The organism is Flagellimonas sp. ABD4_174 (assembly GCF_056160185.1).
In genome coordinates this window covers 2,172,272-2,402,957 of sequence record NZ_JBSWWP010000001.1, presented here as the reverse complement: position 1 = coordinate 2,402,957, position 230,686 = coordinate 2,172,272, and the positions used below count along the sequence as shown (strand labels likewise).

Sequence of the window (230,686 nt, the reverse complement as noted above, 5' to 3'; positions counted from 1 at the left end):
CAATTTTTCTGATTTCGCATTGGAACCCTTTGGTCCCTTGGGAGAAGATATAATTTCCAACATTAGGGGGAAAGTGAGCGGAAATGCAACGATCACGGGCAATGTAAACAACCCTTCTATAAATGGCGTTCTCAGTTTAAACGATGCGGGAATTGGAATCCCATACCTTAATGTGGATTACGATTTTGCGCCCTATTCCCAAGTACGTTTATTTGATCAAACCTTTTATTTTGAAAATGTAGAGCTGTCCGATGTGGAAGAAAAGACCACTGCGACCATGGATGGTACTATAAGTCACACAGGGTTTGATGATTGGTACCTTGGCCTCGACGTGGATACCCAAAACGATCGTTTTATGATCCTAAATACCGAGTATGATGAAGAGTCCCTGTACTATGGTACGGGATTTATAAATGGTACAGGTAGTATTTATGGGCCAACGGACGCCCTTACCATTTCGGTGGATGCAATAACGGCTGCCGGTACCGCTTTAAAAATACCCTTGAGCGATGTAACGAGCGTCGGCGACTATTCCTTTATCAACTTTATAGAAAAAGGAACATCCAACTCTTTTGAAGAAGAACGGGTGCTGGAGGATTACCAAGGGTTGGAAATGGCGTTCGATCTTGCGGTCACACCCGAGGCCGAAGTAGAAATCGTAGTAGACCAGAGTACGGGCAGTTCCTTAAAGGGAACAGGGGAAGGTATTTTGTTGATCGAGATCAATACCAACGGTAAATTTAACATGTACGGGGAGTTTGTGGCCGTAACTGGAGAATACAATTTTAAATACGGTGGCGTTATCGACAAAAAGTTCAAGGTTAGGCCCGGGGGCACCATTCTATGGGAAAGAGACCCATTGGCGGCACAGTTGAACCTGGAAGCCGTTTATTCTCTAAATGCCAACCCGGCCCCTCTTTTGGACAACGCCGGGTACACGGGCAGAATACCCACAGAGGTTGTGGTGCGATTGGATGGAGAACTGGAGAGCCCCAATATTAATTTTGATATTGACTTCCCAGGGACCAATTCCGTGGTGCAATCCGAACTTGAGTATCGATTGCAAGACCCGACCATTAAAGAGCGCAACGCCTTTTTCCTTTTGGCGCAAGGAACATTCGTGAACCCACAATCCGGTGGGATCAATCAACAAGCGGTTACCGGAAACCTGATTCAAACAGCTTCGGGACTGTTCAATCAAATTTTATCCGGCAATAACGACAAACTCAATTTTGGTCTATCCTACGAGCAAGGATATAACGATCCCAACGCCGATATATCCACCGAAGATCGTATCGGGGTTACCGTGACCACGCAGATTTCGGACCGAATATTGGTCAATGGAAGGGTAGGGGTGCCTGTCGGCGGAGTTTCCGAGACTGTAGTTGCGGGAGATGTTGAAGTCCAAATATTGTTGAACGATGAAGGGACCTTGAGCGCCAAAATATTCAATAGGGAAAATCAGATACAACAGTTTTTGGCAGAACGCCAAGGGTATACACAAGGTATTGGTCTGTCCTATCAGGTTGATTTTAATAGCTTTAGAGAACTGATGCGAAAAGTGTTCAACAAAAAAGAAAAAGAGGAAAATATAAAGGAAACACCCTCTCAAAAACAACCCTCTCAGGTTATGGGTAAGGACAGCTTGATCCGCTTTTCACAAAAGCCTGCAAATCGCCCCTAATACCCCAAAAAGAATTTATATTTTTCAAAGTTTTTTGATTAATTTATTACGAAAACGTTTGAGAAATTTGTTTAAATCAAATATATTATCAAGACATTCAAAATTTGAATAAAGTTTCCTAGCTTTGATCTCTTAAAAATTTGAATGGCTTCAAAAATTAAAAAAATAGGAGTACTTACATCAGGTGGAGACTCTCCGGGAATGAATGCCGCGATTCGTTCCGTAGTCCGGACCTGTGCTTATCTAAAAATAGAATGTGTGGGTATCTACAGAGGATACCAGGGGATGATCGAGGGCGACTTTAAGACCTTCGATGCACGTAGTGTAAACAACATTATCAACAAAGGAGGAACAATACTAAAATCTGCCCGTTGCGAAGAGTTTAGGACCAAAGAGGGAAGAAAAAAAGCCCACGACCAATTGGTCAAGGAAGGCATAGATGCCTTTGTGGTCATTGGAGGTAATGGAAGCTTTACCGGCGCCCTTATGTTCAACGACGAATACGGGTTTCCCGTAATGGGAATTCCCGGGACCATAGACAACGATATTTTGGGGTCTTCCTATACGTTAGGTTTCGATACGGCCATAAATACCGTGGTCGATGCTATCGATAAAATTCGGGATACCGCAAGCTCGCACAACCGATTGTTCTTTGTGGAAGTAATGGGTAGGGATGTCGGTCATATTGCACTTAACGCGGGAGTAGGGGCAGGAGCCGAGGAAATTCTGATTCCCGAACAAAATTTGGGATTGGAGCGTTTATTGGAATCCTTAAAACGCAGCAAGGCCTCAGGTAAATCGTCCAGTATTGTAATTGTGGCAGAAGGCGATAAAACCGGTAAAAATGTATTCGAACTAAAAGAATACGTAGAGGAGCATTTGCCCATTTACGATGTTAGGGTGTCCGTTCTCGGACATATGCAACGAGGGGGCAACCCAACTTGTTTTGATCGTGTTCTGGCCAGTAGGATGGGAGTGAAAGCCGTTGAAAGCCTTTTGGAGGGCAAGTCCAATCAAATGGTAGGGATAAGGGATACCAAAATGGTGCTTACGCCCTTGGCGGAAGCCATTAAAGCACATACGGAGATCGACGAGGAACTCATAAGGGTTTCAGATATAATGACAACATAATTTTAATGACAAAAAAAGAAAATATGTCAAATTTGAAAATTGGAATCAACGGATTCGGTAGAATTGGAAGGTTGGTATTTAGAGCAACCGTAAAAAGAGGCGACGTAGATGTAGTTGCAATCAACGATTTGTTGGATGTTGAACACCTTGCGTATTTATTGAAGTATGATTCGGTACATGGCAATTTTGACGGTACCGTGGAAGTTAAGGACGGAAACTTGGTCGTAAACGGTAAAACCATCAGAATAACTGCCGAGCGTGACCCTAAAAACTTAAAATGGGATGCGGTAGGAGCTGAGATAGTTGCGGAGTGTACGGGAATCTTCACTACTTTGGACATGGCACAAAGCCACATCGACGGAGGGGCCAAAAAAGTGGTTATTTCCGCTCCATCCAAAGATGCACCGATGTTTGTAATGGGAGTTAACCATAAAGATGTTAAAGCAACCGATACAATTATTTCCAACGCATCTTGTACCACTAACTGTTTGGCACCAATTGCCAAGGTATTGGACGATAACTTTGGTATTGACGAAGGATTGATGACCACTGTTCACGCTACCACGGCCACTCAATTAACTGTGGACGGTCCTTCCAAAAAGGATTATAGAGGGGGACGAAGTGCTTTATTGAACATTATTCCGGCATCAACAGGGGCTGCCAAAGCAGTGACCAAGGTAATCCCGGCATTGGAAGGGAAACTTACAGGTATGGCCTTTAGAGTGCCTACGGCAGATGTTTCCGTAGTGGATTTGACCGTTCGTTTGGAAAAGGAAACCTCTTACGAAGAAATTAAGAAAGCCATGAAAACTGCATCTGAAGGTGAATTGGCCGGAATTCTTGGTTATACCGAGGAATTGGTGGTATCTCAGGATTTCGTAGGGGATGTTAGGACCTCCATTTTTGATGCAGGCGCTGGAATCGAATTGAATTCCAAGTTCTTCAAAGTGGTTTCTTGGTACGATAACGAAACTGGATACTCCAATAAACTAGTTGATTTGGCATTGCACGCTGCAAGCCTATAATCTTTATCTAAAATAGTACTTGTCCTGAAGAGGGATTTCCCCTCTTCAGGATTTTAATATAAAATATAGACGTATGGTTTTGATAGTGGATAGCGGAGCCACAAAATCGGATTGGATCGCTCTTGACGAAAGTGGTAAACAATTGTTTGTTACCCAAACTTTAGGTTTAAGCCCCGAGGTATTGACTAAAGAAGTGATCGAGGATCGATTGGCCAATAATTTTGAGCTTTCCAAAAACAGACAGGATGTACGTCAGTTGTATTTCTATGGTGCCGGATGCGGTACCGATAGAATGAAGAATTTTTTAAAGTCCATTTTCAAGGACTTCTTTCCCAATGCCAAAGCAGAGGTAAGGGAGGATACCTATGCCGCAATCTATTCCACGACCAAAATTGGAAGACAAGGTATTGTCTGTATTTTGGGCACAGGATCCAATTGCAGTTATTATGATGGTCATCAATTGATCCAAAAGGTAACTTCGTTGGGGTATATCTTAATGGATGATGGAAGTGGAAACTTTTTTGGAAGAAAACTGATAAGGGACTACTATTTTCATAAAATGCCACAGGATCTTGGGATGAAATTCGCCAAGGAATACGACTTGGATGCAGATGTTATTAAAGATCATCTGTACAAACAACCCAACCCTAACACCTATTTGGCCACATTTGCACGTTTTATTATAGAGAACAAAGAGCATCCTTATTGCAAGGGGGTCATAGAAAAGGGATTGCAACAGTTCGTTAACAACTATATTATGCAATACGAACTGGCCACCAAAGTTCCCGTAAGCTTTGTTGGCAGTATTGCCCATTTTTTAAGGGACGAACTAACGGCTTGCCTGGAGCGCAACGATTTAATTCTGGGTGTGATCCGAAGAAGACCCATTGAAGGTCTTGTAGAGTTCCATCGCGAAACTATCTGACCGCAATCATAGAAATTTCCACGTTTACGAACTTGGGAAGATTGGCTACCTCCACAGTTTCTCTTGCAGGAGCTGTATCTGCATTAAAATAAGTGCCGTAAACCTCGTTGATCTGTGCGAATTGGTTCATGTCCTTAATAAAAATCGAGGTCTTGATCACATGCTCAAAACTCATATCGGCCTCTTCCAGAATGGCTTTTAAATTCTCCATGGATTGTTTGGTCTCTTTTTGGATGTCTCCCTCGACCAATTTTCCCGTGGAAGGATCAATGGGAATCTGACCGGAAATATAAAGGGTATCCTTGATCAATACGGCCTGGTTGTATGGACCAATGGGTGCAGGTGCTTTTGGGGTGTTAATTATTTTTTTCATTTGAAAGAAGGTTTTAGTTAGTGAAGATAATTAATATCAACATGATTTATCGTTGACTTCTGTTCTCCCATTTAATGTCGCTCAAAATAGAACTCTTTATACCAATAAAGAAATACCAGCGCTCATATCTACCAAATGGAGTCCAGTCAAAACTTAACCTAAAACTACCAAGGTCTCGTTTAAAGGCAAAACGGGTATCGGTAAAACCTTTGTTCTTTAGATCGTATCCCGAGTTGAAGCCAACCTCCCATTTAGGGGTTAACTGAATGTTTCCGGAGAACATTAGCGAGTGGTTGGTGATTTCACTTTGCCTATTGGAATTGTTATACGATGCAACATAGGTGAATCTGGCGTCCCAAGGGAGTTTATTGTTGTATATGGGCTGTTCTTCGTTTTCTTGTTTGTTCCTATCTTGTGAACTCCCTCTATTGTCAAAACGCGAACCGGCATCTCCCCGGACATCGTCCATGGCAAATGGGTTGTCGCTAAAGCTGGATTGTTTGTCCCTGTCGCTTTTTTCTTTGGCTCCTCCTTTTTGGAACATTTCACTGTTCAAGGAAAAGCTGGTATTCACTCGTGCCGACGTTAAACGGGCAAGTCCGCCACCATTTTTTATGTTTAAGGTATTGATTCTTCGGCCGTTATTGTCTATGGCATACGGATCGAACGTAGCTGCAAAATTTATAGGTACATTTTTTATAATTTCGGTTGCACCGCTCATGCTGATCGGACTCAGTTTTAAAGAATCCGCTTCCAGGTTGTAACTGGCCCCGAAGGTCAAGTTGCTCAATATTTTTACTTTGCGTGGTTCGGTGGCTGTGGAATCCTTGTCCCGCACCTTGGCCTCAAGTGAGTTTTGGAGCGAGAAGTTCAGGGAGCTTCCCTTGGTTAACGACGGTCTACCATAAATGCTCGTTTCAAAAGGGGTGTATTGAACCTCTTCACCATCACCGTCTGTATAGGATTCATAAAACTGCTCAAAAGAGGGGGTATAACTATAACTTACCGAAGGTCGCATTACGTGGCGTAATGCCTGTATTTTTTTGTCCTCACCAAAGTTCCATGTTCCATATACGGTGGTACCGATACTTGTTCCTAAACTGTATCGGTTAAAACGATCAAAGCCATTAATGGTATCGGTCACAACTTGTGCCGCCTCCGAATCATATTGCCTTCTAATGGTTTTAAAAGTCCAGATATCCTCGTAGTTTCCGCTTAAGCTCACACTTAAATATTTGGCCAATTTAAAATTGGTGGCAATGGGTATTCTGTGTCGGGCACCTATGCGAGCCTCATCGAACATACCGCTTTTAAAAAAGTTCTCCTCGTCCGTGGTTATGCTGTTCTGTGCATTGACATCGTACTGAAAATTGATGTTTTCAAAAATGCCTTTTTTGATTTCATCCCGTTTTACAAATGGATAAATACGTTCCATACTGGCCTGGAATGTTGGTAAGGACATATTGATTACCTGTGTTCGCGAGTTCTGGGTGTGGCTCACCGTTAAACTTGTATTCACCGATGGATATTCCGGAAAAGTTTTGGAGTAACTAATTGACGATGCAAAGGTGTTTGTCTGTGTATTGTTTCGGTTTACTTGGTTCAGCGAGTTGGTATAATACTGGCTCGACCCCAGGTTCACCGATGCTGAAAAACGAGAGTTGGGGCTGGCCTTGGTGTCCTGTGAATGGGAAATTCGAATATTGTAATTACTGGTTCTACTATAATCATCGAAGCCTTTTTGACTTGTGATCAAGTTTTCGTAGCTAATGTTTATGTTCCCTTTAAACTTATATCGTTTAGAGTAGATGGACTGTCCCTGTAGGCCATAGCTGCCGTTGGTGTAATAATCCCCGGTAATGCTCAAATCCACATAATCGCTAATAGGAAGGTAGTACCCACCGTTTTGGATAAAATACCCTCTATTGGGGTCGTTACCAAAGGTAGGGAACAATATTCCCGCAACCCTCCCTGTGGTCAATGGAAAGTAAGCAAAGGGTAGGGCAATAGGGGTGGGCACATCTGCAATGTACATATTGCTGTAACCTGCGATAATTTTCTTTTTGGGTACAAATTTGGCTTTTCTTACCCGAATGTAATAGTCGGGATTCACTGTATCGCTAGAGGTGGTTAGCTTGCCTTCGCTCATAAAATAGACCGAATCGTTTTCCTTTTTGGTTTTTTGGGCGTACACCTTCATGGCATCGCTTCCCAATTGCCCCAATCCTGCCTGTTGTTCGGTTCGCGAATTCCAGATCAAAGCCTTTTGGGTGTCAAAATTAAAACGAATGGAATCTGGCCGAACTTCCTGATCACCTTGCTTAAAAAACGGCAGTTGTGAATAATTGCCCAAGGAATCCTTCATTCTGCCCGCGTATACTTCATTTTTAACATAATCCATTACAATTACCCCAGCCTTCAATTCTGTGTCCTGATAGTAGATTTCAGCTTCGTCGTACAAATAGATCTTGTTGTCCTTTTGACTCAATTTAACATAGTCCTTTGCTTTGTACTGGATTTTATCCAACAACAATGGTTGTTTTTTTGGCACGGAATCTGTGCTTGTAGAATCCACCCGAGTAGAATCGTTTAGAATATTTGAAGGCAATAAAGGAGCGGAAATGCTATCCTTGGACACCTTTATGGGCAAAGGCTTAATAAGGTCTTCCTGAGCACTTAAGGTTGCTATGCCACAAAGAAGAACAAATAGGAAAAGTAAAAAATGTTTATTTGGTTGCAACGTGATAAATCCTATTTTTGTGCTAGTCGGCCCAGTTTAGGGGTCAAACTTACATATATTTTTTGTTCTACTAATTGGGGATTACAATATTTTTAACCATTATGGAACGCTTTAATTACTCAGTTCTTATGAATAACAGTCGGTTGACATTTTTATTTTTTCTCCTATTGGTCCTTCCATTGACCTCTTTTAACAAAAATGACACCGAGGTCGAAACCAAGGATAAATTCGTTGTGGTACTGGATGCCGGACATGGCGGGCATGATCCTGGTAACATAGGCAATGGTTATCTGGAAAAGAAAATAGCATTGGCCATAGTGCTCAAAATTGGCGAAGAGTTAAAAAAACATCCGGATATAAAAGTGGTGTACACCCGAGATGACGACACTTTTGTAGATTTGTTCGAAAGAGGCCAGATCGCCAACCAGGCCAATGCCGATCTTTTTGTATCCGTGCATTGTAATGCCCACAACTCGGATGCCTACGGAACGGAAACCTATGTATTGGGACTACATGCCAACCGCCAGAATTTTGAAGTGGCCAAAAAGGAAAACTCGGTTATTTATTTGGAGGACGATTATGAGCAGCGATATGCCGAGTACGATATCAATTCTCCGGAGTCGGTGATCGGCCTTACCATAATGCAAGAAGAGTTTTTGGATCAAAGTATCCTTTTGGGAAAAAAGCTTCAGGATAATTTTACGGTAAAGCTTAAACGCAAGGACAGAAAAGTAAAACAAGCAGGTTTTATTGTCCTGCACCAAACTTTTATGCCAAGCGTGTTGATCGAAGCTGGTTTTTTGACCAATAAAAACGAGGGCAGCTATCTAAACTCGAAAAAAGGACAGAACGAAATGGGCAAGGCAATCGCGGAATCCATATTGGCCTATAAAAAGGATATGGGCTTCAATGCTGCACCGGTTACATCTACCCCAAAAATAGAGGATACAGAGGTGGCCGTAAACATACCGGAGGAGATTAAAAACGAAGAGGAAAAGCCAAAGGAGAACCCAACAAGTACAACATCTGGCACAATACAAGAAACCAAGGTCGATACTGAAAAGAGAGTGGCAACTTCCGGTGTGGAGTTCAAAGTTCAGTTAATGGCCAGCGGAAAAACAATTCCATTGACCCCGGATAATTTTAATGGATTGAACAATCTATCCAAAGAACCGTACAAAAATATGTTCCGATATATGTTTGGAAGTGCCGGTACTTTAGATGAAGCGAAGAAATTAAAACGGGAAGCGGATGCCAAGGGGTATACAACTTCATACATTGTGGCATATAAAAATGGGATACGGGTCACTATAGCCGAAGCTTTAAAGTAGTTGAGCAACAAGGGATCAAGTGTAAAAATTATTCCTAATTTTGTTATAACCATAAACCGAATCTTTTGAAACTATCCAGGGAAGTAAAAACTGGGATTATTGTAGTTGCAGGTATCATAGCCTTTATTTTTGGGCTCAGCTACTTAAAATCCTCTCCGCTTTTTGAAAACAACAAAACTTTTTACGCCGTTTACGATAATGTTGGCGGATTGCAGCCTGGTACCCAGGTCTCCATTAATGGTTACAATGTAGGCAACGTTACCAGCATAAAGTTCAAGGATAGTTCAGGTAAGCTATTGGTCACCATATCCATTAACAATGAGTTCGAGTTCTCCGAAAACAGTGTGGCCGAACTTTTTGATACAGGGATAATTGGAGGTAAAGGGGTTCAGATCGTTCCGGTTTTTGATCAGGCACCCATGGCAAAATCTGGTGATACCTTAAAATCGCAGATAAAACCAGGTTTAACAGAATTGGTCCAGCAGAAGCTAACACCACTCCAAATGAAGGTTGAGGGGGCAGTTTCTCATGCAGACTCTTTGTTGATGAACGTAAACCAAATATTGGATGACCCCACCAAGAATAAATTACAGGAAACCATAGTTTCTCTAAACGAACTGGTACGGGCATTTAAGGGCAGTGCCGATAATTTAAACGTATTGTTGGAGAATAATAAGACACAATTGGACAGCTCGTTAAAAAATGTTAGCAAAATAACCAGCAACTTTTCTCAATTATCCGATTCTTTGGTTAGTGCTGATTTGGGTGGAACCCTATCCGAATTCCAATCCACAGTGATAAAATTGAACGGTATTCTGTCGAAGATAGAAAATGGTGAAGGCTCTTTGGGTAAATTAAGTAAAGATGAAGCCCTTTACGATAATTTGGCTGCGGCATCAAGAGAATTGGATCTGCTTTTACAGGATTTTAGGTTAAATCCGAAGCGATATGTGAACGTTTCCGTTTTTGGCAAAAAGCAAAAGGAGTACACCCTTCCGGAAAACGACCCGGCAGAAGAAAATAACACAACTGAACAAAAAGAGAATCAATAATGGAATATTTGCCCAATATAGCTTTCGCAATAGCCCTAATTGTTGGAATTGGGTTTTTTGTGCGCAACGTTAAAAAATTGTCCAGGAACATTAAGCTCGGAAAAGATGTAGATGTTAGCGACAATAAACCACAACGTTGGAAAAATATGGCAAAAATAGCTTTGGGACAGACCAAAATGGTCGTTCGGCCCATAGCAGGATTACTGCATATTATCGTGTATGTCGGCTTTATCATTATAAATATAGAAGTGTTGGAGATCATTCTCGACGGACTATTGGGCACCCATAGAATTTTTGCACCACTGGGTTCCATTTATAACTTTTTAATTGGGGCCTTCGAAGTATTGGCCCTTATGGTAATCGTAGCAGTGGTCGTTTTCTGGATTAGAAGGAACATAATCAGAATACAGCGATTTATAAAGCCCGAAATGAAAGGTTGGCCCAAAAAGGACGGAAACTTGATTTTGTATATAGAACTCGTTCTGATGGCCTTGTTTCTCACCATGAACGCTGCAGATTTTCAACTACAGCAACTCGGAGCGGAACACTACGCAAAAGCGGGCGCTTTTCCCGTGAGTCAATTTATTGCTCCCTTATTGCAGGGACTTTCGGAGTCGTCTTTGATCATGGTGGAAAGAACCGCTTGGTGGATTCATATATTGGGAATACTGGCCTTTTTAAATTACCTATACTACTCAAAACATTTACATATACTTTTGGCCTTCCCCAATACCTATTACGGAAAAGTAAGGCCACAGGGACAATTCAATAATCTGGCATCCGTCACAAAAGAAGTTAAGTTGATGATGGACCCCAGTGCGGACCCATTTGCCGCACCTGCAGAAGATGATTCGACGGAACCGGAAAAGTTTGGAGCATCCGACGTAACGGATTTGAATTGGGTACAACTGTTAAATGCCTATACCTGCACCGAATGTGGACGTTGTACCTCGGAATGTCCGGCCAATCAAACAGGTAAAAAATTGTCGCCTAGAAAAATTATGATGGATACACGCGACCGTTTGGAAGAAGTGGGTAAAATTATCGATGCGAACAAAGGGGAGTTTGTGCCGGACGGAAAACAATTGCTGGGCGATTACATCAGTCATGAGGAGTTGTGGGCCTGTACAACCTGCAATGCATGTGTGGAAGCTTGCCCAGTAAGCATAGACCCATTGTCCATAATTGTGGAGATGAGACGATATTTGGTAATGGAGCAATCAGCTGCACCGACCGAATTGAACAATATGATGTCCAATATAGAAAATAACGGAGCACCATGGCCTTACAACCAAATGGACCGTTTAAACTGGGTTAACGAATAAATCTAAAACTATGAGCGAACAATTGAAGGTTAAGACCATGCAAGAGTTTATGGCTGAAGGCAAACAGCCCGAAATTTTATTTTGGGTAGGCTCCGCCGGTAGTTACGATGATCGTGCCAAAAAGATTTCCAGGGCCTTTGTAAAGTTATTGAACAAGGCAGAAGTTGATTTCGCTGTATTGGGCACCGAAGAAAGCTCTACAGGAGATGTGGCTAAAAGAGCAGGTAACGAATTTTTGTTTCAAATGCAGGCCATGATGAACATAGAATTGTTGAATGGCTACGAAATAAAGAAGATTGTAACCTGTGACCCGCACTCGTACAATACCATAAAAAATGAATATCCGGGACTTGGCGGTAATTACGATGTGGTCCACCATACCGAATACCTAAAGGAGTTATTGGACAACGGACGTTTACAAATAACCGGTGATGGGTACAAAGGCAAACGGATAACCTTCCACGATCCCTGCTATTTAGGACGGGCAAATTCCGTTTTTGATGCACCACGTGAAGTTCTGGCCAAAACCAATGCCGATTTAGTGGAAATGAAACGCCACAAAAAAACAGCCTTATGTTGCGGGGCAGGTGGGGCACAAATGTTCAAAGAGCCCGAAAAAGGCGATATGGATATTAATGTGATGCGCACACAAGATGCTTTGGAAACCAATCCAAACATAATTGCCACAGGTTGTCCATATTGCAATACCATGATGACGGACGGTATAAAAGCGCACGAAAAGGAAGATAGCGTAACCGTTATGGATGTGGCCGAATTGTTGGCCAAATCCCAAGGATTGTAAAATATTTGGATCAAGATAAGTTCAAGATCAATTTTTAGACAGAGAATAGAATATGCTAGTGGATTTTAATGAATTGCCAGATCATTCAAGAATTTGGATTTATCAGGCAAATAGGAGCTTTACAGAATCAGAGTTGGCCGAATTGGAAAATAGCATGGTGGATTTCCTCAAGGAGTGGACCGCTCATGGAAGTGATCTACATGCCGGTTTTGAGATCAAATACAAAAGATTTTTGATAATTGGGTTAGATCAGACCAATGCCAGCGCCTCAGGTTGCTCCATTGATGCCTCGGTACATTTTATCCAAAGTTTGGAGAAAAAATATAAAGTGGAATTGCTAGATCGGATGAATGTTTCCTTTAAGCAAGGTGAATATATTGCCTACAAACCTTTAAAGGATTTTAAAAAATTGGCCAAAGCTAAATCCGTGTCGGCGAACACCATCGTTTTCAATAATTTAGTTGCCACAAAACAGGAATATATTGAGAATTGGGAAGTCCCCGCAAGCGAAAGTTGGCATTCAAGATTTGTGTAGCCCTCTTAATTTATCTTAATTTTTATACTTTCCTCGATGAAATGCAATATTTTTATCGGTATTTAGTTCGAGTTTCAGACAAGAAATTTATGCGGATAACCCCTTACTTTCCCCTATTCCTATTGATTTGTTTACATGCCCATGGGCAGTATAATCCCCTAGTTGTCAAAGATTCTTTGGCTCAAAAGGCTTGGGTAGAAAACACGTATGCAAATTTATCGTTGGAAGAGCGTATTGGTCAACTGTTTATGGCCAGTGTGGCATCCAATCAAAGTCAAGCTGCCACAGATAGGGTAAAAAACCTTGTGGAGGAGCATGGTATTGGTGGGGTTATTTTTATGGTGGGCGGTCCCGTACAGCAAGCCAAATTGACCAACGATTATCAGGCTGTTTCCAAAGTTCCTTTGCTCATTGGTTCCGATGCGGAATGGGGCATGGCCATGCGTTTGGATTCCACTTATGCGTTTCCGTGGAACATGACATTGGGGGCAATACAAGATAGTAGTATAGTAGAACGTGTAGGTCAACAAATAGGAAAGCATGCAAAGCGTTTAGGGGTGCATATAAATTTTGCGCCCGATCTGGATGTGAACAACAATCCTAAAAACCCTATTATCGGAAATCGATCTTTTGGTGAAGATCCAAGAAATGTAGCGGAAAAAGGTAGGGCGTTTGTTCGGGGAATGGAGTCAATGGGGGTGCTCTCAAGTGGTAAACATTTTCCAGGGCATGGAGATACCGCTACCGATTCCCATAAATCTTTACCTGTGATCATGTCGTCGTTGGAACGTTTGGATTCCATTGAACTATATCCTTTCAAAAATGTGATGAAAAGTGGGCTTTCCTCAACAATGGTGGCCCATTTGAGTGTACCAAGTTTGGAAAACCGGGAAGGGCACCCTTCGTCGCTTTCCAAAAGTATAGTTACCGATGTCTTGCAGCAGCAATTGGGGTTTAATGGTTTGGTACTGACAGATGCCTTGAATATGAAAGCTGTTTCCCAATTTGCCCCCGAAGGTGAAGTTGAACTACAGGCCTTTTTAGCCGGAAATGATATGCTTTTAATGCCTGAAAATGTAGTCAAGGCCAAGGAAAAGATTTTAGAAGCTTATAAAAAAGGGGACTTTTCGGAAGAACGATTGGCCAAATCCGTCAAGAAAATATTAATGGCCAAATACAAGGTGGGCCTCTACAATTACCAGCCTGTAGAAATGGAAAACTTGTACGAAGACCTGAACCATGTGGGGAATGATGTGGTTTATGAAAAAGCCATTGAGGGAGCCATAACGGTCGCTAAAAACAATTTTTCCCTAATGCCCATTAAAAAACTGGACAATAAAAAAATAGCATACATCCATTTTGGGGATGATGATGGTACACCATTTTATACCGCATTGAACCGATTTTATAAAGTTACCCATATCAAGGCCAAGGATATTGCGGAGTACAAAAAGGAATTGGCAAATTTTAATTTGGTGATCGTAGGGTTGCATAAAAGTAATGAGAGCCCGTGGAAGGGATATAAATTCTCTAAAAACGAACTGTTTTGGTTAGCAGAAATTTCCAGATTGCGGACAAGCAATACGATCTTGGCTCTGTTTGCACGACCATACGCGATGTTGGACGTCTTAAATTTCGATAAGGTGGATGGTGTAGTGGTGGGTTATCAGAATAGTAAGATCGCCCAAAAAAAAGTAGCGGAAGTCATTTTTGGAGCCATAGGAGCAACCGGAAAGTTGCCTGTATCCGCACACGATGAGTTTCCGGTGGGCACAGGGATCGATGTAAAACCAATACGGCGGTTGGGGTACAGTATACCTGAACGAGTGGGTATGAGTTCCGAAATGTTGGCAGAAGTGGATACCTTGGTACAGCATGGGTTGGATTCGTTAATGTTCCCCGGGGCTCAAGTACTTGTGGCCCGCAAGGGTAAGGTTATCTACAACAAAAGTTTTGGAAAACCAACATACCGATCGGAAAAGGATATTACGGAAGAGTCCATTTATGATTTGGCATCATTGACCAAAATTCTTTCCACCTTGCCGATGATAATGAAAATGGAAGAGGAGGGGGAAATTGCTTTGAACGACACCTTCAAAGATTTGATTCCGGAATATGAGGATACGGAATTAAAGGATGTTACCGTTCTAAAGGCTCTATCCCACTACGGCAGATTGCCATCCTGGATTGCTTTTTATCTGGATACCTTAAATAAGGACCGTAAACCTTCCAACGAGTTTTACAGGCAAAACCCATCTGAAGCATTTCCGTACAAAGTAGCTGAACACCTGTACCTTACAAGATCATTTAAGGACTCAATTTATAACCGAATTGGAAGACAGAGTTTAAAATCCAATAGGTATAGGTATAGCGATGTAGGGTATTATGTATTTAAAGAATACATCGAAAAAAAACATAATCGACCTATAGATGAATTAGTGGATGAGTTTTTGTACACCCCCATGGGCTTGCAACGAACTACCTTTAATCCAATTAACAAATTTTCCAAGGACGAGATAGTTCCTTCGGAAGAGGACGATTATTTTAGGTACCAAACGGTTCAGGGCTACGTACACGACATGGGTGCGGCCATGCAAGGAGGGGTAGGAGGCCATGCCGGACTCTTTAGTACAGCGAACGAGGTGGCTAAAATAATGCAGATGTATTTACAGGGGGGATATTATGGTGGGGAACGTTTTTTTAATGCCCGTACCGTAAAACGGTTCAATACCTGCTATTTTTGTAATAAGAATGTAAGGCGTGGCGTAGGTTTTGATAAGCCGCAGTTGGAAGAGAAAGGGCCCACTTGCGGTTGTGTTTCCAGAAATAGTTTTGGGCACAGCGGTTTTACCGGGACCTATACTTGGGCCGACCCGGATGAGGAGATCGTATATGTTTTCCTTTCTAATAGAACCTATCCCACAGCGACCAATACATTATTGATAAAATCAGGACTGCGGACCCGAATTCAGCAGGCCATTTATGATTCCATTATCAATTAAGTTTTAAATATATTGACTTAGATTTGTCCTATGAAGATAGCTATTGTGTGTTACCCAACGTTTGGAGGTAGTGGAGTAGTTGCCACAGAGCTGGGTATTGCCCTTGCCGAACGAGGCCACGAGGTGCACTTTATCACCTACCGGCAACCAGTACGTTTGGAACTTTTGGGAAACAATATCCATTTTCATGAGGTGCATGTTCCGGAGTATCCCCTGTTTCATTATCAACCGTATGAGCTGGCATTGTCTAGTAAATTGGTGGACACCATCAAACTCCACGGAATAGAGCTATTGCATGTACATTATGCCATCCCACATGCCTATGCGGGTTATATGGCAAAAAAAATGCTTCAGGAATATGGTATTTTTATACCAATGATAACCACTTTGCACGGAACCGATATAACACTGGTGGGCAAGCATCCATTCTACAAGCCTGCAGTTACTTTTAGTATCAATAAATCCGATGTGGTCACCTCCGTATCCGAGGCCCTCAAAGAAGAAACCTTAAAGCTTTTTGATATCGAAAAGGACATTGAGGTCATCCCGAACTTTATCGAGAGCAAAAAGTACAGTAAGGATTATACCGACTGTCAACGCTCTATGATGGCGAAGGAAGACGAGAGGATCATAACGCATATCAGTAATTTTAGAAAAGTAAAACGGATACCCGACGTAATAAAGGTTTTTCATAAAATCCAAAAAGAGGTTCCCGCCAAATTGATCATGGTGGGTGAGGGTCCGGAAAAGGAAAAGGCAGAAGATCTCTGCGATAAACTAGGAATCAAGGATAAAGTGTTGTTTTTGGGAAACAGTAACGAGATAGATAGGATCCTTTGTTTTTCCGATTTATTTTTGTTGCCCTCGGAAACCGAAAGTTTTGGACTTGCGGCCTTGGAGGCCATGATCAATAAAGTAGCAGTAATCTCCAGCAATACGGGAGGAATTCCAGAAGTGAATATTGATGGCGTTTCCGGATTTTTGGCAGATGTGGGCGATGTGGATACCATGGCGGCCAAGGGGATTCAAATTTTAAAAGACGATGAAACCTTGGAGAAATTCAAGGAAAACGCCTTTAATGTAGCCTCCAAGTTCGATATTGTGCATATCTTGCCCTTGTACGAGGAACTTTATGAAAAAGCCTATAAATCACGTTTTAAGAACACCTTTTGACCATTAAGTATATTTATCTCATAGCAGTGGTTTGTTTGTTCTCCTGTAAAGCACAAAAGGAGGGGCATTCTCCCGTGGGTGAAAGATTAGAGCATATGGAGTTGGTGGATTTTGATAACCATAGTAACATAGAATACTACGAAACCACAATTATTACCGACAATAAATCGTTGCGCAAATATTACTCGCAAATTAACAAGACCCGAAAACCAGGACTTCCATTGCCAATTTTGGATTTTTCCTCGGAAATGGCCATTATTATATGTTTGGGCGAGCAAAATAATGTACGAAAACCTGTTTTGTCCAAGCTAAAAGAATCAGATCAGGCGATTACAATTGCTGTTGAACTGATAGCAGAGGAAAAAGAGGATAATATCGGGAAACAGCCCATTACCTATCCATTTTATCTATACAAAATGCCTTTGGTCGATAAAGCGGTTATTTTTCAAAAGATTGATAATTAGGGTCTTCCAAAACCAATCTACTGCTCATCGAAAATAAGCGCACTTAAAAGTGCAAAATTCGCTTTCTTATCACCTTGAACTAGCTTTGGGGCTGATAACCTCAAATCAATTAAAATGAACATTTCTAAACCTGCAATGATGGTCATTGCCATGAGTTTTTCTGCTTTGACCTTTGCCCAAGACCTTGAATTGACCAAAAGGGACAGCATAGTGCAAAGCTATTGGCTGGTGTCCTTGGGCACCAACATTGTTGATGACTCCGGCGATGAATTTGGTGAACTATTCGATTTAAGTGAAGGTTGGAACATGGTGCCCTATCCATCTCGTGTAAGCGTAGGACGATATTTTAAGAATGGCCTTGGTTTGGAGGCTATTGGGTCGTACAACCGTTACAAAGAAGGCAAAATCGTGGATAATGTTGTAAATCCTGAAGATGTTGACTATTGGGGTTTCGATTTTAGGGTAAGCTACGATTTAAATATGATTTTGGGAGAAACCGGCTTTTTTGATCCCTATATCGGAATTGGCGCGGGGTATACCGATGCCAACAACCAAGGCAGGGGAACATACAACGCGGTTATTGGTTTTAGAACATGGTTTTCCGATCATTGGGGGCTGGATTTCAACTCAACGGGAAAATGGGCCATGGATACCGAAAATGCATCGAACCATATACAACATGCACTCGGTGTAGCTTATAGGTTCGAGGTAGAAAAGGGACTTTCTAGAAAAGGTCAAGAAAAACTGGCTTTATTAGAAGAGCTGGAAAAAGAACAACAACGTGTACAGGATTCTATTGCCGATGCAGAAGAAGCAAGACTATTGGCCGAGCGTTTGCAACGGGAAAAAGAAGCAGCAGAGTTGGCAGCTGCCGAAAAAGCCAAGAAAGAAGCGGAGGAGGCCAGAAGGGCAAAACTTCGCAACAAGATCAACAACTTGGGCAAAGTATACTTTAAACTCAATTCTTCCTACTTGACCTCAAAAGATAAGGAATTACTTGATGAATTGGTGGCCATTATGCAAGATGAGCCTAATTTGGCGATAAAGGTTTCGGCACATACCGATTCCAGAGGTACCAAAAAATATAATCAATGGCTTTCCGAAAGACGTGCCGAACGTACCGTTGAGTATGTGGTTTCCAAGGGTGTGTCCGCCGGTAGAATAAGTCATGGTGCCTTTGGCGAGACCCAGTTAGTGAACGAATGTGAGGATGGTGTACGTTGTTCGGAAGAACAGCATTCCAAGAACAGGAGGTCTGAGTTTGAGATATTAAATTATTAGAATATCAATACTAACCATAAAAAACGCCCGGGAAATTCCCGGGCGTTTTTTTATTTATAAATTAGGAAAGAATCACCACTTCTTAATAGGCATTAATCTGTCATATTTGGAGAACATTAGACCGGCTTTAAAATTATTATATTTATCGATTTCGGTATCCCCTTTTAACCAAGAAATATAAATAGCAGGGGTGTTAATACCAGATTCATGGGAGAAAGGATATCCTCCACCAAATCTTGGGTTCATTTCCAAATAGTATATCTTGTCTCCACTCACAAAAAAGTCACAATCCATATTTCCAATATGCCCTGTTTTATCACCAATTTTTTTTGCGATAGTAGAGAATTCGCTGTTGATTATGGATAAAGCTTTATCGGTTTCGCCCGATCGCATTGCCATTTTCTTTCTTACGAATGATCCATAATAATTTCCTTCAAAATCGTTTAGAATATCTATACCATATTCATCTCCCTTTATTTTTTCTTGGATAATGATACTTTTCTCAAGATCTTCAGAACTAGCATTTTTCAAAATGGATTTTTGGACTTTTATCCGTTGTAGTTGATAAGCCAACTGCAATTCTTCATCATTTTCAACAATATCTATAGCTATTGATGCACTGCCCCACCTTGGTTTGATTATTAAAGGAAACTCAAGTTCATCTTGATTAAGAGCCTCTCTAACACTTTCTAAGGTAAGATATGTTTTAGGGGTTCCTACGCCCAACTCTTTAAAAAATATAAAGGTTTTCCATTTGTCAAATGCGATATCGATTATTTTTGGATTGGAAACAAGGACCTTTGTGCCCAACGATTCTAAAACGTCTTTATGTTCTGCCAATATGGGCAGTTCCAGGTCGTTAAGTGATATTATAGCATCCACTTGGTAGTCATTGACCAATTCTTTTAAGTTTTGGATATATTCATCACTATAAATCGAAGGTACTTGGATGGCTATATCTGCATCAACCATTGCTGGTGCGGATAATTGGTTGTCTGCGGCGATTACCTTTCCATTTCCATTTAAGGCCTCTTTGAAATAATTTATGAGGTAGTTACGACGACCTGCACAAGTGAATAGGATAGTGGTTGGATTCATTGGTTATATGCTATATGATTGTAGATATTTTAATTTGCTTGTTTATTTCGGATTCCATCAAAAGGTTGCGTGTCAATTTCCTTTTTTTAGAGTTCAGCAAAGGTATTTCATTTACATACTCTAAAGTAATTTCCGCGGTATTTCCTAATAGTAACTTAAGTTCTTTTAATAATTGCTCTTCTTTTGTACTGGTGTAATTGGAGTCTACGTTCAACTTGACCGTATACGTTATTTGACCCGTTTGTATATATTGTATCTGGTTTATTTCCGAAAATTTAGGCAAGAACCCCATAAATGCATAGGGACTAATCATTGCTCCAGATGTGTTCTTTAAGATGTCGGTTTTTCTTCCTTCTACGGTTTTCAAAACTGGGAACGGATAATCTGGCACCATCATCATAGCGCCCACATCCCCAGTATCATAACGTATCATGGGCGTTGCGTGGTTATAAAGGTCGGTAACAATAATTCGGCCTAACTCACCACTTTTAACGGATTCATCTTTATTAAAATCGAGAATTTCCACTATGTAGCTTGCCCAATTGACAATAAAGTATTCACTTTTAATATCCTGTTGGGCAATAATTCCATTTTCAAAGTTGGAATAGCGGGAAACCATTGGGGAGTTAAAATAATACCACATTCTACTGCGAACGTGTCTTGGAAGGTTTTCGGACATTCCAATAATTGATTTCACATTGCATTTCAGTGGTCTTGACTCTATTTCATCCAAATAATCGCATATTTTCTCCAAGGCGGACGGATATCCTAGCCAGGCTTTTGGCGATTTATCACTTTGCAGCTTAAGAAGCAAACTATTTATATATTCCGGAGATAGATCTTCTACATCAATTTGTTCAATATTTTGCAGGAAAGAGGATAGTTTCCCTTTTTTCAAAGTTTTGCTCCAAAGTCGGACATAAAGCAATTTATCTCCTAGGGTATAACCTGATTTTTTGGCAAAGAACAGGGTATCGGCAGTATTTCTGTTTCTTTTTCTCTGAGTTTGCCACAAGGTAAATGGAGTCCCGGTGGAGCCACTGGTGAATACCTTGTACAACTTTTCACCAGCGGTATTTTTTATTAAAAGATCGTCCAGGTTGTTTTTTACAATATTTTTGTTCACCACGGGAAATTGATCCAGTGATGAGTATCCTTTTAAACTTTTATAATAATGGGAATTGTTGACTGCCTTGTCCAACAACTTTTTTAAAGGTAAATGGTTTTTTTCTTTCAATGATTCAAAAGAATCCAACGAGAATGAATGTTCAATATCGTATAAGTCCCGTTTAATTTTACTACCTTTTACTACATCTAGCATCCAAAATGCAGCGTATCGCATCTGATTTAGGAAGTTGTTCTTTTCCATGGGTTAAGGTTATTTAAGACAAGGGTGTATATATGAAAGCATTTAGTTTAAGTACCGGACAAGTATACGTACAATATTATGAAACAAAACATGGGTAAATGTCACTTTTAAGCCCAAAAATATAATGTTCCAACGTATTGACAAGACCTTTTTAGGTTAAACATTCTAGTATTATCATCTTTAACCCAAACGTATTCTTGATAAAAAAATTATCATTTTGTCCTAACGTTTGAGCGGGTTATAAATTTTTAAAACCTAGATGAATAAATTGGTAGCTGAGGCTAAGGTTCACTCATAGTCTTTTTTTGCGTTTCATCGATAATTTCCAATAAAAAGATCGTCAAAATATTGATCGATATATTTTTGTTATGTTCCTCCTATTTGACAACCTAAAAACCTCATTTACAATGCCTAAAAAACTACTCTTCTATCTGCTGCTTTTTGGAGCATCAACTGTTTTTGCGCAAAATCTCCATGATGATTCCAATGCAGCCTCTCCTAATAATGAGACCAACTCCACTACCGGCTGGTCCGGTTCGGCGTTGTTGTTTTCTGACAATACTGATGCCCAATCTGGGCTTTTTGCAATAAGGGCTGAATCCAATGGTAATAATGGTATGATGGTTCAATACACATTCGATGCGGTTGTAGGACAAGACTATACAATATCTATTTGGGCTAGGGAAGGTGACCAATCCAATCAGCCAGCCTTTGCCAATTGGGCAGGATTAAGTGGATTTGGTACAACAGCCATTACGGGCAACTCATGGACGGAATACACATTCAATGTAACAGCAACTTCTACCACCCCGACCATTAGGGCTTACACAAGTCCATGGTCAGCGAGAACAGTGGCTGGAAATGCCATTTTAATTGATAATATAACAATATTACCGGTAGGTGGAGATACGGAGTCACCGAGCGCCGTGACGGACGTATCATCCTCTAACACGACATCAACGGGCACGCAACTTGATTGGAGCGCGTCGACGGACAACGTGGGTGTGACCAATTACGAGGTCTTCCAAAATGGGGTGAGCATAGCCAATACGGGCACTGCCACAACCTTTGGTGTAACCGGCCTATCGGCGAGTACGAGCTACGACTTCACGGTATTTGCCGAGGATGCCGCGGGGAACGTATCGGCAGTGGGGAATACTGAGACAGTTGTGACAGGTGACGCTGCGGACACGGAGTCACCGAGCGCCGTGACGGACGTATCGTCCTCCAACACGACATCAACGGGCACGCAACTTGATTGGAGCGCTTCCACGGACAACGTGGGTGTGACCAACTACGAGGTCTTCCAGAATGGGGTGAGCATCGCCAACACGGGCACGGCCACGACCTTTACCGTTACCGGTTTGAGCGCCAGTACGAGTTACGATTTCACGGTATTTGCCGAGGATGCCGCGGGGAACGTATCGGCAGTGGGGAATACTGAGACAGTTGTGACAGGTGACGCTGCGGACACGGAGTCACCGAGCGCAGTGACGGACGTATCGTCCTCCAACACGACATCAACGGGCACGCAACTTGATTGGAGCGCTTCCACGGACAACGTGGGTGTGACCAACTACGAGGTCTTCCAGAATGGGGTGAGCATCGCCAACACGGGCACGGCCACGACCTTTACCGTTACCGGTTTGAGCGCCAGTACGAGTTACGATTTCACGGTATTTGCTGAGGATGCTGCGGGCAATGTATCGGCAATTGGGAATACGGAGACAGTTGTGACAGGTGACGCTGCGGACACGGAGTCACCGAGCGCAGTGACGGACGTATCGTCCTCCAACACGACATCAACGGGCACGCAACTTGATTGGAGCGCGTCGACGGACAATGTGGGGGTGACCAACTACGAGGTGTTCCAAAATGGGGTGAGCATCGCCAACACGGGGACTACAACAAATTTTAATGTTACGGGACTATCTCCAAGTACAATGTACAATTTTATGGTCACTGCAGCCGATGGTGCAGGTAATATTTCAGGGCCAGGAAATACCGTATCGATAACTACAGCGGCGGCAGCTGATACCGAAGCGCCAAGTGCAGTTTCAGATTTAGCCGCGGCTGGTACAACTTCAACGTCGACCACACTCTCGTGGTCTGCTTCTACGGATAATGTAGGAGTTATAAATTATGAAGTGTTCAGGGATGGTACGAGTATCGGAAATACAGGCACCTCTACCACACTGACTGTGAATGGACTTACACCGGATACAAGTTATAACTTTACGGTTTTCGCCGAAGATGCTGCAGGCAATACGTCCAGCAGCAGCAATACAGCAGCAATTGTGACATTGGTAGGAACGGGAATAACCGATTATACTTCTGAAAATGCCAATCTGAATACTGTGGATTGGACTGCAAGGGATTTATTTGTGGACAGGAATATTGGAATTGGAACAACGGATACACAAGGATATAGATTGGCCGTAGCCGGTAATGTAATTGCAGAAGGTGTAAAAGTTGAATTGCAAGGAAATTGGCCCGATTTTGTCTTTGAGAATGGTTACGATTTACCAAATTTGAACGAGGTCAGGGCATTTATTGGCACTTACGGACATTTACCTAATATTCCTAGTGCCCGGGAGGTAAAACAAGAGGGAATTGACCTAGGTGATATGAACGCCAAATTACTACAGAAAATTGAGGAGTTGACCTTGTATATGCTACAACAGCAGGAGCAAATTGAAGCCCTCAAAGTTGAGCTGGAAGGATTAAAGAAGAATTAAGATAATTTGCCCCAAATAAATGATACCAAAACATCAAAGGGAAGGCTTTATAGTATTCCTTAAGGATAAAAGAAAAAAGGCTTATCCAAAAATTATTATGGAATTTTTGACTTTATGGCGTCAAAAAAAGGAATTGCCTTTATACTATTTTAAATATTTGTACAGAAGGGATGTAACCAATATATCAGATTATCTAAGTACCAAAGAGGCTGGCAAAATTCAAAGGAGTCCAAAATTGCATCGGACGGAATATATGGCAATCATGTCAAACAAATTGTTGTTCTCGTTGTTTTGTAAACAAAACGGTATTCCCACACCAGAATTGGTAAGCTACAATTTTGGATTAAATTTTTATTTTGAAAATAAAAGCTATAAGGTTACTAACAATCAGGAATTGGTAAGCTTTTTTGGAAAGGTTTTGGACAGTTCAAAGAAGGATAGATTGTTCCTTAAACCTTTTTCACTTTTCGGTGGTAAAGGTGCTTGTATCATTCGGAAAGGTCATCTGGAGGAAGATATAAACAAAAATGTAGATCTGTTATTGACCAATGATTATATACATGAAGATGTATTGATTCAGCACAAGGAAATTGATAAAATAAATTCAAGTTGTATCAATACACTTCGTATTGAAACTTATATCGATAAAAGTGGCAAAATCAACATCATGAATGTTTTTATGAGATTTGGGGTTGGGGACAATATTGTTGACAATGGCCATTCCGGCGGTATTTATGTTGGGGTCGATAGGACCAATGGTAAATTAAAGGAAGTTGCCATGGAAGAAGCTCATTTTGGGGGTCGTGATTTTTATAGACATCCGAACAGTGATTATCCATTCAAGGATTTTGTTGTTCCCTTTTTTAATGAATGTTGTGAATTGGTGATAAAGGCCACAGAATTCCTACCAGATAGATATATTGGCTGGGACGTGGCAATAACACAAAATGGCCCTGTAATAATTGAGGCAAATGAATTTCCAGACCTTTTCATGAGTGATACTGCCTATGGTGGTTACCTCAAGAATCCATTATTAAAAGAAATATTAGCTGAAGCATCATAAATAAGAGTGAGCTGTAAACATAAGATATCATATGAATTTAAAATCAGGAAATAGAACAAAAGGTTTTGTTATAACGTCTATAACTAAAAGACACCTCTTACTTGCATGTTTTTTGTTTGGCTGTTTTTTTATTGCCAATTCTCAAAGTATTCGAAAAGGGTTTGATGAAATGACCGATTATGAAATTTCTGAGCTTGTCGACGCGTTCTATGAATTAAGAACTGGTCCGGACCTATTTAACGATATTGCAAATTTTCATGGACAGTTTTTTAATTTTGATGGTACTGGTGATCCTACTCGATTAGATCTTCATTTTAATCTACCCAATGAACCTGAACGCGAAATATTTTTAGCATGGCACAGACAAGTGGTTTTTGAAATTGAACAGGCAGTTCAAGACATCAATCCGGAAATAAGTATTGGATATTGGAACTCTTCCATTTATCAATCGCCAACAGATGCTGTGTGGGATGAGGATTTTCTTGGCAGTTTTAATACAAATTGGGCATTGAATAGAAATTTGGGTGGTGACCCCAGATTGCCAACACCAACAGAACTAAGCAGTTTATTGACGGAATCAGATTTTTTTGAATTTTCGAATGTACTAGAAAGACAGAATGTTCACAGAGGTGGACACGTTTGGACCGGTGGAGCAATGCCCACTCCTGTTTCTCCACGAGACCCAATCTTCTTTTTCCATCATAGTTGGGTGGATAAAGTTTGGCATGACTGGGAAGAGATACATCATAATTCATCCTTTATGACAACCTCAATGTTGAGATATGATGGAACCTATGTCTTTGATGGGCAAACCTACCCTTCTGTGGACCCTAACGACATCACCGACTCAAGGGTTTATGGAGTTTTTTATGCGGAAAATGGATTGGCCCAGTTAGATAACTACATTGTTAGTAACACGTATAATCCCGCGGAAGTGTTTTATTATCAATTTAATATTGAAGCAGGGAACAACTTTTTGGTGCCTGCAGGAACAGTCGCTCGATTGGAATCGGTGAACGAAATAAATTTATTGCCTGGATTTGAGGCATCTCCTGGATCATCTTTTGAAGCTAGTATTGATACCCAAAACAATGGAACTGGAAAAATAGCCCCATTGGTTGCCAAAAATAGATCAATAAAGCCTTATCCTTACTCTGAAATGCTAAATGAAGAAATTGTTTGGGAAGAAGGAGGCGATATCTTGGACGACGATACCATAATTTTAACAGCGGCACCCAATCCATTTACCGAGAAAATTACCATTAAGCTCAATAAACGTAAAGATTGTGTTATAGAGGTATTCAATATGATGGGGATGTTGATAAGAGAAGAAGCTTTCCAGAACACCGATACCATGGTCATAAAAAATCTATATGGTCTGGCCAATGGATTCTATGTTATTCGTGTTACCGATGCCAATGGAGAAATTTTGATTGTTAAAAGAATAATTAAGATGTAGAAGGAACAGTTTGTTCATAAAAAAAGGGGCCTTTGCCCCTTTTTTTTATAAGTGGATTACTGATTGTGATTTCCATGATCCATATGGATAGTGGAAGGATCTCGGTACTTACAGCAATCTGGTAGTTTATTGTATACAGAATCCGGTGCAGTAAAACCTTCGGAATCATGTCCTACCTCCGCAATTCTTTTTTGAATATTGGGTATGGTTACTTTTCGTTCATCGATAATGGCCTCAAAGAGCTTGGTTTCGGAGTTCCACGTGGCGAACTTCACACCTTTTAGCTTAACTGCGGCTTTTTCGATTCTAGTTTTGCACATCCCACAATTCCCCTTTACTTCAAAGCTAACGGTCTTGTTTTTGTCCTGCGAATGGCCAATGGCCATAAAGAACAGTGCAATACAGGTGATTAAGGTTGTTTTCATTATGTCAATTTTTGTATTATATCTTATATCTAAATCCTACATAGTACAGACTTTCTAGTACGGGACCATATAAAATAGTACTGTCAAAATAAGTGCCAAATGGGTCGGAACTGGATAGAATTGGGTCGGGTTGTGTAAAATTACCGATATTTTCTCCTCCAACATATACTTCGAACTTATTGGATAGGACACGGGTGATCTGTGCATTGAACAAATTGTAGGACGTGGACCATTCTGCAAGTTGAAATTCCTCGGGATTGGCATTTGTATTGGGCAATCGCTGTCTTCCCAACCAATTGCCGGTAACATCGAACCGCCATTGTTTTTCTGCTATTTTTAGGGTTTCATAGCTCAGGTTTACAAAAAACCTATAATTGGGCTGAAGAGGTTTTTCAAACGTACCGCTTCTATATTCCGTGGCAACATCAAAATATTTATAGGTCGTTCTTAAATGAAGATCTTGCAATATCTCATAATTCAAATCTACTTGTACACTGTTGGAAAAACTTTCTCCTTCAAGATTGTAAAATGCAATTTCTCTGGCATTTTCCCAATCTACCACTACCTGTTCATCAAATTGGGTCCTATAATAATCCATGGAAAACTCCAGGACCCTGTTCCATAAGTAGAGTTTTTGAATAAAGCTTACTCCATAGTTCCAAGCTTTTTCTGGCTGAAGGCCATAATAGTTTCCATTGGTACCGTCAATAACAATTTGTCTGGAAGATGCGAACAATTGCTGGTTCTCTGCGAAAATATTGGCGCCCCGTATGCCACGTCCAAAAGAAGCCCTAAAACTGGCCTTGTCCCAGAGTGAATATCTTAAGTGCAATCTTGGAGTAATAAAAGTGCCCAAGTTGTTATGCCTGTCCGCTCGTAGTCCTGCTACAAAACTTAGACCTTCCAGACTATCGTAGGTATACTCAAAAAAGGCTCCCAATGAGTTGTCGTACCGTGTAAAAGGAGTATTGTTCACGTTCTCCTCGAACCCATCATAAGTTAGGCTCACCCCGGTTTTGAACTTGTGCTGGGTACTGCCGATTATACTATTGAAAATAAGGTTGGAGTAAAAAGAACGATGATTGATGTCGTACTGGTTCAATCCATAAAAAGAGTTTTGATCATGCGCACTGTAGGCCGTTTGGAACCCAAAACTTTGATAGGGTAGATCGGGAAAAACATACCCCGTCTTTGCCGAGATATCCAGCCGCGAAGTTTCGATTTCACTTCCCCAGGCATTTGTGGTCAATTTATCTTCATCTATATTAAAATCTGTTTGCCCCAGCTCTTTGGTGTCCGAGAGGTACTGAATATTGGCATAACTTACCCATCCGCTTTCGGGATCCATAAACTGCCACCGGTTCATAAAATTTATTTGTCGGGCCAATGGAGTGTCGTAGAAAGAATCGTCATTATTATCTATATACCCATTTCTAAGATTTGCATGTATATAAAGCCCGACCCCCAGATCGTCAGTAATATTGTGGTTCAACCGTGTGTTGAATTCGTAACGTTCAAAATTGTTGGCGTAAAAATTAAGGAAGAATCGTTTATCCGTCAATGGTTTTACGAGTTCGCTATTGATATGCCCGGATATACTTTCAAACCCGTTCAGAACGCTTCCCGCGCCTTTGGTGATCTGTATGCTTTCTATCCAGGAACCTGGGATAAAAGAAAGTCCAAATACTTGTGAAGCCCCTCTTATGGATGGCATATTTTCTTGGGTGAACATTAAGTAAGGACTATTTAGCCCTAGCATTTGTATCTGTTTGGCCCCAAGAACAGCATCGGAAACGTTCACGTCTACCGCCGGGTTGGTTTCAAAACTTTCGGAAAGGTTGCAACAAGCTGCCTTTAGCATTTCACGACTATCTACCGATACCACATTTTGAACTTTGAAAAGTGATTTTTGTATTGGTGCGACTTCTTTTTCAACCACTACCTCGTCCAAAACCACATTGGGGTAGAGTACAATGTTACCAAGATTAGGCCGGTTAACAGGAATGGTATCCGAGCGGTAACCCACCGAGCTGACTACCAACTGCCGTATGTTTTTTTGGTATGGCGTGCTAAACTTTCCGTCGAAATCCGTAGTTGTACCAATTGTACTGGATAACCAATATACGTTGGCATTGGCAATGGGTATGGTCTTGCCTTTTTCGTTAAACTCCAAAACCTTGCCTTGTACTTGAAACTGGGAAAAACCGGATTTTAAGGCAAATACAAAAAAAAGAAAAAATAGTTGTCTCATTTGGAGAGGGGCTATCTACATCCCAAATCTACATTATTAGTGGGGCATTTGAATCATTGGCCCCTAATTTTTTAAACTGGATGTAGTTCATAGATTTTTTTGGAAGTTAACAGAATATAGCCACAGTTTGAAATGCGATAAACTACTTTTAAAGTTAGTTTTAAGAAAGTTTTATATCTGGTATGGGTACAATAAAAGCTGCGGTTATATTTTTATGTCTGGTTTTTCTAGGTAGCTCAAAAAAGTGTAAAGCGGTTGAAGGTTTAAGACAGGTAACAACACATATCCGTATTATAAACCATACTCCGTATAAACTTACAGATGTTTCTATATTTTCTATGGGTTTTAAGGATTTAATGCCTAAAGATACTACAGGCTTCAAAGCTCTTAACTTTAATCAACTAGAGGATAATGATATGATCTATTGTGTTTGGGATGGTCGGAGGCTAGGCAGATATGTGCGATTTCCCAATCATAAAGAAAAATTCATAACGTATCATTTGGATAGTATTGATCATGGAATCCTATATGTTAGTTCAGATATGGAAAATAAATAATATATCACTAAAAGCCCCCTTAAAGTTAAATCGATGGATCAATGACAAAAATTTTGGAAAATTTCAGGAATTTAAGCTTCTGGCTTCTAGATGCCTTAAAGGGCGGGCATGTGAGAAAACACTACAAAGAAATACAATGGGTCTTGGAAAATCCACAATCCCAAAAAACCGAACAAATAAAAGTTCAAAACCTACAAAATCTTTTGAGGCATGCAATAAGAACAGTACCATTTTACCATCATATTCCAGAGACCACTTTGGAACTTAAGGGATTTCCAATAATCGATAAACAGACCGTAAGGGAGAATTTTCCAAATTTTAGGAGTAGCCTTCACTTAAAAGGTTATAATCACGAAGTTACCACCAGTGGTTCAACAGGTAAACCTTTTAAAATATTGCACAATAAAAATAAGAGAAATCGTAATACCGCGGACACTTGTTTTTTTGCAAATAGAGCTGGCTTCAAATTAGGTTCCAGACTATATTATTTAAGATTGTGGGACAAACAATACAAAAAGAACCAATTGTTGACCCAAATTCAAAATATAGCGGCTTACTCTGTTGATGATCTAACGGATGAGAATTTACGCAAACTCGTAACTGAATTGGAAAGCGATAAGTCCAACAAAAGTATTTTGGCTTATACTTCTGCTCTCGGTACAGTCTCAAAATATGTAGAGGAAAAGCTTGGAAGACCACTGAACTGTAAATTTGATTCGATTATTTCAATAGCCGAAGCATTGAATCCAGATGTAAAACAAAGAGCTCAGAAGTATTTGGGCGCTGAGGTAATATCGCGATATTCCAACAGTGAAAATGGTATATTGGCGCAGCAGCGAGTGAATAGTGCATCCGACAATTTTGAGATAAATTGGGCCAGCTACCACATTGAGATTTTGGACTTGTACGAGGACAAGCCTGCGGCACCCGGTGAGAGCGGTAGGATAGTAATTACAGACTTCTTCAACTATTCCATGCCTATAATTAGGTATGATACCGGTGATGTTGGTGTAGTGGAGTTTGATGAGGAAAGCCAAGCCATGGTTTTCACTAAAATTGAAGGTCGGAAAATGGATATGTTCACCAATACCAGAGGAGAGCACATATCATCCCATATTATACATCATATTTTACAATTCAATGGAATTGAGCAATTTCAATTTGTTGAAGAAGAAAATGGGGAGTACACTATAAAATTGAAGGTGTCGTCCAAATACGATCGAAACGACGAAGGAAGGATTCGTAACCAATACTTGGAGTATTTTGGAGAGGACGCTATTATACATGTGGAATATGTAGAGGATATACCCCTTTTGCCATCCGGGAAACGAAAACTAGTTGTGAACAAAGCTATTTTGGGAAACGGCAAGGCTAAGGCAAGAGCAAATATTGAAACGAACCGGCTAGAAAAGCAACACGTTGATGCTTAGGTAACGTTTTTACACTCGATTTTTACGAACTTGCTCATGAGCTGTACGTTTTAACCCCAATCCAGCCCATGAAAAAGAGAATCAAAAATTTAGATTCATTAAGAGGGTTTCTGGCAATACTGGTATTGTTGTATCATTTGCCTCTTGTCTCAAGAGCAGTCGGGCTCCCTCATTTTAACGACTTACCTATATTTCATCGTGGTTACCATGCTGTTGCCGTATTTTTTTGTCTTAGTGGCTATTTGATCATAGGCCTTTTATATGATGAGAAGAAAAGGACCGGGGCTATTGATATAAAGAACTTTTATGTAAGAAGGGTATTGAGATTATATCCTGTTTACTATTTGGTCATGCTTTTTGGCTTTTTCTTCTACCACTATTTGCTGCCCACTTTCAATGTGCCATTTCAAATTAATTACGATTTATACCAAGGATTATTGCTTTGTATTGGATTTCTGCCCAATGTTTTTGCAAGTCTTTACGATCCGGGTTCCATACTTTCCATTTTATGGTCCATTGGTATTGAAGAACAATTTTACCTGATCATCGCCCCAGTTTTGTTCACCATACCATTACATAGGTATTCAAAATATTTATTGATTTTTACCCTTGTATATTTTATCGCATTTCACACCGAGACCCTCTCTTTCTTAATGGAATTTGGATTTTTTTACTTTTTTATGTCGATGGGCGGCTTACTGGCTGTTTGGGAGCGAAAAGGGTATTCGATTGCTTTTAAGTCTTTTACGATGCGCATATTGGTTTACTTCATATTTGCCATGCACTTCACCACCGATTTATTTCAATTTGAAAATGTGGTGGTACAAAACGGGTTCGAACTTGTATTGTTTAACCTGCTCATTGTTAATTTAGCAAACGATGATAAGATTACGTTAACATCCAAATTCGCGAATTATCTGGGGAGAATATCGTATGGAATTTATATGTACCACATGATTGTAATCAATTTTGTACTGTTCTTGTTTTTGGAAATCCAAAAGCGAGTGACACTGGATACTTGGACAACAGTATTAATGACCAATGTGATTGCCATACTATTGACCATCTTAATGTCCCATATTTCCTATAAATACTTCGAGCTCTATTTTTTAAAGCTCAAGAAAAGATTCAGAAAGTAGGTGATAAGGAACTCGGTCTAGATTTACCCAAGTGCTTTTTTTCGCTCTTCATCGAAATCGGGTATTCCTGATTCTGCATCTAGGGCCACATCTTTTCTTAAGAGTACTTTTAAGGCGGTCTTGAACAATATTTTCACGTCTAGGACAAAGGAAAGATTATTTACATATTCAACATCTTTTTGAAGTCTAGTGTCCCAATCCAAAAGATTTCGACCGGATATTTGAGCCAATCCCGTTATACCTGGTCTTACTGTATGCCTAAGATTTTCTTCTTTACTGTAGTAGGGCAAGTAACGCACTCTAAGAGGGCGTGGCCCTATTAAGCTCATATCCCCTTTTATAATACTCAATAGTTGTGGAATTTCATCCAAAGAAGATTTCCGTAAAAAAGTCCCAAATTTGGTCACTCGGAGTTCATCGGGTAGAAGCTTACCGTTTTCATCCGTCTTGTCAGTCATCGATTTGAATTTGATGATTGAAAATATTTTTTCGTCTTTTCCGGGTCTTGGTTGTAAAAAGAAAGGTTTACCATTATTTACAAATAATAGGATAACCCAGATTACCAAAAAAATGGGAAACAGCAGAACAAATCCAAAGACCGCCAAAACAAAGTCCAAAACTCTTTTAAAAAATAACTTGTACATAATAATCAGAGGTTTTTGTATTAACGCATTCTTCCTTGAGTGATTGTGTATTCATTGGGCTAAGAATTCCAAAAGGACTTTGAACGATTTTCAATTTCCCTCAAAAGTATTAAAATCAGCTATTTAGGACATGCTTTTCCTTCCAATATCTTAAAGTATGTTAAAAAAAGGTGCTTTTCATCGATAAGTAGGTATCGACGAAATCCAAAGTAATCCAAATTTGCGTACAAAGCGTGTATTTCATCGAATAAATATGTTTTTTGACGATTTAAGTTTTTCGAAATGCTATTTTTAAACCCCATAATCCCAGAGTGAACAAATGAAGCTTTTTTTTAGAACCCCACTTACAATGACATTTTTGGCAGTTATTATACTTTTTTTCAATTCTTGCGCCAAAGATAACGACCTATTTGACGAATATGTTTTAGCCCCGGACGAGGAGGAAGTTGTTGAACCAGATGATTCGTCAGGAGAAGATTCTGATGGAGAGACCAATAATGAAGAAGAGGAAAACCCAGATGATGGAACTGACCCGGACGCTGGATCAGATCCAGATCAAGACAACCCTTTTGACGGTGTTGATTTTGACACTCCCGATAATCCGGAAAATACAAATAGAATTGAAGGTAGTTATACACCTACCTCAATGGCAGATATTACTAATCCGGCCAATGCAAATTTAAAGGCAATCATCTCGGAATCCTTTGAGTGCAATGGGTGTACATTTGCAGCGGAACAGACCATTGAGCCTGCGGGTGGGGTAATATCGGGATCTAACATAGATTTAAATGGTGCTTATATAGTAAATACCTATAAACAAGCATTTGCTCCTTCGGTAACTTTTAATGAAGTGTATACGGCTTCTAGGATTAGTGCGGAGACATTTGGAGCCATTTCAGATGATGGTCAAGATGATACAGCAGCAATAGATGCCATGATCAATAACGTTCAGTTGGCTGTGGGGGCAGAAAATGGATCTTACATTAAAAACAGGCCTACAAACTACAGACGTTCAGGTACTTTGGATTGGAACATGTATGGCTCCGTGATAAAAGTAACCAGTGCTGCCAGTTTTAATACAGGTCAAGTTTCAGTAGATGCAGTTTTTGATATTACCAACTTGTCACCAACCATTTACAATGGTGAATTTGATGGAACCGACACCTATGGTAGGCTTTTTTACCTACATGGTCAAAACCACTTTGTGTTTCATAAATTGTATGTTCATAATTTTTATGCATCCTCTACATATAGGGCTGTGGCCTTTCGTTTTTCCATCAATGCTTCAGCCTCTGGATTTAAGTATGGCGAATTCTCGGACTGTGTAATAGATAGAATTGTGGCACAAGGGGATGGGAACTATAATAATGCCCCTGCAGGTATATCCAAAGCATGGTGGTACTCTGTTTCCGGAATTAATTATGGAGACCCTTTCCAAGTGATACACAAAAACAATGTGGTGACCAATATAATTGGAGATGATGCGGAAGCTTTTTACGCCATTCAAGGTGGAGGTTCTCTTGATCATGATAGCTCTTTTACTTTTGATAATGAGGATTATAGATATTGTACAAGAAGAGCCATTAAAGCTTGTGTGTCTAATGTAGAGATTAAAAACAGTTACTTTGAGGAGATACCGGAATCATTATTTAATTCAGCTCAACAAATGGGTACAATGATTGACTTTTTTAGTACTCAGAGCACCAATCTGATAAAGAATATTAGGGTACACGATAATGTAATCCGTACCGTTCCAGGTAATGATGCCCACTATTATCTACTTTCTTTGACCGAAGTCAACGATGCTATAATTACCAACAACACCTTTACCATGGAGAGAACAGGTAACTACGGTGGAGTTAGGTTAGGGTCCAATACAAGCTCGTACAATGGTGCATTACAGAACATACAGGTTACGAACAATACATTTAACAACTGTTATGTAAATACCATGTACCAATATCGTCCGGTTAACAATCAACCGATCGATGTTGATGGAAACTTGTTCAATTTCACTGCTTCACAGGGTATTGATGTTGGTGCTTTGAGGTTCTCGCAAAATAGCGGAACGCATGGTTACGTTAATTTTACGAACAATTCCATTAATGTGGATATGAGTTCTCCAAACGGGATTAACGGAGTAATCGCGAGTAATGGTGTAAATGTCGTAGGAGTTACCATAGACAATGTTGATGTAGCATATTCCAATGGCTCATCATCTAGACCATTTGGTTACTTAAGAGGAAGTTTTGATAGTTCAAACTCAATAAGGAATAGTAGTTTGGTTGGGGCAAATGGAACCAACTCACTTACGGTATTGGGAGGGTCCCAATCTGTACAAGTGGTGAATAGTACCGATGCCAATGGTAATCCAATTACTGTAGAGTAATAAATATTTGGAAAATAATTTTCAAGGGGGCTATGCAGCCCCCTTTTCATTTTAACGTACTTTTGGTTAAATTCCGTCCCAATAGAACCCCCCATCCATAAAAAAACGCATTTCATATAATATTACTTGCAAACTGTGGTTTAATACACATCTTTGTAATAAAATATGAAAACCGTGGCAAAAAAAGCATTGATTACTGGGGTGACCGGACAGGATGGCGCCTATCTTAGTGAATTTCTTTTAAAAAAAGGATATGAGGTGCATGGGTTAAAAAGACGTTCTTCCCTGTTCAACACTGATCGAATAGATCACTTATATCAAGATCCGCATGTAGAAAACAGGAACTTTATCCTCCATTATGGAGATATGACGGACAGTACCAATCTTATCCGTTTGATACAAGAAATCCAACCCGATGAAATTTATAATCTAGCTGCCATGAGCCACGTTCATGTTAGTTTTGAAACACCTGAATACACAGGGAATGCGGATGGATTGGGTACTTTAAGGATCTTGGATGCGGTACGTTTGTTGGGCCTTGGTGACAAAACAAGGATATATCAGGCATCTACTTCCGAACTTTATGGAAAAGTCCAAGAAGTACCTCAAAGTGAAACAACCCCTTTTTACCCGCGTAGCCCTTATGCAGTAGCAAAAATGTATGCATATTGGATTACGGTGAACTATCGGGAAGCATATAATATGTACGCCTGCAACGGTATCCTTTTTAACCACGAATCTCCGATACGTGGGGAGACTTTCGTAACGCGTAAAATTACCAGAGCCACCGCTCGTATAGCGCTTGGGTTGCAGGATAAGTTCTATCTTGGGAATTTGGATGCACAAAGAGACTGGGGACATGCCAAGGATTATGTTCGAATGATGTGGATGATTTTGCAGGCAGACGAACCTGAAGATTGGGTAATTGCCACAGGAAAAACTACTCCCGTACGTGAATTCGTGCGAATGAGTTTCAATGAGGTGGGTATCGAATTGGAGTTCAAGGGAGAAGGCGTCGATGAAAAAGCATATGTGAAAGCTTGCCATAATCCAGAATATCAAATTGAAATAGGCAAGGAGATATTGGCCGTTGATCCGCAATACTTTAGACCAACAGAGGTGGACCTTTTGATAGGAGACCCTACCAAGGCCAATACAAAGCTGGGATGGAAACCCGAATATGATCTACAGGGCCTAATAAAGGATATGATGCAAAGCGATCTAAAGTTGATGCAAAAGGAACAGTTCCTAAAGGACGGAGGCTATCGCATCCTCAACTATTTCGAATAACATGAAGTTAGACGCAAAAATTTATGTGGCCGGTCATAGGGGATTGGTCGGTAGTGCTCTAGTAAAAAACTTACGGTCAAAAGGATACGGCAATATAATTGTTAGAACACACGCTCAACTGGATTTGACGGATGCTATAGCTGTCGCAAACTTTTTTGAAGAGGAAAAGCCGGAGTATGTGTTCTTGGCCGCGGCCAAGGTTGGTGGTATCGTAGCAAATAATACCTATCGGGCGGAATTTATTTATGATAACTTGATGATCCAGAACAATGTGGTTCACCAAAGTTACCTTCATGGTGTAAAAAAATTGATGTTTCTGGGCAGTACTTGCATCTATCCAAAAAAATGTCCACAGCCCATGAAGGAAGAGTATTTGCTGACCGATGTTTTGGAATATACCAATGAACCATACGCAATAGCTAAAATTGCAGGGATAAAACTTTGCGAAAGCTATAATTTACAGTATGGAACAAATTTCATCTCCGTAATGCCCACAAATCTATATGGTCCCAATGATAATTTTGATCTGGAAAAATCCCATGTGCTACCTGCATTGATCCGTAAAATACATTTGGGCAAAGCTTTGGAGGAGAACAATTGGAAGTTGATAGATGAAGATTTGAACCGATTGCCCATTGAGAACATTTCAGGTTCATCTTCAAAAGAATCCAAGCTGGCCGTCCTAAAAAAATACGGTGTTGATAAAGTAAGTGAAGAAAAGGTAACTGTGGAGATCTGGGGTAGTGGCAGACCACGTAGAGAGTTCCTTTGGTCTGAGGATATGGCAGATGCCTGTGTTTTTTTAATGGAGAACAGGAGTTTTACCGACACCTACCAAAACGATCAACCCGAAATTAGAAACACCCACATCAATATTGGTACGGGATCGGATGTTTCCATTGCCGAGTTGGCAAAATTGATCAAGGAACTTATTGGTTTCAAAGGAGAATTTGTTTTCAATACGGATAAACCGGATGGCACCATGGAAAAGCGGACCGATGTCACTAAACTTAATCAACTGGGCTGGACGCATAAGGTCGAAATTAATAAAGGACTATCCCTTATGTATGAATATTATCTTCAGTAGGGAGTATTATCAAACCTAAATAATTAACCTCATTACATCGACTTGATAGCCAAGCTCAAAAAATTGTTAAGCAAAAACTCGGGATTTGCCAGGTACCTCAAAAACACCTCTTGGTTAATGGGCGAAAAAGTGTTGCGCCTTTTGATAGCACTGAGTGTCGGAGTTTGGGTCACCCGCTATCTTGGACCGGAGCAGTTTGGAATACTGAGCTATGCCCAAAGTTTTGTGGGTATTTTTGCGGCACTTTCCTCTTTGGGACTCAATGATATAATTATAAGGGAACTGGTAAAAAATCAAGATAATAGAAATCTCATCTTAGGTTCATCTTTTGGTTTACAGACCCTAGGTTCTACAATTATCATTTTGATATTGATCATCAGCATTTATTACAATGATAATGAACCCCTGACCAATAAGATCATTATTATTCTGGGACTGCTCACATTCATTAATAGTTTCAATGTCATCGCATCTTATTTTCATAGTCAGGTAAAGAGTAAATTCTATGCCATTGCGGGATTGGTCGGCGTAATTATTTCTGCTTTGCTGAAGGTCTATTTGATTTTGGGCAACTATTCGTTGATCTATTTTGTTTATGTACTTGCTTTCGATGTCATTTTTTTGGTGACTGGGCTGATTTGGTTCTATAAAAAGTCCGGGGAGTCCTTGCTGAAATGGAAATTTTCCTGGAAGATGGCAAAGGAGCTTCTAAAAGATGCTTGGCCTTTAATCTTGAGTGGTATCATTGTTTCCATTTATATGAAGATCGATCAGGTGATGATTCAGGAATATCTGGGGAACAGTGAAGTTGGGCAATATTCGGCAGCGGTTAGGCTTAGTGAAGCATGGTACTTTATCCCAACAATAATTTGTAGTTCACTGTTTCCGGCGATCATTAATGCAAAGTTAAAAGACGATACCCTATACAAAGATCGATTACAACGGTTGTATAATTTAATGGTAGTTCTTGGTGTGGTCATCATATTGCCCGTACTAACATTGAGCGATTGGATGATCAACCTTTTGTATGGCGAGGCTTTTCAATGTTCTGCAGGAGTTTTGAACATACATATTTTAGGCAGTGTGTTTGTTTTTTTGGGTGTGGCCAACCAAAAATGGTTCATTAGTGAAAACTATCAGGCTTACAATATTATTTGTCTAGGTATGGGCATGGTAGCCAATATCGCTTTAAATGTGATAATGATACCCAGAATGGGAATAATGGGAGCAGCATATGCGACTTTAATTTCCCAGTTCGTGGCGTCGGTCTTGGCACCGGTATTTTTTAATAAAACGAGAAATTCCTTCTATATGATGCTCAGGGCATTGTTTTTCGTTCAGGTTTTTAAGGATGGAAAAATTGTCTAAAAGCACATTGGGATAGCATCATAAAGGGCAATTTTTGTCCATAATTTGAGTTTTTTTAATGTCCCCGGGATATAAAATACCCGCAGGAAACAAGATAATGTAGCAACCAATCAACAAAACTAAAATATAATGTGCGGAATATTAGGAACGATACCTACTTCAGATCAGGGTCTATTTAAGCAAGCTCTGGATACGCTAACACATCGTGGTCCGGATAGTTATGGCATCGAGCATATTTCGGAGGATGTCTCTTTAGGGCATAGAAGACTATCTATTTTGGATATTTCTGAAAATGGTAGCCAACCCATGATCCATGAAAGTAAACGGTATGCCATTATTTTTAATGGGGAAATCTACAACTTCCTGGAAATAAAAAAGGAACTGGAGCAGTTGGGGCATACATTCAAGTCTTCTTCGGATACCGAGGTTTTGTTGAAATCATATATTCAGTGGGGAGAAGACTGTGTTTTAAAATTCAATGGCATGTGGGCCTTTGGAATTTGGGACGCGGAAGAAAAGAAGCTCTTTATGTCGCGTGACAGGTATGGCAAGAAACCTTTGTTTTATGCAAACATAAATGGCAAGTTTGTTTTTGCTTCGGAAATGAAGGCCATCTTTCCCTTTATGGACCAATTGGAGGTCTCAGATGACTTTCACTGGATGAAGAAGAACATATTCTTTTACGAGGCTACCGAAAAATGTCTTGTAAAAGGAATCAAGCGTTTTCCAGCAGGTCATAGTGGACATTATGAAAGGGGTGAGTTAAAAATATATCGCTATTGGAACACTTTGGACCATTTGGTCGATGTCCCCAAAACCTATGAGGAGCAAGTGGAGCAATTCAGGGAGCTCTTCATGGATTCCTGTAAACTTCGCATGCGTTCCGATGTAACTATTGGTACAGCGTTGAGTGGTGGCCTGGACAGTAGTGCGACGATTGCTGCAATGGCGAACTTGGCAAAAAACAACAATAGCTACTCGGACGATTGGCAACATGCCTTCGTGGCATCTTTTCCAGGAACTCCCTTGGATGAATCACACTACGCGAAGATGGTTACGGACCATTTGGGAATAGGCGCCACATTCGTGGATATTGATCCTTTAAAACATTGGGGCAAACTTGAACATTACTTCTATTTGTTCGAAGATTTGTATATCACATCCCCATTACCAATGATCATGTTATATGGGGCCGTTAAGGAAAATGGAACTACGGTGACCTTGGATGGCCATGGAGCTGATGAGTTGTTGAGCGGTTATCAACAAGGTACCCTGGAGAGCCTCTGGGATGCAAGGTTCAATGTAAAGAATACAAAAGATATCCTGAATATTTACCAAGGTTCCATAAATGAAGATAAGGTGCAGTATGACAGGGTAGGTAACTGGAAACTGTATCGTGATTATATGATCAGGAAGACAGGGAAAAAGGTTTTGGGCAAAAAAATGCCGTCCGTGGATAATAACCATCCCAATTTTAAAAAACTGGATAACCTGTCCCAGTATCTCTATGCCATGTTCCATGAGAATATTTTGCCCACTTTATTGCGCAATTACGATAGGTATGCCATGATCAATAGTGTGGAAATTCGGATGCCATTTATGGACCATCGAATCGTAAGTTTTGTGAATTCGTTGCCATATTCCAGCAAGATCGGGAATGGATATACCAAAAGGATCGTAAGAGACGCTCTGGATCCATATTTGCCCAAGGAAGTAACGTGGAGAAAATCAAAAATAGGATTTAGCTCCCCAATTGTGGACTGGATGCAGAACGATCTGTCCGAATGGTTTATGGATACCACCAGCTCAAATTCATTTTTACAATCGGACCTGGTATCCAATCCAAGCCAATTAAGAGATAGGATAACATCCATTGTGAATAAGGAAAATCATAATTTTACCGAAGCACAAAAATGTTGGACTGAATTATCTCCTTACATTTGGGGCAATGCCATTTTAAAAAATAAAGCTGTGTCGGTATAGGGATTCCCTGAAATTTCCTAGCTAAAAACTACAAGAGGTATGGTCAATAAGTTAAAAAAATTGGTGCTTTCAAGTTCCCTCTTAACCAAGATGGCCAATTTTTATAGACGTATCCATCTCAAAAGAACAAAAGATATCAGCTATCAAAAAGGAGCCTTTGTTGGCTTCTCGGTAGAGTGTGAAGGTAAAAATGCTTTTGGTAAAAATAGTGCGATTGTCTCTTCAAAAATCGGGTATGGCTCCTATTTGGCTGAAGGAGCTAAATTGGCTAAAACAAGTATAGGAAGATATTGTTCCATTGGCCCCAATGTGAATTGCATCTTTGGCAAACATCCATCCACCACATTTGTTTCGACCCACCCATCTTTTTTTGCGTTAAAGACCCCAGTGGGGTTTACATATGCAGATGAACAACATTTTAAAGAATTCGCCGAACCACATAAAGGAGGCTTCAGTATTACCATAGGCAATGATGTTTGGTTAGGTGCCAATGTGGCATTAATGGATGGTGTAAAAATAGGGGATGGCGCTATAGTTGCTGCCAATGCTTTGGTAACAAAGGATGTAGAGCCTTATTCTATTGTCGGTGGTGTTCCTGCAAAACTGATAAAGAAACGTTTCAATGATAATGAGATAGCATTTTTAGTGGAATTTAAGTGGTGGGAAAAAAGCAGGAAATGGATAGAGGATAACGCTTCGCATTTTAGAAATATAGAAGGTTTTATGGAACATCATAAAAATACTTGAAATGAGAATTCCCATTGTGGTGGTCGCATACAACAGACCAAGGTCACTTTCTAGATTATTAAGATCATTAAAAACGGCAAAATACCCTCATAAGGATATTGATTTGATCATTAGTATTGATAAAGCCAAAAACAACCAGCAGGTTTTGGATTTGGCCAATGATTTTCAATGGGAGTATGGTACTAAAAAGGTTATTTATCAAGAAATAAATCTGGGACTAAGAAAGCACATTTTAAAATGCGGGAATTATAGTTTGGAATACGGAGCGGTAATCGTTCTGGAGGATGACCTTTATGTGTCACCAAATTTTTACCTATTTGCTGAACAGGCACTTACATTCTCTATTAACGAATCAAGCATTGGGGGAGTGTCACTGTACAATCACCAACTTAATGTACATACCCGCCAAAATTTTTCACCACATCAAGATGGTTTTGATAACTGGTATTTTCAATTTGCTTCTTCTTGGGGCCAGGCATGGACAAAAGATCAGTGGACGGGGTTTATGGACTGGTATAAAAATGAACCTGATATTGATAGTAACGAACAGGTACCTAATTATGTGAGGAGTTGGTCCCCTAAATCATGGTTAAAATATAACATTGCTTATTTGGTGGAAAAAGATAGGTACTTCCTGTATCCAAAGATATCCTTGACCACAAATTTTAGCGATGCCGGCACACATGTGGGCAATGATAGTACCATATACCAAGTTCCGCTCGATTTTGGCAAAGAAAGGGAGTATAACTTTTCCACGGTAGAAGACTCAAACGCTGTATACGATGCCTATTATGAGAATAAAAACTTGCCTCAAATACTTGGATTGGAAAATGATGAATTGTGCGTGGATCTATTTGGATACAAACCTTTACATGGTCAAAAGTATTTACTCTCATCCAAAGTATTGGATTTTAAGACAATACGGTATTTCGGTAGATCTTTGAAACCACATGACGACAACATTCTTCAGTCGATAGAGGGGAAGGAGCTTTTTTTATATGATACGACCATAGAAGCGAAAAATCCGAATATATCCGACTTTGAAAGAAAGATTGCCTATAATTATAAGCAAATACCATTCAAATGGACCAGAAAGCTGTTTTTGGTGCAATCCCGCCAAAAGTTTAATAACCTACTAACTAGAATAACCAAAAAGCGATAAAGTGCTCAAAGCGATACGAAAAATAGGAGTGCCTTTTGTGGCATTGTTCTTTATCTACCTTTTAAATCCGTATGGGTTGAATATTTATATTGGATATCTCATTGCAGCTTTGATTTTACTTCAAAAGAGTTTCCTTGTAAAAAATGTGGATACTGGTTTTTGGCTATTATTCGTTTTTTCTGTTATCTATGCGGCCTTTTTTTCTTTCGACCCTAAGGCGGGGAATCAATATATTGTTATTTACGCTATCGTTCCTGGCGCATTTTATCTATTGGGAAAGTTTTTTGCGGAAAAGTTAAGGTCCAATCAGACTAACTTGGTACTTCTACTTTTGATTTCTGCGATAATATTTTCAATCACAGCAGTGTTATCTGTTTTTACCGATATTTTACAGAATGGGTATAATGTAGTAGAAAGGAATCTACCTAATTATTGGACAGGTAATATTGTTCCTGCGACTATTATGGGGTCATATTTTACCTTAATAATGACCTTGCCCGCTTTATTGGTCCCACACATTAAAAAGCTCCCTTTTGTAGCTAGGATATTACTGTTGGTGTATTATGCGATTGCCATGGCCTGTATTCTTAGGATTGGTAGTCGAACCCAGATAAGTATTAGTCTTATTGCATTATTGGTTTCCCTATTATACGTGATGCCAAGACAGTCATTTAGACGGAACCTGTTCATGTTTTTGTTATTTTTCTTGGGCATCTTCTATATAATGAACACCGTAAGTTTTGATTTGGATCAGGACTGGTTATCGGCTTTTGCCAATAGAATGGAAGATAGTCAAGATTTGGCATCGGGCGGTGGACGTACGGATCGTTGGATAAAGTCAATCGAATATTTGTTCACAAAACCGTTGGGATGGAGCGAACATGAATTTGGGCATGCACATAACCTTTGGTTTGATGTACTGCGCATTGGTGGATTTTTGTCTTTCTTTTTTCTACTATTTTTTACTACGAAATCCTATTTAACTGTTTTTAAAGCAATTAAAAAGAAAAAGGAAGCATATGCCTTTAACAATCAAATTATCGTTTTCACCCTTGGTTTTTCATTGGTTTTTATGGTGGAACCCATACTTGAAGGAATGTTTGACTTTTTCGCCCTTTTCTGTTTTTTTATTGGAGCGGTAAAAAAATACAGTGCCGATAATCCAGTAATTGAGTAAGGTTATCCAATAAATCTTTTGCCCGTGATACTTTCGCGTACTTTTATATCGTTTTTAACCTAAATTTAGCAACCTGACCATTACCCCAAAAATGAACAAACTGGCTGTTCTTCTCACATGTTTCAATAGAAAAGATAAAACCATAGCATCCTTAACAGCTTTATACAAAGCGCATGATGAATTCTCGGATGGCTGGGAAATGTCCATTTATCTTACAGATGATGGTTCAACGGATGGAACCTCCGAGGCCGTATCCAAAAGTTTCCCGTATGTAAAAATTTTAAAGGGAGATGGAAACCTGTTTTGGGCAGGGGGCATGCGCAATTCTTGGAGCGAAGCATTACAAGGCGAATACGATGCTTTTCTTTTGTTGAATGACGATACCTATGTCTATCCCCATCTTTTTGATGCCGTACAAAAAACACATAAGTTCAGTAATTCCAATTATGGGATGGGGGGAGTATATGTTGGTTCAACCGTTGATGCTGAAACAAAAAAAATTAGTTACGGAGGTAGTATTTTTAAGAATCGGTTTTTGGCAAAAATGAGACGATTGGAGCCGAAGAACGAACCTGTACCATGTGAGTTGGGAAATGCCAATATTTTATGGGTAAGTAAAAATGTGGTGGACAAAATTGGCATGCTTGCAGACGGTTACGTTCACGGTATGGCAGATTACGATTATACCCTGAGGGCTACAAAAAAGGACCTTCCGGTTCTTATTATGCCCGGGACCGTAGGAGAATGTATCAATGATCATAGCGATCCATATTTGAAATTTATGAAACTATCGCTAAAGGACAGATATAAAATGCTCCATAATCCAATCGGGTTTGATTTTGTTTCTCAGACCCATCACATGAAAAAGCATTTTCCGATAAGGCTGCCAATATTTCTTTTAACGGGATATTTTAAAGTACTTTGTCCAAAATTATATTATCAACTCTTATATAAAAACAGAAAAAACTGATATGCGGAAAAAGAACCTCATTGTTTTTGGAACCAGACCGGAAGCCATTAAAATGGCACCTTTGGTCAAAGCGTTCCAAAATTCAGATGAATTTGAAACCAAGGTATGTGTAACGGCACAACACCGTGAAATGTTGGACCAGGTTTTGAACTTTTTTGAGATAACTCCCGATTTTGACCTTGATTTAATGAAACCGGGACAAAACTTATATGGTTTGACCGCAGCCATAATAACCAATATGCAGTCTGTTTTGGAATCCTATAAACCGGATTTTGTCTATGTACATGGAGATACCACCACCACTATGGGGTCGAGTATCGCAGGTTTTTATTCAGGGGCAAAGGTTTGTCATGTGGAAGCGGGGTTACGAACTTTTAACAAATGGGCACCATTCCCAGAAGAAATCAATAGAAGGGTAACGGGTCATGTGGCCGATTTCCACTTTGCCCCAACGCAGACCTCCAGTCAAAACTTACTGAATGAGGGCGTTGACAAAAAATCAATTACAATTACTGGAAACACGGTCATAGATGCATTGCACGAAAGTGTGGAGCGTGTAAAAACATTGGACACCAAAGAACTCAGCGTGCTTAAGACAAAGGTTTCCGTTGACAAAAAAATCATTTTGGTAACAGGGCATAGGCGAGAAAATCATGGACAAGGGTTTATCAATATTTGCCAGGCTCTCAAAGAAATTGCCGAAAAATTTGATGATGTCGAGATTGTTTACCCGGTTCACCTAAATCCAAAAGTTCAAAAGCCGGTCTACGAATTGTTGGGCGATATGGACAATATAAAATTGATCGACCCCTTGGCCTATCCAGAATTTGTATGGTTAATGGATAAATGTCATATGGTTATTACCGATAGTGGAGGTGTTCAGGAAGAAGCTCCCAGTTTGGGGAAACCAGTTTTGGTCATGAGGGATACCACCGAAAGACCAGAAGCCGTAGAGGCGGGTACGGTTATTTTGGTAGGTACGGACAAGGAGAAAATTGTATCTCATGCTGTAACTTTATTAACGGATGATGATCAATATAAAAAAATGAGCAAGTTGCACAACCCTTATGGTGATGGTAAAGCTTGCGAGCGTATTGTTGAATTTATGAAAAATCAAGAATAGTGTCAGAAAATAAAGTAACCATGATGGGGTTGGGCTATATTGGCCTACCCACCGCAGCTTTGATTGCAGGAAACAAGACCCAAGTTAACGGAGTGGACGTTAACCCAAGGGTGGTCGATACCATTAATAGGGGCGAAGTACATATTGTAGAGCCGGATTTGGACGTAGCCGTTTCAGAAGCTGTATCGGAAGGTTTTCTAAAAGCCAGTCTTGAACCTGAACAAGCGGATACATACCTGATTGTGGTACCTACACCCTTTAAAGAAAAGAACGAACCGGATATTTCTTATGTTGAGGCTGCGACCAAAGCTATATTGCCCCTATTAAAGGAAGGAGATCTTTATATTATTGAATCTACTTCACCAATTGGGACAACTGAGAAAATGCGCGATCTGATTTATGATCAACGTCCAGAACTAACCGATAAGATTCATATGGCTTATTGTCCGGAGCGCGTATTGCCCGGAAATGTAATGTACGAACTGGTACATAATGATCGTGTAATTGGAGGAATAGATGCAGAATCAACTGAAAAGGCCGTTGCATTCTACGCTGCATATGTTAAAGGTGAATTGCACAAGACCAACGCACGTACTGCAGAAATGTGCAAACTGGTTGAAAATTCGTCCCGCGATGTTCAGATCGCTTTCGCGAACGAACTTTCTCTAATTTGTGACAAGGCCGATATCAATGTTTGGGAACTGATAAAATTGGCCAATAAACACCCTAGGGTGAACATACTGCAACCTGGCTGTGGAGTAGGTGGACATTGCATTGCAGTGGACCCCTATTTTATTGTTTCCGATTACCCTATGGAATCCAAAATTATTGGTACCGCAAGGGAAATCAATAATTACAAGTCCTTCTGGTGCGCGGAAAAAGTGCAGAGTGAAAAACTGAAATTTGAACTGGAAAACGGCTATAAACCTAAAGTGGCCCTAATGGGGCTGGCATTTAAGCCAAATATTGATGATTTACGGGAGTCCCCGGCAAAGTATATCGTACAAAAAGTATTGCAAAACGTCAATAACGAAGAATACTTCATTGTGGAACCCAATATAGATTCCCATAACGTTTTTAAGTTAACGGATTACAAAACAGCTTTCGAAGAGGCCGATATTATCGTGTATTTGGTGGCTCATAATGAGTTTAAAGAGCTGCCCAAAAACCCAGAGAAACGTATATTGGATTTTTGCGGGGTTTTAGAAGCGAAATAGACATTATAAACTACAATCATGAACAATGTTTTAATTGTTTTGGCACAGTCACTGGAGCAGCCTAGGATAGTTAAGAGGATCAACCAGAAGGCCAAGGAATATAAAAAAGTTCATGTGTACGGTTTTACCAGAAACGTTCACTCGGTTCAAAATCACAAAATCTTAGAGGAGAATGATAATGTTACGATTACTGTTGTTGGTCAGTTAAAGAACAACCAATATTTTAAAAGAGCTTTCGTTTTTATAAGGCTATTGCAGCTTATTTATGCAAAATTCGGTTTAAGGAAAAAATCGATTTATGTTTTTGGACTGGACCTTAGAGCTTTATGTTTTTTTATAATCAATGCTGATGTGGACTATGAAATCAGTGACATTGTTTGGTTATACGCGGGCAAAGGCAAAAGAAAATTGATGGGTTTTTTGGATAGGTTTCTTGCCGGTAGATCACGAAAGGTCGTATTTACGACAAAGAGTTTCTATGAAGGGTATTACAAGAAAAGCGTTTCAGAGTCCCAAGTGGTGGTTACGGAAAATAAGCTGGAAACTTACAATCGGGTAAATCCAGTTGAAAAGATGCAAACAGACAAGCTGCGTATCGCTTACATTGGGGCTTTTAGGTATGCAGATATAATTAAGGGTTTAACGGAGGTAGTGGCAGCGAATAAAAATATCATTTTGAATTTTTACGGGGCTACCCATGGCGGTACCATTATCCAAGGCATTGAAAAAGCGGTGAACGAAAATTCGAATATTCATTACCACGGGCCTTTTAAAAACCCGGACGATCTTGAAAGGATTTATGGTGAAAATAACTTGAATTTTGTTGTTTACAACAATAACCTGGAAAATGAGAAAGTGGCAATGCCGAACAAATATTATGAATCGGGTTTTTTTAATATCCCCATTGTTTGTGCAAATGGTACCTATGTCGGGGAAAGGGTGTTGAAAAACAAAATGGGATGGACCATAGATACAGATAAAGAATCGATTTCCGATTTTTTGAATACAATAACCATGTCAGAATTAATGGAATGCCATGAAAATATAAAGACATTGGATAAACAATATTTTGTAGCATAGTTAAATAATCAAAAGATGTTCAAAGACAAAACATTAATGATCACAGGGGGAACCGGGTCTTTTGGAAATGCGGTACTAGACCGCTTTTTACAGACAGATATCGGTGAAATACGCATATTCAGTCGCGATGAAAAAAAGCAAGATGACATGCGTAATCGGCTCAAAAACCCAAAAATCAAGTTCTATATTGGTGATGTAAGGGATTTTAACAGTATCAACCATGCCATGAAGGGTGTGGACTATGTGTTCCATGCAGCTGCTTTAAAACAAGTCCCTTCTTGTGAATTCTTTCCCATAGAAGCTGCCAAAACCAACGTTTTTGGTACACAAAATACCATAGATGCCGCCGTTGCTAATGGAGTAGAACGAATTATTTGTTTGAGTACTGACAAGGCCGCATATCCTATAAATGCCATGGGTATTAGTAAAGCATTGATGGAAAAAGTAGCCGTTGCCGCTTCACGTAACATTCCTGGGGATGCCACCAAGGTATGTTTAACACGGTACGGAAATGTTATGGCCTCACGGGGCTCTGTGATTCCATTGTTCGTTAACCAAATTAAGGAGGGTAATCCAATCACGGTAACAGACCCCCATATGACACGTTTTTTGATGTCTTTGGAAGATGCTGTCGATTTGGTTCTTTTTGCATTTGAACATGGGAATCAAGGTGATTTGTTTGTGAACAAGGCACCTGCAAGTACCATAGGTGATTTGGCAGATGCCATAAAAGGGATTTTTAATGCGGACAATGAAGTAAAGGTCATAGGAACCAGGCATGGTGAAAAATTGTACGAAACCCTTTGTACGCGCGAGGAAATGCAGAAAGCTGAGGATATGGGAGAGTTTTACAGGATTCCAGCGGATAACAGGGACTTGAATTATAGCAGGTATTTTTCTGAAGGGGAAAAGGATATCAGCAGCATTGAAGATTATCATTCGCACAATACCAAGCACCTAAACAACGATGAGTTAAAAAGAACATTGCTGAACCTTGATTTTATCAAAGAACAGTTGAATGCGGAATAATCTTGTGATTTCGGGGGAAACCTTTCAAGATGAAAGGGGAGAAATGCGTTTTTTCAACACGCTCAATATGAGTGAAATAGTGCGTTTTTATGAAATTTCCCCAGCAAATCAAGATATAATTAGAGGATGGCAGGGTCATCGGTATGAGAAAAAATGGTTCTATTGCTTATCCGGTGGTTTTGTAATCAATATTATCGAAATCAATGATTTTAACCGTCCATCGGAAGACCTGACTCCAATACGAGTTGAATTGGAATCATCGAATCCCAAAATCCTTGCAGTCCCGGGAGGTTTCGTAACGGCTATTAAGGCAACATCCAATAATGCTCGATTACAGGTGTTTTCGAACGCTGTTCTCAACGAATCAAAAAATGATGATTTCAGGTTCCCATTGGATCAATGGTCGGCCAAATGGTAAATTAATAAGATGGAAAAACATAAAATTGGAATTACAGGTCAAGCGGGGTTTATCGGAAACCATCTATATACCACTTTGTCTTTAAGAGAGGATGTGGAATTGGTCAATTTTGAGCGTTCCTATTTTGAAGATGTGGATAGGTTGTCCAAATTCGTTTCTGAATGTGATAGCATAGTCCATTTAGCAGCCATGAACAGGCACGAAGATCCAAAAGTGATCTACGATACCAATCTTAAATTGGTCGAAGATGTAATCGCAGCTTGCGAAAAATCCAAGGTTACACCACATATTATCTTTTCATCCTCATCACAAGAATTAAAGGATAATCTTTACGGGCAATCCAAAAAGGAGGGCAAAGAAAAGTTTATGGCATGGGCAAAGGAAACAGGAGGGAAGTTCTCTTCATTGACCATTCCAAATGTATTTGGGCCATTCGGGAGACCAAATTATAATTCAGTAGTGGCGACTTTTTGTCATAAGGTAGCAAACAATGAAAAGCCGACTATTCTTAATGATGGTGAAGTTGGACTTATATATATCAATGATCTGGTTCAAATTTTTATTGACACTATTTTTGGCGACCAGCAACCCAAACCCCTGAACGGTAACAGTTTTGAAGTTAAAATTGAGCCCAACCATTACGTTAAGGTCTCTCGGATATTGGAATTGTTGAACGGGTTTAAATCCAATTATATGGAAAAAGGAATTTTTCCAAATTTGGAAGACCATTTCGAAAAGTCGCTGTTCAACACCTTCAGGTGCTATATCCCAGAATCGCATTATCCAGTAAAATATACCAAACATACCGATCCAAGAGGTAGTTTTGTAGAGATTGCCAGAACCCAGACTTCCGGACAGTTTTCTTTTTCCACCACTGTTCCCGGAATAACAAGGGGAAATCATTTTCATACCAGAAAAGCAGAACGTTTTGCGGTGATAAGTGGAAAGGCCCGGATTCAATTGCGTAAAATTGGAACGGATGAAGTCATCAACTATGATTTGGATGGTAAGGAACCTGCATATGTGGATATGCCCATATGGTATACCCACAATATAACCAATATAGGAGATGAAGAATTGATCACATTGTTTTGGATCAATGAACCCTATGATCCAGAGGATGCCGATACCTATTTTGAAAATGTTGAATAACAAACCATAAAACATTTAATTTGAAAAAGCTTAAAGTTTTAACCGTTGTCGGAACAAGGCCAGAGATCATACGCTTGGCATGCGTTTTAAATGCTTTGGATGCCAATGAGGCCATTGAGCATACTTTGGTACATACCGGACAGAACTACGATTACGAGCTCAACGAAATATTCTTTGAGGATTTTGGTATCCGAAAGCCCGATCACTTTTTGGGTGCGGCAGGAAAAAATGCTACCGAAACCGTGGGAAATATTTTAATTAAAATAGATCCGATTCTGGAGAAAATTGCACCAGATGCTTTTCTGGTACTAGGAGATACCAACTCTTGTTTGTGCGCTATACCTGCTAAAAAACGAAAAATCCCGGTTTTCCACATGGAAGCGGGAAATCGTTGTTTTGATCAAAGGGTGCCAGAGGAAACCAATAGAAAAATAGTGGACCATGTAGCCGACATCAATCTTACCTATAGCGATATTGCGAGGGAATATTTGCTGCGTGAGGGACTATCACCGGATAGGGTGATTAAAACTGGTAGCCCAATGTATGAAGTGTTACATCAGTTTAAAGGTAAAATCGAGGCCTCTACTGTTTTAAAAGATCTTGGCCTTGAAAAGGAAAAGTATTTTGTGGTGTCCTCTCACCGGGAAGAAAATATAAGCAATCCAAAAAATTTCGAGGGGTTGATAGAATCTTTGAATCAGATTGCCGAAAAATATAATTATCCGGTAATCGTGTCGACCCATCCAAGGACACGGAATATGCTCGATTCCAAAAATGTAAAGACACACAAGAACATCCAGTTTTTAAAACCTTTGGGCTTTTCAGATTACAACGCACTTCAAATAAACTCCTTTGCCGTGTTGTCCGATAGTGGGACAATCTCGGAGGAGTCTTCCATTTTAAACTTCAGGGCGTTGAATATAAGAGAGGCCCATGAGCGTCCCGAAGCTATGGAGGAGGCATCAGTGATGATGGTTGGACTGAATCCAGAAAGAATTTTACAGGGCTTGACCGCATTGGAAGTACAGGAAAGAAGTCCCAAAAGAAATTTCAGGGAGGTTACCGATTACACTATGCCCAATGTAAGTGAGAAAGTGGTTCGTATTATAATCTCTTATGTGGACTACATCAACCGAGTTGTTTGGTCGAAATAATTTTTTATGAAGAAGAAGAAAGTTCTTTTTTTGGCACTTGGATATCCGAATGTAGCAAGGTCCACCATTCTATATACGGACTTAATGCAGGAGTTTGGTGAGCAGGGCCACGATGTCTTGGTTGTAGCCCCTGCTTACGAAAAAGGTAATTATGGTTGTAGGGTAGAGGGTAAGGTAAAAGTATTGAGGGTAAAAACGCTGCCATTGTTTAAAGTGGGGGCCATTAAAAAAGGTATTGCAAACCTTTTACTGCCCCATCAATATAAGCGAGCCATAAAGAAAAACGGTGATCTGGATTTTGACTTGGTAATTTTACCTACACCACCAATTACCTTACTTTCCGTAGCTTCTTGGTTAAAAGCTAAAACTAAGGCAAAAGCAAAGACCTACCTGATTTTACGGGATATTTTCCCCCAAAATGCCGTGGATTTAAAAATGATGAAGAAGAATGGCGTATTCCACAAGTATTTTAGGAAACAGGAATTGAAATTATATAAGTTGGCCGATTCCATTGGTTGCATGTCCAAAGCGAACGTTGCATATGTTGAAGAACATAACCCTACTCTTGATCGTTCAAAATTACATTTATTGCCAAACTGGGAAAAAATACCAGCTCCCGTTTCTAAAGATGGAATTGAAGAGGTTAGTTCCAAATTGGGTGTTTCCGATAAATTCATGGCCATATTTGGTGGGAACTTAGGTAAACCACAACAGTTGGAGAACATTGTTCAGCTGGCAAAACGCTGTGAAGATATCGAGGATATTTTCTTTTTGATTTTGGGAAGCGGTACGGAGAGTGAGCGTGTACGACAATTGATTTCGAAAAATAATCTTACCAATATTAAGCTAGTGGATCGGGTTCCCAAGAAAGAATATGTGCAGATCTTGGCTGCGGCAGATGTGGGACTCATTTCTTTACATGAAGAATTTACCATACCTAATTACCCATCAAAGGTGCTAACCTATTTTGGTCTTAAAAAACCCGTGTTGGCATCATTGGATTTAAGCACAGATTTTGGACAGATGTTGGAGGATACCAGATCCGGCCTGTGGTCCAAAGCAGGAGATATTGATGCCTTTAAAGAGAATTTGTTGTGGATGTACAGTAACAAAGAGAAAGCCATGGAAATGGGCCAAAACGGATATAATTACATGAAATCCCACTTAACGCCGGAAAAGGCCTATAAGACTATAATGGAAAATATTTGATTGAATCCAAAAACCCATATCAACTAAAATAAAAATGCCCGCTTGCTTGAGCGGGCATTTTTAGTATCGATCTGAGCTTTATAAGGCTATAGTCTCTTACCAATTTGATAATAACTAAAACCTAAATTATCAAGCCTTTCGGCATCAAATTGATTTCTTCCATCAAAAATAACAGGTTCCTTTAATGTGGACTTAATTTCTCCAAAATCAGGGGAACGAAACTCCTTCCACTCAGTGAGCAAAAGTAATGCATCAGCTCCTTTCAGGGCTTCATATTTGGAATCGGCATAGGTTAACCCTTCAACATCTTTTAAATAGAAGGATTTCGCTTCATGTATGGCCTTAGGATCATAAGCCTGTATTTTTGCACCAAGAGCGGTTAATTTTTTAATGATATAAATGGATGGTGCCTCTCTCATATCATCCGTTCCAGGCTTGAATGACAGACCCCATATGGCAAAGGTTTTTCCAGAAAGATCCTCACCAAAATGATTGATCACTTTATCCGCTATAACAAATTTTTGTCTATCATTTACATCTTCTACAGCATTGAGCAACTGAGCTTCATAGCCATTTTGTTCTGCGGTTTTTTTAAGGGCTTTTACATCCTTTGGAAAGCATGATCCGCCATATCCGCTTCCTGGGTAAATAAAGCTGTATCCGATACGGCTATCCGAACCAATCCCTATCCGTACTTTATTAACATCGGCCCCAACTAGTTCACAAATATTGGCCACTTCGTTCATAAAAGATATTTTGGTGGCGAGCATGGCATTTGCGACGTATTTTGTCATTTCAGCAGAACGAACATCCATTACCAACATACGGTCCATGCTACTTCTAAAGAAAGGAGCGTACAATCTGCGCATGGTTTCTGCCGTTTTTTTGTCTTCAGTGCCAACTACAACACGGTCCGGTTTCATAAAGTCACTGATGGCATCCCCTTCTTTAAGGAATTCAGGGTTAGATACAACATGGAATTCAATTTCTTCACCTCTTTTCTCAAGTTCAGTTGCAATTGCAGAATTGACCTTGTCGGCAGTACCAACGGGAACAGTGGATTTGTCCACAACGATCAATGGTGTGGTCATGTATTGACCAATTTCTTTGGCCACTTGCAGGACGTATTGCAAGTCCGCAGACCCATCTTCTCCCATTGGTGTGCCCACCGCTATAAAAACCATGTCACAATCGTGAAGGCATTCCTTTAATTGCGTGTGAAAATGTAGTGTTTTATTGGCAACATTGCGGGAAACCATTGGTTCTAGCCCAGGTTCGTAAATAGGAATAACTCCTTTTTTTAAGTTTTCAATCTTATCGTTGTCTATATCGACACAGGTAACCGTATTTCCCATTTCTGCAAAACAGGTTCCAGTTACAAGGCCAACATATCCTGTGCCTACTATTGTTAGTTTCATGCTTTTTTACATGTTTTTAGTGGGTTACTTACGTCTATGTATGGAAGTACAAATATGCGACAAACCTATAAAAAGGTTTTAGGCTTCTAGATAAACTTTTCATAAAACGGATAAAGTGTAAGTTCCCAAAATAAAATGGTGTGTTTGTCTTTGATATTATCGACCATAATAGTTTTTGTACCATTGGATAAATTTATCCACACCTACCTTTACCGGGGTCGATGGCCTATAATTGTAATCTTTTATCAAACCTGATACATCTGCCCAAGTACGTTTTACATCACCCGCTTGCATGGGCATCATTTCTTTGACTGCTGTTTTGTCAAGTGATTTTTCGATGGTTTCAATAAAATCCATGAGCTTTTCGGATTTGTTATTACCTATATTGTAGAGATGATACGGTTCATCAATGCGGTATGCCTCAGAGTATCTGTCCTCTAAAATGTATATCACACCTTCCACAATATCATCTATATATGTAAAATCTCTTTCTAAATCACCGTTGTTAAATACTTTAATGGGCCGATTATTGATAATTGCGCTGGTAAACAGGAACATGGCCATATCTGGTCTGCCCCATGGACCGTAAACCGTAAAGAAACGTAGTCCCGTTGTTCTTAAGCCATAAAGGTGGCTATAAGTATGAGCCATTAATTCATTGCTCTTTTTGGATGCGGCATATAAGCTCACCGGATGATCTACCGAATCCGAAGTTTCAAACGGAACCTTTTTGTTTAAACCATAAACGCTGGAACTGCTTGCATATACCAAATGCTTTATCTTAAAAATGCGACAGCACTCCAAAATATTAAAAAAACCCACGATATTACTTTCAATATAGGCAGTTGGGTTTTCTAAACTGTAACGAACGCCTGCTTGGGCGGCAAGATGGCATACTACTTCAAAATTTTCTTTTTGGAATAGTTTCAATAGATCTTTTTTATCCTGAACATCGAGATGGATAAAACCAAAGTTATCATATTTATCACTTTGTGATAACTTGTCTAGATTTCCTGCAATATCCGCATGAACCCCCAATTGTTTTAATCGATCAAGTTTTAAGTTGACATCATAATAATCATTTAAATTGTCGAGTCCGAGGACAGTGTGCCCATGTTCCAATAATCTTTTTGAAACATGAAAACCTATGAAGCCGGCAGCACCGGTAACAAGAATTTTCATACGATATAATAAAATTCAAATCTAAAGAATTATTAATTCCCATGCGAAGGATATTTCGCCAAGGATGTTTATGCACGAAGTCACTTGCTTCGAACATAAACAATAAAAAATTTAACAGTTTGATTATTAGTTGCTTAAGGATATTTTTTTAATTTCTGAAAGAGCAACTTCATATTATATATTTCTCGGTTTTCATTGTCCGCTACTTAAAATGCCACATATTTTTATTGTCCTAAATCTGTTTGAAAAATCATCATTAACAAGCACTTAATCGATTATTTTTTGCCTTTGGCGAATAGTAGCCAAAAATAAACCGACAGGCATAATTTTCCACTTACTTTTACTATTGAGAAATAAAGTTCTCATCCTACTTATATCAACCCAAAACCGAAATGAAAACCGCAGTATTGAAGAAAATTTGGTTATCGCCACCTCACATGGGTGGAAATGAGGAAACCTATGTAAAGGAAGCATTTGATACTAACTGGATCGCCCCTTTGGGACCGAATGTCCAGCAATTTGAAAAATCCATAGAGGACTTTGTGAGAAATGATGTTCATGCAGCTTGCCTGAGTTCTGGTACGGGTGCCATACATTTGGGCTTGGAGATTCTCGGAGTTGGTCAAGGGGATGAAGTAATTTGTCAGAGCTTCACTTTTGCGGCATCGGCAAACCCCATTACCTATTTGGGAGCATCGCCCATATTTGTGGATAGTGAACAAGAAACTTGGAACATATCGCCAATTCTTTTGGAAGATGCCATTAAAGATAGAATGGACAAAGGAAAAAAACCAAAAGCCATTGTCGCTGTACATTTATATGGAATGCCCTACAAGGTAGATGAGGTCCATGCCATAGCAAGAAAATATGAAATTCCAGTAATAGAGGATAGTGCAGAGGCTTTAGGTAGTTCTTACAGAGGTTTTAATTGTGGCAGTCTTGGTGAAATTGGTATTTTATCTTTTAATGGAAATAAGATCATTACCACTTCTGGTGGTGGAGCTCTACTTTGTAAAGATTTAAAAATAAAAGAGAAAGCAATTTTTTTGGCGACTCAAGCTAGAGATAATGCACCACATTATCAACATTCACATATTGGATATAATTATAGAATGAGCAACGTCCTGGCCGGCATTGGTCGCGGACAAATGGAAGTTCTTGAAAAAAGAGTAAAGGCAAGACGCCAAAATTTTGAGTTTTACAAGGAAAATTTATCAGGGTTGCCGGAAATTGAATTTGTCAATGAACCAGATGGGTCTTATTCCAACAGATGGTTGTCCTGTATCCTGACCCCTTCTTTTGAAATGAGGGAAAAGATAAGGATTGCACTTGAAAATGAGAACATAGAATCACGACCTTTATGGAAGCCCATGCACCTGCAACCGGTATTTGAAAAATGTATATCGTTTGTAAATGGTGTGAGTGAAGACCTTTTTAACAGGGGTTTGTGTTTGCCAAGTGGGTCAAGCCTGGAAGTTGAAGACATGGAAAGAATTTGTGGAATCATTAAAAACCTGTTCAAATGATAAAAGAATTTTTCTTTAAAACAGGTAAGCGATATGCTTCTAAATGGACAGTACTTTTAATTGACCTTGGTATTGTTTCAGTTTCATTTATATTGGCATACTTTATTCGATTTAACCTGAGTTTTAATTTCGATGTACAACGACTATGGACCCAACTGCCGATCATTGTTTTGTTGTTTTTGGTAGCATTCTTGTTTTCGGGCAGTTATAAAGGTGTTGTAAGGCATACGGGAATCAAGGATGTCTATGCCATTTTTAATGCAGTATGTTTGGCCAGTATTGGAGCAATCGCAGTAGTATTGGTCAATAGATATATGGAGTGGGTAGATGGATTTACGATTCCACTCTCAATAATTATCATTAATAGCTTGTTGACCTTTATTGCACTTTCTGCATCGAGATATGTTTTTAAGATCGCTTTTGAAAGTTTGATGAACAGTGGACAAAACCCGTCCAAGAACATAATAATTTATGGAGCGGGTGAGTCTGGTATAATTACCTACAATACACTGACCAACCACTCAAAAATGGGTGCAAAGGTTATCGGCTTTGTCGATAACAACCTTCAAAAAGTAGGAAAACAAATTAATGGGGTAAAAGTATACGACAAATCTATCCTTACAGAAGAGTTTGTTAAATTCCATAATATTTCCGAGGTAATTTTTTCCATTCAGACCATTAACCCGAAACAATTAAGGACATTGGTCAATGAGATTGTGGACCTACCGGTAAAGGTTAAGATCGTTCCTCCAGTAGAAGATTGGATCAACGGTGAGTTAAAAGTATCCCAGATAAAAAGAGTCCAGATCGAAGATCTCTTGGACAGACCTCCCATCGAAATAAAAAACAGTAAAATCGAGAGGGATTTTGATGATAAGGTAATCATGGTTACCGGTGGAGCAGGATCCATTGGTAGTGAATTGGTCCGTCAGATCTGCAAATACAACTATCGATCATTGATTGTTATTGATCAGGCAGAATCAGCGCTTTACGATTTACAGCAAGAATTGAAACAGGCCGGTTTTTTTAATTTTATCCCTATTGTTAGCGATATCAGGGACAAGAATAAAATGCGAGTATTGTTCGAACAGTACCAACCTAACAGAATATTTCATGCTGCCGCATATAAGCATGTTCCTTTGATGGAGCAGAACCCATATGAAGCCGTTAAGATCAACGTGGCCGGAACCAAGACAATAGTTGATCTTGCAGCCGAATACGAAGTTGAAAAATTTGTCTTCGTCTCTACGGACAAGGCTGTGAACCCTACAAATATTATGGGGGCTACCAAACGAATAGCCGAAATGTACATTAGTTGCAGACAACAAGAGGGTAAGACCAAGTTCATAACAACTCGATTCGGGAATGTACTCGGTTCAAACGGATCGGTAATTCCTTTATTTAGAAAGCAAATCGAAAAAGGCGGACCACTAACGGTAACGCATAAGGACATTACAAGATACTTTATGACCATTCCAGAGGCATCCCAATTGGTTTTGGAAGCAGGTGCCATGGGGAAAGGTGGTGAAATCTTTATTTTTGATATGGGAGAATCGGTTAAGATATTGGACCTGGCCAAAAATATGATCAGACTTTCCGGATTGCATTATCCAGATGATATCGATATCAAAATAACAGGATTAAGACCTGGTGAAAAGTTATACGAGGAACTTTTGGCCAATGGCGAGAACACTTTGCCAACGTATCATGATAAAATAATGATCAGCAAGGTCCGCGAAATTGATTATACCAAAGTTCGTAGTATGATCGATGAACTGTGTATTTCTAATTTGTTCTTTAAAGAGAATGTTGTTCAACTTATGAAGAATATTGTTCCGGAATACATTTCCAACAATTCCGATTTTTGTAAATTGGACAAAAAGAATTCCATTACCGAAATTAAAGAATCTCCAACAATTGAACATCCTCAACTCAACAACTAAAATGTATATTTCCATGCGCCAAAAAATCCAATGGGTATGTTATGTTATAATTACATGCCTAGTATTCTCCTGTACACCAGCCAAAGATGTAGTCTACTTTGAAGATGCCAGCCAATTTGAAACTTTGGTTGATGACAATACATTCACTACAAAATTTAAAGTGGATGATCTGGTAAGTATCAATGTTTCTACATTAGATCCCGAGGCCAGTGCTCCTTTTAACCTTTTTAGGGGAGCAGAAGAGGGGGGGATTCGTCCTGAACAAGTGAACTACTTAGTCGATAAGAACGGTGAGATTGACTTTCCCGTAATTGGAAAAATCAAGATAGAAGGACTATCACCTAGTGAAACAAGGGATCTTTTAAGGGAAAAATTAAAAGATTATTTGAAGGACCCCATTATTAATATTAGAATTAGGAATTTTACGGTAACCGTACTAGGATCGGTAAATAGACCTGGAACTTATCCTATAAATGGCGAGCAAATCACAATAATGGAAGCGTTGGGGTATGCGGGCGACATCAATATAAAAGGTAGAAGGGACAACGTTATGGTAATAAGGGATTTCGATGGTACCAAGGTGTACAACAGAATCAACCTTAATCGAAAAGATGCACTCAAGTCCCCGGTATATTATCTTACACAAAACGATGTGGTATATGTGGAACCCAATAAATCCGGAAAAACTCAATCCAGTTTGGATCAAAGGGCAACCATTGCCATTTCCATAGCCTCCACCTTGATTACCTCCGCCGTTATTTTATTGACAAGGAATTAAGAGCTTGGATATTCACTTTAAATATTATAAACATTTCCCAAAGGCATGAACAACTCTGATCTGGATTTAAAAGGTATAGTACAATCTTATACAAGACACTGGAAATGGTTTGTGATAAGTGTTTTCGTTTCGGTTGCTTTGGCCATCCTTTATTTGCGATATGCCATTCCGGAGTATAGCGCAACAGCTAAAATTCAAATACTGGAAGAATCCAATGGCGGTTCTGAATTAAGTGTCCTGGAAGATTTGAATTTGTTTTCCTCGGGTAAAACCAAAATGGAAGATGAAATCGAATTGATAAATGCTAGGGAAAATTTTATTCGTATCGTAAAAAACCTAGATCTTAATATTCGTTTTTTCTTGCAAGGAAACATAAAAGATGCAGAGCTGTACGAATCAAAATCAAAGCCATTTTCAATAAATTTTTTGGCCAACGATTCCATCATAAGCAATTCCAAGGCGATGTTCTTTGTTAAGGTCTATTCGGACACCTCGTTCGGATTTAGGGAAAAGGAGGATAATCCAGAAAAAAAGGTGGCTTTTGGGGAAAAGGTAAAAACTGAAATCGGTGATATTATAATTACTCCTAATGCCAATCTTGGAAGTTTTAAAAATAGGAATATAAGGGTAACGGTAAGTCCAGTAAATGCAGTTGCCGATTACTATAGGAAAAAGACGAGTGTCCGGGCAAATGACACCAAGTTTTCCAATATCATTAACCTAACGCTCAACGATCCAATTGAGCGCAGGGCGATCGATATTATTAACTCATTGATCAATATAAATAATTCCAATGCGGTACGGGACAAAAAAGAAATTGCCGACAGGACATCCAAATTTATAAATGACCGTATCACCGAAATATATTCCAATCTTTCCAGTGTAGATGAAACTGCGGAAAACTACAAAACCAGTAGAGGTATAGCCGATTTAGGTTCGCAATCCAGTGTAAACTTTGATATGAGCGCCGCAGGGGAGCAAGAATTACAAAACGTCAATATTCAACTGAACATCGCAAGTACCATGAGAGATTTGATCGATGGGCAACAGGGATACGAAATTATTCCGGAAGTAGGCTTGGCAGATCAAAGTATTTCCTCCACGGCGATGCGGTATAACGAGTTGGTAGTGCGCAGGAATAGATTATTGGAAAGTTCCAATGAAAAAAACCCGGTAGTGGTTAAGTTAGATCAACAATTGGAAGCTCTCAAGACCGGAATGAAATCCAGTTTGAACAATGTTACCAACAATCTAAACTTACAGGTAAATAGTTTGAGCAAACAATTATCACAGATAAATTCAAGAATTTATGCAGCACCCGGCAACGAACGTGCTTTAAGGGACATTAGCAGAAAACAACAGACAACAGAGTCCTTATACTTATATCTTTTGCAAAAAAGGGAGGAATCCCAGATAACATTTGCCTCTGCATCACCAAAATCCAAAATTGTGGATTCAGCATACGGTTCCAACCGACCTGTATCGCCAAAGACCAATGCAATCTACCTAGCAGCTTTCATTTTAGGTCTTCTAGTACCATTTTCGATTATTTACGCAAGGGATTTGCTGGACAATAAGATTCATAACAAGGTAGAACTGGAAAAGTTAATATCCAACAAAGTACCTGTATTGGCCGAACTGCCGAAGATTGGCAGAAAGGACAAGAAATTGGTGTCAGGGTTTGATCGATCCGTTCTTGGTGAGTCCTTAAGAATTCTGAGGACCAATTTAGATTATTTGTTGAGACAGAATATAAAATCCAAAAAAGGGAGTGTTACCTTAATAACTTCGAGTGTATCCGGTGAAGGAAAAACTTTTTTATCGTCCAATTTGACGATGGTTCTTGCCAGTACCAAAAAGAATGTGCTCTTGGTCGGAGCCGATATACGTAATCCAAAATTGCACAACTTTTATCTGGACCTTGATGAAAACGGAAATCAAAAAAAGAGAACGGATTTGGTCGGATTGACAGAGTACCTTTATAATGATGACTTAAAAGTAGATGAAGTGATTTCTACCATTCAGGTAGGCGATAACCATATCGACATTGTTTTTTCTGGTAAGATCCCACCAAATCCAGCAGAACTACTTATGAGTAATCGCCTAGGAGAGTTTTTTGAAGAAATCCGCGAGAAATATGATTATGTAATAGTGGATTCTGCACCCATGTTGGCCGTAACGGATACTTTGTTGATAGGGGAATATGCCGATCAAATCTTGTATGTAACAAAATCTGGCGTAACCGAAAGAAAAGTTCTTGAGTATCCAATTAAATTATTGGATGAAGGAAAGGTAAAAAACTTGTCCTTTATAGTCAATGGAGTTAAGGAATCCAATCTTGGTTACGGTGGAAAGTATGGTTACGGCTACGGCAAAACCGTTAAAAAATGGTGGAAATTCTCCTAATCAGTAAAAGGATTGAATTGTATTTTCGATAACGGGCAATACTTTGTTCAACACTTTTTTGGACAGTCGGATTTCTCTGAGAAGATTCAATTGCCTCGCATTATGGACATCGGTTCCCACAAAGTCGATAAGGTCGTCTTTTAACAATTTCTCCGCAATTTTTTGTACATCGGAGCCATAGGAAGCGGCACTTAACGAAAGTAGGTTGAGCTGGAATAGGATCCCATTCGATTTCATGGACGGATATTTGCCATATTTACCATGGTAGTACATATAGCGTTCCGGGTGCGCCAAAATGGGAAAGTACTTGTGCTGGGCAATCTTGTTCACCGCAAGATCAAAATTGAAAGAAGGTTGTAGATAGGACATTTCGATCAACAAATATTCCTTGTTTAAGGGCATTATCTGTTTGTCTTCCAAAATATTCTCAAAATTATCGTCGATCATATGTTCGGCCGCACAGTGCAAAGTAATATCCGATAAGCCGTTTTTCTCCAATCCGGCCAATAGCGCTTTATGGGCATTTTTTATTGTTTCCGGCGTGTTATCGTAATGGTTGTGCATAATATGGGGCGTACACCTAAAATAGGTAACTCCCATATCTGCGAAGCCATTGATCAATGCAATGGATTCATCCACAGTTTTGGCACCATCGTCCAAACCTGGAATTATATGATTGTGAATGTCCACTAGACCGTGTAAATAATCGGCCAAATAAATTTTCTTCTCAAAAAAACTTATCATGCATAAAATTTGGACTGCAAAGATAATGGTTCTGTACCCTCAATCCATAAGACTGTAAGCAATAATAGGGAATCGGTTGGTCCAAAAATAGAAATCCGGCCCATAGGACCGGATGTATAGATTCGCTACATTAAATTTCTAAACTAAACTTAAAGGCTAAGATAAGCAACATCCAAGGGCTTATCGATTAACAAAAGGTCAAAAAGGTTAACGAAAGATTAATCAGGTTAACCAACATGTAAATAGCTCCCGATTTTTTGTTTACTTCGCATTATGCTGACCAAAAGAAACCTTTATCTCCTAATTTTTGTAATTGCCGTTATAGGTCTTTTGGTGGTCCAATACCAGTATTTAAGAGTAGGTTTGGGATTGGCCAAAGCTCAGTTTTCCGATAAAATAGATAAAGCACGGGAGAACATAAATAGTGAATTGTCCACGGTAAATGCACTTACCTATACTTTGGGGAATGCCATACAAAAGGACACCTCCCAAGTACATATAAGTTTGGACAGTCTAGAAAAAGCTTCCCAATACTATCTAAACGATTATATCGCATATCAATTAAAAGTATCGGGCATAGACGCCCCATTTACCTATACCCTTTATTCCAGGGATTCTATCACCTATTTAAGTTCTGCAAGGCCACATCTTTCTAAAAAGGAAAACTTGACGTATCCTATGAAGATCGAAGGCTATTTGCCCAAGCTCTTACAAAAGGAAGTAATCTTGGAAATCGGTTTTGAAGATTTAAACAACTATTTTCTGGGACAGATCAGGGGACTGATCCTGCCAGGACTGTTGTTTTTATTGATGATAATTTTCGTTGTTATTTGGGTGTTGCGGTCGTTTTACTTGCAACGAAGCATTATTACCAACACGAACGATTTTATAAATAACCTGACACACGAGCTCAAAACCCCTGTGTTTTCCATTGGCTTGGCCACAAAAATTTTGAAAGAGGATGTTCCAGATGAGAAAAAAGAGGTTGTGGACCTTATCCGAACAGAATCGGATAGACTTAAAAAACATATCGATAAGGTTTTGGAACTCGCCAGTATGGAATCCGGAAACCCATTGATGCAGTATCAGGAAGTGGATTTTAGGCCCGAATTGGAGCGGATTTGTCAGAGTTTCGCCTTACTTGCCAAGCACGAGGGGATTGATTTTAGCTACACATTGGAAAAGGGATCTTATTTAATAAATGCAGAAAAGTTCCATTTGGAAAATGTAATCGGTAACCTCTTGGAGAATGCACGTAAATACTCCGATCACCCCATTATAAAACTAAACGCATACAAACAAAAGGGGAGATTGCTGATCAATATTTCCGATAACGGAGTTGGAATTTCACAGGAAGACATCAAAAAAATCTTTAGCAAATATTATAGGGTAAAAAACGGTAACGTGCACAAGGTAAAAGGATATGGTCTTGGGTTATATTATGTTCAAAAAATTATAAAAATGCACAGGGGAAAGGTATCCGTACAAAGCGAATTGGGCAAAGGCACCAACTTTACCCTATCCCTTAAATTAATGAACAATGGATAGAATGTACAAACTACTTTTGGTGGAGGACGATAATGCCCTGGGATATTTATTGTCGGAATATTTGGGAATGAAGGGCTTTGCCGTAAGTTGGGCAAAAAATGCAGAAGAAGGAGTTCAAAAAACAAAGACCAACGTTTTTGATCTTGCCATCTTGGACGTTATGTTGCCAGATATGGACGGTTTTGAACTCTCGCAGAAAATAAAGAGCATAAACCCCGAACTTCCGTTTATTTTTTTAACGGCAAAATCGTTAAAAATAGATGTATTAAAAGGATTCTCTCTCGGCGCAGTTGACTATCTTAAAAAACCGATAGACGAAGAGGAATTGGTGGTAAGGATCAATGCACTCCTTGCCCGATTGGTGGCCGATAAAGTGGAAGAACCCCATGTTTCTCAATATATAATCGGGGATTATTTGCTGAACATGGATAATTTTGAACTGAATTATAAAGGGGAATCCATAAAGTTAACGGCCAAAGAGTTTGATCTATTGGCGCTTTTGGCAAAGAACAAGAACCAACTTTGCACCCATAAGGAGATACTCACCACTGTATGGGACAAAAATGATTATTTCAACAAAAAAAGCCTGAACGTCTTCGTTTCGCATTTGCGCAAACATTTGGGTAAAGATCCCAGATTGAGCATCGTAAATGTTAGTCGAAGAGGATTTATGTTGCGCGAATCGGAAGTGTAATCACATATTTTGGCTTAATATTTGAGGCGGCTATTTTAAACTAGAATGCCATTTTGTTGATTGTATGCTGAAGTTTCTAAAAAAACGTGCCCCCAAGCCAACGTTGTCCCAACTTGATAGTTTATATGCGAATACCATTCGTAAATGCCCATTGCAAGAGCAAATATCTTATTGTCAAAGACTTATTGAAAGCTCACAATATCAATTAAGACAATCCTGTCCCAAAGTGGAAACCGATTTCTTCAAGAATCTTATAGAAGCTGCGGATATTGAATTGAAAAAGCTCAAATCTGTTTCGTCTGGTTCATAGCGTAGGTTTGAATGTGTTAGACTTCGTTAAATCTTGCCGTTGTGGGGGATTCGAAATTTAAAATTTTCCGGAACTTTTACAATGCTGAATTACTTTTATAACAGAGGGAATACCTTTTAATTGTAACGATCTTGTAGATCATACGACTGTTATTCCAAATGTTTTCCCATGGGGAAGCACATAAGAATCTCAATTTATATATATGAAAAACATTATTGTAACAATTTTCGGTGTCTTGGCTACAACTACTTATGGACAACAAATCCTTACTCCAAAAAGTAATAACATAGAAAAAAATGCCTTTACAGATGAAGCATACACCTTGAACTGGTATATGGTCCAGGATTCCATAATGCGTGCGTTGGGGAAAGTCGATACCGAAATCATAGTAAAAGATGATGAAGTTAACTTTGTGGTCAATGTGAGAATTCCAAATGCCACGACTCCTTGGGTGGATACCACTATCGTTAAAAAACAGGATTTTGCGCCCATTTATCATTCCTCATACAATCAAAATAGGGATATGGTACTGAAATATGGAAATCAGTTGACAGGTTATTATTTTGATAAGAAGAGTGAGGAAAAAACAATTATCAATGAAAGTTTACCGGCATCAATTTTTGATAGCAGTAGTTACCCACAATTGATTCGATGTCTTCCCTATGAAGATGGTTTTAGCGCTGCAATTTCCATCTTTGATTACAATCCGAAGGCTAAAATCGGGGAATTGTCCGCATCCATCAACCAAGTAACTTCCCATAAAATGAAGTATAAGGGAAGTACCTTGGATGTATGGAAAGTAGATGTGACCGATGATATCAGTGATAACCGAGTCCTGAACACCTATTATATAAGCAAAAGCTCCAGAAAGCTCTTGAAACATATCATCGATATGAATGGTAGGAAAATGATCATGGAAAGAGAAACCCCGTAAATTAAAACCGCTTCCCCATTTAGTAAACACGCTAAAAGCAGTAACTTTAAGGTTGAAAAATAGACTCAATGAAAAATTCAATCCTTCTTCTAGCCCTGTTTTCAATTTGTATTAATGCATTTGCCACGGACACCAAACTTATGGTTAGGGCAAAGGCAAAAGATGCCAAGTTTATTGGTAGTTCCATCGGAGGGGCACATATTATCGTTAGAAACACTTTAAACGGGCATATCTTGGCAGAAGGGGAAACCACCGGTAGCACTGGAAATACAGACCTTATTATGAGAAGTCCCCATGAACGTTACACCCAACTGTCCGATAATGATACAGCTGGTTTTTTAGCGGTTGTGGATATTGATGAACCAACTTTTGTTCAAATAGAAGTAATATCTCCTATTAACAAAAGAAATGCTCAAATACACGCTAGTACTCAAATATGGCTTATACCGGGAAAAGATATTTTGGGCGATGGGATAGTATTGGAAATACCCGGCTTTATAATCGACATATTGGAGCCCAATACACATCAATATATTCCATTGGAAACAGTGATAACATCGGGCATCAATATTAAAGCAAATATTGTGATGATGTGCGGTTGCCCCATTCAAAAAGATGGACTCTGGGACTCCAATCTTATGGAAGTCAGGGCCGTTGTGCAAAAGGATGGCGAAGCATATACCAATGTACTGTTGGACAATCCAGGACAGAATATTTTTGAAGGTAATCTGGCTGTCAAGGAATCCGGCTACTATCAGATCACGGTCTATGCATACAACTCCAAAACGGGGAACACGGGGGTGGATAAAATCAACTACGTGGTCCGAGATTAATTTATGGGCTTACTTGCGTATTTGGATTGATTTGGATGGTGAAAAATAGTACCTTTTACAAATCTATATCAATCCGGCCTTATGAAAAACCATATTATGTTCTCCCTTTTTGCTGCGATATTTGTGATTGCATGCAATCCTAAACCCAGAACCGATTTACTACAAAACGGAATTCCCCTTAAAATGGCGGAATATCGCAAAGAGCAGGTTTCCAACGTAATATATGCGCTTACCTTCGATATTCCCGAAGAGCGGCAAAAACCCATACCTTCCAAAATGAAGCTGGATTTATCCATCCATGATCTTTCACATCCGCTTTACCTGGATTTTAATGCAGATAGTACGTTGCTAAAAAACATAAAGGTGAATGGGCAAAACCAAACCATAAACCATCAAAAGCAGCATATAATCATTTCGGAAAACCTTAAAAAAGGACCAAATACCATAGATATCGAGTTCAATGCCGGTGAAATGTCGCTAAACCGAAATCAAGACTATTTGTACACCCTTTTAGTGCCAGATAGGGCAAGTACATTGTTCCCATGTTTTGATCAACCGAACATCAAGGCACGCTACATGTTGAATGTTGTCGTACCAAAGCAGTGGAGCGTCTTATCCGCTTCTTCATCGAAAGAAAAAAAAGAGGTAGGGGACAAGCACTATCTTTCTTTTGTGGAGAGCGACCCCATGAGTACCTACCTGTTTTCGTTGGTGGCCGGAAAATTTGAATCGGTCACCGAAAATCCAGGAGCGTTCGATATGACCCTGTTGTACCGAGAAACAGATTCCTCCAAAATTGAATTCAGTATACCTCGAATTTTTGATCTACACCAGCGTTCTATAGATTTTCTTAAGGACTATACCCAATACGATTTTCCTTTCCAAAAGTTGGATTTTGCAGCCATACCTGGCTTTCAATATGGAGGTATGGAGCATGTAGGTGCCATACAATACAGGCAATCCGCCATTTTTTTGGATGAAAGCTCCACCGAACGGCGCAGAATGGGAAGTGCCAAATTAATTGCCCACGAGGCATCACATATGTGGTTTGGGGATCTGGTGACCATGGACTGGTTCAACGATGTATGGATGAAAGAGGTCTTCGCCAATTTTATGGCAGATAAGATCATAAATCCAGCCTTTCCAGAAATCAACCATAATTTACAATTTCTAATCTCCCATTACCGAAACGCTTATGGGGAAGATAGAACAAATGGAACCAACCCCATCCGGCAGGATTTGGCCAATCTAAAAAATGCGGGCAGTCTGTATGGATCTATCATTTACAACAAAGCGCCCATAATGATGCGCCAGTTGGAAGCCACCATTGGCGAAAAGGCATTTAGAGATGGTGTTCGGGAGTATATTTCTACTCATGCCTATGGTAATGCAACTTGGAACGATTTGGTTGATATTTTGGATAAAAAAACGGTTCAAGATCTAAAACAGTGGAGCAATGTTTGGGTGAATCAATCCGGTAGGCCCGTAATTACGGATAAAATTGAATATGTTGATGGAAAAATAGCCAGGTTTGTCATCACGCAAAATGCCGAGGATGGTAGCGATAGATTATGGCCGCAAAGTTTCGAGGTATCCTTGGTATATCCGGATAGTACACGAACCATTCCAGTGTCCATTTCCAAGAAAAACACTTCTGTGGATTTAGCAATTGGTCTGTCCAAGCCCAACGCCATTATATATAATTCCAATGCTTTTGGGTATGGAGTTTTTCCGGTTAACACATCAGATCTGGACATAATTCCCAATCTGGAAGAGGAGGTAGCTCGAGCCTATGCCTACTTAAATACCTACGAGAATACATTGACCGGAAATTTATCCGCCGAACAAACCTTTGCTCTTTTGATAGCAGGTGTTTTAAACGAGGAAAACGAGTTTGTCCATGGAATGCTCACTGGATTGGCAAAAAACTTATACTGGAGTTTTTTGAATGATCAACAACGTGCGGAACACAATAATTTGATCGAAAATCGACTTTGGGTGAAATTGCTTCAAACCGATGTAAATCCCAATCTTAAAAAGAACATTTTTGATTTTTGGCAAGGAATAGCGTATTCAGAAAAGGCGAAGGAAAAGTTATACGGTGTGTGGAACAAGACTGTCCAAATTCCTGATCTAATGCTTAACCAGGATGATTTTTCCGAGATGGCCATGTCCCTGGCATTGTATGAGCACAGGCTGTCCGAAAAAATTTTGGAAACGGCCAAAGCCCAATTGAATAATCCGGACAAAATTGAGCGTTTCGAGTTTTTAAGGCCTGCCCTATCTTCCGATGTTGCTGTGAGGGATGCCTTTTTTGAGTCCTTTAAAGACGCCAAAAACCGCGAAAAGGAATCTTGGATAACCACAGCTTGCAGATATATCCATCATCCTTTGCGCCAAAAAACGGCAATTGAACAAGTACCTTTGGCCTTGGAGCTTTTACAGGAAATTCAACAAACGGGAGATATCTTTTTTCCTAAACGCTGGCTTGTGGCAACGGTAGGGCAATATCAATCCAAGGAGGCCGTGCAGCATGTGGAATCTTATTTACGGAACCATCCGGATTTGGAACCTTTCTTAAAGGGCAAGTTGTTACAGGCCACAGATAACCTCTATCGATTTAACCGTTTGTAGTTGTTTTTTTTTAGGTAATGGATTAACTCATGCTTGGTTAAAAGCGTTACTTCCCAATACAAAAATTGGAAAAAATATTGCCCAAAAGGTCGTCCGTAGTCACGCTTCCCGTAATCTCGCCCAAATGATACAAAGCTTGTCGAATATCTATGGCCATCAAATCGCTGGAAAGTTCCATGTCCAAACCTTCTTTTACTTTTTGAATTTCTTCCAGGGCTTTTAAAAGAGCGTCGTAATGTCTGCTATTGGTAACGATGGTACTGTCGCCGCTCAAAGCACCCGAATCAACTAATGATAATAGTTTGTTCTCCAATTCAGAAATACCCGTTTTAAACTTTGCTGAAAGAAATAGGACTTTGGGGATTTCTTTTTGAACCTTATTTTTTTGTTCCTCGTTCAAAAGGTCCATTTTATTGCAAATGGGCAATAATTGCTTGTTAGGGTATCTTTCTTGTATACTTTCTAGCTCTTTTATGTTAAAATTCATTCCATCGAACAGATACACAATGAGCCGAGCTTTTTCAATCTTGTCGAAAGTTCGTTCGATACCGATTTTTTCAACAACATCTTCGGTTTCACGGATTCCAGCGGTATCAATAAACCTAAAACCGATACCTTTTATGCTTATATGATCCTCGACCGTATCTCGTGTGGTACCCGCGATTTCACTTACGATGGCTCTTTCCTCGTTCAATAAAACATTGAGCAAAGTTGATTTCCCGACATTGGGTTGCCCTACAATGGCCACTGGAATTCCATGTTTTATCACATTGCCCAAGGCGAAGGAATCAATTAATTTTTTAAGGACGTTACTGATTTTGGTAAGCAGTTCGTTGAACTGGGTTCTGTCGGCAAATTCCACATCTTCTTGCGAAAAGTCGAGTTCAAGCTCAATTAACGATGCAAAATTAAGAAGTTCTTGTCGCAATTCTTGGATTTCGTTGCTAAACCCTCCGCGCATTTGCTGCATGGCTATATCGTGGGCTGCTTCACTATCGCTTGCTATTAAGTCCGCCACAGCTTCGGCCTGACTCAAATCCATTTTGCCGTTTAAAAATGCTCTCAATGTAAATTCTCCGGCAGATGCTGTACGACACCCATTTCTTAAAAGCAATTGTATGATCTGTTGTTGAATAAAAGGCGAGCCATGACAGGAAATTTCCACTACATTTTCGCCTGTGTAGGAATGTGGTCCTTTAAAAATGTACACCAAGGCTTCATCCAAAATTTTGGCACCGTCTACAATGTTCCCCAAATGTATGGTATGACTTTTTTGCTGGACCAGTTCTTTACCTTTGATGGATTTGAACAATTGATCTACTATACTGATGGCCTGTGGACCCGAAACTCGGATTACGGCAATGGCCCCTGTTCCCGATGGGGTTGCCAAGGCTACGATGTTATCTGAATACGACATGGGCACAAAAGTACAAATAAGCTGCTGTTTGTAACATTTTTATGGATTTGTATACTAATAAGTTGAATCATCAAAATCAATCAAAAAATGGAAGTAATAAATCACAAAGCAGTTAGAACGGACAATACCTTGTTGGCCGTAACACATTTGACACAATTATTGGGCTATGCCATAGGATTTGGCAGCTTGATCGTTCCCTTGATCATTTGGTTATCCTCCAAGGATAGGGTAGAGGGGATGAACGAACATGGAAAGGCCATTATCAACTTTCAGATAAGTCTTATCCTATATATTATAATCAGTATTCCTGCCATCCTACTTTTGGGATTGGGCATATTAGGTTTGATCGGTGTTGCTATTATAGGATTTATTTTACCTATTGTAAATGCGGTAAAGGCCGCAAATGGCGAATCCCCTTCTCATTTTATGACCATCAGGTTTATTTAAAAACAAAAAAGCTGGAACAAAGTTGTCCCAGCTTTTTTAATTATGGTTGGATAGTTGATTTAGTTGTTCAGCATCACCGGCATTACCAGCATGGTAACATGCTCTCCTTCGTCCAGTCCATCGATCGGTGTTAGGATACCCGCTCTGTTCGGCAAGCTCATTTCCAAGGATACTTCGTCGGAAGAAAGATTGTTCAACATTTCCAAAAGAAACCTTGAGTTGAAACCGATTTGCATATCGTCTCCTTGGTAGGAGCAAGAAAGTCTTTCCTCGGCCTTATTGCTGTAATCCACATCTTCTGCGGAAATGTTGAGTTCCGCTCCGGCAATCTTTAATCGAATCTGATGTGTTGTTTTGTTCGAAAAGATAGAGACCCTTCTTACAGAGCTCAGGAACTGATTCCTTGCTATTGTAAGTTTGTTCGGGTTTTCTTTTGGGATCACGGCTTCGTAGTTCGGATATTTTCCATCGATCAATCTACAAACCAACTCAGTATTGTCAAAGTAGAATTTTGCATTACTATCGTTGTATTCGATGGTGACTTCGGATTCTGAACCTGCCAAAATGCCTTTCAATAAAGTTAAAGGTTTTTTGGGCATAATAAATTCGGCTACTTCCGAAGCTGTTACATCTTGACGTTGATATTTCACCAGTTTATGGGCATCGGTGGCCACAAAGGTCAAATTTTCCGGGGAAAACTGGAAGAATACGCCGCTCATTACCGGACGAAGGTCATCGTTGCCTGCGGCAAAAATGGTCTTGTTGATCGCCGTGGCCAAAATATCGCCCAATAGGGTAGTGGAACTCGGGTTCGAGACTTCTACTGCCTTTGGGAATTCGGCACCGTCGGCATAGGCCAAGGCATATTTACCATGATTGGAACTAATTTCCACTGTATTGTTGTCCTCAACAACAAATGTTAAGGGCTGTTCCGGAAAAGTTTTTAGCGTATCCAACAGTAATCGTGCGGGAACCGCAATGGTACCTTCGGAATCGGAATCCACATCTAGAACCGTACTCATGGTAGTTTCCAGATCGGATGCGGAAACGGTCAGTTTACTTTCTTTTAGATCGAACAAAAAGTTATCAAGGATGGGCAAGGTGTTGCTATTGTTGATAACTCCTCCCAAAACCTGAAGCTGTTTCAATAAATATGTACTCGATACAATAAATTTCATCAACGAAATACTTTAGTATGGCTGCCTTTTTGGCAATTTACCCCTGTTCCAGGGCCTTTAAAATCAATAAAAACAAATATATCCCAAATGGATTAAGCAAAGAAACAATTTTATTAACAGTTACAAGGCAAATTTGCGCTTTCTGTAATATCCGAAGAAAAGGCCGAACAGTAAGGTTAAAATTACTGGCAATCCAATATTTACAAGCTGCCATTTGGTTTTTTGCTCAGCTATTTTTTTAACATCGAGCAATGGAATGGTCACTTTTTTGTTCCGAATGTTAATAAGCCCGGTATTGTCCAAAAGGTAATTTGTGCTGTTCACCAAAAATTCTTTGTTGCCATAAAAGCTATTGGTCCATTTGTCGTACCCCAGTTCCAAGGGCCTTCCGTTCCGCAACTGGTTCTTGACAATATCCCCATCAGAGATTACGATCATTTTATTTTCGGGCCCTTCCTCTAAAGTATTCTGTAGTTTGAGTGGTTTCACTCTGTTTTTGTACATTGAAGTAAAGTTACCTTCGATCAAAACGGCCAAAGGTAGATTACCATTGGTATAGTTCTCCCTGTTAGGTTGCTGGTTGATCATTTCCAAACTAACTATTTTTGGGATGCCATCGGTTTTGGATAGTGGTGAACTTTGTAGCAAAACTGTTTTTTTGTAATCGTTTTCCAGAATATCCATTGGGCTGGTAAATTGGAAACGAACCGCTTCAATATTGGTATTGATGGGGTGATTGTTCTGGGAAAAAACCATGGGATAATAGAACCAAGGCAGCGGATTGTACTGGGAATCGTTTCCTTCGCCCGTGGCCAGGACAATTTGTGTAAAATACAGGTCGTTTACCAGTACGGGATTGATCCTAACGCCATATCTAAAGAACAGGTCTTTTAAGTTGAGGTCTCTTGGTACTGCAATGGCCTCACCGCCACCGGCATAAATACTGTCCATTTCCATACTTACTTGATCTATCATCCAAATGGATTTGCCCCCGTTGACCATATATTGATCGAGAACATACTTTTCTTGATCGGAAAATGCTTGTGTTGGCTTGGCAATAACGGCCAAATCAAACTCCTTAAGTTGATTTAAAACACTTTGCGGATCGGAAGCTACGGAATCCAATGTTATGGCAGCAATATTATAGTAATCCCTAATGGTGGTAAGATAATCCGCAATGTACATATCATCCAGCTCACCGTTTCCTTTAATAATGGCCACGCTCTTTTTTTCTCCGATGTTGAGTTTGGTAAAGGCGTCCGCAAAGGCATACTCCAATTGTTGCACGGAATTATTGATACGATCTTCGGCAGTGGCTCCCAGTTTGTTTTTTAGCAATGGTACTTTTACGGTCTGGTCCTTATAATTGACCATAGCCCATGGAAAAACCAGCTCGTTGGACACTTTTCCATTTTCCTCTACAGTAACATTTGCAGGCTGTAGCCCCAAGCCCTGTAGTTCGGCAATGGTTTGTTCCGCAAGTTCCTCATCTGCCAGCGGGTCCACCAAATTGTATTTAATATTCTTGTTTTTTGATGCAAAGGATTCGATCAGTTGTACGGTTTCCGATTTTAACTTGGAAAATTCTGCTGGAATGTTACCGTCCAACAGCACATCTATAATTACGGGCGATTCAAATTTTTTGGCCACTGTTACCGCTGGCTCGGAAAGGGTGTACCTTTTATCTTCGGTAAGATCAAAACGGGTATAGACAAAACTGGCCAACAAATTGATTACTGTAACAGCTATAAGTATTTTTAATGTGGATACAACAAACTTTCCCATTATCGCGGTAATTGTTTTAAACGTTGAAAAGTAAGATAAAGGAATAATAGGGTCAACGATACAAAATAGATCAGGTCACGGGTGTCTATCACTCCTCTTGCAATACTGTCAAAATGTGATCTGGCGCCAATGGCCTCAATGGTTTGTTGGGTTTCTCCGTTGGAAAATAAGGAGGAAACGGCATCAAACCCATTAAAAATCAGAAAGCAGACCAAAATACCAACCAAAAATGCGATGATTTGGTTATCGGAAAGGGTAGAGGCAAATATTCCGATGGACGTGTAACAGGCCATTAAAAACAACAATCCAAAGTAGGACCCCAAAACCACTCCTAGGTCGTAATTACCCTCTACCATTCCCAAGCCTGATATGGCAAAAACATAAACGATTGTCGGAATCACGGCAATGACACACAATAGGAATGCACCCCAGAATTTACCTAAGACCAACTTCCAAACGGAGATAGGTTTAATGAGCAATAATTCGAGAGTGCCCATTTTTCGTTCTTCGGAAAAGCTCTTCATGGTAATTGCGGGCACCAAAAAGATGAAAATCCAGGGAGCCAGCAAAAAGAAGTTGCCCAAATCGGCGAAGCCATAGTCAAAAATGTTGTATTCGCCCTTGAACACCCATAAAAAAAGTCCATTGAGCATTAAAAACGACCCCACGATCAAATAACCGATGGGCGATGTAAAAAAAGATCGTACCTCTCTCTTAAAAATTGCAAACATTAAGACGGGTTTGTTGATTGTAATTTATGAACACTCCAAGCTTCGGGTTTATCGGAGAACAATTTTTTGGTATTGCCCCAAACCTCTTTAAAAAAATCAGAATTCCTGTAGTTGTTGAGATGCGATTCCGTATCCCAAAAACTATAGGTGAAAAATATATTGGGATTACCAATGTCCTGATATAATTCTACCATGTTGCAGCCTTCAAATCCCAAAATACCATTTTTCGATTCTTCAAAGATTCGTTCAAAACTAGCAATATTTTCGGGTTTAAAAGTCAGTTTTACGATGCGTATCAACATTTACAGAAAATTTATGGTTACGGTATCCCTATAATTTAGGCCAAGAAGCGTTGAAGCACCTCCGACCGAATTAAGGTCACTTTTGTAAATGGCAAGCTCTATATAACCGGCTGAATTGAAAAGGGCAAGGGCGTCGCCGGGTCCCTTGCGCTGGTTCCGTTCCAAGTTGTAATTTACAATACCGTTATAACTTTGGTGTACTTGCCGTATTTTGGTGGTCCGAGCAATTATTTCAAAATCACGTCCATTCCTATATGCCTCGAACAAATTTTTCTGAATATTGGTAACCACGTTGCCGTAATTGTCAATATAGATCACATTGCCAGAAATAGTCTTGCCCTCGTTGGTTATTCTTGGTTCAAAATCGCGTATTTCCTTTAAGCTTTCCAGAGGTTTGCCGATCACTTCCAATTTACCGCCCCGGGCAATATGGCAGGCTACTTGTACAAATACGTCCAGAACAGGGAAGGCAGTGGGCCGTGAATTGGGCAGATCTATCTGCACCACTTTTTCCGGTTGTACCTCGGAGGTTATCAAGGAAATTACGCCACTGTTCGCACTTACAAAGTAATGTCCATCTACCTGTACAACCATGTGCTCATTTTCTGGGGATACTTCGGAATCGACCCCAACAATATGTACCGTTCCCTTTGGGAAAGATCGGTATGCATTTTTAAGGATGTAGGCGCACTCTTGTATGTTAAATGGTCCTATGGCATGCGAAATATCAACAATGTTGATGTCAGTCAGGTTGCTCAGTATTGCCCCTTTTACCGCACCAACAAAGTGGTCTTTATATCCAAAATCTGTGGTCAGGGTTATGATTGCCATGCAATACTGTTGATATGTTTTTCGGCGTTCAAATTGATTTTTAGTTAAGTTTGTTTTGTAAAATTAGTTAAAAAGAAAGAATAAAATTCTTCAAAAGCAACTGTAACACCTCACTATTTTTGAACGAACTTGTAATCGAACTTACGGAAATCAGTCCACAAGAATTTTTTGGGCAACAAAACTCAAATATCGAGTTACTGAAGAAATACTTTCCAAAGCTTAAAATTGTAGCACGAGGAAATAAGATCAAGGTATTTGGAGACGAAGAACTATTGGAAGAATTCGACAAACGTTTTGATGAGCTAACCGGGCAATTTGCCAAATACAACAAGCTCGATGAAAACATGATCGAAAGGGTACTTACCAGCAACAGCAAGGAGGATTATACGTCGTCTTCCTCTAGTGGCGATGTTTTGGTACATGGGGTAAGTGGCAGGTTGATCAAAGCGCAGACCGCCAATCAGCGCCGTTTGGTAGATGCCTGTAGGGCCAACGATATGGTTTTTGCCATTGGTCCGGCCGGTACGGGTAAAACGTACACCGGAGTGGCACTTGCCGTAAAGGCCTTAAAAGAAAAACAGGTTAGGCGAATTATCTTAACGAGACCTGCGGTAGAAGCAGGGGAGAACCTTGGATTTCTACCGGGAGATCTTAAGGAAAAGCTCGATCCATATATGCAGCCCCTCTACGATGCCCTTCGGGATATGATTCCAGCTGAAAAGCTCGAAAAATATATTGAGGACGGCACTATTCAAATAGCGCCAATGGCTTTTATGAGAGGTCGTACCTTGGATAACGCCTTTGTAATCCTGGATGAAGCCCAGAATACCACGCACGCCCAAATGAAGATGTTTTTGACCCGTATGGGCAAGAACGCCAAGTTTTTGCTAACAGGGGATCCTGGCCAGATTGATTTGCCACGTAGGGTAATCTCCGGACTTAAGGAAGCCTTGTTGATTTTAAAAAACGTGGAGGGTATCAGTATAATTTATTTGGACGATAAGGATGTGATCCGACACAAATTGGTGAAAAAGGTAATCGATGCCTATCAAAATATAGAGCACCAGAATCAATTCTAAGAAAATAATGGGAATGAATACACTGATGTCCACGGATTTTAATTTTCCTGGGCAAAAATCTGTTTACAAAGGAAAGGTAAGAGAGGTTTATACCTTGGATAACGATGTTCTGGTAATGGTGGCAACCGATCGTTTATCCGCTTTTGATGTGGTAATGCCCAAAGGAATACCCTATAAAGGACAAATCCTGAATCAAATTGCAACTAAAATGATGAAGGATACTGAAGATATAGTTCCTAATTGGTTAATGGCCACTCCAGATCCCAATGTTGCGGTAGGTAAGGCCTGTGAGCCATTCAAGGTGGAAATGGTGATTCGGGGCTATATGTCGGGCCATGCCGCTCGCGAATATAAAGCGGGAAAAAGAACACTTTGTGGCGTGTCCATGCCAGAGGGTATGAATGAGAACGATAAATTCCCAGAGCCTATCATCACACCAGCAACAAAGGCAGAAAAAGGAGATCATGACGAGGATATTTCCAAAGAAGAAATTTTAAAAAGAGGCATCGTATCTGCCGAAGATTACGAAGTTCTGGAAAAGTACACACGTGCACTTTTTCAGAGAGGAACCGAAATTGCCGCCAAAAGAGGACTGATCTTGGTGGATACCAAGTACGAGTTCGGTAAAACCAAAGATGGGGAAATTGTGTTGATCGATGAGATCCACACTCCCGATTCATCACGTTATTTTTATGCAGATGGTTATAAGGAGCGTCAAGAAAAAGGTGAAGCCCAAAAACAATTGTCAAAGGAATTTGTAAGACAATGGTTGATTTCCAACGGATTCCAAGGACTGGAGGGACAGGAGGTCCCTGCAATGTCCGATGAGTATATCCAATCCGTATCTAACCGATATATTGAACTCTACGAAAACATAACCGGGGAGAAATTCGTTAAAAGTGATATATCCAATCTTCAAGAACGTATTTTGACCAATGTTACTGATTATTTTGTAAAATAGTAATCTCAAATTACGATTTAACCAATAAAATAAAGGGAATTTTATCAATTCCCTTTATTTATATCAATAGGTTTGCAAAATATTTAAAGCTAATTTGATATATTTATGCTAATTAAGTATATCAACCATGGAAAGCTGTCCAAATTGCTCATCTACAGAGTTTACCAAAGCCGGGATCATTAAAGAGAGGCAACGCTACAAATGCAAATCCTGTGGTTACTATTTTACAGTACCTAAGTTGGGAAAGCAAATCGATGATTACTTTGTGAACAAAGCATTACAACTGTACTTGGAGGGACTTACCTATCGCGAAATAGAGCGTATTTTAGGGGTTTCACATGTTTCGGTGATGAACTGGGTCAGAAAGTATAATATTAAAAGGCCCTACAATTCCAAATATCACCCCACTTATAAGATTTTGAATCTTACTGAGCTTCAAAAATACTTTCAAAGCCCTGAAAATCTGAAAGGTGCAGGGCAACTGGTAACCGAACTTGGAGATAAATTTATGCTTATTAAATGGGATCGGTTCAAAGACTAGATATAGGTAATTAGCAAAAAAATATATTGATTTTCATTCGGGAATATATTTTTAAGATGTTCGTAGAGCACATAACTCACTAACATCCAAACTGAAATGAAAAATATACTGATCGGAACTGCGTTTTTTCTTCTTTGGGTTCCAAAATTATTTTCGCAAGGAAACACCGAGTACACGGGAGGTTTCAAAGTCAAGTTTAACGAGGATGGTTCCAAATATCTTCGTATGATAGCATGGGGTCAATTTTGGGCCCAATACAATGATAATGTTCCAGACGATGTGAGCACAACAAACCTTAGTGTAAGACGAGCTAGGTTTTTGACCTTTACACAACTGAACAAGAAATTTCTAATACTAACCCATTTTGGGTTGAACAGTTTAAATGGAAACAACATTAGTGCTGTTGGAAAGGAAGATTCTTCCCAATTGTTCTTTCACGATTTTTGGGGAGAATGGCAAGTACACAAGAATGTAGCCATCGGTACCGGATTGCACTATTGGAACGGTATTTCCAGAATGAACAACAGTAGTACCCTAAACTTCCTGACCTTGGACAACAACCGTCCATCTTGGGCAGTTTTGGGACTAAGTGATCAGTTTGCCCGTCACATTGGGGTATATGCCAAAGGTAATATTGGAAGATTACAATATCGTGTTTCCTTTAACGAGGCCATAACCAATACCTTGGATGCTTCAAATGATCCAATACCCAATGGTCGAGCAGTATATCGGGGTCGCGAATTGCTGGGTTCAGCAGATGCGGGCAAAGTGATCCAAGGTTATTTTGACTATCATTTTTTAGATCAAGAATCCAATTTTTTGCCCTATAAAGTAGGAACATATTTGGGCAGTAAAAGAATATTTAATGTCGGTGCCGGATTCTTGACCCATAGAAACGGTACGGTAATAGCGGACGGAGCAGGAAACCTGGAAGGAGAAAATGTAAATATTTTCGCAGTGGATGCCTATTACGATGCCCCTCTTGGTGAAGATGGTTCTGCCATTACGGCCTATGCGGTATTCCAAAATAACGATTATGGTCGTAACTTCAACCTTGGGCCGTACGGTACCGGGAATATGGTTTATGGACATGTAGGATATCTGGTTTCCGGTCCAGCGGATAAATCAAGGGTACAGCCATATGTGTCGTACCAAACAAGATCGATAGACGCAATAGACGATAACGCCACACGGTTGGGCTTGGGAATCAACCTATTTATGACAGGGCATCATTCTAAATTAACATTGGAGTATGCCAATTCAAAAATTGGTTCTGGTGACAACAATGGTGTGGTAACCTTGCAAGCACAGATTTATTTATAACTAAACAACCAACAAATTATGTCAGAAAAACAAAAAAAGGCCTCGGCCTATTGGAAAGAGAACCTAAGGTACTTGGTAATACTACTAGTCATTTGGTTCTTGGTCTCATACGGAGCAGGCATCCTTTTTAAGGATGCATTGAACAACATTCGATTGGGCGGATTTAAACTTGGGTTTTGGTTCGCGCAACAAGGATCTATTTATGTATTTGTCATCCTCATTTTTGTGTACGTACGCCTAATGAACAAATTGGACAAAAAGTACGGATACGACGAAGAATAATTAACCGATAAAATCAAAACATTATGAGCGATGTACAAATTTGGACCTATGTCTTGGTAGCCTTGTCATTTGGTCTGTATATAGGAATAGCAATTTGGTCCCGAGCGGGTTCCACTAAAGAATTTTACGTGGCCGGAGGTGGTGTTTCCCCATTGGCCAACGGTATGGCCACTGCAGCGGATTGGATGTCGGCAGCGTCTTTTATATCCATGGCAGGAATTATTTCTTTTGCCGGCTACGATGGCGCCGTTTACCTTATGGGGTGGACCGGTGGTTATGTTCTCCTAGCACTGCTTCTGGCACCATATTTAAGAAAGTTTGGAAAGTTTACAGTTCCCGATTTTATTGGAGAACGCTATTACTCCAAAACAGCTAGGGTTGTTGCAGTTATCTGCGCACTCATCGTATCCTTTACTTATGTTGCCGGACAGATGAGAGGGGTAGGAATTGTGTTTTCAAGGTATCTGGAAGTAGATATCAATACCGGAGTTGTTATCGGAATGGTGATTGTATTGTTCTATGCCGTCCTTGGAGGTATGAAAGGGATAACCTATACCCAAGTGGCCCAATATTGCGTATTGATTTTCGCCTTTATGGTACCTGCAATTTTCATTTCTATCCAAATGACAGGGAACCCTGTGCCACAACTAGGATTTGGCAGCACTTTGGCCGATGGCTCTGGAACTTATCTTTTGGATAAACTGGACGGACTATCCACGGAACTCGGATTTGCAGAATATACCGATGGATCTAAAAGTATGGTCGATGTTTTTGCCATAACCCTGGCACTTATGGTCGGTACCGCAGGTTTACCTCATGTAATCGTTCGTTTCTTTACCGTAAAACGGGTGCGAGATGCAAGAAAATCCGCAGGTTTGGCCTTGTTGTTCATTGCGATCTTGTACACTACTGCACCCGCAGTAGCCGTGTTTGCCAGAACTAATCTTATCGAAACTGTTAGTGGAAAAGAATATAATAGCATGCCAGAATGGTTCAATCGTTGGGAAAAAACAGGGTTGATCGGGCACGAGGATAAAAATGGCGATGGCATAATTCAATATGTAGCCTCACCCGAGGTAAACGAACTTACCGTTGATAGGGACATTATGGTTTTGGCCAACCCGGAAATTGCAGATCTCCCGGCATGGGTTATCGGTTTAATTGCGGCAGGTGGATTGGCGGCTGCCCTATCTACGGCAGCAGGTCTGTTGTTGGTTATTTCCTCTTCGGTTTCCCATGATCTGATCAAGAACGTGCTTAAACCAGATCTTTCAGAAAAAGGCGAGCTATGGGCAGCAAGACTTTCTGCAGCCGTAGCAGTGGTTATAGCCGGTTATTTTGGGATCAATCCCCCCGGGTTTGTCGCAGCGGTGGTGGCCTTGGCCTTTGGATTGGCAGCGGCATCGTTCTTCCCTGCCATTATTTTAGGTATTTTCTACAAAAAAATGAATAGCAAGGGAGCTGTTTCAGGAATGATCGTAGGCCTTTGTCTTATGCTCTTTTATATGCTGAAATTTAAATTTGGAATTTTTGACGGCGGAAAAGATGCCGTAGCAGGTCTTCAAGAAAGTTGGTGGTTTGGTGTTTCGCCAGAAGGATTTGGAACCATTGCCATGGTAGTCAACTTTATTGTCGCCATTGTAGTTAACATGTTTACTCCCGAACCACCTGAAGAAGTACAGGAAATAGTGGAACACATAAGAATACCCAGCGGTGCGGGTGAAGCATCGACACATTAATTAGTTGGTTGTGAAAAAGCGGTACGGTATGGTTTTACCGTACCGTTTTTTGTAATTTTAAGTTTGGCGACCTTGAAAATAAAAATGAAAAAACGGCATCAGCAGAAATTGATCCTTGTTTCCATAGTATTGTTCTTTTTATGGAATGTTCCCTTTGTTACCCTATTTGACAGCGATGGGCATTTTTTTGGTTTCCCCATATTTTATGTTTTTATTTTCTTGAGCTGGTTGATCGCGATCGTTTTGGCCTATATCATTTTAAAACGGTTCTATGAGTAATTATGCAGTAGGATTGGTTATTGTACTGTATTTGGCCATGCTTTTTGTTCTAGCGTATTTTGCCGAAAAGAACAAACGAAGCAAATGGACGAACAACCCGTATGTGTACACCCTTTCCTTGGCCGTGTATTGTACAGCTTGGACCTATTACGGAAGTGTAGGGATAGCATCGAGCTCCGGGATTAGTTTTTTGGCCATTTATTTGGGACCGGTAATTGCCCTACCACTTTGGATCGTTTTAATGAGAAAGGTGATCCGTATATCCAAGCAGCACAAAATTTCCAGTATTGCCGATTTTATTTCCATGCGGTATGGTAACAACAGACAATTGGGAGCTTTGGTTACCTTAACGTGCTTGTTCGCTATAATTCCATACATATCCTTACAACTTAAAGCCGTATCCGAGACCTTTTCACTCATTTCCGCAAAGGGGAGTTACCGATCCACAGGTTTTTTTGATGACTCTACTTTTTACATCGCGTTGCTTATAGCGGTTTTTGTAGCCTTCTACGGAACACTATCAACAGATACTTCGGAACATAGAAAAGGGATTGTGGCAACAGTGGCCTTGGAATCCATTTTAAAGTTGTGTTTTTTCTTGGTGATCGGTATTTACATCACATTCTACCTTTTTGATGGCACTGCGGATATCTACCATAAAGCAAGTTTACGAGATAATTTTGATCAACTGATCTCTTTTGGCGGTTTGGAAAATGGGTTTAATTGGCTTTTTACGATTTGTCTCTCTTTTTTCGCCATTTTTTTATTGCCCCGACAGTTCCATGTATCCGTAGTGGAAAATGATAACGAAAGTCACCTGCGTAAGGCCATTTGGTTGTTTCCTTTGTATTTGCTGTTGTTCAATGTATTTGTGATCTTTATTGCCTGGGCAGGAAACTTAAATTTGTCACAATCGGTAAACCACGATTATTATTCACTTTTATTGCCATTGCAGCACAATAATTATGGATTGGCCTTAATGGTTTTTGTTGGGGGATTCACTACTGTAATTTCAATGATCGTGGTGTCGACCCTGGCGTTGTCCACAATGGTGAGCAACAATATTGTGATTCCTTATGGGTTTATAAAAACCTTGGTAGAAGGTAATCCGGAAGAAAATACCAAGCGTATCAAAAATATAAGAAGGGTCGCTATTTTCCTTTTGATTATTATAGCATATTACTTCTACATCCAATTTTCGGCCCAATTATCCTTGTACTCCATTGGCCTCATTTCTTTTTTGATCATTGCTCAGTTGGCACCGTCGTTCTTTCTAGGGTTGACCTGGAGGCGAGGCACTGCACGTGGTGTCGAGGCAGGGATATTAATAGGTTTGGTTGTTGTTTTTTACACCTTGTTCCTGCCAGTTATCAGTAAAGCAACAATGCCGGAACTTGATTTTACTGAAGAAGGCTTTTTTGGTTTTTCATGGCTCAGGCCCGCACATTTGTTAGGATTGGATTATTTAACCCCGGAAAGCAATGCCTTTTTCTGGAGCATGTCTCTCAACACTATGGTGTTTGTTGGACTTTCCCTAAGAACAAAAGGAAATTATAGGGAGAGGAACTATGCTGAAATGTTTGTGAACCACGAGAATTATGGCAACCTTCAAGAAGGGGGGTTTATATGGAAAGGAGAAGCCTACGTTGCCGATATAAAGCGATTGTTGAGCCGATTTTTGGGGGAGCAGCGTACCAACAGGGCTTTGCGATTGTTCAATAGAAAATATAATATATCAGAAGCAGAGGAACGGGCAGATGCAAGATTGATCAATTTTTCTGAAAAACTACTAACGGGAAGTATTGGGAGTGCTTCTGCCAAAATTTTATTGGCCTCGGTATCCAAGGAAAAACCTATAAGTTTGGTAGAAGTGCTCAATATTCTGGAAGAGAGTAAAGAGACAAAGGCCAGTAATAAACTGCTCAGGGAAAAATCTGCTGAACTGGCCGCAATGACGCAGCAATTAAAAACGGCCAATGAAGAACTGCGCATACAGGATAAACTTAAAGATGAGTTTTTGGATACGGTTGCACATGAGCTCAAAACACCCATAACCTCCATAAAAGCTGCATCGGAAGTATTGGAGGACGAGAATATGCCTCCCGAATTAAGAAATAGGTTCCTAGAGAATATAAATAGGGATACGGATAGGTTGAGCACTTTAATACACAATATCCTAGATCTGGAAAAATTGTCCGGTAATCGAACAGAATTGGACATTCGGGAACACAATATGTCCAAAACTATAGGAAAGGCCATCAAGGGGGTGGAACAGATCGCATCCAAAAAAGAAACAAAGATCAAATTTTCGAGCAAGGAAAAAATCCTTGCATTTTATGATGAAGACCGAATTTTACAGGTATTGACAAATTTGCTGTCGAATTCCCTTAAATTTACAGAACCCCGTAACGGAAAAATTAAAATTCTTTTGGAAGGTCTGGAAAACGAGGTGTTGGTCGCCATTGAGGACAATGGAAGAGGAATCCCAGATGAGGACAAAGATTACATTTTCGAAAAATTTTATCAATCAAAAAACCAGAACATAAAAAAACCAAAGGGCAGTGGACTTGGTCTTGCCATTTGTAAAAAAATAGTGGAAAGTCATAACGGGACCATTGTGGTGGATAAGAATTTTAAGTCAGGTACTCGAATGATCTTTTCAATACCCAAAAAATAATGGAGCAGAAGAAAATACTGATCGTAGATGATGAACCCAATATCGTAATGTCGTTGGAATATGCCTTTAAAAAGAAAGATTTTGAGGTGTTTATTGCAAGAGACGGTACAGAGGCATTGGAAATAGCCATCAAAGAGAGACCGGACCTTATTTTATTGGATATAATGATGCCGGAAATGGACGGGTTTGAAACGCTGAAACGAGTAAGAAACAATCAGGACCTCAACCATACCAAAGTGGTATTCCTGTCAGCAAAAAGTAAGGAAAAAGATATCGAAAAAGGATTAAAAATGGGCGCCGACGGTTACATGGCCAAGCCCTTTTCCATAAAAAAAGTAATCACCGATATCGAAGGGTTATTGAGGTAGACATGCTTTTAAAATAGCGAGAAGAAAAATAAATTACATAATAAACTAAACAAATTTATAGATGAGTAATTATCATATCAAACATTTGGAAGAGTACTTTCAAGTGTACCGGAAATCCGTAAGAAACCCGGAAGGTTTCTGGGAGGAAGTAGCAGAGGAACACTTTCATTGGCGAAAAAAATGGGATACTGTTTTGGAATGGGATTTCTCCAAGCCGGAGATAAGCTGGTTCAAAGGAGCCAAACTTAACATTACGGAAAACTGTATCGACCGTCACTTAAGAATCCGGGGCGACAAGACAGCAATTCTATTTGAACCGAACGACCCGAGCGAAGAAGCGGAACATATTACGTATAACCAACTGCATGAACGTGTTTGTAAATATGCCAATGTATTAAAGGATCAAGGTGTAAAAAAAGGGGATAGGGTCGTAGTTTACTTACCTATGATTCCCGATTTGGCCATTGCAATTTTGGCCTGCGCTCGAATTGGAGCCATACATTCGGTGGTTTTTGCCGGATTTTCTTCTACTGCACTCTCTACTAGGATTAACGATTGTGGCGCTAAGATGGTGCTCACTTCTGACGGATCGTATCGAGGAAAAAAAATAATCGACTTAAAAGCTATTGTAGATGAAGCCTTGGAGAGTTGCCCGGATGTAAAGACCGTTCTAGTGACCAAGCGCACAGGAGGAGAGGTGACTATGAAGGAAGGTCGCGATATATGGGTGCAACCATTGCTGGATAAGGCCTATTTGGACTGTGTTCCGGAAATTATGGATGCAGAAGACCCCCTGTTTATTCTTTACACCTCAGGTTCTACAGGCCGTCCAAAGGGAATGGTGCATACCACCGGAGGATATATGGTATACACCGCATATTCGTTTAAAAATGTATTCCAATATCGTGAGGAGGATGTGTATTGGTGTACCGCGGATATTGGTTGGATCACAGGTCACTCCTACATTGTTTATGGACCGCTGGCCAATGGGGCCACTACAGTTATGTTCGAAGGAGTTCCTTCTTATCCCGATTTTGGAAGATTTTGGGAAGTGGTTCAAAAACACAAGGTAACCCAGTTTTATACTGCACCAACGGCGATACGGGCCTTGGCAAAGCAGAATTTGGATTTTGTGACCGATTACGATTTGTCCAGTTTAAAAGTCTTGGGAACCGTTGGGGAGCCGATCAATGAGGAGGCTTGGCACTGGTACAATGATCATGTAGGTGATAAGAAATGTCCTATCGTAGATACTTGGTGGCAAACCGAGACCGGAGGAATTCTAATTTCTCCAATTCCATTTTCCACTCCTACAAAACCAACCTATGCAACATTGCCCTTGCCGGGCATTCAACCAGCGCTAATGGATGAGACAGGAGAAGAAATCAAAGGGAATCAGGTAGATGGTCGTTTATGCATCAAGTTTCCATGGCCATCCATAGCAAGGACCATTTGGGGCAACCATCAACGGTATAAGGACACTTATTTTTCTGCCTTCGAAGGCAAATATTTTACCGGAGATGGAGCTTTAAGAGATGAAGTGGGCTATTATAGGATTACGGGAAGGGTAGATGATGTGATCATTGTTTCCGGGCACAATCTAGGAACAGCGCCCATTGAAGATGCCATTAACGAACATCCGGCCGTTGCAGAATCTGCCATTGTTGGATTCCCACACGATATAAAAGGAAATGCGTTGTACGGTTATATTATTTTGAAGGAAACAGGAGAAGACCGTAACCGGGATAACCTAAAAAAGGAAATCAATGAATTGATCACCGATCACATTGGACCAATTGCCAAATTGGACAAGATTCAATTTACAGAAGGATTGCCCAAAACGCGAAGCGGTAAGATCATGAGGCGTATTCTAAGAAAAATTGCATCCAAAGACACGGCAAACCTTGGAGATACATCCACTTTATTGAATCCGGAAGTAGTGGAGAGCATTATCAAGGAAAGTCTTTAAAACAACAAATTCAAATAAAAAAAACGGCCTCCTTATCTCAGGAGGTCTTTTAGTTTATTGGGCTTTAATTTTTCAATAACCCTTAATAGGGCTATGGCAGTTATGTAGGCGTCGCCCAGGGCGGTGTGCCTATCTTTTCGGGAAATACTGAATTTTTTGGCCAAATCGTCCAAAGAGTAACGTTCCTTTTTTTCCACTACGGAAGAAATCAACACAGTTCTGGAGTATAGTGATTCGGTATCCAGTGTCTTATTTTTTAATTTAGGGAGTCCGTTCCTTTTAAGAGCGGCATTCATCATACGTACATCGAACATAACATGGTGCCCCACCAGAACATGGTTTCCAATATATTTTAAAAATAATTTCAGCGCATCCAATTCGGAAATGCAGTTGTACTTGGTTTTTTTAAGGATGCCATGTATCTCGGCGCTCTGCTTATCGTAATGCTCTTGTTTTAAATACAGCTCAAGGCTATCTTTTACCACAATATTATTGTCCTTTAGTTTTAAGGCGCCAATGCACAACATCCGATCTTTGGTAAGATTAAAGCCGGTGGTTTCCGTATCAAATACAACAAACGTGTTGTCTTTGACATCCGTGGGTAGCTTTTGATTGAAATTTGCATCGTAATCCCACCAAAAATCGGGAAGTTCCAATTCTTTTTTTTTGAAGAAAGACCACATTAGCGCAAGAGGTTTTTGACCTGGAACCTGACCTCGATCAAAGATTGTATTTCCTTGATGGTCTTAAAGGTTCTCTTTAATTTTATTTTTTCCTCTTTGTTCAATTTATCCAGTGCAATATATCTGCCGGAATCATTATGGAGTAGGCCCTGTCTGGTTCTAAATTTGAGCAAGGCTTTACTAGCGTATGAGCACGCCAAGTATAATTCCTTGTTATTGGGTTCCAGTTCGGCAAGTTTTTCGTACCTACCTGCTGTATTGTTTATGGATTTGATGGAATGTGACAGGATAAGTACCCTTGCTGCATCGATTATCGGCATTAGCGCACGGAGCTTTAAATCAAAAAAGTCCTTGTGCTCACCATCTTGTTCCACCAAAAAATCCCTAAAAAACCCTGAAGGTGACGGATTCTGAAGAGCCCCACTGGCCAAATGTGTAAAAAATTGTGGGTATCGGTTGGCATGGCCAAATATACTGTGGGACAATTCGTCCGCCAGTAACTTTTCTCCAAAGACCACGCTATAATCAAAGAAAATGGAAGAGAGCAATATCTCATCCGGTCCGGGGTTATGGATCCAATGGGCGGTTATCTTTTTCCATTCGCTCAAACTCTGGCACCAAGATGGGTTGGAGGCCATCATGTTTGCAGGACAATATTCAAAACCAATGGTGTTCAGACTTTTGGAAATACGCTCGCCCAATTTTAGAAAATAACTTCTGGTTTCCTCGAGCTTTTCATCCGCAACATCTTCAAAAATAATGGCATTGTCCTGATCGGTATTTAGTAATTGTTCCCCGCGTCCTTGACTCCCCATACTGAGCCAAGTAAATTTAACGGGGGGCTCGCGCTCCATTTTTGCTAAAGCCAATTGTATAACCTGCTTGGTTGAGGCATCGTTTAATTCAGAAATTATTTTCGACACCAGTCCCAAAGGGATGTTTTGTTCCAAGTATCCTTGCAAAAGGTTCATGGTGCCGTGCCGGATACTTCGTAATCTTTTAGCTGTGGCAGCTCTTTTTATGGCACGTAGAAGCACTGCTGGATTGTTTCCGACAGCGACCATAATATCGTGTTTGGAAAGAATCCCGACAGCGGGAGTCTCGGTGGTACCGTCTTCTGTGAGAACCAAATGACTGATGTTACTTTTCATCATGGCCATTTGAGATTGGGCCAAAGTAAGCTCTTTTGGATAGGTGATGATTGGTGAAGACATAATGGTCCTGGCCGATTCGGTTATTGGATATTGTCCGGTAGCCACTTTATTTCTGAGGTCCTTGTCCGTTATTATTCCCACGGGCAATTGCTCTTTCTCCACTAAAATAGAGCTCACATTGTGCTTGGTCATTATATCTGCAATTTCCTTTATACTTGCGTTTTCCGCACAGGTGATGAGGTCCTTGGAGTATTTTATAGGTTGTAGGTCCAATATTTTATTGGTAGAATAGCGCTCGGCATCTTCATTTATTCCATAAAGTTTGCCCCGATGTTTTATCGAATAGGGATTTCCGGTATTGGACGCAAAGCTTTCGATCAAAAAATTGCCAATACGTTTGTTTTCGAGGGCCAAGGGTTTAAATTCCTTGATAGGAATGGCATAAAGAATTGTTTCTTCGTAAGCTTTTGCTTCCAATTTATATTTTTCCTGTGCCAAAAGGGGGCGTAAACCAAAAACGTCGCCTTCGTCGCATATATCCAAGATTTGACTTGATCCTACTTTGGACAGCGATACGGCTCCTTTGTTTACCACATAAAAATGATCATGGGGATTTTCGTTCTGGGAAAAAACTATGGTATTGGTCTCTTTATGGATAATGACCACCTCAATGGACAATTTTTCCAATTGTTCGGACTCCATTGCATTGAAAGGCGGGTAATTTTTTAAAAAGTCGGCAATACGTTCGGATATTGTATTCTTCATTCTAGCCTATATGTAAACGTAAATCCTAGAAAAGTCCATCAAAATATGAGCATTGGGTTGTCACAAACAACCAATGGCAACGTTATTCCCCTTTACTGGCCTTATTATAGGCCCTGATCATGAGAATGGCCCATACGGCCACGAGCACAATAACAACAACAGAAAACCATAAAACGATATTATTTGCCGTCATTGTCCACAAGTTTTAGGTAAATCATAACTCCCAAGAGAGTAGGGGCCCATAGTCCCACAAAGAGACCATGTTCGGTGTGTCCATTAAGAAAAAGGTATTCCGCCACTAAGATGATCATTGCGCATAGAGTCAGCATCAATAGATTAGCGGTTCCCAGTTTTTTAAAATAATTCATTATTTGGTTGGTTTTTGGACTTTTAAGTTAGTGAAAAAAGAATACCAAGAAAATAAAAATTGTTCTACTTTTAAGGAGAGGGGCGGTTTATGGCTACGCAGTTACCCAATTCGAGTTCCATTGGCCACTTTTCTTTCCGGTTGGATCAATGTAACTTCTTTTTCATCGCCGACGCAGCCCATCACCAAACATTCGCTCATTATCGTGGCTATTTGTTTTGGAGGAAAATTGAGAACTGCGATCACTTGTTTGCCGACCAATTCTTCCGGTGTATATAGTTTTGTAATTTGGGCCGATGTTTTTCTTGTGCCAAAGGGTCCAAAATCCACGATCATTTTATAGGCAGGGTTCCTTACTTTTTTAAATTTTTCTACTGAGATAATGGTTCCTACCCTCATTTCCACTTTCATGAATTCGCTCCAATTTAATTTTTCTTGTTCCGACTGTTCCATTCTATAAATTAATTGAACACCAAAGGTAGGGATAAGCATAGGCGTTAGCCAGCCTTGCCTAATGGTTAAGCATTATTTGTGATGCACCAGGAATTATGGATAACAAAATCCAGAGGAGTGAGGTCAGTCGAAACAAAATGATTTTTATAAATGGATGAATGGGTTAAACTTGATATGGTCAGATTCAACATGTTTACAGGGTGTACTGTTGGTTGCAAATGCCATTTTTTGGTTAAATCCAAAAATAATATGGAGCAATACGCGTAATGTTTTATTGACTTTCATCTGTTTTGGCCTTTAAAATTGAAATCCAGATTCCTATGGCCAACGAAATACCGATGAACAGTAACGAAAACCATTCTGGTATTTCCACCCAACTGGCTGTAATGAGCTTAAGGGAAACAAAGATCAATATGGAAAAAACACTATACTTTAAATACTTGAACTTCTCCAACATGTTCGCCAAGAAAAAATAGAGCGAACGCAGTCCCATAATGGCAAATATATTGGAACTGAAAACAATAAACGGGTCGGTAGTGAGGGCAAAGATTGCCGGAATACTGTCAAGAGCAAATAAAATATCGGTAAATTCTATAGTGATCAGGGCTCCAAACATTGCCGTAAAAACGCGTTTTCCGTTTATTTCGGTCCTAAAATGGCCATTATCCAATTTGTTCGATATATTTAAAAACTTGGCGATTCCCTTGTTCTGCTCAAAGTCCTTAGGTTGCTCTTCTTTTTTTAGCATGTTAAAAGCGGTGTACAAGAGGAACAGACCAAAAAAAATGGTGATTTGGTGAATTTTGTGAATTAGAATGAGACCTACACCAATAAGAATTGCTCTAAACACTATGGCTCCGATTATACCGAGAAACAGTAATTTATGTTGGTACTGTTTTGGGATTTTGTACCCAACAAAAATTATCGCTATAACGAAAAGGTTGTCCACGCTTAACGATAGTTCGATAATGTAGCCTGTGAGATATTTTATTACACTATTGCCAGGAGAGAGGTTGCTTGGGTTGTCCACCATCCCATTTTTGTAAAACCAATAGATAATTCCGCTAAAAACCAAGGCATTTACAACAAAAAAGAGGGTTTCAAATACAGCTTGTTTGGGGTTGGTCGCCTTATCCTTTTTGTGTAGGATAAAGAAATCGATAAACAAGAGTACGCCTACATGGGCTATCAAAACAATCCAAGGCAAGGTATTTCCCATGGTTTAGTCAGGTTTTTGTTTTGCTATTGTGCATTGTAAATATAAAACTAACGAGATCCCATTGTAGCAATTATTTTAACGACTAGTTTATGTCGATTAAATAACTGATTTTATAGGGCATCAATATTTTAGGATTCCACTTTCCGAATTAAATTCTTTACACAGAACTAAATTCTAGGGAATTGGATATAGTATACAAATTATGAATGACCGAGGTAGAATTTGTTTTATTCTTTGTTTCTAATTTCTTTTTCCAGACTGGAAATCAAACTTTGGTACTCCAACTCCAAACTCTCGCCTTTTAAAATAACTTCGTTCATCTTGTTGAGTAATAGAATATACATGTTCTTAAGTTTTTGGGAGCTGAAGGTTTCGATATAAAGTGCTCTGTCCTTAAGCTTTTCGTCGTTGGTCCGCTTACGGATTTTAGCTAGAATTTCTGGATTTATATTTAAATGTTCAATGAAATTTTTTTCCAGATGCTCTTTGGTAAACTCGGTTATCTCATCTTCACTTTCTTGGTAATCCACTACGCGGTCATAAAGCTTGGAAATTCTATTTTTTAGCGAATCGTTGGTGATGATCTCAATTTTACCAGAGCTGATTATGGAATTATAAATCCCTGTTGATGGATCAAAGGTGTGGTTTTCAACATTAGTGGTGATCAACGAATCCAAATAGGTGAGGTCCCTATCGGAGAGATCGACAAAAATAACCTCCTGAAGGCTTTTGTTCCTTAGTATTTGCGCCTTTAAAATAAGGTCCAGTTCGTTAAGATTTATTTTGATGGATTCGCGAAGACTTTTTAAGGTATTAATCTCAGACCTGTGCAATTGTTTGTCTTGGTTCCAATTATTTATCTGCAATGCGATCAAAATTCCCAAGACCACAAGCGTTATTTCTCCAATGGCATAGGCCAGATAGTTTTTGAACTTTCCTTCCGAAAGTAATCTCCTTCTAATTCGTCTAAAAATCTTGATCATAGGTTCATTAGTTCTGATGGTTGAAAGACTTTGAAAACGTCTTCCAAAAAGGAACATAAGTTACTGATTTTCGCCTAAGCATTGTTCATCCAAATCGTAAACACAAAATTTGGGGTCGAACTAAACGAATTAATTGAACACTTCCTCCATTTTAAAAGCTTTCCTGTGTCAGTTCATGGTTTATAATTGCTCCGGTTAAGTTTCCGCCATACACCGCCGTAGCAACGGAGCGCATCATGGAACTATTGTCTCCACAGGCAAAAATGCCTTCTTGTGTTGTCTTTTGCATTGCATTAACTTCGATATGTCCCTGATCGGTAAGATTACAGCCCAACATTTTTGGCAGGTGAGAATTTTGTTCAAAAGGAACTGAGGCGTAAGCATATTCAAAGCTTTCCTTACATCCATCATTAAAAACGATCTTTTCCAGGTGTCCGTTAACGTGTTCAATTTCCAATACCTTTTTATCTATGATCTTAATATTGTGCCGCTCCAACTTTTTGATTTGAGTCTCATCAAAATCGTGCTTACCGTTGGTAAGAACAGTGATTTGATCGGTTAAATTATTTATTAAAGAAGCAAGATGAAATGCTCTGTCCCCATTGGCGATTATGGCAGTTTTTGTGTTTCTTATTTCGTATCCGTGGCAATACGGACAGTGTACAACGGAAATTCCCCAACATTCCGAAAATCCTTTTATTGACGGCATTAGGTCCTTAATACCGGATGCGAACACCATTTTTTTAGCAGTAAAACTGTCTCCTTTGTGCGTTGTGACTTCAAATCCATTTTTAACCCTCTTACCACTAACTACAAGACCATTATAAAAATGTACACTGTTGTACTTTTTTACCTGCTCTTGTGCAATTTCTGAAATCTCATTTGGTGTGGCCCCGTCTTGGGTAAGAAAATTATGGGAATGTGGCGTTTGTCGGTTACAAGGATTACCGGCATCAATTACCAAAGTTGTTCTTAGAGAACGTCCCAAGGCCATGGCTGTTGAAAGTCCTGCATAACTGCCGCCTATTATAATTACTTCGAAATCTTTTTTATTCATTGTGTTGTATTTCTGATAGTTGTCTATTTATTGAGGTACAAAACCATTTGTATCAGCTAATTTTTTTTGCGAGAATCCAATAATGGATAAAATTAGCTAAAAATTTATTAATGCAATAAAGTCGCATTAATAATATAGATCAACCTAGTAACAAATAGCTATTCCGTATGCTTTGTTTGGGAGTCTTATAAAGAAAAGTTGCAGAGTTTTTATCTGAATTAAAAAAAGGAAATGTAGATGAAGGACATAAAAAAAGCCATCTAACTAAAATACAGTTAAATGGCTTCTCGATTTGTAGCGAGAGGGGGACTTGAACCCCCGGCCTCCGGGTTATGAATCCGACGCTCTAACCAGCTGAGCTACCTCGCCATGGTTTTGCTAAGCGGGTGCAAATATATGTTTAAATTTTCGCTGAATCAAAATTCATTATTAATTTATTATTTGACATTTATTTTTATATCTTCCCAAACTATACAAATGTTGAAAAGGATTTAAAGAACACGACTATGAGTGATAAGGTTAAATTTGAACTGGAATTCGTTATCCAGGCCTCACCACAATTGCTTTACCAATATATTTCCACACCTTCAGGATTATCTGAATGGTACGCAGATAACGTTAATTCCAGAGGAGAGGTGTTTACCTTTATCTGGGATGGATCAGAGGAAAGAGCAAAAATGCTAAAACGTAAAAGCGAAGAGTTTGTAAAGTTGGCCTGGGAAGAAAATGATGACGATTCCTTTTTTGAAATGCGAATTATTGTAGACGAAATCACCAAGGATGTTTCCTTGTTTATAACAGATTTTGCAGACGAAGATGAAGTGGACGAGGCAAAAATGCTCTGGGAAAACCAAGTTTCCGACCTTAAGCAAGTACTGGGATCTACCTAGAACAATTCTTAAGTAAACCGTATATTTGGTCCCGAAAAAAATCGGGACTTTTTTATGGTCAATTCTAATGGAGAAATTTTAGCGGATGATGAGGCAATATTTACCTACAATAATAGGGCATTTAAGTACGGCGATGCCCTTTTTGAAACCGTTCGTTATGTAAATGGGACACTCTTTTTTTGGGAAGACCATTATTTTAGACTGATGGCTTCCATGCGTATTCTTAGAATGGAAATTCCAATGGAATTTACTCTGGAGTTTTTAGAAGAACAGATCAAAGGAACCATTACAGCAAATGGGTTGGAAAATGGCGCAGTTCGCATACGGTTATCCGTGTATAGAAACGAGGGGGGGCTTTACACACCAAGTACAAATAATGTTTCCTACCTCATAGAAGTTAGTTCCATGAAATCTCCATTTTTCACGATTGACAATGGTACTTACGAGGTGGAGCTGTTCAAGGATTTTTATGTGAACAAGGACATGTTGTCCAACCTAAAGACCACCAATAAATTATTACATGTTGTTGCAGGGGTCTATGCCCAAGAAAATGGATACGCCAACTGTTTGTTGGTGAATACGGATAAAAAAGTGGTCGAGGCCATTAATGGCAACCTGTTTTTGGTTAAGGGCAACGAGGTTAAAACCCCGCCTTTGAGCGATGGATGCCTGGACGGTATCATCAGAAAAAATTTAATGAAATTGATCGCTGCTTCCGAGGAGTTCGATCTTGTAGAAGCGTCCATTTCTCCATTTGAACTTCAAAAAGTGGACGAACTATTCATTACCAATTCAATTATAGGTATTCAGCCAATAAGTAAATACAGGAAAAAGGAGTACAATGGAACAGTTGCCAAAAGTTTGGTGGGCAAACTAAATGCAAAAGCCAGGATAGGCGTTTAATTCAGCGAAGGGTTTTCCGGCGAATTGGACCATAGAAGATAATCGCCGCCCAATTCGACCATTTTTTCTTTCCAAAACGCATTGGAGGATTTTTCCAAAATACTGCTTTCATATTCGTTGGGAAGCACTACCCACGATTTGGAGGACAGCTCTTGATCCAATTGACTTATTCCCCAACCGGAATACCCCAAAAAGAAACGGATATCCTGTTCGGTAATAATACCGTTGTTGATCAATTTAATGGTCTTTTCAAAATTACCGCCCCAAAAAATACCATCGGAAATCTCAACACTGTTTTCAATAAGTTCCGGTACTTTATGGATAAAGTAGAGATTGTCCTGTTCTACGGGGCCTCCATTAAAAACTTGGAACGGAATGGTAATATCGGAAACGAGGTCGCAGATGGTATAATCCAAGGGTTTGTTCAATATAAAGCCTACAGAACCTTCATCATTGTGTTCCGCTATAAGCACCACCGATCGGTTAAAAGAAACATCCCCGGTCAGTGAAGGTTCAGCAACGAGCAAATTTCCTTTTTTTGGCTTTTGGGTTACCATTTTCAAGTGTTTCGTTTATTTAAATTTAACATAATATTTAACATATACAAAAAATGGGAATCATATAAACTAAAAAAGCACCCCGATAGGGGTGCTTTTGTATATTAAAAATACAATTGATTAGTTTACTGCACCGCTCAATTCAGCACCTGCTTTGAACTTTACAACGTTCTTAGCGGCAATCTTAATAGTAGCTCCTGTCTGTGGATTTCTACCCTCTCTAGCGCTTCTTTTAGAAACTGACCAAGAACCAAAACCTACCAAGGAAACTCTGTCTCCTTTTTTAAGCGTTCCCTCTACATTTCCCAAGAAAGACTCCAATGCTTTTTTAGCTGCTGCTTTAGTGATGCCAGCATCAGCTGCCATAGCATCGATTAATTCTGTTTTGTTCATAATGGAATTAAATTAATTGTTGTTAATATAATTTTAATGCTGAACAAATTTATATGGATTTGCGTCCCACGCAAGCAAAACCTAGGGAAATAGGGGTTTTTGTTGATAACTTGAAACGTTTGTTGATAAAGTCGGAAAAAAATGACAAATTTTCCTAGCCCAATCATAGCAAGGCCTTAGCGAAGATGAGCCTCTTTTTCCAGATTTAATCCGTTCAAAACCTCGTTGATATGCATTTTTCGCTTACCGGGCAACTGTAGCTCCAAAAGGTTGATATATCCATTTTTCACGGCCACCTTCATGGATTTTTTCTTCACAAATAATTCTCCAGTTCCATAATCGTGCTCAATCTCTTCCATTTCGGTCCTAAAGATTTTCATAGGCTCCTCTTTTTCCGCATTGACCAATTTGGTCCATGCACCGGGATAAGGACTTAGTCCACGTATATGATTATAAATATCTTCCATGGATGCTTCCCAATTTATCCGGCAGGTGTCCTTATGGATTTTCGGAGCTGGTTTTAATTCCGTGCTTTCGTCCTGTTTTTGTCGAATAACTGTTCCTGCTTCTATTTGCTTACAGGTCTCTACCACTAGATCGGCGCCAATGATCATTAATCTATCGTGCAAGGAGCCAGCGGTATCATCTTGTGTGATTTTTTCTGTTTTCTGTAGAATGATGCTCCCCGTATCTATTTTTTCATCAATAAAAAATGTGGTGACCCCTGTTTCGGTTTCACCATTGATTATGGCCCAATTAATTGGGGCGGCTCCCCGATATTGGGGCAGGAGAGACGCATGAAGGTTAAAGGTGCCGTATTCCGGCATTTGCCAAACAGCTTTGGGCAACATCCTAAAAGCCACGACCACTTGTAAGTTCGCTTCAAGGCTTTTGAGTTCTTCCAAAAAAGATTCATCCTTTAAATTGGTGGGCTGTAAAACCTTTATTTGTTGCTCGACCGCAAATTGCTTTACGGCCGATTCTTGAACCTTTCGTCCTCGACCTGCAGGTCTATCGGGAGCAGTAATTACACCGACAACATTTAAACCAGCCTCCAATATTTTTTTAAGGCTTTGCACGGCAAAATCCGGGGTGCCCATAAATACAATACGTAGGGGGCTATTTTTTGATGTACTCATTTTTATAGTTTATGGAGATCAGCTCATCTTCAAGCAGTCTTTCCAGTGTTGTTAAAAGTTCCTCCTCATTGGCGCCGGTTTCCTTTTCCAATTGTCGGGAAGTATGGGGCCGAATTTCCAATAGCTCCATGATCCTTTTCTCCAAATAATGCGAGGAGGGCATTACTTTCTCTTGTCTACAAATATCGCAAGTACCGCAGTTTTCGGAAACCTTTTCACCAAAATAATTCAGGAGATATACACTTCGGCATACCTTTATATTGGTAATGTACCCCAACATGGCCTCCATATTTTTTTGTTTAACTTGATTAAAATCCTTGATTTTCTTGGCAAACAAATTAATGGTGTGATCATCTTCGCGGGGTACCAAAAAAGTAATTTCAAGGTCAGAGGTGTTGTTTTTATACCTCACAATCTGGTCGTCGGTAAGCTGTTGAAGTAACTGCTTCAACTGTTTCTCGCTTGTTCCGGTTTTTTGTGACAACAGATACAGATTGATTTTTGTTTCGTAATCCGTAATGCCCCCATACGTTCTTAGTATGGTCTGAATGATGGGGGCCGTTTTCCTGTTTTTGTCCAAATAATCAAATATTTGAGTTTTTGGCGCTACAAATTGTAATGTTGTTTTCTCCTTGAAGTTTTCGGAAAGCGTAAGAACCGAATTTTGATCTAATATTCGAATAGCATTAAAGGTCGTGTTCGGATTAAACCCGTAGCGTTTGCAAAATTCATTGAATGTAAAGGCCAAAGCTTCACTTATAAGTTCACCGTACGATATCTGGAAATAATTGTTGAGTTTGGAATACACCATTTTAACAAATGCCACATCGGGCAAATTGGCCAAAAATTGTTGCTTTGCCTTTTCGGCATCTTCGTTAGAGGAAACAATTATGGCCGTTGATGGTTTACCATCCCTTCCTGCCCGCCCCGCTTCTTGAAAATAGCTCTCCAGGCTATCGGGGATTTGATAATGGACCACTAGGCGAACATCCGGCTTGTCCACTCCCATTCCAAAGGCATTGGTAGCCACCATCGCTCGTACCTTGCCGCTTAACCAAAGGTTAAGTTTTTCTTCTTTGTCGGATTTTGGAATGCCTCCATGAAAAAACGAGGCGGAGATACCGTTCCTTATCAAAAAATTGGCAAGAGAGATGGACATTTTTCTAGAGCGTACATAAACAATCGCACTGCCCGGCACCTTGTCCATGTATTTTTTAAGTTGGTAGAGCTTATCTTCGGAATGCTTTACCTTAAATACAATATTAGATCGCGAAAACGAATCCTTAAAAATCTGTACCTGCTCCAATTGTAAATTCTCGACAATATCGCCAACAACTTTTGGAGTCGCCGTTGCCGTAAGTGCGATCATTGGAACGTTGGGCACCAATTCCTTTAAAATGGAACAGCCCAAGTAAGAAGGTCTAAAGTCGTTACCCCATTGTGAGATACAGTGGGCCTCATCAATGGCGATAAGGTTAACATTCATCTGTTGGATACGTCCTTGAACCAAGGGTTGTTGCAATCGCTCTGGGGACAGATACAAAAATTTATAATTGCCATAAATGCAGTTATCGAGCAGATTGTTCAGTTCCTCTTTTGAAATCCCACCCGTTAACGCAATAGCTTTAATGTTTCTTTTTTTTAGCTGAGATACTTGATCTTGAATCAACGCGACCAATGGAGAAACAACAATACAAATACCCTCCATGGCAAGCGAGGGAACTTGGTAGCAAACCGACTTTCCGCCTCCGGTGGGCATAAGCGCCAATACATCCTTGCCCGCTAGGACATTGCCAATAATGTTTTGTTGGGAGCCCCTAAAACCATCGTAGCCCCAAAAGTGTTTTAAAATACTTGCGGTGTCTTTGTGCACTATGGATTTTTAAGTGTTTCCAAAATAAATTCAATCCGATTTGGGACTGCATCTTTTGGCACTTCGATGGGGTCATAGCCAAATTGGGTATAGGTTTTCATCAAGGCAAGATGAATGCGTTCAGCCTCTTCAAAAGTTTCCAATCTTTCGTTGTCGGATACGTAAATTTCTTTCCATGGCGGAACAATAAAAACAGAATCGTATCTGTGGTCCTCACAATGGGAGGTAAAAAACGTGTCGTATTTCTGTCCAAAAAAATCCATATAGGCCAATACATCGGGAATACCACGGTCAAAAAAACTTATAGGAACATTGGTGGTCAAAGATTGTTTATAGTGCCTCGTTCTGCCTTCGAGCAGGTCTTTGTTGAACTGCATGGCATCGTCCACAAACACCAATGGGTTGGAGATATGTTCCTCACACTGTCCTTCCAGTTTAGCTTTGGAGGTCATGTCCCTGATAATTTCATGAAAGCAATGATACCCTTTGCTTTCCAATCCGTTAACAATGGATGTTTTTCCCGTTCCGGGAGCTCCTGTAATTACTACCTTGCTCTTTCCCAAAGACCTTGAATTAAAGGTGCAAAGTAATGAAATAGCCACAAGGAAAAAAAATTGAAGGCTAAGCCATATATTTGTAAAAAATTAGGCATGGACAAGAACGATACAGATGAATTTTATAATAGGTTAAGGGAAAAATTGCTCGAAAACACCGATTGGCCGTCCAATTATCTTTATAAATTTATAGTACCAACCGATGAGGCGCGCATACAGCAAGTGCATAAGATTTTTGATAACACCGGTGCAGTGATCGAGTCAAAAAAATCGAAAAAAGGAACGTACACGAGTATATCCATTATGGTACAAATGCAAGATCCCGATGCAGTGATAGAAAAATACAAGGAGGTTTCCATAGTAGAAGGCGTTATTTCCCTGTAAAACCTTTGTTTGCCATAATTTTAGTATTTTGCAGGCGTTATCGGATAGACTTTCCTAATTTAAACTTCTAAACACGTTAATTTGAACGAAGTATATAACCTAGAATACAATACAGAACGTCCAAAACTTTTTATTCCTGAGTATGGTCGTCATTTTCAAAAGATGGTAGACCATGCAGTTGCCATAGAAGACCGTGAAGAGCGTAATAAAGTGGCCAAATCCATAATTAGTGTTATGGGCAATCTACAGCCGCATTTAAGGGATGTTCCCGATTTTCAGCACAAATTGTGGGACCAGTTGTTTATTATGGCCGACTTTAAATTGGATGTGGATTCACCATTTCCCATTACTTCCAAGGAAATGTTGCAACAGCGACCCGAGCCATTGAATTACCCACAAAATCATCCCAAATACCGTTTTTATGGAAACAATATCAAAAGAATGATAGATGTGGCGGTTCAATGGGAAGAAGGGGACATGAGGTCGGGACTGGAATATGCCATTGCCAATCACATGAAAAAGTGCTACCTCGTTTGGAACAAGGATACCGTCGAAGATGGTGTGATTTTTAACCACCTCAAAGAACTGAGTGATGGAAAAATCGATTTGGCCAAAAAAGACGAGAGTCTAACAGAAAGTGGGCAGTTCCTTAAAAACAAACCAGCTAGATCTAACAGCAACCGCGGAAAAAAGAATCAAAGAGGAAGGAAAAAAAGATATTAAACTCCAAAGGAATTCATGGGTACATTTCGAATAGAGGGCGGACACCGGTTACATGGTGAGATCACCCCGCAAGGAGCAAAGAACGAAGCACTACAGATTCTTTGTGCTGTTTTGTTGTCAGAAGAAAAAATTACCATCAACAACATACCGGACATCGTCGATGTCAACAAACTAATTTCCTTACTCGAGGATTTAGGCGTGAAAATCCAGAAAAAAGGTAAGGGATCCTATACATTTAAGGCAGACGACGTAAATCTGGATTACCTGCAATCGGCCAAGTTTAAAGAAGATGGTAGGGGTCTTAGAGGTTCCATAATGTTGGTGGGACCTTTGTTGTCCAGATTTGGAAAAGGATACATCCCCAAACCAGGCGGCGATAAAATAGGCAGGCGAAGACTGGATACCCATTTTGAAGGATTTATTAAACTGGGAGCCAATTTTAGGTATAACAAAGAAGAACACTTTTACGGTGTAGAAGCCGAGAAACTCACCGGAACCTACATGTTGTTGGATGAAGCATCCGTTACCGGTACAGCCAATATTGTGATGGCAGCTGTTTTGGCAGAGGGAACAACAACCATTTATAATGCCGCTTGTGAACCCTATCTGCAGCAATTGTGCAAAATGCTGAACCGTATGGGCGCAAAAATTTCAGGTATAGGCTCCAATCTATTGACTATCGATGGGGTGGACTCTTTGGGGGGTACGGAACATACCATGTTGCCCGATATGATAGAAATCGGTAGCTGGGTCGGATTGGCTGCAATGACCCAAAGCGAACTTACCATAAAGAATGTAAGTTGGAACGATTTGGGACAAATTCCGACCGTATTCAGAAAGTTGGGTATCACTTTAGAAAGAAAAGGGGACGATATCTTTATCCCGAAACACGAAGAAGGTTACGAAATACAGAACTTTATCGATGGATCTATACTGACCATTGCCGATGCCCCATGGCCTGGACTAACCCCGGATTTATTGAGTATAATTTTGGTTGTAGCCACTCAAGCAAGGGGAGAAGTGCTCATCCATCAAAAAATGTTCGAGAGCCGTTTGTTCTTTGTAGATAAGTTGATCGATATGGGGGCAAAGATAATTCTCTGCGATCCACACCGAGCCACGGTTATTGGACACGATTTTAAATCTACCTTAAAAGCCACTACCATGGTTTCTCCGGATATTCGAGCTGGAGTTTCCCTTTTGATCGCAGCATTGTCTGCCAAGGGAACTTCCACTATACATAATATTGAGCAAATTGATCGTGGTTACGAGAATATCGATGAACGTTTGCGTGCTATAGGGGCGAATATTGTGAGGGTTTAATTTTTCAATTCTACTAATTTCCCATCAGGATACAGAGCAAAACGCCCTCTATTTTTTTCGTGAACATGATCTGGATAGGGCCATGGCCATCCCCCAAATTGAGTCAATCGGTACTCTTCCATTGCTTTTTGGATCTCATCCTGGGTGTTCATTACAAAGGGTCCATATTTGGCAACCGGTTCACCAATGGGTTTTCCTTGCAATAGCATAAAATGTGCAGTTTCCGAGCCAATTTTAATATTAACATCTCGGCTAGGGTCTAAAACAATGCCAAAGTTGGGATTTATTTTTTTATCCTCGATCTGGATATAGTTGCCATCATAAAAATATAGCACCCGATTAACAGCGGCATTGGCTTTTGGCAACACATATTCGGACGCTGCACGGGCATGGATGTTCCAAATGGCAACTTCGTTTTTGGGGTCAGTCGCCCAAGAATCGGGAGCGGGATCGAGCGAAGCAACATTTTTATAGGCACCGGCAATTATCTTGATTTTTGCATTTTGCTCCTCTACAACTGGAATATCTTCATTCCAGAGCATTCTGAAGTGAGGGTCCGCGAATTTTCCAGCTTTCGGTAAATTCAACCAAATCTGGAACAACTCTAAAGTATTTTCCTCATCATCTTTGAGCAAGGGAAACATTTCGGAGTGCTGTACACCGCGTCCGGCTGTCATCCATTGTACGTCGCCTTCGCCGAACCTTCCAGCTGCTCCCAACGAATCGGAATGATCACAAAACCCTTTGTTTACTATGGTTATCGTCTCAAAACCTCTATGTGGATGATAAGGAAACCCAGGAATGGTCTGTCCGTGGTACATTCGCCATTTGTGAGATGGGTCAAAATCGTTTCCTAAGTTTCTATCTTGAAGTAGTGAGCTGTCAGGACCCATTTCACCGTTACCTTTTGGGTAATTGTCCAAATGATACACACTGAACAAAAAGGGATCTAATGTTTGCCATGGTATACTTAATGGAAACGTTTGTTTTACCGATTTTTTCATGTTAAGTTCTGTTTTGGTAAAAAAGCCTGCTCAGAGCAGGCTTTTTATGTATTTCGTAGCAAGTTATTTTCCGGGAATAGGTGGTGGGCCATCGATCATGGCCTCGTATTTTACATCACCTTTTCTGGTAATATATTCATCTTTGACTTTTTCTACCAATTTGGGGTCATCGAACAGGTCGAACATGGTCATTCCCATGGCTTTTGAAGCATAGACCATGCCTTTATGTCCTATACTCATACCGCCACATGCCACAACGGCCCAGGAGTGCCATGGTGTTCCTTTGGGTGCAACGGTTACCCCAAGGTTAATGTTCGGAACGTTCCAACTTACATCTCCAACATCGGTGGAACCGCCGCCGGGCAAAGCCTCGGTTTCTTTTAACGGATGAATTTCGCCGTCCATGCCCACTTGTGGTTTCCCGGTCGCCTCTTGAATGGCTTTACCAAAGGCAGTCTCCTCCTCGGTATAGGTTATTGGTCCCAAAAGCTCTAGGTTATTCTGCATGATCTTTCCTCCTTCGCGATTTACCAAAGTTTCGTAGATACCCGAAATCAAGGAGTATTTATATTCTACATTGGCCATAATGGCTGCACCTTCCGCCATGGCCTTTACTCGTTCAAAAGTTGGAAGCATAACTTCTCTTTTAGGATCGCGGACCCTAACCCATAAACGGGCATAATCGGGAACTACATTGACCACTTGGCCACCATCTTGAATATGATAGTGTATTCTTGATGTTGGTTTTATATGCTCTCTGTAATAATTGATTCCCGTTGTATAGAGTTCCAGGGCATCTGCGGCACTTCTTCCGTTCCATGGATCGGATGATGCATGTGCTGCTTGACCATAAAACTCGATCATAAAGTCGATAAGGGAGAGCCCACTTTGCACATCGGCCTCTATTTGAGCGGAGGGGTGCCAACTTACATTGACATCTACATCGTCCCAGAGGCCGGCCTCGACCATCCAAACCTTACCAAAGAACTTTTCCTCGGCAGGTGTACCTAAAAATTTGACGGTCCCTTGTATTTTTCCAGCTTCGATCTGTTCTTTAATTGCCAATGCGGCACCCAAGCTGGCAGCACCGAACATATTGTGGCCGCAGCCATGACCAGGAGCGCCATCAACCCGAGGATCTTTGTTGGGGACCGTATTTTGGGATAATCCTGGGAGTGCATCAAACTCGCCCAACACACTGATTACGGGTTTTCCCGAACCAAAGGTTGCAACAAAGGCCGTTGGGATATCCGCAACACCGCGAGTAACGGTCATTCCATTTTTTTCAGCATAATCCGCAAGTAATTTTGATGAAATCGACTCCTCAAAAGCGGTCTCGGCCAAGGCCCAGATAGAATCGCTGATTTGTATAAGGTTATCTTTATGTTTTTCTACGGCTTCGACCACGGCTTTTTTGTCCTTGGTCATCTTTTGGGCGGATAGGTTCAGGACGAACAGCCCAAAAAGAAATAAGGTTGTTAAATTTTTCATTGTAAAAGTTTTGAGTTAGCTATATATCGTAACGACATTGCTGCCGAGAGTGGTACAGCAAAGCGATATCGATAGCACTAAATTTAAAGAAAAAGCTTTAACTAACCGCTTCTTTATAGGTTTTTAGGCATCGTTCCCTTGCCATTTTGTGTTCCACGATAGGGTCTGGATAGCTTAATTCCTGAAGATCTTTGACCCATTTGTTGATGTATTTCTTATCCTTATCAAATTTTTTGATCTGGGTGGTGGGGTTGAATATCCGAAAATATGGAGCGGCATCCACACCACTGCCAGCGGCCCATTGCCAATTCCCCACATTGCTGGCCATTTCGTAATCCAAGAGTTTTTCTGCAAAATAGGCTTCGCCCCAACGCCAATCTATCAATAAATGTTTACAAAGAAAGCTGGCTACCAGCATTCTCACACGGTTGTGCATGTAACCGGTTTCATTGAGTTCTCGCATGCCGGCATCCACCAATGGATACCCTGTTTTTCCCGTTTTCCATTTTTCGAATTCATCTTCATTGTTGCGCCATTCTATTCGATCATATTTGGCCCGGAAGGCTTGATTGACCGTTTTGGGGAAATGCCATAATATTTGCATAAAGAACTCTCTCCAGATCAGTTCGTTCCAAAAAGTTTCGTTTTTTTCTCCAATGGCTTTTTTTATCATTTTTCGTATGGAAACCGTTCCAAATCGCAAATGTGGACCCAATCGGGATGTTCCTGTTTCCTTGTCGGGGTAGTCACGGGTATCTTCATACTTTTGAATAAGATTTGGTGTAACCGTAAAATCCGGTGTTTTAATGGAAGATGCTTCAAAACCTATATCTTCCAAGGTGAGTTGAGGCAAGGACTTGTTCTTAATCGTATTCTTTTCAAGATTGGGAAAAGTATCATATTCCACCAGATGGATGGACGGATTAAAAGTTTCTTTCCATTTACGCATAAACGGGGTGTACACCACATAGGGTTCGCCATCGTCCTTGACAACTTCGCTTTTTTCAAAGATTACCTGATCCTTAAAGGTGTTGAATTCAATATTGTTTTCCTCTAAATACGATTTTATTTTAGCATCTCTTTCTTTGGCGTATGGTTCGTAATCGTGATTGGTATAAACAGCCTCAATGGTATAATCTTCAATTAGTTGTTGAATAACCTTTTTTGGGGTGCCGTAAAACTGGGCCAAGCCACTATCGAAATTTGTAGAAAGTTGATTGTTCAGTTTTTGGACCTGTTCATGGATAAACGTGACCCTGGCATCTTTTTTTGGTAGACTTTCAAGTATTTCCGAATCAAAAATGAAAATCGGTAAAACTGGCGTGCCATTTTGAAGGGCATGGTACAAGGCAACGTTGTCATCCAACCGTAAATCTCGCCTAAACCAAAATATATTGATCTTATCCTTCATCAATTTACATTTAAACTGGACATTCCGCCGTCAACACCAATTACCTGACCGGTAATCCAAGAACTATCGTCTTGCAATAAGAAAACACCCATTTTGGCTATATCGGTTGCAGTTCCGACCCTTTTGAGAGGGTGCCGCTGATCCATCATAGCTTTCTTTTTTTCGTTGCTGAGCAATCTTTCGGATAGGGGAGTGTCCACTAAGGATGGAGCAATAACATTGACCCGTAATTTTGGGGCGTACTCGGCCGCCAAAGCACGAGAAAATCCTTCTATAGCACCTTTGGCCGCTGCTACACTAGTATGAAAAGGCATTCCTGTTCCGACAGCTACGGTACTAAAAAACACCATACTGCCATCTTCGTTCATACGTTCGATAATGGATTTTACGGTCTTGGCCAATGCGATAAAATTGATTTCGAGATCATTTTGAATTGTTTCGATTCCCAATGATTTGAAAGGTTTAAGATTGATGCTCCCGGGGCAATACACAAAGCCGTCCAGTTTTTCGGGGATGTTTTTGTGCGTTATATCTTCGGTTAAGGCATCAAAAGGAATATGGGTTACGTCCAAATTGCGCAATTCATCGTTACTCCTGCTTGCAACATAAACAGAGTGTTCCTTGGAAAGATGTTTGGCCATTTCCAAGCCTATACCATAAGAACCTCCAATTAATAATATGTGTTTCATTTTATACTTTTCTAAGGTTGAGATAATTGGTTTTACCTTTTACTTCTCCGAACAATTCCGCCAGCTTTTTTTCGCGAAACCTGAATATTTTTTGCAACTGTTTTTTTACCAAAATTGGATGCATTATTTGCCCAAGAAACCCAAAAGGTAATTTGTAATCAATAATATCTTCCATTTCCACACCATCCGGAACTTCTTTAATAAAGTGTTTGTGGTGCCATAAAGAGTAGGGGCCAAACCGTTGTTCATCCACAAAATAGGATCCTTTTTGAACATGGGTGATTTCTGTTACCCATTTTGTTGAGACAAGCGGGAATGGTTTAACTATATATTGGATTATTTGACCCTGGAACATAGGCCTATCTGCACCGGACAAGATATGGAACCCCATATGTGGGGGTGTTATCACGGCAAGGTTTTTTGGATCGGATAAAAAATCCCAAGCCTCCTTTTTACTGATAGGCAAAAATTGCCTCGATTTTAATTGATAAAGCTGCATTCGAATAGTTTGTACAAAGATAATCGTAAAATGTTTAATATATTTATTATAAAGTTAAACAAAAATTAAATTCTACGGTTTTTATTGATACTTTTGATTTATACTTTAATTAACAAATTGAGCTCTGCTTTATCTTAATTTTGTTTTGCTAAACATTTAATACACTTAATTATGAAAAAATTTGCACTCTTATTATTTGCTGTATCCATGTGTTTTTCTTTGGAAGCACAAATACAGACTCCTGCACCCAGTCCATTTTCCAAATTGGAACAAAAAGTGGGATTGACCGATGTTACTGTTGAATATTCCAGACCTGCAATGAGAGGGAGAAAAATATTCGGGGATTTGGTTCCTTTCGATGCTATTTGGAGAACTGGTGCCAACCAAAATACCAAAGTAACCTTCTCTGATGATGTTGTGGTAAAGGGCAAGGAGTTGAAAGCCGGTTCCTATGCCATTTACACTAGACCCAATGAAGCGGTTTGGGAAGTATTTTTCTATTCCGATACAGAGAATTGGGGTACTCCGCAGGAGTGGGATGCATCTAAAGTTGCGGCTACCGTAAAAGTAGAGACAATGGATATACCCATGCCGATAGAATCATTTACCATTACCATAGATGATCTTCATAACAATGGAGGTGTGTTGGGCATTATGTGGGAGAACACTTATGTTGGCGTAGAATTTACCGTTCCAACTGTGAAAAAAGCCACTAAAAGTATAGAGGAGACCATGGCCAATACTGCAGATTTAAAAGCCGGCGACTATTATGCCGCAGGTTCTTATTATTTTGCCGAGGGCATGAATATGGAGCAAGCCAAGGAATGGGTAAACAAAGCAGTAGAAATGGATGGAGGTAAAGCATATTGGATGATGCGGACACAATCTTTGATCTATGCCAAACTAGGAGATAAAAAAGCTGCTATCGAAGCAGCAAAAAAATCATTGGCGGCCGCTCAAGCTGCGGGTAATCAGGATTATGTTAAAATGAACAAGGATTCCTTGAAAGAATGGGCCCAGATGTAAGCAGACCCCAATTTTAATAGTATTGAAGAGACCCACTTTAAAAGTGGGTTTTTTTATTCATCAATTGCGGTGGAATTGCCCAGAAAATTATCGAATATTTGAGTAATAAAGGCCAATAGGATAACCAACAAGCATCCGAAGGCATTCAACCATAAATAGGACATCCAATCAAAATACCAACCTATAATTACGATCACTTGGGTAACAATGGCAGCAACAAAAACGGCATTTCCTTTCACATATTTAAAGAAAAAGGCCAAAAGGAAAATACCCAGGACATTACCGTAAAAAATAGAACCAATAATGTTTACGAGCTGGATCAGGTTATCAAAGAGGTTGGCCACATTGGCGATAATAATTGCAATTATTCCCCAAACAAGAGTGAAAACCTTGGTCGCTTTAACATAGTGTTCCTGAGATTCTTCTTTTTTTATACTCCTTTTATAAAGGTCCAACGCTGTAATGGTACCCAGAGCATTCAATTCGGATGCCGTGGAGGACATTGCTGCGGACAGAATTACGGCCAATAACAGCCCAATAAGACCCATGGGCAGGTTATTCAAGATAAAATGGATGAACACATAATCCTTATCATTCGTCTCTACAGTATCATCAGCTTTTGAAATTAATGTTTTTGCCGTGGCCCGATTTGCTTTTTCCTTTTCATTGATCTTTACGATATCCTGCTTTGCTTGTTCTATCGCATTGTATTCTTTGAGCTCCAGTGCCGCTGAAAACGAATGCTGTGCCATCCGTTTTTCTTTTTCCAGTTCCTTGTGGTCGTTCTCCAGTGCTTGGTAGTCGTTGGCGTAATCGGATTGCAATACCGCCTCAGTTGCTGCCGGATTAAAATTAAGGGGAGAGGAATTATATTGATAAAAAACAAAAACCATGGTCCCGACCAAAAGGATGAAAAATTGCATCGGGATTTTAAAAACGCCGTTAAAAATAAGGCCTAACTGACTTTCGCGAACAGATCTGCCCGATAGATAACGTTGTACTTGGCTTTGGTCGGTCCCGAAATAGGCCAGAGCTAAAAAGAACCCGCCAGTGATACCGCTCCAAAATGTATAGCGATTATTGGTATCGAAAGAAAAATCGAGAATATTGAGTTTATTGTTGGCCCCGGCAATTTTTAATGCCTTTCCAAAGGAAAGGTCGGTCGGTAAAGCCCCCATAATAAAGAAAAAGGCAAAGAACATACCCAACATAATAATGAACATCTGCTGTTTTTGGGTTACGCTTACCGCTTTGGTCCCTCCAGAAACTGTGTAGATGATTACCAATATTCCTATAATAACGTTGAGCGTTCGTAAGTCCCACCCCAAAACTGCTGAAAGAATTATGGAAGGGGCAAAAATCGTAATTCCGGCGGCAAGTCCTCGCTGAATTAAGAATAATAATGCCGTAAGTGTCCTGGTTTTAAGGTCAAAACGACCTTCTAACATTTCGTATGCGGTATAGACTTTTAGTTTTTTATAGATGGGAATAAATACCAAGCAAATAAAAATCATGGCCAGGGGCAATCCAAAATAGAATTGAACAAAGCCCATACCATCGTTAAAAGCCTGTCCCGGTGTGGATAAAAAGGTAATGGCGCTGGCTTGAGTGGCCATCACGGACAAACCGATGGTCCACCATTTAATATTGTCTCCCCCGCGGACATAGTCGTCCACATTGCTATTGCCACGTGTTTTCCAAACACCGTATGCAACAATGAAAAGCAAGGTACTACCAAGAATTATCCAATCAAGTAATGCCATTCAGGATGTTAATTATTTAATATCATAATGAGGTAAAAAACCAAGATATAAATGGCATTTAAGAGGATTACAATGCTGTATTCCCTTTTCCATTCGTATTTGGTGTTCATGTTATCCTTTGACATTACTGTCCTTTTTTACTTCATTTTTGCCGATCGAAAGCATGTTGGCAAACAGTTTATATGCTCCGGAAACTCCCACGGGCAATTCCCTGAAGAAGCTAAGTCCTGTGTAAATATAGTGACCTTCTCCGTAAGGTGCCACAATTAAGCTTCCTTGTTTTTCGGTTTCACCTTCATCTTTCATGGATAGAATAGGGGTGAACTCGGCACTCCATTTGCTTGGAAAATATAGACCGCGCTCTTGTACCCATCCTTCAAAATCTTTCGTGGTAATGGCATTGGGAAAATTAACAAGGGAATTTTTTGGGGCCAATATTTTGACCTCGGCATTCTCGTCGGTAACCCTATCCCGTGAAAGTGTAATATCGTAGGGCGCAATATTTTCAAATTGATTGGACCATCTGCCAGCGGTATTGTATTGCACGATCATGGTTCCGCCTCTTTCCACATAATCGAACAACACCGGCTGTTTAAACTTAAGTGCGCCGATCACATTGTATGCTCGAATGCCTACAACTACGGCATCATACTTGTCCAAATCTCCATTTTGTATTTCATTGGGGTCTACAATGTGTACTTGGTACCCGATCTGTTCCAAACTTTCAGGGACCTTATCACCAGCCCCCATAATGTAGGCAATGTGTTCACCAGCTTTTTTTATGTCCATTCGCACTACCTTCGCCGCCGATGGCAAAAGAACCGATTGTTTTGGAATATGGTCGTAAGCGATTTCCACCAATTCCTTGTCAAAAACTTGATTGCCAACGGTAATTTTTGGTTCAATATTACCTTCACTCTCAGAATTTGGGGGAGTAACCTTAAAGGTTAACGGAATTTCCTCACCTCTTTGTTCTATCGTAAATGGTATGGATTTTGGGGAGACCGACCAGCCCGTCGGATGATCTAAGGAAATGGTTCCAGAGACATTATTTTTTCCAGCTCTGACCTTTACCTGTACTTCTTTGGTGTCCGAATTTGCAAAAATCAAAACTTTTTCATCAATTTTGGAGGTTACTTCGGGAAGAATGGCAAAAGGCTCGTACAATTCTCCCTTGTCCGGTCTGGAGTAGCGGTGTACTACATCTTTTTCGAATATAATTTCACTTCCATCGAACAACAAGCTAAATCTAGCTTTAAAGGCATTGGGCGTTTCCGGTTTTCCTATCAATTGTTGATTGTTAACCACGTACATGCCAAGCGACCCCTGCTCGTTCAACCAGTACGGACTGGTATACATCATGGAACTGGGGACAGAAAAGTCAATTGAAAAATTTTCCTTTTGATTATTGGTTAAAACCTTGTTTGGAGCGATCTTGGCGTTTGCACCGACCAACTGGATTTCTTTTAAAGTAATGTTGGCGGACGATCTATTTATGGCTTCCAAATTGATGGTCGCCTGGCTTCCAGGGGTGGCTGAAGCATTTTCGGAACTGGCTTCCAGATATAGCCCGGTAGCGGCCAAAATAATATGCTTTAATTCTTTTGATTTTATACTCTTCCAATGCTCATCTTCAATATTTTGAAGCATTTGATAGGCTCTAATAAGTTCGGGTATGTGCTTGGCCGGATTTTGAAAATCGAAATTTTCTTCGACTTTTTCCAAAATCCGTCCAATGGCTTCACCACCTTTTACACGGGACCAGGTTGTATTGACCCCTTCAAAAAGATCGTTGCCGGTAGCTGCCGGTCCTTTAAGCAATTCCAAATACTCCTCGGACGAACCACGAACCGTTAACGTTCCAAAACCTTGGCATAAGTGTTGGCTTCTGGACATTGCCGAAATTTCATTGTTGGATAGGCCAAGCTCCGGATAATATACGCCAACATCCATTTTAATCATATTGGATTTATCCGCTTTGGCAAACTTTTCCCTACTTCCATATTGCCACCAAGATGTATTATAAAAAATACGTTTGGGTTGCCAAGTATCGGAGTGGTTCAGTTGTTCCGGGTAAGCTTGTGGATTGTTGGCCAGATCAAAAGCCTCCATGCTCAACATTGCGGAGGCTGTGTGGTGGCCATGCGTGGTTCCCGGTGTTCTGTGGTCAAAACGATTTATGATCACGTCCGGTTTAATATTTCGGATTGCCCAAACTACATCGGCCAACACTTTATCGTTGTCCCAAATCTCCAATGTTTCTTTGGGTAGTTTCGAGAATCCAAAATCGTTTGCCCGTGTAAATAGTTGTTCTCCACCATCCACATTTCTTGCCGCCAAAAGTTCCTGGGTACGCAGAACGCCCAATAATTCTCTGAGTTCTGAACCAATCAGGTTTTGTCCACCATCACCACGGGTTAGGGATAGGTATACTGTTTTTGCTTTTTTATGATTGGATAGGTACGAAATTAAGCTGGTGTTCTCGTCATCGGGGTGGGCCGCAACATAAAGTGCGGTTCCCAAAAAATTCAATTTCTGAACTTCGTGAAACAGTTCGGCAGAGGTAAGTTTTTCTGGTTTTTGCGCAAATCCACTGGTAAACAATACTATTGTTGCTGAAAAAAATATCCAGAAATGTTTCATGATCGTTGGTTTAGCAAGTTGTTCAAATATAGGTAGTTTGTGTACAGACATTCGTTTCTTTACAAGACTTTTAACATAGAAAATGTTCAATTTTATAAACCTAAACTGTCCCTTAAAATTAGATCATTATTGCTATTTTGACCCCAATATGCGGTTTTCAATGTTTTTATTTTTGTGGTAGAAGTGGTCATTACTTTTGCATTTGGACCAAAACCACTTTTAAATTCTTCCGTCCAACTTTCTATGGCATAAGGAAAATCTGAAGTAAAATCAATCTTTAAAGTACGTTCCAATTCAGGGTAATGAATGGTGTAGGTAGAAGTTTCGTGGTTTGATGATAGCTTGGCCATAGCGCTGTATGCCTTAACCTTTTTATGGACCAATCGTAAATATTCCAGCGAAGGCACCATGGTTATATCGCCCAAGGGAAGATTATTGGGGTTTATACGGATCTTGGTCCAGATTTCGTTTTCCAAGTTGGCTTTTTCCATTGAAAATGCTTGGTCCGCCTCACTCTCAAAATAAGAATGTGAAGTAAACTCAAATTGATCTCTATTGTTCAATTGAGCGTATACGTGACCGCACCATTCCTGGACCGACAAACTCGTCTTTAATGCATGTAGATTGTCATGGACAGGGTAAAACGTACTGTTCATAATGGAGTATGGATAAATACCGGTTAAAAACTTTTTGGTCGCATTGAGTTTAAGAACCGAAATATTATCGGCACTGGCACGGTCTGCTTTTACTTGTTTATTGGGCAAAAAGGGTTCGGTAACGTAGATCATCGCGGCTGTTCCATCTCGTAGCTCTCCATATCGCGCCTGTTCCAGCCGGTAGGAAGTGATTTCGGCATTCCCTGCATACCAATACTTTTTAAAATCTTCGGTGAGCGGATTTCTGGGCAGGGGCTTGTCCATTTCGAGCTCTGGTTTTTGCAAAGTCTCCTCGGCAACACTATTTTTTTCTTGACAACTGACAAATAATGCGATTGCAATAATCAAGCGGGCAATTTTTGGTATTATATGAGAAAGTTTCATGGATGCTTTTTTCAAATTTAAGGTTAAAGTCGGTTTATATCAATATACTTAACTTTTTCCAATACAGGGAAAACTGTAATTTTGCAAAAATTTCAGAAGCAAATATTCTTGGTATGCAACAAATTGAGCTGATGGCTCCGGCCGGTAATTTTGAATCTTTGCAAGCCGCTCTGGACAATGGGGCAGATTCGGTATATTTTGGAGTTGAACAATTGAACATGAGGGCAAGGGCCACGATGAACTTTACTTTGGACGACCTGCCAGAGATAGCCAAACGATGTAATGGCAAAGGTGTTAGGACTTACCTTACCTTGAATACCATAATTTACGATCACGATCTATCCATTGTAAAAACTCTTTTAAAAAAAGCCAAAGAGGTTGGTCTCACTGCCATAATCGCTATGGATCAGGCTGTGATATCTTCGGCCAGAGAGCTGGGACTGGAAGTTCATATTTCTACACAGATCAATGTGACCAATATAGAAACGGTAAAGTTTTATGCCATGTTTGCCGATACCATGGTTTTGAGCCGAGAGTTGAGCTTGCGTCAGGTAAAAAAGATAACCGAACAAATTGAGAAGGAGCAGATCAAGGGACCATCCGGGCGTTTGGTCGAGATTGAAGTATTCGGACACGGAGCTCTTTGCATGGCTGTTTCCGGTAAGTGTTATTTGAGTTTGCACTCCCACAATTCATCGGCAAATAGAGGAGCTTGCAAACAGAATTGCCGTAAAAAGTATACGGTGATCGATCAAGAAAGTGGTTTTGAAATGGAACTTGACAATGAGTATATAATGTCGCCGAAAGACCTCTGTACCATCGATTTTCTGGATCAAGTGGCAGATGCAGGCGTAAAGGTCTTAAAGATAGAGGGACGTGGACGTGCTCCGGAATATGTGGCCCGTGTAATAAAATGCTATCGCCAGGCGATAGATAGTTTGTACGAGGGAAACTATGATAAGAAAAGAGTGATCGAATGGATGCAAGAATTGGAAAAAGTCTACAATCGCGGCTTCTGGAGCGGTTATTATTTAGGTCAAAAGCTGGGAGAGTGGAGTAAAATACCCGGTTCCTCTGCCACACAAAAGAAAGTGTACATTGGAAAAGGAGCACATTTCTTTCCAAAAAGCAACATCGGTGAGTTTACTATTGAAGCCTATGATCTTTCTATTGGAGATACAATTTTGGTTACAGGCCCAACCACTGGTGCCAAGGAAATGAAGGTTACCGAAATGTTGGTGAACGATGCCAAATTATCCACTGCAAAAAAAGGGGACTCCGTAACCATTCCTTTAGGTTTTAGGATTCGCCTTTCGGACAAATTGTACAAAATTGTTGAAAACAAGGTGGAAGCCTAATGGTAGTTGTTACGCTTCAGCGAGAAAAATGCATCGGCTGCAACTATTGTGTTGAAATGGCGCCACAGCATTTTGCCATGTCCAAAAAGGATGGTAAATCTGTTTTATTGCATTCACAGAACAAAAAGGGGTTCCATACCATAAAATCGCACGACGAGGGAATTTTTGATAGCTGTGAACAAGCTTCCAAGGCATGTCCTGTAAAAATCATATCGGTAAAAAGAACCTGATCAAAGTTCCAAAAGGGTAGTGTATACCAAATGAGTGGGCAATCCGACTACATTGTTATAAGAACCTTGGATTTCAGAAATACCGATCATTCCGATCCACTCCTGAATACCGTAGGCACCTGCTTTATCGTAAGGTTGGTATCTCTCTATATAAAAATTGATCTCATCATCGGTCAAATCTTTCAATTTTACTTTGGTAACACAACTGGCCATGGTTTGTTTTTGTGTGGTGGTAAAGCATACCGAGGTAATAACTTCGTGCCAATCCCCGGACATGGTCTTTAACATTTTAAAAGCCTCGCCTTGGTTGCTCGCTTTTGCCAACGATGCATTGTTGTGCCAGACCACGGTATCCGAGGTTATCAAAATATCCGAAGGGTTCAATTCATTTTTAAAGGGGGTAGCTTTTAACTTGGCCAAATAAGCGGATATTTCTTCGCCCTGTAGTTCTTGAGGGTAAATTTCTTCCACGGATTTTGGGCGTACCTCAAAATCCAGCCCTAATTCTTCCAAAAACATTTTACGACGGGGAGAACCCGAACCTAGGATTATGTGTCTACCTTTGAGTTTTTCCTTGAGTGGGTTTTTAGTCATTCTTTGCACTAAAATTATCGTTCCAGTCCCCTCGAACTTTCAAGACCTGTTCAATTACGTCCCTTACGCAACCATCTCCTCCGTTTTTATGGGAAACATAATCGGAAAGTGCCTTAACTTCTGCAACGGCATTTTGTGGGGATGCCGCCAATGCGACCATTTTCATAGGGGGAATATCCGGCATATCATCGCCCATGTAAAGCACGGTTTTAGGGTCTATATCGTGAATGTCCATATATTCTTCCAAAGGTTCCTGTTTATGATGTGCCCCCATGTAAAAATCGGTAACACCTAGACCTTTTAAACGCTCTTTTACCCCTTGGTTGGTACCCCCCGTAATTATGCAAACGTTGTAACCTTTGGTAATAGCTGTTTTTAAGGCATAACCGTCTTTAACGCTCATTTTGCGCAATAGTTCACCATCGGTGGTGATCAATACCGTGCCGTCGGTAAAAACACCATCGACATCAAAAACAAAAGTTGTGATACTGCTCAAAAGCTCTTTATAATTCTTCTTCATGTGCTTGTATTATGGCTCTGCTCAATAGTTTGTATAAAGTAATATGTTCTTCATTTTTTAAGAGTTCCAAATGACCTTGCATACTTTGCCGATCGTTTCGGCGTGCGGGCCCAGTCTGTGCTTTTTTGGGTGGCATCGTTTTAATTTTTTCCGCTGTTTCCAAAATCAATGGTTTCAACAAATTAAAAGACAGGCCCTCCTGTAGGCAAATCTCTTCGCCAACCCCATATAGGTAGTTGGTAAAGTTATTTACAAAAACGGCTGCAAGATGCAATTTTTTTCGCTGTTCCGAGTCGATAGAATGTACATTTTCAGATATAGATCTGGCCAAAAGCTCCAATACTTTCAAAGATTCGGTATCGCTTGCTTCAATACAAATGGGAATTGTGGAAAAATCTACCACCTTACCTTTGGTAAAGGTTTGTAGGGGATAAAAAACACCCTTTTTTGTGGAGTGAACAACTGCCATGGGCATAGCTCCGGAAGTATGGGCCACCACACCTTTTTTGTTTGCAACAAATTTGGATACTTTGCCTATAACATCGTCCTTAACAGCAATAATGTACACATCGGCATCGACGATTGCCTTAAAATTATCGGTTACTTCGGATTTGTCGCAAAATTGGTGCAACGCTTGGGTATTGCGACCTACAACTTGGACCACATTAACGTTTTTGGCCTTGGTAAAAGCATCGTGTAAATGTTTTGCCAAGTTGCCGGTTCCCAATATTACTATCTTGAGCATGATCAAAACTACAAATTTAGGGTTGATGGATTGCAGCAAGAATTAACAAATCTGTATGATTTTTATCAGCTTTCGCATTTAGGAAGTTCTAAAAAGGCCGTATTTTTGCAAGCCGAAAGTAGACCGAATTTCCATGATCGACATTGTTAAGAAAACACTTTTTTCCACGAGACTTATGGCCGTTCTTTTTTTGGTTTTTGCTGCGTCAATGGCCATGGGAACGTTTATAGAGAGCTGGTACAGTACGGACACCGCAAGAATTTATATTTACAACGCCACTTGGTTCGAGGCCATAATGGTCTTTTTTGTAATCAACTTTTTCGGGAATATTTACCGATATCGCTTGTTGCAATGGAAAAAATGGCCGGTACTTTTGCTTCACCTTTCTTGGATATTGATCATTGTGGGGGCATTTGTAACCCGATATATCAGTTACGAAGGCATGATGCCCATTCGTGAAGGCGCTACGGAAAAGGTTTTTTATTCGGACAAAACTTATTTGACCGCTTTTATAGATGGTGATATCAACGGGGAAACCAAACGAAGGGTTTTAGAGGATGCCATTTTGGTTACTCCAGAAGGCAGACGGTCGAGTTTACCGTGGAAATCGGATTTTAACGGACAGCCCTTTACCATAAGTTATGTGGATTTTATAAAAGGAGCGGAACGTGGATTGATTCCTGATGAAAATGGCACCGAGTTTTTGCAGATTGTTGAGGCGGGCAATGGCCAAAGGCATGAACACTATTTGGAAAATGGGAAAATTGCCAGTTTGCACAATATTCTTTTTGCCCTAAACAACGAAACGGAAGGGGCCATCAATATTTTTTATGATGAAGAAAATGGCTTTCGTATAAAATCTCCTTTTGAAGGTGATTTTATGAGGATGGCCGACCAATACCAAGGTGAATTGCTGGCAGATAGCATACAACCTTTGCAATTGCGGTCGCTATACACTGTGGGAGGCATGCAGTTCGTTGTCCCCGAACCTATTACCAAAGGTAGTTATGGCATTGTAAAAGTTCCGGACGAAGAGATTACCGCCGTAACCCAAGATGCGCTTATTGTCTCCGTTTCTGCAAATGGAGAAAGTAAGGAAATCAAACTATTGGGAAGCAAGGGAAATTCCAATTTTTCCGATAAGTTCAATGTTGGAGGTCTCGATTTTACATTAAGTTATGGCTCTAAAGTGTACGAGCTTCCGTTCTCTGTTCAATTGAACGATTTTATCGCCGAGAAATACCCTGGGACCGAAACAGGATATGCTTCTTTTATGAGTAAAGTAACCGTTCACGACGAAAGACCTTTTGATTATGATATTTATATGAACCATATTTTAGATCATAAAGGATATCGGTTTTTTCAATCCAGTTTTGACCCCGATGAAAAGGGAACGGTACTTTCCGTTAACCACGATTGGTGGGGGACCTGGATTACCTATATCGGGTACTTTCTTCTCTATATTGGTTTAATGGGTATTATGTTCTACGGAAAAACACGATTTAGGGACCTACAGGCAATGCTCGAAAAAATAAAGGCCAAAAAAGCCGCCTTGACCACAATTACGCTCTTTTTTGCTTTTGTTTCCATAAACGCACAAGAAACGTCACATGAGCACCAAGGGCTGCCCACAAAAGCTCAAATCGACTCAGTTATCCAAGCTACGACTGTTGCCAGGGAACATGCGGAAAAATTTGGCGCATTGGTCATACAGGACGAGGGAGGACGAATGAAACCCGTACACACCTTTGCCTCTGAACTATTGCGAAAACTAAGTGGGGAAAACAAATACAAAGACCTTACGCCAGGTCAAGTTTTCCTTTCCATGATGCTCAATCCGGGTGTTTGGTATACCGTGGATTTTATTGAAGTGGGAAAATGGCAAAACGATAGTATTAGAAAAGTAATAGGAGTTCCGGCAGGCACAGAATTTGTAAAAGCAACCGATTTTTTTGATGCCAAAGGGGCGTACAAACTAAGGCCGTATCTGGAAAAAGCCACATCCACCAATAATCCATCCAATTTTGAGAAGGACATTAAAAAAGTAGGGGAGCGATTAAGCTTGTTGGATATTGCGCTGAGTGGACAGATCGTGAAGATTTTTCCTTTGTTGAACGATGAGAACAACAAATGGATCTCTGCTGTGGAATACCGTTCTGGTCAATATCAAATGCAAGATTCGCTATATGCCAATTTTGTGAACAATGCAATGCCTTACTATTTAAACTCCTTGCAACAATCGATTGCGACCGGGGATTATTCCCAGCCCGATAGATTGTTGGACGCCTTTAAACAAAATCAGGTAAACCATGGAGCAGAAATATTGCCATCGGACAACAAAATAAAAGCCGAGATCATATATAACAAACTGGATTTGTTCAACCGATTGTACAAGTACTACGCCATGGTCGGTGTGCTGTTGTTTTTTGTTCTGATTGCCAAAATTTTTAAGGAGCGTAAATTTTTGGACGCCTTTGCCTACCTGTTGAAGGGAACCATTGTTTTATTCTTTATTTGGCATACCGTTGGGTTGATAATGCGATGGTATATCTCGGGGCACGCGCCTTGGAGCGATGCTTATGAAAGTATATTGTACGTAGGTTGGGCAACTATGGGCATTGGTCTGGCCCTTGGCCGAAAAAGTGAGCTCACTATTGCGGCAAGCGCCTTTGTAACTTCCATGTTATTGTGGATAGCCCACCAAAGTTGGGTAGATCCGGCCATAGGTAATTTGGTTCCCGTATTGGACAGCTATTGGTTAATGATCCATGTTGCTGTTATCGTAGGTAGTTACGGACCGTTGACAGTAGGTATGATCTTGGGTGTAGTTGCGTTGTTATTGATCATACTCACCACGGAAAAGAACAAAAAACGTATGGACCTGAATATTAAGGAGCTCACCGTGATCAACGAACTGGCATTAACGGCAGGTTTGGTAATGCTGACCATTGGCAACTTTTTAGGAGGACAATGGGCCAACGAGAGTTGGGGCCGTTATTGGGGCTGGGACCCTAAAGAAACTTGGGCCCTTATCTCCATTATGGTGTATGCCTTTGTTTTGCACATGCGGCTGGTTCCGGGACTACGTGGCAAATGGATATACAATTTTGCGAGCATTGTGGCTTTTGCCAGTATTATGATGACTTATTTTGGCGTAAATTTCTACTTGGTCGGACTGCATAGTTACGCCAGTGGGGACCAAGTAATAACCCCAAGCTTTGTATGGTATACAGTACTCGGGGTCTTTATTTTAGGTGGAATTAGTTTTTGGAGGTACAAAGTACATTATGCCAAAAAGTAGGCTATTGTTCCATTAATAACTTCATAATCTCTTCTGCGGCCACCTTGCCCTTTTCCTTTAGGAAAGGTCTAGAGGTATTATCGCCCAGTTCAAAAACTATGGATGGCATATTGTGGTGCACATAAAAATATTTGCTGGACACCATGGTTGGGTCAATTTCATCGGAAGCACTTACATTGGTTTTCTTTTGAGGTAATCTATCTCCGATCCTTTCGATCCAATCAAAGATTATTTTGCCTTTTTTACCGGTAACCGTTGTATCAATGGGATAATAAATGTCGTCCCAAGTGGAATGGAAGTCTGCGCCAAAGACAAAATCATATTCTTTGTCTTTATCCACAAGAAAATTGCGGACATTCCGAGTTTCGGGTTGATTAAAATTTTGCCAATCCCTATTAAGGTCGATTCCGCCCATGTTGTGCCGCCAATGACCATTATCTGCTCCATCAGGATTCATTAATGGCACAACAAAAATGGTATGTTCCTTTCTAAAATTTTTAGCCAGTTCAGAATCATTGGAGATGGTTTCTATAAAGGATTTCATGGCCAAAAATCCAGTAACCTCTGGTGGATGTTGCCTCGATATGATCATTAATGCTTTTTTAGTGGCAGTATTTTCGTTGATTTCCATTAAATGCATGGTTCTTTTCTCCTTGGAAAGCCCAATGGGATAATTGTCAATGAAGCTCTTTTGGCTCAACGAATCCACCCATTCCTTCACTACGGCAGATGTATATAGCTCCTGAGCGGTCACCCAAGTAGGTTTTTCGTTGACACTAATGGTAAGCTCGGCGGATTCTGGTGCGGCTTTAATGCCAAACTCGCCTTCACCCGGATTAATTGCTTTAAAACGGGTACTGTCCAAAGGCTTAAAGTTTTTACCATCAGTACTTATTTTAGGGTAATATCTGCTTCGGGAATCTTGGTAATTGATCTGTACGGTAATCTCCTTCGCCTCTTTGGACCAAACCTGAAAGGCGTACCAGGGACTCACATTAATGGGGGTATTTTCCGCTGTTATCCAAACGGTATAGTGATCATTGCCATCGTAGGCAACGCCGTTCAGTCGGGCACCATCGAACTTATTGGAGAAAAAAGTAGTACTGTCGTTAAAGGCCCAAACGCCTTTCCATTGTTTTTGGATGGGTTTGTCCACCGTAGGTACAACTGGACTTTTTCCTTGCCCTTGATAACCCGTTTTTTCTTTACTTTCTATAGTTTCTGGACCTTTTTTACAGGAGGATAGAAGTACCAAGGACGATAATGTTCCAATGGTAATCAAAAGTTTAATTCGCATGGTTTTCAGAATTTTTGAATTGGTATGGTTACTAAAATACTACAACTGATTTTCCGATAAATATAAAATAGATATAATTGTATCCATTTTTTTCGCATCTTTGCGCCATCATGAAGTTATAAGAATTATGTACGCGATAGATGCCAACGTTGGGGAAACCCGATTTAAGTAACCGAAAACTTCTCGGTAACTAGGCATTTCACTTCTTTTTTTACACATAATTCTATTTATAATGACAAATCAACATACAAATTCATTTAAAAAATTTATTCGGTATTTCTGGATAGCTATTTCTGGGAAAGAGACTGAGTTTACCACAGGAAGCATCCGTAAAGCCATTTTTATGTTATCCATTCCCATGATCTTGGAAATGCTCATGGAATCCATTTTTGCTTTGGTGGATATTGCCTACGTTTCCCAAGTAAGTGTAAATGCAGTTGCGACTATCGGGTTAACGGAATCCGTAATTACTTTGGTGTATGCCTTGGCCATTGGGTTAAGTATGGCAGCCACTGCCGTAGTTGCCCGTAGAATAGGCGAAAAGGATGTGGATGGAGCTCGAATTGCCGCAGTGCAGGCCATAGGATTGGGTGTTTTAATTTCTGTGGTAATTGGCATTTTCGGAATAGTTTATGCCAAAGAAATCCTTGGATTAATGGGGGGAGAGCCCGACTTAATAGAAGAAGGTTACGGTTATACCCAATTTTTGATAGGAGGGAATATCACCGTGGTCCTACTGTTCTTGATCAATGCCATATTTAGGGGTGCAGGAAATGCATCCATTGCCATGTGGGCCTTGGTACTCTCCAATGGGCTCAATATAATTTTGGACCCTATGTTCATTTTTGGATTTGGTCCAATACCGGAAATGGGAGTTAAAGGGGCCGCGGTCGCCACTAATATCGGTCGTGGAACAGCGGTACTGTTCCAATTGGGAATTTTGTTCTTTGGATGGGGCAAAATCAAATTGGCGGCCAAGGATTTGGTGGTCAACCTTAAGGTTATGGCAAATTTGGTAAAGGTTTCCTTAGGTGGGATTGCGCAGTTTTTGATCGGTACCTCCAGTTGGATTTTCTTAATGCGGATCATGTCCGAATTTGGAAGCGAAGTGTTGGCAGGTTACACTATTGCCATTAGGGTAATGATGTTTTCCTTGATGCCCTCTTGGGGCATGAGCAACGCTGCAGCAACTTTGGTCGGCCAGAATCTAGGTGCCAAACAACCCGATAGGGCAGAAAGATCTGTTTGGAAAACAGGAAAATACAATGCTTGGTTCATGGGTTTGGTTTCCTTGGTTTACCTCATTTTTGCAAAGACCATAATCTCATGGTTCAATTCAACACCGGAAGTAGTTGGGAGCGGTGCGCTCTGTCTTCAGATTATTGCGGTGGGCTATATTTTCTACGCCTATGGAATGGTTATGACCCAGGCTTTTAACGGGGCAGGGGACACCAGGACCCCAACAAAGATCAACTTGCTTTCCTTTTGGTTCTTCCAATTGCCATTGGCCTATATCTCGGCACTGGTTTTAGGTTGGGGCGCAACTGGTGTTTTTGTGGCCATTACTGCAGCGGAAATTTTATTGGCAGTTTTGGCTATGCTCTGGTTCAAAAAAGGAAATTGGAAGAAGGTGCAAGTATAATGGGTTTCGTATCTTTAGCATAAAGAAAATCCAATATGAAAAGTGATAAAAAAGGTCTGAACACCATCTGTAACCATGTTGGGGAGTTGGAGGATAAAGCGTTCAAGGGAGCCGTTTCGCCATTGTATATGAGTACCTCGTATCAGTTTGATGATGTGGAGGTAAAACGTTATCCACGATATTTTAATACCCCCAACCAGGAAGCTTTGTGCAAAAAATTGGCAGCCTTGGAACATACCGAGGCCGCTTTGATCTTTGGTAGTGGCATGGCGGCCATCAGCACAGCCTTAATGACTTTTCTTCAGGCCGGTGATCATGTTGTACTGCAACAAACCATTTATGGGGGCACCTATCATTTTGCGGTGAGCCAGTTAGAACGATTTGGTATAGAATATTCGTTTACCAACGGGTGGGAAGTGGATGATTTTGAAAAGGAAATAAAACCCAACACTAAAGTGTTGTATTTGGAGACACCATCCAATCCGTTATTGACCATTACCGATATAAAAGGAGTAGCGGATTTGGCAAAAAAGAAAGGAATCCTTTCTATGATCGACAATACTTTTGCAAGTCCGGTAAATCAAACCCCGACAGATTTTGGAATCGATGTGGTGGTGCACAGCGCAACAAAATATATGGGCGGACACTCGGATATTTGTGCAGGAGTGGTAGCTGCATCACAAGAGAATATGGGCAAAGTGTTCCAAACAGGAATTTGTTTTGGTGGCAGTTTAAGCGATTACACCGTTTGGCTGTTGGAGCGAAGTCTAAAAACTATGGCCATTCGTGTTAGGGCCCAGAACGAAAATGCGATGCAAATGGCCAGTTATTTGAGTCAAAGTGATGATGTGGACCATGTCTATTATCCTGGGTTGAAAGATCATCCGGGACACGAGTTGGCCAAATCACAAATGAAGGGTTTTGGGGGCATGCTTTCTTTTGAATTGAAGCCAGAAATAGATGCGTCTTTGTTCTTCAAGGAATTGAAATTGATAAAACCATCCATGAGTTTGGCAGGGATTGAAAGTACCATGCTTTCTCCGACCCAAACCTCCCATGCTCTGATGAGTCCGGAAGACAGGGCAAAACAAGGCATAAAGGATTCATTGATTCGTTTTTCTCTAGGCATTGAGGAAACGGAAGATTTAATATTGGATATTGAACAGGCGATAGCCAAGGTAAAATCCATGACCGTTACGGCGTAGTATTTATATGAAATTAGACATTTTAGTATTCGGGGCGCATCCAGATGATGCCGAACTAGGGGCAGGGGCCACCATTGCAAAGGAAATTTCCAAAGGTAAAAAAGTAGGTATAGTAGATTTGACCCGTGGTGAATTGGGAACGCGGGGCTCTGCCGAAATAAGGGACCAAGAAGCGGCTAGGGCTGCAAAAATTTTAGGTGTTGCCGTTCGGGAAAATATGGAGTTTGCCGATGGTTTTTTTGTTAACGACAAAGAGCATAAACTGGAGCTCATTAAAATTATTCGTAAGTATAGACCAGAAATTGTATTATGCAATGCCGTTGATGATAGACATATAGATCATGCGCGCGGCAGTAAATTGGTAAGTGACGCTTGCTTTTTGAGTGGTTTAATGAAAATTGACACTAAAATGGACGGGGATGATGAATGGCAGGAAGCATGGAGACCAAAATTGGTTTACCATTACATCCAATGGAAAAATTTGGAACCCGACTTTGTTGTGGATGTTAGCGGTTTTATTGATAAAAAAACCGAGGCCATAATGGCGTACAGCTCTCAATTTTACGATCCCAATAGCGATGAGCCCGAAACTCCAATCAGTAGTAAAAATTTTACGGACAGTGTTAATTACAGGGCAAGGGACCTAGGTAGAATAATAGGGGTGGAGCATGCCGAAGGGTTTACAGTGGAACGTTATGTAGGGGTGGACAGTTTGTGCGATTTGATTTGATCAAGATGCATTTTGGTATCTTTTCAATGCTTTTGGTACGGTAAAATAGAAGGTCGTCCCCTTACGTGGCGTACTTTCTACCCAGATTTCGCCGTTATTTTTGTGGACCATTTCTTTACATAGCGATAAACCTAAACCGGTACCTTTTTCATTGTTGGTTCCGTAAGTAGTGATGTTGGAAGAGTCCTTGAATATGGATTCCTGCATTTCTTGGGTCATACCAACACCAGTATCCCTGACCGATATCTGCCACATGCCCGCTTTTTCCTCGGCACCTACGGTAATAAGACCATTTTCGGGCGTAAATTTTATGGCATTGCTCAAAAGGTTCCGGATAACAATATCTATTTGGTGGTTGTCCGCCCAAATACGGGGATTATCCGGCAGTTGATTTATTATTTTGACGGACTTGTTGTTTGCAATTTCCGACAGTAATTGAATATTGTTGACGACCAATGTGGATAATGATACGCGTTTTGGCTTGGTGATCACTCCGTTCAACTGGTTCATGCCCCAAGACAATAGATTGTTCAGTGTAAAGGAAATATTGTCCACATCGGACTTTAGTTTTGGAATATAAGATACCAGTTCCTTGGTTGAAATATCCCCATCGGTGAACATTTTTAAGATACTTTGCAATCCTCCAATAGGTCCTCGCAGATCGTGTCCGATGATTGAGAATAGTTTGGTGTTCGTTTTATTGATTTCGTGCAGCTGCGCTTCTCGCTGGGTTACGGCCAAAGATTTTTCCTTGAGCTCCCTGTTCAGTTTTTTCTGGATCTTTTCACTCCTGCGGACCACAAAGGTGATGATACTCAGAATAAGTAAAACAATTACTGAAAAATAAATATAGTTCCGTTGTTTGGCCAATGCGGCTTGGTTGGCCTCGATCAATTCTTTTTTCTCCTGTTGGTATTCCAATTTGGTTTCGAGCAAGGACAAGCTCTGTTTGTTTTTGTCCATAAACAGGGAATCGGACAGGGTTTTAAAAGTTTCGAGATAGGCCAGTGCCTCCTCGTTTTCACCTTTCTTTTTATATATTTTGTACAAAGTCTCGGAACAATCGATCTGCCCTTGTAGCGATTTTATTTTTTGGGATATTGCGAGACCTTTTTTTGCATGCACCAAAGATAAACTATCCTTTTCCAAGCCATAATAGACTTTGGCCATACCGTTCATTAATTGGATCTTTATCCTATTGTCCTCAATCTCGTCTTTAAAGAGCATATTACTTTGATCGTACCAATACAGGGCCCATTTATATTTTTTTTGATCCAGGTAGATATCGCCTTTTACCTCGTAGGCGTAGGCAAGCCAATCGTATATTTTGTATTTTTCGAATGTGTTTATACTGCGGTTGATGTTGAAGATTGCATTTTTATAGTCTTTAGCATCTCTGTATAAAGATGCCATATTGCTCTGGGTCTCCGCATCGATAATTTCGTTGCCCACTTTGCGATTTATTTTTTGGACCGTATCGTAGAACATCAGAGCATTTTTAAAATCTTTCTGGTCGGCATAGAGGCCGGCTATGTTCTCATTGAGTACCGAGAGCATTTTAAGGTTGTTGATCTGTTTTGCCAGATCAATGCCTTTCAGGTTTAAGTTAAGAGCTTCGGCATAGTTGCCTTCGAAACTATAATTTTGGGCCAGAGTGTTCAATATGGATATTTCACTTTGAACATCCTCCACATCTTTCGAAAGTTGAAGCGCTTCTTTGAACAGGGGCATGGATTTTTTTCTATCCCCTTTATCATAGTAATAGTTTGCCACGGCTTCCAATCCTTTTATGGTGCCATAGTTGTAATTAATTTCACTACTGTATTCCAGGGCTTTTTGGGCCACATCGTAGAGACGTTCGTTGTCGTGGAACCTGTAAACTCTTGCCAAACCTAGGAGTAGATTAATGTGGGTACTATCCTTGGGATTAAATCTGTTGGTAGATTCCAACCGACGTAATCTAAGCTCCATACTGTCTTTTTTACTGGTTTGTCCTGAGAGCGGACCGGAAAAAAGACAAAAGCCCAGTACCACCATACAAAATGATAGTGTTTTAAAGTTGTTGGGTATGAAGTTTTTTTCTGACAACAATAGGTTGAAAATTATTTATGGTAAATCTACCTTTACACTACTTTAATTGGAATTATTTGTTGTGAAACTGCCAAAATTGTGTGTTTGGTCTTAAAAACGTGCACTTCGTCGGTAAATTGTACAGATTTGATATTATGTTAGTTGAATGCGGGATTTTTCTAGGGCAAATCCATTGGATATAATTTTATTGATGGAAATTGAAAAATATTTTGGTTGAATCATTACAAAAAAGTATTTTTGCATCCGCTTTAAATGGTGGTTGTAGCTCAGCTGGTTAGAGCGCTGGATTGTGGTTCCAGAGGTCGCCGGTTCGAACCCGGTCTTCCACCCTTAAGTTTATCAAATCCCAAACCATTAGGTTTGGGATTTTTTGTTTTTAAAAATAATCAAAGTCAAATTCTAGTGTACTTCGTTGTTAGTAGAAGCTTGACCTATAATAATTAGGGACGTTTTTTTAGTTTTAGATTATATTTTTCTATCCTTTTTTAAGATAATGACCTCATCCATCAATTGAAAAGGGCCATCCGTTAAATCATGATTTATTTTTACTTCATTTTAACTATGCTCTTCCCTCTAAACTCCATACGTTGTTACCCTCTCTTTTCTCGGACCATTGGTTAGACAGCTTTTAAACCATACTTTTATTTCAATTTTCACCGTATACTTAGATTCCGAAACTTGTTCGGATTGACCATGGGTTATTTATATTTTCGAGAAATTGAATAAAAAAGCCCTTGTTTTCAAGGGCTTTTAAATTATAAAGATAGCTGTTGGTTATTCCGTGGCTTTATCCACCACCAATCTATTTGGGCGATTGGCTATCTCCCATGCCGTATGGAAAATAAGTCGAGAGCGATTTTCCAAAAGATCATAGTTTATTTTATCGGGAGTATCACTTGGTCTGTGGTAGTCCGCATGGGTTCCGTTAAAATAGAATATGATCGGAATATTGTTCTTCGCAAAATTGTAGTGGTCACTTCTGTAGTAAAATCTATTGGGATCGTTCTCGTCGTTGTACGTATAATCAAACTCGATATTGGTGTACTTTTTGTTTACCTCCTCCGATAAATTGTGAAGTTCGGTACTAAGTTTGTCGGAACCGATCAGGTATAAATAATTTCGAGAACCTTTGTATTTTGGGTCTATTCTACCGATCATATCTATGTTAAGGTTGGCGACTGTGTTCTCCAATGGGAATACCGGCTCAACATCGGTATAGTATTTGGAACCCAACAATCCTTTTTCTTCTCCGGTAACATGTAAAAATACAATGGAACGCTTGGGGCCCTTGCCTTCTTCGGCAGCTTGCTTAAATGCTTGGGCAATTTCCAAAAGCGCCACAGTACCCGAGCCATCGTCATCGGCACCATTATTGATCTGACCGTCTGCCGTAACCCCGATGTGGTCCAAGTGAGAAGAAATAACCACATACTCCTCCGGTTTTTCGGTACCTTTTAAAAGGGCAACGACATTTTCAGAATCTATATTGTCGTTACTGCCGGTTAAACTCAAGTTTACATTGGCAGTAATAGTTTTTGGCGTATGGTCCTTTTCTATATTTTCGAAAAGAGTAGTAGCCGCTTTTTCGTCCAAAACAATCAAAATATCATTGTTGCTGTCATCTGCAAGTTGCATTCGACCACTATTGTTGCTTTCCATAAATCGGAAATATCCCCTAAATCTTGGAAAATTCTGTGAATCAAAATACAGTACCCCTTTGGCGCCTTTTTCCAAAGCCAAAGTAGATTTTTTCCCCATGGCCTCGGACATATTGCTCCAGTCGGATTTTTCCTGACCTCCGGATATTACATAAGTTCCATCGGTGTTTTGAGGTTCGCCGGCTTTTATAAGTACCAGTTTGCCGGATACATCGATTCCGTTGTAATCATTATAATCACCCTCCTCAATTCCAAAACCTGCATAAACAATTTCATTAAAAGTACCTTGCGCTGGGCTAAATGCTACGGCATGTTCTCCTAAAGAAAAACTTTCGTTGTTAAAGGTTACATTGCCTTTTGGCACTTTGGTTTCTTGCAATGCTACTTTTTGAAAATAGTTGCCATTGGATTGTGCAGCGGGTATATTCAGGGACTCGTAATGCGCCTTTATATATTCCACAGCCTTTTTTTGGCCAGGTTTTCCAGTTTCCCTGCCTTCAAACTCATCGGAAGCATAGGTGTACAGGTGTTCTTTTAGTTCGGTTTCTGTAATTGATTCCGCATAAGGTACGGGGTCTGCTACAGGTTGGGTTTTTGCTACTTCTGAAACTGTTTTTTGGGAAGTGTTACAGGCAAAGGCTAAGCCCAATACCAATAAGGATAATTTTTTCATTTGTGTTTTTAAGTTATCTGAATCCTCCAAAAATAGTTAAAAGTTTAGGAAAGAAATTACTATTCTAAGATAAACATTATCAAACCCATTGCGTAACTTGGTCCCCTTTTAGTGGATTTATTAAACTTGTACGTATTATGGGCAAGAATAAGAGTGTAGTAGTAGTAGGTGGAGGAATAATAGGACTATCTACCGCATACTTTCTTCAAAAAGAAGGCCATCAGGTAACCGTTTTGGACAAGTCCGATATTTCTTCGGGGGCTTCTTTTGTAAACGCGGGGTATCTTACACCAAGTCACATTATTTCCTTGGCTTCCCCCGGAATGATTACCAAAGGAATAAAATACATGTTCAATTCTTCCAGTCCCTTTTACATGAAACCTCGTTTGGATCCCGAGTTTATGAAATGGGCGTGGTATTTTAAAAAATCCTCGACACGAGCAAAGGTCGATTTGGCAATGCCGGTGATTCGGGACATAAATCTGTTAAGTAGAGAGTTGTACGAAGCCATACAGTCTTCCGGTGATTTAGGTACATTTAAAATAGGGGATAAAGGTCTGTTGATGATGTTCCAAACCGATGAGGCCCGCGACCATGAGATGGAGGTGGTGGAAAAGGCCAGCACCTTGGGATTGGATGGCAAATTGTTGTCCAAGGAGGAGCTAACGGCACTCGAACCAAATATAAAGGTCAATGCCAAAGGCGCTATACTTTGGGAATGTGATCGCCACACAACACCCCCGTTGATCATGGAAAATATGGTAAAACACCTAAATACAAGTGGAGTGGCCATCCATAAAAACGAGGAAGTTTCCGATATAGCTTTTTCCAACGGTAAAATAACCGAGGTAAAAACGAACAAGGCCTCCTATGCGGCCGACGAAGTTGTTCTTGCCGCAGGTTCATGGACATCGAACATATCAAAAAAATTAAACCTAAAACTGCCGTTACAAGCTGGCAAGGGATATCGAATAAATGTGGAAGAACCTACGAACATTTCCATGCCCGCCATTTTAATGGAAAAGAAGATTGCCGTAACCCCAATGGAAGGGTTTACCCGTTTCGCGGGCACTATGGAATTTTCGGGGATAAACCATACTATACGAAAGGAAAGAGTGGAAGCCATTGCAAAAGGTGTGGAGGGTTATTATGAAGGATTACAGGTTCCGGAAAAGGCCAAAACGAATGCAAGTTGTGGATTGAGACCAGTATCACCAGATGGGCTTCCATATATTGGAAGACCAAAAGGAATCAAAAACTTAACCGTAGCCACTGGACACGCCATGATGGGGTGGAGCTTGGGACCGGCAACGGGCAAGTTGATCACCGAACTTGTTTCCGGGCAGTCACTCTCCATGGACATACAACCGTTCGACCCCGACCGTAAATTTTAGATCATAAAATTTTTTTATTGAGGGGTTTTTTAATGTGGCATAGATTTTTCAGTTGACTTTTTTACAACTAATTTTACAGTATGAGAAACCTCAGTTACATCCCAATCTTAATTTTAGTGCTCAATTTGACCGCACTTAGGTCGCAAGAGCTTAAAATTTTCACATTAAATGACTTCGATCTAAAGGGAAAAGTGAAGACCTGTTTGGTTTCTACCGATTATGGAAAGGAACTGTTCGAATTCAATAAAAATGGGGTGTTAAAGAAAACGGTCACGCAGTACAACGACAATGACCAAGACATTACCTATTACACCTATAAAGATGGTGAATTGTTGGAAAAACGGATGGAAAGCTATAAGAACAATGTCCTGGACGAATCCACTTCAATGGCCAATTTTTATGAAGTGGATACCATTCCCAATAGAAAAGTAACGGAAAAGATAATTTCTTACGACAAACAATTTTTAGAGCAAGAACAATATTATTATGATGAAGCGGGAAGGTTGGTCCGTATCATCTCGTCCAATGTAGAGGGGGTAGATGAAACCACCTTGGAATATACCCAGGTAAAAAATGAACTTACCGTGAGTACATTTACTAATGGTATTTTGCAAAAAGCGGTAAGAAATTCCATTAAAAAGACTCCAAATGGTGATCAGGAGGTGATTTTGACCAAGGAATATATTGATGGTGAACCGAATACTGCCACGGAAGAAGTATTCAACAGTGCAGGAAAGTTGGTGACCAGCGAGGAATTCTTGTACGATTTTACAGAAAAAGAATTCGTTTCACAAAAAAAGCGGTATTATCAATATACCGATGGTGTTTTGAGTAAGGTGATAAAAAAAACCCTTAATACGGAATCTGCGGAAAAGTACATATTTCAGTTCGATAATCATAAGCCCAGTAATTGGGTTAAGCAAATCGTAACACCTGGCAATACCTATACCACAAGGACTATCACATACTACCCGGAAGAGGATTTAAAAGAAGAAACCAGCAACTAAATAATACTATACTAAATTCTGGATTATTTCCGGTTGTACTTCATGGCCACCAATGAAAGTCATGGTCTCGGCCATGCCACGGAACAAAGTATCACTTTTTACTTTTTCGTTTTTTAAGCGTTCTGGATTTAGATATTGATCTTGGTCTCCGTACACAATTTTGATTTGGGTACTATCATAATCTAAAAACTCAAAATCTTGAGCGGTAAGTTCGTTGGGAATACCCCCGGCATACAACACAATAAGTTTACAATTCGCTTTTTTCCGGGCCAACCATCGGGTGGCCACCGATACACCTTGCGAAAAACCGAAGAGGATCAAATCAACACCTTTTGGAAGCTTTTCCGAATCGAGTACCGCATCAATATAGTTGATCACATTATTGATTTCCGTTGCAGTGTTTTCCTTGGTCAACCAACTGGCGCCAACATATTTATACTCATTTTTTAAATAATATTTGGACGGAGCCTGCGGTACAATAATGTAGTTTTCTTCTGGATCTAGACCATTAAAGTATTTTACAAAATAGCGGCTTAAATAGCCTATTCCATGGAAAACCAACCAAACATTTTTTGTTTTGGGACCTAATTTGTTCTGCGTCAGATATGTATTCTGAGTAGTGTAGCTTACGGTTTTCTCTTTGTTGGACATGTTCAGTTAGGCTTTAATGAATATTGCAAAAGCTTTGCGTAATTTTACAAAAAAGTAGAGCGATGAACGAACACAAGGAGAAAATTCTCTCCGTTTGCAACCAGATATGCAAAGGGACCTTAATGGAAACTCTGGATATAACATATATAGATGTCGGCGAAAACTTCCTTTTGGCCAAAATGCCCGTAACACCAAAAGTACACCAGCCCGATGGTGTTTTGCACGGTGGTGCCTCTGTGGCGTTGGCAGAAAGTGTGGGAAGTGCGGCATCTTATGTTTTTTTGGACGGAAACGAGTTTTTTGTGCGCGGCATAGAGATTTCCGCTAACCATGTGCGTTCCATAAAAGAAGGATTTGTGTACGCAAGGGCATCCATTTTACACAAAGGACGAACGACCCAGTTATGGGAAATAAAAATAACGGACGAGGAAGGAAACCTGATATCCAATTGTAAACTCACGACCATTGCATTACCTAGAAAATAAAGAACCCGAAGCAATTTTTGAAAAGGTGGTTCACTGCCTTGAAAATGGTTTGCCCTTTGCCATATATCGCAAACCCGACCAACAGGAACTACAGGCCGTTTTTCAAACAGATAAGGACCTTTTAGTTTCCAAGGATTTTGACGAGAAAGGATTTCTTTTTGCTCCTTTCGATACCGAGGGCGATGCCATTTTGATCAGACCGGATGAAGTATGGAAAGGAAAATATAAAACAGAGATCCTTGCCAATACGGCCCACATAAATTTGGTGGAAGATGGTAAGGAAATTCATGTTGACTTAATAAAAAAAGGCATACAGGAAATTAAAAAAGGCAGATTGCAAAAGGTAGTGCTCTCAAGAAAGATCGAGGTACCGTTGACCAAATCACCTCTTGAAATTTTTAAGGCCCTTTTGGGCACCTGTCCCCATGCATTTGGTTACCTTTTTCATCATCCAAAGGTAGGTACATGGTGTGGTGCCACACCAGAAACTTTGGTCAAAGTAAAAGACAAGGAGTTGAACACCATGTCGTTGGCAGCGACACTCCCGTACGTTGCAGGGGAAGAACCAAAATGGGGTAACAAAGAGGTAGATGAACAACAAATGGTTTCCGAGTACATCGGAGATAAATTGGCCCATACCATGGAACATTTGGAAATAGATGATGCCGAATCCGTCCGGGCCGGTACACTATGGCACTTAAGGTCCGAGGTGAGGGGAACCATGCTCCCTAATATTAAAACCAAAGAGGCAGTAAGGGCCTTGCATCCCACGCCGGCGATCTGTGGTATTCCTACGGCCGAAGCAAAAGAGTTTATAAAGAAGAACGAAAACTATAAAAGAACGTTCTATACCGGATTTTTGGGAGAATTGAACTTTGGTGCAAAAGAGGAGACCTCACTCTACGTAAACCTTCGTTGTATGGAATTGAACAAATACAATGCAACCATATTTGTTGGTGGTGGCATTACCGAAGCATCCGACCCGGAAAGTGAATGGGTCGAAACCCAAAACAAAAGTAAGACCATGTTGAATGTCCTTTAAATAGAAGCTATCTAATTTAAGGCATTACCACAAAGATGATGTATTTTTGTAATCCATGATGTACTCAGATATTCCTGCTGCACAAACCTTGGTTCTGAACTTTAGATCAAGGGGAGTTAAAAACATTGTAATCTCACCGGGATCAAGAAATGCCCCACTTACAATAAGTTTCACAAAAAATCCTTTTTTTAATTGTTACAGCATTGTGGATGAGCGCTGTGCGGCATTTTTTGCCTTGGGAATGGCACAACACTTGCAGGAACCTGTCGCCGTTTTATGTTCATCGGGAAGCGCCATGTTAAATTTTTACCCTGCAGTCGCCGAAGCTTTTTACAGCGATATCCCTCTCATTGTAATTTCGGCGGATAGACCCGCATACCGAATCGATATTGGAGATGGACAGACCATTCGCCAAGAAAATGTTTTGGAAAAACATACAAGCTATTCGACCAATTTAAAGCAAGATGTGTCCCACGCACGAAATACCATATTAAAATTTGGTAAATCGTTGTTGCGGGAAAGTCAGGAAGAAGTACAATCCTTCAATCAAACAGAAATAGATCGAGCCTTAACGGTAGCGTTTTTGGAAAAAGCCCCGGTGCACATCAATATTCCTTTTGAAGAACCTCTGTACGGAAGGGTAGAGGAACCGTCGATAGAGCGTCTTGATGAAAAAAAATTCTTGACCAAGAGCTTATCCGATAATCAAGATTGGGAAGAATTGGCAAAAACATGGGCCAATAGTTCCAGAAGAATGATTCTGGTAGGGGTAAATCAACCCAACACCATTGAAGATGAAGTGCTTCAAAAGCTAGCCAATGACTCAAACACCGTGCTGTTTACCGAAACTACCTCGAATTTGCATCATCCGGAGTTTTTTGAGAGTATAGACAGTATCATAGCGCCTATTGAAAAATCCGGGAAGAAAAATACGTTGTTCGAACAACTGCGACCAGAACTATTGTTGACCTTTGGGGGATTGATCGTATCCAAAAAAATAAAAGCTTTTTTAAGGGAGTATACGCCCAAAGAACATTGGCACATCGACACCAAAAAGGCGAACGATACGTTTTACTGCCTAACCAAGCATATTATAATAGGCCCAAATCTCTTTTTTAAAAAAATAGTTGGGCAAGATGTAACCGCACAAAGCGAATACAAATCTTTTTGGGAACGGAAAAAGAATCAATACGAAAAAAAGCGTGATGTCTACCTTAAAGAAATTCCATTTTCGGATTTTAAGGTCTTTGATCACATTATAAAGGGAATACCCAAAGGGTATCAAGTACATTTGGCCAATAGTTCCACGGTTAGGTATGCCCAACTGTTTCCAATGGACAGGTCGTTGAAGGTATTCTGTAATCGTGGCACCAGTGGTATCGACGGCAGTACATCCACTGCAGTGGGCAGTTCAATTTTTAGCGCCGAACCCACTTTGCTGTTAACGGGAGACCTTAGTTTTTTCTATGACAGCAATGGGCTATGGAATCAATATTTACGTCCCGATTTTAGGATTGTGCTCATCAATAATTCGGGAGGCGGTATTTTTAGAATATTGCCGGGGAAAGAGGACACAAAGGAGTTCGAGACCTTTTTTGAGACCAGCCATGGGTTATCTGCAAAACATCTTGCCGAAATGTACGGCTTTGACTATTTGGTTGCCGAAAACGAGAATGAACTTTTAAAGGGGACGAACGAGTTTTATGCAATTTCCGACCGACCTAAACTATTGGAAATAAGAACGCCTCGTGAACTGAACAATAAAATTTTGCTTGGATACTTCGATTTTATATCTTAGAACCTTAACTATAAATAAAAAAGAACACTAACAGATTATGAGCAAAAGAGACGAATTGATCGAGAAGTACGCAGAAGACATCAAAAACAAATTTGGACAGACTCCAGACATGGATTTTCTGACCAAGGTGGCCATAGGGTTGGGTCCTGCCATCTATAACTTGGACGCCTCCAAGGTATCAGGTTCCGATGATAAGGAACTGGAAACGGTTAAAAACAATTTTTTGATCAAAAAATTGGGGCTGGCCGATACGCCGGCACTCATGGAATCGATCAAAAGTGTTATCGATTCATACGGTCAATCGGAAAAAAACAAACATCGTGCGGTAATTTACTATATGTTGGCCAAACATTTCGGTAAGGAATCCGTTTACAATTAACCGTCCACAAAACTAAATTAAAAGCTGTCCTTGTTAAGACAGCTTTTTTTATACCCATTTTTTACAGCTACCTTTGCCCTATGATAGAATTGGGAAATTACAATACCCTTAAAGTGTTAAGGAGCACGAGTATAGGTCTTTTTTTAGGTGATGATGAAGGAACAGAGATTCTTTTACCGAATAAATATGTTCCGTCCGATTTTGAGATTGATCAAGAAATGGATGTGTTCTGTTATTTGGACAATGCGGAAAGACCTATTTCTACTACCTTAAAGCCGAAAATCGTACGTAACGGATTTGCGTATTTAAAAGTGGTCGAAGTCGGGGCATACGGTGCTTTTTTGGATTGGGGACTGGAGAAACATTTGCTTGTTCCCTTTAGGGAGCAATCCCACAGAATGGAGGAGGGCCAAAGCTATGTGGTACATTGCTATATGGATGAGGAAAGTATGCGACTTACCGGATCTAGCAGAGTAGATAAATTTTTATCCAACGAAAGCGTTGCGTACGACCAGAACGATCAGGTAGATCTTTTAATTTACCGTAAAACCCCTTTGGGGTGGGAAGTGATTGTGGATAACCGTCACAAAGGTCTGGTTTTCGATAGCGATATCTATAGGCCTTTAGAAATCGGTGACCAGGTCAAAGGTTATGTAAAAAGTGTGCGAGATGATAAGAAGATAGATATCTCGCTGCAACCCATTGGGGCAAAAATGTTGGAGCCTACGGCAAAATTTATTTTTGATAAACTTGTAAAGAACAACGGATTCTTGCCCCTGTACGACAAGTCGTCCCCTGAAGAGATACAGCACACACTGCACATGAGCAAAAAGGCATTTAAAAAAGGCGTTGGTATTTTATATCGTCAACGAAAAATCGATATTCAGGACGATGGGATCCATTTGTTGGGAGACTAGATCGGAATCTGGATTTGAATTTTTGTGTTTAATGCAGCTCTAAAGTTTTTTTCTTTAGTTAAATATTTTATTTTTGTGAAGATACAGATTAACTTATTGGTTGTTATGCTCTTAGCATGACGCATAATTATAACCCCCTCCAGGATATGCCTTTTATTGAAGAAAGCGATTTGTTGGACCTTCATAAGGATATAGATAAGGCCCAAATTATCAACGAAAGACTCCTTGATCAGATAAAGTACAAGAACAAAGATCTTCGCAAAATTAAGTTACAACGTAACATCCTTATGGGATTTGTTGGATTATTTGTAATTGGTACGCTGGCCATCACTTCGTTCACTGCAGGCCTTAGCAGCAAACAATCTTTTGAGAACCAAGGAAATCTTTTGGTATCCATAGACAGCTTGGATGTGATCAAGGCCAGGATAGATAATTTAAAATCCCAAAACGAAGAGCTTAGCTTGGTAAAGGAATTTTACTTGGCCAAAGAGTTTTTGAACAAGGAAATGATCTATTCCGTACAAGTTAAATCGTTTGTGGAGAATAATGTAACACTTGCGTCCGAGGCATTGACCAATACATTATTTGTAAAAACCAACCCTTTTTATGCGTATTCTTTGGGTAATTTTGAAACCCTGGAGGAAGCTCAAAAATTTAGAAAACAACTGGTACAGATGGGGTTTGACGATGCTTTTGTAGCTTCTTACAAGGATGGTCAAAGAGTTAAAATAGAAGATCCGTATTAATCTTGGGAAAAACAAAGGCTTGGATACAGGCCGCTAGACTGCGCACACTACCTTTATCTTTATCGGGCATTATTGTGGGAACTGCTTTGGCCAGTTTACACGCTCAATTCGAATTGTCCATATTTATTTTGGCCCTTTTGACAACTGTAGGTTTTCAAGTAACCTCCAATTTTGCCAACGATTACGGAGACGGGGTAAAGGGTACCGATAACGAAGATCGTGTTGGTCCTGCAAGAGCTTTGCAAAGTGGCACCATCTCACGAACATCACTCAAAGCCGGGGTAATCATTTCTGCTCTAATAAGTTTGGCCATAGCAGTAGTTCTCATCTATTTAGCTTTTGGGTCGGGTAATTTTGCCTATGTCCTCGTTTTTTTGGTCCTAGGCCTGTTAAGTATTTGGGCATCCATTAAATACACGGTAGGCTCCAACGCTTATGGCTACCGAGGGTTGGGAGATCTTTTTGTATTTCTTTTTTTTGGATTGTTAGGTGTATTGGGCAGTATGTTCTTATACACCAAAACCTTGGAATGGCCTTCAATTTTACCAGCAATTTCAATTGGGCTATTATGCGTGGCCGTGTTAAACCTGAACAACCTTAGGGATGTGGTATCCGATAAAAAGCATGGTAAGAACACATTGATCGTTAAAATGGGATTTGAGAATGGCAAACGCTATCATCTTGGTTTGATTTTTACCGCGCTGCTATGCTTTTTAGCTTATATAATTGTAATTGGTTTTGACTGGAAACAATCCTTTTTTATGCTGGCGTTTGTTCCATTATTGATTCATTTGCGGACCGTTATGACCACCAAAGAACCTGTTCGGTTGGACCCCGAACTAAAGAAAGTGGCGTTGAGCACCTTTTTGTTAGCGGTTTTATTCTTCATTTCAGTCAATATTTTTTTGTAAATTTGACTTACAACCAAATAAACTTTAAGGAACTTGGAACATCCGATAAAAATTTTGATCGTAGAGGACAATGTTATCATCGCTGATGATATGCAGTCCATGTTAGAGGAAATCGGCTATGAAATTGTTGATAATGTCATAGTGTACGAACAAGCGGTAGATGTGTTAAAGAACAACCATGTTGATTTGGTACTTATCGATATCATCTTGGCCTCGGACAAAACAGGTATAGATCTAGGTAAGCATATTCGCGAAACGTACAACATTCCATTCATCTTTGTAACCTCGAACTCGGATCGTGCAACAGTGGAAAATGCCAAAACGGTTAAACCAGATGGTTATTTGGTAAAACCTTTTGAACAACAAGATCTCTACACATCCATAGAAATTGCACTGTCAAATTTCAATTATGCCAAAAAAGGCGCGGAAAAAGTTGAGGAGAATCAAGAAGCAGCCGACGAAATCACATCGAACTCTGTATTAAAAGATTCCATTTTTGTAAAGAAACAACACTTGTACTACAGGATTCAGTTTACCGACATACAATTTATCAAGGCTGATAATGTGTATTTGGAGGTTAACACTGTGGATAAAAAGTTTTTGGTACGGTCTCCCTTAAAAGATTATTTGGAGAAATTGCCCAAGAACAAATTTTATAGAGCCCATAAATCATATATCGTAAATGTGGACCATATTGATGCCATCAATTCAAAAGATATAATGATCAACAATAATCTTATTCCGATCTCCAAGGATTTTAAGGAGTTTATTCTTTCATCAATGAACAGTTAACGTTCCCCTTAATCAAAGAATAGAATGAGGTGCCCTTTAGGGCACTTTTTTTTTGGCAATGCCATCAAGTTTTGGGGTTACCACAACTTTTGGTAGGTTCACAACAATAATTTTCTCCCTTAGGACCCTACCGCTACTTTAGCAGTGTAATAATCAAGAAAGTAATTTTTTCATTTTCATATAGTGTTCTCGTAAAAGGGTCTTGTTCTAAAAAACAGGGCCTTTTTCAATTTTAAGCGCCTCTGTCCTGTTCGGATTTATCCATAAAAAGCACAAAACATCGATAAATTACCCATATACCTATGTTTTATATTGTTTCACAACAGAAAACATAGGTTTCACAACAATAGTGGGCAACTCTCTCCCTTGAGATTTAATTTTGTGGACAAACTAACGTTCTTTATATACCCCATACATTGCAATTCAGTTGGATATTCCATTTATTGGATTGGAGTGCTATCGGGACAATAAAGGAAAAAAGGGCACGATAATAATATAGGACCTCCTCTGGAGTGGTCACTGTATCAATTTAATTAATGGGACGTTACGTAATTTTATTTACCTCAGTATTTTTTATTTTTTTCTATGCTGCATCGGGGCAGGACCTTGCCTTTGATGAAGAAAGCAAACTGAAAGAATTTCAGGATACCGATTTACCATCACAACGATTCGATGTATTTTTTAATTCGTTGGATCGCTATAACGTGAACTCTGCATACGATTGGTTGGATACCATTAAGATATATTTGTCCAACGCACAAAAAACAGAGGACACCACAGCTACACGACTATACAAAGTAATGCAGGCCCAAGTGTACAACGATCTGGGGGAATACGACAAAAGTACCGCGTTGGCCAAAGAGCTGTACGACATCAAAGATTCACTGGATACCGATTCAAAAAAGGTAATTTTGGATGTGTTGGACGATAATTATGCCAACCTACAGCTGTACGACAAGCAAATAGAGATCCGAAAGCAAAAGCGTGAACTGGGCATTACGAACAATGTATCATTCTACGATATATATAGTAACCTTGGACTTTACCGAAAAGCAAGGAACCAATATATTATGGAGGTTAAGCCTACCATTGCGGACAACGACTCCTACGGTTTGGCCAAGTATCATAGCAAAGTTGGGAATTACCTTAGATTGGACGATTCCGCTCCAACCGCACTGAGCGAACTAAAAAAAGCGAATCACTACTTGGGCGTTTACATGAACGATATCACCGCCCAAAAAAGTGCATCGGATATGTTCGAGAGCGAGCTGTTAAAGGCTGAGATCGAAGGAAATATAGCCAAGTGCCATGTAATGATGGGCAATTACGAAGATGCCGTGCCACTTTTGCAATCCAGCATCGAAACCTTGACCAAATCACCTTATAACAAGGATAAAACCGAAGTTGTGGACAACACGCTTTTCTTGGCAGAAGCCAATTTGCAAATGGAACGCTTTTCCGAGGCCAAAAAACACCTCGATACGGAGTTCGACAACATATCGGTATTGCAAACGATAAAGAAGAACAGTTTGTTGGCCGCTTTTTATGATAAGGTCGAAAACTTTAAGAATGCATCCATCTACTACAAAAGAAACGAAAGGATCAAGGATTCTCTGGCCAAAAAACAATCGGCACTGATAAAACAACAGCTGGTAACCATAGTAGCCAACGAGGATTTGGAAAATTCCCAAAGATTGATAGATGAGCAAAAAAAGATAAACGAATTGGCCCGCAGCGAAATGAAAGCCAAAGATGAGCGTATTAATTTGGTATTTATTTCACTCATATTTACCCTTTTAGGTTTTGCAGGATTGGTGTACGCTTATTTAAAGAGTATAAAAAACCAACGGTTAATTGCGGAGCAGAAGCATATTATCGAAAACTCGTTGGTCGAAAAGGATTCCTTACTGAAAGAAATTCACCATAGGGTGAAGAACAATCTACAGATGGTTTCCAGTTTATTGAGCCTACAGACCAAGAACACTAGGAGCAAAGCGGCAATCGTTGCCCTTGAAGAAGGAAAGAGTAGGGTAAAGGCCATGGCATTGATCCATCAAAAATTATATCAGAACGATGATCTTTCGGTAATAGAAATGCAAGGCTATATTGAAAGTTTGATCAATAGCGTACAATCGGTTTATAAAAAGGGAGGGCACAACATCAGTATTACCATTGATGCCGAAGGAACCGAACTTGACATTGATCGCGCTATTCCTTTTGGATTGATTTTAAACGAGTTGGTTTCCAATTCGTTTAAATACGCATTTCCCGAGAATGACGAAAATGGGAAAATCTACATCCATTTGCGCAAAAATGGGGACCAAGGATATTTTGAATATACCGATAATGGTATAGGGCTCCCGGAAGATAGCGATGAGAGGGCACACTCCTCGATGGGACTGCGATTGATCAATAGATTGGTGAACCAGCTTCAATCCAAGCTCAATGTGGACAGAGATCAAGAAGGGGTTCGGTTTTGGTTCAACTTTAGTTGATCTATCTTACCCGACTTTTTAAAACCATTTTATGCAAAAGTTTAGGAAAGAATCTCTTAAGATAGATTCCCTTTACTTCTTTTCCGCCAACATAAACTTCAAATTTATCTTTTTCGATGGCCTTGATCATTTTTTTGGCGGCCGTTTCGGGATCAATCCCATTTTGCGTGGCAACGTCGTCTTCTTGTTGTGGAGAACCATCGGCCGTTAACGCATTTTTTGCAACATTGGTACGTACAAAGCCAGGGCAAACCAAGGTAACGTTAATGCCATCTTTTTCATGCTCCATTCGCATCACATCAAAAAAACCATGTAATGCATGTTTGGCGCCACAGTAGCCCGAACGATATGGAGAACCAAATTTTCCCATTAAGCTGGTAACAGTTACAAAATGTCCGGATCTGTTACGGATAAAATGAGGAAGGATCGCCTTGGAGAGTGCCACAGTGCCCAAATAATTAATAGTGATAAGCTGTTCATAAACGTCCAGCTTGGTATCCATGATCAACGATCGTTGGCTTATTCCGGCATTGTTGATCAATATATCGACCTTCCCAAAAAAGGAAATTGCCATTTGGGACAAATGCTCCATTTTGTCAAGATCTTGCAGATCCAATGGAAGAACGGCAATGTTATCTGTACCTCCGCATAATTCCTTTACCTTTTCAAGTTCGCCCTTTTTCCGAGAGGACAAAATTAGGTTGCAGGATCGCGAACCTAGTTCCAGGGCCAGACTTTTTCCAATTCCAGATGATGCCCCGGTAATCCATATCGTTTTTCCATGGATACTTCCCATAACTCCTTTTTTAGATTTAAAATATACTTAAATTTGACCTACTTCATGAAAGCAAGCTATAAAAAGTACACCCTCGATTTTAAAGTTCCCAGCGGAACCTCCCGTGGGGTAATGATACAGAAGGAAACTTGGTACATTATATTGCAGGACCATGCAAAAATAGGTGTAGGCGAATGTGGCATTTTGCGGGGTTTAAGTGTGGACGACCGACCGGACTACGAAGAAAAACTTGCTTGGACCTGCCAAAATATACACATGAACAAGGCGGAACTCTTATTGCAATTAAAGGAGTTTCCCTCTATTCAGTTTGGCGTGGAACAAGCCTTATTATCCTTTCGATCACCAAATTGCTTTGAATTGTTCCCTTCGGATTTTACAAAAAACGAATCCCCGATCCCGATAAATGGTCTTATTTGGATGGGAAATGTGGATTTTATGTTGCGGCAATTAGATCAAAAATTGAAAAATGGTTTTCGCTGTATAAAAATGAAAATCGGAGCAATCGATTTTGATAAAGAAGTAGCCATACTCAAATCCATAAGGGAAAATTTTTCGCCTGAAGAAATCGAACTTCGTGTGGATGCCAACGGTGCTTTTTCACCAGCCGAAGCCATGGAAAAGCTCCAAATACTATCAACCTTTAATATTCACTCGATTGAACAGCCCATAAAAGCGGGACAATGGGAAGCAATGGCGGAGTTATGCAAAACAACACCATTGCCCATAGCTTTGGACGAGGAATTGATCGGTATTTTTGATGTAACAAAAAAACAGGAATTACTACAAACCATACAACCCCAATTCATTATTTTAAAACCGAGTTTGGTGGGCGGAATAGGGGGGAGCCGTGAATGGATAGAACTTGTCGAAAACAAAAATATAGGCTGGTGGATTACCAGTGCGTTGGAGAGCAATATTGGGCTCAATGCCATTGCACAATTTACCTATTCGTTGAAAACAACAATGCCTCAAGGTTTGGGAACAGGAAGTTTGTTCACCAACAATATTGGGAGTCCGTTGGAGGTATCACAAGGCAAATTATATTACCGACAAGCAAAGGATTGGGACATGGATCTAATTAAAAATATATGTATATAGAGCAAGCTTACAAAGGTTTTACAGAGAGTTGGAGATATATAGTGGGGTTTTTGATTGTATTTATATGTTGGCAGATCTTGGGCGGAATTCCGTTATTAATCGCGCTTTTGTTGAAGTCCAGTTCATTGTCAACGATGACCACTTCAGACCTCGGGACAATGTCGGAGACATTGGGCTCCAATCTGTTTTTTCTTTTAATAATGTTGACCTTTTTTGCCGCGATGATCAGTCTTTGGTTTGTGGTGAAATATATCCATAAACTATCATTTGTAAATTTTACCACCTCACGTAAAAGGGTCGATTGGAAAAGAGTCAGCTTTTCATTTGTACTATGGGGTGTAATTTCATCGGCAATGATTATTTTGGATGTATACCTTTCACCCGAAAATTATGAGTTTTCCTTCAAGCCGGTTCCATTTTTGATCTTGTTGGTACTTTCAATCATTTTTATCCCTATTCAAACCAGTTTCGAGGAATTTTTTACACGAGGTTATTTAATGCAATCCATTGGATTGGCGGCAAAAAACAAATGGCTTCCATTGATCGTTAGTTCATCTCTATTTGGTTTGCTGCATATTTTTAATCCAGAAGTGGATAAGCTGGGGTATGGCGTTCTTGTGTATTACATTGGAACAGGCTTTTTTCTTGGGATTCTAACATTGATGGATGAAGGCCTGGAACTGCCTTTAGGCTTTCACGCATCCAATAACTTCTTTGCGGCACTCCTTGTAACTGCCGATTGGATGGCTTTCAATACCAATTCAATTTATAAGGACGTTTCAGACCCAGTCCTTGGTTGGGATGTGTTAATTCCTGTTTTTGTGATTTACCCCATTCTTTTATTTATTTTCTCCAGGAAATACGGTTGGAAGAATTGGAAGGACAAACTATTCGGTCGTGTAAAGACCAAAGAAGAATTTGTAGCACTGACCGATGGTAGATCCGACTTGGCATAACATACATCCAGAATTTCGTCTTAATGGAGGCTTTTTCGGCGTACAACAATTGGAGGAACTTGCCAATAACTTAAAACAAGAAAAAGCATTTAAAAAAGATATCGGGGCGTTCTTGTTGGATTGGATATCCAACTCTGAAACATTAAATGTGAATACCTCGGGTTCTACCGGAAACCCGAAAACCATTCAGCTCAAAAAAGAGCATATGGTAAATTCCGCTTTGGCCACAGGAGAATATTTTGATTTAAGACCAGGTCAAAAAGCACTTTTGTGTTTGCCTTGTACCGGAATTGCCGGTAAAATGATGTTGGTCCGGGCCATGGTTCTCGGATTGCAACTGGATTTTGTTCGGCCCACATCGAGCCCTTTGTCCAAAATGGACAAAACTTACGATTTTGTGGCCATGGTTCCCTTACAGGTTAAAAATTCCCTGCCCCATTTACAAAGAGTGAGAAAATTGATAATTGGCGGTGCCCCGGTGGATTTACAGTTGAGGGAGCAATTGAACCAATTGCCCGTGCAAGCTTTTGAAACTTATGGAATGACGGAGACCATAACCCATATTGCAGTAAAACCCATCGGCGGGAACTCTTTAAAGTACTTTGAGGCACTTCCACATGTAACTGTTTCACAAGACAAAAGAGGATGCCTTGTAATTGATGCTCCAAAAGTTACCGACACAAAAATCATAACCAACGACCTAGTTGAGCTCTTAAGTGATACAACTTTTATTTGGGTCGGTAGATTCGATTCTATCATAAATTCCGGCGGTATAAAATTGATGCCCGAAAAAATAGAGGAAAAACTGGAATCACTCATTTCCTCTCGATTTTTTGTCTCAGGTTTACCAGATAAGATATTGGGTCAAAAATTAGTGCTCGTGATCGAAGGAAATCCTTCGGACGAACAAGAACTGATCAGAACTATTTCCGGTTTAAAGGAATTATCAAAATATGAAGTGCCGAAGCAAGTTTACTTTGTAAAAACTTTTCAAGAAACAACGACCAAGAAAGTAGATCGTAAAAAAACCTTGGAACAAGTTATTTAAGTTTTGTATTTTCAGAACGTTAAATAATCGACCATGCAAAAAATCTTCAACCTTACTTTTCTACTCTTGCCTTTTATTGTTTTATCCCAACAAATTCTGCCCGAGGCGGAACGTGCTCATGTGGTGGATGAAATTCTTGAGGAACGATTCACCGATTTGCTTCCTAAATTAATGGATGATACGGGAATAGATATGTGGGTGCTTATATCCAGGGAATATAACGAGGACCCAGTCCTAAAAACCATGCTTCCGGCCACATGGCTGAATGCCCGTAGACGAACCATTCTGCTTTTTTATAGAGACCAGGAAAACAATACCATGGATAAATTGGCCGTAGCACGTTACAATGTGGGCAAAAGTATTATCTCCGCTTGGGACAAGGACAAAGAGCCAAACCAATGGAAACGATTAATGCAGTTGATTTCCGAACGTGACCCGAATACGATCGGTTTAAATTTTTCTAAAGATCATAATATAGCGGATGGTTTGGATAAGACCGATTTTGATGAGTTTATGGCCAATCTTCCCAAAAAGTATCACTCACGGGTAAAGTCGGCAGAGCAGTTGGCCGTTAGATGGATAGAGACACGTACTGCTCGGGAAATGACAATTTTCAATCAACTCGTGGATATAACCCATGATATAATTGCAGAAGCTTTTTCAGAAAAAGTAATTACGCCGGGAGTAACCACAACCACCGAGGTAGAATGGTGGATGCGTCAAAAAGTAACAGATCTTGGTTTAGAGACCTGGTTTCATCCCACTGTGGATGTTCAGCGCACCAGTGAAGAATTGGTAAGCCATTTATATTCATTTTCCGGAAGGCCAGATGACGAAATTATACAACAGGGAGATTTGTTGCATTGCGATTTTGGGATAAGCTACCTTGGTCTTAACACAGATTGTCAGGAATTGGCCTATGTTTTAAAACCAAAGGAAACCGAGGCCCCAACATTTTTGGTAAACGCCCTGTACGATGGTAACCGAGTGCAGGATTATCTAACCCAGAACATGGTAGCAGGAAGGGTAGGCAACGACATTTTGGCCAAGGCCTTGCAAGATGCCAAAAACGCCGGACTGCGACCAGCAATATACACCCATCCATTAGGAAGTTATGGCCACTCCGCAGGTACTACCATTGGCATGTGGGATGCCCAAGGAGGTGTTATGAAGGACGATGGAGAGAATTACCCCTTAAATACAAACACGGTGTACGCCATTGAGTTGAATACCACTGTGAATATCCCGGAATGGAATCGCGATATACGAATTATGCTGGAAGAAGCTGGCTTTTTTGGGGAAAACGGATTTCGTTATGTTAATGGTAGACAAACAGAGCTAATGCTGATTCCTAGAGTAAAAGATCATTTGGGCAACTAAGATCAAGGCATGAGAAAAAACTTTTCGATAATTGCGTTCCTGACTTTTATATTGGTATTTTCCCAAGAGAATACCGATACCAAGATCACTATTTGTTGGGACACTTCTTTTTCCATGTTGGAGAGGGATATTGAAAAGGAGTTTGAAATATTGGATAAAATACTCCACCGTTCACCCGAACTGAGCGTACAACTTATTCTATTTAATACGGCCATTGAAGAACGGTTTTTTGAAATTTCCGATGGCAACTGGAACGAGCTTAAAGAGGTGTTGACCCATTACAGAGCAGATGGGGGCACCATTTATAATGGCCTGTCCGAAACAATTAAGAATGATCAGGTTTATTTTTTTAGTGATGGCAACGGCCTGCTGCCCAATGTAATCTTACCGGTTAAGAAAGGGAACGTAATTATCAATACAGTGCCGACCAGAAATGTGGAGGTACTTAAAAAATCTGCATTGATAGGTAACGGACGGTTAATGGATTTTGCGGCCATGTTACCAAAAAATAGGGAAAGTACCGTAAATGATTCACCATTAGAAAAAACCATAAAAGGTAAAGTTTACATAGACAATGTTCCACAAACTGATATTGAAATCAGAGTAAGGGGGAGCCAAGAGATTTATAAAACAGATGCTACTGGAGCTTTTACAATACCCAGTATTCCGGGCGATTCGATTTTAATATCGAGTAGGTCCTTTAAAACCATGAAAAAAATCCCCATTGGATATTTTTCAGATAATCTGGAAGTATTTTTAAATTCGAACATAACTGCACTCGAAGAAGTTATTGTTTCGGAGAATCGTGTTGAATCCACCACTAAGGATATGGTGGAAACCGGAATGGGTCTTAAAAACAAGGAAGGTATAGGCTATGCAGTGCAATCTATGGGAAGTGAAGAGATAACGCCCATACAAACCGATTTAAACCAAAGCGTTCAAGGGAGGTTTTCCAATGTGAATTTAAGCCGAGATCAAGACTTGACACAATTTAAGGGAAGAAGCAACAATACGTTGCTGGGCAACACTTATGGCCTTGTGGTGGTGGATGGCATCCCTATACAACAGTCGGATTCGTCCTCCGGTTATGCTGCCGATGCATCTTTTATTGACCCAAACAATGTTGCAGAAATTACGGTTTTAAAAGGGTTGGCCGCTACGAACAGGTATGGGTCATTGGGCAATGCAGGTGTTATTTTGATCACCACTAAAAACGCCCTAAAATCAAAAGGAGCAGGTGGGAGTGTAAATTCGGCACTTGTCCAAAACAATATTTACGATGCAAAATCTAAAATTGTACACCGAGAATCTGCGATAACCAAAACATTGAAAAATGCCCAAAACGTAGAGACGGCATACAATAAGTATTTAGAACTTAGAAACTTCAATTTGGATAATGAATCCTTCTTTTTGGACAGTTTTGAGTTTTTCAAGGACAAGGATGCAAATGTGGCCACACGGATAATCTCCAATTTACTGGAGCTGAATCCCAAAGACATACATTACTTAAAATTGGTCGAGCTTTCCTCACGAGGTTTAAACGAACTTGAATTGGCAAACTATCTCAACAAGGCCATTTATACAGCCGACCCAACAGCGCTACAACCGTTTTTTACCGAAGCCCAGATCTATTTTGAGAAAGGAGAGTACCAAAAAGCGCTAGATGCATGGGCTACGTTGGCCAAAGGTGGTGCTTATGGCACCATGCAGGTAGATGCGATCAAAAAATCCTTGAACCGAGAAATTAAAAATCTGGTTTTTCAAAAGAGAACTCTACTCAATGTAACCAAATTGGATGATATCTATTTTAATAACGAGAAGGTCAATGTTCGTTTACGTTTGGAGTGGAGCAACCCCAAAGCCGAATTTCAAATTCAATTTGTAAATCCCCAGAATAGATATTTCAACTGGGAACATACATCCATGGAAGATACGAATAGAATTGCCAACGAAGTTAACCTTGGTTTTGCCATGGAAGAGTTTGAGGTTTACGATGACTTAAAAGGGCTCTGGCAGATCAATATCAACTATCTGGGCAATTTGGACAAGGCCAATACGGACCCCTTGGTACTGTTATGTACCGTTTATACCGATTTTGGCTACCCATCCCAGTCGAGGGAAGTAATTTGGTTGTACGTTGACCAACAAAATAACAGAAAAGAAATAGTATCCTTTAAAAATTAAGGATTTCCATTTTTTTAATGAGCCATGGAGGTAATCTATGGTTTACTGATATATTTTGTAAATTTAGTAAACCTCTAATATTCAAGTTGCTATGAGAATACTACTTTGTACTGGACTGTGTTGCTTTTTTACGATAATTACCTTTGCCCAAAAACAGATTTTGGGGCGAATTACCGATGGAAAAATACCGTTGTCCAATGTCCATGTGACCAATTTATCCTCCGAATTTACTACTAAATCGAACAAGGAAGGGTTTTACAAGATATCTGCCATACCCAAGGAAAAATTACAGTTTACTTACCTCGGAATGGATACCATTACCATTATTATTGAGGATGTTACCCATAATCTAAATATTGTTATGCATCACAGGGTAGAAGCTTTGGACGAAGTAGTCGTGACCAAGGAACTCAGTAAGCAAAAAAGTTTGGCAATGAATTACTTTACGGATTCAACCATTGTAAATACCTCTTTTGGCTATATTAGTCCTAACACAGTACCTTATAATTTAAAAATAATTGATGGTTCTGAATTAACGACAGGAACCGATGTGCTTTGGGCAATAGCAAGTAGAAGGGCGGGAATATGGATGGGAACCTATGGGTCTCCTTCCACCGGAGTGAATCGTTCATTGTTTATGAGAGGTAGAAGCTCAATCAATAATCAAAAACCTGTTTTGTTTGAAATTGATAAAAACATTTTTACAACCCCTCCCGTTTGGTTGGATGTTAGCATGATTCAGCGCGTGGGCATTATCCCTGGACTTCAAGCGGTATGGAGGTATGGCGAAATTGCTAGTGGAGGTGTAGTGATTATCAATACCATCAACGGAGTGCATGGATTAAGGGAAGATAATAGCCTTCAACGTTATGATCAAGCAAAGCTTCGCGATAATTATGTCACGGAAAAGGTATTCTTGGACACGGAAATAAAAAATGATTTACCTGCCTATTTAAATGAAATGAATACCGCTAAAAGTCTTAACAGGGCGTTAGAAGTTTATGAGGCGTACGAGAATCATTATTCAAGAATACCATATTTCTATTTGGATGCCTTTACTTATTTTTACGATAAGTTTGAAAGTGATAGGGCAGATGAAATTTTAATCAAGAATTTAGACTCTTTTGAAAAAAATCCTGTTTGGTTAAAGGCTTTGGCTTTTACTTATGAGTCTCAATCCCGATTAGGTAAAGCCCATGAGGTTTACAAGAAAATTTATGCTCTCCGGCCTGATTATGCACAAAGTTTTATTGACTTGGCCAATAGTTATGAAAATTTGGAGAAAACTCAACAGGCCCTATCAATTTATGCAAGGCATGCTTATTTGCAGGATAAGGGTTTAATTTCTTCGGATAGCCTTGAATTATCTGATATTATGGAAAGGGAAATCAGCAGTCTTTTGAGACCCGATAATCATTCCAGTTCCGATGCTGGTTTTACCGGAAGGTTAGTATTTGAATGGAACGACTCCGAAGCTGAATTCGATCTACAGTTTGTAAATCCCAACAATCAATACTTTAATTGGAAGCACACCCTTACAGAGATGCCGGAACGAATTCGTTCGGAAAAGGAACTGGGCTATTCGATGGCCGATTTTTTATTGGACGATGAATTTCCGGGAACATGGAAAATAAATGCCACTTATCATGGCAACAAACAACTCACGCCCACTTATCTCAAAGTAACCATGTATCAGAACTATGGCAGCAAATTGCAAACCAAAGAAGTTAAAGTGTTTCGTTTGGGCGTAAAGGGAGTTAATCGGCAATTGTTTACCTTTCCGGTTACTTCAAATATTGTTCAAAGTAAATAAATTAGACCTGTAATACTCCCATATTAAACTTTTTTTCAATGGGTGAGTGGTTGGCGGCATCGATTCCCATGGAAATCCATTTTCGCGTATCCATTGGGTCTATAATGCCATCCGTCCATAGTCGTGCAGCAGCATAATAGGGTGATATTTGATTATCGTATCGCTGTTTTATTTCATCGAATAGTTCTTTTTCCTTTTCGGTATCGAGGGGTTTTCCGCTTTTTTCCAAGCTGGCTTTTTCAATTTGCAAAAGCACTTTGGCCGCAGAATTCCCGCTCATCACCGCGAGTTCGGCACTTGGCCAAGCAACAATAAATCTGGGGTCATAGGCTTTTCCGCACATGGCATAGTTCCCAGCGCCGTAGCTATTTCCGATCACGATCGTAAATTTGGGAACTACCGAATTGCTCACCGCGTTCACCATTTTGGCACCGTCTTTTATAATTCCGCCATGTTCACTTTTACTACCTACCATAAATCCGGTAACGTCCTGCAAAAACACGAGGGGAATTTTCTTTTGATTGCAGTTGGCAATAAAACGGGTGGCCTTATCGGCAGAATCGGAGTAGATTACACCTCCAAATTGCATTTCACCTTTTTTGGTCTTTACCACTTTGCGCTGATTGGCAACTATGCCCACGGACCAACCGTCGATTCGGGCATAACCTGTTAAAATAGTTTGGCCATAGCCCTCTTTGTATTGTTCAAATTCGGAATCGTCCACCAATCGTTTGATGATTTCCAACATATCATACTGATCGCTTCGTGAAGCAGGCAAGATTCCAAAAATGTCATCAGGATTTTCGGCTGGGGGCTTGGCTTCGGACCGGTTGAACCCTGCCTTGTCGAAATCACCGATTTTATCTACAATGTTCTTGATTTTGTCCAATGCATCTTTATCATCCTTGGCCTTATAATCGGTTACTCCACTAATTTCGGAATGGGTGGTAGCGCCCCCAAGTGTTTCGTTGTCGATGCTTTCTCCAATTGCGGCCTTCACAAGATAACTGCCTGCCAAAAAAATACTTCCGGTTTTATCCACAATAAGTGCCTCATCGCTCATAATTGGCAAGTAAGCACCTCCGGCAACACAACTTCCCATTACAGCAGCAATTTGGGTAATGCCCATACTGCTCATAACTGCATTATTTCGGAAAATGCGTCCAAAATGTTCTTTATCTGGAAAAATTTCATCTTGCATGGGCAAATACACCCCTGCGCTGTCCACTAAATAAATAATGGGCAATTTGTTTTCGATGGAGATTTCCTGGGCACGTAGGTTCTTTTTCCCCGTGATCGGGAACCAGGCGCCAGCCTTAACCGTCGCATCGTTCGCCACAACAACACATTGTTTGCCTTGTACATAGCCCACTTTTACCACCACACCGCCAGATGGGCATCCACCATGCTCCTTGTACATATCTTCACCGGCAAAAGCGCCTATTTCAATCGACCCCTTATCCTCATCCAACAAATAATCGATACGTTCCCTTGCGGTCATTTTACCTTTGGCATGGTGTTTTTCAATACGGTTTTTGCCGCCACCAAGTTTAACTTTTGCCAATCTCCGCTTTAGTTCGGAAAGCTTTAACTTGTTATGGTCTTCGTTCTTATTGAAGTTTATGTCCATTCTTATCGATAATTCAATTTGTTGGTTAAAGATACGGAGTTATAATTATTACTTTTGATGAATATGGAGAACAAAATTAGGTGGGGTATTTTAGGGCCCGGAAAAATTGCCAAAAAATTTGTGTCGGACCTTTTATTGGTAGATGATGCCGAGGTTACTGCGGTCGCATCGCGCTCAATGGAACGCGCCCAAGAATTTGCCGATGAATATGGAACGAAGCATGTTTTTGGAAGTTATGATGCCTTGTTCCGATCTGGAACAGTGGATATGGTGTACATCGCTACGCCGCACAATTTTCATAAAGACTTGTCGGTTCGTGCGTTGAACCATCAAATCGGTGTGCTTTGTGAAAAACCAATGGGCGTTAATAGGACGGAGGTGATGGAACAGGTAAGTGCATCCAAAAAGAACAATACGTTTTTAATGGAGGCTATGTGGTCTCGGTTTAACCCAGCTATCCAACAAGTAAAACAATTGGTAGATCAGGGGGAAATAGGGGATTTAAAGTTTATAAATGCTGACTTTGCTTTTTATGCATTGGACAGGGGCAAGGACTCCAGATTACTAAATCCTAATTTAGCTTCGGGTACTTTATTGGATATAGGGATCTATCCTATTTTTTTATCCTATTTATTGTTGGGTATGCCCAGCCAAATTATGGCAAGTTCAAAGTTTCACGAAAATGGAACAGAGCTACAAACTAGTATGATTTTTGATTATCCAAATGCCCAAGCCATGCTTTACAGCGGATTTACCAGCAGATCTAGATTGGAAGCGGAAATATCGGGAACAACGGGCCAATTTCTATTAAGATCAAGATGGCACGAGGCCGATGGCTATTCTTTAATACGGGAAGATGATGTTGAGGAGGTTAGTTTGCCCATGACGGGAATCGGTTATTACCATGAGATATTGGAAGTACATAAATGTCTAAGAAAGAACAAAATTGAAAGTAACCTCTGGTCACATCAGAACAGTTTGGATTTGTCCGAATTGCTGGACACGGTCAGGGAAAAAAGTGGAATAACGTTCCCTTTTGAAACTTAATCCACAATAATCACTTTGCATTAACCCTATTTTTACGATATTTGAAATCCTTCAGAAAAATATATAATGGGAATGAATAAGAACACGGTGCTGGCCTATGCCACATGGATTATGATATTTGTAGGTTTGGGAATGATCGCACTTGGAGCTTTTAAATATGATGAAGTGGCAGGATGGGGCTTTGCTGCTGTCGGAATTGGATTTTTAGCTGTTGCCTGGGTGTTCAACGCCTTAAAGGGCAGGGTATAGCCTCTTTTCATAAACAATTTAATTTTAAGTAGATGTCAGACGATAAAAAAGTCATTTTTTCCATGTCTGGGGTTACCAAGACCTATAAAACGGCCAACACCCCTGTACTCAAAAATATTTACCTAAGCTTTTTCTATGGTGCCAAAATTGGGATTTTGGGCCTTAATGGATCGGGTAAATCAACTTTATTGAAAATTATTGCCGGTGTAGATAAAAACTATCAAGGTGATGTAGTATTTTCTCCGGGCTATTCCGTTGGCTACTTGGAACAAGAGCCGCAGCTCGATGAAAATAAGACTGTACTCGAAGTGGTAAAGGAAGGCGTTGCCGAAACCGTGGCCATTTTGGACGAGTACAATAAAATAAACGATATGTTCGGTTTGCCCGAGGTTTACGAGGATGCCGATAAAATGCAAAAGTTAATGGACAAGCAGGCTGCACTCCAGGATCAAATAGATGCTGCCAATGCTTGGGAACTGGACACCAAATTGGAGATTGCAATGGATGCACTCCGTACCCCGGATTCTGATAAGAAAATAGGAGTATTATCCGGTGGGGAACGAAGACGAGTGGCTTTGTGCCGTTTATTGCTCAAAGAACCGGACGTTTTGTTGTTGGATGAGCCTACCAACCATTTGGATGCCGAATCCGTACATTGGTTGGAGCATCATTTGGCGCAATATAAAGGAACGGTAATCGCTGTTACGCACGATCGTTACTTTTTGGACAACGTTGCCGGATGGATTTTGGAACTCGATCGTGGAGAGGGAATTCCATGGAAAGGCAATTACTCTAGCTGGCTAGATCAAAAAGCCAAGCGATTGGAGCAAGAAAGCAAGCAGGCATCCAAACGCCAAAAAACCTTGGAGCGAGAGTTGGACTGGGTCCGCCAGGGCGCTAAAGGAAGGCAGGCCAAACAAAAAGCACGTTTAAAAAATTACGATAAGCTCCTTAGTCAAGATCAAAAACAGATGGAGGAGAAGTTGGAAATCTATATACCCAACGGGCCACGTTTGGGAACCAATGTGATAGAAGCCAAAGATGTAAGCAAAGCTTTTGGAGATAAACTACTGTACGAGAACCTAAACTTTAATCTGCCCCAAGCAGGTATTGTTGGTATAATTGGTCCCAACGGTGCCGGTAAGACGACCATTTTTAAAATGATCATGGGAGAGGAAACCCCGGACAAAGGGGAGTTTATTGTTGGTGAAACGGCAAAACTGGCCTATGTAGATCAGTCCCATTCCAACATTGACCCGGAAAAAACTATCTGGGAAAACTTTAGTGATAGTCAGGAATTGATTATGATGGGAGGGAAGCAGGTCAACTCACGAGCTTACCTTAGCCGATTCAACTTTTCTGGTAGTGAGCAGAACAAAAAAGTAAACATGCTTTCTGGTGGTGAACGTAACCGTTTGCATTTGGCAATGACATTAAAGGAAGAGGGCAACGTGTTACTTTTGGATGAGCCTACGAACGATTTGGACGTGAACACACTCCGTGCTTTGGAAGAAGGCTTGGAGAATTTTGCGGGCTGTGCAGTTATCATATCCCACGATAGATGGTTCTTGGATAGAATCTGTACACATATCCTTGCTTTTGAAGGAGATTCTCAAGTATATTTCTTTGAAGGGTCTTTCTCCGATTACGAAGAAAACAAAAAGAAACGCCTGGGTACGGATATTATGCCCAAGCGTATTAAATACAAAAAACTGATTCGTTAAAGTTAAAGGGAAGGAGTGATTAATCTTATTTAAGATTTTTGATTCCTTCCTCTAAAAGTTTTTTAGCCTTTTCCAAATATGCCCTTTGGTGGGCGGCCAAACTGTTCGGGTCCTGAACCTCGTCAGGGGACGAGCTTATGGATTTGGATAGTTCTATGAGTTGATTTATGGCCTGTTCGGCAGATTGGAGCTTATCGTCTGCATGTTTATCAAAGACCTTGATCATTTCCATTTCCATGGCTGCCACGGATTGAGACCCATCGGGGTCTTTCTCGACAGATTCATCGGTTGTTATGGTATCATCATCATTGGTAACAACTGGCGAAGAAACACCTAGTGTACATTGGTCCAAAATAGTGATCAATTCGTTGATTTCTCCCAAAGCTTTTTTGGTAAAAAATCTTCCAGCTTCCCAGTCCGCAGGTTCTATGGCTTTGTCCAGGGTTTCCATAGCATCCACGGTCTTGCCCTTAGCCTTGTCGCAAGAACAATCAGCCATAAAAGCTTCACCTTTTTCAAGAGCGGTCAAAGCTCTTTCGGCATAGTACATCTGATGCTCAAAGTTGGTAGCGTCCATGGCCTTTTTTCCATGGCTCAGTGCATAGGTTACTTTGGAATAGAAATTATCACATTGAAAAGAGTAGGTAGCTTGTATGGCACAAAATACTGCCAAAACTACTAAAACATGGGATTTGGGAGCCATATTCGAGTCTTGTTATTGGTTAATAGTTTGATGTACTAACGCTAAAAACAGCTTTATATTTTACAATACTAATATGCTTCGTTCGGATACCAATCCAATTGGACAACTTCGATATCGGGATTGCCTTGGTTTACCAAGTTTTTAAACTTTTCAACATCACTAACATCCGGTCTGCCCCTATAATGATATGGATATACCTGATTCGGTTTAAATTCCAACACTGCATCCGCAGCACTTTCCACGGTCATGGTATAGGGGAGATTCATACAAACAAAGGCTTTGTCTATATTGTTTAGTGCGCGCATTTCGGGAATATCCTCGGTATCCCCTGAAAAGTAAATACGTTCATCTCCAAAGGTGAACAAATATCCGTTCCCTCTACCTTTTATATGGAAATCCTTCGCCTCTTCCCGCAAATTGTACATGGGAATGGCTTCTACGGAAAAGTTGGCCAATTCTTTGACTTCCCCGTTGACCATGGTATCTGTTTTTAATGCTAATGCTTGGTCCATTTGTGATTTAACTGCCTCTGGGGCAATGATCTGTACACCTTCAAGATTTAACTCGTTTAGCGTGTTCGCATTAAAATGGTCACCATGAATATCTGTAATAAAAATTATATCGGGAGATTGCCGACCTTTAAAAGCATCCTTACCACCAACGGGATCTATATAAATAGTTGTATTGTTCCACTCAATAATAGCGGTAGCATGTTCAATGGGTATTATTTTGGCCGGGGCGTAGGTTTCAGCTTTAATTGTGGTTTCTATTTCTGTGGTTTCTTCTTGTTTTTCTGCTTTTCCCTTGCAAGCAGTAAGAATCAAAAACAAGATTGTTGTTGTAAGCGCAATATTTTTTTTCATGATGCAATCTTTTAAATCCTTTTAAAATTAAGGGATAATACGAAGAATCAGAATAATTTATCAAGAATATTTACATCTAAATAATCCAAAGTTACATCCACTGCGTATATAAACCGAACGCGATTGATTAAAAACCTTAAACGAAGAATCAATTAAAACAAAAAGTTATGACTGAAACAAAAAATAACAATAACGGATTAAAAGTAATTGCTGGTTTGTTGGGTGTAGTTCTTTTGGGAACTATTATTTACACCGTAAGTCTTTATCAAGATAAAAAACAAACCACCGAAGCTCTTACCCAAGAGAAAGAATTGGTTGTAGAAGATTTGAACAACTTGAAATCTGAGTACGACAAAGCTATTTTGGAAAGCAACGCCACTAACGAGGAGTTGGTTGCAGCAAGAGACAATATCGCAAAATATATTGATTCCGTAAGTAGCATGAAAGCCGATATCGCCACACTTTCTCGTTACAGAAGACAAGTAAGTGTTCTTAAGAAAGAAAGAGAGCAATTGTTGAAGCAAGTGGATTCCTTGACACAATCCAATAGCTTGTTGGCCATGCAAAGAGATAGCACTTTTGCAGAGTTGGAGCAACAAACTGTTTTTAATGATTCATTGATTATCCAGAACACGCAATTGGCCGATGCTGTTGAAAAAGGTTCTGCACTTAACCTTAACACTATTAGTGTTGACGCTATTAAAGAAAGAAACAGCGGAAAATTGGTATCTACTTCTAGAGCTAGAGCTACAGATAAATTCAAAGTTTGCTTTACCATTGCCGACAACGTAATTGCTGAAGCTGGCGACAGAGAATTTTATATCGAAGTTCTTGGTCCACAGGGCAATGTGTTGGGCGAAGGTCTAACAAAAACTACCGAAGAAGGAAGTTCTCTTACTTACAGCAAAGGAACCAATTTCTATTATGAGAACGATGCGTTGGATGTATGTGATTACATAAACAAGCCAAGTGGTGATTTCCAAAAAGGAAACTACATGGTAAATGTGTACGACAATAAATTGAAATTGTTGGGTACTTCCAGCTTCGAGTTGAAATAAGCACACACACTATCACCATTATAAATAAAAATGCCCGTCCTGTTCTGGACGGGCATTTTTTATATGCTAAAAAATCGAATGGTCTATTTTAAACTTCCGACCATATCTTCCGGTTTTACCCACTCATCGTACTCTTCCGGGCTAACATAGCCAAGGTTTATGGCCTCTTCTCTTAAAGTTGTACCGTTCTTATGTGCCGTGTTGGCTATTTCAGCAGCCTTGTAATAACCAATTTTAGTATTCAAAGCCGTAACCAACATTAAAGAATTGTTCAACAGGGTTTTGATCACCTCATGGTTAGGTTCAATTCCAACAGCACAGTTTACATCAAAACTAACACAAGCGTCACCGATCAATTGTGCCGATTGTAAAATGTTGGCCGCCATTACAGGTTTAAAAACGTTAAGTTCGTAATGTCCTTGTGTGCCACCTACGCTAATAGCAACATCGTTGCCCATTACTTGGGCACAGACCATGGTAAGTGCCTCGCACTGGGTTGGGTTTACCTTTCCTGGCATAATGGAACTACCTGGTTCGTTGGCCGGAATTATAATTTCTCCAATTCCAGAACGAGGACCAGAGGCCATCATACGTATATCGTTGGCAATCTTGTTCAAAGAGACTGCCAATTGTTTTAGAGCGCCATGACTTTCCACAATGGCATCGTGTGCCGCCAAGGCTTCAAATTTATTTTCTGCAGTTATAAAAGGTTTACCTGTGAATTCGGCAATATATTTTGCCACGACGACATCGTATCCTTTTGGTGTATTTAGGCCTGTTCCCACTGCGGTTCCGCCAAGTGCAAGCTCGCTTAAGTGGGCCAATGTATTTTTTAATGCTTTTAAGCCATGGTTCAGTTGGGAAATATAACCCGAAAACTCTTGCCCCAAGGTTAGGGGAGTGGCGTCCATTAAGTGGGTCCTACCAATCTTTACCACATCTTTAAATTCTTCGGACTTTTTTTGTAAAGTATCACGCAATTGCTCAACTCCTGGAATGGTAACATCCACAATTTTTTTGTAAGCTGCAATGTGCATACCAGTTGGGAAAGTATCGTTGGACGATTGGCTCTTGTTTACATCATCGTTGGGTTGTATGGTTTTTTCCCCTTCGCCGATTTTTTTACCCGCAATTTCGTGTGCACGGTTGGCGATAACTTCGTTTACGTTCATGTTGCTCTGTGTTCCAGAGCCTGTTTGCCAAATTACCAGGGGAAATTGGTCATCATGCTTTCCTTCAAGTATTTCATCGCATACTTGCGCGATTAAATCTCTCTTTTCTTGGCTCAGCACTCCTAGTTCGTGGTTGGCGTAAGCTGCAGCTTTTTTTAAGTAGGCAAAACCATAGACCACATCCAAGGGCATGGATGCAGGCGCACCAATTTTAAAGTTGTTTCGGGAACGTTCGGTTTGGGCGCCCCAATATTTATCGGCGGGTACTTTTACCTCGCCCATGGTGTCTTTTTCAATCCTGAAACTCATAGTTAAAAATTTTGTCCTACAAAGGTAGGATATAGGGGATTTATATGGTAGTTGATTGGAATAATTACACTTTTTTCTCGTACGATTTGTTTTTTTTCATCAGAAGAAAGTATCTTTGTTAAAACAAAAGCAGTAAAGATGTTCGAATTTGACCAATATTTAGGTTTTTTAGCTTTTCTAACGATTTTGACAATAGGTTTTTGGTTAATGATATTCTTATTGACCTTTGTTGTTCCTTACTGGTTGATCGGTAACCTTAGGGAAATGGCCAAAGAAAGAAAAGAGGCTAAAAGAGCCCAACTAGAAGAATAATATAAACAAAGAGAAGCCGTATCGGCTTCTTTTTTGTTTTACCCATATTTAATAATTAGCCTTTACTACATTGTAAGGGCTAATTTTTTGGTCCATATCAACCTGTGGCAAATTCAGTGAAACTAAAAAAGCAACCTTATTGGTTGCTTTTTTAATTAGGTATATAGGGGAACTACGTTGGTTTAACCCTGGAATTGGCCTTCCTCATCATCACCACCATCATTTTGTCTGTCCCGACCGCGCTGGCGTTCCTTTGGTTGATTAAAACGATAGATAAAAGATAAGTTTACTTGTCGTTTTCTCCATTGGAACTCACTATCTGAGGTGAAAGTAGGCGTTTCGGTAAAAGATTGCCTTTTTCTTGAATTAAAAACGTCGCTCACATTTAAAGATACTGTTGCATTGTCCTTTAAAATATCTTTGCTCAATGCTAAGTTTAAAGAGAACATAGCTTTGCTATCTGTTTGTGCATTTTGTCTTGGGCCCATGTAAAACGAGTTGGCCTGAAGATCGATTTTGGCAGGTAAAGTAAATTTAGAACTGAACCTGGCAAACCAGCTGGAATTGTCCGTTCCATACTCAACACCATTGAACTGTCCTTCAGAACTAAACGTAAAGAAGTTTACACTACCGTTCAGGCGCCACCATTTAAATGGGCTATATATAACGCCAGCTTCCGCACCAATACGCTCGTTCGTGGATAGATTAATGGGAACCGAACGAATGATCTGTATACCATCGGAGGTTAGCTGCCCCGTTTCTTCTTGGATTCGTTCAAACGAATTTGTTTCTTTTTGGTAGTAAACGGAGGAAGTGAGGGTCAATTTTTTCCATCTTTTTAAGTAACCAAGATCAAATGCGTTTGCGAATGCCGGATCTAAATCTGGATTACCTTGAAAAACATTGGTTCTACTGGATCTTGATGGAAATGGATTGATGAACCATCCCCTTGGTCTGTTTATCCTTCGGTTGTACCCCAAGGAAATATTTTCCGTTTTGGATAGTTCGTAGATCAAGTTCACGGTAGGGAAAAGCCCCAAATAGTTTTTATCAAAATTTAAATCAACATCTTCCCCCACAATTTCCTGTAAACCATCAATGTCCACACTGGAATCTACATTGCCCCTTAGTTCCGTGTTTTCCAATCGCAGTCCTAAAAGAACAGATAACTTTCCATATTTGTTGCCATATTGGGTGTATAGCGCATTTACGTTTTCGTGGTAGGTGAAAACATTGGTAAGATCCTCGTTCATTTCAAACTGACCGGTGCCTTGGTTTAAGGTATCCAATTGATAATCGCTGACTTGTTTTTCGAAAGTACCTCGGTACCCAGCTTCGAATTGTGCATCGCCCATGGGCAAAACATAATCTATCTGAGCCAAAATATCGTCTTGGGTCTCTATTTCATATATATTTTCACTTGCCAATAAATCCGTGTTCGGTACTGTATTCGATTCCAATATCTGGGTCAAAACATCCTCATCATCATAAGAATATTGAAAATCGGCAGTTAATTCATGCCCATCATCATTGAACTTATTGGTATAATTGAAAGAGAATTGATAACTGTTGTCGTTCTCCTTTTGATCTTCACTTCTAAAGGTTCTGCTCTCAAGCGTACCATCGTTAAAACGTTGGTTGTCATTCTCGGTCAAATCGTTTTCATCCGACCATCTGTAAAAGAAGCTACCGGTAATGGATGATTTTTCGGTAAGAAAGTATTCCATTCCGATGTTAACGCTAATACCATCATCATTCCTGCTAATGTCCCTATCCTCCAATATCCTGTCAAAATCACTGGCATCGGTTAGGTATCTGTTATCAAAAAGTCCACCACCCGGTGACTCACGGTGAAAATATCCGATTGTGTTGAAAATGTTGAACTTTTCTGTTCTGATATTAAAGTTGGATGTAACCCTGGCATTGAAAGGATCACCAATGGTTGTATTGATGGAACCGTTGATCCCAAGGGTCTTTTCCTTTTTTAGTACAATGTTTAAAATACCTGCCGTACCTTCTGCGTCATATCGGGCCGAAGGACTGGTAATTACTTCCACCTTTTCAATGGCATCGGCAGGTAATTGTTGTAAAATATCGGTAGATCCAAATCCTGCCAATGCAGATGGTTTTCCGTTGATCAGAATTCGGACATTATCATTGCCACGTAAGCTAATGGCTCCTTCTACATCTACAGAAACCGATGGAATGTTGCCCAAGGCATCGCTAACGTTACCACCACTCGTGGTAATGTCTTTTCCTATATTATAGACTTTTTTGTCCAACCGTACTTCTACAGTGGTTTTTTCGCCGACCACTTCTACTTCCGCAAGTTGTGCCACATCCGGGGATAATGATATGGAACCCAAATTAATGGACGAGTTATAGGTTTGTCCTTTTAAAGAATAGGATTTATAGGAGATGTATTCCACGCTTATGTTGTAGGTGCCCGGGGTGGCTTCGACCTCAAAATTACCCGAGAGGTCCGTTATTCCACCGGTAACTTGCTCCGGATTATCCGCATTTTGCAATACGAAGGTGGCATATTCCAGGGGTTGTCCGGAATCGGAATCAATAACTTTTCCGGTTATTGTGATAGGCTTTTGGTTTTGTTGTGCTGCGCCTTGAAAGATAGACAGGGTAAATAGCAACAACGGGATAAGTATCCTTTGCATAGTTTGATTTTTACGCTGCAAATGTGAAAGAAAAAACAAGGGATGCGAAATATTAATCCCCGAACAACGTAAATGATCCTGCGAATGACCTTAACGAATTGTTAATTCTTGCCCTTCTTATTCTTTTTCTTCTTCTTTTTCTTTTTTGGCTTGAATCTGTTTTCTTGAAGTTCCATAAAGGCGTCGTATTTATCCTCGGGAAGTCCGGCCTTTAATTCAGCCTCTTGGCGTATACGGATTTTTTCAACCTCTTCTTTCATTTTAAGGGGTTCCAGTTCCAAAATCTGAAGTTCTATTCGTTGCTGCACGGACTGGATCAAAGCTGTACGTACCACGGCTTGCTCAAATGGATCTAGATTAATGGCCTCCGATATGGATGGCATTTGCTCATCTACAATTTCTTCGGCGGTTAGTGGTGTTTCCTCTTTTTGCGGGGTTGTTGGACCGGCTTGGGGTACAGAGCTCATTCTTCTGCCAAAACGGTTGCCATATGGGGAGCCATATCCATATTGTGCGCTGATATCGTTTATGGCGAACATGCCGACCAACAAGGTCGCAATAAATAGTGAATGGGTACTTTTCATGGGGTAAAGATAGTATTTTAGGTTTTCTTTGTTTGGATCTACCCTGTTAAATCATGTTGGAAATCAAGCTTATAACAGCTTTGATATGTTCTCGGGAGGTCTGCCGACCACAGCTTTTTTCCCATCGACCACAATGGGTCTTTCAATTAATTTAGGGTAGTTTGCCATCGCGGAGATAACTTCATCATCCGTTAAGTTCCGCCCCCTAAAGTTCTCTTTCCAAATGGACTCATTTTTTCTAACAAGGTCTATCGGTGCAATGCCCAAATATGAAATCAGGGCTGTTAGTTCTTCCTTGCTGAGAACATCATCTAAATATTTGATGACTTCAAAGTCTTTCCCCGACTTTTCCAAAATGGCCAATCCTTCCCTGGATTTTCTACACCGTGGATTATGATAAATTTTGATCATATTTCAATATGTTTAAACTAATTGCTGCCGACCGATTATTCTTCTTTTTGTCCCATCATCATTAAATAGGCCTTTAAAAATGCATCGATTTCCCCATCCATAACGGCATCTACATTTCCGGTTTCTTCGGCCGTTCGAACGTCCTTCACCAATTTATAGGGGTGCATTACATAATTTCGGATTTGCGATCCCCATTCGATCTTCATTTTTGAAGACTCGATTTCTGCGCGCGCTTCCTGCTTTTTACGAAGTTCGATTTCGTAAAGTTGCGATTTCAACATTTTCATGGCCGTAGCCCTGTTATCGTGCTGCGATCGAGAATCGGAACAGGAAATTTGGATTCCAGTTGGTTTGTGAACCAATTGAACTTTGGTTTCTACCTTGTTTACATTTTGTCCACCTGCACCACTAGATCGTGCTGTGGTTATTTCAATGTCCGAAGGATTTACCTCTATCTCAATGCTGTCGTCCACCAAGGGGTACACATAAACAGAAGCGAAGGAGGTGTGCCTTTTGGCATTGCTGTCGAAAGGGGAAATGCGGACCAAACGGTGTACGCCGTTCTCACCTTTTAACCAACCAAAGGCATATTCACCCTCTATTTCCAGGGTAACCGTTTTAATTCCTGCAACATCACCTTCTTGGTAATTGAGTTCTTTTACCTTGTAGCCGTTCTTTTCGGCCCACATAAGGTACATGCGCATGAGCATAGAAGCCCAATCACAGCTTTCGGTCCCACCAGCGCCCGCGGTAATCTGTAGCACTGCGGTAAGCTCATCGCCCTCATCCGAAAGCATATTTCTAAATTCCAATTTTTCAATGGACAATTGTGCTTTTTCGAACTGCTTGTTTACCTCTTCTTCGGTAACTTCTCCGGCCTGCTGAAATTCAATAAACACCTCAAGATCACCGACCAATGTTTTGGCCTCTTCGAAGTCTTCTACCCATTTCTTTTTGGATTTGATGGACTGCATTTGTTTTTGGGCTTCTTGCGGATTGTCCCAAAAACCTGGAGCAAGGGTTTTTTCCTCTTCGTTCTCTATTTCGATAAGTTTGGCATCGATGTCAAAGATACCTCCTTAACGCACCAAGGCGCTCAATAAGATCTTTCTGTTGATCTGTGGTTACCATGTAATATATTTTGGGGTAAAAATAAGTTTCTTTCCTCACATGACCTTATTATAAATGGAATTCTATCAAACAACTTGTGTTATTGTGTCCGAGCTCATATATTAAAGTAAAACGGAAGTTGATTTTTCAATTTATTGGGATAGAATAAGACAGTGCAAACTGTTTTTTAAAAATGATTTGCATATTTTTAAGGCAACTAATTCAACCAAATTATGAAGAACTCAACTAAGCTCATGGCCCTATTGTTGTTTGTGGGCTTTACCATGGGGGCACAAACGTTCGAGAAGGTTAAGGACTTTCAAAAGTTTAACGGCTATTTTAATTTTTATTACGATGACTCCAACGATAAGATTTACGTCCAAGTCGATGAGTTGGAAAAAGAGTTTTTGTACGTCTACTCTTTGAGCAGTGGAATAGGAAGCAACGATATTGGTCTAGATCGCGGGCAATTGGGCAACGAACAGGTGGTCTATTTTAAAAAGGCAGGGAACAAGTTGCTACTTGTGCAGCCCAACCAAACTTTTAGGGCCATTACGGAAAATGAGCTCGAGAGAAAGTCTGTGGAGCAAGCCTTTGCCAAGTCAATTCTGCATGGTTTTGATGTGGTAGAAGAGGCGAGCGGCAGTTATCTTATAGATTTTACCGATTTTCTGGTGCGCGACGCACATGGAGTTTCCAATCGTCTAAAAAGATCTAAGCAAGGCTCTTACAGTTTGGATAAAAGTAAAAGCGCATTCGCATTGGAGCGTACCAAGGCTTTTCCAAAAAATGTAGAGTTTGATGTAACCCTTACCTTTAAGGGAGATCCACAAGGTGCCTGGATTCGTTCAGTTACACCTACACCAAGCTTGGTCACAGTGGCACAACATCATTCATTAATAGAATTACCTGATGATACATTTGAAAAAAGGCTGTACGACCCTCGAAGTGGTGGCTACCCATTTACCTATTATGATTATGCCACTCCGGTTCAAGAATCTTTGGTAAAGCGCTTTATCCGAAGACATCGATTGGAAAAAAAAGATCCTAACGCAGCTATAAGTGAACCCGTTGAACCAATAATTTATTATTTGGACAATGGGACACCGGAACCCATTAGATCAGCTTTGTTGGATGGTGGCAAATGGTGGAATCAAGCCTTTGAGGCGGCAGGCTATAAAAATGCATTCCAAATGAAAATTCTGCCGGATGACGCCGATCCATTGGATGTGCGTTACAATGTAGTACAATGGGTACACCGATCGACGAGGGGTTGGAGCTACGGGGCAAGTGTTGTTGATCCCAGAACAGGGGAAATATTAAAAGGACATGTTAGTCTGGGCAGTTTAAGAATTCGTCAGGATTTTATGATAACACAAGCTTTAATGGACAAACCATTTGCCGAAAGAGATGATAACCATAAAGAAATGCTGGAATTGGCACTTGCCAGAATCCGACAACTCTCCGCACACGAAATAGGACACACACTCGGGTTTGCGCATAATTTTGCGGCAAGCACCAACAATAGGGCTTCTGTTATGGATTATCCACACCCACAATTTGAATTGGAAGGCGATAAGATTAGTTTTAAGAACGCATACGATACAGGAATAGGAGAGTGGGACAAGGTAACCGTAGCCTATGCGTATTCAGATTTTCCCGAAGGAACAGACGAGACTGCCGCGCTCAATGCCATATTAAAAAAAGCCCAGGACGATGGATTGCGCTATATCTCCGATCAAGATGCAAGGCCAAAAGGAGGTGCGCACGCATTGGCCCACTTGTGGGACAACGGTAAAAGTGCAAGTAGCGAATTGGAGGAAATGCTGAAAATAAGGGAGACGGCCATACATAATTTTTCTATCGACAATATCCGAAACGGGGAAGCATATTCCGTTTTGGAAGATGTTTTTGTACCCCTTTATTTTTTCCATCGGTACCAAACCGAAGCAGTATCCAAGGTAATTGGCGGCTTGGATTATAATTATGCCGTAAAAAATGGTGGGCAGTTTCCAGTGAAGCCAATTGGTCAAGCTGAGCAAAAAACAGCTATGGAATCCATTCTAAAAACCCTGGATGCCGAAGTAATTGCAATCCCTAAGGACAAATTGAACCTATTTCCTCCTCGCGCCATCGGATTTAACCGTTCCAGGGAATCCTTTAAAGGAAGAACAGGGGTTAGTTTTGATGCATTGTCCGCATCGGAAACGGCCGCAGATATGACCCTGGAATTATTATTGCACCCAGAACGGGCCTCTCGACTTATTCAGCAAAAAAGCATGGATAAAGGACAGATGGGGTTAAAAGATGTGTTGCAAAAAACAATTCAAGGCACTTTTGATCTATCACATCGAGACGCCTACCATCAAGAAGTGCAGAACACTATAAATTTCAGGGTGCTCTACCATATCATGAACCTTGCGGCTCACGACCAAGTTCACCCACAGGTAAATGCGATTGCCAACCAAACTTTAAGTGAACTAAAAACACAGTTGTTGAGCAATGGTAAAAATGCAATATCAACCGAAATGGTAAAAAGAATAGATGCCTTTACCAAAAAACCATCCGATTTTAAACTGATCCCAGTTTCTAAAATCCCTGATGGTTCGCCTATTGGCATGGATTGTATGGACTAATTTTATTTATGGAGATAAACTTAATAAGTGACACGGTCACTAAGCCTTCGGCAGCAATGTTGGAGGCCATGATGAAAGCCAAAGTTGGGGACGATGTGTTCAAGAACGACCCTACTGTGAATGAGTTGGAAGCCAAGGTCGCGGATTTTTTTGGTATGGAGGCGGCACTGTTTTTTCCAAGTGGTACCATGACAAATCAGACTGCAATTAAAATCCATACCAATCCAGGAGATCAATTGATCTGTGATAAGTACTCCCACATATTTAATTATGAAGGAGGTGGTGTGAGTTTTAACAGTGGGGTTTCCTGTAGATTGGTAAATGGGCATAGGGGAATGATGAAGGCGGAACAAGTCGAGGAATCCATCAACCCACCGGATTTTTACCATAGTCCATTGACCACATTGGTAAGTATAGAAAATACAACGAACAAAGGTGGCGGGGCTTGTTGGGATTTCGAAGAACTACGTAAAATCCGAGAAGTCTGCAATAATCATGGTCTAAAATATCATTTAGATGGTGCGAGACTTTGGAACGCCTTGGTAAAAAAGGGAGAAGATCCAAAAGCCTACGGTAAGTTATTCGATACCATTAGCGTTTGTTTCAGTAAGGGAATGGGGTGTCCCGTAGGTTCGGTTTTGGTCGGTAGCCAAGAAGATATGGACAAAGCGATTCGAATTCGCAAAATTTTTGGCGGAGGAATGCGCCAATCCGGTTATTTAGCGGCAGCGGCTATCTACGCGCTGGAAAATAATGTGGATAGATTGGTGGAAGACCACAAAAAAGCTGAAGAGATCGGGAAGGTGCTCACATCTCTCGATTTTATCAAAAAGGTGGAACCTATCGAGACCAATATCATAATTTTTGAAATTGATGAGCAAAGCATGTCGTCCGAAGAATTTCTGGAACGATTGGCCGAAAATAAGGTTTCCATAATTGGAATGGGACAGGGAAAACTGCGTATAGTCACCCATTTGGATTACACCGATACGATGCACCAACACTTTTTAAAGGTTTTAAAAAGTATAGGGTAACAGGGTGATCATTTCGAGGGCGAAGGAGAAGCGTGAAAAGCAATTGATTGTATTCGGTCTAACATTAAAAGTGCAAAGGTGTCTAAAACTCCAAAATTCATGGGGTTTACACCAATGGAACGAATTTTCTCGAAGATAAAATGTATAAGTGCAAGAACACTATACTATTCGACCTTATACTTTTTTATCTTTAGACCTTTAATCTAAACAAAATCCAATTATCCAACCCTGTTCGCGATACGCTTTGCACTTGAACGGACAATCGAATTCTAAAGTTTAGCGTTTCAATACTTACATCAAACCAAGACTACTTCATAAAAGCATCCATTCCCGGAATGTTGGGCATACCCTCCTTGGCTACAGCGGCCAATTCGGCTTCATTTATTTTGGAGGCTTTCTCAATGGCCTTGTTTAGGGTAAGTACCAAATAATCTTCCAATTGATCTTTATCTTCCAACAAAGAGTCATCAATGGAGATGGATTTTATTTCACGATTGGCGGTTAACGTTACTTTAAGGAGTCCGTCCGAGGATGCTTCATCTACCATAACGGAGTTCAATCTTTCCTTGGTGGCTTCAACTTTCTTTTGGGTTTCTTTTAATTTACCCATCATTCCCATTAAATCTCCAAACATAACTTTAATTTTAGGGCTTGCAGGACCGCTGTCCGAACAAGCATTCTATCTATAATTGTTTAAACTAAGTTCAAAAGTAGTAAATTGGTCAAAACACTAACAAATGAAACAATCCATTTTAAGAATTTCTATTCTGCTTTTATGCCTTATTTTTGCCCCCGCTTGTAAAAACAACAAAGAACAATCCATGAGTACAGCTCCGCCGGTGGCACCAAAACATCCAACCAAGCTAGAAAAGCACGGTGATGTTAGAATTGATGATTATTATTGGATGAACAATAGGGAAGATCAACAGGTTCTCGATTATTTAAATGCCGAGAACGATTATTTCCAAAAAATGACGGCCCACACCAAAGCGTTCCAAGAAGAACTTTTTGAAGAAATGAAGGGAAGGATCAAGGAAGATGATTCTTCCGTACCCTACAAACTCGACGGATATTGGTACATAACCCGATACGAAGAAGGAAAGGAGTACCCGATTTATTCCAGAAAAAAAGAAACGCTGGAAGCAACGGAAGAACTGTTGTTCGATTGTAACGTAATGGCAGAAGGGCACGATTATTTTAATTTGAGAGGTGTTTCCATAAGCCCGGACAATACCATGGCATCATTTGGAACCGACACTATTTCCAGAAGACAGTACAATATCCAGATAAAAAACCTAAAAACAGGTGAAATATACCCGGATGTTATCGAAAATACAACGGGCAGCGCAGTATGGGCCAACGACAACAAAACTTTGTTCTACACTAAAAAAGACCCTGTCACCCTTCGTTCCGATAAAATATATAAGCATGTATTGGGCACATCTGCCGACCAGGATGAATTGGTTTTTCATGAAGAAGACGACACTTACAACACCTTTGTTTATAAAACAAAGACCAGAAAATATATTGTAATCGGATCCAGTAGCACCCTTACTTCGGAATATCGCTTTTTAAATGCCGATGATCCCGAAGGCGATTTTAAAATCTTTTCTGAGCGGGAAAAAGGTGTGGAGTATTCCATATCCCATTTTGAAGGTAACTTTTATATACTTACCAATAAGGATGGTGCAACTAACTTTAAGTTGATGAAAACCAACGAAAACAACACTGCATCCGAACATTGGGAAGAGTTTATTCCGCACCAAGAAGATGTACTGCTCGAAGATGTGGAAATTTTCAGGGATTATTACGTGGTTACCGAAAGAAACAACGGTCTCAATCAGATGAAGATTGCCAAATGGGATGGTTCCCTTAGTTATTATTTGCCTTTTGATAGCGAGACTTATGTAGCGGGACCATCTGTGAACTTGGATTTTGACACAAAAATACTTCGTTATTATTATAACGAAATGGGTGAACCTTATGCCATCATCGATTTTGACATGGAAACCAAGACCAAAACGGTTCAAAAGCAACAAGAGGTCCTTGGAGGCAAGTTCGATAAAAATAATTATAGGACCGAACGTATATGGGCCACGGCGAGGGACGGCAAAAAAGTGCCTGTTTCCATAATATACCATAAAAATACCCCACTGGACGGCACAAGTCCTTTGTTGCAATACGGTTATGGTTCTTACGGAGCAACGATGGACCCTTATTTTTCATCCATACGATTGAGTTTATTGGATAGAGGGTTTATTTATGCGATTGCACACATTAGAGGTGGTGAATATTTAGGAAGACCTTGGTACGAAGATGGCAAATTATTCAATAAAAAGAACACCTTCACGGATTTTATAGATGTTTCCAACCACTTGATCGAGAAGAAATATACTAGCTCCGAACATTTGTATGCCATGGGTGGTTCCGCTGGCGGACTCTTAATGGGGGCCATCATAAATATGGAACCAGAACTGTACCACGGCGTAATTGCTGCAGTACCTTTCGTAGATGTGGTAACCACAATGTTGGACGATACCATTCCGTTGACCACCGGCGAATATGACGAATGGGGAAATCCTAATGACAAGGCGTATTACGATTACATAAAATCATACTCGCCGTATGATAATGTTGAGGCCAAGGAATACCCACATATGTATGTGTCCACAGGACTGCACGACTCTCAAGTTCAATACTGGGAGCCTGCCAAATGGGTAGCCAAGTTAAGGGAATACAAAACCGGGGAAAACCTCTTGTTTTTGGATACGAACATGGATGCCGGCCATGGTGGGGCATCGGGCAGATTTGAAGCATTAAAGGAAACCGCAAAGGAATATGCCTTTATTTTGGACCTCGAAGGAAAAGCCCATTAAAAATAAAATGTTACATTTGCACGGAATAAACTTTCGTTTAATCGAAGTTTTGTTCCTACCTAATACCAGTTATGAAGAAACAGATAAATGCGCACAGCAATATCCTAGACCTAATTGGAAGTACCCCCTTGGTTAAGCTAAACAGAATTACCGCCCCTCTTACTGGAAATTTCTATGCTAAACTTGAATGCTTTAACCCCGGACATTCTTCAAAGGACAGAATTGCAATTCATATTATTGAAGAAGCCGAGCGAAAAGGGATTCTTAAGCCGGGTAGCACCATTATCGAGACCACATCGGGCAATACGGGTTTTAGCCTTGCCATGGTAAGCATTGTTAAGGGATACAAATGTATTTTGGCAGTAAGTTCAAAATCGTCCCCGGACAAGATTGATATGTTGCGTTCCATGGGAGCGAACGTTTATGTATGTCCTGCCCATGTAAGTGCAGATGACCCACGTTCGTATTACGAAGTGGCCAAACGTTTGCACAGCGAAACCCCGAATTCAATTTACATCAACCAATATTTTAACGAGCTTAACATAGATGCCCACTATTCCAGTACAGGGCCGGAAATTTGGGAACAGACCAATGGTCAGATTACCCACTTGGTGGCTTGTAGTGGAACAGGTGGTACCATTTCTGGAATTGCCCGTTATTTAAAAGAGCAAAACCCGAACATTAAAGTTTTGGGGGTCGATGCGTATGGATCGGTATTGAAAAAGTACCACGAAACAGGGGAATTTGATCATAACGAAGTTTACCCATACCGAATTGAAGGTTTGGGGAAAAATTTGATTCCTTCCGCTACAGATTTCAATGCAATAGACAGATATGTAAAGGTAACCGATGGCGAAAGTGCCCATATGGCACGTAAATTGGCCCATACCGAAGGTATTTTTGCAGGATATACCAGTGGTGCAGCCACTCAGGCACTGTATCAATTGAACACGGAGGGAGAATTTACGGAAGATAGTAATGTTGTTGTGGTATTCCCGGACCATGGTTCAAGATATATGAGCAAGGTATACAGCAACGAATGGATGGACAACCAAGGTTTTTTCGATATCCAAGATGCCGAGGTTCCCGAAGAAATCAAATACATAAAATAAATAAGTACCCTATAATACCTCAAAAACGGCAATGTAAATTCATTGCCGTTTTTTTTATTTATAAAAATATCGTTATGCGAGGTTCATAAAAATATATACTTTTGCAGATGAATCAATATTAATGTAGATGAGAGATTTATTCGATAGAATCATTGAGAACAAAGGACCTTTGGGTAAATGGGCTTCACAAGCAGAAGGCTATTTTGTATTTCCAAAATTGGAGGGTCCCATTTCCAACAGAATGAAATTTCAAGGAAAGGACGTAATAACGTGGAGTATCAATGACTATCTGGGTCTCGCCAACTTGCCCGAGATTAAAAAAGTGGACGGTGAAGCAGCCATGGAGCACGGAGCAGCCTATCCAATGGGTGCCCGAATGATGAGCGGTCATACCGATTACCACGAACAATTACAGAACGAATTGGCAGAATTTGTTCAAAAAGAAGCCGCTTACCTATTGAATTTTGGATACCAAGGATTTATGTCCGTAATCGACGCCTTGGTGGCCAAAGATGACATAATCGTGTACGATGTGGACTGCCATGCTTGTATTATTGATGGTGTTCGATTGCACATGGGCAAGCGCTTTACCTTTAAACATAACGACCCCGAAAGTTTAGAAAAAAACCTTGAGCGCGCTACAAAATTGGCCAATGAGACCGGTGGTGGAATCTTGGTGATTTCCGAGGGCGTATTCGGTATGCGTGGTGAGCAAGGAATACTTAAAGAAATTGTGGAGCTTAAGAAAAAGTTCCAGTTCAGGCTATTGGTGGATGATGCCCATGGATTTGGAACTTTGGGCAAAACAGGTGCCGGAGCTGGAGAAGAGCAAGGGGTACAAGACCAGATTGATGTGTACTTGGCCACATTTGCCAAATCCATGGCGAGTATTGGCGCCTTTGTTGCAGCAGATAAAGAAATTATAGAGTACTTAAAATACAACCTTCGTTCACAGATGTTCGCAAAATCCTTGCCCATGATCTATGTTAAGGGCGCGTTGAAAAGATTGGATATGTTGCGCACTATGCCAGAACTTAAGGCAAAGTTGTGGGAGAATGTAAACGCGTTACAAAACGGATTAAAGGAAAGAGGGTTCGATATTGGTACAACAACAAGCTGTGTGACCCCTGTTTACCTGAACGGAAGTATACCCGAAGCAATGGCCTTGGTTAAGGACTTGCGCGAAAACCATGGAATTTTCTGTTCCATAGTGGTTTATCCCGTAATTCCAAAAGGATTGATTCTGCTCCGTTTGATTCCAACAGCAACGCACACCATGAAGGATATCGAAGAAACCTTGGATGCATTTTCATCGATCAGGGAGCGTTTACAAAATGGAACGTACAAACGATTGTCTGCTGCCGTGGCAGCTGCAATGGGAGAATAATACCCTTCTTTTAAAAAACACTTTTAAAACTAATTGCAGCGGACTTTGTTCCGCTGCAATGCGTATTGTGTATTTCCTATTCGCCATCTGCCTTGGCGCACATTATTCTCGTTAAATGGGTTTATGCTGGTTTGCCCATCATAATATTGTAACTGTACTGCTGGTTGTCCTTGATAATCCACCAGTTGCCACCGCCCTCCGCTGGACCCACTGGAAATTCCTTGAGCATTGCCATAGTTCCCTTCCACACTAAAAGAGCCATCCGTATTTATGGAAAAAGTACCATTGCCACAAAAGTTAACATAGGTTATGGAGCTGGCCATGCTATCATTTACGTAAGATGTACGCTGATAATAAACCAGTTGACTACCAGCTATAATGTTCCATAGGCCTTGATTGTTCAATTCGGGATACTGAGCTGTGCTGTTTGGTTCCGTAGTGGGGGAGGGGAGAATACGAAAAGTTTCATTTTTGGAAATTTTCCTATTGTCCTTCATAAAAGGCGTAAGATCATAATTGCCTAGATTTTGTAAGTCGGAATATTTATAAAAGGGTTCGTTGAACCCTGTTGCCCTAACACTCATGTTCAGTCCATTTAAAGTTGCCTCAAAATCCACTGGGCCGTCCAATCCAAAGATTTCACCACTAATCCGCGTGCCAGAACCTGTAGCTCTGATCGCAAAACTTGCACCTACGGCCGCTAGCATACCGTGGTATTCATCACCCACACGTTTAAATTGAATTGAGATACTATTGGTACCGTTCACAAAAGTTCCGACAAAGTTGGAGTTTTGAGCACTTGTGCTCGATAGGACAAATAGAAAAACAAAAAGGCTTGAGGCAATCTTTTTCATAGTCAGTGGGTTACCGTATTAAAACTATCAAAAAGAAGCTAATCCAACAATAAAATTAGTTGAGCAACAACAATTCGATCTAAAACTGCTAGTTGGAGACTAGTTTTAGTCCAATTATGGAAACAATCAAAGTAGTTATAAAGAAAAGTCGCCAAAAAGTGGCCGGTTCCTTAAAGACCAAAATTCCTATTAAAACAGTCCCGACGGCACCGATACCGGTCCAAACTGCATATGCAGTTCCTATGGGCAAGTGTTGGGTAACTTTTACTAAAAGGACCATGCTTATGGCCAAACATACCAAAAAGCCCAAATACCAGTAAGTCGCTTCGGTTCCAGATGTTTCTTTGGCTTTTCCGAGACAGGCTGCAAATGCGACTTCAAAAAGCCCGGCAATAATCAATAATATCCAATTCATAGTTTTTATTTTACACCTTTTGCTGTTCACTTTTAACCTTTATGGGTATCCTATTCCAATATTTTTATCACTTTGCATGGATTGCCGTACGCCAACACGTTATCGGGAATATCTTTGGTTACGACGCTTCCTGCACCAATGGTCACATTGCTTCCTATGGTTACTCCAGGAAAAATTACGGAATTCCCGCCCACCCAAACATTATCGCCAATAGTCACTGGCTTGGTATAGGTCAGATATCGGCTCTCGTTCTTGTTTTGAACAATTCTTTCTGAGGCCTTTAATGGATGTGTGGCCGTATAGATTTGAACATACGGGGCGATTAGCCCGTTTTTGCCGATTTTGATTTTATTATTGTCCAAAAACATGCAATTGGCATTGACAAAGGTGTTTTCTCCAATGGAGATATTTTCTCCATAATCGCAATAAAATGGGATTTCTATCCAAACACCATGGGCCTTGTGTTCAAAAAGTTCGTTTAGAATCCGCTCCCGTTCTTGGATTAGTTCGGAATCTAGGTTATTGTAATCTTTCAGAAGTTTTCGTGCTTTATGATAGATTTTAATCAGTTCTGGGTCTCGGGAGTCGTAATATTCCCCATTTAGCATTTTTTCTTTTTCCGTCACAATTGGTTTTTTTAGTGAAGTTCATCACCTTACGATGCCATTTTCTTTTGGTGATTATAATGTAAGTTATTGGTTTGACCCGATAGGCCTTAATTCTGTTTGGACAATGTAATATTATCGCTTAATCCTAAAGTATCAAAAGTAAGTTTTAGCACATATCCAGTCAATATTCGTATCCGGTTTAACGAAATATTTCACCTTGATCGGGAACGACATCTGGAAAGGGGATAGGCGTCATAAAATCTGTGGCGTACAATAAATCAATTTACTACCAGATCAGAATATGGACAATTCGGTCCGAGTGGTAAATTCTTCGAGAAAACGCATGCCTTTGTATGAGTTACCCTTTTGATTTAATGGGGGACTCCAAACTGCAATGGCGTATTCCTTGGGGTGTACGGCCACAATTCCACCGCCGACGCCACTTTTTCCGGGCAGCCCGACCCTAAAGGCGAAATCGCCGGATTCATCATAAAAACCACAAGTTTGCATAAGCGCATTTATTCTTTTGGTTTGGCTCCGGGTTATTATTCGGTTGTTCTTGTGCAGGGTGCAACCGCCATTTGCAAGGAACAAGAAAAGTTGGGATAATTCTTCACAACTCATTTCTATGGAACACATTTTATAGTAAAAATCCAACACATCGGTTGGGTCGTTATCGATATTGTGAAAGGATTTTAAAAAATTACAAAGTGCCGCATTTCTGTACCCCACTTTTTTTTCGGATGCCGTTATTTTGTTTGAATATGATATCGAGTTGCTTTTGGACAGATTTTTAAGGAAGGCCAAAAAATCTTGTTGAGGGTTATTTAAACTGCTCATAAGCACATCGGTGACCACAAGTGCCCCAGCATTGATAAAGGGGTTTCTTGGTATCCCATTTTCTACCTCAAGCTGAACAAGGGAATTAAAAGCGGTTCCGGAGGGTTCAACCTTTACCCTCTGCCATAAATCCTCACCGAGCAAACTGTAGGCCATGGCCAAAGACAGTACTTTTACTATACTTTGTATGGAAAATTTGTCATGGTAATTACCGACACCAAAGTTCAAGTGGTTGGTTGTAGAAATATGGACTCCGAACGAGTCTGGGTCAACATTTTTGAGCTCGGGAATATAGGAGGCCAGTTTGCCTTTGTCTTCAATACCTTTTGTCCTATCAAAAACGCTTTGAACAATCTCTTTAATATCCACAATTTAGTTTTTACAGCTATTTAGAATAGTATGTTGTAAGTTACTATTTTAAAAATGGTAATTTATTATAGAACTTATCAAGAATCTTAAAAAGTATAATAACGAACCGCTGGGCATTAGGCTTAAATCAGTGCTGGTTTAGTCGGATTTTTCGTTTTCCTTCCCGGTACAACCCAACAATCAAACCTACTACACCAATTAAAAGGCAAATTAAGGCCCAAAGTCCAATATTATATTGATCGATCAATATTCTATAGGTAAAGGTAAAAACGAATAGAATTGACCCAAGAATTTGCCAATGGACGTCTTTTTCCAATCTTTCCCCAGTGTCAATGTGCGGCTGTAAATTAAATATAATTTTGATCTCGTTCCACTCCCAGAGTATGAGCCAAAAATTGCCCAGCAGCATTAGCCCGGTGACCACAGGTGTATAGGCAAAGGAATAGGATAATGTTATTACGAAGACATTTAATATGATTGGAAAATTGATCAACGCTCCTAGTTTTGAAAATCTCTGGGTCATTAATAACAACCCAGCAATCAACTGACCCATTCCGATGAATTTCCAATACAAACCGGATTGGTACATAGTTTCAAAAAAATGCCAAGCACTATGTATGGGGTACATTTCACCACTTTCAGTTGTAAATCGATGTCCTTTTATTTTTATAAGACTGGCAAAAACAAATGCTCCGCCTATTAAATATCTTGTATAAACAACACAGATCTGCGGTAATATTTTCTCTTTAATTCTATTCATTTTGTTCGTTGGTCCTATATAGACGAATAGAATATTGGTTTGTTACTTTAAAGTAAAATCTAGAGCGTTTTAGGGTCTGATTCTGGGTCGTTATGCCTATAATATGCCGTGCACGAAAGAGCAGTGAAGTCTCCCTAAAAACCTATTTTATTTTTTAAGGGTAGTTGGGGTTCTTTTATCCGGTGTCGATGTTGTTCTCTTAATATTGATAAAAGGGCTTTTTATTAAATAGAGAAAAGTCTGCTTGTTATCTTCTTCGAATTCGACCAAGCCAAACTTCATTTTTTCCAAAGGCATTGTTTTGAAGGTTCCAAAGATTCGATCCCAGAGGATAAAAATGTCGGCATAATTGGAGTCGGTGTAGAATTGATCTTGTTGATGGTGCACCCTATGATGGTCGGGCATTACAAAAATCAATCCAAATGTAGAGTTCAACCATTTTGGGTAGTTTAAATTCGCGTGCTCCAAAAAGAAGAAAATATAAAGTATGAAATAGTACAATGCCATAGAAAAAACATCAGTGCCAAAAACTGCTGCAGTGACAATATTTCCAAGTCCGAAAACCATGGTCAATTCAATGGGATGAAATCGAAAAACGGTCGAAGAATCCATGGTGGTATCGCTATGATGAACTCTATGGAACCTCCAGAGCAAAGGTATTTTATGGGTGGCCCTGTGTATCCAATACGCCGTAATATCGTAAAATGCCACGGAAACAGTCAACTTTGCCCATATAGGCAGTTCAAAAAGATAAAGGAGCCCCACGCCATTGTTGTTCAACCAATCAATTGAGAATACCTGAAACGTAACAAAAAAAATGTTTATGCCTACCAGTACAATTTGGAACAGCACATTCTGTAATAGATGATGGGCCCTTTTCTGAAAATTGAATGGTGACCCCATTATTTGTTCCAGGGTAAAAAACAGGGCGATCAATCCTATAATAATGTAATTGGGATCAATACCCAGCAATCTATTTAGAAACTCCATGTCTGTACTTGTTTTGTTTTTAATTTTTATATTTTTTGTTCTGATGGATTTAAAAGCGTGGGCTTCATTGAAAAATATGTATTCCTTTTGACTAATTGGTAGAGTATCCAATGAACAAACGGCGTCAATACCATGGCCAGTTGCCGCTTTCCATTCCAATTGCACAATATGCTCCTATACGTATATTTTCGATGCCTTATGCTCGTCTTTTATTCAGATTTATGAACTTCAAGTTCGATTTCTACCATAAATTCCGGCAATGCCAACCCCTTTACTTCGAGCCAAGAACCAGTTGGAAATCCATTTTTGTATATTTCGGCGCGGTAGGCAGATTTTTCTATCATTTGTGCCATATCGGTTGTAAAAATGTCTTCTTTTACTACATCGTCAAATGAGCAACCATAGTGGTTTAATATTTTTTCCAAATCAGCATAACAATTTTTTATCTGCTGTTCCAAATCTCCTATGGCGGTCGGGTTACCTTCATCATCCATGCTAACAGCTCCAGAAATTTTAATGGTATTTCCAATTTTTACGGCGTGAGAATATCCATAGGCCTTTTCTATATCTGGCCTTAACAAAAAATATTCAGGTTTTTCGGATTCAACTATTGTTTCGTTTTCAATTTCTTTGGTTTGCTGCTGCTGCTTTTGTTCACAGCTTTGAAACATCAAAGTGAAGATTACAAGTGTTGAGGATAAGATTAGTTTGGCGGTCGTTTTTTTCATAATTGTGATTGTTTAATGTTTACTTTGGTCAGTTTTGGACTGTCCCGTTTATAATGGAGCTATCCCAATTTGTTTCACCGGGTAGTTTGTATTTAATTTTCCAATAATCTTGGCATTGGTCAGTGATTGGCAATACATATGCACAACAACCGATAATAACTTCGAATAGAGCAGGAATGCGGCGCATTTGCTCTAAACGAAATTTTAATTTGTTAGGGGGGAGTTTGTTTAAAGTTAGTAAGATTCCGTTAACATTCCCTAAAACATTTAAGGAAAGTGAACAATTAGTGTGTTGAAAACAAAAAAGTCACGTTCATTTTATAAAAAAGCATATAAATAATGTTTAAACAGTTGTTTTTGATCACACTAAGGTTGGATTGCTTTAGAAAAAAGTCAGGTCTTCGGGAATTGTATCGAACAAATTGTTGAAGTTGGTGTTTTCTATTGCGGAATCGGTGATGCGAACCAGGAATGGAAATTGGCTCAAAAGACATTTTTAGTCCAGTTTTTTGTTGTATATATTATTTTTCCAATTTATTAGTTGTGGCTACTTCTCTGTGTAATTTCCATTTCCCATCATTCTTATCCTTTTTTAATATAGCCAAGAAAGTATCCTCAATTTCTACCGGTTCACCTTGCTCATTGGTATAATACACAGAACTCGTTCCAAAGTCATATGCTACGCTGTCACTTACAATTATTGTTTCTTTAGGATTCATAATTAAACTGTCGTAACTAAAAGAGCCGACAGGTTCATTTCGTAAACGTTTGTATTCTTCCCAAGTTCCACAAATAGGTGTTAAAGATATTACATCTTTAGTGCCAAAATTTCTTAAATCAGCGTAACGTTTTTCTTTAATGGCCAATTGAAATCCATTCCGAGTTTCTTCAATGGAGGCTAATTCAGCTTGAATGTCAAATTTGTTTACATCAGTCGATTTGATTTCTGATCGATTGTTTTTTCCATTACAAGAAATAAGAAATAATGTCAGAAGTATTAGTAATAAGTTTTTCATTTTATTTAAGTTTTAGTTGGTGTAAGTTATTTAATCAGTTTTATTGCCCAATCATCTCTTGTTTTTATTAAGTTTCTAAGGGCGTGTTTTACAATCCATTGCCTTTCCGTCGTCATTTCTTCTTGTTTCCAGCTTTCTACGATTTCCTTACCAACAGAAAAGTTATCTTTAAGTATGTCGTTTAAACAATTACCTACAGATTTTTGAACATATTTGGATGTATCATCTTTTAAGTTTTCTAAAATAGGAGTTATTGGGGATGGATCTTGAATAAAAACATCTAGTTTTTTTGCCCAAGGCAATCTAGGTCTTACTCCTTCACTTGCCAACCGTCGAATATGAAAGTTTGAGTGTTTTGACCACTTTACCATTTGCTTTAGTGTTTTATCAAAGTGATGCAAAATATATGGGCGAATAGCATATTCGCTTGTATTCCTCTTGGTTATTTCTTCTAAGGCGGCCATCGATTTTTCAAAATCATTTAAACCATATTTTTCTACATATTTTGCAATGGGCATTACCCAATAATACTCAGTGAACATTCCAGTTTCATTGCTGTTTTCTGGACCTAATATGTTAATTAGTTGAGGGAGTCCTAAGTTGTAATCCTGCTCAAAACTATTATGCAATTGGTCTGCAATTAATTCTACTCTACCTTTTAGCTCAAGAAAATCTAATTTCGATTCAATGTTGTGTATTAGAACTGTTTTGTTGAAAGCAGAATTATTTGAAGATAATTTTTCTGCAAGTTGGGTAACTAAATCTTTATCAAACCAATATTTTAATTTTTTATAGGCCACTCTTTAGTTGGTTACAATGTGCTTATGCAATGTTGAGCTTTGGTTATTTTTTTATTTGGCTATCTAATACTTCAAGAATACGGTTAATCCTTTTCATTAAAGTTAAGGATTCTTGATTATTGAACATATTTAGTGTTAATGACCAAGCAATGTTACCTTCTAATTTTGAATCTCCCATAAGCTCATTGGTAGTCCTTGTTATTAGTTTTGATTTTCCAGGCACTAGGTTGTTAACTTGTTTGGATTCTAATAAGTTTTTTGGCGTGCCTTTCCAATAGGTGTATACCATATCACGCTGTATATCTACTTTATTTAAGTAAGGATACAGATCTTGTTCACAAAACCTAAGAAATATTTGCTCTACTTCTTGAAGTTGAATCACATCGGTGCTCCAATTAACGAGTAGTTGCTTTAACTCTTCGTCTTTCAAAATTTCGATATTTCCAGAGCTCACTAAGTCGTTTTGAATAGGGTCAAAGGTTGGGGGCTGAATAGTACTTAAAAAAACAAGGATACTATCGAGTTTGGCATTTTCTGGTTGATTATAATATTCCAATAATCGCCTACAATTTTCAATCAATGTATTTCTGAGTTGAATTTTATCCAGCAGTTGATCTCTATTGGATATAAATTCCTTTTCAAGTCTTTTTAAAATAGCTTGCTCCTTAATACTATCTTTACGTTGCTCGTTCCAGTTGTTGATCTGTAATGCAATCAAAATTCCGATGACTACGAGTACAATTTCCCCAATCGCATATTTCAGGTACTTTCCAATTTTCCCTTCGGATAGTAAGCTTTGTCTAATTTTCCTAAAGAATTTTATCATTTATTAGTGGTTGGTTATAACGATGCACAACAATCGATAATAACTTCGAATAGGGCAGGAATGCGCCGCATTTGCTCTAAAGGAAATTATATGTTCTTAGGGGGGATTTTGTTTAAAATTAGTAAGATTCCGTTAACCTTCCCTAAAACATTTAAGAAAATGAGGAATTACTTTTGTTGAAAACAAAAAAGTCACGTTCATTTTATAATAATACGTATGTAAAAATGTATAAAAGTTGTTTTAGATTACACTAAGTTTGAGTTGCTGCAGAGGAAAATAAGGCCTATGAGAGTAGGGTGAACAAATTGTTGAAGTTGGTGCCTTCCATTACGGAACCAGGAATGAGAACTCTGTATGGAAATTGGGCCAAAGGACATTTTTGACTCAGACTTTTGTTGTGTGCCGTTTTAATTTTATTCGGTTATAGGTCTTATTCCAAAAATAAGTAAATACCCAATCATCCAAAATTCACCAATGGTTGCGGGTAGGGTAAGAAATCTATTGAAGCCAAAATCAATTCCTGCGTAGCGGATAACGGTGCTGATTAGATAGCCAATACCTCCTAAAACAATAACCCTTCCTAACCACACTGGCATTCTTTTGGATTTAATGACCATAAACCCCATGGGAAATAGCCAAAGCCCAAAGAATAGACCACCAATACCCCAAGCATTTGAAATTATACTTTGAAAAACCTGAATAAGTAAAACTTTGTCTTCCAAAGCACCCGTGTCGGAATTGGCAACGCCTAAAGCAGAGGCGATCGAAATTGCACTTATCATAATGGCTATGGCATTCACCATTCCCCATATACCGAGAGTCCAAGCTTCCCATTCATATTTGTCTTTAAATAATTTGTAAAACCAAATTGCGGTAAGTGCTTGTGAAATTACTATAGCAAACTCTAATAGCAACCTAATTCTTGCAGTGGATTCTAGTTCAACCAAATTTGTTAACGTTTGTTCAGGATTGCCCGAGACAAATATTTGAGAATGAAAGACCATAAACCCTAAAATCCCTGAAATGGCCATTATTAAATACCAAACGCCAGTTATTCTTGCAGTTTTGATCGATTGCTTTTGTTCTTTATTTAAATCCACAGGTTGTTTGTTCATAGTGTTCATAATACATTTGACGATGTAACAGGATTATTGTTACAGTTTTGCTCTAATGGCTTTCAATACCCTGCTAAACCCAGAACCTTATCAAATTGCATTTAGGTAAGGTTGGGTCGGGTTTTAGTTATGTTCAATCGTGGTGCCGTAGGTTTCGGGTCCCAATCGCTATGGCAATTTGGTTAATGGTTTCATAAAAGTAGGGTATTTGGATTAAAGAAAGTGGAAATAATGTATTATAGGGCACATTGTGGACAACTGGCTTTTTTTAGTCGTAAATTCTAATTATTTCTCCGTTTCCTTTTCCGTTTACGCTTCTTACATATCCGTTAATCACTTTTTTCATGGGTATTGGATTATGTCCAGGGAAATAATCTTTATATTTTTCATAAGCATCTTCAACCATTCCAGAAGAAACTACATTTACTCTAATTCCGTTTTCAATTTCGAGCGCAACAGCTTTTACGAAACTATGAATTCCGCCATTTACCATAGCGGCACTGGTTGTTTTTACAACTGGGTCATCTGCTAAAATTCCTGTAGATAGCGTTATGGAACCATTTGTATTTAAATAATGCTGCCCAATACGCACAAGATTAACTTGTCCCATTAGCTTACTTTTCAGTCCGATATAATAATCGTCTTCAGAAAGTTTATTGAAATCGTCCCATTTTGCTTCTCCAGCGATACAAATTATAGCGTCCACTTTCCCAATCTTTTCAAACATTGAGTTTATCGAACTGCTATCAGCAATATCAACAGTGACGTCTCCATTGGTTCGTCCAGCGATTAAAATTTCGTTCTTTTCTTTAAAATGTGAAACAACAGTTTTTCCAATTGTTCCGTTTCCTCCAATTATTAAGATTTTCATTGTTTTCAATTTTAAGTTAAACAATTAGTCTTGTTGCATTTCTCTTTTTTATTTCTTGACCTATATATCGTTAAAGTTGCAATGATGCTCCAAAGTAAATTAGTTACAAATGGTGGAATTGCATTATAGTAATAACAGTTTATGGCTATTAAAAGACCTCCGAGTAAGTTTAAATACTTGCCATAATCTAAATACTTTTTATTTTCAATCAGGGTTAGGGCATAGGCAAGGATGATTAATCCTGAACCCGACCAACCTAAAATGTCAATTAATAGTTCCATAGTTAGTTATATTGCGAAATGTCGATATGTTCTAACAAATTTTTATTCCAGAAAATCGGTAAACTCCTTAATTGTCTTTTCATTCCTTTTAAAATAAGACCATTTTCCATGTCTTGTCGATATCAAAAGTCCACATTTTTCCATATTTGTTAGATAAGTAGAAATTGTAGATTGTGATAATCCTGCTTTTTCTTGAATATAGGTAACGCAGACACCATCATTAAAATGTTTTAAGGTTTCGTGTGGTGGAAAGTGTTTCTCTGGTTCTTTCAGCCATTCCATAATCTGGAACCTTGTTTGGTTTGATAGACATTTTCCAATTTCAGTTGCTGCTTTTAAATTCATATCGCAAACATATTGATAAATCTCGATATATAAAAATGAACTTATGTATTTGTTATGTTCAATCGTGGTGCCGTAGGTTTCGGGTCCCGACCGCTATGGCAGTTGGTTTAGTGGGGCTTTAGGACGGATGCCCAAGGGGCGGGAATTGCGGAGCAATGTAGCTACTTGGTTGAGGCCGGAGGCTTTCAAAATCCGTCCCAACGGGTTTGTGTATGAGCAGTAGCGGATTTTAAGAAACTACTTTTCGGATTACAATATACCTTATAAAATGAATAAAATCTCAAGTTTGCATTTAAACCGCTATTGCTCATATAGCGTTTTTTTTATTTTGTCAATAATTCTGTTTGATATTTGATTTAACTTTTCTTGAGCATCAGAGGTAGAAACATTTGTAACAAGAAATATTCCAATGTTTTTTTTAGGATATAACGCTATCCAAGATGAAAAACCAAAAGTGCCTCCACTATGGTAAAACATTTGGTTTGCTGTATTGTACTCAAATGTGTTCCAAACATAAGCTCTTCCTAATCTATTATTCTTTTCTGTGAGTAAGTTCAATGATTGTTTCACAGCTGCATCCTGACTTTCCATATACATTTTTATGTAATTCAACATTGAACTTGTATTAGACTTCAAAGCTCCATCACTTGCATAAAATTCACTTGCAATAGGCATAATTTCTCCATCACTATTTTTTCCTAAAGCCATTTCCAATTTTAAATTTTCGTCTAGTCTATAGATTGTGTTTTGTTCTCCAGATTTAGAAAAAACATATCTTTTTAAAAGATTAGTATAGGTATCACTATATACTTCTTCCAAGATGTATCCAATAAGTCTAATTCCCGCATTTGAATAATGATAGTTTTCTCCTGAATCGTCTACCAAATTGGTTTGAGAAAGTTTATTGAAGAATACTTCTTTTGTATATTGTTTTATACAGTCGAGTTTTTCAGGGTAGCCTAAATCGTTACAATGTAAGTTTACAGGCAGTCCCGATGTATGCGTTGCCAAGTTTCTGAGTGTTATAGGTGAATCTTTAAGTTTTAGGTTCTCATACTTACTGCCATTTGGAAGATATGCTCTTATATCAGATTCTAAATTAAGTTTTCCATCAGCAACAGCTTGTGACAAGAGTAATCCAACATATGTTTTAGATATTGAACCAATTTCATAAAGTGTTTTATTATTAGGTTTTGTTCCATCAGTTAATTCTCCAAAGTGAAATTGAAGTGTTTTGCCATTGACATAGATAGAACCAGATAATGCAGAAAATTCAGGAGCTTCAATAAACTCACTAAGTTCTTCATTTACGATTTCTTCTATGCTACTTTTTTTAATATTGAATTGTTCCCTGTTTTCATTTATTGGATTCTTAATTTTACCGCAAGATGAAAAAATAGATATCATCAAAATTGTAACTATCGCCTTATTCATAAATCACATAGTTAACTTTATCAACTCCTGTATTTCCGCTTTTAGCATCATAGGCATAAACTATAAGTTCATATTGTCCTGCAGAAGTAATGTTTATATTTCCTTTAAAAAGATTTGTCTCTGTGAGTGACATTGCAACATCTCTAATATGTATGTCGTTTCTTTTAACAATAGCCTTAACTTCTATATTCTCGGAATCCCAAATCCCTCCTTTATTTATGGTACATCCACACATCATAACTATGTTGGCTTCTATTTCAAATGGTTTATTTTTAATTGAGCTTAAAGAAATATAATTGTGGGTTCTGGGTTTTAATATGTCAATAATATATCCTGGTATTTCCAGAACTATGCCATCTCCTAAAATATCCTTTCCAGGAATTAACCATAATTCAGTACTTACAATGCTTTGCGCTTGTTTGTTGTTAAAAGGTGAAATCACTTTAATCTGTACGAATGTTGGCTCATCTATATCTATTGTTGCTAAAAATTTAGCTGTGCGCTCATCTGAAATTGAATACCCTCTTTTTACAGGAACTTTCATAATTAAATCTGTATTTCCTGTAGAACCACTCGTTTTACCTTCTGCTAATATTCTGTTATTTATTTTGTTCGTAATTATTATATAAGCTCCTCCAAGAGAACTACCAACGAACTTAGCATCCTTTGCTTTTGCTCGTACAATTATCTTTGTTTCTGTAGCCATTGATGTTAGGCTACAAAGAATTAGAAGAATGAGGAAAATGTTCTTTTTCATAATTTTTATTGATTTCTTTTTAAATATTCTTTTTTAAATCTGTGGTGAAATGAAGTTTTTTGTAGTTCTAGATCTATATTGTCCAAGTATGTAAGTATACTCAAATCATTATCTATCATATTTAAGATTGCATTTTCGCAACTATCCCAGAGTATTTCGAGCTTTGGCATCAACTTATGTGCTTTATCTGATAATGAAATAATCTGTTTTCTTTTGTCTGAGATATCATATTTTGTTTCTAAATAGCCTTTTTTCGCCATCTTTTTTACGATAACTACCACTGATGGATGTGCATAACCTAAACGTTCGGCGATATATGATATTGAAACTTTTTCTGTTTTTTGTAGAAGCATAAATAATAGATACCAGTTAGGTTCGACATCAATATCAAATTCTTTGTAAAGCTTTCTTATATCATGCGACACTCTATCACTTATCCTTTTCAATCGACTATCTAAGGCTTTATAACCTAGTTCTTTTATAAAGTCATCATTCATATTAAAATTATTTGATGGCAAATATACATTAAAATAGTCAACTATATAGTTAACTACGTAATATTTTGGAATCCTAAACAACGTTCTCGGCTATGAGTAGTTGCGGATTTTAAGAAACTACTTTTCGGATTACAATATACTCTTATTTACGCTAAAACCTTTAGATTAAACACTTAAGCCGCAATTACTTATACACCGTGTTGTATGCAGTGTTTTTTTATGTAGTAAACAATATTACTTCAGTATTAAGTTTATTTTTATTCAGCTCAATAATTCTATATCCAAATGTTGCGCTACCAACTTTTATCTCATCGGGTATTTTTTCTACTTGATAAGAACTTGCAGGTGTAATATACTGTCGGATATTACCATTACTTCTTACATCTTCGAAATGATAATGCCCACAGAAAATGATAACATCTTTTTCAAGGTTTTGCAGCTCTGTTCTTAGAAGATTTCGATTTTTTAAGGCAAATTGCCTATCTACTTCGGTGTCAACCCCTAAAATGGGATGATGAATAAATAGGATGATGTTTTTTTCCGTTAAAAGTTCCTTTTTAAACCAATTAAATTGTTCTTGGCTTATGGAGCCTGAACTCGAGTCTAAAAATAGAAATTTGTAATAATTATACTCTTGACTATAATACAGTTCAGTTTGGCTTTCAACAACTTCAATGCTGTAGTGATCGACTACTTCATCAAAGTAATCGTGATTTCCTAAAGTTATGGCTAGATTATAATTTTTCAGAGATTCAAAAAACCATTGGTTTGCAGTTTTTTCTCCAATATCTCCTCCAAATACAATTTCTTCTATACCTTTTTTAGAAACATCATTAAGTATTATTTCCCAATTTTTTCGAGCGTCAACGCCTTGGTCAATAGGAAATCGTTCATCTAAATGAATATCGGTTATATATGCAATTTTTTTGTTCACAGAAAATGTTATGGTTGTAGTATTGTCATTTTCCATCCATTACTGGTCTGTTCAAAAAGTTTTCTTTCGTGTAGCCTACTTGTTTTAAACTCCATAAACTCTATTCTAATCGGTTTAATGTAAATACCTCCCCAGTTTTTTGGTTGCCCAACGTCTTTATTTCCTAATGCTGCTTTCTTCTCTTCGAACAGTTTTTGCATATATGGTATATCTTGAATTTCCCGCCCTTGCTCAAAAATAGTAGATACAATCTTTGAGTCTCTATTCCTTTTCTTAAAGTAAATTTCAGCATCAGGCTTAGGAATTTCTGATACATCTCCTTGTATTCTAATTTGTCTTTCTGTACACGTCCACCAAAATGATAGAGCAGCTTTTGAATGATTTTTAATTTCTCTTCCTTTTCTTGAATCTAAAGGACCCGTAACTACAAATGATTGGTTCTTAATTTCTTTTAAAGAGACAAATCTAGAATTCGGATATCCATCTAATCCAATAGTAGATAAACAACAGGCAGAAGGTAAATCTAAATTATTTTGTTCTTTTTCTTCAGAAAACCATTTTTCAAATAATAATAAAGGGTTCATTTGTTATGTATTTCAGATTGCATACTACCGTCTGGTATAACCGTCAGTTACGGGATTAAAATTAATTTTTTCGGTTTAGAACTGGACTAGGGCTTTTCATAGGATACATTGTTACACCACGTTTTTTTCTTATTCTTTATTTAACTGCTATTTTTCCATTTCCATTACTTGCATTACCTATAACCTAATATTTATTTTCAAATTCAACTAATGGGCTACTAAGTTTTTAAAGAAAGTTCACTAAATCAGTTGTTTAATGAACTAATATTAATCCAATGAGACTAAAAACTGTTATCCATAAACCTAATTTACCAATAGCTTTCCACACGCCCCACTTAAATTTGGTAGCATTAGCCTGTTTGAAATTATCAAATCCCATACCGCCACCTTCTGTCCTTCTATTAAATTTCTCCTCTTCAACTTTGTAGTTCAATCTGCCACCAATAATAAATAGCGTAAATCCGATAAAAAATATTGGACTCAAAAGTCGGTGTCCTGTTAAAATATCCCAAATATTATAAAGAAATTCCATGGTTATATTTATTTAATGTGTTGTTTTTAAATGTGGTGTAACGGTTTCGTATAACCGTCAGTTACGGGTTAAATTAGCGATTATTTTCGGTTTAGCACAGACGTTAGCATCGATGAAAAAGCAGTAAGTCGAGTATCTTTAAAATGAACTAAAAATTAAAGATATGATTACTCAAATTACTGCTGTACCGAAGTTATACATTGGTATCGACATTCACAAGAGAAGTTGGAAAGTGCATTGTGCTACAGATTTGTTTTCAGGCAAGTCATTTTCAATGAATCCGGCCCCTGAACAACTTAAAGGTTATGTTGATAAACATTTCGCCGGTCATGAAGTATCGACCGCCTACGAGGCGGGTTGCTGTGGATATTCAGCGCATCGTTGTTTCGAGTCCTATGGTTGGACTTCCCTAGAGGTCAATCCTGCCGATATCCATAGAAAGGGCAAGGAGAAACATACCAAGACCGACAGGATAGATGCGCAGTTGATATCAAGAGAGTTAAAAGACGGTCGTTTGGAGGGTATCCATGTTCCCGATGTTGAGCGTGAGGAGTTACGAAGTCTATTTAGGCGCAGAAACGATCTTGTCAAGGATTTCCGAAGGATAAAGAGTTACATCAAAATGCAGCTTTTGTATTTCGGTATTAAAGAGCCGGAAGAATTTGACAACGACCATTGGAGCCATAAGTACCGGAAATGGTTAGATGGTATTGTGTTTGAGAACCCAACAGCAAAAGCAACGTTAGAGAGTCGTATGCGTTTCTTTCGTTTTGTGGACCAAGAGCTTCGGGATGTTTCCACTCAGCTTCGTAGGTATTGTAAAACGTACCATAAGAAGGATTATATGTTGCTCAGGAGCATACCCGGCATTGGAGGGATCGTTGCTTGTGGTATCTTATGTGAATTGGGAGATCTGCGACGTTTTAACAATGTCAAGCATTTGGCCGGTTATGTCGGTCTGGCACCAGGGGTCCACCAAAGTGGGAGTAACTATAAGACCCTTGGTATAACCCCGCGTGCACATCGTTTGGTACGGAGCTATTTTGTAGAGGCATCTTGGCAGGCGATAAGGGCCGATCCGGTTATGCAAGCTTACTATCGTAAGCACCAAGGTAGAAACGTAAAGAGTATCATTATCAAAGTAGCGAGAAAACTACTTAGTAGGACTTTGGCCGTTATTAAGACGGAGACCCCTTATTGCATAGGGGTACTGGAATAAAAGATAAAAAAACAAACCATAACAAAGCTCACAAAATAGTAGAGAGACCCGTACCACAAAACAACGTGGGTGATCCAAGAAACCGGAATCACATCTTTATAGCAAGTGGCCGGGTCTATTATAGCTTATAATCATACAGATGCTGGTGAACACAGAAATAAGTGTATCACATATAGGATGCGGAGCAAGTTATATCAAAAGAAAAAGGTGGTTTAAGGCAAGAAGAAAATATTATTTAACTTTAGAGAACTGGACTAGGGCTTTTCATAGGAGCCATTGTTATGTACAGGTCTTTATTAGATTTTATTTTTCTTTTATTCCAATTAAAGATATCAATCCGTCAGAAAGAGTTCCACGCCAATTCACATAATTGTGCCCTCCTTTAAATTCTTGATAATCCACATCATATCCTTTTACTTTAAGAATATCTCGAAACTGTCTATTCATTCCAAGCATAGAAGCTCCTGCATCATAAAGTCCGATGTCCATATAGAATTTTATGGGCAGTCGTTCGCAATGCATATATGCATCTATGAGTTTACCATTATCTTCAGGATATATCCAATGGTTTTCATTATCAGTCCCTTTTATCCAATAGGAACCTGATTGAGAAAGAACATTTCCCATGACATCTGAATGATTTAATGCAATGAAACTAGCAGCAAAACCTCCTCGGCTTGAACCTGCTAAAATTACTTTATCTGACGTAGTATGAATGTTGTATTTTGAACGCACCCAAGGAATAAGTTCAGTTGCAATAAAATCTCCAAATTGTTCGCTTATCAAATCTTTATTGCGTTTACCCATCGACCATACTAAAACTGTAATAGTAGGTGGAATTTCTTTATCTGATATTAGATTATCAATTATAGTTGGTGTAGGTATTCTTGACCTACGATTTGGTCTTGCTCCATATGATTCTCCATCAAAAATAATTAATAAGTTATGAGGTTTCTTTGCGTCATAATTTGCAGGTGTGTGAATGGAAATTTTTCGTTGTTCATTCAAGATTTTACTTGCAATTGATGTTGGATACAACATTCCTTTACTCACATTTTCTCTTTCGATAATGTAAGTTTGTTTTGGGGCATTTGGCATTTCAACTGTTCCATCATAAGCGTGCTCTACATTTCTGATTTCGATTTCGCTATTTGGCCCTACTTTGTCTAAATTGAAATAATTGAATCCATAATTGAACCGAGCTATTTTAGGAACTCTTTGAGTCACAAAATGAAGTTTTGTGTTTGGCAATCGCTGAAAACGTAATCCCAAAAAGTCAGGACCACCGCTTAACATTACATATTCAGTATTATCATTAGGTATGCAAAAGTATGTGACCAACATATCTGTATCATTTCCTTCAATCGGCTCGATAATATGTTTGTCTGTTTGTTTGGCAATGAAAGTATTTATAGCATTTTTATCAGTTAGCGAAGATTCCCATAAATTGAATAATGTCTTTGTTGGAAGCTCTTTTTTTGTAATACGCTTTGTATTGTCTGATAAACTTAAGATTTTTTTAGTAGTCAAAGTGTAGGTTCCTTTTTTCACGTTTTTATCTAACGTATGGACTATCAATTTATATTCTCCCGATTCAACTGAAGTGATATCAATAGGTTCAACTCCATTTGTTCCGTTTGGACTATCAATTTGTTTTAGAAGTTCACCATTTGGTTTATGGACATCAATTACAAGGTCTATTTCTTTTTGAAGAACTTCTCCAACTATTGCCATTCCGTTTTCTAATTCTACAGTATAAGTATGTTTGTCTAATGCAGAAATAGTCTTGTCAATTTTTTCTCCAGCAATAAGTTCTTTTTCATTATTATTTTGAGCTGAAATTGGAAAAGTGAAAACTGAAATAAATAAAAGCGAGGTGAGAAGAGTAAGGTAATAAGGTTTGTTCATTAATTAATTTTTCTATGTTGTTTTGTTTGACTTGTACATAACGGTTAGTATATGCGGCGTGACCAGCTTTTGCTGGGCATGAACGTCATATACATTGTTGGCATTTCGTTTTCTTTTTCATGATTTTGCTGATTTGCCTTATTTCCAAATACTATTAAGAGAATAAATGTCTACACTTTTTATACTGCATTTTCCGTCCTTTGCAAATAATGATAGTCTATCAAACTTTTCTGTTGGAAAAAAAATATCAGAAAAATTTAATTCACCATCATTGATAAATATCTCTATTGAGGCGGCGTCTATATATGCATGCACAAATAAATTTTCTTTATTAAAATCAATTGGGGCAGAATGTACGTTATTAAAAAAACTATCGGAGAATTTATTCATACTCGAATTTGTTCTATCCACATACAACATACCAGCAGTTTTATCGAAACTTATTATAAGGTTTTCATTCATTCCATTTGTCAGCTCTATTCCAAATGAATTTGCTGTCGTTTCATTCAGATTCACCTCCATAATTATCTCAGATTGTGCGGGTGCAAAAGAACCCTCCAATACTTTTTCCTCAACAAATACTAACGGAGTAAAAGAGACCGAATCTTTTCTTAATTCTTTTAATTCTTTAACTGGGGTACTGCCTAATATATAACTTGAATCCGATTTAAATAATTTTAATTCTCTTGGAAGAGTCATCGCACTTCGCCATTTTTTAGTTGGGACAACTTGAGCATATTGCCAATTAGACATCCATCCGATTCCGATTGTTCGACCATCACTTTTTGGTATATTGTTCCAAGTGACAAAAGCATAATTATCCGTCCCCCAATCCAACCACTTTTGATTTTTTTCATCACTTATGAACTCCTCTCCATCAAATTCACCGACGAAGTAAGAGGTAGCTGTTCCTCCGTTTGGTGCATCTTTTTGAATACTTACGATTAATACCCATTTTTCTTGTGTACTTCCTGATACTTTCATAGGTATAAAATCAGGGCATTCCCACAAACGATGGTCTCCTTCAATTCCAAAATCTGACATAAACTCCCAATCAATAAGGTTTTCAGAGGCATAGAATTTAACTCGGTCATAAGCCGCTAATACTAAGACCCATTTTTGTTGGGGTTCGTACCAAACAACTTTAGGGTCTCTAAAATCTTTAATTTTTTCGGTATTGGGAATAACGGGATTATTAGTATATTTTAACCAAGAAATACCGCCATCAGTACTGTATGCCAAACTTTGGTATTGAAATTCATTCGTTTTGGCTTTTTCGCCCGCCATGTTATGATGCGTAAAAGTTGCGACGATTGGCGGATTATCCATTGTCCCCAATTTCGATGTGTTTTGCTGGTCTACTACGGCACCACCAGAAAAAATAAGACCCAGAGAATCGGGATAGAGTGCAATTGGTAAATGCTTCCAATGTACTAAATCAACTGATTCGGCATGTCCCCAATGCATAGGGCCCCATACGGTGCTGTCAGGGTAGTATTGGTAAAAAAGATGATACTTTCCTTTGTGATAGAACATCCCGTTAGGGTCGTTCATCCAGTTTGCTTTTGGTGTGAAATGGAATTGTGGACGATGTTTTTCATGAACACGTTCTCGAGGTTTTATTTCTTCTTGTGTTTTTCTTGTCGCTACATTATCACAAGAAATATAAATGAATATCAATGCCAAGCTTAAAAACCCAAAATAACTATTAGAATGTTTCATTTAATTGTGTAACTATTTAATGAAAAACCAACAATCTCTATCTATCTATTCGATATGTTTTTTTATCCAAACCAACCCCTGTAATGGTTAATGATTTCCATTGTTTTGGAAGAATTGGGTCTTTTTGAATTATTCCTTCATCCGTAAACTGCAAACCACCAAAACCAAATAGTACACTTTGCAACATTCCTCCCGCTCCTGTAGCAAAGTATGAAAAATTTGAAGTCGCCACCTCTGATAAAGCACCAAAAGGAGCTTGTTGGTTTGGTACATAACTTTCCTTAAAAAGGCGATATGCATTATCTACATCTCCTTGTCGTGCATATAAAATTGAAAAAATAGATTTACCCATTGCAGGTCCTTCTTTTGCCAATTTTGGTTCATAGTATTTTAAGTCTTTCAAAATTGTTTCTTCGTCGCTAACAACATTTAACGGGTAGGATAATAAATTGACGTCTGCCTGTTTGATTCTATCACCATCGTATTTTGAATGTTCTTTGGTGGTACCATCAGGGAATTTTAGTATCCTGATACCTTTCCCAACTTCTCCCCAATTAGTATCTGGAGAAATTCCCAATTCTTTTGCGGCTAAAATGGCATATTGTAATGCAGTTTTTGCTGCTCCATTCGTAAATGCATTATCATTTACATTGGGGGCAAATTCATTTGCTCCAACCACATTGTTTATAGAATAAGTCCCGTCATTATTTTTAACAACTCTACTTACCCAAAAATCAGCCACCTCTTTTAATACTGGGTAGCCTTTTTCTTTTAGCCAATTTATGTCTTTCGTTACTCTATAATAATTCCAAAATGCAATCCCGATATCTGCTGTAATATGATGCTCGAAAGGTCCAGTTAATGCAAAAGGAGGTGTCGCTTCTTCTCCTGTATCATCACTTTCCCAAGGAAACATTGCACCTTTATAGCCATAATTAATTGCTCGTTTCTTTGCTGGTTCTAATCTGTCTGAGCGATAATTTACTAAAGAACGAGCAATTTCTTGATTAAGTAGGAGTAAAGGTGGGAACATCCATAATTCTGTATCCCAAAATATGTGTCCATTATATGGAATTTGTAGAGATAAACCCATAGGAGCAATACTCAAATCTGATTTCTCTCGTCCAAATGCATACAAATGGTAAAGTGCCAATCGAATATCTTGTTGCGACTCTAAATCACCTTCGATAATGATATCGCCTTCCCATAGTTCTTCCCATAATTTTTTATGTCCACTCAATAATACATCACGAGAGTTTAATAAATTAAAAATGACCATTCGTTCTGATTCAGATTTCGGGTCAGAAAAATCTGCTGTCGTACATTCTGCACCTGTCCATGCAAATTCAAGTTTTTTTCCTCTCTTTATTTCGTTTACAAAAGAGAGGGTGTTTTCATTAGGAGAAACAATTTCATGAGTTAGTTCAGGTCTTTGATGCTCTCGTGATGAATTGATATGGTGCCAAATAAAAGTGCCCGAAGTAGCCACTAAGTGTTTGCCAAATGGTGTTTTCGCAATAGACTGTAAAATTGGCATTGTAGTTTCTAAATCACGCAATACTTGATAGGTATTTTGTGGCTTTTGATATTTTTCAGGTGTTGTGATTTTTCCTACTGCTTTTATCTCTATATCCTTTAGAGCTTCTATTTTTATATCAATGTATCCTGTATATTGAAGATTGCGAAGAGCATAAACAGTACATGAAATTTTGGCTTTTTCTTTATATTCAAAATGAGTGGTAAACGAACCATCTTTCATATCAATGGTTTGTGACCATTTTCTTATATTTTTCAAGGTCACCTCTTCTCCATCAACATAAACATCTAAATTTCCAAAATCCATTCCATGTACTATCTGACTAACTTTCAGTACAGGGTCTACATCATATACATTATTTAGTACTGTATGCTTTATCTTAAACGGTTCTACCGAAGTTAACATGCCAATTCTGCCATTTGACATTGCAATTCCTGTGTATGGTTCTTGATTTGTTGTCGTAATATGCCAACCATCATTTTGGGCATTTGCAAAAATGCCTGACAATAATAAGAGTACAATAATTATTTGTTTCATGTTTTTATTTGTCTTTAATGAATGCCAACGGTCTCCTTTACTTTGAATTTATTTTGAATATCATATTTTCCTAAAATTTTCATTCCGGAGTATGGCTTTTCTTCTGTCGTTGTTTTTCCACAGATTGTTGTTGTAGAAATCATTTTTCCATATTCCATTGTTGCAGGAAACTCTCCATTTTCGTCAAGATTTTGAGTGATAATTTCAGTCGCCATATTCGTTTCACTTTCCGTAATCATTGGCAATTCAATTCCTTGACTTTTTATTCTATCTATTATTTCTTGGTCAGCAACAAATTCAATTTCAGTGTGAGAAGTTGTTTTGAGTTGAGTCTTATATTTTTTATTTGGTTTGAATTTAGTTTTGAAAATAATGCTTTCTTGAGCACAACTTGTTATTGATATTAAAATCAATAAAACAAAGGTTAATTTTTTTATCATAAATTTCTGTTCAGCTTGCTGGTAACGGTTTGTGTAAGGATAGTTGCGTGAGCGAGCAACTAACTTAATAAAAATGGAACCAACCAGAGGAAAATCCGCAGGATTTTCCGAGTAGGCGAGAACAAGCAATTACTTATAGCCAGTGTTGTAAGCAGTTTTTATTTAATTCGTTTTTTAATTAGTATTATTTGCCCAAGATGATAATAAGTATGTTCAATCATTGCATCAATATTCCTGTAATAAGTTCCATATTGATTATCTACAAAGTCCGATAATATTTTTTCGTCAGGCATCTTTTCAACAAGTTCAATAAATTCTTCCGAGTCAAGGCAAAACTTATTTACTAAATTTTTCCAATCTTGTTCAGACTTTATAGGTGGGGAATCAAAGCTGTATTTGTCACGTATATCAAGCGTTCCACCTTTAAGAACTTTTGCAACTCCAGCTATATAGTAATCAATATGAAAAGTCAAATCAGCTATAGTGTTTAGGTTATCAATTTTTTGAGTTGCTTGATTCCAGTCAAGGTCAATAATTTGTTCCTTAAAATTTGTACCTAAAACCCATTTTCCCTCTGTAAAAACTTCCCTCAGACGGTCAGCTAAATATTCATTTAATTTCATTTTTTGCGGTTTCTCAAATTGCTTACAACGGTTAGGCTATGCGCAGTGTCCCGAAGGGCATTGCGTATAGGTGTTGTTGTGTACAGTTATTTTTTACTTTTCTTTTCAAGAATACTCTTCATGCTTGTGGTGAATTGCTTTGAGGCTTCTTTACTTTGGATTATTTGATTAATGAGGAATGTTAGTATATCCTTAATGTGACTAGCATTTTCAAGACAGCTTTCATCAGAATCGGCATGAAGTCCTTCACTTAACTCACTGTGTAAAACTCCTAATGGGTTCATTCCACTTGGTCTTAGAATGGTTGGTAATAAATCTTTTACCAAGTCAATTTTTTCCTGTGCAACTCTTGTTTTTTTCGTTTCTTCTAATGCCGCTTTATATTCTGCCTGATGTTCAGCCTCTATTAAATCAGAAATTGAGTTTAATAACTCATCTATTATTTCTTCAGTTATTCTTCGATAGTAAGCGAATGCACCGATACCATAACCTTGAGATTCACAAACAAGACCTTTTCTAAATGTCTTTGCATGTTTCCCTAGTGTTTTTTCAAGGTTTTTATCCATTTTTATTTCCCATTCTGGATATTGACCGAACTTATAAACATAGTCTAAACTTGGACTTATATAAACTTGAAATTGTCTGGTAAAACTTCTACAAGATTGACATTTATAAACAAGTCTTACTTTTTCATCTGCGGATTCTACATTCATGTATTGATGAAAATCATAATACTCATTAATCATATTAAAAGTCTGGGTTGAACCACAGTTCCGACATTCCATATTTATTGGTGGTTTAGGAATGTTGTCCAAAGTGCGGGGAACTTCACATGTCAACTTTCTAAACAATGAATATTCTTCTAAAAACTCTTTATTCATATTTTATTTCTAATTGTACACAACGGTCTCCTTTACTTTGAATTTATAAATTGAATAAGAGAAAGAGGAGAACTAAAACGGTCTCTAAGTTAAGCCTTATTAGACGTATCAGTCCTCTTTTCTCCTAAAAGTTGCAAAGAACCAATTGGAATACCAGGTGTTGCAGCACCCAATAAAGGAAATAGTTTTTGCAACAAAATTTAACTGTCAATTTTAAAATTATGAAAAATTACAAAGAAGCCATTGGTATCGATGTATCAAAGAAGACTTTGGACGTTAGCTGTCATCTATTGGGCAAGCACAAGGTATTTACGAACGACATAAGGGGTTATCGTTCCATGTTGTCCTGGGTGGAAAAGGAAGTAAAGGCTTCCTTTTTTTGCTGTTTTGAGAACACGGGGAACTATTCCTTGAAGCTGTCCTGCTATTTAAGTAGGCAAGGTGTAGATTATGTAGAGGAGAACCCATTGAGGATAAAAAGGTCCCTGGACCTGGTAAGGGAAAAGACCGACAAGGTGGATTCCCGGCTCATAGCAAGATATGCCTGGTTGTGCAGGGAAGAACTGACCATGGGGGAGGCAAAAAGCTTGGTTTATCAGGAGCTGGGCAGATTATTGGGCCTTCGTGATCAAATGGTGCGCAATAGGGCGGGGCTATTGGGTACCTTAAAGGAGATGGAGCATTTGTTGGGGAGTCCTTCCACGGATGTAGGCTGTATTTCCATTAAGAGGGCGATAGCTTCACTTGATAAACAGGTCAAGGCCATTGAGGCCAGAATGGATCAGGTACTAAGGGAGGATGAGGAATTGTCGGGCAATTACGGACTGTTGCTTTCTTTACGTGGGATTGGTTTTGTGGTGGCGTGCCAGCTGCTCTATCACACCCAAAATTTTCGGCGATTCGACTCATGGAGAAAATTTTCGAGTTATTGTGGCCTGGCTCCCTATGAGCATCGATCCGGCAGTAGTTTGAGAAAAAGGAAACAGTGTCATTGGATAGGGGACAGGAAGATGAAGACTTTGTTGAGCATGGCCGGTATATCGGCGATACAACATGATCCGGAGCTCAGGGCGTACTATAAACGAAAAATAGCGGAAGGGAAGCCTAAGATGGTTGCTTTGAACAATGTCAGGAACAAACTTTTGGCAAGGGCATTCTCTGTGGTTAAAAGAGGAACACCATACGTGGTTTTACAAAAATTCGCTGCTTGAAAAAGGTTGAAATAAGTTTGGATTTGATCTTGGAATACGGCTATGAGTAGTTGCGTGGTTTAGCACTTAACTTTGCAAGTACGCACCAAACTGAAAATCCGCGAGGATTTTCAGAAGTAGGCGAGAACAAGCAATTACTTATAGCCATTGTTGTGCTTTCGTTATTTACTCATTTCATCATTGATTAAATTTACTAATTCTTCCGCTGCATTAATGGTAGTTTGATAAACTCGATTTTGAGTATTTGTACCGATTCTCTTTGACATTACTGAATACAGATATTCAGAATTATCACGCAATTCATTTAAATTTAAATCTTGTCTGTTTAAATCAGAACCAATCTGGGTTTTCAAAACATTACCAGCAAGCAACACTTCTGCAATACTTTTGGTTATAAAATTATGTTGATATAGTTGCATACTCTTTTCCATATTTTGCTCAACACGTTCATTAAGAGCATAGTATCTAAATAATTTATTCTTTAGTTCTTTTGAAGAAATAATATTTCCACCATTACTGGATTCAAATTGACGAATTGCAGATTTTTCAGGAATAAAGTAAGATTCTGAAGTAAGTGAAATGTTGTAGCTTGCAAAATCAGTTAATTCAATATTTGTTAAATCATTTTTGAAGGAAAGAATAGATATAATCGAATCTGCAGCAGCTATACGTTCATTATTTCCGATAATTGCGGCTTTTAATGTTTTTATATCTGTATTTAAATCGGCGCTAAAATCTTGTAAAAAAACAGATTCTATCTTTTCTTTTTTCTGTAATTCATTCCAATTATTAATTTGAAGAGCAATCAAAATTCCGATAACTACAAGAATTATTTCTCCAATGGCATATTTAAGATACTTTCCAGTTTTTCCTTCTGAAAGTAAGTTTTGTCTAATTTTTCTAAAGAATTTTATCATTGGTTAGCGGTTTCTGATAATGAAGCACAACGGTTCTCGGCTATGATTTCGATGTGGCTGGCGGCTGGTGAGCGACGGCGTGGGCCGGTGCGATTTTCCAGCGAGCCATAGCTGCGTTACGAAAGCATTCCCGTGGTTAATAGTTTTCTTAAAAGTAGGAAATTTAGTTCAGGGTAGGAGCGGAGCAATGAATTATAGCCAGTGTTGTAAGTAGTTGTTTTTAATTATTGTCTATGATATTTTTGGGGAGCCAACATCTCATATACATACTCTCTAATTCTCCATTAGGAGAAAAAACTGTATAAAATGATTGGTCACCATCGAAACAATCTTCATTTCCGTAAAGATCCGGTTCGGAATTCCATTTTTTTTCAGAGCCCAAATGTTCAAAGATTTCCATTATGTCTTCATAAAATCCATTTTGGAAAATCAGGTCTTTGGTTTGGACTTTTCTTGATTGTTCTAAATATTCCCTTTTATTCATATCAAAGGTTAAATTTATTAGCAGCCCATTTGTGAAAATTGTGACATAATCTGCGACACAACCCAAACAGATATAAGAATAACTTTCTATTAAAATTATGTCTTGTTTTGGGTAATCCAACCGCACTTCATTGATTTTACTCAAGTATTTGTCTCTGATTTTTAATTGGTTTTTCAATTCCGAATTCATTGTGTTCGCAGACTCGAACGGCGACTTGGCTATACTCTTTTTGATAGCTAAATCAACTTGTCTATTGAAGTCCGAAATCTTTGCAGATTTGCAACCCATAAATAGAATTGAAGTCAGACAGAATAATAAACGGAGTACATTTTTCACAATTACTTACAACGGTCTCGGCTATAAGTAGTTGCGTGGGTTAGCACTTAACTTTGCAAGTACACACCAAACTGAAAATCCGCGAGGATTTTCAGAAGTAGGCGAGAACAAGCAATTACTTATAGCCATTGTTGGCATTTCGTTTTTATTCCAGTTTTAATTTCATTCCGTAATAGGCATTAATTAGATAAAGAACATTAATTAAAGGTCCTATCATCATTGCTTGTCTCCAATCAATAATTCCGATAAATGTAATTAAGAAAGTCAAAAATGTAATTCCCGAAAGTGCTATTGCAGTCCATTTAAGCCATTTTTTTAGATAAATGTCAGATGAGTATAGTTTTAGTAGTCCACCCAAAAAAATAACGTTTCCAAATACAAAAACTACGGTTGCCATTTGATTTGCCATTTGGGACAATTCAAAAGATGTATTTTCGTATCCGCCAAGCATTATCGGATAGGTCGAAAGTAGAATCAGTTGCCCAACGGAAATTATTGCCCAACTTATTTTCTTGAAATTAAAAGCAAAGTATAATGCACCAATTGCTATAAATGTCATAAAAAGAAATTCCACTTTCCAATGCATACCATATACATCCCAATTTTCATTCACATAATTGTGCCTTTCCATTGGGTTTAATGGTGCTTTGCTCGATAAATAAATATAAATTCCGATTGTTATATTTATTAATATCGAACCTGAAGTCCAAAGTAATTTTCCAAGTTTCATAAAATGGTGTTTTAAATGAATGCCAACGTTATGGGCTATGAGTAGTTGCGTGGTTTAGCACTTAACTTTGCAAGTACGCACCAAACTGAAAATCCGCGAGGATTTTCAGAAGTAGGCGAGAACAAGCAATTACTTATAGCCATTGTTGTGCTTTCGTTATTTACTCATTTCATCATTGATTAAATTTACTAATTCTTCCGCTGCATTAATGGTAGTTTGATAAACTCGATTTTGAGTATTTGTACCGATTCTCTTTGACATTACTGAATACAGATATTCAGAATTATCACGCAATTCATTTAAATTTAAATCTTGTCTGTTTAAATCAGAACCAATCTGGGTTTTCAAAACATTACCAGCAAGCAACACTTCTGCAATACTTTTGGTTATAAAATTATGTTGATATAGTTGCATACTCTTTTCCATATTTTGCTCAACACGTTCATTAAGAGCATAGTATCTAAATAATTTATTCTTTAGTTCTTTTGAAGAAATAATATTTCCACCATTACTGGATTCAAATTGACGAATTGCAGATTTTTCAGGAATAAAGTAAGATTCTGAAGTAAGTGAAATGTTGTAGCTTGCAAAATCAGTTAATTCAATATTTGTTAAATCATTTTTGAAGGAAAGAATAGATATAATCGAATCTGCAGCAGCTATACGTTCATTATTTCCGATAATTGCGGCTTTTAATGTTTTTATATCTGTATTTAAATCGGCGCTAAAATCTTGTAAAAAAACAGATTCTATCTTTTCTTTTTTCTGTAATTCATTCCAATTATTAATTTGAAGAGCAATCAAAATTCCGATAACTACAAGAATTATTTCTCCAATGGCATATTTAAGATACTTTCCAGTTTTTCCTTCTGAAAGTAAGTTTTGTCTAATTTTTCTAAAGAATTTTATCATTGGTTAGCGGTTTCTGATAATGAAGCACAACGGTCTCGGCTATGAGTAGTTGCGTGGGTTAGCACGAAACTTTGCAAGTACACACCAAACTGAAAATCCGCAAGGATTTTCAGAAGTAGGCGAGAACAAGCAATTACTTATAGCCATTGTTGGCAATAGTTTTTTATTCTTTTTTTGCTCTTAATCTTCTAAGAATACTAGAGCTTATTTTATCGGCTTTAAATTTTTTGTTTTTGACAATTGACTCATAAAGTTCTTGGTTTTCTCTTGGAAGGTTTTCAAATTCATTAAAGCCATAATTATTTAGTAAGCTAGAAAATCTATATACCTGCTCAGTTGTCTCAAGTTTTGTTAAAACAATTTCGTCGTTTTGAATTACTTTTTGAAAGTAATAATACCATCTTTCCTTGGTAAGCTTTGATAATTCTTTTTCGGCGATTTCAGCAGCTCTCCAAGAAGTCCCATAATAGTTTCCTAGGTAAACTGCTAAATAAGCTTGTATGCATTCAATCAACGCTGGTGCAGGAATTGTACTTCCCAAACCACTTAGTTTTTTAACAACCGCTGGTTCATTGTAAAAATTATTTGTCGAATAATGTGTATCTATAACTTGCTTAGCTGTTTTAATAAAAGTTACAGACCTTAAATTTTCTGGCACGTAGTCAAAGCCATTAACTTTGAGAAGTGCATTTTTGAGACCTGAGGCTGCAATAGAGTTACCAGCAGCAGTTACATCTCTATATGCTGTACCAACATTCCACCTGTCATTTTCGCCAAGTTTTTTCCAAATTAATGGAAGTGTTGTGTTGATATTAGCAATTGAGTGTTCTAGTTTGGCACCAATGTCATTTTTAATCGACGAAAGTAGTATTGTCATTACTGTTCTTAAGTAAAACAATGGTGAATTGATAATTTGGTCTAATTGCAAATCATCTGCCCTAAGTGTTTCATTAAGAAGTCTGTCTCTAAATTGTGAAAATTCAACAGCGATTGATATGTCTTGTTCTCCTAAAATATATTGCACACTAGATTTTACAATTGTAAAAGCAGTTGCATAATCTAATGGCTCCTCTGCATTTTTTGAAAAATAATGACTAATGAGTTCATTGCTTTGTCTTAGTCTTAAAGCAGCTGTTGTACCAATTACTCCTAATTGTTCGGCTAATTTAATTGCAGTAAAATCAGTAATCTCACTCTCAACTGAAGTTGTTTCATCGAAATCATCTCTACCAATCATTTCTCCTATAAACTTCATACCTAGAGTTGATAAGGTCTCTTTCAATTTGACCATCGATTTTTTCCAAGTATATTCTGAAGCCATATCATATGCCTCAAATTGAAATGCAGCGATTATCTGCTTTTGTTGCTGAACAGTTAAATGATTTGCATATGGCATAATATCATTTGCATCTTTAACCGAAGGTGGAAATGTAATTCCATTGGGCCCTTGCCATATTTGTATATCACTCATCTTTTTTCCATATTTTAACATTACCATCTTGAGATTTGTAAAAACAAAACTCAAAATGTCCACAGTTTTCCATTGACTTAAATGCTTTAGACCTTGCTCCTCCAGACACAACATCATCATCTTTTAAATAACTATCAATTAAGATATGATAACCAATAACTTTCGCTTTGTCAGTTATAATTGTTATGCCATCGTGATTTAGCATTGACTTAAGTAAAGAAGAATGTGCTTTTAGGTTTATAGAAGACTCGTTATCTTTATTAGTTTCTGAATCATTTATCATAGATTCAAAGTCTATAGGCGAAGAAAGATAAATCCCGCCATTACCGTTAATTTCCTCTTTTAATTTTTCAATTGATTCATCATCATCTTTAACTATAGCAATTAGATTTCCGTGTCCATTTTTTATTGCATCGTCTATAACCTTTTCAAAAAAGGTTTTAATATTATTTTTTATTTTTTCATCACAATTTGAAGATATCGCCGAACATAGAAAATGAACTTCATCATAATTTATTTGTTTTGGCTCTTCTAATGTTAGTGATACAATAAGTTGATTTTTTAAACCAGATAATTCAACTGTTTTTTGACCTATATTTCTAATGTAAGCTATTGTGGTGTTATCATAATCCTCAATTTTCATCTCTCCAACCGTTTGATTATAAATTGAAGGACTTGTCTCGGACATTTCTGCACTTGTTATTCCGAATTTAATATTACCATCTTTAACTTCGATAAATATTATCCAGCTGTTGATTGCTAGTGGTGCACACAATTTAATGGCATTTTTAAATTCAATAATCGAAAGTTCAGATTCCTTGATTACCAAATCTTTGTTTGGTATTGTCTTAAAAAAATCTAAACTATTGGTTACTAAAATCTCAGGGAATAATGGAATACCTTCTTCGTGATAATCAGATATTAAATTGATTATCTCTAGTATTCCAAACTTGGTAATATCATCTTTAGCGAAACCTTCCTCATACAGAAAATTACCGATAGAGTCAATAATACTTTCTCTTAATGATGCTTTCTTTATTTTAGTCATATTTGTCTCTCAAAGTAATATTCTCAAAATTATTGCCAACGGTCTTGTATATGAAAAGTAGCGGATTTTACACACTAACTTTTCGGATTATAACAGACCTTTAATTTATTCATTTTCTTTTGATTAAGCGATTAAACCGCTATTTTTTATATACGTTGTTGTACACTGGCTTTTTTCTGTTCAGCTTGGTTTTCAGCGATGGCGAAAGACATACTCTTTTGCAATTTTTGGCTCAAGCATTGGCTGGTGCGAATTGCAAATGTGTATGGCTTTAAGCGTTGGCTATTTTTTTCCTCTGTTTAACCTTCGGTTAGATAATTTTTTCCATATACTATCTGCCAATTCAATTTCTTCATTAGTCAAGCCATAATTTTCTTTTAATATTTTTTCGTTCGTAATTTTTAGTAATTCCGAAATGTCTTCCTTTTCACGAATCATTTCGTCAATAGTTGGAAGTAATTCCGCATTCTTTTCATTGTAAGGTAAGAGTATTTTTTCCACTTCGTTCGGCATTAATTCTAAAACTCCGCCACCGTGACTTCTTCCACAAATCTCAGCAAATGCAAATGAGAGTGAATTGTAATAACTAGCAGTTAAAGCATTTATATTCACTTTTTCTTTAATGGTTACTCTGTGCATAGTATCCGTTGTGAAAGCTTTTGCTTCGTTAATTATTAATTTTGGATACTTATTGTTTCTTCGAATAAATAATGCATCAGATATTCTTTGAGAAGGCACAATTTGCCATTCATCACGTATTCTACATTTATAACCTTTGTGTATGTTGTTTTCTTCTCCCCAAGTAATATAATCTCTAGCTCCAACAGAACCATTCAGTTCGTCCATTTTTGGGAATGATAAAAAGTGCGTTCGAGCTTCTGAGTTTCTATTTTTAATCCAATCTTTTTCTGTGAAAATCGCACTTGGAACTTGTACACTTCTACCAACTAATGGTTTTGCATACTTTTCTAAATTATAGGATTGTACAGTAGAAAGTGGAACTGTGAAAAATGGATTTGAACCTGTTGTAATACCTACTTCTACTTTTGCGTATTCTCTAAGTCTTGGAATTATTTTGTCGTTCTGAAGTTTTTCTAAAAAGTCAATTTCGTTTTGTTCAAGGAAATAAAAAGTCCATTTGTTTGATTTGAAATCAATCTTCTTTTTTGGGCTTTTTAATTTTGATACATCTAGTTTTTCAAGTTCTTCTGCATCTTTCAATTCTAAATGTTCAATTAAATGTGTTTTAGATTTATTTTTCTCACACAACAAAAGAACTACTTCTTGTTGAATGTCTGGAAATACCAACTTTTCAAAAGATACAATGTTTATTTTATTATAAAAATGAGCTAAAAACTCTCGTAAAGGTTGAGCATACGAAACTTGTAGTATTTCGGCTGGTAATACAAATCCAATTTTGCCTTCTTCTTTTAAAAGTAGGGAAGAACCTATAACAAACGAAACCCAAGCATTGGTCAATTTAGAATACTTTAGTTTGGCTTTATCGAAAATCTGTGAAGCAAATTCTTGTTGTTCTTTGTCAAAATATTGGTAGCGAATGTAAGGTGGATTTCCGACTACCAAATCAAACTTTTGTTTGGTGTTAATGCAAAAATCGTGAAAATCGGTATTGATAACGTTAGTTTTGTCCAAGCCAATTTTTTTAGACTTTTCAGCTTCAACTTCGTCAAACTCTATTGCAGTTACAGAATTATATTCATAACCGCCTTTTTGTATTTCTTCAAGGAATACGCCATCTCCACAACTTGGTTCTAAAATGTCAAATTGTTTATTACCGTTAAATGCCCATTTTAAAACAAATGATGCGATTGGTTCAGGTGTATAGAATCCACCCCTTAATTTTTCCTTTGATGCTTCTTTAATTAGTTGCATAAATCTCAGAAATTAAAGGGATATTGCTATCAGCTTCTCCCAAGTTAAACAAAGTTTTAAGTGTGTTGTCTAGTTCAGACTTTAAACTGTCGAACTGACGCTGTAATGGAATTAATGTCCTTTTATTTCCGTTGCTATCATCTATTTTTCCTTGAACATCAATTAATTCTTTTTGAATTTTCGAGATTTTATCGTGAATATCTTTCTCTGATTTTGTGTCAAAATTAATAAGCCTAATTGGTAGCTTTTTGAGCACTTTTGTACCTCTTGCGATATAACCACCTCTGAATACTTCTCCAATTAGTGCAGAAAACCACTCTAAATATTTAGAGTTCAATAGCGCTTGAATATAGTAGATAGAATAAGGGAAATTGTCAGGTAAAGTAATCATACAATAACCTGCAGTACCGCCAGAAGATATTAAAGTTCCAAAATAATCAATTGCATATTTATTGCCTTGTGCTAAAACTCCAACAATGATTTTTGCAGGCACATCACATTTGTCTAAACTTTGATGTCTACCATATCTATACCATTCGTTTTTTGTTAGAGGTTCAGGTTTAATGTCTCTCTTATCGTTATCAAGTTTATCTTTATAGTGATGTAAAAACTTGTATGTTTCAGGATAATTAGACTTTAAATCAGCAATTTCTACAAACTCAATTCCTTTTTTAGTTTTTATATAAGGGTATATGACAAATGAGTTTGGCGAAAATGGGCGATAAGTATATAAATTATCTTCTCCGCTAGAAGTCTTGAAATATGGTCTAGTTAATGTTTTCTCAACTTTCCATTGAACACCATCTTTTTTGAAATAAAGAAAGTGTTTATCTTCTTTTTCTATAGAATGAATATAAACGCTATTGGCACTTGTTTGAATACCATTGTATATGTTTTCAGAACCAATAAGTTCCTCTAGTGTTTTCGATTGAGAAACTATAGATGTGTAAATTGGTTTTAAAATACTTGGATAAAGCACCCAACCTTCGACTTCTAGAGAATCAATCTTGAATTCGTCAAAATATTCTTTCCCAATACTTCTTGTTTTCCAATTTTTGAGTGAGTTTACCTCAAAATATTTGAGTTGTTCTAGCTTTTCTTTTTTGAGAATTAAAAGGCAGGTGTATGTCGTCTTGTTTTGGAAAACTTGGTTTGCACCAAAGGATATTATTCGTTCAATTGCTTTATTATCGACAAGTAATTCTCTCAACTTTTTACCAGCTCCAACTTTCGCAAACTTACTTGGAACTATGTAACCAAAATAACCTCCTTCTTTTAATAGTTGCAAACCTCTTTCTATGAAAAGAAAGTACTTGTCAAACTGTTTGTAAGATGATTCAAATTTTGATTTGTAAATTGGTAATTCAAGAGGTGTAAACTCTTTCATATGTTCTGTAGCCATATATGGTGGATTACCAACAATAACATCAAAACGAGTTTTGCCAAAATCAAAAGGATTTATTTCAACTTGATTTTTTTTATTAGTTTCTTATGACTCAATTAAGCTATTCCCAAACTGGATATTTTGGTCAAGAGTTGGTAAAGCAGGTGTTGTTATTGTTGCATTGTCTTCATTTTCTAGAAGCTTCAATAACAGACCAAATTTACAGGCTTGAACAGCATTATAATCTTTATCAATTCCAAAAATGCAACTTTCTAAAACTTTCTTTTTGAGAGCAAAAGGTAATTTATAAGTGTTTATTGATGTCTGAATTAATTTTGTTTGGTCACTTGATAAGTAGAAATCTACGAGTGTATCTTGAAGTAATTGATAAGTTTCGAGTAAAAATGCACCAGAACCACAAGCAATATCAGCAAATGATGAATTTAAAATTTCATCAGCATTTTTGTTTTTGCAATGCTCTACAACTGTTTGCCTTAGAATATCTTGAATAATAAAAGTTGGTGTTGTAACAATATCCCTATCAACATTTTCCGGTTTCTTTTTTAAGAGAATTTGTCCGTTTTCTATCGCTAATTGCTCTCCAAGAAATATTTCATAGATATTACCTAAAATGTCCGATGCAAAAACAGAAAAGGAATAAGTGCTTTCAGGGAAGTATAAATCTTTGATTATTTCCCAAAACGCAGAAGAGCTATCAGAAACTACCTTTTCTGTTAAAGGTTGATTAAATAAACCTGCGTTATATTTTTTGTCTGCTTCTTTGAATTTTTTGATGAGCGAAGAGAAATCATTATTTTCTGCAAAATTTAATAAGGTTTTATAGGTTTCTAAATTTCGGTCTTCACAAACTCTTAAGAATATTATACTATTGATATAAGATTGAACAATATCGTTTAATTCTTCTATACTCAGGTCAGGTTTATGTGAATAAATTTCTTTACCTAAAACAATTCGCCATTCGTTAATATGTGAAAGAAATAAATCATCTACACTTGAAAGTTTTAATTGCTCCTCTATTTCTTTCCAAGTTTCATCAAATTCTCCAGAATAGACAGCTTCATTACTTAGCTGTTTTTTTATATCCTCAAAAGCTGATTCATATTCTGTATAGTGATAAAGATTTATTCTGGATTTTGTTACAGAATCATCTTTTCCAACTTTTTGAGAGCAATCATAGATTGCCAAATATTCAAAATTGGATAGGACTGAAATTTTAAGTTTTGCAGTAAAACCATATCTACGAATTTGTTTTGCAGGTTCGTTGTCGCTTTCAATTTTTACGTTTGGTTTTTTAGCTTCTAAAAAGAATTTTCGTTCTGAGAAAAGTCTAAAAGTATAATCAGGTTTTTTAGTATTGGAACTAGCATCTGCTTTTAGTCCTTCTTCAACTAAAACTTCTCGTTCGTTTGTCGGTTTTCCAGTCGAGTTTTTTATGTCCCAACCAAGTATTTCAAATAAAGGGTCAATAAAATCTGTCCTAAGCTGAGTTTCGTTGTAATCTACTTTTAGGTATGCTTCTCTATTTGAGTGGTATTTTTTTACAAGGTCTTTAATGTTCATATTTATTTTAAGTCCAATGAACCTTGTTTAAGATTCTTATTTTTTAAATATTTAATTTTTTCTTCCGCTACTTTTAGGATTTCGTTGGTATTTTCTTCTTCTATAATCTGATAAGCTACTTTATCGCTAAAAAGAATAAGTCCAAGAGTTTTTTCCTCAATTTCGAACAATTCAGCCAATATTGGAATCATTTCTTTATTAGCACTTCTTTCTCCACGTTCAATTTTTCCCAACGTTGAAGGGTCAATGTCAAGTTTTGATGCAACTTTCCGTATTGGAAGATTTTGGTCTTCTCTCAATTTCCTCAAGTATTCTCCAAATGATTGTTTCGTATTCATTTCTCTTTGTTTTTCCTGAAAATATATTCAGGACAATAATTGTCCAAATATAGTTGTTTTTTTGGAATTGAGTAAGAAGAGCGCTGGAAAAAGGCAAGCTCTTTTTATTTTGTGAGGCACGAGAAAAATGAAATGTGCTTGACTGTGCGGTTGGCTTTTCAGAGCTTGTGTACAACGGTCTCGGCTATGAGTAGTTGCGTGGGTTGGCGCGAAACTTTGCAAGTGCACACCAAACTGAAAATCCGCGAGGATTTTCAGAAGTAGGCGAGAACAAGCAATTACTTATAGCCATTGTTGGCAACCGTTTTTATTTATTTAGTTAAAATCCAACCTTTAGCATACATCTAGTTACTCTCCATGCTAGACTAGAACACATGTCAGGAAATTTTTGTTTTAGGCATCGTCCAATGCTTTTAGTACGCTCCCAATACCAATTTCTGTCGGCGGTTGCATTTTTACAGTCTAAAAGCTGACTTATTGTTACACTCAAACCTGAACGAATAAGACAACCGCTCACAGGGTCACCTCCGCCATATATCCACGCAGGAATTTTTTCAATTACATCATCTGCAGAAAATATCTCATCTAAAGGTAAATCGATTATCTTTTTATCTTTTACTCTAATAATTAATAAGGGTTTTTTCTCATCTTTATCTGGTTCAATCGATACTTCGAACTGAAAGCTCTGTCCTTCGTCACTTTTACGCTCTGAATCAATATTCCAATTGTCAATTAGAATTTTGAATCGAATATAACCTTGAACAAAAGATTTATCATCCCAATCAAGGGTGAACAAATAATTCCTATCGGAATTTCGAATATTAGTTTGAAATATTTTACTCATAGTTTGAAAGTGGATTTAAATGGCTGCCAACGGTCGTGGCTATGAGTAGTTGCGTGGTTTAGCATTTAACTTCGCAAGTACACACCAAACTGAAAATCCGCGAGGATTTTCAGAAGTAGGCGAGAACAAGCAATTACTTATAGCCATTGTTGTGGTTAGTTTTTTTAATCTCTCCAAATTGTATTGAAACTCAATTTATTTGCTGTTTCTTTATCAAGGTCAACTTTATTTGTCGACATAAAAGTATCTCCTTTATGAAACCCTAAATCCATATTCCAAAAACCTCCGTGTTCCGAGTTAAATAGCAGTTCTATATTTACTCCTCGTCCATTATTTATTGAAGGTAATTCTATTACCCCACTTTTTGTAATTTCAATACGACAAAGTGTTCCATCTGATTTATTTACTGGGTCAACTATTATTCGGACAGGATGATTGTTTTCTAAACCTGCAAATACGATAGGTTCAGTTTCATCATTGTATTTAGCTAAATCTAAACTATCTTGAGGTAAATTGTAATTGAATCTCGATACAACTTTTGAAATATATTTCGTGGTCAATAAAATCTCGTCAAGTCTATCACTCTTTTCTTCTTCTTGTCTCTTTATTTGAGGGAAATATTCATTAGTTACTTTATCAATATGTTCTTTTAAATCTGGCCACCATTTTTGAAAAGATTTTTCTAATATTTTATCATTCAATTTTTTTTCTTCAAGCGCATCATTGATTGAATTGAATAATTTTTTAAAATCTTCTTTCTCAAATTTTGTTGTTTGAAATAGTGAGAGTGGTGTTTTAACCTCACTTTGTTTCAAATTATCAAACAAAACACTACAGACTCTAGCTTTATCGATATTTTTCGAAAGTGCTCCAGCCTCAAAAAGTAACCAAGGTGATTCGAGATTTTCTTTAGTTAGACATAATATTCCGAAGTCAGAAGCATTTAATTTTTTTGAAATTGTAGAATTCCAATTATCTCCTTTTTTTATATCCTCGCTTGAAACAAATGGTTCAAGTACATTTATTATTTGTGGCAAATGTTCTTTCAGAACAAGTGCTATTTGGTGGCTTAATTTTCCTGACCAACTTATAAATACATTCATTCGATATTCGTTTCTTTTAAATTAACCACAACGGTCTCGGCTATGAGTAGTTGCGTGGGTTAGCACTTAACTTTGCAAGTACACACCAAACTGAAAATCCGCTAGGATTTTCAGAAGTAGGCGAGAACAAGCAATTAATTATAGCCATTGTTGTGGTTAGTGTTTTTTTATTTATTTACTCAATTTTAAAATTCTAAAAGCACCTTGAATTACCAAAACAAAAACTATTGTTCCGATAATCAAATCAGGTTTGCTTGAACTCAACCAGTTTACCAAAAGTCCAGCTGTTATTACTCCTAAATTTATAATCACATCGTTTGAAGTGAAAATCATACTTGCTTTCATATGTGCCTCTTCCTTACTTTTTGACTTTTGTAAAATGTAAAGACAAATTCCGTTTGCAATAAGTGCGAAAATTGAAACTATAATCATTGTCGAAAAGTTAGGTAATTTCTCGTCTCCGAAAAATCTCCTTAAAACTTCTACAAATCCAATAATTGCAAGTGTTATTTGAAAATATCCAGCAAGTTTGGCAATCCGTTTTTTCTTTATTACTGTTCCGCCAACCGCAAACAAGCTAATTCCGTAAACGAAACTGTCCGCAAGCATATCTAAACTGTCGGCAACCAATCCCATTGATTTTGAGATTATTCCTGTTGTCATTTCAATTATGAAAAACGCAAAATTTATGGCAAGTACAGACCAGAGTAGTTTTTTTTGGTTTGCATTTTCATTAAATTCCGTTTGGTCAGTTTGTTCAGTCGAGATTTTCTTTCCGCCTAAATTCAGTTCGATAACTGATTTTTCAATTTGGTCAGTTTCTCCGCTGTGAAAAACGGTCAGTTTTCGATTCGGAATGTCAAAGTCCAAATTCGCAATGCTTGAAATTCCGTCCAATTTCATTCGGATTAGATTTTCCTCTGAAGGACAGTCCATTTTGGAAATCTCAAATATTGTTTTATTCATTTAGTTTCTCGGTTTTTTGACATTAACCACAACGGTCTCGGCTATGAGTAGTTGCGTGGGTTAGCACTTAACTTTGCAAGTACACACCAAACTGAAAATCCGCGAGGATTTTCAGAAGTAGGCGAGAACAAGCAATTACTTATAGCCATTGTTGGCAACTGGCTTTATTTTAAGGGTTCACAATAGTTTTTATTTACAACTCTATCTCTCATTTTAGCTTTATCATTAAAGTTTCTTGAAATGTTCCTAACAATATCACTATAGTTGTCATCTTTTTCATTTTTTTGATGGTAAAATACTTTGATAGAAGCACAATTATCGTGTTCGAACATTGTATTTAATAATGTTCTGTCAGATACACCACAAGAATGACCAAATATGAATATTTGATAATTTCCACTATTTATGTACTCTAATAATTTTTTATAATTATCTGTTTCAAGATAATTTATTGATTTTATATTTTCTAGGTAGTCATTATTGTTCAGTTTCTCAATTCGTTTGTAATCATCATCTAATTCGTCTCCAAATCCGAATATTATCGGATTGTTGTCTCGTTCCTCAACTGTTCCGTGTATTCTTATTGATTTGACTGAAGAATATTTTTTATCGTTAAATTGGTCAAACTCTCTTGGATTGCTATAGATTTTATCTGTGAAAGTATAATTGAAATTCAAAAACAAAATTTGGTCAGGTATTAGGTCAAAGTAGTTTATCGCGGAATCTGATTGTAGTAATTTTTTAATTTCGGATAAAGGATTCTTTGTGTCGATTCTCTGGATTAACCTCTTGTTCGTTTCATTTAGTTCATCCATCGTAATTTGGTCGTTTGCAAGTGCCTCAATATCCTTTTTTATTAAATTGTATTCCAATTCAGCTTTTTGATTTAACGAAGTTTCTGAAAAATCTTTTAATTTGAAAGGATGATAAATTTTATGACCTATAATGTTTTTAGTTCTCAAATAATTAGTTCCAAGTGATTTATCAAATTCATTTTCAATAAATTTCAAGTATTCACCAAGTTTTGTTTTGATTTTTTCAAAATCATTATTTAGTTCTTTTACATCATAATCATTTCTAGGAAACCTAGCCTTATCAAATGATTTTATTAATAAAGAATAGTATTCGTTCTCAACATCAACCCATTTGTCAATAAACGATTTCTCTGTTATGATTTTAAGAAATTTATTTTTATAATCAATATTAGTCTTAAAATTTTCTAGAGATTCCATAAGTGATTTGTAATTATTTTCACTTAAAAATCCTCCTGGAGAACTTTGAATTTTAAATTCTTCGTTTTCAAAAGGTCTATTGTGGTGAACATTTTTAATTGCGGAAGTGGCATTTTTCCAATAATCATCAATAAAATGCTGATAACTAGTTCGCATTTCGTGAGCTAAATCAAATCCATTTCCTATTAAAATTATTCTATTCATTTAAATTATAAGTGCGTTTTTCAGCTTGTTGCCAACGGTTGGGCTATGAACAGTTGCGTGGGTTAGCACGGACTTTTGCAAGTACACACAAAGCTGAAAATTCCGCAGGAATTTTCAGGATAAGCCTGTAAAAGCAATTGTTTATAGCCATTGTTGTGCGTTCGTACTTTTTATTTTATCATCTTTTTGTAGTGTTCTTTATATCCTGCAACCTTAAACAATTCAGCAAAACCGTCTTTAAAATCATTGTAGTCAAATTCTTTAAAGTCAAATATATTTTGACCTAATGAGTGTGATTCTCTGTTGATATATCTATAAAAGGCTTGAAATCGATTTGCTTTAAGTGGCTCTTGATTGAAAAAGTTATTTAAGTCTTTTTTCTCCACAAAATTGAAGAAATATTCAATCACGTTTCTCATACAGTTAGCTATTAATGCTGGCGGTTGATTTTCATCTTTAATTATATACCAATAGGCTTGATAGTCATTTTGAATTTCTTCATATCTCATTCGTTCGAAATGACTGCCATCATTGTTTTTAATAAGTCTGAAGAGTTTTTGAGTTTCTTTCCTTTCTTCGTGTTTTGTTTCTGTAATTTCATAGAAAAAATAAAGGCTATGGGTTAGTATAAAAACTTGTTCATATTTATAGTTCCATACTTTTACTTTTTCGCCCGTTTCTTCATCTTTTTTGGTTACTTTTTTACCGAAAAATTCGTTTTTTATTAGCCTTCCTATATTAAAAACATATATGTGAGATAGACTTGAAATAGGGTCGTCTATAACAATAATTTTCTTTTTACCTGTTTCTGTAGCTTCTTTTTTACCTCTACACATTTCAAGAAAGTACAAAAAGCTAATAATCATTTTTTCTCCTTCACTCAATGAACGAAAAACTCTTTCGTTATTTTCTCCTCTTACTATTTTGTATAAATTTTCAGAGTGATTTTCAATTTTAAAATCTGTGATACCGAGGTCAATCAATCCGCCATTAATATTACTTATAGCTTCTTCAATGTTAACAGTCCGTTTTTGTTGTTTAGCTATTATTGATTGCTGTTCAGATATTTTGGTTTTATAGTTCTTGATTGAAGTTTGTAAAGACTTTAATTTCTTGTCAAATGTCTTCTTGTCTGTCAGATATGAATCAATTGTTTGATTATACTCCCAACGCATTAGATTCCAAAAAGAAGATTTTATACTGTTTCTTACTTTAGCTTTTTGGTCGATGTTGTTGTTATGCTGTAAAATCGAAGCATTAATATTATTAATTACATTATTAAGTTCGTTCAATTTAGTTGTTGATTGCTGAAGTGTTTTGCTTAAACTTGGACTCTTTATTTTCGCCTGAATCTTTGACAAATTAGATTTAATCAATTGATTAAAGGCATTAAATTTAATATTAAAGTCTCTTTGAAACGACTCAAATTTTGGATTGCTTTCGTATATGGATTTATCGGGTAATTGTTGAATAGATTGTTGGTAGTTTTCAAGAAACCCTTTTAACGTACTAATGTCTGCTTCGTAAGAAGCATCAAAGTAATTTTTGATTTCATCTATTAATTCATTCGAAATGGTCTTTTCTTGACAAAACGGACAATTTTCGTTTTCTTCAATAGGTTCTTCTGGTAAATATTTGAGTCCTGATTTAACCCAATCAGAGTTCCCAAGTTTTGTGATTAATTCAGAAACACTACTGTTTTCGTTACCAACAATCTGTTTATTGAAAATATCCTCATCCTCTATATTTGATGATGAAAAATCAATTTTAGGCACGTGAGTATACTTTTGAGCATTCTCTCCTGAAATAGCTTGAATTTCATTTTTTAAATCATCTATGCTTTTTTCTGGTTTATCATTTGGTTTTGGAATAGATAATAAGCGATTGAATAAATTATCTTTTGAGCCTTTATATCCTTCTAAACAAAATTCAAGAACACGGTCTCCGCCACTATAATCTGTTTTGATTTTCCAAACTGTATTTTTTGCTCCGTCAAGTTTTTGATTTATTGATACTCTTTCGGTTTCAAGTTGTTCACTTTCTTTAACTAAATCTTTCTCGAGCTTTTCTATTTCTTTTTGAGCATCAGAAATTTTTGTCTCGGCTTCTTTGTTTTCTTTTGAAAGGGTGAATATTCCCTTTAGACTTTCCGATTCGAAAAAGTTTTCTTGAATAAAAGTTTGGTTATAAACAAGTATGTCGTGATTATCATCCAATCCCTCGATTGAACAGTTGTTGAACTTTTCATCAGTTCGTTTTAGAAGATAATTTGATAATGTACTTTTACCTGTACCATTTAAACCATAAATGAGATTTAGAGGTTTATCAGTTTCTAAAGTCGCTTGACTTTTATAACTGGCTACTTTATTTAGGTTTATTTTGGTTATCACTTTTCAATTCGTTTCTAATTTCGCAAGTTCTGTCGGTATGACGCACAACTTGTTTATATGCCGAACTTTACTGAGTTTATACCCCTACAAAGGAGGACTATGCCCAAGTTTATAGATGGCTTCTTCAGTTTAGCCCGTTTGTGTTATTTTCTTACAATGCAATATACTATTTTTATAGACTATCAAACGGACTGCTAATATTTTTAAAACTATTCTCGGTAACATGGGTGTAGATCATTGTAGTTTTGGGACTGCTATGGCCTAATAGTTCCTGTATGTACCTAATGTCGGTACCGTTTTCCAATAAATGTGTGGCAAAGCTGTGCCGAAGCGTATGCAACGTAACCTCTTTTTTAATTCCCGCTTTAAAAACAGCTTTTTTTAATACCCATTGCGCACTGCTAGTACTGTATTTTTCCGAACGCTGACCCTCGAATACATATTTACTCGGTTTATATTGTCTATAATAAGTACGTAGCGTTTCCAAAAAACTATGGGACAACAAGGTATACCTGTCCTTTTTTCCCTTTCCTCCCTTAATATGGACCAACATTCGGTCACTATCAATATCGGTCACTTTTAAATTGATGGCCTCACCGATTCGCAATCCGCCCGAATAGATCAAGGACAGTAACGTTCTGTGTTTTAAGTTGTGAGTTTCATCGATTATGGACCGTATTTCTTCCTTGCTCAAAACAACAGGAAGTTTCTTTTCCTTTTTTGGCCTCACCAGATCTAGGGCCTCCATAGCTATATTTTTGAACAAAAAATATTTCTTGATACCATTGATACATTGGTTTTGGTATGAAATTGATTTCCCTTCGTTCACGATAAAATCATAATTAAAGGACTCCACCAATGCCTTGGAATAGAATTTTGATTTTTTTAGGATGGCGTACCTAACAAAAAAACCGCTTACTTCTACATAAGTATTCACGGTATTTGGGCTCAATCTTTTCTCCATCAACCACTTTCTGAAACTATGTAGATCTCGTTGTTGTTTTGGACCTAAAGGAGGTAAAAAGAACGGCTTTTTATTTTTTGGCAGTTCTTTCCTTTTTTGTCTCACCTCTGAATAGTCCACATAGCATCCGATTTTTCGTAAATGATTGAAAATGAGGTTTAGGTTATTTGAGGAGTTTTCCAGATAGAATGTACCATCCAGAAGGTCCTGCTGCAATACTGGCAGCTTTAATAGATGTTTCCTTAGTGTTGTGTCCGATTTATAGTCGATACGGATAATGTCCGCCCCATTTTTTGTCCCTAAAACCAGTTTTACGGATTTCATTTTATTTCGTTTAAAATAAATAGGGGGTGCTACGCGGTAAACCTGTCCGTTAAAATACAAAATCAAATTTGTAAACGGTCAGTGTAACTATTTGGCCCAAATACTGTCTGTTATTTTGGTACCGATGCTTGAGGAAAAAGGGGAGACTATAGGTTTTTTACATAAGTACGTCTACGACGAATTACCTTGGGGTCAAAATGCTTCCACATCTGTTGTATGGCAATATTGTCCTCCAGTTCGGGGGTTCTAATGCAATTCACAACGCCACGCTTTTTAAAAGTGTGGTGGAACTCGTTAAAAATAATGGCCGTAACACCTTTGTTCTGGTATTTTGGATGAATGCCGATAAGGTAGAAAATAGCATCCTTACTGTGTTTTCTGGCGTGGAGCAAATGGAAAATGCCAAACGGGAACAATTTGCCCTTGGCCTTTTGCAAAGCTTCCGAGAAAGAGGGCATTACAATGGCAAAGGCCACCATATTGTCCTCGGCGTCCACCACAAACTTAATATACTCCGGGTTTATAAAGCCAATGTACTTTTTCTTAAAATATTCCTTTTGGATATCCGTGATCTTAACAAAGGAAGATAGTTTAGCATAACTATCGTTGAACAGGTCGAACATTTTATCTACCCACGGCATAATATCGGCACTTTTCTTAAAGTTGAGTTCTCTGAGCCCGAATCGTTTTTTGATAAGCATATTGGCTTTCTCAAATAGTTTGGGGTCCGCATTGGCCGCCAAAAATTTGCTTTCGGAGTATTTTTTTTCCGTGGTGAACCCGTGCTTTTCATAATGAGATTGATAATAGGGGTGATTGTACCACGTGATCATATTGCCAACTTGATCAAAACCTTCGGTGAGCACGCCCACTTTGTCCAAATTGGAAAAACCTACCGGACCTTCCATGTAATCGAGTTGGTTTTCCTTGCCGATTTCCTTCACTTTGTCCAACAAGGCCTTGGAAACTTCCAGGTCGTCCACAAAATCGAACCAACCAAAGCGCATTTTTTTAAGTCCCTGTTCCTTTACCTCCAACCAATTTATTATGGCCGCTACGCGCCCCACTAACTTACCATCCTTGTAGGCTAAAAAAAACTGCGCCTCCGCTGTTTTAAAAACAGGGTTCTTGTCCTTGTCAAAAGACTCCATTTCATCATTGATAATAGGGGGCACCCAATACGGGGAACCTTTGTAGAGCGAGAAAGGGAATTTCACAAATCGTTTAAGGTCGGATTTGGACGAAACCTGTTTTATGGTAACCATAGTTGCAAATTAATACCCAATATTATGAATATTACTTGCGCTAGAAAAATAAGATGATGTAAAACGTAAAAATCCATGGATTAACCACGGTTTTTTCTCTTCTTTTTTGATTTCCGTTTATTGGAGTTCTTTTTGATTTTCCCGTTCATGCCAGATTGCTGCTCGTTGATCGGGATAAGTTCATCTTTATGAAAATCCAAGCGATACGAAAACCCGAGCACTACAAATATACGGGAAGGGTCGTTTTTAAAACCCGACCCCATATGGATATCGGCCTGAAAATTAGGGTTGATCAATCGGGCCACCCCGGTCCTTAGGATAATATCAGAATAGCGGTCCCCGGAAATGCCCTGTCCCTCAAAAAAGACACTCCATCTGGGGTCACGAAAAGCATGGGTTACCGAAAGGGCGTATCGCCATTCGGGAGTATCGGTCGTAATACGATCGTAGGCAATATTGGAAATCAATACAAACCTTGGGGATAGCCTGCTCTGTGTTTGGATTCCACCACGGTACGAAATTGTAGGTTCGCCGGGGTAGAACGGATTATCGCCCAATACAAAATTCGCACCACCGTACACCGACACGGCCGGAATCAGGTTTTTCCATTGAAAAAGGTTGTTGGCCCTCCAGCTGTACAAGTTGGGTTTGCTCCGAGCAGGATCTTTGTAGGGGTCAAAGACCAAATATTTTAATCCTACACGATTTCTGGAAAAATTGGTGAGCGAACCCTCGATGCCCAAGTCCGGATAAGTAATGTTCTGTGTAATGAACGTACCTTCCATGATCACTTCCAGCTCCTCGAAAAGCAATCCGTAACGTAGGGCATAATCGGCGCCAAAAATGTTGGAGTCGGAGTTTAAGTCCGCATTATCCTGCTGTTCGTACAGCAAGCCAACTTCTGCCTGTACCACATTTTTACCAACGGCATAGGCACTTGCGGCCCTGCCCGGGCGGTTGGAATTGATCACATCGGTATATTGTGCGCAGATAATGGTGGGAAAAAAAGCGAATAAAAAGAATTTCTTTCTGATTATGGAAATGTCCATATAACTGGTTTTTAATACTATTTTAAGATACGTTTTATGGGTTTGCGGGACTAACAGTGTAAATTTGATTCAATAACTGAGGTTATATGGTTTTATTACAAACGATTTTAATATTCATATTAGTATACTACGGACTTAAATTCCTGTTAAAATGGTTGGCGCCGAAATTGCTCAATTACGCCATGCGCAAGACCAACGAGCGTTTTGAGCAGCAGTTCGGAAATCCTGGGGATTTTGGACATACAAAAACACGGGAAGGGGAGACCACCATATCCAAAAAACCACATCGCAGATCCAATCCTTCAAAAAAAGTTGGAGAATACATAGATTTTGAGGAAATTGATTAATATTTGCCGAATCAAAACCTATCCATGAATCTTTCTCCAAAAGCCATTATCACCCATATTTGTGTTATTGCTTTATTCATTCTTGCATCACTGGTCTATTTTTATCCAGTTTTACAGGGAAAAGCTATTTATCAATCCGATATAGCGTTGTACAAGGGCATGGCCCAGGAACGGGATGCCTACAAGGATGCCACAGGTGTGGAGTCCTATTGGACCAATAGTGCATTTGGCGGCATGCCCACCTACCAGTTGGGAGCCAATTATCCCCATAATTACGTAAAAGAGTTAGATCGTCTGATCCGTTTTTTACCGAGACCCGCCGATTATTTATTTCTATATTTTATAGGGTTTTACATTCTGTTGCTTTGCCTTAAGGTTGATTTTAGGTTGGCGGCCCTTGGAGCCATAGCTTTTGGCTTCTCTACCTACCTGATTATTATTCTTGGCGTGGGGCACAATGCCAAGGCACATGCTTTGGGTTATATTCCAATGGTTCTTGGCGGGGTTGTGCTCGTTTTTCGAAAAAAATATATTCTAGGATTTATACTCACTGCACTGGCCATGGCACTCGAAATAAGTGCCAATCACTACCAAATGACCTATTATTTTATGCTTTTGGTGCTACTAATGGGTTTGGTATATCTCATTTATGCCATTAAGGAAAAAGAACTAAAACACTTTTTTGTTTCAGTAGGAATTTTGGTTTTGGCCGTTGTTCTTTCCGTTTTTACCAATGCCACAAGTTTGCTGGCTACAAAGGAGTATGCCGATTGGAGTACCCGTGGAAAATCCGAACTCACCATTAACCCCGATGGAAGTGAAAAAGCCGTTTCCACAGGGTTGGACTACGATTACATTACACAATACAGTTATGGGGTAATGGAATCCCTAAATGTATTTGTACCTAGACTTTTTGGTGGTTCGGGCAGTGAGAACCTGGGCAAGGATTCCAAAGCTTATGAATACTTGACCAATCAAGGGTTGACCCCCACCAAAGCATTGGAATTTTCGAGTGGCCTACCACTTTATTGGGGCGATCAACCCATTGTAGCAGCCCCTGCCTACGTAGGCGCGATCGTTTTCTTTTTGTTTGTGTTGGGCGGTTTTTTGGTTGAGGGAAGAAAAAAATGGTGGTTATTATCGGGAGCTGTTATGGCCTTGCTCTTATCGTGGGGCAAGAATTTTCCTTTGCTCACCAATTTTATGATAGATTATTTTCCCATGTACAATAAGTTCCGGGCCGTATCCTCCATACAAGTAGTACTGGAACTCTGTTTGCCGGTGCTTGGTATTTTAGGGGTTTGGGAACTGTTTAAATCCAGCACAGGTCAAAAAGAAAAACTAAATGCTTTAAAATGGAGCTTTTTTATAACCGCTGGTTTGGGCATAGTGATCTTATTGTTAAAAGGTTTCTTTGATTTTGAAGGTGCCCGGGACGAAATGTACCGTGGATATTTTGGAGATGAGTTAATGTCCATGATCCTACGCGACCGTGAAGCTGTTTATGTTAGCGACACCATTCGTTCGTTGGTCTATGTTCTTTTGGCCGCAGCCGCATTGTGGTTTTTTATTAAAGAGAAAATCAACAAAAACATTTTGGTATTTGCCCTTGGCGCCCTTATTCTTTTTGATTTGGTAGGAGTGGACCTTAGGTACGTGAACGAGAACGATTTTGTACGTCAGCGTCAAGTAAACCAACCGTTCCAAGCCAGTCAAATAGACCAAATGATCATGCAGGACGATTCCATTTATCGTGTTTTTGACCCTCAGGAAGGCTTAAATGGTTCACGAACCTCCTATTTTCACAAATCGATCGGTGGCTACCATGCTGCCAAACCACGGGCACTGCAAGATCTGTTCGAGTATCATTTGTACCAGAACAACCTTCAGGTTCTTAATATGTTGAATGTTAAATATATTATCCAACAAGATGAGGAAGGCAATAGTTTTCCGGCTGTAAATCCAGATGCCAACGGCAATGCTTGGTTTGTGGATCAATTGGTGGCCGTTTCATCTGCCAACGAGGCAATCCAAAAACTGGGCGATTTTAATTCCAAGACACAGGCCGTGGTGAACACGGCGCAATATCCGGAATTGACGAAGATGCGTTACACAGCAGATTCGTTGGCAAAAATAGATTTGGTGGATTACCGCCCCAATTACCTAAAATATACATCTAAAAACCCCAATACTGGTTTTGCCGTATTCTCCGAGATGCATTATCCATCGGGCTGGAATGCTTTTGTAGATGGTGAATTTCAGGAACATTACAAAGTAAACTATGCACTTCGCGGTATCAAGGTACCCGCTGGTGAGCACGAAATCGAATTCAAGTTTGAGCCCGAGGTGGTGGAAACTGGTAGTCAGATCAGCTTGGTGGCCAACATCCTGCTTGGCATAATTATAGTTGGGGGACTGGGCTTTACATTGTTCTCGCGTAAAAAAGAAGAGGCCTAATGCGAAAAATTTTGGTCATAGCGTATTATTGGCCTCCTGCGGGCGGACCAGGTGTACAGCGATGGCTCAAATTTGTAAAATACTTGCCCGAACTTGGGTTGGACCCCATCGTTTATGTTCCGGAGAACCCCAGCTATCCGATAATCGATAACAAGCTGGTGAACGAAGTTCCAAGTTCCATCCGAATACTGAAACGTCCCATAAAAGAGCCCTACGGTTGGGCCTCAATATTGTCCAAAAAGAAAACAAGGACCATAAGTTCTGGAATTATAAAGGAGAAAGATCCATCTTTTATTGAGAAGGTGCTGCTTTGGATTCGCGGTAACTTTTTTATTCCTGATGCGAGGAAACTTTGGGTAAAACCATCCATTTCTTATTTGGCGAAGGTAATCGCGGACGTGGGCATAACCACTATTGTCACAACAGGGCCACCGCACAGTTTACATTTAATCGGACTTGGACTCAAAAAAAAGTACAATATCCAATGGGTTGCCGACTTTAGAGACCCATGGACCTCTATTGGGTACCACAAAAGTTTAAGGCTCACCAATTATGCCCATTTAAAACATAAGGCACTGGAAAAAGGCGTTCTTTTGCGAGCAGATAAGATCGTGGTAACAAGCAAAACCACAAAATTGGAATTTGAGGCCATAACTCCCAAGCCCATTAAAGTGATCACCAATGGTTTTGATGATGAATTGCCATTGGTTGCCTTGGATAAAAAGTTTACCATTTCACATATTGGTTCGTTGTTGACAGGCAGAAACCCTTTAGGTTTTTGGAAAGCTGTACAGGAACTGTTGTCTGAAAATGAATTGTTCAAAGACGCTTTACATATCCAACTGGCAGGTGTAGTGGGGGAGGAAGTGCTACAATCCGTTAAGGATTTTGGACTTACCGACTATGTGGAACAATTGGGCTATCTTCCACACGATAAGGTTTTGGAAACCCAGCAAAAGTCACAATTGCTATTGCTGTTGGAGATTGATTCCAAAGAAACCAAAGGTATTATTCCAGGAAAACTGTTCGAATATTTGAATGCCAAGCGACCTATTTTGGCCATAGGACCACAAGGCTGGGAGGCGGGTGCTATGGTCGTGGACCATAAAGCGGGAACGTTCTGTTTGCATAATGATGTAGCGACTTTAAAAACTGTACTTTTGGAGACATTCCATCAGTACGAAAAAGGAACTTTAGGTTGTAATTCAGAAGGAGTGGAGCAATATCACAGACGGGCGTTAACGGAATCTTTGGCTAAATTTATCTAATGGGCGTTGTTCTTAAGCAATCCATACAAAATACAGTAGTAACGTATCTGGGGTTCTTTTTTGGAGCTATTAATACGTTGTTTCTGTATACCAAAATACTGCCGGACAAATATTACGGCCTGGTAACCTTTATTTTGGCTTCGGGAGCCATATTAATGCCGCTAATGGCATTTGGGGCGCACAATACCATGGTCAAGTTTTATAGCAACAATTCAGACCGGGACAAGGATGGTTTTTTTACCTTGATGTTGTTGGTTCCTTTATTGGGGATATTGCCGGTAGCTTTGGTCGGCTTGATTTGGTACAATCCCATTGGTAACTGGGTGTCCCAAGTAAACCCTATGGTAAAGGATTATCTGTGGTATGTCTTTTTTGTGGGACTAGCGATGGGCTATTTTGAAGTATTTTACTCCTGGAGCAAGGTGCATCTAAAGTCGGTTTTCGGAAACTTTATGAAGGAGGTTTTTGCCAGGGTAGGGGTGTCCCTTTTGCTTGTCCTGTTTTATTTTGATGTGATCTCATTGGATATGTTCTTCAAATGTTTGGTAGGATTGTATCTATTGCGGACACTGATCATTAAAATGTATGCTTTTTCCCTTCGGATGCCCAAGTTTAGTTTTAAGTTTCCGAACTATACCAAAGAAATCCTGTCCTATTCTTTTTTAATTATTTTGGGAGGATCTGCATCCCTGGTTTTGTTGGAAATAGACAAAGTGATGCTGAATCAGTTCATCAGTATAGAAAATGTGGCGTATTATGGAGTGTCCGTTTATATCGCTACTGTGATTATTGTACCGTCCCGTGCCATGCACCAGATTACTTATCCATTAACAGCAGAGCTGTTGAATACCAAAAATGAAGCTGGTCTGGATACTTTGTACAAAAAAACCTCACTAACACTGTTCATTGCTTCGGGCATCTTGTTCGTTTTGATTATTTTAAACCTCAACGACTTATATTTAATGCTTCCCGAAAATTATAGAAATGGCTTCACCATTGTGTTCTTGATCGGTTTGGCCAAGGTTATGGATTCACTTTTGGGGAACATTAATTCTATCTTGTACAACTCTAAATACTATAAAACGGTGTTGGTGTTCGGGGTCTGTTTGGCTGCCTTGACCATTTTGCTCAACTTTTTGTTGATTCCCAAATTAGGTATGGAAGGGGCTGCATGGGCCAGTTTTGTCTCTATTTTTATCTTTAATCTGGTAAAATTGGTTTTTGTGAAGCTGAAATTTGGCATTTTGCCTTTTACCTCGGCGACCTTTAAGGTTTTTTCGACCTTGGTCTTATTGATTGTACTGTTCGATTTTGTGCAGTTTCAATTTCATCCGTTAATAAATATTGGTTTAAAATCCATATTGGTATCTGTAATGTACTTAGGTATTTTGTACCGTTTTAATATTTCTGAAGATGTATCCGGAATATTGTCCAAATGGCTCAAAAAAATACCCCGTAGCGAATAAATTCAACTACGGGGCATACAACTAACCAACCTAAAAAATCTTTCTAATTGTTACTTCTTGAAGATCTCGAAGACCTTGAAGCACTTGTATTACTTTTTCTATTGCCAGAACTCCGGCTTACCGTTGCTCTTGAACTACTTTTTCTGCTCACGGTGCTTTTCTTGACACTGGGCCTTGCACTTTTGGACACTGTTCTGCGTGTAGAGTTGCCTTTGTTCAGCGTTGTTCTATTGGAAGACCTTGCTACCGATTGAGGCTTTTTATATGTACTACTACTTGTGCGTTTTACAGTGGTCCCTCGTGAGTTACTGGTCACTTTTCTTGTGCTCACGGTTCTCTTGTTCGGAGTTCGAGTGACCTTTGTATTGGTGGTCACAGTTCTACTTGATCGACCAACGTTGTTGGATTTTCTGTAATTATTGCTACTGGAACTCCTTGAAGCCACCGTATTTCTTTTTACGGTATTGCTGGAACGGTTTGCTGTTGAGTATCCTCTTCTTGAGGAATTTTTGGATACCGTTGCATTGCTTCTTCCATAATCGGCCCTTCTGGCGCTATTGTCCCTTACAGAAACTCTTCTGTCATTTCTATAGATTTTTTCCCTTCTATACCTGTTATCATTTCTATAGACTTTGCCAACTCTTGCATAAGCACGTCTTGTATTGTATCTATAGGGCGTATAATATGTATATCGAACAGGTCTGTAATACCTTCTGTACGGTCTAGCGTATACGTTGCAAAAACCAACGGTCGGTCTTATAAAATATCTGTGAAAAGGTCTGTACACATATCTTCGATTATATACATTGATAAACCCTGTGTAGTGACTAAAAACTCCACCATTATAGTAAACATGTAGGCCGCCAATTCTCCGTACCCTACCGTTGTTATACCAGATATCCACATTTCCTATTTGTGATACACGACCATAGTAATCGTAAAAAATAGGGGTGTTCTCTACTTGTATTACAGCACCGTAATCATCGTACTGAACAAATGGATTGTAGTTATATCCGGAGTTAAAAGTGATACCGACATTGCCAATTCTAGCTCCTACGCCAACATTTACCCTGTTGTCCATATAGAAATCGAACTCACCATCGGGATAAACGGAAAAAGTAACCCCATCTTCTACAAAGATGAAAGAATTTCCATATCGATAATTAGGTGCGGTAACCGTTGTATTTGTTGTTTCTGCTTGGATACTTGGTATTCCAAAAACAACTGCTGCTATAATGAGTACTAACTTTTTCATACTACAAGGTTTTAAGTTCCAGATGCAAATATTTACATCCACCCTTGTAAAAGCAATCAGCGTGCCAAAAAATATAACACGCTGATATACAGTATTAAAAAAAACTAGAAAACAACTTATTTTATGATAAACATAGATCTTCTGTTCAATTGATGTGCTTCTTCTGAACAATTTACACCATTAGAGCAATTATTTATGAGCTGAGATTCTCCATATCCTTTAGAGGATAATCTTTTGCGGTCAATTCCATGACCAACCAACCATTCGAGTGTGGAGTTGGCCCTTCTGTTGGATAATTGCATATTGTACTCGTCATTACCTCTGGAATCCGTATGGGATTCAATGTGAATGCTCAACTGTGGATATTGCTTCAAGGCCTGTAATATTTTGGCCAGTTCCACTTCTGCGTCTGGGCGTATGCTGTGTTTGTCAAAATCAAAATAAATGGGCTGTAGATCTAGTCTGCATCCCAAATCATATACAGGGCAATCGGGGGGGGTAAGGGCTATATTGACCTGCAGCATCATAGAACCCTCTGGAGTCGTTACCAATTGTTCTTTAGGTTGGTAATCTTTTTCATCGT

General features: G+C 39.1%; 200 protein-coding genes and 2 tRNA genes (2 of these 202 cut by a window edge). 102 read left to right on the top strand and 100 right to left on the bottom strand.

Going from position 1 to position 230,686, the window contains the following annotated elements; genetic code table 11:
• From ACXAFK_RS10640 to ACXAFK_RS10625, 4 genes are all read left to right on the top strand, one after another.
• A protein-coding gene (locus ACXAFK_RS10640; protein ID WP_474958164.1) for a translocation/assembly module TamB domain-containing protein crosses the window boundary here: on the top strand, positions 1-1,684 show its final stretch. 2,738 nt of this gene lie to the left of the window's left edge; only the last 1,684 of its 4,422 coding nucleotides appear in the window; the start codon falls outside the window, past its left edge; its stop codon occupies positions 1,682-1,684.
• A 144-nt stretch (positions 1,685-1,828) separates the two neighbouring features.
• Positions 1,829-2,815 carry a 6-phosphofructokinase gene (gene pfkA, locus ACXAFK_RS10635; protein ID WP_224837159.1) on the top strand — a complete coding sequence of 329 codons (987 nt, stop codon included), beginning with the start codon at positions 1,829-1,831 and terminating at the stop codon, positions 2,813-2,815.
• 23 nt (positions 2,816-2,838) lie between these two features.
• On the top strand, positions 2,839-3,840 hold the full coding sequence (gene gap, locus ACXAFK_RS10630) for a type I glyceraldehyde-3-phosphate dehydrogenase (protein WP_252079552.1): 1,002 nt from the start codon (positions 2,839-2,841) through the stop codon (positions 3,838-3,840).
• A gap of 73 nt (positions 3,841-3,913) precedes the next feature.
• Positions 3,914-4,765, top strand: a complete 852-nt coding sequence (locus tag ACXAFK_RS10625; protein ID WP_224837161.1) for an N-acetylglucosamine kinase — start codon at positions 3,914-3,916, stop codon at positions 4,763-4,765.
• Here ACXAFK_RS10625 and ACXAFK_RS10620 read toward each other — a convergent pair.
• Both ACXAFK_RS10620 and ACXAFK_RS10615 read right to left on the bottom strand, forming a co-directional pair.
• Positions 4,758-5,138, bottom strand: a complete 381-nt coding sequence (locus ACXAFK_RS10620) for a RidA family protein (protein WP_224837162.1) — start codon at positions 5,136-5,138, stop codon at positions 4,758-4,760. The genes ACXAFK_RS10625 and ACXAFK_RS10620 overlap by 8 nt on opposite strands.
• Before the next feature lie 46 nt (positions 5,139-5,184).
• Positions 5,185-7,878 (bottom strand): putative LPS assembly protein LptD, encoded by a 2,694-nt coding sequence (locus ACXAFK_RS10615; protein ID WP_474957734.1) that lies wholly within the window; start codon positions 7,876-7,878, stop codon positions 5,185-5,187.
• Positions 7,879-8,006: 128 nt separating this feature from the next.
• Here ACXAFK_RS10615 and ACXAFK_RS10610 point away from each other — a divergent pair, with 128 nt between their 5' ends.
• The 9 genes from ACXAFK_RS10610 (at position 8,007) to ACXAFK_RS10570 (ending at position 18,843) form a co-directional block, all read left to right on the top strand.
• Complete coding sequence (locus ACXAFK_RS10610; protein WP_474957733.1) at positions 8,007-9,209, top strand: N-acetylmuramoyl-L-alanine amidase family protein; 1,203 nt, start codon at positions 8,007-8,009, stop codon at positions 9,207-9,209.
• Between the two features lie 65 nt (positions 9,210-9,274).
• On the top strand, positions 9,275-10,261 hold the full coding sequence (locus ACXAFK_RS10605) for an MlaD family protein (RefSeq protein ID WP_224837165.1): 987 nt from the start codon (positions 9,275-9,277) through the stop codon (positions 10,259-10,261).
• Positions 10,261-11,586: a 4Fe-4S dicluster domain-containing protein gene (locus tag ACXAFK_RS10600; protein ID WP_474957732.1), complete on the top strand. Its 1,326-nt coding sequence runs from the start codon at positions 10,261-10,263 to the stop codon at positions 11,584-11,586. The genes ACXAFK_RS10605 and ACXAFK_RS10600 overlap by 1 nt, the downstream gene beginning before the upstream one ends.
• 10 nt (positions 11,587-11,596) lie before the next feature.
• Positions 11,597-12,388 carry a (Fe-S)-binding protein gene (locus ACXAFK_RS10595; RefSeq protein WP_474957731.1) on the top strand — a complete coding sequence of 264 codons (792 nt, stop codon included), beginning with the start codon at positions 11,597-11,599 and terminating at the stop codon, positions 12,386-12,388.
• Between the two features lie 52 nt (positions 12,389-12,440).
• A complete protein-coding gene (locus ACXAFK_RS10590; RefSeq protein WP_293295473.1) occupies positions 12,441-12,923 on the top strand; it encodes an ABC transporter ATPase in 483 nt (160 codons plus the stop codon).
• Positions 12,924-13,012: 89 nt separating this feature from the next.
• Positions 13,013-15,925 carry a glycoside hydrolase family 3 N-terminal domain-containing protein gene (locus ACXAFK_RS10585; protein WP_474957730.1) on the top strand — a complete coding sequence of 971 codons (2,913 nt, stop codon included), beginning with the start codon at positions 13,013-13,015 and terminating at the stop codon, positions 15,923-15,925.
• 30 nt (positions 15,926-15,955) lie between these two features.
• The gene (gene bshA / locus ACXAFK_RS10580) at positions 15,956-17,098 is read left to right on the top strand and encodes an N-acetyl-alpha-D-glucosaminyl L-malate synthase BshA (protein WP_224837170.1); all 1,143 of its coding nucleotides are present in this window, start codon (positions 15,956-15,958) and stop codon (positions 17,096-17,098) included.
• Positions 17,095-17,562: a hypothetical protein gene (locus ACXAFK_RS10575; RefSeq protein WP_474957729.1), complete on the top strand. Its 468-nt coding sequence runs from the start codon at positions 17,095-17,097 to the stop codon at positions 17,560-17,562. Before bshA ends, ACXAFK_RS10575 begins: the two co-directional genes overlap by 4 nt.
• A 114-nt stretch (positions 17,563-17,676) precedes the next feature.
• Complete coding sequence (locus ACXAFK_RS10570) at positions 17,677-18,843, top strand: OmpA family protein (protein ID WP_474957728.1); 1,167 nt, start codon at positions 17,677-17,679, stop codon at positions 18,841-18,843.
• A 72-nt stretch (positions 18,844-18,915) separates the two neighbouring features.
• Here ACXAFK_RS10570 and ACXAFK_RS10565 read toward each other — a convergent pair whose 3' ends face one another.
• A complete protein-coding gene (locus tag ACXAFK_RS10565) occupies positions 18,916-19,941 on the bottom strand; it encodes an ATP-grasp domain-containing protein (RefSeq protein ID WP_293295462.1) in 1,026 nt (341 codons plus the stop codon).
• A 10-nt stretch (positions 19,942-19,951) separates the two neighbouring features.
• Positions 19,952-21,310 carry a phenylacetate--CoA ligase family protein gene (locus ACXAFK_RS10560; RefSeq protein WP_474957727.1) on the bottom strand — a complete coding sequence of 453 codons (1,359 nt, stop codon included), beginning with the start codon at positions 21,308-21,310 and terminating at the stop codon, positions 19,952-19,954.
• Between the two features lie 407 nt (positions 21,311-21,717).
• On the opposite strand from ACXAFK_RS10560, the gene ACXAFK_RS10555 reads away from it, so the two are divergent.
• The 3 genes from ACXAFK_RS10555 to ACXAFK_RS10545 all read left to right on the top strand — a co-directional run bounded on the left by ACXAFK_RS10555 (position 21,718) and on the right by ACXAFK_RS10545 (position 26,570).
• Complete coding sequence (locus ACXAFK_RS10555) at positions 21,718-24,048, top strand: fibronectin type III domain-containing protein (RefSeq protein WP_474957726.1); 2,331 nt, start codon at positions 21,718-21,720, stop codon at positions 24,046-24,048.
• A gap of 19 nt (positions 24,049-24,067) precedes the next feature.
• The gene (locus ACXAFK_RS10550) at positions 24,068-25,111 is read left to right on the top strand and encodes a sugar-transfer associated ATP-grasp domain-containing protein (RefSeq protein WP_474957725.1); all 1,044 of its coding nucleotides are present in this window, start codon (positions 24,068-24,070) and stop codon (positions 25,109-25,111) included.
• 169 nt (positions 25,112-25,280) lie between these two features.
• Positions 25,281-26,570 (top strand): tyrosinase family protein, encoded by a 1,290-nt coding sequence (locus ACXAFK_RS10545; protein ID WP_474957724.1) that lies wholly within the window; start codon positions 25,281-25,283, stop codon positions 26,568-26,570.
• A gap of 56 nt (positions 26,571-26,626) precedes the next feature.
• Here ACXAFK_RS10545 and ACXAFK_RS10540 read toward each other — a convergent pair whose 3' ends face one another.
• The gene (locus tag ACXAFK_RS10540) at positions 26,627-26,995 is read right to left on the bottom strand and encodes a heavy-metal-associated domain-containing protein (RefSeq protein ID WP_224837177.1); all 369 of its coding nucleotides are present in this window, start codon (positions 26,993-26,995) and stop codon (positions 26,627-26,629) included.
• Between the two features lie 16 nt (positions 26,996-27,011).
• Positions 27,012-29,246 carry a TonB-dependent receptor gene (locus ACXAFK_RS10535; RefSeq protein WP_474957723.1) on the bottom strand — a complete coding sequence of 745 codons (2,235 nt, stop codon included), beginning with the start codon at positions 29,244-29,246 and terminating at the stop codon, positions 27,012-27,014.
• 182 nt (positions 29,247-29,428) lie between these two features.
• Here ACXAFK_RS10535 and ACXAFK_RS10530 point away from each other — a divergent pair, with 182 nt between their 5' ends.
• From ACXAFK_RS10530 to ACXAFK_RS10520, 3 genes are all read left to right on the top strand, one after another.
• Positions 29,429-29,803, top strand: coding sequence for a hypothetical protein (locus tag ACXAFK_RS10530; RefSeq protein ID WP_375334269.1), 375 nt, complete (start codon positions 29,429-29,431; stop codon positions 29,801-29,803).
• A 41-nt stretch (positions 29,804-29,844) separates the two neighbouring features.
• Positions 29,845-31,233, top strand: coding sequence for a phenylacetate--CoA ligase family protein (locus ACXAFK_RS10525; protein WP_474957722.1), 1,389 nt, complete (start codon positions 29,845-29,847; stop codon positions 31,231-31,233).
• Positions 31,234-31,301: 68 nt separating this feature from the next.
• On the top strand, positions 31,302-32,372 hold the full coding sequence (locus tag ACXAFK_RS10520) for an acyltransferase family protein (protein WP_474957721.1): 1,071 nt from the start codon (positions 31,302-31,304) through the stop codon (positions 32,370-32,372).
• 23 nt (positions 32,373-32,395) lie between these two features.
• Here ACXAFK_RS10520 and ACXAFK_RS10515 read toward each other — a convergent pair whose 3' ends face one another.
• Complete coding sequence (locus tag ACXAFK_RS10515) at positions 32,396-33,016, bottom strand: sugar transferase (protein ID WP_474957720.1); 621 nt, start codon at positions 33,014-33,016, stop codon at positions 32,396-32,398.
• 349 nt (positions 33,017-33,365) lie between these two features.
• Here ACXAFK_RS10515 and ACXAFK_RS10510 point away from each other — a divergent pair, with 349 nt between their 5' ends.
• The 17 genes from ACXAFK_RS10510 (at position 33,366) to ACXAFK_RS10430 (ending at position 53,571) form a co-directional block, all read left to right on the top strand.
• The gene (locus ACXAFK_RS10510; protein ID WP_474957719.1) at positions 33,366-35,405 is read left to right on the top strand and encodes a hypothetical protein; all 2,040 of its coding nucleotides are present in this window, start codon (positions 33,366-33,368) and stop codon (positions 35,403-35,405) included.
• A 165-nt stretch (positions 35,406-35,570) separates the two neighbouring features.
• Positions 35,571-36,695 (top strand): GDP-mannose 4,6-dehydratase, encoded by a 1,125-nt coding sequence (gene gmd, locus ACXAFK_RS10505; protein ID WP_293295436.1) that lies wholly within the window; start codon positions 35,571-35,573, stop codon positions 36,693-36,695.
• Position 36,696: 1 nt separating this feature from the next.
• Entirely contained in the window at positions 36,697-37,782 is a 1,086-nt protein-coding gene (locus ACXAFK_RS10500; RefSeq protein WP_474957718.1) for a GDP-L-fucose synthase family protein, read from the top strand.
• Between the two features lie 42 nt (positions 37,783-37,824).
• A complete protein-coding gene (locus tag ACXAFK_RS10495) occupies positions 37,825-39,150 on the top strand; it encodes a flippase (protein WP_474957717.1) in 1,326 nt (441 codons plus the stop codon).
• A 129-nt stretch (positions 39,151-39,279) separates the two neighbouring features.
• Complete coding sequence (asnB, locus tag ACXAFK_RS10490) at positions 39,280-41,133, top strand: asparagine synthase (glutamine-hydrolyzing) (protein WP_474957716.1); 1,854 nt, start codon at positions 39,280-39,282, stop codon at positions 41,131-41,133.
• A gap of 39 nt (positions 41,134-41,172) precedes the next feature.
• Positions 41,173-41,880, top strand: a complete 708-nt coding sequence (locus tag ACXAFK_RS10485; RefSeq protein WP_474957715.1) for a DapH/DapD/GlmU-related protein — start codon at positions 41,173-41,175, stop codon at positions 41,878-41,880.
• 1 nt (position 41,881) lies between these two features.
• Complete coding sequence (locus ACXAFK_RS10480; protein ID WP_474957714.1) at positions 41,882-43,042, top strand: glycosyltransferase; 1,161 nt, start codon at positions 41,882-41,884, stop codon at positions 43,040-43,042.
• Between the two features lies 1 nt (position 43,043).
• Positions 43,044-44,219 carry a hypothetical protein gene (locus ACXAFK_RS10475; protein ID WP_474957713.1) on the top strand — a complete coding sequence of 392 codons (1,176 nt, stop codon included), beginning with the start codon at positions 43,044-43,046 and terminating at the stop codon, positions 44,217-44,219.
• Between the two features lie 91 nt (positions 44,220-44,310).
• A complete protein-coding gene (locus ACXAFK_RS10470) occupies positions 44,311-45,189 on the top strand; it encodes a glycosyltransferase family 2 protein (RefSeq protein ID WP_474957712.1) in 879 nt (292 codons plus the stop codon).
• A 1-nt stretch (position 45,190) separates the two neighbouring features.
• Positions 45,191-46,312 (top strand): non-hydrolyzing UDP-N-acetylglucosamine 2-epimerase, encoded by a 1,122-nt coding sequence (wecB, locus tag ACXAFK_RS10465; RefSeq protein ID WP_474957711.1) that lies wholly within the window; start codon positions 45,191-45,193, stop codon positions 46,310-46,312.
• Positions 46,313-46,332: 20 nt separating this feature from the next.
• A complete protein-coding gene (gene wecC, locus ACXAFK_RS10460; RefSeq protein ID WP_474958163.1) occupies positions 46,333-47,529 on the top strand; it encodes a UDP-N-acetyl-D-mannosamine dehydrogenase in 1,197 nt (398 codons plus the stop codon).
• A gap of 18 nt (positions 47,530-47,547) precedes the next feature.
• On the top strand, positions 47,548-48,609 hold the full coding sequence (locus tag ACXAFK_RS10455) for a glycosyltransferase family protein (protein ID WP_474957710.1): 1,062 nt from the start codon (positions 47,548-47,550) through the stop codon (positions 48,607-48,609).
• 15 nt (positions 48,610-48,624) lie between these two features.
• A complete protein-coding gene (locus ACXAFK_RS10450; protein ID WP_474957709.1) occupies positions 48,625-49,638 on the top strand; it encodes a polysaccharide biosynthesis protein in 1,014 nt (337 codons plus the stop codon).
• A complete protein-coding gene (locus ACXAFK_RS10445) occupies positions 49,628-50,056 on the top strand; it encodes a cupin domain-containing protein (protein ID WP_474957708.1) in 429 nt (142 codons plus the stop codon). Before ACXAFK_RS10450 ends, ACXAFK_RS10445 begins: the two co-directional genes overlap by 11 nt.
• A 9-nt stretch (positions 50,057-50,065) precedes the next feature.
• Positions 50,066-51,208 (top strand): polysaccharide biosynthesis C-terminal domain-containing protein, encoded by a 1,143-nt coding sequence (locus ACXAFK_RS10440; RefSeq protein ID WP_474957707.1) that lies wholly within the window; start codon positions 50,066-50,068, stop codon positions 51,206-51,208.
• 20 nt (positions 51,209-51,228) lie between these two features.
• Positions 51,229-52,362 carry a non-hydrolyzing UDP-N-acetylglucosamine 2-epimerase gene (gene wecB, locus ACXAFK_RS10435; protein WP_474957706.1) on the top strand — a complete coding sequence of 378 codons (1,134 nt, stop codon included), beginning with the start codon at positions 51,229-51,231 and terminating at the stop codon, positions 52,360-52,362.
• A gap of 6 nt (positions 52,363-52,368) precedes the next feature.
• Positions 52,369-53,571: a glycosyltransferase family 4 protein gene (locus ACXAFK_RS10430; protein WP_474957705.1), complete on the top strand. Its 1,203-nt coding sequence runs from the start codon at positions 52,369-52,371 to the stop codon at positions 53,569-53,571.
• An 86-nt stretch (positions 53,572-53,657) separates the two neighbouring features.
• Here the strand turns inward: ACXAFK_RS10430 and ACXAFK_RS10425 are convergent, their stop codons facing one another.
• Both ACXAFK_RS10425 and ACXAFK_RS10420 read right to left on the bottom strand, forming a co-directional pair.
• Positions 53,658-54,989: a UDP-glucose dehydrogenase family protein gene (locus tag ACXAFK_RS10425; RefSeq protein WP_474957704.1), complete on the bottom strand. Its 1,332-nt coding sequence runs from the start codon at positions 54,987-54,989 to the stop codon at positions 53,658-53,660.
• Positions 54,990-55,145: 156 nt separating this feature from the next.
• Positions 55,146-56,171, bottom strand: coding sequence for an NAD-dependent epimerase (locus ACXAFK_RS10420; RefSeq protein WP_474957703.1), 1,026 nt, complete (start codon positions 56,169-56,171; stop codon positions 55,146-55,148).
• Between the two features lie 392 nt (positions 56,172-56,563).
• Between ACXAFK_RS10420 and ACXAFK_RS10415 the strand changes: the two genes are divergently transcribed.
• The 4 genes from ACXAFK_RS10415 to ACXAFK_RS10400 are packed head-to-tail and all read left to right on the top strand — an operon-like array spanning position 56,564 to position 62,824.
• Positions 56,564-57,697, top strand: a complete 1,134-nt coding sequence (locus ACXAFK_RS10415; protein WP_474957702.1) for a DegT/DnrJ/EryC1/StrS family aminotransferase — start codon at positions 56,564-56,566, stop codon at positions 57,695-57,697.
• On the top strand, positions 57,694-59,640 hold the full coding sequence (locus ACXAFK_RS10410; protein WP_474957701.1) for a polysaccharide biosynthesis protein: 1,947 nt from the start codon (positions 57,694-57,696) through the stop codon (positions 59,638-59,640). The genes ACXAFK_RS10415 and ACXAFK_RS10410 overlap by 4 nt, the downstream gene beginning before the upstream one ends.
• A 13-nt stretch (positions 59,641-59,653) precedes the next feature.
• Complete coding sequence (locus tag ACXAFK_RS10405; RefSeq protein ID WP_375334279.1) at positions 59,654-60,418, top strand: polysaccharide biosynthesis/export family protein; 765 nt, start codon at positions 59,654-59,656, stop codon at positions 60,416-60,418.
• Between the two features lie 45 nt (positions 60,419-60,463).
• Complete coding sequence (locus tag ACXAFK_RS10400; RefSeq protein WP_474957700.1) at positions 60,464-62,824, top strand: GumC family protein; 2,361 nt, start codon at positions 60,464-60,466, stop codon at positions 62,822-62,824.
• Here ACXAFK_RS10400 and ACXAFK_RS10395 read toward each other — a convergent pair whose 3' ends face one another.
• Positions 62,825-63,568: a tyrosine-protein phosphatase gene (locus ACXAFK_RS10395; RefSeq protein ID WP_474957699.1), complete on the bottom strand. Its 744-nt coding sequence runs from the start codon at positions 63,566-63,568 to the stop codon at positions 62,825-62,827. It abuts the gene before it with no gap.
• A 273-nt stretch (positions 63,569-63,841) separates the two neighbouring features.
• Here ACXAFK_RS10395 and ACXAFK_RS10390 point away from each other — a divergent pair, with 273 nt between their 5' ends.
• From ACXAFK_RS10390 to ACXAFK_RS10370, 5 genes are all read left to right on the top strand, one after another.
• On the top strand, positions 63,842-65,116 hold the full coding sequence (locus ACXAFK_RS10390) for a sensor histidine kinase (protein WP_474957698.1): 1,275 nt from the start codon (positions 63,842-63,844) through the stop codon (positions 65,114-65,116).
• 1 nt (position 65,117) lies between these two features.
• Complete coding sequence (locus ACXAFK_RS10385) at positions 65,118-65,810, top strand: response regulator transcription factor (protein ID WP_313777773.1); 693 nt, start codon at positions 65,118-65,120, stop codon at positions 65,808-65,810.
• 512 nt (positions 65,811-66,322) lie between these two features.
• The gene (locus ACXAFK_RS10380) at positions 66,323-67,054 is read left to right on the top strand and encodes a DUF3108 domain-containing protein (RefSeq protein ID WP_474957697.1); all 732 of its coding nucleotides are present in this window, start codon (positions 66,323-66,325) and stop codon (positions 67,052-67,054) included.
• A 68-nt stretch (positions 67,055-67,122) separates the two neighbouring features.
• Positions 67,123-67,887: a hypothetical protein gene (locus tag ACXAFK_RS10375; RefSeq protein ID WP_474957696.1), complete on the top strand. Its 765-nt coding sequence runs from the start codon at positions 67,123-67,125 to the stop codon at positions 67,885-67,887.
• An 81-nt stretch (positions 67,888-67,968) separates the two neighbouring features.
• A complete protein-coding gene (locus tag ACXAFK_RS10370; RefSeq protein ID WP_474957695.1) occupies positions 67,969-70,521 on the top strand; it encodes a M1 family metallopeptidase in 2,553 nt (850 codons plus the stop codon).
• Between the two features lie 46 nt (positions 70,522-70,567).
• Here ACXAFK_RS10370 and mnmE read toward each other — a convergent pair whose 3' ends face one another.
• Positions 70,568-71,938: a tRNA uridine-5-carboxymethylaminomethyl(34) synthesis GTPase MnmE gene (gene mnmE / locus ACXAFK_RS10365; RefSeq protein WP_474957694.1), complete on the bottom strand. Its 1,371-nt coding sequence runs from the start codon at positions 71,936-71,938 to the stop codon at positions 70,568-70,570.
• Positions 71,939-72,025: 87 nt separating this feature from the next.
• Here mnmE and ACXAFK_RS10360 point away from each other — a divergent pair, with 87 nt between their 5' ends.
• The gene (locus tag ACXAFK_RS10360) at positions 72,026-72,385 is read left to right on the top strand and encodes a DUF4870 domain-containing protein (protein ID WP_224837207.1); all 360 of its coding nucleotides are present in this window, start codon (positions 72,026-72,028) and stop codon (positions 72,383-72,385) included.
• Between the two features lie 59 nt (positions 72,386-72,444).
• On the opposite strand, the gene dnaN is transcribed toward ACXAFK_RS10360, so the two are convergent.
• From dnaN to ACXAFK_RS10335, 5 genes are all read right to left on the bottom strand, one after another.
• Complete coding sequence (gene dnaN / locus ACXAFK_RS10355; RefSeq protein ID WP_224837208.1) at positions 72,445-73,563, bottom strand: DNA polymerase III subunit beta; 1,119 nt, start codon at positions 73,561-73,563, stop codon at positions 72,445-72,447.
• Positions 73,564-73,683: 120 nt separating this feature from the next.
• Positions 73,684-75,348, bottom strand: coding sequence for a gliding motility-associated ABC transporter substrate-binding protein GldG (gene gldG, locus ACXAFK_RS10350; RefSeq protein WP_474957693.1), 1,665 nt, complete (start codon positions 75,346-75,348; stop codon positions 73,684-73,686).
• On the bottom strand, positions 75,348-76,079 hold the full coding sequence (gldF, locus tag ACXAFK_RS10345; protein WP_474957692.1) for a gliding motility-associated ABC transporter permease subunit GldF: 732 nt from the start codon (positions 76,077-76,079) through the stop codon (positions 75,348-75,350). Before gldF ends, gldG begins: the two co-directional genes overlap by 1 nt.
• Entirely contained in the window at positions 76,079-76,381 is a 303-nt protein-coding gene (locus ACXAFK_RS10340; RefSeq protein ID WP_224837211.1) for a putative quinol monooxygenase, read from the bottom strand. The genes gldF and ACXAFK_RS10340 overlap by 1 nt, the downstream gene beginning before the upstream one ends.
• Positions 76,382-77,212 (bottom strand): SAM hydrolase/SAM-dependent halogenase family protein, encoded by an 831-nt coding sequence (locus ACXAFK_RS10335; protein ID WP_474957691.1) that lies wholly within the window; start codon positions 77,210-77,212, stop codon positions 76,382-76,384.
• Between the two features lie 119 nt (positions 77,213-77,331).
• On the opposite strand from ACXAFK_RS10335, the gene ACXAFK_RS10330 reads away from it, so the two are divergent.
• The 10 genes from ACXAFK_RS10330 to acs all read left to right on the top strand — a co-directional run bounded on the left by ACXAFK_RS10330 (position 77,332) and on the right by acs (position 88,430).
• Positions 77,332-78,291: a PhoH family protein gene (locus tag ACXAFK_RS10330; protein ID WP_224837213.1), complete on the top strand. Its 960-nt coding sequence runs from the start codon at positions 77,332-77,334 to the stop codon at positions 78,289-78,291.
• Positions 78,292-78,298: 7 nt separating this feature from the next.
• Positions 78,299-79,252 carry a phosphoribosylaminoimidazolesuccinocarboxamide synthase gene (locus ACXAFK_RS10325; protein ID WP_474957690.1) on the top strand — a complete coding sequence of 318 codons (954 nt, stop codon included), beginning with the start codon at positions 78,299-78,301 and terminating at the stop codon, positions 79,250-79,252.
• Positions 79,253-79,379: 127 nt separating this feature from the next.
• Positions 79,380-79,793, top strand: a complete 414-nt coding sequence (locus tag ACXAFK_RS10320; RefSeq protein ID WP_224837215.1) for an IS1/IS1595 family N-terminal zinc-binding domain-containing protein — start codon at positions 79,380-79,382, stop codon at positions 79,791-79,793.
• A 96-nt stretch (positions 79,794-79,889) separates the two neighbouring features.
• On the top strand, positions 79,890-81,116 hold the full coding sequence (locus ACXAFK_RS10315; RefSeq protein WP_474957689.1) for a hypothetical protein: 1,227 nt from the start codon (positions 79,890-79,892) through the stop codon (positions 81,114-81,116).
• 18 nt (positions 81,117-81,134) lie between these two features.
• Positions 81,135-81,398: a DUF4212 domain-containing protein gene (locus ACXAFK_RS10310; RefSeq protein WP_224837217.1), complete on the top strand. Its 264-nt coding sequence runs from the start codon at positions 81,135-81,137 to the stop codon at positions 81,396-81,398.
• A gap of 23 nt (positions 81,399-81,421) precedes the next feature.
• Positions 81,422-83,137, top strand: a complete 1,716-nt coding sequence (locus tag ACXAFK_RS10305) for a sodium:solute symporter family protein (protein WP_293295371.1) — start codon at positions 81,422-81,424, stop codon at positions 83,135-83,137.
• 84 nt (positions 83,138-83,221) lie between these two features.
• Entirely contained in the window at positions 83,222-83,416 is a 195-nt protein-coding gene (locus ACXAFK_RS10300) for a hypothetical protein (RefSeq protein ID WP_224837219.1), read from the top strand.
• Positions 83,409-86,093 carry an ATP-binding protein gene (locus ACXAFK_RS10295; protein WP_474957688.1) on the top strand — a complete coding sequence of 895 codons (2,685 nt, stop codon included), beginning with the start codon at positions 83,409-83,411 and terminating at the stop codon, positions 86,091-86,093. The genes ACXAFK_RS10300 and ACXAFK_RS10295 overlap by 8 nt, the downstream gene beginning before the upstream one ends.
• Positions 86,093-86,461, top strand: coding sequence for a response regulator transcription factor (locus ACXAFK_RS10290; RefSeq protein WP_474957687.1), 369 nt, complete (start codon positions 86,093-86,095; stop codon positions 86,459-86,461). The genes ACXAFK_RS10295 and ACXAFK_RS10290 overlap by 1 nt, the downstream gene beginning before the upstream one ends.
• 61 nt (positions 86,462-86,522) lie before the next feature.
• Positions 86,523-88,430, top strand: coding sequence for an acetate--CoA ligase (acs, locus tag ACXAFK_RS10285; protein WP_252079604.1), 1,908 nt, complete (start codon positions 86,523-86,525; stop codon positions 88,428-88,430).
• A gap of 32 nt (positions 88,431-88,462) precedes the next feature.
• Here the strand turns inward: acs and ACXAFK_RS10280 are convergent, their stop codons facing one another.
• From ACXAFK_RS10280 to ACXAFK_RS10245, 8 genes are all read right to left on the bottom strand, one after another.
• Positions 88,463-89,113 (bottom strand): 3'-5' exonuclease, encoded by a 651-nt coding sequence (locus tag ACXAFK_RS10280; protein ID WP_224837223.1) that lies wholly within the window; start codon positions 89,111-89,113, stop codon positions 88,463-88,465.
• Positions 89,113-91,032, bottom strand: coding sequence for a DUF294 nucleotidyltransferase-like domain-containing protein (locus ACXAFK_RS10275; RefSeq protein WP_474957686.1), 1,920 nt, complete (start codon positions 91,030-91,032; stop codon positions 89,113-89,115). The genes ACXAFK_RS10280 and ACXAFK_RS10275 overlap by 1 nt, the downstream gene beginning before the upstream one ends.
• Before the next feature lie 179 nt (positions 91,033-91,211).
• The gene (locus tag ACXAFK_RS10270) at positions 91,212-91,400 is read right to left on the bottom strand and encodes a hypothetical protein (protein WP_224837225.1); all 189 of its coding nucleotides are present in this window, start codon (positions 91,398-91,400) and stop codon (positions 91,212-91,214) included.
• A gap of 101 nt (positions 91,401-91,501) precedes the next feature.
• Positions 91,502-91,852 carry a tRNA-binding protein gene (locus tag ACXAFK_RS10265; RefSeq protein WP_474957685.1) on the bottom strand — a complete coding sequence of 117 codons (351 nt, stop codon included), beginning with the start codon at positions 91,850-91,852 and terminating at the stop codon, positions 91,502-91,504.
• Between the two features lie 271 nt (positions 91,853-92,123).
• The gene (locus tag ACXAFK_RS10260) at positions 92,124-93,071 is read right to left on the bottom strand and encodes a TerC/Alx family metal homeostasis membrane protein (RefSeq protein WP_474957684.1); all 948 of its coding nucleotides are present in this window, start codon (positions 93,069-93,071) and stop codon (positions 92,124-92,126) included.
• Positions 93,072-93,298: 227 nt separating this feature from the next.
• Entirely contained in the window at positions 93,299-94,054 is a 756-nt protein-coding gene (locus ACXAFK_RS10255) for a DUF6090 family protein (protein ID WP_474957683.1), read from the bottom strand.
• Positions 94,055-94,205: 151 nt separating this feature from the next.
• Positions 94,206-95,111, bottom strand: a complete 906-nt coding sequence (locus tag ACXAFK_RS10250; protein WP_474957682.1) for an NAD(P)/FAD-dependent oxidoreductase — start codon at positions 95,109-95,111, stop codon at positions 94,206-94,208.
• A 295-nt stretch (positions 95,112-95,406) separates the two neighbouring features.
• Positions 95,407-95,480, bottom strand: a tRNA-Met gene (locus tag ACXAFK_RS10245).
• 137 nt (positions 95,481-95,617) lie between these two features.
• On the opposite strand from ACXAFK_RS10245, the gene ACXAFK_RS10240 reads away from it, so the two are divergent.
• Together ACXAFK_RS10240 and ACXAFK_RS10235 are read left to right on the top strand one after the other, a co-directional pair.
• A complete protein-coding gene (locus tag ACXAFK_RS10240; protein ID WP_224837234.1) occupies positions 95,618-96,001 on the top strand; it encodes an START-like domain-containing protein in 384 nt (127 codons plus the stop codon).
• Between the two features lie 54 nt (positions 96,002-96,055).
• The gene (locus ACXAFK_RS10235) at positions 96,056-96,904 is read left to right on the top strand and encodes an aminotransferase class IV (RefSeq protein ID WP_474957681.1); all 849 of its coding nucleotides are present in this window, start codon (positions 96,056-96,058) and stop codon (positions 96,902-96,904) included.
• Here the strand turns inward: ACXAFK_RS10235 and ACXAFK_RS10230 are convergent.
• From ACXAFK_RS10230 to ACXAFK_RS10210, 5 genes are all read right to left on the bottom strand, one after another.
• A complete protein-coding gene (locus ACXAFK_RS10230; RefSeq protein WP_224837236.1) occupies positions 96,901-97,461 on the bottom strand; it encodes a YqgE/AlgH family protein in 561 nt (186 codons plus the stop codon). The genes ACXAFK_RS10235 and ACXAFK_RS10230 overlap by 4 nt on opposite strands.
• A 120-nt stretch (positions 97,462-97,581) precedes the next feature.
• Positions 97,582-97,854, bottom strand: coding sequence for an HU family DNA-binding protein (locus ACXAFK_RS10225; RefSeq protein ID WP_014034238.1), 273 nt, complete (start codon positions 97,852-97,854; stop codon positions 97,582-97,584).
• Between the two features lie 176 nt (positions 97,855-98,030).
• The gene (fmt, locus tag ACXAFK_RS10220) at positions 98,031-98,993 is read right to left on the bottom strand and encodes a methionyl-tRNA formyltransferase (RefSeq protein WP_474957680.1); all 963 of its coding nucleotides are present in this window, start codon (positions 98,991-98,993) and stop codon (positions 98,031-98,033) included.
• Positions 98,974-100,866 (bottom strand): RecQ family ATP-dependent DNA helicase, encoded by a 1,893-nt coding sequence (locus tag ACXAFK_RS10215; RefSeq protein ID WP_474957679.1) that lies wholly within the window; start codon positions 100,864-100,866, stop codon positions 98,974-98,976. Before ACXAFK_RS10215 ends, fmt begins: the two co-directional genes overlap by 20 nt.
• Positions 100,866-101,429: an AAA family ATPase gene (locus ACXAFK_RS10210; RefSeq protein WP_474957678.1), complete on the bottom strand. Its 564-nt coding sequence runs from the start codon at positions 101,427-101,429 to the stop codon at positions 100,866-100,868. The genes ACXAFK_RS10215 and ACXAFK_RS10210 overlap by 1 nt, the downstream gene beginning before the upstream one ends.
• Positions 101,430-101,516: 87 nt before the next feature.
• Here ACXAFK_RS10210 and ACXAFK_RS10205 point away from each other — a divergent pair, with 87 nt between their 5' ends.
• The 3 genes from ACXAFK_RS10205 (at position 101,517) to murA (ending at position 103,850) form a co-directional block, all read left to right on the top strand.
• Positions 101,517-101,804 (top strand): DUF493 family protein, encoded by a 288-nt coding sequence (locus ACXAFK_RS10205; protein WP_224837240.1) that lies wholly within the window; start codon positions 101,517-101,519, stop codon positions 101,802-101,804.
• Positions 101,805-101,885: 81 nt separating this feature from the next.
• Positions 101,886-102,527 carry a DUF4290 domain-containing protein gene (locus tag ACXAFK_RS10200; protein ID WP_252079614.1) on the top strand — a complete coding sequence of 214 codons (642 nt, stop codon included), beginning with the start codon at positions 101,886-101,888 and terminating at the stop codon, positions 102,525-102,527.
• Between the two features lie 15 nt (positions 102,528-102,542).
• Complete coding sequence (gene murA / locus ACXAFK_RS10195) at positions 102,543-103,850, top strand: UDP-N-acetylglucosamine 1-carboxyvinyltransferase (protein WP_224837242.1); 1,308 nt, start codon at positions 102,543-102,545, stop codon at positions 103,848-103,850.
• On the opposite strand, the gene ACXAFK_RS10190 is transcribed toward murA, so the two are convergent.
• The 5 genes from ACXAFK_RS10190 to ACXAFK_RS10170 form a co-directional block, all read right to left on the bottom strand.
• Positions 103,847-104,854 carry a pirin family protein gene (locus ACXAFK_RS10190; RefSeq protein WP_474957677.1) on the bottom strand — a complete coding sequence of 336 codons (1,008 nt, stop codon included), beginning with the start codon at positions 104,852-104,854 and terminating at the stop codon, positions 103,847-103,849. The genes murA and ACXAFK_RS10190 overlap by 4 nt on opposite strands.
• Before the next feature lie 63 nt (positions 104,855-104,917).
• On the bottom strand, positions 104,918-106,345 hold the full coding sequence (locus tag ACXAFK_RS10185; RefSeq protein ID WP_224837245.1) for an amidohydrolase: 1,428 nt from the start codon (positions 106,343-106,345) through the stop codon (positions 104,918-104,920).
• A gap of 97 nt (positions 106,346-106,442) precedes the next feature.
• Entirely contained in the window at positions 106,443-107,756 is a 1,314-nt protein-coding gene (locus ACXAFK_RS10180) for a cryptochrome/photolyase family protein (RefSeq protein ID WP_474957676.1), read from the bottom strand.
• Positions 107,756-108,445 (bottom strand): SDR family NAD(P)-dependent oxidoreductase, encoded by a 690-nt coding sequence (locus tag ACXAFK_RS10175; RefSeq protein ID WP_474957675.1) that lies wholly within the window; start codon positions 108,443-108,445, stop codon positions 107,756-107,758. Before ACXAFK_RS10175 ends, ACXAFK_RS10180 begins: the two co-directional genes overlap by 1 nt.
• A 1-nt stretch (position 108,446) precedes the next feature.
• Entirely contained in the window at positions 108,447-108,944 is a 498-nt protein-coding gene (locus tag ACXAFK_RS10170) for an SRPBCC family protein (RefSeq protein WP_224837248.1), read from the bottom strand.
• 171 nt (positions 108,945-109,115) lie between these two features.
• Between ACXAFK_RS10170 and ACXAFK_RS10165 the strand changes: the two genes are divergently transcribed.
• Positions 109,116-109,970, top strand: a complete 855-nt coding sequence (locus ACXAFK_RS10165; protein WP_474957674.1) for a DUF2911 domain-containing protein — start codon at positions 109,116-109,118, stop codon at positions 109,968-109,970.
• A 53-nt stretch (positions 109,971-110,023) separates the two neighbouring features.
• Here the strand turns inward: ACXAFK_RS10165 and ACXAFK_RS10160 are convergent, their stop codons facing one another.
• The 3 genes from ACXAFK_RS10160 to ACXAFK_RS10150 all read right to left on the bottom strand — a co-directional run bounded on the left by ACXAFK_RS10160 (position 110,024) and on the right by ACXAFK_RS10150 (position 115,416).
• Positions 110,024-111,733 (bottom strand): sodium:solute symporter family protein, encoded by a 1,710-nt coding sequence (locus ACXAFK_RS10160; RefSeq protein ID WP_252079621.1) that lies wholly within the window; start codon positions 111,731-111,733, stop codon positions 110,024-110,026.
• Between the two features lie 111 nt (positions 111,734-111,844).
• The gene (locus ACXAFK_RS10155) at positions 111,845-114,376 is read right to left on the bottom strand and encodes a PIG-L family deacetylase (protein WP_474957673.1); all 2,532 of its coding nucleotides are present in this window, start codon (positions 114,374-114,376) and stop codon (positions 111,845-111,847) included.
• Positions 114,377-114,468: 92 nt separating this feature from the next.
• Positions 114,469-115,416, bottom strand: coding sequence for a septum formation inhibitor Maf (locus tag ACXAFK_RS10150; RefSeq protein ID WP_474957672.1), 948 nt, complete (start codon positions 115,414-115,416; stop codon positions 114,469-114,471).
• Positions 115,417-115,529: 113 nt separating this feature from the next.
• On the opposite strand from ACXAFK_RS10150, the gene ACXAFK_RS10145 reads away from it, so the two are divergent.
• Positions 115,530-116,774 (top strand): peptidase U32 family protein, encoded by a 1,245-nt coding sequence (locus ACXAFK_RS10145; protein ID WP_474957671.1) that lies wholly within the window; start codon positions 115,530-115,532, stop codon positions 116,772-116,774.
• Positions 116,774-117,004: a ferredoxin gene (locus ACXAFK_RS10140; protein ID WP_224837254.1), complete on the top strand. Its 231-nt coding sequence runs from the start codon at positions 116,774-116,776 to the stop codon at positions 117,002-117,004. Before ACXAFK_RS10145 ends, ACXAFK_RS10140 begins: the two co-directional genes overlap by 1 nt.
• Here ACXAFK_RS10140 and ACXAFK_RS10135 read toward each other — a convergent pair whose 3' ends face one another.
• From ACXAFK_RS10135 to ACXAFK_RS10125, 3 genes are read right to left on the bottom strand one after another with little or no spacing between them, the layout of a single operon-like run.
• Positions 117,005-117,598 carry a Maf family nucleotide pyrophosphatase gene (locus ACXAFK_RS10135; protein ID WP_474957670.1) on the bottom strand — a complete coding sequence of 198 codons (594 nt, stop codon included), beginning with the start codon at positions 117,596-117,598 and terminating at the stop codon, positions 117,005-117,007.
• On the bottom strand, positions 117,591-118,118 hold the full coding sequence (locus ACXAFK_RS10130) for a KdsC family phosphatase (protein ID WP_474957669.1): 528 nt from the start codon (positions 118,116-118,118) through the stop codon (positions 117,591-117,593). Before ACXAFK_RS10130 ends, ACXAFK_RS10135 begins: the two co-directional genes overlap by 8 nt.
• Positions 118,102-118,863, bottom strand: a complete 762-nt coding sequence (locus ACXAFK_RS10125; protein WP_474957668.1) for a Rossmann-like and DUF2520 domain-containing protein — start codon at positions 118,861-118,863, stop codon at positions 118,102-118,104. Before ACXAFK_RS10125 ends, ACXAFK_RS10130 begins: the two co-directional genes overlap by 17 nt.
• A gap of 133 nt (positions 118,864-118,996) precedes the next feature.
• Between ACXAFK_RS10125 and ACXAFK_RS10120 the strand changes: the two genes are divergently transcribed.
• Positions 118,997-122,164, top strand: a complete 3,168-nt coding sequence (locus ACXAFK_RS10120) for a cytochrome c biogenesis protein (protein WP_474957667.1) — start codon at positions 118,997-118,999, stop codon at positions 122,162-122,164.
• 1 nt (position 122,165) lies between these two features.
• Here ACXAFK_RS10120 and ACXAFK_RS10115 read toward each other — a convergent pair whose 3' ends face one another.
• Positions 122,166-123,461, bottom strand: coding sequence for a M14 family metallopeptidase (locus tag ACXAFK_RS10115; RefSeq protein ID WP_474957666.1), 1,296 nt, complete (start codon positions 123,459-123,461; stop codon positions 122,166-122,168).
• A 232-nt stretch (positions 123,462-123,693) separates the two neighbouring features.
• On the opposite strand from ACXAFK_RS10115, the gene ACXAFK_RS10110 reads away from it, so the two are divergent.
• The 3 genes from ACXAFK_RS10110 to bshB1 are packed head-to-tail and all read left to right on the top strand — an operon-like array spanning position 123,694 to position 127,038.
• A complete protein-coding gene (locus ACXAFK_RS10110; RefSeq protein ID WP_474957665.1) occupies positions 123,694-125,103 on the top strand; it encodes an MATE family efflux transporter in 1,410 nt (469 codons plus the stop codon).
• A gap of 35 nt (positions 125,104-125,138) precedes the next feature.
• Positions 125,139-126,308, top strand: coding sequence for a trans-sulfuration enzyme family protein (locus tag ACXAFK_RS10105; RefSeq protein ID WP_474957664.1), 1,170 nt, complete (start codon positions 125,139-125,141; stop codon positions 126,306-126,308).
• A gap of 7 nt (positions 126,309-126,315) precedes the next feature.
• Positions 126,316-127,038, top strand: coding sequence for a bacillithiol biosynthesis deacetylase BshB1 (gene bshB1 / locus ACXAFK_RS10100; RefSeq protein WP_224837262.1), 723 nt, complete (start codon positions 126,316-126,318; stop codon positions 127,036-127,038).
• Here the strand turns inward: bshB1 and ACXAFK_RS10095 are convergent, their stop codons facing one another.
• Positions 127,039-129,009, bottom strand: coding sequence for a tetratricopeptide repeat-containing sensor histidine kinase (locus ACXAFK_RS10095; RefSeq protein WP_252079632.1), 1,971 nt, complete (start codon positions 129,007-129,009; stop codon positions 127,039-127,041).
• Between the two features lie 374 nt (positions 129,010-129,383).
• On the opposite strand from ACXAFK_RS10095, the gene ACXAFK_RS10090 reads away from it, so the two are divergent.
• Positions 129,384-129,459, top strand: a tRNA-His gene (locus tag ACXAFK_RS10090).
• Between the two features lie 444 nt (positions 129,460-129,903).
• Here ACXAFK_RS10090 and ACXAFK_RS10085 read toward each other — a convergent pair.
• Positions 129,904-131,460 (bottom strand): M28 family peptidase, encoded by a 1,557-nt coding sequence (locus tag ACXAFK_RS10085; protein ID WP_474957663.1) that lies wholly within the window; start codon positions 131,458-131,460, stop codon positions 129,904-129,906.
• A gap of 137 nt (positions 131,461-131,597) precedes the next feature.
• On the opposite strand from ACXAFK_RS10085, the gene ACXAFK_RS10080 reads away from it, so the two are divergent.
• Positions 131,598-132,854 carry an NAD(P)/FAD-dependent oxidoreductase gene (locus ACXAFK_RS10080; RefSeq protein WP_474957662.1) on the top strand — a complete coding sequence of 419 codons (1,257 nt, stop codon included), beginning with the start codon at positions 131,598-131,600 and terminating at the stop codon, positions 132,852-132,854.
• 80 nt (positions 132,855-132,934) lie between these two features.
• Positions 132,935-133,861 (top strand): hypothetical protein, encoded by a 927-nt coding sequence (locus ACXAFK_RS10075; protein WP_474957661.1) that lies wholly within the window; start codon positions 132,935-132,937, stop codon positions 133,859-133,861.
• 6 nt (positions 133,862-133,867) lie between these two features.
• Here ACXAFK_RS10075 and ACXAFK_RS10070 read toward each other — a convergent pair whose 3' ends face one another.
• Positions 133,868-134,512: an alpha/beta hydrolase gene (locus ACXAFK_RS10070; protein WP_474957660.1), complete on the bottom strand. Its 645-nt coding sequence runs from the start codon at positions 134,510-134,512 to the stop codon at positions 133,868-133,870.
• A 62-nt stretch (positions 134,513-134,574) separates the two neighbouring features.
• On the opposite strand from ACXAFK_RS10070, the gene ACXAFK_RS10065 reads away from it, so the two are divergent.
• From ACXAFK_RS10065 to ACXAFK_RS10025, 9 genes are all read left to right on the top strand, one after another.
• A complete protein-coding gene (locus ACXAFK_RS10065; protein WP_224837278.1) occupies positions 134,575-134,997 on the top strand; it encodes a PaaI family thioesterase in 423 nt (140 codons plus the stop codon).
• Positions 134,978-136,039 carry a chorismate-binding protein gene (locus ACXAFK_RS10060; protein ID WP_474957659.1) on the top strand — a complete coding sequence of 354 codons (1,062 nt, stop codon included), beginning with the start codon at positions 134,978-134,980 and terminating at the stop codon, positions 136,037-136,039. Before ACXAFK_RS10065 ends, ACXAFK_RS10060 begins: the two co-directional genes overlap by 20 nt.
• A 55-nt stretch (positions 136,040-136,094) precedes the next feature.
• Positions 136,095-137,837 (top strand): 2-succinyl-5-enolpyruvyl-6-hydroxy-3-cyclohexene-1-carboxylic-acid synthase, encoded by a 1,743-nt coding sequence (menD, locus tag ACXAFK_RS10055; protein WP_474957658.1) that lies wholly within the window; start codon positions 136,095-136,097, stop codon positions 137,835-137,837.
• A gap of 37 nt (positions 137,838-137,874) precedes the next feature.
• Positions 137,875-138,216, top strand: a complete 342-nt coding sequence (locus tag ACXAFK_RS10050) for a DUF2853 family protein (protein ID WP_224837281.1) — start codon at positions 137,875-137,877, stop codon at positions 138,214-138,216.
• 80 nt (positions 138,217-138,296) lie between these two features.
• Entirely contained in the window at positions 138,297-139,133 is an 837-nt protein-coding gene (locus tag ACXAFK_RS10045; protein ID WP_474957657.1) for a CvfB family protein, read from the top strand.
• A 146-nt stretch (positions 139,134-139,279) separates the two neighbouring features.
• Positions 139,280-139,879 (top strand): SPOR domain-containing protein, encoded by a 600-nt coding sequence (locus ACXAFK_RS10040; protein WP_224837336.1) that lies wholly within the window; start codon positions 139,280-139,282, stop codon positions 139,877-139,879.
• Between the two features lie 2 nt (positions 139,880-139,881).
• Complete coding sequence (gene menA, locus ACXAFK_RS10035) at positions 139,882-140,790, top strand: 1,4-dihydroxy-2-naphthoate octaprenyltransferase (protein WP_369884472.1); 909 nt, start codon at positions 139,882-139,884, stop codon at positions 140,788-140,790.
• Between the two features lie 33 nt (positions 140,791-140,823).
• Positions 140,824-141,582: a LytR/AlgR family response regulator transcription factor gene (locus ACXAFK_RS10030; RefSeq protein WP_224837284.1), complete on the top strand. Its 759-nt coding sequence runs from the start codon at positions 140,824-140,826 to the stop codon at positions 141,580-141,582.
• A gap of 536 nt (positions 141,583-142,118) precedes the next feature.
• Positions 142,119-144,077 carry a histidine kinase dimerization/phosphoacceptor domain -containing protein gene (locus tag ACXAFK_RS10025; RefSeq protein ID WP_338194847.1) on the top strand — a complete coding sequence of 653 codons (1,959 nt, stop codon included), beginning with the start codon at positions 142,119-142,121 and terminating at the stop codon, positions 144,075-144,077.
• A 1-nt stretch (position 144,078) separates the two neighbouring features.
• On the opposite strand, the gene ACXAFK_RS10020 is transcribed toward ACXAFK_RS10025, so the two are convergent.
• Entirely contained in the window at positions 144,079-144,873 is a 795-nt protein-coding gene (locus ACXAFK_RS10020; protein ID WP_474957656.1) for an SDR family oxidoreductase, read from the bottom strand.
• A 45-nt stretch (positions 144,874-144,918) separates the two neighbouring features.
• On the opposite strand from ACXAFK_RS10020, the gene ACXAFK_RS10015 reads away from it, so the two are divergent.
• The 6 genes from ACXAFK_RS10015 (at position 144,919) to ACXAFK_RS09990 (ending at position 153,352) form a co-directional block, all read left to right on the top strand.
• Positions 144,919-145,971 (top strand): o-succinylbenzoate synthase, encoded by a 1,053-nt coding sequence (locus ACXAFK_RS10015; RefSeq protein ID WP_474957655.1) that lies wholly within the window; start codon positions 144,919-144,921, stop codon positions 145,969-145,971.
• Between the two features lie 158 nt (positions 145,972-146,129).
• Positions 146,130-146,927, top strand: a complete 798-nt coding sequence (locus ACXAFK_RS10010; RefSeq protein ID WP_474957654.1) for a lysostaphin resistance A-like protein — start codon at positions 146,130-146,132, stop codon at positions 146,925-146,927.
• Positions 146,905-147,975 (top strand): AMP-binding protein, encoded by a 1,071-nt coding sequence (locus ACXAFK_RS10005; protein ID WP_474957653.1) that lies wholly within the window; start codon positions 146,905-146,907, stop codon positions 147,973-147,975. The genes ACXAFK_RS10010 and ACXAFK_RS10005 overlap by 23 nt, the downstream gene beginning before the upstream one ends.
• A 33-nt stretch (positions 147,976-148,008) precedes the next feature.
• Complete coding sequence (locus ACXAFK_RS10000; protein ID WP_474957652.1) at positions 148,009-149,355, top strand: M24 family metallopeptidase; 1,347 nt, start codon at positions 148,009-148,011, stop codon at positions 149,353-149,355.
• 9 nt (positions 149,356-149,364) lie between these two features.
• Positions 149,365-151,539, top strand: a complete 2,175-nt coding sequence (locus ACXAFK_RS09995; protein WP_474957651.1) for a YfaP family protein — start codon at positions 149,365-149,367, stop codon at positions 151,537-151,539.
• Positions 151,540-151,630: 91 nt separating this feature from the next.
• On the top strand, positions 151,631-153,352 hold the full coding sequence (locus ACXAFK_RS09990; RefSeq protein ID WP_474957650.1) for a carboxypeptidase-like regulatory domain-containing protein: 1,722 nt from the start codon (positions 151,631-151,633) through the stop codon (positions 153,350-153,352).
• A gap of 1 nt (position 153,353) precedes the next feature.
• On the opposite strand, the gene ACXAFK_RS09985 is transcribed toward ACXAFK_RS09990, so the two are convergent.
• Positions 153,354-154,982, bottom strand: a complete 1,629-nt coding sequence (locus ACXAFK_RS09985) for an acyl-CoA carboxylase subunit beta (RefSeq protein ID WP_224837293.1) — start codon at positions 154,980-154,982, stop codon at positions 153,354-153,356.
• A gap of 63 nt (positions 154,983-155,045) precedes the next feature.
• On the opposite strand from ACXAFK_RS09985, the gene ACXAFK_RS09980 reads away from it, so the two are divergent.
• From ACXAFK_RS09980 to ettA, 3 genes are all read left to right on the top strand, one after another.
• A complete protein-coding gene (locus ACXAFK_RS09980; protein ID WP_474957649.1) occupies positions 155,046-156,029 on the top strand; it encodes a Gfo/Idh/MocA family protein in 984 nt (327 codons plus the stop codon).
• Positions 156,030-156,095: 66 nt separating this feature from the next.
• Positions 156,096-156,278, top strand: coding sequence for a CAL67264 family membrane protein (locus tag ACXAFK_RS09975; RefSeq protein ID WP_224837295.1), 183 nt, complete (start codon positions 156,096-156,098; stop codon positions 156,276-156,278).
• Positions 156,279-156,310: 32 nt separating this feature from the next.
• The gene (ettA, locus tag ACXAFK_RS09970; protein ID WP_224837296.1) at positions 156,311-158,002 is read left to right on the top strand and encodes an energy-dependent translational throttle protein EttA; all 1,692 of its coding nucleotides are present in this window, start codon (positions 156,311-156,313) and stop codon (positions 158,000-158,002) included.
• Between the two features lie 25 nt (positions 158,003-158,027).
• On the opposite strand, the gene ACXAFK_RS09965 is transcribed toward ettA, so the two are convergent.
• On the bottom strand, positions 158,028-158,705 hold the full coding sequence (locus ACXAFK_RS09965) for a hypothetical protein (protein ID WP_474957648.1): 678 nt from the start codon (positions 158,703-158,705) through the stop codon (positions 158,028-158,030).
• A 68-nt stretch (positions 158,706-158,773) separates the two neighbouring features.
• Positions 158,774-159,568, bottom strand: a complete 795-nt coding sequence (locus ACXAFK_RS09960; RefSeq protein ID WP_474957647.1) for an MBL fold metallo-hydrolase — start codon at positions 159,566-159,568, stop codon at positions 158,774-158,776.
• A 167-nt stretch (positions 159,569-159,735) separates the two neighbouring features.
• On the opposite strand from ACXAFK_RS09960, the gene ACXAFK_RS09955 reads away from it, so the two are divergent.
• Positions 159,736-160,626: a hypothetical protein gene (locus tag ACXAFK_RS09955; RefSeq protein ID WP_224837299.1), complete on the top strand. Its 891-nt coding sequence runs from the start codon at positions 159,736-159,738 to the stop codon at positions 160,624-160,626.
• 83 nt (positions 160,627-160,709) lie between these two features.
• Here the strand turns inward: ACXAFK_RS09955 and fumC are convergent, their stop codons facing one another.
• Complete coding sequence (gene fumC, locus ACXAFK_RS09950) at positions 160,710-162,107, bottom strand: class II fumarate hydratase (RefSeq protein WP_474957646.1); 1,398 nt, start codon at positions 162,105-162,107, stop codon at positions 160,710-160,712.
• Between the two features lie 138 nt (positions 162,108-162,245).
• On the opposite strand from fumC, the gene ACXAFK_RS09945 reads away from it, so the two are divergent.
• Positions 162,246-162,419: a hypothetical protein gene (locus ACXAFK_RS09945; protein WP_224837301.1), complete on the top strand. Its 174-nt coding sequence runs from the start codon at positions 162,246-162,248 to the stop codon at positions 162,417-162,419.
• A 182-nt stretch (positions 162,420-162,601) separates the two neighbouring features.
• On the opposite strand, the gene ACXAFK_RS09940 is transcribed toward ACXAFK_RS09945, so the two are convergent.
• The 4 genes from ACXAFK_RS09940 to prfB all read right to left on the bottom strand — a co-directional run bounded on the left by ACXAFK_RS09940 (position 162,602) and on the right by prfB (position 167,217).
• Positions 162,602-165,091 (bottom strand): TonB-dependent receptor, encoded by a 2,490-nt coding sequence (locus tag ACXAFK_RS09940; protein ID WP_474957645.1) that lies wholly within the window; start codon positions 165,089-165,091, stop codon positions 162,602-162,604.
• A 101-nt stretch (positions 165,092-165,192) separates the two neighbouring features.
• A complete protein-coding gene (locus ACXAFK_RS09935) occupies positions 165,193-165,675 on the bottom strand; it encodes a hypothetical protein (protein WP_252079655.1) in 483 nt (160 codons plus the stop codon).
• Positions 165,676-165,744: 69 nt separating this feature from the next.
• The gene (gene arsC, locus ACXAFK_RS09930) at positions 165,745-166,086 is read right to left on the bottom strand and encodes an arsenate reductase (glutaredoxin) (protein ID WP_474957644.1); all 342 of its coding nucleotides are present in this window, start codon (positions 166,084-166,086) and stop codon (positions 165,745-165,747) included.
• A gap of 35 nt (positions 166,087-166,121) precedes the next feature.
• A protein-coding gene (prfB, locus tag ACXAFK_RS09925; protein ID WP_474957643.1) for a peptide chain release factor 2 occupies positions 166,122-167,217 on the bottom strand; the annotation gives its coding sequence in 2 pieces (ribosomal slippage) (positions 166,122-167,153 and positions 167,155-167,217; 1,095 coding nt in all).
• A 212-nt stretch (positions 167,218-167,429) separates the two neighbouring features.
• Here prfB and ACXAFK_RS09920 point away from each other — a divergent pair.
• Both ACXAFK_RS09920 and ACXAFK_RS09915 read left to right on the top strand, forming a co-directional pair.
• On the top strand, positions 167,430-169,832 hold the full coding sequence (locus tag ACXAFK_RS09920) for a zinc-dependent metalloprotease (protein ID WP_474957642.1): 2,403 nt from the start codon (positions 167,430-167,432) through the stop codon (positions 169,830-169,832).
• An 8-nt stretch (positions 169,833-169,840) separates the two neighbouring features.
• Positions 169,841-170,866, top strand: a complete 1,026-nt coding sequence (locus ACXAFK_RS09915) for a threonine aldolase family protein (RefSeq protein WP_474957641.1) — start codon at positions 169,841-169,843, stop codon at positions 170,864-170,866.
• Between the two features lie 307 nt (positions 170,867-171,173).
• Here ACXAFK_RS09915 and ACXAFK_RS09910 read toward each other — a convergent pair whose 3' ends face one another.
• Positions 171,174-171,500: a YbaB/EbfC family nucleoid-associated protein gene (locus ACXAFK_RS09910; RefSeq protein WP_293295321.1), complete on the bottom strand. Its 327-nt coding sequence runs from the start codon at positions 171,498-171,500 to the stop codon at positions 171,174-171,176.
• Positions 171,501-171,603: 103 nt separating this feature from the next.
• On the opposite strand from ACXAFK_RS09910, the gene ACXAFK_RS09905 reads away from it, so the two are divergent.
• The 3 genes from ACXAFK_RS09905 to capB all read left to right on the top strand — a co-directional run bounded on the left by ACXAFK_RS09905 (position 171,604) and on the right by capB (position 176,241).
• Complete coding sequence (locus ACXAFK_RS09905; protein ID WP_474957640.1) at positions 171,604-173,742, top strand: S9 family peptidase; 2,139 nt, start codon at positions 171,604-171,606, stop codon at positions 173,740-173,742.
• Between the two features lie 71 nt (positions 173,743-173,813).
• Positions 173,814-174,854 carry a cysteate synthase gene (capA, locus tag ACXAFK_RS09900; RefSeq protein ID WP_474957639.1) on the top strand — a complete coding sequence of 347 codons (1,041 nt, stop codon included), beginning with the start codon at positions 173,814-173,816 and terminating at the stop codon, positions 174,852-174,854.
• A 127-nt stretch (positions 174,855-174,981) separates the two neighbouring features.
• Positions 174,982-176,241 carry a cysteate-C-fatty acyltransferase gene (capB, locus tag ACXAFK_RS09895; RefSeq protein ID WP_224837311.1) on the top strand — a complete coding sequence of 420 codons (1,260 nt, stop codon included), beginning with the start codon at positions 174,982-174,984 and terminating at the stop codon, positions 176,239-176,241.
• 29 nt (positions 176,242-176,270) lie between these two features.
• Here the strand turns inward: capB and ACXAFK_RS09890 are convergent, their stop codons facing one another.
• The 20 genes from ACXAFK_RS09890 to ACXAFK_RS09795 all read right to left on the bottom strand — a co-directional run bounded on the left by ACXAFK_RS09890 (position 176,271) and on the right by ACXAFK_RS09795 (position 191,797).
• Positions 176,271-177,095 (bottom strand): hypothetical protein, encoded by an 825-nt coding sequence (locus ACXAFK_RS09890; protein WP_474957638.1) that lies wholly within the window; start codon positions 177,093-177,095, stop codon positions 176,271-176,273.
• 88 nt (positions 177,096-177,183) lie between these two features.
• Positions 177,184-177,510, bottom strand: a complete 327-nt coding sequence (locus ACXAFK_RS09885; RefSeq protein WP_252079664.1) for a DMT family transporter — start codon at positions 177,508-177,510, stop codon at positions 177,184-177,186.
• Between the two features lie 50 nt (positions 177,511-177,560).
• On the bottom strand, positions 177,561-178,136 hold the full coding sequence (locus ACXAFK_RS09880) for a sugar O-acetyltransferase (RefSeq protein ID WP_474957637.1): 576 nt from the start codon (positions 178,134-178,136) through the stop codon (positions 177,561-177,563).
• A 276-nt stretch (positions 178,137-178,412) separates the two neighbouring features.
• A complete protein-coding gene (locus tag ACXAFK_RS09875) occupies positions 178,413-179,327 on the bottom strand; it encodes a glutaminase (RefSeq protein ID WP_474957636.1) in 915 nt (304 codons plus the stop codon).
• A 127-nt stretch (positions 179,328-179,454) separates the two neighbouring features.
• On the bottom strand, positions 179,455-180,087 hold the full coding sequence (locus tag ACXAFK_RS09870) for a hypothetical protein (RefSeq protein WP_474957635.1): 633 nt from the start codon (positions 180,085-180,087) through the stop codon (positions 179,455-179,457).
• A 147-nt stretch (positions 180,088-180,234) separates the two neighbouring features.
• Positions 180,235-181,077, bottom strand: coding sequence for a sterol desaturase family protein (locus ACXAFK_RS09865; protein WP_474957634.1), 843 nt, complete (start codon positions 181,075-181,077; stop codon positions 180,235-180,237).
• A gap of 209 nt (positions 181,078-181,286) precedes the next feature.
• Positions 181,287-181,805, bottom strand: a complete 519-nt coding sequence (locus tag ACXAFK_RS09860) for a RidA family protein (protein WP_293295316.1) — start codon at positions 181,803-181,805, stop codon at positions 181,287-181,289.
• A gap of 521 nt (positions 181,806-182,326) precedes the next feature.
• Entirely contained in the window at positions 182,327-182,821 is a 495-nt protein-coding gene (locus tag ACXAFK_RS09855; RefSeq protein WP_474957633.1) for a Cif family virulence factor, read from the bottom strand.
• Positions 182,822-182,847: 26 nt separating this feature from the next.
• On the bottom strand, positions 182,848-183,621 hold the full coding sequence (locus ACXAFK_RS09850; RefSeq protein WP_474957632.1) for a DNA alkylation repair protein: 774 nt from the start codon (positions 183,619-183,621) through the stop codon (positions 182,848-182,850).
• A 43-nt stretch (positions 183,622-183,664) separates the two neighbouring features.
• Positions 183,665-184,447 (bottom strand): DUF6090 family protein, encoded by a 783-nt coding sequence (locus ACXAFK_RS09845; protein WP_252079669.1) that lies wholly within the window; start codon positions 184,445-184,447, stop codon positions 183,665-183,667.
• 413 nt (positions 184,448-184,860) lie between these two features.
• On the bottom strand, positions 184,861-185,562 hold the full coding sequence (locus ACXAFK_RS09840) for a DUF4386 domain-containing protein (RefSeq protein ID WP_474957631.1): 702 nt from the start codon (positions 185,560-185,562) through the stop codon (positions 184,861-184,863).
• A gap of 268 nt (positions 185,563-185,830) precedes the next feature.
• Entirely contained in the window at positions 185,831-186,433 is a 603-nt protein-coding gene (locus ACXAFK_RS09835) for a short chain dehydrogenase (protein WP_474957630.1), read from the bottom strand.
• An 11-nt stretch (positions 186,434-186,444) separates the two neighbouring features.
• Positions 186,445-186,714 (bottom strand): CBU_0592 family membrane protein, encoded by a 270-nt coding sequence (locus tag ACXAFK_RS09830; protein WP_474957629.1) that lies wholly within the window; start codon positions 186,712-186,714, stop codon positions 186,445-186,447.
• A 42-nt stretch (positions 186,715-186,756) separates the two neighbouring features.
• Positions 186,757-187,059, bottom strand: a complete 303-nt coding sequence (locus tag ACXAFK_RS09825; RefSeq protein ID WP_474957628.1) for an ArsR/SmtB family transcription factor — start codon at positions 187,057-187,059, stop codon at positions 186,757-186,759.
• Positions 187,060-187,359: 300 nt separating this feature from the next.
• Positions 187,360-188,493 (bottom strand): serine hydrolase domain-containing protein, encoded by a 1,134-nt coding sequence (locus ACXAFK_RS09820; protein ID WP_474957627.1) that lies wholly within the window; start codon positions 188,491-188,493, stop codon positions 187,360-187,362.
• The gene (locus ACXAFK_RS09815; RefSeq protein ID WP_474957626.1) at positions 188,486-189,250 is read right to left on the bottom strand and encodes a hypothetical protein; all 765 of its coding nucleotides are present in this window, start codon (positions 189,248-189,250) and stop codon (positions 188,486-188,488) included. The genes ACXAFK_RS09820 and ACXAFK_RS09815 overlap by 8 nt, the downstream gene beginning before the upstream one ends.
• Before the next feature lie 5 nt (positions 189,251-189,255).
• Positions 189,256-189,747: a MarR family winged helix-turn-helix transcriptional regulator gene (locus ACXAFK_RS09810; protein ID WP_474957625.1), complete on the bottom strand. Its 492-nt coding sequence runs from the start codon at positions 189,745-189,747 to the stop codon at positions 189,256-189,258.
• 217 nt (positions 189,748-189,964) lie between these two features.
• Positions 189,965-190,717, bottom strand: a complete 753-nt coding sequence (locus ACXAFK_RS09805) for a metallophosphoesterase family protein (protein ID WP_474957624.1) — start codon at positions 190,715-190,717, stop codon at positions 189,965-189,967.
• Complete coding sequence (locus ACXAFK_RS09800; protein ID WP_474957623.1) at positions 190,690-191,265, bottom strand: pyridoxine/pyridoxamine 5'-phosphate oxidase; 576 nt, start codon at positions 191,263-191,265, stop codon at positions 190,690-190,692. Before ACXAFK_RS09800 ends, ACXAFK_RS09805 begins: the two co-directional genes overlap by 28 nt.
• Positions 191,266-191,518: 253 nt before the next feature.
• Positions 191,519-191,797, bottom strand: a complete 279-nt coding sequence (locus ACXAFK_RS09795) for a hypothetical protein (protein WP_474957622.1) — start codon at positions 191,795-191,797, stop codon at positions 191,519-191,521.
• A gap of 163 nt (positions 191,798-191,960) precedes the next feature.
• Here ACXAFK_RS09795 and ACXAFK_RS09790 point away from each other — a divergent pair, with 163 nt between their 5' ends.
• Positions 191,961-193,016, top strand: a complete 1,056-nt coding sequence (locus ACXAFK_RS09790) for an IS110 family RNA-guided transposase (RefSeq protein WP_474957621.1) — start codon at positions 191,961-191,963, stop codon at positions 193,014-193,016.
• Positions 193,017-193,319: 303 nt separating this feature from the next.
• Here ACXAFK_RS09790 and ACXAFK_RS09785 read toward each other — a convergent pair whose 3' ends face one another.
• The 6 genes from ACXAFK_RS09785 to ACXAFK_RS09760 all read right to left on the bottom strand — a co-directional run bounded on the left by ACXAFK_RS09785 (position 193,320) and on the right by ACXAFK_RS09760 (position 200,664).
• Complete coding sequence (locus ACXAFK_RS09785) at positions 193,320-194,924, bottom strand: alpha/beta hydrolase (protein ID WP_474957620.1); 1,605 nt, start codon at positions 194,922-194,924, stop codon at positions 193,320-193,322.
• A gap of 138 nt (positions 194,925-195,062) precedes the next feature.
• Positions 195,063-196,646: a glycoside hydrolase family 32 protein gene (locus ACXAFK_RS09780; protein ID WP_474957619.1), complete on the bottom strand. Its 1,584-nt coding sequence runs from the start codon at positions 196,644-196,646 to the stop codon at positions 195,063-195,065.
• Positions 196,647-196,683: 37 nt separating this feature from the next.
• Complete coding sequence (locus tag ACXAFK_RS09775) at positions 196,684-198,720, bottom strand: glycosyl hydrolase family 95 catalytic domain-containing protein (protein ID WP_474957618.1); 2,037 nt, start codon at positions 198,718-198,720, stop codon at positions 196,684-196,686.
• 14 nt (positions 198,721-198,734) lie between these two features.
• On the bottom strand, positions 198,735-199,160 hold the full coding sequence (locus ACXAFK_RS09770; protein ID WP_474957617.1) for a hypothetical protein: 426 nt from the start codon (positions 199,158-199,160) through the stop codon (positions 198,735-198,737).
• Positions 199,161-199,318: 158 nt separating this feature from the next.
• Positions 199,319-199,783 (bottom strand): DUF1572 domain-containing protein, encoded by a 465-nt coding sequence (locus tag ACXAFK_RS09765; protein WP_474957616.1) that lies wholly within the window; start codon positions 199,781-199,783, stop codon positions 199,319-199,321.
• 86 nt (positions 199,784-199,869) lie between these two features.
• Positions 199,870-200,664: a hypothetical protein gene (locus tag ACXAFK_RS09760; protein ID WP_474957615.1), complete on the bottom strand. Its 795-nt coding sequence runs from the start codon at positions 200,662-200,664 to the stop codon at positions 199,870-199,872.
• A 221-nt stretch (positions 200,665-200,885) separates the two neighbouring features.
• Here ACXAFK_RS09760 and ACXAFK_RS09755 point away from each other — a divergent pair, with 221 nt between their 5' ends.
• Positions 200,886-201,875, top strand: coding sequence for an IS110 family RNA-guided transposase (locus ACXAFK_RS09755; protein ID WP_474957614.1), 990 nt, complete (start codon positions 200,886-200,888; stop codon positions 201,873-201,875).
• Positions 201,876-202,036: 161 nt separating this feature from the next.
• On the opposite strand, the gene ACXAFK_RS09750 is transcribed toward ACXAFK_RS09755, so the two are convergent.
• The 18 genes from ACXAFK_RS09750 to ACXAFK_RS09665 form a co-directional block, all read right to left on the bottom strand.
• The gene (locus tag ACXAFK_RS09750) at positions 202,037-202,792 is read right to left on the bottom strand and encodes a DUF6090 family protein (protein ID WP_474957611.1); all 756 of its coding nucleotides are present in this window, start codon (positions 202,790-202,792) and stop codon (positions 202,037-202,039) included.
• Between the two features lie 220 nt (positions 202,793-203,012).
• Positions 203,013-203,420 (bottom strand): hypothetical protein, encoded by a 408-nt coding sequence (locus ACXAFK_RS09745; RefSeq protein WP_474957613.1) that lies wholly within the window; start codon positions 203,418-203,420, stop codon positions 203,013-203,015.
• 337 nt (positions 203,421-203,757) lie between these two features.
• On the bottom strand, positions 203,758-204,342 hold the full coding sequence (locus tag ACXAFK_RS09740; protein ID WP_474957612.1) for a hypothetical protein: 585 nt from the start codon (positions 204,340-204,342) through the stop codon (positions 203,758-203,760).
• A 156-nt stretch (positions 204,343-204,498) separates the two neighbouring features.
• Positions 204,499-205,254, bottom strand: coding sequence for a DUF6090 family protein (locus ACXAFK_RS09735; RefSeq protein WP_474957611.1), 756 nt, complete (start codon positions 205,252-205,254; stop codon positions 204,499-204,501).
• A 163-nt stretch (positions 205,255-205,417) separates the two neighbouring features.
• Complete coding sequence (locus ACXAFK_RS09730) at positions 205,418-206,725, bottom strand: hypothetical protein (protein WP_474957610.1); 1,308 nt, start codon at positions 206,723-206,725, stop codon at positions 205,418-205,420.
• Positions 206,718-207,773, bottom strand: a complete 1,056-nt coding sequence (locus ACXAFK_RS09725; protein WP_474957609.1) for a hypothetical protein — start codon at positions 207,771-207,773, stop codon at positions 206,718-206,720. The genes ACXAFK_RS09730 and ACXAFK_RS09725 overlap by 8 nt, the downstream gene beginning before the upstream one ends.
• Before the next feature lie 282 nt (positions 207,774-208,055).
• The gene (locus ACXAFK_RS09720; protein WP_474957608.1) at positions 208,056-209,666 is read right to left on the bottom strand and encodes an Eco57I restriction-modification methylase domain-containing protein; all 1,611 of its coding nucleotides are present in this window, start codon (positions 209,664-209,666) and stop codon (positions 208,056-208,058) included.
• Positions 209,653-211,128: an Eco57I restriction-modification methylase domain-containing protein gene (locus tag ACXAFK_RS09715; protein ID WP_474958162.1), complete on the bottom strand. Its 1,476-nt coding sequence runs from the start codon at positions 211,126-211,128 to the stop codon at positions 209,653-209,655. The genes ACXAFK_RS09720 and ACXAFK_RS09715 overlap by 14 nt, the downstream gene beginning before the upstream one ends.
• 27 nt (positions 211,129-211,155) lie before the next feature.
• Complete coding sequence (locus ACXAFK_RS09710; RefSeq protein WP_474957607.1) at positions 211,156-212,631, bottom strand: hypothetical protein; 1,476 nt, start codon at positions 212,629-212,631, stop codon at positions 211,156-211,158.
• A 2-nt stretch (positions 212,632-212,633) separates the two neighbouring features.
• Positions 212,634-212,969, bottom strand: coding sequence for a helix-turn-helix domain-containing protein (locus ACXAFK_RS09705; RefSeq protein WP_474957606.1), 336 nt, complete (start codon positions 212,967-212,969; stop codon positions 212,634-212,636).
• A 319-nt stretch (positions 212,970-213,288) separates the two neighbouring features.
• Positions 213,289-213,813, bottom strand: a complete 525-nt coding sequence (locus tag ACXAFK_RS09700; RefSeq protein WP_474957605.1) for a hypothetical protein — start codon at positions 213,811-213,813, stop codon at positions 213,289-213,291.
• A 164-nt stretch (positions 213,814-213,977) separates the two neighbouring features.
• The gene (locus ACXAFK_RS09695; protein WP_474957604.1) at positions 213,978-214,916 is read right to left on the bottom strand and encodes a toll/interleukin-1 receptor domain-containing protein; all 939 of its coding nucleotides are present in this window, start codon (positions 214,914-214,916) and stop codon (positions 213,978-213,980) included.
• 171 nt (positions 214,917-215,087) lie between these two features.
• Positions 215,088-215,882, bottom strand: a complete 795-nt coding sequence (locus ACXAFK_RS09690; protein WP_474957603.1) for a cation efflux transmembrane domain-containing protein — start codon at positions 215,880-215,882, stop codon at positions 215,088-215,090.
• Positions 215,883-216,046: 164 nt separating this feature from the next.
• Positions 216,047-217,318: an AbiH family protein gene (locus ACXAFK_RS09685; RefSeq protein WP_474957602.1), complete on the bottom strand. Its 1,272-nt coding sequence runs from the start codon at positions 217,316-217,318 to the stop codon at positions 216,047-216,049.
• Between the two features lie 170 nt (positions 217,319-217,488).
• Positions 217,489-219,708, bottom strand: a complete 2,220-nt coding sequence (locus ACXAFK_RS09680; RefSeq protein ID WP_474957601.1) for an AAA family ATPase — start codon at positions 219,706-219,708, stop codon at positions 217,489-217,491.
• A 172-nt stretch (positions 219,709-219,880) separates the two neighbouring features.
• On the bottom strand, positions 219,881-220,996 hold the full coding sequence (locus ACXAFK_RS09675) for a tyrosine-type recombinase/integrase (RefSeq protein WP_474957600.1): 1,116 nt from the start codon (positions 220,994-220,996) through the stop codon (positions 219,881-219,883).
• Between the two features lie 146 nt (positions 220,997-221,142).
• Complete coding sequence (locus ACXAFK_RS09670) at positions 221,143-222,261, bottom strand: GTP cyclohydrolase (protein ID WP_474957599.1); 1,119 nt, start codon at positions 222,259-222,261, stop codon at positions 221,143-221,145.
• 80 nt (positions 222,262-222,341) lie between these two features.
• On the bottom strand, positions 222,342-223,310 hold the full coding sequence (locus ACXAFK_RS09665; protein WP_474957598.1) for a transporter: 969 nt from the start codon (positions 223,308-223,310) through the stop codon (positions 222,342-222,344).
• A gap of 86 nt (positions 223,311-223,396) precedes the next feature.
• Here ACXAFK_RS09665 and ACXAFK_RS09660 point away from each other — a divergent pair, with 86 nt between their 5' ends.
• Genes ACXAFK_RS09660 through ACXAFK_RS09645 form a run of 4 tightly spaced genes read left to right on the top strand, consistent with a single transcriptional unit; the run spans position 223,397 to position 228,848 of the window.
• Positions 223,397-223,657: a DUF4834 family protein gene (locus ACXAFK_RS09660; RefSeq protein WP_293295300.1), complete on the top strand. Its 261-nt coding sequence runs from the start codon at positions 223,397-223,399 to the stop codon at positions 223,655-223,657.
• A gap of 24 nt (positions 223,658-223,681) precedes the next feature.
• Positions 223,682-226,114, top strand: coding sequence for a YfhO family protein (locus ACXAFK_RS09655; protein ID WP_474957597.1), 2,433 nt, complete (start codon positions 223,682-223,684; stop codon positions 226,112-226,114).
• The gene (locus ACXAFK_RS09650) at positions 226,114-227,382 is read left to right on the top strand and encodes a glycosyltransferase family 4 protein (protein WP_474957596.1); all 1,269 of its coding nucleotides are present in this window, start codon (positions 226,114-226,116) and stop codon (positions 227,380-227,382) included. The genes ACXAFK_RS09655 and ACXAFK_RS09650 overlap by 1 nt, the downstream gene beginning before the upstream one ends.
• Positions 227,382-228,848 (top strand): lipopolysaccharide biosynthesis protein, encoded by a 1,467-nt coding sequence (locus ACXAFK_RS09645; RefSeq protein ID WP_474957595.1) that lies wholly within the window; start codon positions 227,382-227,384, stop codon positions 228,846-228,848. The genes ACXAFK_RS09650 and ACXAFK_RS09645 overlap by 1 nt, the downstream gene beginning before the upstream one ends.
• 43 nt (positions 228,849-228,891) lie before the next feature.
• Here ACXAFK_RS09645 and ACXAFK_RS09640 read toward each other — a convergent pair whose 3' ends face one another.
• Together ACXAFK_RS09640 and ACXAFK_RS09635 are read right to left on the bottom strand one after the other, a co-directional pair.
• Positions 228,892-230,103 (bottom strand): hypothetical protein, encoded by a 1,212-nt coding sequence (locus tag ACXAFK_RS09640; RefSeq protein ID WP_474957594.1) that lies wholly within the window; start codon positions 230,101-230,103, stop codon positions 228,892-228,894.
• A gap of 116 nt (positions 230,104-230,219) precedes the next feature.
• Positions 230,220-230,686 carry the 3' end of an OmpA family protein gene (locus ACXAFK_RS09635; RefSeq protein WP_474957593.1) on the bottom strand. Its footprint extends 1,465 nt past the window's final position, so only the last 467 of its 1,932 coding nucleotides appear in the window; its start codon lies beyond the right edge, outside the window; the stop codon is at positions 230,220-230,222.

Bases quoted from the DNA above. Each gene is read 5' to 3' on its own strand.
- ACXAFK_RS10600 (WP_474957732.1), top strand. From the start codon at position 10,261: ATGGAATATTTGCCCAATATAGCTTTCGCAATAGCCCTAATTGTTGGA.
- ACXAFK_RS09650 (WP_474957596.1), top strand. From the start codon at position 226,114: ATGCGAAAAATTTTGGTCATAGCGTATTATTGGCCTCCTGCGGGCGGA.
- ACXAFK_RS09700 (WP_474957605.1), bottom strand. From the start codon at position 213,813: ATGAGTAAAATATTTCAAACTAATATTCGAAATTCCGATAGGAATTAT.
- ACXAFK_RS10480 (WP_474957714.1), top strand. From the start codon at position 41,882: ATGAGAATTCCCATTGTGGTGGTCGCATACAACAGACCAAGGTCACTT.
- ACXAFK_RS09750 (WP_474957611.1), bottom strand. From the start codon at position 202,792: ATGATAAAATTCTTTAGAAAAATTAGACAAAACTTACTTTCAGAAGGA.
- ACXAFK_RS10075 (WP_474957661.1), top strand. From the start codon at position 132,935: ATGAGAAACCTCAGTTACATCCCAATCTTAATTTTAGTGCTCAATTTG.
- ACXAFK_RS10440 (WP_474957707.1), top strand. From the start codon at position 50,066: ATGGAAAAACATAAAATTGGAATTACAGGTCAAGCGGGGTTTATCGGA.
- ACXAFK_RS10405 (WP_375334279.1), top strand. From the start codon at position 59,654: ATGCGCCAAAAAATCCAATGGGTATGTTATGTTATAATTACATGCCTA.
- ACXAFK_RS10340 (WP_224837211.1), bottom strand. From the start codon at position 76,381: ATGTTGATACGCATCGTAAAACTGACTTTTAAACCCGAAAATATTGCT.
- ACXAFK_RS09860 (WP_293295316.1), bottom strand. From the start codon at position 181,805: ATGAAAAAAACGACCGCCAAACTAATCTTATCCTCAACACTTGTAATC.
- ACXAFK_RS10485 (WP_474957715.1), top strand. From the start codon at position 41,173: ATGGTCAATAAGTTAAAAAAATTGGTGCTTTCAAGTTCCCTCTTAACC.
- ACXAFK_RS10470 (WP_474957712.1), top strand. From the start codon at position 44,311: ATGAACAAACTGGCTGTTCTTCTCACATGTTTCAATAGAAAAGATAAA.
- ACXAFK_RS09915 (WP_474957641.1), top strand. From the start codon at position 169,841: ATGGAGATAAACTTAATAAGTGACACGGTCACTAAGCCTTCGGCAGCA.
- ACXAFK_RS10315 (WP_474957689.1), top strand. From the start codon at position 79,890: ATGAAAAATATACTGATCGGAACTGCGTTTTTTCTTCTTTGGGTTCCA.
- ACXAFK_RS10430 (WP_474957705.1), top strand. From the start codon at position 52,369: ATGAAGAAGAAGAAAGTTCTTTTTTTGGCACTTGGATATCCGAATGTA.
- ACXAFK_RS09740 (WP_474957612.1), bottom strand. From the start codon at position 204,342: ATGAAACTTGGAAAATTACTTTGGACTTCAGGTTCGATATTAATAAAT.
- ACXAFK_RS09780 (WP_474957619.1), bottom strand. From the start codon at position 196,646: ATGAAACATTCTAATAGTTATTTTGGGTTTTTAAGCTTGGCATTGATA.
- ACXAFK_RS09815 (WP_474957626.1), bottom strand. From the start codon at position 189,250: ATGAAAAAGAACATTTTCCTCATTCTTCTAATTCTTTGTAGCCTAACA.
- ACXAFK_RS09885 (WP_252079664.1), bottom strand. From the start codon at position 177,510: ATGAATTGGATATTATTGATTATTGCCGGGCTTTTTGAAGTCGCATTT.
- ACXAFK_RS10085 (WP_474957663.1), bottom strand. From the start codon at position 131,460: ATGAAAAAATTATCCTTATTGGTATTGGGCTTAGCCTTTGCCTGTAAC.
- ACXAFK_RS09725 (WP_474957609.1), bottom strand. From the start codon at position 207,773: ATGACTAAAATAAAGAAAGCATCATTAAGAGAAAGTATTATTGACTCT.
- ACXAFK_RS10550 (WP_474957725.1), top strand. From the start codon at position 24,068: ATGATACCAAAACATCAAAGGGAAGGCTTTATAGTATTCCTTAAGGAT.
- ACXAFK_RS10530 (WP_375334269.1), top strand. From the start codon at position 29,429: ATGGGTACAATAAAAGCTGCGGTTATATTTTTATGTCTGGTTTTTCTA.
- ACXAFK_RS10025 (WP_338194847.1), top strand. From the start codon at position 142,119: ATGGGACGTTACGTAATTTTATTTACCTCAGTATTTTTTATTTTTTTC.
- ACXAFK_RS10590 (WP_293295473.1), top strand. From the start codon at position 12,441: ATGCTAGTGGATTTTAATGAATTGCCAGATCATTCAAGAATTTGGATT.
- ACXAFK_RS10020 (WP_474957656.1), bottom strand. From the start codon at position 144,873: ATGGGAAGTATCCATGGAAAAACGATATGGATTACCGGGGCATCATCT.
- ACXAFK_RS09825 (WP_474957628.1), bottom strand. From the start codon at position 187,059: ATGAATTTAAAAGCAGCAACTGAAATTGGAAAATGTCTATCAAACCAA.
- dnaN (WP_224837208.1), bottom strand. From the start codon at position 73,563: ATGAAATTTATTGTATCGAGTACATATTTATTGAAACAGCTTCAGGTT.
- ACXAFK_RS10155 (WP_474957673.1), bottom strand. From the start codon at position 114,376: ATGAAACATTTCTGGATATTTTTTTCAGCAACAATAGTATTGTTTACC.
- ACXAFK_RS10180 (WP_474957676.1), bottom strand. From the start codon at position 107,756: ATGAAGGATAAGATCAATATATTTTGGTTTAGGCGAGATTTACGGTTG.
- ACXAFK_RS09775 (WP_474957618.1), bottom strand. From the start codon at position 198,720: ATGAAACAAATAATTATTGTACTCTTATTATTGTCAGGCATTTTTGCA.
- ACXAFK_RS10255 (WP_474957683.1), bottom strand. From the start codon at position 94,054: ATGATCAAGATTTTTAGACGAATTAGAAGGAGATTACTTTCGGAAGGA.
- ACXAFK_RS10105 (WP_474957664.1), top strand. From the start codon at position 125,139: ATGAAAAGTGATAAAAAAGGTCTGAACACCATCTGTAACCATGTTGGG.
- ACXAFK_RS10420 (WP_474957703.1), bottom strand. From the start codon at position 56,171: ATGAAAATTCTTGTTACCGGTGCTGCCGGCTTCATAGGTTTTCATGTT.
- ACXAFK_RS10160 (WP_252079621.1), bottom strand. From the start codon at position 111,733: ATGGCATTACTTGATTGGATAATTCTTGGTAGTACCTTGCTTTTCATT.
- ACXAFK_RS10415 (WP_474957702.1), top strand. From the start codon at position 56,564: ATGAAAACCGCAGTATTGAAGAAAATTTGGTTATCGCCACCTCACATG.
- ACXAFK_RS10115 (WP_474957666.1), bottom strand. From the start codon at position 123,461: ATGCGAATTAAACTTTTGATTACCATTGGAACATTATCGTCCTTGGTA.
- arsC (WP_474957644.1), bottom strand. From the start codon at position 166,086: ATGATCAAAATTTATCATAATCCACGGTGTAGAAAATCCAGGGAAGGA.
- gap (WP_252079552.1), top strand. From the start codon at position 2,839: ATGTCAAATTTGAAAATTGGAATCAACGGATTCGGTAGAATTGGAAGG.
- ACXAFK_RS10425 (WP_474957704.1), bottom strand. From the start codon at position 54,989: ATGAAACTAACAATAGTAGGCACAGGATATGTTGGCCTTGTAACTGGA.
- gldG (WP_474957693.1), bottom strand. From the start codon at position 75,348: ATGGGAAAGTTTGTTGTATCCACATTAAAAATACTTATAGCTGTTACA.
- ACXAFK_RS10175 (WP_474957675.1), bottom strand. From the start codon at position 108,445: ATGAAACACATATTATTAATTGGAGGTTCTTATGGTATAGGCTTGGAA.
- ACXAFK_RS09805 (WP_474957624.1), bottom strand. From the start codon at position 190,717: ATGGAAAATGACAATACTACAACCATAACATTTTCTGTGAACAAAAAA.
- ACXAFK_RS09845 (WP_252079669.1), bottom strand. From the start codon at position 184,447: ATGATAAAATTCTTTAGGAAAATTAGACAAAGCTTACTATCCGAAGGG.
- ACXAFK_RS10515 (WP_474957720.1), bottom strand. From the start codon at position 33,016: ATGTACAAGTTATTTTTTAAAAGAGTTTTGGACTTTGTTTTGGCGGTC.
- ACXAFK_RS10275 (WP_474957686.1), bottom strand. From the start codon at position 91,032: ATGAAGAATACAATATCCGAACGTATTGCCGACTTTTTAAAAAATTAC.
- gmd (WP_293295436.1), top strand. From the start codon at position 35,571: ATGAAAACCGTGGCAAAAAAAGCATTGATTACTGGGGTGACCGGACAG.
- ACXAFK_RS09945 (WP_224837301.1), top strand. From the start codon at position 162,246: ATGTTCGAATTTGACCAATATTTAGGTTTTTTAGCTTTTCTAACGATT.
- ACXAFK_RS09655 (WP_474957597.1), top strand. From the start codon at position 223,682: ATGAATCTTTCTCCAAAAGCCATTATCACCCATATTTGTGTTATTGCT.
- ACXAFK_RS09830 (WP_474957629.1), bottom strand. From the start codon at position 186,714: ATGGAACTATTAATTGACATTTTAGGTTGGTCGGGTTCAGGATTAATC.
- ACXAFK_RS10010 (WP_474957654.1), top strand. From the start codon at position 146,130: ATGTCGGAGACATTGGGCTCCAATCTGTTTTTTCTTTTAATAATGTTG.
- ettA (WP_224837296.1), top strand. From the start codon at position 156,311: ATGTCAGACGATAAAAAAGTCATTTTTTCCATGTCTGGGGTTACCAAG.
- ACXAFK_RS09905 (WP_474957640.1), top strand. From the start codon at position 171,604: ATGAAACAATCCATTTTAAGAATTTCTATTCTGCTTTTATGCCTTATT.
- ACXAFK_RS09710 (WP_474957607.1), bottom strand. From the start codon at position 212,631: ATGAACATTAAAGACCTTGTAAAAAAATACCACTCAAATAGAGAAGCA.
- ACXAFK_RS10270 (WP_224837225.1), bottom strand. From the start codon at position 91,400: ATGAATTATTTTAAAAAACTGGGAACCGCTAATCTATTGATGCTGACT.
- capA (WP_474957639.1), top strand. From the start codon at position 173,814: ATGAAGAAACAGATAAATGCGCACAGCAATATCCTAGACCTAATTGGA.
- ACXAFK_RS09955 (WP_224837299.1), top strand. From the start codon at position 159,736: ATGACTGAAACAAAAAATAACAATAACGGATTAAAAGTAATTGCTGGT.
- ACXAFK_RS10045 (WP_474957657.1), top strand. From the start codon at position 138,297: ATGATAGAATTGGGAAATTACAATACCCTTAAAGTGTTAAGGAGCACG.
- capB (WP_224837311.1), top strand. From the start codon at position 174,982: ATGAGAGATTTATTCGATAGAATCATTGAGAACAAAGGACCTTTGGGT.
- ACXAFK_RS10585 (WP_474957730.1), top strand. From the start codon at position 13,013: ATGCGGATAACCCCTTACTTTCCCCTATTCCTATTGATTTGTTTACAT.
- bshA (WP_224837170.1), top strand. From the start codon at position 15,956: ATGAAGATAGCTATTGTGTGTTACCCAACGTTTGGAGGTAGTGGAGTA.
- ACXAFK_RS10570 (WP_474957728.1), top strand. From the start codon at position 17,677: ATGAACATTTCTAAACCTGCAATGATGGTCATTGCCATGAGTTTTTCT.
- ACXAFK_RS10230 (WP_224837236.1), bottom strand. From the start codon at position 97,461: ATGGTAACCCAAAAGCCAAAAAAAGGAAATTTGCTCGTTGCTGAACCT.
- ACXAFK_RS10280 (WP_224837223.1), bottom strand. From the start codon at position 89,113: ATGTGGTCTTTCTTCAAAAAAAAAGAATTGGAACTTCCCGATTTTTGG.
- ACXAFK_RS10450 (WP_474957709.1), top strand. From the start codon at position 48,625: ATGTTCAAAGACAAAACATTAATGATCACAGGGGGAACCGGGTCTTTT.
- ACXAFK_RS10625 (WP_224837161.1), top strand. From the start codon at position 3,914: ATGGTTTTGATAGTGGATAGCGGAGCCACAAAATCGGATTGGATCGCT.
- ACXAFK_RS10065 (WP_224837278.1), top strand. From the start codon at position 134,575: ATGAACGAACACAAGGAGAAAATTCTCTCCGTTTGCAACCAGATATGC.
- ACXAFK_RS09695 (WP_474957604.1), bottom strand. From the start codon at position 214,916: ATGAATGTATTTATAAGTTGGTCAGGAAAATTAAGCCACCAAATAGCA.
- ACXAFK_RS10595 (WP_474957731.1), top strand. From the start codon at position 11,597: ATGAGCGAACAATTGAAGGTTAAGACCATGCAAGAGTTTATGGCTGAA.
- ACXAFK_RS09720 (WP_474957608.1), bottom strand. From the start codon at position 209,666: ATGCAACTAATTAAAGAAGCATCAAAGGAAAAATTAAGGGGTGGATTC.
- acs (WP_252079604.1), top strand. From the start codon at position 86,523: ATGAGTAATTATCATATCAAACATTTGGAAGAGTACTTTCAAGTGTAC.
- ACXAFK_RS10455 (WP_474957710.1), top strand. From the start codon at position 47,548: ATGAACAATGTTTTAATTGTTTTGGCACAGTCACTGGAGCAGCCTAGG.
- ACXAFK_RS09855 (WP_474957633.1), bottom strand. From the start codon at position 182,821: ATGAAAAACTTATTACTAATACTTCTGACATTATTTCTTATTTCTTGT.
- ACXAFK_RS09995 (WP_474957651.1), top strand. From the start codon at position 149,365: ATGAGAAAAAACTTTTCGATAATTGCGTTCCTGACTTTTATATTGGTA.
- ACXAFK_RS09665 (WP_474957598.1), bottom strand. From the start codon at position 223,310: ATGGACATTTCCATAATCAGAAAGAAATTCTTTTTATTCGCTTTTTTT.
- ACXAFK_RS10150 (WP_474957672.1), bottom strand. From the start codon at position 115,416: ATGAAACTTTCTCATATAATACCAAAAATTGCCCGCTTGATTATTGCA.
- ACXAFK_RS09870 (WP_474957635.1), bottom strand. From the start codon at position 180,087: ATGAATAGAATTAAAGAGAAAATATTACCGCAGATCTGTGTTGTTTAT.
- ACXAFK_RS10050 (WP_224837281.1), top strand. From the start codon at position 137,875: ATGAGCAAAAGAGACGAATTGATCGAGAAGTACGCAGAAGACATCAAA.
- ACXAFK_RS10165 (WP_474957674.1), top strand. From the start codon at position 109,116: ATGAAAAAATTTGCACTCTTATTATTTGCTGTATCCATGTGTTTTTCT.
- ACXAFK_RS09820 (WP_474957627.1), bottom strand. From the start codon at position 188,493: ATGAATAAGGCGATAGTTACAATTTTGATGATATCTATTTTTTCATCT.
- ACXAFK_RS10385 (WP_313777773.1), top strand. From the start codon at position 65,118: ATGTACAAACTACTTTTGGTGGAGGACGATAATGCCCTGGGATATTTA.
- ACXAFK_RS10410 (WP_474957701.1), top strand. From the start codon at position 57,694: ATGATAAAAGAATTTTTCTTTAAAACAGGTAAGCGATATGCTTCTAAA.
- asnB (WP_474957716.1), top strand. From the start codon at position 39,280: ATGTGCGGAATATTAGGAACGATACCTACTTCAGATCAGGGTCTATTT.
- ACXAFK_RS09795 (WP_474957622.1), bottom strand. From the start codon at position 191,797: ATGGAATTTCTTTATAATATTTGGGATATTTTAACAGGACACCGACTT.
- ACXAFK_RS10560 (WP_474957727.1), bottom strand. From the start codon at position 21,310: ATGGAAAAGAACAACTTCCTAAATCAGATGCGATACGCTGCATTTTGG.
- ACXAFK_RS10620 (WP_224837162.1), bottom strand. From the start codon at position 5,138: ATGAAAAAAATAATTAACACCCCAAAAGCACCTGCACCCATTGGTCCA.
- wecB (WP_474957711.1), top strand. From the start codon at position 45,191: ATGCGGAAAAAGAACCTCATTGTTTTTGGAACCAGACCGGAAGCCATT.
- ACXAFK_RS09765 (WP_474957616.1), bottom strand. From the start codon at position 199,783: ATGAAATTAAATGAATATTTAGCTGACCGTCTGAGGGAAGTTTTTACA.
- ACXAFK_RS09760 (WP_474957615.1), bottom strand. From the start codon at position 200,664: ATGAATAAAGAGTTTTTAGAAGAATATTCATTGTTTAGAAAGTTGACA.
- ACXAFK_RS09705 (WP_474957606.1), bottom strand. From the start codon at position 212,969: ATGAATACGAAACAATCATTTGGAGAATACTTGAGGAAATTGAGAGAA.
- ACXAFK_RS10130 (WP_474957669.1), bottom strand. From the start codon at position 118,118: ATGAAGAAGAATTATAAAGAGCTTTTGAGCAGTATCACAACTTTTGTT.
- ACXAFK_RS10380 (WP_474957697.1), top strand. From the start codon at position 66,323: ATGAAAAACATTATTGTAACAATTTTCGGTGTCTTGGCTACAACTACT.
- ACXAFK_RS09940 (WP_474957645.1), bottom strand. From the start codon at position 165,091: ATGCAAAGGATACTTATCCCGTTGTTGCTATTTACCCTGTCTATCTTT.
- mnmE (WP_474957694.1), bottom strand. From the start codon at position 71,938: ATGTCGTATTCAGATAACATCGTAGCCTTGGCAACCCCATCGGGAACA.
- ACXAFK_RS10265 (WP_474957685.1), bottom strand. From the start codon at position 91,852: ATGGAACAGTCGGAACAAGAAAAATTAAATTGGAGCGAATTCATGAAA.
- ACXAFK_RS09980 (WP_474957649.1), top strand. From the start codon at position 155,046: ATGGAGAACAAAATTAGGTGGGGTATTTTAGGGCCCGGAAAAATTGCC.
- ACXAFK_RS10555 (WP_474957726.1), top strand. From the start codon at position 21,718: ATGCCTAAAAAACTACTCTTCTATCTGCTGCTTTTTGGAGCATCAACT.
- ACXAFK_RS10260 (WP_474957684.1), bottom strand. From the start codon at position 93,071: ATGGGAAATACCTTGCCTTGGATTGTTTTGATAGCCCATGTAGGCGTA.
- ACXAFK_RS09935 (WP_252079655.1), bottom strand. From the start codon at position 165,675: ATGAAAAGTACCCATTCACTATTTATTGCGACCTTGTTGGTCGGCATG.
- ACXAFK_RS09840 (WP_474957631.1), bottom strand. From the start codon at position 185,562: ATGAACAAACAACCTGTGGATTTAAATAAAGAACAAAAGCAATCGATC.
- ACXAFK_RS10190 (WP_474957677.1), bottom strand. From the start codon at position 104,854: ATGAAAAAATCGGTAAAACAAACGTTTCCATTAAGTATACCATGGCAA.
- wecC (WP_474958163.1), top strand. From the start codon at position 46,333: ATGATGGGGTTGGGCTATATTGGCCTACCCACCGCAGCTTTGATTGCA.
- pfkA (WP_224837159.1), top strand. From the start codon at position 1,829: ATGGCTTCAAAAATTAAAAAAATAGGAGTACTTACATCAGGTGGAGAC.
- ACXAFK_RS09810 (WP_474957625.1), bottom strand. From the start codon at position 189,747: ATGAATGATGACTTTATAAAAGAACTAGGTTATAAAGCCTTAGATAGT.
- fmt (WP_474957680.1), bottom strand. From the start codon at position 98,993: ATGAGTACATCAAAAAATAGCCCCCTACGTATTGTATTTATGGGCACC.
- ACXAFK_RS10235 (WP_474957681.1), top strand. From the start codon at position 96,056: ATGGTCAATTCTAATGGAGAAATTTTAGCGGATGATGAGGCAATATTT.
- ACXAFK_RS10305 (WP_293295371.1), top strand. From the start codon at position 81,422: ATGAGCGATGTACAAATTTGGACCTATGTCTTGGTAGCCTTGTCATTT.
- ACXAFK_RS09975 (WP_224837295.1), top strand. From the start codon at position 156,096: ATGGGAATGAATAAGAACACGGTGCTGGCCTATGCCACATGGATTATG.
- ACXAFK_RS10250 (WP_474957682.1), bottom strand. From the start codon at position 95,111: ATGAATAAAAAAGATTTCGAAGTAATTATAATAGGCGGCAGTTATGCA.
- ACXAFK_RS09920 (WP_474957642.1), top strand. From the start codon at position 167,430: ATGAAGAACTCAACTAAGCTCATGGCCCTATTGTTGTTTGTGGGCTTT.
- ACXAFK_RS09800 (WP_474957623.1), bottom strand. From the start codon at position 191,265: ATGAACCCTTTATTATTATTTGAAAAATGGTTTTCTGAAGAAAAAGAA.
- ACXAFK_RS10000 (WP_474957652.1), top strand. From the start codon at position 148,009: ATGCAAAAAATCTTCAACCTTACTTTTCTACTCTTGCCTTTTATTGTT.
- ACXAFK_RS10395 (WP_474957699.1), bottom strand. From the start codon at position 63,568: ATGATAAGTTTTTTTGAGAAGAAAATTTATTTGGCCGATTATTTACAC.
- ACXAFK_RS09990 (WP_474957650.1), top strand. From the start codon at position 151,631: ATGAGAATACTACTTTGTACTGGACTGTGTTGCTTTTTTACGATAATT.
- ACXAFK_RS10300 (WP_224837219.1), top strand. From the start codon at position 83,222: ATGAAAAAACGGCATCAGCAGAAATTGATCCTTGTTTCCATAGTATTG.
- ACXAFK_RS09785 (WP_474957620.1), bottom strand. From the start codon at position 194,924: ATGAACAAACCTTATTACCTTACTCTTCTCACCTCGCTTTTATTTATT.
- ACXAFK_RS10240 (WP_224837234.1), top strand. From the start codon at position 95,618: ATGAGTGATAAGGTTAAATTTGAACTGGAATTCGTTATCCAGGCCTCA.
- ACXAFK_RS10500 (WP_474957718.1), top strand. From the start codon at position 36,697: ATGAAGTTAGACGCAAAAATTTATGTGGCCGGTCATAGGGGATTGGTC.
- ACXAFK_RS09675 (WP_474957600.1), bottom strand. From the start codon at position 220,996: ATGAAATCCGTAAAACTGGTTTTAGGGACAAAAAATGGGGCGGACATT.
- ACXAFK_RS09770 (WP_474957617.1), bottom strand. From the start codon at position 199,160: ATGATAAAAAAATTAACCTTTGTTTTATTGATTTTAATATCAATAACA.
- ACXAFK_RS10070 (WP_474957660.1), bottom strand. From the start codon at position 134,512: ATGTCCAACAAAGAGAAAACCGTAAGCTACACTACTCAGAATACATAT.
- ACXAFK_RS10290 (WP_474957687.1), top strand. From the start codon at position 86,093: ATGGAGCAGAAGAAAATACTGATCGTAGATGATGAACCCAATATCGTA.
- ACXAFK_RS10335 (WP_474957691.1), bottom strand. From the start codon at position 77,212: ATGGCAATCATAACCCTGACCACAGATTTTGGATATAAAGACCACTTT.
- ACXAFK_RS10040 (WP_224837336.1), top strand. From the start codon at position 139,280: ATGCCTTTTATTGAAGAAAGCGATTTGTTGGACCTTCATAAGGATATA.
- ACXAFK_RS10520 (WP_474957721.1), top strand. From the start codon at position 31,302: ATGAAAAAGAGAATCAAAAATTTAGATTCATTAAGAGGGTTTCTGGCA.
- ACXAFK_RS10445 (WP_474957708.1), top strand. From the start codon at position 49,628: ATGCGGAATAATCTTGTGATTTCGGGGGAAACCTTTCAAGATGAAAGG.
- ACXAFK_RS10545 (WP_474957724.1), top strand. From the start codon at position 25,281: ATGACCGATTATGAAATTTCTGAGCTTGTCGACGCGTTCTATGAATTA.
- ACXAFK_RS10125 (WP_474957668.1), bottom strand. From the start codon at position 118,863: ATGCTCAAGATAGTAATATTGGGAACCGGCAACTTGGCAAAACATTTA.
- ACXAFK_RS10370 (WP_474957695.1), top strand. From the start codon at position 67,969: ATGAAAAACCATATTATGTTCTCCCTTTTTGCTGCGATATTTGTGATT.
- ACXAFK_RS10140 (WP_224837254.1), top strand. From the start codon at position 116,774: ATGGTAGTTGTTACGCTTCAGCGAGAAAAATGCATCGGCTGCAACTAT.
- fumC (WP_474957646.1), bottom strand. From the start codon at position 162,107: ATGAGTTTCAGGATTGAAAAAGACACCATGGGCGAGGTAAAAGTACCC.
- ACXAFK_RS10390 (WP_474957698.1), top strand. From the start codon at position 63,842: ATGCTGACCAAAAGAAACCTTTATCTCCTAATTTTTGTAATTGCCGTT.
- ACXAFK_RS10120 (WP_474957667.1), top strand. From the start codon at position 118,997: ATGATCGACATTGTTAAGAAAACACTTTTTTCCACGAGACTTATGGCC.
- ACXAFK_RS10095 (WP_252079632.1), bottom strand. From the start codon at position 129,009: ATGGAGCTTAGATTACGTCGGTTGGAATCTACCAACAGATTTAATCCC.
- ACXAFK_RS10320 (WP_224837215.1), top strand. From the start codon at position 79,380: ATGGAAAGCTGTCCAAATTGCTCATCTACAGAGTTTACCAAAGCCGGG.
- ACXAFK_RS10005 (WP_474957653.1), top strand. From the start codon at position 146,905: ATGGTAGATCCGACTTGGCATAACATACATCCAGAATTTCGTCTTAAT.
- ACXAFK_RS10170 (WP_224837248.1), bottom strand. From the start codon at position 108,944: ATGCAGCTTTATCAATTAAAATCGAGGCAATTTTTGCCTATCAGTAAA.
- ACXAFK_RS10295 (WP_474957688.1), top strand. From the start codon at position 83,409: ATGAGTAATTATGCAGTAGGATTGGTTATTGTACTGTATTTGGCCATG.
- ACXAFK_RS09790 (WP_474957621.1), top strand. From the start codon at position 191,961: ATGATTACTCAAATTACTGCTGTACCGAAGTTATACATTGGTATCGAC.
- ACXAFK_RS10015 (WP_474957655.1), top strand. From the start codon at position 144,919: ATGAAAGCAAGCTATAAAAAGTACACCCTCGATTTTAAAGTTCCCAGC.
- ACXAFK_RS10565 (WP_293295462.1), bottom strand. From the start codon at position 19,941: ATGAATCCAACCACTATCCTATTCACTTGTGCAGGTCGTCGTAACTAC.
- ACXAFK_RS10185 (WP_224837245.1), bottom strand. From the start codon at position 106,345: ATGAAAAATTTAACAACCTTATTTCTTTTTGGGCTGTTCGTCCTGAAC.
- ACXAFK_RS10325 (WP_474957690.1), top strand. From the start codon at position 78,299: ATGGGAATGAATACACTGATGTCCACGGATTTTAATTTTCCTGGGCAA.
- ACXAFK_RS09685 (WP_474957602.1), bottom strand. From the start codon at position 217,318: ATGAATAGAATAATTTTAATAGGAAATGGATTTGATTTAGCTCACGAA.
- bshB1 (WP_224837262.1), top strand. From the start codon at position 126,316: ATGAAATTAGACATTTTAGTATTCGGGGCGCATCCAGATGATGCCGAA.
- ACXAFK_RS09730 (WP_474957610.1), bottom strand. From the start codon at position 206,725: ATGAGTGATATACAAATATGGCAAGGGCCCAATGGAATTACATTTCCA.
- ACXAFK_RS10310 (WP_224837217.1), top strand. From the start codon at position 81,135: ATGTCAGAAAAACAAAAAAAGGCCTCGGCCTATTGGAAAGAGAACCTA.
- ACXAFK_RS09690 (WP_474957603.1), bottom strand. From the start codon at position 215,882: ATGAATAAAACAATATTTGAGATTTCCAAAATGGACTGTCCTTCAGAG.
- ACXAFK_RS09660 (WP_293295300.1), top strand. From the start codon at position 223,397: ATGGTTTTATTACAAACGATTTTAATATTCATATTAGTATACTACGGA.
- ACXAFK_RS09910 (WP_293295321.1), bottom strand. From the start codon at position 171,500: ATGTTTGGAGATTTAATGGGAATGATGGGTAAATTAAAAGAAACCCAA.
- menD (WP_474957658.1), top strand. From the start codon at position 136,095: ATGATGTACTCAGATATTCCTGCTGCACAAACCTTGGTTCTGAACTTT.
- ACXAFK_RS10510 (WP_474957719.1), top strand. From the start codon at position 33,366: ATGACATTTTTGGCAGTTATTATACTTTTTTTCAATTCTTGCGCCAAA.
- ACXAFK_RS09755 (WP_474957614.1), top strand. From the start codon at position 200,886: ATGAAAAATTACAAAGAAGCCATTGGTATCGATGTATCAAAGAAGACT.
- ACXAFK_RS09960 (WP_474957647.1), bottom strand. From the start codon at position 159,568: ATGAAAAAAAATATTGCGCTTACAACAACAATCTTGTTTTTGATTCTT.
- ACXAFK_RS09890 (WP_474957638.1), bottom strand. From the start codon at position 177,095: ATGAAAAAGATTGCCTCAAGCCTTTTTGTTTTTCTATTTGTCCTATCG.
- ACXAFK_RS09645 (WP_474957595.1), top strand. From the start codon at position 227,382: ATGGGCGTTGTTCTTAAGCAATCCATACAAAATACAGTAGTAACGTAT.
- ACXAFK_RS10205 (WP_224837240.1), top strand. From the start codon at position 101,517: ATGGACAAGAACGATACAGATGAATTTTATAATAGGTTAAGGGAAAAA.
- ACXAFK_RS10610 (WP_474957733.1), top strand. From the start codon at position 8,007: ATGAATAACAGTCGGTTGACATTTTTATTTTTTCTCCTATTGGTCCTT.
- ACXAFK_RS09965 (WP_474957648.1), bottom strand. From the start codon at position 158,705: ATGGCTCCCAAATCCCATGTTTTAGTAGTTTTGGCAGTATTTTGTGCC.
- ACXAFK_RS10135 (WP_474957670.1), bottom strand. From the start codon at position 117,598: ATGACTAAAAACCCACTCAAGGAAAAACTCAAAGGTAGACACATAATC.
- ACXAFK_RS09640 (WP_474957594.1), bottom strand. From the start codon at position 230,103: ATGAAAAAGTTAGTACTCATTATAGCAGCAGTTGTTTTTGGAATACCA.
- ACXAFK_RS09735 (WP_474957611.1), bottom strand. From the start codon at position 205,254: ATGATAAAATTCTTTAGAAAAATTAGACAAAACTTACTTTCAGAAGGA.
- ACXAFK_RS09985 (WP_224837293.1), bottom strand. From the start codon at position 154,982: ATGGACATAAACTTCAATAAGAACGAAGACCATAACAAGTTAAAGCTT.
- ACXAFK_RS10540 (WP_224837177.1), bottom strand. From the start codon at position 26,995: ATGAAAACAACCTTAATCACCTGTATTGCACTGTTCTTTATGGCCATT.
- ACXAFK_RS09835 (WP_474957630.1), bottom strand. From the start codon at position 186,433: ATGAAAATCTTAATAATTGGAGGAAACGGAACAATTGGAAAAACTGTT.
- ACXAFK_RS09865 (WP_474957634.1), bottom strand. From the start codon at position 181,077: ATGGAGTTTCTAAATAGATTGCTGGGTATTGATCCCAATTACATTATT.
- ACXAFK_RS10535 (WP_474957723.1), bottom strand. From the start codon at position 29,246: ATGAGACAACTATTTTTTCTTTTTTTTGTATTTGCCTTAAAATCCGGT.
- ACXAFK_RS10400 (WP_474957700.1), top strand. From the start codon at position 60,464: ATGAACAACTCTGATCTGGATTTAAAAGGTATAGTACAATCTTATACA.
- murA (WP_224837242.1), top strand. From the start codon at position 102,543: ATGGGTACATTTCGAATAGAGGGCGGACACCGGTTACATGGTGAGATC.
- ACXAFK_RS10375 (WP_474957696.1), top strand. From the start codon at position 67,123: ATGAAAAATTCAATCCTTCTTCTAGCCCTGTTTTCAATTTGTATTAAT.
- ACXAFK_RS10525 (WP_474957722.1), top strand. From the start codon at position 29,845: ATGACAAAAATTTTGGAAAATTTCAGGAATTTAAGCTTCTGGCTTCTA.
- ACXAFK_RS10225 (WP_014034238.1), bottom strand. From the start codon at position 97,854: ATGAACAAAACAGAATTAATCGATGCTATGGCAGCTGATGCTGGCATC.
- ACXAFK_RS10360 (WP_224837207.1), top strand. From the start codon at position 72,026: ATGGAAGTAATAAATCACAAAGCAGTTAGAACGGACAATACCTTGTTG.
- ACXAFK_RS09670 (WP_474957599.1), bottom strand. From the start codon at position 222,261: ATGGTTACCATAAAACAGGTTTCGTCCAAATCCGACCTTAAACGATTT.
- ACXAFK_RS10080 (WP_474957662.1), top strand. From the start codon at position 131,598: ATGGGCAAGAATAAGAGTGTAGTAGTAGTAGGTGGAGGAATAATAGGA.
- gldF (WP_474957692.1), bottom strand. From the start codon at position 76,079: ATGTTTGCAATTTTTAAGAGAGAGGTACGATCTTTTTTTACATCGCCC.
- ACXAFK_RS10145 (WP_474957671.1), top strand. From the start codon at position 115,530: ATGCAACAAATTGAGCTGATGGCTCCGGCCGGTAATTTTGAATCTTTG.
- ACXAFK_RS10110 (WP_474957665.1), top strand. From the start codon at position 123,694: ATGACAAATCAACATACAAATTCATTTAAAAAATTTATTCGGTATTTC.